Source organism: Psychroflexus salinarum (assembly GCF_042677225.1).
Taxonomy (GTDB): Bacteria; Bacteroidota; Bacteroidia; order Flavobacteriales; family Flavobacteriaceae; genus Psychroflexus; species Psychroflexus salinarum.
In genome coordinates, this window is record NZ_JBHTIV010000006.1 from 57,672 (window position 1) to 227,210 (window position 169,539).

Genomic DNA, 169,539 nt, shown 5'->3' on the forward strand with positions numbered 1-169,539 from the left:
GATTCTAAACCGTGATTTACTTAAAATTAAATTAAAAAACGAACCCATAGATCCTCAAAAACTTGAGAAATATTTAAAAAAAGCAAGTAGTTATTTTAATATTTCAGAATCTGAAGCAGAGTATTTCGTCTTTGAGGGTTCTACATCAAATTTGGCTTACCAGCCTGATAAAGAACATATTAATATATGGTATAAAAATGGAAAAATTAAAGATGTATCCTCAGCTTCTGATCAATTAAATTTAAAAGCTTTGTCAAAAGCTGTTGTGAAAAACTACATATGTTACCCAAAATCCAATAATTAACCGTTTTTTTCTATTTTTGCCACGATGAAATTTACAGCTCAACAAATAGCCGATATATTAGACGGAACAATCGAGGGAAATCCAGATGCAGAAGTCGACAAGCTTTCCAAAATTGAGGAAGGTGTAAAAGGGTCGTTAACCTTTCTGTCTAATCCAAAATACACCCCATACATATATGAAACTGAAGCCAGTATTTGTATAGTTAATAAAACCTTTGAAAAAAATCAACCAGTATCTACAACACTCATTAAAGTTGAAGATTCCTATGAAGCTTTCTCCAAACTTTTAGAAGTCTACAACCAAATCAAATTGGATAAAAAGGGTATAGAAACTCCAAGTTCAATTTCTGATTCTGCAAAGTTAGGTGATGAGATTTATGTGGGTGCATTTGCTTACATTGGAGAAAACGTTATCATTGGAAATAAAGTGAAAATTTATCCTAATGTCTATATAGGTGACAATGTAACTATTGGGGATAACGTCACAATATTTGCAGGTAGTAAAATTTATTCTGAAACTCAAATTGGCAGTCACTGCACATTTCATAGTGGTGTAATTATTGGAGCAGATGGGTTTGGATTCTCGCCTTCAGATAATGGAGAATATTCAAAAATTCCACAAATAGGAAATGTAATTATCGAAGATCACGTAGATATAGGTGCTGCTACAACTATAGATAGAGCAACTCTAGGTTCAACAATTATAAGGAAAGGAGTAAAGTTGGATAACCAAATCCAAATTGCTCACAATGTAGAAATTGGTGAAAACACAGCAATTGCCGCACAAACGGGAATAGCCGGATCAAGCAAAATCGGCAGTAATTGCCTTATAGGCGGACAAGTTGGTATCGCTGGACATATTAAAATTGGAGATCGAGTAAAAATTCAAGCTCAAACTGGAGTTGGAAGGAACGTAAAAGATGGCGAAGCTATACAAGGCTCTCCAGCTTTTGGATATAGCGATTTTAATAAATCTTATGTTCATTTTAGAAATTTCCCGAAAATCGTGAACCGTATAGACACTATTGAAAAACAACTTTCCAAGAATGAAAATAATTAATCAAACTACCATAAAAAAGGAGTTTTCTCTTCACGGAGTAGGACTTCACACTGGTCAAAACGTTACCCTTACATTCAAACCAGCCCCTATAAACCATGGATTTTCTTTCAAAAGAATAGATCTTGAAGGCGAGCCTATTATCCCTGCAGATGCAAGTTTAGTCACCAGTACCGATAGAGGAACTAGTCTTGAGAAAAACGGGGTTATTATACAAACATCTGAGCATGTTCTTGCAGCTTGTGTTGGTTTGGGTATAGATAATGTTCTTTTAGAACTTAATGCATCAGAACCTCCCATTATGGACGGTTCTTCAAAGTTTTTTGTTGAAGCCCTAGAAAAAGCTGGAATTGAAGAGCAGGATGCTCCTAGAGATGAATTTATTGTAGAAGACGTCATTTCCTTTAAAGATGATGAAACAGGTTCTGAAATTATTGTGATGCCTTCAAATGAGTATCAAGTCACAACAATGGTAGACTTTGGAACAAAAGTATTAGGAACCCAGAATGCTTATCTTAATACGATGAGTGATTTCAAAAAAGAAATTGCTGATTCTAGAACCTTCAGTTTCTTGCATGAACTAGAAGCTATGCTTGCAAATGGTCTTATAAAAGGTGGAGACTTAAACAATGCAATTGTTTACGTGGATAAAGAACTTTCACCAGATACTATGGAAAGTTTGAAAAAAGCATTTGGCAAAGATAAAATATCAATTAAGCCAAATGGAATTCTAGATAATCTTACACTTCACTACCCTAATGAAGCGGCTAGACATAAGTTACTGGATGTAATTGGAGATTTAGCTCTAGTAGGAACTCATATTAGGGGAAAAGTAATAGCTAATAAACCTGGACATACAATAAATACTCAGTTTGCTAAAAAGTTAGCTAAGATTATTAAAGTTGAAAAACGAAATAAGGTTCCTAAGTTTGATCTCAACAAGCCACCTCTTTATGATGTGACTGAAATTATGAACAGACTTCCACACAGACCACCGTTTTTACTTGTGGATAAAATATTTGAATTAACAGATAAGTCTGTTATAGGAACAAAAAACGTAACCATGAATGAGCCTTTTTTTGTAGGTCATTTTCCTGGTAAACCAGTAATGCCAGGTGTTCTTCAGATAGAAGCAATGGCTCAAACTGGAGGTATTTTAGCTTTAAGTACAGTAGAAGATCCTGAAAACTATCTGACTTACTTTATCAAAATCGATAATGTCAAGTTCAAACAGCAAGTGGTCCCTGGAGACACACTTATATTCAAATTGGAGCTTATTTCTCCTATACGTCGTGGAATTTGTCATATGCAGGGCTATGCTTACGCAAATGATAAATTGGCTTGTGAAGCAGAACTCATGGCTCAAATTGTAAAATCAAAATAACATGAATCAACCCCTAGCATACGTTCACCCTGGAGCAAAAATTGCAAAAAATGTGGTGATAGAACCCTTTACGACTATTCATAATAACGTAGAAATTGGCGAAGGCACTTGGATTGGTTCTAACGTTACTATCATGGAAGGTGCTCGCATAGGTAAAAATGTGAGTATTTTTCCAGGAGCAGTCATTTCTGCTGTTCCACAGGATAAAAAGTTTGAAGACGAAGATACTATCACTGAAATTGGAGATAACACAACTATTCGAGAATGTGTGACGATCAATAGAGGAACTAGCGATAAAATGAAAACCAAAGTTGGTAAAAACTGTTGGATCATGGCCTATTGTCATATTGCTCATGATTGTATTGTTGGAGACAATTGTGTATTTTCCAACAACAGTACTCTGGCAGGACATATTGTAGTTGGTGATTATGCCGTCCTTGCAGGTATGGCTGCTGTACAGCAGTTTTGTAGTATTGGACGTCATGCTTTTATCACTGGTGGTTCGTTGGTAAGAAAAGATGTTCCTCCATTTGTAAAAGCTGGTAGAGAACCATTATCTTATGTTGGAATTAACTCTGTTGGATTAAGACGTCGAGGATTTGACACTGATAAAATAAGAGAAATTCAAAACATTTATAGAATTCTCTATCAGAAAAACTACAACAATAGTCAGGCTGTTTCTATTATTGAAGCTGAAATGGAAGCAACTCCAGAACGAGATGAAATACTTCAGTTTATAAAAGATTCCCAAAGAGGAATAATGAAAGGATATTTTTCAAACTAAAAAATTATGGCTACAACAAGCGACATTAGAAATGGATTGTGCATAAGATACAATCATGATATATTTAAAGTAATTGAGTTTTTGCATGTGAAACCTGGTAAAGGACCAGCTTTCGTAAGAACAAAACTTAAAAGCGTAACTACAGGAAAAGTTATTGATAATACCTTTTCTGCAGGTCACAAAATTGAAGAAGTAAGGGTAGAAACTCATAAATATCAGTTTTTATATCAAGAAGGTGAATTTTATCACTTTATGCATGTGGAAGATTTTACACAAATTAGACTGCTTGAAGCGGCTTTGGATATGCCAAATTTGCTAAAGGAAGGGGAGGTTGTGACGATTTTGATAAATACAGAAGATAATCTACCACTTTCTGTAGATATGCCGCCACATGTTGTTTTAGAAGTAACTCAAACTGAACCTGGTCTTAAAGGAAATACAGCTACAAATGCTACAAAACCTGCAACATTAGAAACAGGTGCAGAAGTTAATGTTCCTCTATTCATAAATGAAGGTGATAAAGTAAAAGTTGAAACTGAAAAGGGAACTTACAAAGAGCGAATCAAAGAATAAGTTAAATGAAGTTTCCACAACCACAAAGTCTTCAACAGATTTCTAAGCTCATCAATGCTGAATTTGTCGGTGAACCAGATTTTGAAATTTTAGGAATTAATGAAATTCATGTCGTAGAGCATGGAGATATTGTATTTGTAGATCATCCTAAATATTACGATAAAGCTTTAGAGTCTAAGGCTAGTGTGGTGCTTATCAATAAAAAAGTAGATTGCCCTGAAGGCAAAGCACTTTTGATTTCAGAAGATCCTTTCACCGACTTTAATAAAATCACGGCTCATTTTTCTCCTTTTAAAGGCTCAAGCCAGGCGTTATCAAATTCTGCAAAGATTGGAGCAAATACGATTATTCAGCCTAATGTTTTTATTGGGAATCATGTGAAAATTGGAGATAATTGTATCATTCACAGTAATGTTTGTATTTATGATGGTGTTGAAATCGGAAATAACGTTCAAATACATGCCGGTGTAGTTCTTGGAGCAGACGCTTTTTATTACAAAAATAGACCAACGCATCACGATAAACTTCTTTCTGGCGGTAGTATTAAAATTGAAAATAATGTTGAGTTAGGAGCGCTTTGTACTATAGATAAGGGTGTTTCTGGAGTAACTACTATAGGTGAAGGGACCAAACTTGATAATCAAGTCCAAGTTGGTCACGATACGATAATCGGAAAAAAATGTCTTATCGCATCACAAACCGGTATTGCTGGATGTGTCGTAGTTGAAGATGAAGTTACTATTTGGGGGCAAGTTGGAATAGCAAGCGGATTGACCATTGGTAAAAAGGCAATTATTTTAGCTCAATCTGGAATTAGTAAAAATCTAAAACCTAATACTACTTACTTTGGAACTCCAGCAGATGATATTAAGAAAAAGTATAGAGAATTAGGTTATATAAGCAGAATCCCAGAAATCATTCAAAAATTGAAGAATTTATGAGTTCAGATAACAAAAAATTGGTTAAAAATTTTTTCACATCGAAGTATTATAGAAATACAGCCGATTTTGAAAAGTATATTCATCCTAAAATTAAGATAGATTGGAACAGTAGCAAGGGTTTTTTTCAATTTGACTATGATAAATTCAAATCAATGTCTACTGAAATGGGAAAATCTTTTGAAAATATGTCACCAGAATTCTCTCATTTGTTAGAAGAAAAAAATAAGGTTTGTGCAAGATTTACTTACAATGTTGAAACCATGGAATCTCAAGATCTTATTGGTTTAGCAGATTTTTTCAGCATTTGGGAGATTAAAAATAATCAACTTTACAGGGGTTATATTATGTCTCAACCCATCGACGATGGCTTAGATGACATTTTATCTTTTATAAATGACCATTATTAAGCAATTAAATACTTAATAATTTTTAAGGCTCGTCCTAAAAAATTACTTTTGTTCAACATAAATTAAACATACTTATGAGCGTTTTAGTAAATAAAGATTCAAAAATAATTGTTCAAGGCTTTACAGGGAGTGAAGGCTCTTTTCATGCAGAACAAATGATAGATTACGGTACCAACATAGTTGGTGGTGTTACTCCAGGTAAAGGCGGTACTAAACACTTAGGAAAGCCAGTTTTCAATACTGTATCTGATGCTGTTGAAAAAGCTGGAGCAGATACTACTATCATTTTTGTTCCCCCAGCATTTGCTGCAGATGCAATAATGGAAGCCGCTGACGCTGGTATTAAAGTCATTATCACTATTACTGAAGGTATTCCTGTTAAGGATATGATTAAAGCTTCAGATTACATTAAAGATAAGGATTGCAGACTAATTGGACCTAACTGTCCTGGTGTTATTACTCCAGGTGAAGCTAAAGTTGGCATCATGCCAGGTTTTGTTTTCAAAAAAGGTAAAGTAGGTATTGTTTCTAAATCTGGAACATTGACTTATGAAGCTGCAGATCAAGTTGTAAAAGAAGGGTTTGGAATAACAACAGCTATTGGAATTGGAGGAGATCCTATCATTGGAACAACTACCAAAGATGCTGTAGAAATGCTTGTTGGTGATCCAGACACAGAGTGTGTCGTTATGATTGGAGAAATCGGTGGACAACTAGAAGCAGAAGCTGCTAAGTGGTATAAAGATAGTGGTAGTAAAAAACCTGTGATTGGTTTCATCGCTGGTGAAACAGCTCCTGCTGGAAGAACAATGGGACATGCTGGTGCAATTGTAGGTGGAAGTGAAGATACTGCACAGGCAAAGAAAAAAATTCTAAAAGATTCTGGAATTCACGTCGTAGATTCACCTGCTGAAATTGGTAAAAAAGTAGCAGAAGTTTTATCTAAATAATACTATTGTACAAAAGCCTTTGTTTGTAAAACAAGGGCTTTTTATATTTTAACTTAAAGCTTTATGAAATTACTCGACTCAAAAAATGTTATTATTACTGGCGGTAGCCGTGGAATTGGAAAAGGCATTGCCGAAGTTTTTGCTAAACACGGAGCCAATGTAGCCTTTACTTATAATTCGTCTGCAAGCTCTGCTCAAGAATTAGAAGAACACTTAAAGACTTTTGGGGTTAAAGCAAAAGCCTACCAATCTGATGCTTCAGATTTTGATCAAGCTCAAAAACTGTCTGATGATATCATTAAAGACTTTGGTAGTATTGATGTGCTGATAAACAATGCAGGAATTACTAAAGATAATTTGTTGATGAGGATGAGTGAAGATGATTTTGATAAAGTTATCAAAATCAATTTGAACTCTGTTTTTAATTTAACTAAAGCTGTTTTAAGACCGATGTTAAAGCAAAGACATGGTAGCATTATCAATATAAGTTCTGTCGTTGGTATTAAGGGTAATGCTGGCCAAGCTAACTATTCTGCTTCCAAAGCTGGAATTATTGGATTTTCAAAATCTGTCGCTCTAGAGCTAGGTTCAAGGAATATCCGTTCCAACGTCGTTGCTCCTGGTTTTATTGAAACCGAAATGACAAAAAAGCTTGACGAAAAAACTGTAGAGGGATGGAGGCAAGCTATTCCTTTAAAACGTGGAGGACAACCCGAAGATATCGCAAATGCTTGTGTTTTTCTTGCTAGTGACATGAGTTCTTATATCACAGGACAAACCTTAAGCGTTGATGGAGGGATGTTAACCTAATAAATAATGATGACAAGTCAACTTTTGCTCTTGCTTTTTCTAAATTTTGCATGTGCATCAAGTTTGACATTGATTTTATATCGAAATATTCTTAAAGACAAAACTCAAAGAGTCCTCGCACTTTTTAGATTTTTGTCTTTTTTTTTGTTGGGACTTTTACTTATTAATCCCAAAATAGACACCACTACTTACAGCCTCGAAAAACCAAAATTAGTTTTAGCGTTTGATAACTCTGAATCTATAGAAAAATTAGGCTCTCTTTCAGAATTAAATCAATTCGTTAATCAGCTTAGAAATGATAACGAATTGAACGAGAGTTATGATGTTGACTTCATAAGCTTTGGGTCTGACTTAAATTCCCTTACAGATAGCTTGTCTTTCTCTGAAACCTCTACAGATCTTTCTAAAGTTATTGACTACATTAATACTTTAGATGAACCTAAAACTTCTTTTGTGTTGGTGACAGATGGAAACCAAAGTTTGGGTGAGGATTACAATTTCAAGTCTTTCAATTCTAATGTTTTAGCAAATGTTCTGGTCTTAGGTGATACAGCTAGTTACCGAGATACAAAAATTGACTTAGTCAACGTCAATAATTACGCATATTTCAAAAATAAATTTCCTGTTGAAGTTTTTGTAAGTCAAAATACCCCTGAATTAAGTGTTCAAACTTTAAAAATTAGTCAGGATGATAGAGTTATAGCTTCTAAAACCCTTGAAATTCCATCTGATGGCTCATTAAGAACTGAATTTCTTTTAAAGGCCGAACCTGTTGGGGTGAAGGTTTTGAAAGTAGAACTAGAGGTACTTTCAGAAGAGAAAAATAAAATCAATAATCAAAAAACAGTATCTGTAGACGTTATAGATTCAAGGTCGAAAATACTTTTGGTTTCAGATCTAATTCATCCAGATATAGGATTTTTCAATAGAGTTTTGGAATCTAATAAAGAATTAGAATTCGAGTATAAGACAACCGATGACGCAATAGAACTTTCAGAATATGATTTGTTTATTTTCTATCAGCCTCAAGCTTCATTTCAGAATTTAATCACAGAAGTTAAAGAAAAAGGAATAAATTATTTTATCATAGGTGGATCACATACCAATTATAACCTTTTGAATAGCTTAAATCTTGGTTTCCAAAAAGAACTGATTTCTTCTACTGAAGAATATTCATCAGTTTTGAATCCTGATTTCAGTTTATTTCTCGTCAGTAATATAAACTTTAAGAATTACCCACCCCTTAAGGACAAGTTTGGTGACATAAAGTTGAATAAGAATTATTCAACTTTACTAGAGAAAGAGTTAAACGGAATCAATGTAGAATCTCCTTTATGGATCTTTAAAACTGAAAATAGCGTCAAACAATCAGTTTTGTTTGGAGAGAATTTTTGGCGTTGGAGAGCTAAGCATTTTGTTGATAATTCTTCGTTTATCAAATTTGATCAGAACTTTCAGAAAATCGTTCAGTTTTTATCTCAAGCAAAATCAAAAAACACGCTCAGGGTTGAAGTTGAACCTGTTATAAATTCAGGAGACAATAAATTTTTAAAAGTAAGTTACTACAATGTCAATTATGAAAGTGATACGCGTTCTGATTTTGATATACGGTTTGAAAACAAGGATTCTGGTGACACTAAAACTTTAAGATTGATAAAAGGAGATAATCAGTATACATTAGACTTATCAAAGTTAGAGCCAGGAAATTATTCCTATAAAATTCAAAGTTCAGAAGTTGAACTTACAAAAGAAGGTCGGTTACAGGTTTTAGATTATTCAAGTGAAATGCAGTTTAAAAATGCTGATATACAAAGTCTTCAGAAACTTGTTTCAAAAGAAAATTTATACACTTTCTCTAAACGAGCTGAATTAATTTCTAAGTTGAAAGAAGAAAAGCCTAAATCAATACAAAAATCTATCAGAAATTCACAGAGTTTAATCAATTTTGAATGGCTTATCTTTTTATTAGTCTTAACTTTGAGTTTAGAATGGTTTTTTAGAAAATATAAAGGCCTAATTTAAATTTTATTACTATGGAAAGATTACCTAAAGCGATTGTACCCATCATTATAGTTGTCGTTATCGCTATTATTTTTATTGCTAACTCTACTGTGAATATTAATTCTGGTGAAGCTGGAGTTTTGTTTAAAAGATTTGGAGGAGGTGTTGTTACAGATGAAGCTCCCATGAAAGAAGGGTTTCATATTGTTGCTCCCTGGAATACTGTATTTGTTTATGAAGTAAGACAGCAAACAATAGATGAGTCTATGCAAGTTCTGTCATCTAATGGTTTGGATATCAAACTGGATGCAACAATTTGGTTTGAACCAACTTATGATCAGTTAGGTTTATTGCACAAAGAAAGAGGAGATAAGTATATATCGCGTTTGATTCAACCAGCGGTAAGATCTGCGACTAGAACAGTTGTTGGCCGTTACAAACCTGAAGAATTATACGCACAAAAAAGAGAGTCTATTCAAAACGAAATGTATGATGAAACTCAGCAACTGTTGAAAAATCAATATGTTCAGGTTAATAGAATTCTAGTGAGAGATGTATCTCTTCCTCCTACGATTAAACAAGCTATTGAGCGAAAATTAAAGCAAGAGCAGGAATCTTTGGAGTATGAATTTCGTTTAGAAAAAGCTACCAAAGAGAAGCAACGTGTAGAAATTGAAGCAGAAGGTAAAGCCAGAGCAAACGAAATTTTGAGTGCTTCTCTTACTGATAAAATTCTTCAAGAAAAAGGAATACAAGCTACTATTGAGTTATCTAAATCAGAAAACTCTAAAGTCATTGTAATTGGTTCTGGAAAAGATGGAATGCCAATCATCTTGGGCAACAATTAATTTTCTCTTAAAAACTGAAAAGCATTTTAAGAATTCAATATTTAGTTTAAATTTGCAAAGCAATGAAACTATACCATCTACATCATTATTTACCTAGCTCGCTCAATGCGGTTGGAGTGTAATATGTAGAGTTAACACATATACAAAACCCGTTTGAGCATTTAGCTTTAACGGGTTTTTTAATTTTAAAATTTGAACAAGTAAACATGGAAAAACTAAGAATTGCTATCCAAAAATCAGGAAGATTGCACGATGAATCTTTAAAGATTTTAAAAGATTGTGGAATCTCTATTAATAATGGCAGAGATCAATTGAAAGTAGATGCTTCCAATTTCCCTCTAGAAATATTTTATTTGAGAAATGGAGACATTCCTCAGTATTTGAGAGATGGAATTGCTGATTTAGCGATTGTTGGAGAAAATTTACTTCATGAAAAAGGGGAAGATTTATTAATTCAGAAGCGACTGGGATTTTCAAAATGTAAAGTTTCTCTTGCCATTCCTAAACAATCCGATTACAAAGGTGTAAAAGACCTCGAAGGCAAGCAGATTGCTACATCTTATCCAAACACGCTTCAGAAATTTCTAGATAAGCATAATGTTAATGCCAATATTCATATAATTAATGGCTCTGTAGAAATAGCACCAAATATAGGTCTAGCCGATGCTATATGTGATATCGTTTCTAGTGGAAGTACGCTTTTCAAAAACAATCTGAAGGAGTCTGATATTATTTTGAAAAGTGAGGCTGTTCTAACAAGTTCTCCTAATTTAAATGCTGAAAAACAAATTCTCCTTGATAAACTTTTATTTAGGATAAATGCCGTTTTAAGAGCTGAAAATTCTAAATACGTACTTCTGAATGCTCCCAACGATAAGCTTGATGAAATCATCAAAATTTTACCTGGTATGAAGAGTCCAACGGTAATGCCACTTGCAGAAACCAACTGGAGTTCTGTGCACACTGTTATTCAACAAGAAAAGTTTTGGGATATTATAGATGAGCTGAAATCAGCTGGAGCTGAAAGTATTCTTGTAAGTCCAATAGAAAAAATGATTTTATAATGAAAACGATTCAATTTCCGAAGAAAAAAGACTGGGCTGAATTATTGAAAAGACCCACTCGGACGTTTAAAGATATCGAAACTACTGTAGATGATATTTTCAAAAACATTCAGCAAAGTGGGGATGAAGCGGTATTGAAGTACACCAGTATGTTCGATGGCGTGGATTTGAAAAATTTTGAAGTAAGCAATGCTGATATTGAAAATGCTCAAAGCCAAGTTTCAGATGAATTAAAATCTGCTATAAAACTAGCTAAATCGAATATTCACAAGTTCCACGAGGCTCAGAAAACCGAGCCAGTTAAAATTGAAACCCAGCCAGGAGTGACTTGCTGGCAAGCCAAAAAACCTATCCAGAAAGTAGGTTTATATATTCCAGGCGGAACCGCCCCCTTATTTTCAACTATTCTGATGTTAGCAGTTCCTGCAAAAATTGCAGGTTGTAATGAAATTGTTTTGTGCACACCTCCAGACAAGCAGGGCAATATTAATCCTGTAACTTTATATACCGCTCAACTTTGTGGAATTGATAAAGTTTTCAAAGTTGGTGGTATACAAGCGATAGGCGCTATGACGTTCGGTACAGAAACTATTCCCAAAGTTTATAAAATCTTTGGACCTGGAAACCAGTATGTCACCGTTGCTAAGCAAGTCGCGACAACTTTTGATGTCGCTATTGATATGCCGGCTGGACCATCAGAACTCTTAGTAGTAGCCGATGAGAGTGCAAATCCAGAATTTGTAGCTTCAGACTTATTAAGTCAGGCTGAACACGGATTTGATTCTCAAGTAGTTTTAGTTTCAACCGATGAAGCAACGATTGACAAGGTGAAAATAGCTATCGATAATCAATTGAAAGACCTTCCAAGAAAAGAGATGGCAGCTAAAGCGATAGAAAATTCAAAATTTGTTTTGGTGAAAGACAAAGCATCAGCTTTAGAACTAATTGATTATTATGGTCCAGAACACTTTATCATATCTACAAAAGACGATGATTATTTTGTTGAAAGAATCAATAATGCCGGTTCTGTATTCATTGGGAAATATACACCAGAAAGTGCTGGGGATTACGCTTCTGGCACGAACCATACGCTGCCAACCAATGGTTATGCAAAGCAATACAGTGGTGTAAACTTAGATAGTTTCAATAAAGCGATTACTTACCAAAAAATAACAGAAGAAGGTATCAGAAGTATCGGTGAAGCAGTAGAGCTCATGGCTGAAGCAGAAGGTTTGCAGGCTCACAAAAATGCGATGACTTTGCGAAGAAATGAGGTTGAAAATAAATAATACTGGAAAATGAAGTTAGATAACCTGATAAGAAAAAATGTAAAAAATATGTCGGCTTATTCTTCTGCAAGGGATGAATTCAATGCTGGCGCTGAGGATTATTTATTTCTAGATGCGAATGAAAATCCATTCAATTCGGATTATAATCGCTATCCTGATCCTTATCAACATGAGTTGAAAGCTGCCATTTCTGAAATAAAACAAATTCCAAAAGAAAATATTTTACTTGGAAACGGTAGCGATGAAGTTTTAGATTTGATTTTTAGAGCATTTTGTGAGCCTAAAGAAGATGAAATCATCACTATGCCTCCAACCTATGGGATGTACGAGGTTTTAGCAAACCTAAACAACATCAAAACTGTTTCAGTTCCTTTGAAAACAGGCTTTCAGATTGATGTCGACTCTGTTTTCTCTTCAATCACTAAACAGACTAAATTAATCTTTATCTGTTCTCCAAATAATCCTTCTGGAAATCTTCTTCAGATCAACGATATCAAAAGCATTTTAGATGAATTTTCTGGATTGGTGGTAATTGATGAAGCTTATATCGATTTTGCCGCTAACAGCTCATTTATTTCAGAATTGAATGACTATCCTAATTTAATCATTACCCAGACCTTCTCTAAAGCTCTTGCTCACGCTGGAATACGCGTAGGAATGTGTTTTGCTAGTGAACGAATTATTTCAGTGCTGAACAAGATTAAGCCTCCTTACAACATTAATCAGTTAAGTCAAAAAATGGCTATAGATGTGATTAAAAATTATGAAATCTACTTATTTCAGGTAGAGATTATAAAATCTGAACGTGAAATTCTTTCAGAAGCTTTTAAAAACATAAGTTGGATTGAGCACATTTATCCTTCAGAATCTAATTTCTTACTCTGCAAGGTTGATAATGCTAATTACAGATATGATCAGCTTTTAGAACAAAAAATAGTAGTGAGAAACAGAACAAATCAGCACCTTTGCGAAAATTGTTTGAGGTTTACCGTAGGAACTCCAGAACAAAATCAAACTTTATTAGAAGCTTTAAAACAACTTAATTTATGAAAAAAATTTTATTTATAGATAGAGATGGAACGCTCATCAAAGAACCAGCAGATGAGCAAATTGATAGTTTTGAAAAGTTAGATTTCTATCCCGAAGTGTTTACATATATGAGTAAAATCGCTTCAGAATTGGATTACGAATTGGTGATGATTACTAATCAAGATGGTCTGGGTACGGACGTATACCCTGAACATACTTTCTGGCCTGTCCAAAATTTTATTATTCATACATTTGAAAATGAAGGTGTTCACTTTGAAGATGTGTATATTGATAAAACCTTTCCAGAAGAAAATGCGCCTACAAGAAAGCCAAAAACAGGTTTATTGACTAAATATTTTGAGTCTGATTACGATCTTGAAAACTCATTTGTTATCGGTGATCGAATGACCGATGTGGAATTAGCTAAAAACCTTGGTGCTAAAGGCATTTTTATCGATAATAAAACTAATTTAGGTGAAGGAGAAACCGAGAATTCTGATTCTGAATTGGAGTCTTTTGTTGCCTTGAGGACGAATTCGTGGAAAGAAATTTACAGTTTTCTAAAGTTAGAAACGAGATCAGCCAGTTTAAAACGTACTACTAAAGAAACCGATATTGAAGTCAGGATTAACCTTGATGGTACTGGGAAAAGTGATATTTCTACTGGAATTCACTTTTTCGATCATATGATAGATCAAATTGCTCGACACGGTCATGTCGATATTAAATTAACAGCTAAAGGAGACCTAAAAGTTGATGAACACCATACCATAGAAGACGTAGCTATTGTTTTGGGAGAAGTTTTTGCAAAAGCCATAGGAAACAAACTTGGCATTGAACGTTATGGATTCTGTTTACCGATGGACGATAGCTTAGCACAAGTTGCTATTGACTTTGGAGGAAGAAATTGGTTAGTCTGGAATACTGAATTTAAGAGAGAAAAAATTGGTGAAATGCCAACAGAAATGTTTATGCACTTTTTCAAATCCTTTACTGACGGTGCTAAATGTAATCTAAACATAAAAGCTGAAGGCGATAACGAGCATCACAAAATTGAGGCTATTTTCAAAGCTTTTGCCAAATCAATAAAAATGGCAGTGAAACGCGATGCAGAAAAAATGATTTTACCAAGTACAAAAGGACAACTTTAGATGAAACCGACATGATTAAAATACTCATTAGACATTCTGTAAAATGAATATTTTAGTCATAAAAGTTTACATGTGACCTTTAAAAAAATATAAAAAAACACATGAAAATAGCTATTATAGATTACGGTGCGGGTAATGTGAAAAGTATAGAATTTGCATTGCAGCGCTTAGGTTACGAGTCAAAATTAACAAGTGATGCTCAAACGATTAAATCTGCAGATCGAGTTATTTTTCCAGGTGTTGGTGAAGCAAGTAGTGCCATGAACATGTTGAAAAATACTGGACTGGACACTGTAATACCAAATTTGAAACAACCTGTTTTAGGAATATGTCTTGGTATGCAATTGATGTGTAAACATTGCGAAGAAGGCGATACTAAGGGACTTGACATATTTGATGTCGATGTGATTAAATTCAATACGGATTTAAAAGTCCCGCAAGTAGGATGGAATATTATTTTTGACTTGAAATCGGATTTATTTAAAGACATTGAAGAAAACTCTTATATGTATTTGGTACACAGTTATTATGTTCCAAATCACAAAAACAGTATTGCTTCAACAGATTATGGTTTAAAATATAGCGTAGCGCTTCATAAAGACAATTTCTATGGAGTTCAATTTCATCCAGAGAAGTCTGGAAAAATTGGTGAACAGATTTTGAAAAATTTTATTTTGAACAGTAGTAACTAATTAGCATTAAGTAAAGTGTAAGAGGTGTGAAGGCATTCCGTAAAATCAAGTTAAAACTTATAAAAGAGCCAAAATCCACTGAAAACTAACCACGAATAAAGACGATTAACGAACAACGATAACATGAGAATAATACCAGCCATAGATATCATTGAAGGTCAGTGTGTAAGACTTTCCAAGGGTGATTACGACACTAAAAAAGTTTATAATGAAAACCCACTAGAAGTGGCGAAAGCTTTTGAGGATAGCGGTATTGAATTTTTACATCTCGTAGATCTGGATGGTGCAAAATCAAAGCATATCGTTAACCACAAGATTCTTGAAAAAATAGCAACACAAACAAATTTGAAAATCGATTTTGGAGGCGGATTAAAATCTGATAAAGATTTAAAAATTGCTTTTGAAAGCGGTGCTCAACAAATTACAGGAGGAAGTATTGCAGTTTCCAACAAGGCCTTATTTTTGGATTGGGTATCTAAATTTGGTTCTCAGAAAATTATTCTTGGAGCCGATGCTAAAGATGGAAAAATTGCCACTGGAGGTTGGAAAGAATCTTCAGACCTTCAAATTGAGAAATTTATCAAGGATTTTGTAAATGAAGGTATTGAATATGTGATTTCGACAGATATTTCCAAAGATGGCATGTTAGAAGGACCTTCAGTAGATTTATATAGATCTATTCTTAAAAATAATCCTGATCTTAAACTTATTGCTTCAGGCGGTATATCAAAACTTCAAGATTTAGAAGAAGTTTTCGAAATTGGTTGTGAGGGCGTAATCATAGGTAAAGCTATTTACGAGAATAGGATTAGCTTGAAAGAATTAGAAAAATTTGTTTTAGAACACTAAAAGAAAAGACTTTGCTTACAAAAAGAATTATACCTTGTTTGGATATTAAAAACGGTCGCACTGTAAAGGGCGTCAATTTTGTAGAACTCCGAGATGCTGGAGATCCAGTAGAATTAGCCAAAATATATGCTGATAATTATGCAGATGAATTGGTGTTTTTGGACATTTCAGCGACAGAGGAACGAAGAAAGACTCTAGCTAAGCTAGTCGAAGAAATCGCTAAGCATATCAATATTCCCTTCACCGTTGGTGGTGGAATATCCTCAGTAGAAGATGTTGCATTGCTCCTAAAATCTGGTGCAGATAAAGTGTCAATCAATTCTGCAGCGGTAAAAAATCCCCAATTAATATCAGAAGTAGCTAAGCGCTTTGGGTCTCAATGTGTTGTTGTTGCAATTGACGCTAAGCAAATTGACGGTAACTGGAAAGTACATTTAGTAGGAGGGAAGCAACCTACAGATATTGATTTATTTGAATGGGCAAAGGAAGTTCAGGAATTGGGTGCAGGAGAAATTCTGTTTACCTCTATGGATAATGACGGCACCAAAGCTGGCTTCGCAAACGAAGCTTTAGCAAAATTATCTGAAGAACTCCATATTCCAATCATCGCTTCTGGTGGTGCAGGAAATGTTAAACACTTCGAAGATACATTTAAGTTTGGCAAAGCAGATGCAGCTTTGGCAGCAAGCGTTTTTCACTTTAAGGAAATTGATATTCCTGACTTGAAAAAGGAATTAAAAGCAAACGGAATTTCTATCAGAATATAACATTATAAATTTCTATAATTGTTCTAAGTTTAATGCCACTTCTAGTCCCACGAAACTTAGGACAAAAGTCATTAATCTTAGTCTATTAAAACATTTACTTATGACTATTGAATTCAACAAAAATAAAGATGGCTTAGTTCCAGCAATTGTACAGGATGCGGTAACTAAAACTGTATTGATGCTAGGGTACATGAATGAAGAAGCCTACAAAAAAACACTGGATACCAAAATGGTAACTTTTTACAGCCGTAGCAAAAATAGATTGTGGACTAAGGGAGAAGAAAGTGGTAATACTTTGGATTTAGTAGATATAAAAGTAGATTGTGATAATGATACGTTGCTTGTCAGCGTTCATCCCAACGGGCCTACTTGTCACAAAGGAACAGATACATGCTGGAAAGAAGATAATGAAACCACTTTTGGTTTTTTAACTCATTTAGAAAACACGATTACACAACGTAAGGAAGAAGGCAAACCAGACGAAAGTTATGTGGCGAGTCTTTTTGAAAAAGGTGTTAATAAAATTGCTCAAAAAGTAGGAGAAGAGGCTGTAGAAGTGGTTATTGAAGCCAAAGATAAAAATGATGAATTGTTTTTAAATGAAAGTGCAGATTTGCTTTTTCATTACCTCATTTTACTTCAGCAGAAAGGTTTCAAATTAAAAGATGTTGAAGATATTTTAAAGTTTAGAATCAAGAAATAGCTTTAACTCCGTATTATGCAGTATAAACGGTTCTACTATCTTATTCAACTTCAATATTTAGGTTTTAGATATCATGGCTGGCAAAAGCAGCCAGATGTGCTCACCGTTGAACACATGCTCAGCAGAACGCTGAATTATATCTTGGAGGGTAAGCGTTTCAAAGTGATTGCCGCTGGCAGAACCGATGCTATGGTATCTGTAAATCAAACTTATGCCGAGATATTCATCTATGAAGATGAACTAAATTTAGATACCTTTCTTGAGGAGTTTAATAAAAACCTTCCTCAAGACATAAAGTGTCTTTCTATTAAAGAAACCACTGCAGGTTTTAATATCATTCAGCATCCTAAAGTGAAAGAATACCTCTATTTCTTTTGTATAAAAGAGAAAATGCATCCTTTTTGTGCACCATTGATGGTCAACCTTCAGGAAGATTTGGATATTCATCTCATGAAAAAAGGAGCGAAGTTATTTGAGGGGGAACATGATTTTTATTCTTTTACTTTCAGACCTAATCCCGAAACTCAAACCGAAGGTAAAATCGATGTTTGTGAACTGACAGAAAACTCGATTTATACCGCTAATTTCTTTCCAGAGCTTAGCTATGTTCTGAAGGTAGTAGGAGAGGGTTTTAAACGACAGCAAATACGATTGATGATGGGAGCGTTAATAGATCTTGGTAGACACAAAATCGATCTCGAAGAACTTGAAAAAATTATTGATGGTAAAAACAAAATAAAGCTTGAACATATAGCTCAAGCTTCAGGTCTAATTTTAAATAAGGTCTCACTAAAATCTTAAAACCAATTTTTTCTTTTGAAAAAGTAAATTAGAGCTAAAGTCATTATTAACATGACTGCTAATACAATAAAGTAAGCTGGTTTGTAACCAAGTTCTGGCATAAATTCAAAATTCATTCCATAAACACCAGCGATAAAGGTGAGCGGTATAAAAATAGAAGACATAATGGTGAGCACTTTCATCACCTGATTCATTTTATTACTTAGGCTACTCATATACATGTCCATCAACCCCCAAACGATTTCTCGATAGATATCAACGTTTTCAGTGACTTGCAAAATATGGTCATATAAATCTGCTATATAAGCTTTAGTAGATTGATCATATAGCTCATGCTTTGATATTTGTAGCTTTCTAATAAGTTCTTTAGCAGGGAAAATTGCTTTTCTAAGACTCAATATCTCTCTTTTTAGTGATTGAATCTCATTAGTTGAAGCATTATGGGCATCTTTCAAAATTCTATCTTCAAGATTTTCAGTTTTTTCTTCAATTGTTTCAGTGACATTATAATAATTGTCAACTACTGCATCTATAAGAGCATAGAAAAGATAATCTGTACCTCTTATACGAATCCTTCCAACTTTGTTATGAATACGTTCACGTATAGAATTGAAAATAGTATCCTGTGACTGTTGAAAAGAAATAATATAAGATTGATTGAAAACAATTCCAAAATGATTTTTAATCAATAAGCCGGCTTCATTGTGAAAAATCATTTTAAGAGCAAAGAATACATAATCGTCAAATTCATCCAATTTTGGCCTTTGCTTCGTATTAGCAATATCCTCAAGTATCAATGGATGAATATTAAGTAATGTACCTAGGTTGGCTAGTTTCTCGACATTATGAACACCTACAAAATTGATCCAGTGTTTAAATTCTGTTTCATGTGTGACCAATTCAAGTACTTTTTCAACAGAACAGTTATTATGGTAAATAACTTTTTCTTCATTAAAACTAATGACGTTAATAACTGTATCTTCAGAAGTTTCTTCTCCTACATAAGTTATTTTTCCTGGTATTTGATTCTGAATAGGCTTACGCTTTAGTTTTAAAGCTTTTGGATAGTGTAAATGTCTTAACGTATTATGCACTTTGTTTTTCAAAATATTGCGGTTGAGTTTGTAAACGTTCTTTGGTCAAATTAATAATTCTTTTATTTATTTCTGAAGAATTTTCGTGATAGAATTTGTATTCATCAATAGTGAAATGCCCCATAAAGACTCCTCTTATCAGGTTTTTGAACTTAGAATCTTTTTTTACTGTATTCTCGATGTAATTGAGTTTTTCTTCAGTTCCTAGTTTATAAAACACATTTTTATATCTTATGATATAATTTCCAAATATTGAAAGGATAAGCTCATTTTGAAATTTTGCAATGGGTCTTAAGGTTGAATTTTGAAAAGATTCTAAACTCAAAGTAGAAGCTTCAACTTTTGCTTTTGTAACTTCAGGTCGGATTTTCAATAATTGTCCGTCTCTTTCACTCATAATGCAAGTTTTTACTAAAGTAATCATTCTTTAGTGAAGTCACTTACTTTTAAATTCAATAGTTTTGCATAAAAAAAGCTGTCCCTCTTATGTTGCAGATTATTTAAAGGGCTAATTGATACAGAACTTTAAATATCACACAAACATTAAGGACAGCTCTTTTTTAATGCTGAAGTTGTTTAGCTATGTTGTCATAAATTACTGGATACTTACATTAAATGTTACCTCGATATCGGTTTCTCCTCCAACTAAATCTGCATCGTATATTCCATCACTGGCACCTTCTGCAAACTTATTTCCTTCATGAATCAACAAAACGGTAAAATTGCCTTGGCTTTCAGATCCTGTTTCCAAAGTAAATTCTACTCCTATAGGGTTTCCATCAGCATCAATATTTTCACCTACCAAACTGTATTGAATCGTAAAGTCTAGTGAATTTGCTGGTAAATAAAAAACCTGATGTTCTTCACCTTCTTCAACAACTTCTTCGGTAATATCTTCCACGGGTTCTTCATTCTCATTAAGAAACTGCGTTCTACCTTTATAAGTAGTATTGGCTTGTAATTCGCTTGTAGAAACTACTGGATCAGAAACACCTCCATCTAAGTCGGTATAGCTAAAGGCTTCAAATTCTTGACCTCCGTCAGGAGTTAAAAACACCTTCAAAGTTGTGATTTCTTCTTCTTCATTAATGACTTGTGGTGCATCATCATCGTCTGAGCATGCACTAAAAACTAGTGTGGCCACAAGACTTAAACTTAATAATTTGATTATTTTCATAGTTTTAATTTTTAATTAATAATTGAGTTTTAACTGTAACATAGCATTCGTGCCAACTTCATCAGCATAAAATCGTAAAGCATTAAGATAGCTTCTGTAAGATGTGTTTAATAAGTTATTGACTAGAAGATTAATACTTAAGTTTTTATTACCTAACTTAAATTTCATTCCACTTTTTAAATTGAGTAGGTGGTAAGCATTTGGTGGTGAACTTATATCCAGTTCTTCTTCTTGAAACTCACCATTAGTCCGATTGATGACCCTAACATCAAAATTATTATCTGGAAATCGAGTTTGCTCCGTAATTAACTGACTGTTTAAAGAAAGAAAAAAACCATTCCATTCTGGCTTTTTGTAAGTAAGAGTATTAGAAATATTAAAGGGAGGCATATTGATGAGGGCTTCATCTCGTTCCAGGTCTTTTCCGTTAACATATGCCAAATTCGATACTAAATCGAAGTTTTGGTACGTATAACTTAAGGAAGCATCTATGCCAAAAAGCCTGGAATTACTTTGTCTGTACTGCCAGACAGGAAATGCCCCTCTGATGGTTGTATCCGTTCCTGAAGGTTCCAGAATTATAAAATCATCCACATAATTAAAGTAGGGTTGAATGTTGAATCCAAAATCATGGATTGCCCCTTGGAGTTCAGCTCCAATCTTAAATGATTGTTCAGAATCAATTCGCAATTCACCGAGTTCTATTCTAGCCAGACTATGGTGAAGGCCGTCACTAAATAGTTCTGAAGGGTTAGGAGCCCTGCTGGCTGAGCTCAGGTTGGTAGTTAACTGCCAGTTATTATTGAACGTATGTGTTGCACCGACAGTCCCGGAAATATTATGATAATCAAAATTTGGTGTGGTGAGGAGTTGCCCACTTTCAGTAAATCCGGTTTCAAACTGAGGGAAAATTTTATCATAGTTTAATTCTTCCCATCTGGATTCAAAATAAAATTTTTCTGCATCGATGGTGCTGAAATCATAACGAACTCCAGCATCAATTTTCCATCTATTATTTAAAGCGTATTCAGTTGTTGCAAAAACGCCTGCAGAATACATGTCATAATCTGGAATCAATCGTCTCACACCAGTATCTGGATCAGGAACATTGGTCTGGGCATTTACTTCTAAGCCAAAATTGGAATCGAAATCTTCTACAGCTGTCCACTCCAATTGGGCTAAAACAGTGTGTGTCTTTAAGTTCATGTCCATGGCAGGTACGTCCCTTAATTCTCCTCTTCTTACATCAAATTCCTGTCTGTCATTATTCTGAAACGAATACTGAAGGCTGACTTCGCCAATGTCATTTAGCTTTTTAAAGGCATTTAACTTAAAAATTTGATGCGTTACTTCCTGTTTGGGACTTGTAATGTCATAAGAGAAGTCATCAATAAAAAAGGGTTCTTGCCTATTGATTGATAACACCAGGTCGGTAATATTGCCAATGTGAGAGGCTCTTAGAATTCCGATTTCGGAATTTGTTAATTTATAACTGAAATCGATGCCATAATCTATTTTATTAAGCCCAACTCCCAAGCTAATATTATTTCCTTGTTGTCCGGTATTAGTGAGCTGATAATCTGGAGCTTTTAAATCTCCAAGTCTTTTTAAGCTTCCTTGAATTCTGTAATTGAATCCATTAGCATTAGCTTTTATCAAGCTGGAAGAAAGTGTTCCCCCACGTCCATTTGTTGCTCCAGTTAAGATAGTTTTACCTATAAGAGTATCTTTTATGGGAGCTTTCCGGGGTTCGATTACAATAGTTCCGCCTACTGCGTCGCCACCATATTTTAAGGCAGACGCACCTTTTATGACCGTAATATTTGCTGCGGAATTAATATCAACATTTGGAGCATGATCTTCTCCCCATTGCTGGTCATGAAGCCTTACATTATCATTTATAATTAAAACTCTTGAGCTATGAAGACCTTGGATAATAGGTTTTACAATAGAACTTCCAGTATTGAGTGAAGAAACACCACTAATGCTTTTTAATGCATCTCCCAAAGAAGCATTACTAAAACTTTCAAGCTCTTCAGTCTTTATCTGATTGGATATAGCTGAATTGAGATTTTTATCATAAAGCTTTCCTTTAAGTAAGACCTCATTAAGTTCTTCAAGATGATGCTCCAGGCGAAAGTTGATTTTAATATTCTGTGTTAGTGTAATGGATTTAGTTTGTGTTTCACAATAAGGATGTGAAACTTCAATTTTTAAATCTCCTTCACAGACATTTTTAATTTCAAAATTTCCGTTTTTATCGCTGTAAGCGAAATTATTTTGATTTGTAATAGAAACTACAGCACCTTGAAGAGGTGAATTATCATGTATATCGATAACTTGACCTGATATAGAGTAATTACAGTCCTGAGCAAAAGATGATGAACCAAAAAATAAAATGAATGACAAAAGAATTAACTTCTGATACATATAATATAAATTTAAACTAGTAAAAAAAAATAAAGGTTTTAGGAAACTTTAGACTAGTTTAAACGGAGGGGGTTTATTATAATATTTTCCAGATTTCTTAATGATAACAGGACATTCCAAATAAGTTGAAATTGAAACTTCAATATCGACTTTTAAATATTCAAACTCTGGCTCTTGAATTACTGGAAGACTGAAATTATAATCTTCTTGACTACTCGATACATATTCATCACACGTTTGGCAATGTTCTATTGATGAATTGTTACCTTCAAACAAATGACTCAATGCATGAGCATTCACGACAGTTGTCGTAAATATCATAAATAACATTAAGCTGAATATTTGTTTTAAATTCAAAGTCAATTAAATTTTTGCTAAAGTAATGTTTTTAATCAAAATATAAACATTATTAACTTTTATTGAAAAAGGAAACCGAGTCCAAGTCTGGAAAGCATTTTCTTTTCAAAATTCCAAAAGAATTTATTTTGACCAAATAGAGTACCAATTACTACAAGTAAAACTTGATAAATAGGGAAAATAAATAAAATTCTTAATGAATAATAAAAAAAGCCTCCAGCAAAATGTTTTGGGAATACATCACGAGATAATCCCAAAAAAGATAAAACTGGTTTTGCTAAATAGGCCGATAATGAGCCTGTAATAGCAAATACTATAAAAATTATAACCAATTGAAAGTTGGACTGAATATTCCAGCGTTCTTTTAATTTTTTCATGTTGCAAAAATACAAAAGCTTATCGCAACTTTTGCCTATATTTTTCTTGAAAATAAACGAAATAGTGATAAAGAAGGTAATTTACTTCGTATCCATAATCTTTGTTGTATTCATAATTGATTTGTTCCGGATACAATTTTGGATCAAATTGAAAAGAATTTAAGACTCTTTGATTGTATGATATCACAAAAAGTCTATTGCGTTGTTCTAAGTAATTTAAGTTGTAATAACCTCTTGGTCTTTGGGTTGCAAGCCACGAATGAAAGCCTGGTTCAAAGATGATAATTTCATATTCTAGGCTGTCATTAGCAATACGTATTGTGTCATTCTTGCTTCCGTTATGATTTAATTCATTGCCAGTTCTTTCTTTTTGAACAGAACAACTTATAATGCTAACGAGGAATAAAAAAGGTAAAAAATACTTCATTCATAAAGTTAATCCTTTTTAATCATATCAACAATAAATGAGTCTGGATATTTATCTTGTATTCTATCCCTGAAATTTTCCGCAGATCTTCTGTTATTAAACTGACCTAAAATGACTGTATAAACTTTTGTCCCTTGAAAACTTTTGACTTGAATTAAAACCTTACTATTGTAACTAATCTTCAATCGGTTGGAGAGTCTAAGCAAATTATCACTTTCTTGAAAACTTGCTATTTGTACACCATAAAAATCAGGATTAATTTTATCTACATTTAGTTCATAGAATTCTTTTATCTCTTCATTGTTCTTAGAAGAATTCTGTAAGTTTTCTGATCTATTTTTTTTAATTCCAGAAGTATTCTCTAAAGCGCGTTCCTCTTTTTCTGGATTGTTTGGAGCTACATACTCAGCCTTTTCATTAGAAACATTAGCATCATCATCAAGAACTTCTATACGTACATTTGTAACGCCATTATCTATTATATTCAGTGACTGTGCCACAGATCTAGATAAATCGATAATTCTTCCTCTTATAAAGGGACCTCTATCATTAATTTTTACAATAGCAGTTTTATTATTTTCAAGATTAACCACTTTTACTTTAGTACCAAATGGTAACTTACGATGAGCTGCAGTTGATAGATTGTGCTTGTAGATCTCTCCACTGGCTGTTGGGCGTCCCTCAAATTTATCTGCATAAAATGAAGCTTTACCAGATTGAGTTTGACCCATACAGGTTAAATGAATCAGTGTGATTAATAATCCTATTATGAATGTTTTCATGGTATTTAATTCAAAAATGAAATAATTTGATTCGCGAGCTCAACAGCTATTCTATCTTGAGTTTCCTGTGTAGCTCCAGCGATATGTGGACTTAATGATAATTTAGGATTCATAAGTAATTGAACTGGAGGCTGGGGTTCATCTTCAAAAACGTCCAATGCACCAAACATTAATTCATTGTTATCAAGAGACTTAACCAAGGATACCTCGTCTAAACATTTACCATGAGACGTATTGATTATACCAGCTGTAGCTTTCATTTTTTGAATTTCTTTAGAGCCGATAATATAATTTTCGGATTCAGGAATGTGAAGGCTTACCACATCTGAAGTTGATAAAACTTCGTCTAAAGAAGATGATTTCAAACTGAACTTTATAGATTGATTATCCGTAAAATTCAATTCTAATTCAGCAGACTTTGTCCTTTTATCATGAAATTTAACTTTCATTCCTAATGCTAAACCTTTTTTAGCTACTTCCTGTCCAACTTTTCCAAATCCTATAATTCCTAAAGTTTTGTCTTTTACTTCTATTCCTCCAGAAAATGAACGCTTAAGGGAATTAAAACTTTGATCTCCCTCCAGTGGCATTTCTCGATTGGAGTCTTTGAGGTGTCTCATACAGCTCAAAAGGTGTGCTATTGTGAATTCTGCAACGCTATTGCTCCAGGCATGCTCTGCATGGAAAACTTCAATGTTTTTTTGATTTGCCAAATCCAAATCAATATGACTTGTGTTTCTATCGCAATTCCCGATAAACTTAAGAGAAGTCAATTCAGAAATTATTGATTTTGATAGTGGAGTAGTGCTTTTGACTAAAATCCCTTCAATGGTATTGGAATTGATAAAGCTGGTTAATTGATTTGGAGCTACATTTTTAATGATAACTTCATGACCTGCATCTTCTAATAAATGGGAGCCAGCTTCAGAAAAGCCATCTGTTGCTAATATTTTCATTCAAAATTATTTAAATAGTTTTTTCAAAATGCTTCATAACGTCAACAAGTGTCTCAACACTTTCAATTGACAAAGCGTTATACATCGAAGCTCTGTAACCACCAATACTTCTATGACCATTCAATCCATTTATGTTTGCTGATTGCCAAAGCTCGTCAAATCTCGGAGCTAATTTTTCGTCCTTCAAAGTAAAAGTAGCGTTCATCATAGAACGATCTTCTTTTTCTGTAAACCCTTTAAACAAGGGGTTTCTATCAATTTCAGAATAAATTGATTCAGATTTTTTCTGATTCTTTTTTTCAATTGCTGAAACGCCACCATTTCTAGCCAACCATTCCATAGTAAGCATGGAAACATATACAGAAAAAACAGGCGGTGTGTTAAACATGCTTTCTCTCTTAATAAAGAGTTCGTAATTCATCATTGAAGGGATGTCTCTAGTAACTTTCCCTAAAATATCTTCTTTTACAACGACTAGGGTTGCTCCTGCAGGACCCATGTTTTTTTGTGCGCCTGCATATATAAGATCGAATTGTGAGTAATCTATTTCTCTGGAAAAAATATCGCTACTCATGTCGCATACCAATGGCATTTTAACAGTTTCGGGAAATGACTTCATCTGAGTGCCAAAAATGGTATTATTGCTCGTGCAGTGTAAATAATCCAAATCTGTAGGTACCTCATATTGTTTTGGAATATAATTGTAGTTTTTGTCTTTTGAACTTGCGACAACTTCTACATTCCCAAAGTTTTTGGCCTCTTTGATGGCATTTGCAGACCATGTTCCAGTATCTAGATAGCCTGCTTTTTTTTCAAGAAGATTATAAGCAGTCATTAAAAACTGCATACTCGCACCTCCCTGCATAAATAAAGCTTTATACCCTTTATTATTTAAATTTAGTTGTTCTAGCGCGAGAGCTCTTGCTTTTTCAATAATTTCAACAAAAGCAGCACTTCTATGAGATATTTCTAAGATAGATAATCCAGAACCATCTAAATCTATAACTGATTGTGAAGCTTTTTCAAAAACTTCTAAAGGAAGTATACAAGGTCCAGCACTAAAATTATGAGGTCTTTCCATTCTATTTATCTTTTTGTATCAAAAACTTTATGGTGTCTACACCGTCTGCGTAATCAGATAATTTTGGGTGTTGAGCTTGGCCAAAATTCGCGTCAGCAAACTTGTCTTTCCCAACGATACATTGAATATTTTCTTTTTCCTTCTCAAGCCGTTGTTTCAATTGAGCTTTATTAGAATAATTTTCATAAAACAAAACACCAATAGGTGAAGAAAATTGTTCATCTTCCTTTAAAATTAAAAAACCATTGTCAAGTAATTTTACAGAGCTCATCAGATAAACAGCTTTATTGTAATCGTAATTATTGGCATATTTATGATGATTTATAATGTCTTTATAATTAAACATTGCTTTAAAAAAGTCATCAAAATCATAATCTTGCGGGACAAATAATTTGGAAACATTTCTGCAACCCAACCCGAAGTATTTAAAAATATCATCACCTAATTTTTCTAATTCTTCTTTTGATTCTGTTCCATCCAAAACCACTATTGAATTTCTGTTTTTACGTATGATATGTGGTTTGTCTTTAAAGTAATACTCAAAGTAACGAGCAGTATTGTTACTGCCAGTAGCAATTACAGCATCAAACTCTGGTAATCTGTCTTTTGTGAATTCAATTTTAGATTTGAACTCAGGTTGCATAGCGATAAGCTCTTCAGCGAGAAAAGGAATCAACAAACTATCGTTGGAAGATAATTTACCAACAAAATGATGTCCTGTAATCAATACACTCAAAAAGTCGTGAAAACCAACTAAAGGAATATTCCCTGCCATCACCACCGCAACTCTTTTTTTACTAAACTCCTCAATTGTGTAGGCTTGAAGCCAATTTGATAAATTTTCTTTGGTTAGAGCTTTTGTCCACTCCTGTAATGCAGAATGAATTTGATCTTGAGTGAACCAAGCATTTTGTAACTCGGCATTACGTATGACATTAGTCAATTTTTGTGAAAAATTAGAGCTTGAGTCATTAGAATCTACGTAATTTTGTAAAGAAATTCCTAGTTTTGAAAATGCCTCTATTCTGGTTTGTAAAGTCATATGTTTGGCTAACCTTTGTAGTGTTGCTATTTTTGAACAAACTTACATAAATATTACTCAAATGGCTATTAAAATAACAGACGAATGTATCAATTGCGGTGCTTGCGAGCCCGAATGTCCTAACACTGCAATTTATGAAGGAGCAGATGATTGGAGATACGCTGACGGTACCGACCTCGAAGGTGATATAGTTCTTCCAAATGGTAAAGAAGTAAATTCTGAAGAAGCTCAAGAACCAATTAGTGACGAATTATATTATATTGTAGCAGATAAATGTACAGAGTGTCTCGGTTTTCATGAAGAACCTCAGTGTGCAGCAGTTTGTCCAGTCGATTGTTGTGTTCCAGACGAAGAACACGAAGAAACAGAAGAAGAATTACTAGGTAAGCAATCTTTTATGCACAAAGAATAATAAATTTTTTATCACAAAATTTAAACCTCTAGGCTTCAAAGCTATGGAGGTTTTTTATTTAGAGTAAAAATAAAAACCTCAAAAAGGATTTAAACTAATTCTTAGATTTTAAATTTGCTTCAGATTTTTATTTTAAAGAAATCGTAGTATATTTCGCTGTTGAGAAAAATTTATGACAGAAGAAACAAAGTACACAGAGGACAACATCAAATCACTCGACTGGAAGCAACACATACGTATGCGACCAGGTATGTATATTGGTAAACTCGGTGATGGTTCTGGAGCTGATGATGGGGTTTACATATTATTAAAAGAAGTACTAGACAATTCTGTAGATGAATTTGTCATGGGGTCTGGTAGAACTATAGAAGTGTCTATCCAGAACTCTAAAGTCATTGTTAGAGATTATGGTCGAGGTATTCCATTGGGAAAAGTTGTAGATGTTGTATCCAAGATGAACACTGGAGGGAAATACGATACCAACGCTTTTAAAAAATCTGTTGGTCTTAATGGTGTTGGTACCAAGGCTGTTAATGCATTATCAAGCTATTTTAGAGTAGAATCCACCAGAGATAATAAGTCAGTTTCTGCTGAATTTGAGCAAGGAAACTTAGTGAATAAAGAAGACCTTGATGAAACTTCAAGACGACGAGGAACCAAAGTTACTTTTATCCCAGATGAAGTCATTTTCAAAAAATATAATTTCAGAAATGAATATATTGAGAAAATGCTTAAAAACTATGTCTACCTCAATCCTGGTTTGACCATTCTTTTTAACGGGGAAAAATTTTATTCAGAAGAAGGATTAAAAGATTTATTAAGCGATAGAATAAGAGAGGAAGATCGTTTGTTTCCGATTATTCATTTGAAAGGGAATGATATCGAAGTTGCCATTACCTTTAGTAAGGCACAGTATTCTGAAGAATACCATTCGTTTGTGAATGGCCAAAATACAACACAAGGCGGAACTCATCAGACGGCTTTCAGGGAAGCAATTGTTAAAACAATAAGAGATTTTTACAAAAAGAATTTCGACCCTAGTGATATTAGAAAATCGATAGTTTCTGCCATCAGCATCAAGGTCATGGAGCCTGTTTTTGAAAGTCAAACCAAAACTAAGCTTGGTTCTACAGATATGGGAGGGGACTTGCCAACGGTACGAACTTATATCATGGATTTTATGAAGCAGAAGTTAGATAACTTTCTTCATAAAAATAACGAAACTGCAGAACAGTTACACAAAAAGATTCTTCGTGCCGAAAAGGAACGCAAAGATCTTTCTGGCATTCGTAAACTGGCAAAAGACAGAGCTAAGAAAGCAAGTGTTCATAATAAGAAACTTAGAGATTGTAGGATACATCTTGAAGATACCAAAAAGGAAGGTTATTTGGAAACCACACTTTTCATTACAGAAGGTGATTCTGCAAGCGGAAGTATTACTAAATCAAGGGATGTCAATACTCAAGCAGTATTCAGTCTTAAAGGAAAACCACTAAATTCTTATGGACTAAGCAAAAAAATAGTCTATGAAAATGAAGAATTCAATCTTTTGCAAGCAGCCTTGAATATTGAGGATTCCCTTGAAGATTTACGTTATAATAATATCGTAATTGCAACAGATGCTGATGTAGATGGAATGCATATTAGGTTATTGATTATTACTTTCTTCCTTCAGTTTTTCCCAGAATTGATTAAGGAAGGGCATTTATATATTTTACAAACACCACTTTTTAGAGTTAGAGATAAAAAGCAAACCTTTTACTGTTACTCTGAAACCGAAAGGAGGGAAGCTATTAAAACTCTAAGAGGGAAGCCAGAAATAACTCGCTTTAAAGGTTTAGGTGAGATTTCACCAGATGAGTTTAAAAATTTTATTGGTGATGATATTCGTTTGGACCCTGTAATGTTGGATAAATATAAAAGCATACCAGAGATTTTAGAGTTTTATATGGGTAAAAATACCCCAGATCGTCAAAACTTTATTATTGATAACTTGAAAGTAGAAATTGACCTCGTTGAGGAGGTTGAAGAAGAAATTCATGAGGTTAAGTAATCATAGATTAGTCAAAATAATTCCTGGTGTGTATTACTTTTCAGTAATACTTTTTTTACTTATTATATTTTTAAATCAACAATTAGGCAGACAGCTTTTCCCCTCAGACAAATATTATTTTGCTGCTCTTATATTGGTAGGTTTGTGGTTAATTTACATTTATTTTGCTGGAAAATACTTTGAATATGATAGCGAAGGAAGTCTTGTCTCATTTTTGAATAGAGGAGCAATTTTATCTGAATTCATCAATTACAGGACAAAAATCCATGAAGTAAAAAAAGAAAAAATAAGTAGCTACAAAATATATAACTTATTGTTTTACAGAAGATTAATTGTTTTGTGTTCAACTAAAAATTCGCATAAAAACTTCAATATTAATATCAGCATGTTGAGTCCGAAAAAAACAAGATATCTCAAATTATCTCTTGATAAAATAATAGCAAAAAACCAAACTAACCTATGAGTGACGATTTAGATTTAACTTCTGATTCTCAAGATGATTTTGATCCAACTGCTAAAGACGAATCTATAAAAGTCACAGGCATGTTCCAAGAATGGTTTTTGGATTATGCTTCATATGTAATTTTAGAAAGAGCTGTCCCTGCTATTGAAGACGGTTTCAAACCTGTTCACCGTCGAATCTTACATTCTATGAAAGATTTGGATGACGGTCGTTATACTAAAGTTGCAAATATTGTAGGTCATACGATGCAGTATCACCCTCATGGGGATGCAAGTATTGGAGATGCTATAGTTCAAATAGGTCAAAAAGATATTCTTATCGACACTCAGGGAAATTGGGGTAACATTCTTACTGGGGATAGTGCTGCGGCTTCCAGATACATTGAAGCTCGCTTATCAAAATTTGCACTGGATGTAGTTTTCAATCCTAAAACCACGGAATGGCAAATCTCCTATGATGGAAGAAAACAAGAGCCTGTAAACCTCCCTGTAAAATTCCCAATGATTCTTGCCCAAGGTGCAGAAGGGATCGCAGTAGGATTGAGTACAAAAATTTTACCTCATAATTTTATTGAACTGATAGAAGCATCTATTAAACATCTTGAGGGTAAACGCTTTAGTATATTTCCTGATTTTGCAACCGGTGGTGTTGTCGATGTTTCCAATTACAATGATGGATTAAGAGGTGGAAAACTTCGAGTAAGAGCAAATATTGAGATTAGAGATAAAAATCTGCTCGTCGTCAACGAAATTCCTTACTCTACGAATACTTCAACCCTCATTGATTCAATACTAAAAGCTAATGACAAGGGAAAAATTAAAATTAAAAAGATTGAAGATAATACTTCTTCTGAAGTTGAGATTCTAATTCATTTACCCAATAATATTTCGCCAGATAAAACAATAGATGCTCTTTATGCGTTTACAAATTGCGAAGTTTCTATTTCTCCTTTAAGCTGTGTCATTATAGATGATAAACCACATTTTTTAGGAGTTTCGGAACTTTTGAGAAGAAGTACAGAGAATACGGTTCATTTATTAAAAACTGAATTAGAAATAAAGCTTGGAGAGCTTGAAGAACAATGGCATTTTGCTTCCCTTGAGAAGATTTTTATTGAAAAAAGGATTTATAGAGATATAGAGGAAGAAGAAACCTGGGAAGGTGTCCTGGAGGCTATCAATCTTGGCTTACAGCCTCACATTAAGCATTTGAAACGCGAAATCACAAGAGATGATATCACAAGATTAACTGAAATAAAGATTAAAAGAATTTCAAAATTTGATCTTGATAAAGCCGAACAAAAAATTGAAGCTCTGGAAGGTGATATTGAAAATGTAAAGCATGATTTAAATCATTTAATTGATTACTCTATTAATTATTTTAAAAATCTCAAAGAAAAATACGGTGCTGGAAAAGAACGTAAAACAAAAATCCAGCTCTTTGAAGATATTGAAGCTACCAAGGTAGTTATCAGAAATACAAAACTCTATGTTAATAGGAGTGAAGGTTTTATTGGTACTTCCATGAAAAAAGAGGAGTATGTAACCGATTGTAGTGATATAGACGACATCATTTGCTTCACAGAAGACGGAACCATGATGGTTACTAAAGTTGAGGGTAAAACTTTTATAGGCAAAAACATTATTTATGTAGGGATCTTTAAGAAAAAAGATAAACGAACTATTTACAATCTTATTTACAGAGATGGTAAATCTGGATACAACTATATGAAACGCTTTGCTGTAACCTCAATCACTAGGGATAGAGCTTACAGCGTAGGAAAAGATAAGCCAGGCACTAAGGTTTTATACTTTTCTGCTAATCCAAACGGTGAAGCAGAGCTAGTGACTGTTTTCTTAAGACAGAAAAAAGGACTGAAACGCTTAAAATTCGACATTGATTTCTCCGACCTGGCTATAAAGGGAAGAAATGTAAAAGGGAATCTGGTTTCTAAAATGCCAATTAAAAATGTCGAGATGAAAGAAGAAGGTGTTTCTACACTTAAGCCTCGTAAGATTTGGTTTGATGAAACAGTTAGACGTCTCAATGTAGATGAACGTGGAGAACTTCTAGGCGCATTCAAAGGCGAAGACAGACTTCTTATAGTAAGACAAAATGGAATTGTCAAAACCATTATTCCAGAATTGTCTACTCATTTTGAAAATGACGTTATAATCATGGAAAAATGGAATCCAAAGAAACCCATATCTGCAGTTTACTGGGAAGGAGAAAAGGAACGATATTATGTCAAACGTTTTGTAATTGATCAACCTGAGAAAGAAGACTTAATCATAACAGACCATCCAAACTCACAGCTAGAAGTTATCTCAACAGATTATATTCCTAGAATTGAGATAGAATATAAAAAGGCCAGAGGTAAAGATAGAAAGGAGAATGAAACTGTAAATATTGAAGAATTTATATCTGTAAAAGGTATTAAAGCTCAAGGAAATCAACTAACTTCTGAAAACGTTAAGCAGATTGATTTAATAGATCCATTGCCTTATGAAGAAGAAACACCAGAAAAAGAAGAAAATCAAATAGACGATGATAAGCATGGTAATCAACAATCTTCACTGTTTGACTAGTCTATTTTAGTTACACGCCCTTTTTGCTTTTTATTTTTTCCCACTATACTGTACTCAAATGTATAAGAATTATTTGCAGTGGAAAGAATTTTCATATGAATACGCTGTTGTTCAGTTCTATTTTTGGGGTTTATAGATTTTAAGACATACTCACAATCGTTAATCCAACGAATTGAAGCTGTGTCTTTCTTATTTTTGTAGATCTCAACTTCAATAGAATCATTTCTAATAAAAGTGGTTTTTACTAAATCTCCATCCAAATAAGTTTCAAATTCAAAAGTTCCTGTTTTAAAATCCTTGCATTCGCGTTGAGGGTTATAACAAGACACAAAACTTAAACTCAGAAGTACTAGTAAATAACGCATTTAGTTTTTTGTGCGAAAATAATCCAAATGAATAGACTGCTTTAGTTTTTAGGATAATTTTCATAGGATTCAAAACTCCCATCAGAATAAAAAATAATTACTTTATTTATTCTCTTTGCAGTAGAGGACGATTTATTTATTTCTTTATCAATTGATGCTAGCTTTTCAGTTATCTTTTCTTTGCTCTCACTTTTGTATTCTGTTTTATTCCCCATCTCGTCATCATCTTTTCGACCAGTAGGAGGAAAACTTCCTTTTCCATTTAATAACCAATACAACTCAACTTCTTCAAAAGTAGAAACTACTTTCATAACAAAGTCTAAGCTAGGTTTATTTCTCCCAGAAAGAATGTGAGAGATAGAAGCTCTACCGACATCTATTTTATCCGCAAAGGAGGATGCAGATAGGTCATAATAATCAAAAATTTCTTTTAACCTATTCGAAAATTCATCACTGTTTACCATTGTAAATTACTTAAAAGTAAATATTTTTATCAGGTGACTAATGTATACAATAATAAACAGTTAAAGAATAAAATATCTTAATAACCTCAATATTATTTAAAGTAATAGTTTAAGTAATTAGTATTATATTCCTATTTTATAGTATTTTAAATATAAAATTAGTGCTTGAAGGAATATTTCCAACCCAGTACAGGTTAGATAGTAATAAGCTTAACGAATAAGTTTACAATTGTAAAGATAATGAACTTTACAATTGTTTACAAATGTGTATTTTGATTTTAATACATTTGTAAACATGAAATTACAAGCACCACAGTTTTCAATTTTACTTAAAGATTACTCTAAATTTAAAAGTTCTAAGTTATACGGCAGATACCTTAAAGAAGATGATGTATTGCAAAATCTGAGATCTCTGTCTTATAAGTTCAAAATTAAAAATGAAGGTTGTTCTGAAGAAGGCCGGATTATAACTTCTTTTCATTTAGGTAAAGGAAAAACAAAGATTTTGATTTGGTCACAGATGCATGGTAATGAAACCACCACTACAAAATCAGTTTTCGATTTATTAAATTATTTAAATCTTAATGATGAATTTACTAAAGAATTATTTGAGAAATGTAGACTAATTATTATTCCAGTTCTGAATCCAGATGGTGCTGTGAATTATACAAGGGTCAATTCTAATGGCGTTGACTTAAATAGAGATGCATTTCAAAAAACTCAAGCTGAAAGCAAAGTTTTGCAAACTATATATTCTAATTTTAAACCTGATGTTTGCTTCAATATGCATGATCAGCGAACGATATTTAGCGCCGGAAAGACCAATAAACCAGCTACACTATCTTTCCTTTCACCTTCTTTTAATGAAACTCGAGACATAAATCAAATTAGAAAGAAATCTATGAGTTTGATTTCATCCGCAAACCAGCTGCTTCAAAAATTTATACCAGGTCAAATAGGAAGATATGATGATGGATTTAATATCAATTGTATAGGAGATTTTTTTCAAAAAAATGGAACACCAACTGTTCTCTTTGAAGCTGGTCATTTTCCTTCTGATTATGAACGTGAAGAGACTCGAAAATATATTTTTATTTCTTTATTAAATATGATCATCGACGTTGTAAATGATGAAGAATTAAAATCAACTAACGAATATTTTGCAATTCCAGAAAATGACAAACTTTATTATGACCTTATCATTAAAAATATTTTGAAGGGCAATAGAACTTTAGATTTAGCAGTTCAATACCAGGAAACTTTAATTGATGATAAGATTGAATTTATTCCTTTTATAGAAAAAATTGATAATCTTGAATTATTTTACGGTCATCGTGTGATTGATGCGCAGAATCAATCATTAAAATTCAAAAAACACACTACTTTAAAAGAAGGTGAGATTTTGTCATCATTTAAACTCAACGATAACGATTTCGTTATGTAATCATTATTTAATTTAACAAACCTTTCTTTTTTAATGATTATTTTTAATTATTTTTGCCAAATATTTAAAATAATAAGATTTAATACATGAAAGGAAAACTGAAACTTGACGAGACAGATCACCAAATTCTCAATATGCTTATCGATAATACGAGAACACCATTTACAGATATTGCAAAAAAACTGGATATTTCTGCGGGTACTGTCCACGTACGGGTCAAAAAGATGGAAGAGAGTGGGATTATAATTGGATCATCTTTAACCTTGAATTATAAAAAATTAGGTTATACATTTATAGCCTACGTTGGGATATTTCTTGAAAAAACTTCTCAAACTCAATTTGTTCTCAACAGAATTGAAGAAATACCCAATATAACCGTAGCACACGTAACTACTGGCAAATTCAATCTATTCTGTAAAATAAGAGCAAAAAATACTGAACATGCTAAAAATATCATTTTTCTAATTGATGATATTGATGGTGTAAGTAGAACTGAGACTATGATTTCAATGGAAGAAAGTCTAAATGATAAAACAAGATTAATGAAATCAATTTTTGAAAATATGTAAGAAATTTCTTCTTGCAAAAAAAAATAAAAAGGCTAAAGTTAATTCTCTAGCCTTTTTTAGTTTATTCGTTCATAGTATGATATACATTTTGAACATCGTCATCTTCTTCAATTTTTTCTAAAAGCTTTTCAACATCCTCTTTCTGTTCATCAGGAAGAGTTTTAGTTACTTGTGGGATTCTATCAAATCCTGAAGATGCTATTTCAATATTTCTTTCTTCTAGAAATTTTTGAATATCTCCAAAATTTTGGAATGGAGCATAAATCATAATTCCATCTTCATCTTCAAAGACTTCTTCTGCTCCAAAATCTATCATCTCCAGCTCCAGTTCTTCAACATCAATCCCTTCAGAAGCAATTCTAAAATTACAAGTATGATCAAACATAAATTCAACAGAACCAGATGTACCAAGATTACCATCACATTTATTGAAATATGACCTGATATTAGCAACAGTTCGGTTTGTATTGTCAGTAGCTGTTTCCACTAATATGGCAATACCATGAGGAGCGTAACCTTCGTATAAAACCGTTTTGTAATCGCCAAGACTTTTATCGGAAGCTCTTTTAATAGCTCTTTCGACGTTGTCTTTTGGCATATTGGCAGCCTTAGCATTTTGTATAACTGCTCTAAGCTTTGCATTAGTTTCTGGATCTGGACCTCCTTCTTTAACTGCCATTACAATATCTTTACCTAGTCTGGTAAAAGTTTTGGCCATGGCAGACCAACGTTTCATTTTCCTGGCTTTTCTAAACTCAAATGCTCTTCCCATTCTTATTTTTTATTCTGCAAATGCTTCCATTTTGCGATTATATTCTCTTATTTCAGCCTTATTTACTGGATTATCAGACTTTTTAATCAAATTGATTAAATATAAGAGACTCTCAGATCCTGTTATGATTTCCGAATTTTCAGGTTCGATTTCTTCACCTGTTTCTTCATCAACAAGAGGCTCGTCCTGAGGAATAGGTATTGCAAACACTTCATTTTCCTCCACATGCTCAGACACCAATCTTAGTGTTTTAGCTACAACAGGTAGACTTTCTTCTACGGCATATGGTCTTAATTCTTTAACCATTTCCACCACATCGTCTGTAACAATTTGATTGGACTCTAGGGTTTTGACAATAGAATCTATAAGTTTAAGTGCTTTTTTATTTTCCAAGGGTTTTGATTTTTTAGATGTTATGCAAAAATAATTTTTAGTTTATATATATAGGTAGTTGTTTATACTATTTTCAAAAATAAGCATTAATTCTCATGCAGTAGGTTTTTTACGATGCTTAGATTTTGACTTATAATTTGCTAAATAATTTCAATAAACCCTTTAATCTGCGTATTTTTGCAAATCTTAAATTAGTAATTCACATTTCAACTCAAGGAAGTTTATGCCTGAAAACACTGCAGAAAAGAGCCTCTACGATTATCAAGAAAGGGACTTAATAAAGATTTTTGATAAAATTGAGAATTCTCCAGATAATTTTAATTTATTATACCAACTCCCTACGGGAGGTGGTAAAACAGTTGTATTTTCTGAAATCGTAAGGAGATATATTGAAAAAACAGGTAAAAAAGTAATTGTACTTACCCATAGAATTGAACTTTGCAAGCAAACTTCCGATATGCTCGAAGGTTTCGGAGTTCAAAATAAAATTATCAATTCTAAAGTTAAGGAACTTTCAGATGATAATGAATATATGTGTTTTGTCGCGATGGTTGAAACCTTAAATAACAGGCTCAACGAAGAAAAGCTAAACATGAAAAATGTTGGCTTAGCCATTATTGATGAAGCGCACTACAACTCATTTACAAAGCTTTTCAAATATTTAGAAAAGGCTTTCATACTAGGCGTAACGGCTACACCGCTAAGTTCAAATATTAAGCTTCCAATGCATAGAAATTATGAAGAACTCATCGTAGGGAATTCAATTTCTTCACTTATTGAAAAGGGCTTTTTAGCTGAGGCCAAAATGTTTAGTTATGATGTTGGCTTAGGAACGCTTCAAGTGGGAATTACAGGTGATTATACTGTTAAATCTTCTGAAGACTTGTATACCAATCTGGATATGCAAGAAAAGCTTATTCAGGCTTATGAAGAAAAATGTAAAGGGAAAAAAACTCTAATTTTTAATAACGGTATCAATACGTCATGGTATGTCTATCAGACATTTAAAGATGCTGGTTATGAAATTAAACACCTTGATAATACTCATAACAAAAAAGAACGTAGGGATATTCTTAAATGGTTTAGAGAGAAGCCAGATGCCATTCTTACTTCTGTAAGTATTCTTACTACAGGGTTTGATGAGCCTACAGTAGAAAATATTATCCTTAACAGAGCTACAAAGTCTTTGACTTTATATTTTCAAATGATTGGCAGAGGGTCTCGAAAACTTCCTAATAAAGACACCTTTAATGTTATTGATTTAGGAAATAACATTGCTCGATTTGGCCCCTGGGATGCCTCAGTAGATTGGCAACTTATCTTTGAAAACCCAGATTACTTCTTAGATAATATGGTCTCTGACGAAGAAATTGAACTTAACTTCAAGTATGAAATGCCTGAAGAAGTTAGAGAAATGTTTAAAGAATCAGAAGATGTTGACTTTGATATAAGGAGAAGATATAACGAAACTGTTAATAATGGAGAAAAATCTAAATTAGTTTTAGAAGAATCGATAGCTCAACATGCAAGAATGTGCGCTGAAAATTCTGAGGATGTATTTGACGCAAGAATTCTGGCTAGAGAATTAAAAGATGATATCAAAGACAGAATAAAGAGATATTCCAATTGTATTATCAACAATACCAAAAATTATAGAGACTGGTTATATGAAGATTACGTAAGAAAACTACGTGTCAAAATAAATGAACATTTTATGGAATAATCCATTTTATTAAGGGCTATCTTTTTAAAAGATAGCCCTTAATTTTTAAACCTTGTTTTATGCATTTTATTTAGGTTTAAAAACTAAAAAAAAATAAGAACAGCAAGATTAAAATGTGATCAAAACTAAACCTATTATAAAGCCCCGAATATAAGCGCTCCGTAAATAGCGAATCTAGCAAGTCTTAATAACCCGTAAAGTAAATAACTTCCAAAAGGAAATTTAATTATTCCTGCAGACATACTAGCAATCGCAAAAGGAAGTGGGAGCAATGCTCCAGCAATTATTAAGATTCCACCCCATTTTCTCATGTTTTTGATATGTTTAGCCATTTTCACTTCCAAATACACAAAAACGGAAGGTATACTAGCAATTCCTCTACCTACAAAATAAGAAATAATTCCGCCCATATAAGACAAAATAGCTAAGATGGATAGAAATCCCCAAGGCGAGACAGATTTACCACACCAGGCAATAAAAATTTCTGGAGGAATAAGTCCTAAAATAGATTCTGAAGCGAAAAAAATAGCAAAAACTGCAACTGGAGGAAAATTCTCGGTTACGTAAATAAGCATTGTATTCACATCGATAACAAAGAAATGTATACCAAGTAATACAGCAATAAAGATTAAGATTGGTGGTGCAGCCTTAATTAAACTTCTACCCAAAAAACTGTAAAATCCAGTGTAAGTATAATACTGGTGAAGTAATCTCAAGTGAGATTTTCGATTAGGATTTTTCTTTTTCTTACTCATAATAGCTTACAAAAATAAGGGTAAAGCTCCATTATACCACGTTTTTAATCAAACAAATCAATTAAGTATTTGTTAAATTGTTATGCCTTAGTAATAGTTTCAACGCCTTTTATGCGTTGAGCGTTTAATGCACATAGCACTAGAAATACAAATAAACTTAACATGATGGTTTCTATGCTTAAGCCTCCATCAATCATCCAGCCAACAATTAAGGGACCAAGCGCTGTACTTACAACCATAAACATTGTAAATAAACTTCGTATGGCACCTAATTTTTCAATGCCATAGACTTCTGCTAAAATGGAAGATTTTATGGTTCCAGACATCCCAACGGTAATTCCCATCATCAAGAGAAATGTGAGTGCCCCAAAAATACTGTCGATGAGAGCAAAGGCTAAAAGTCCAAAACTGATAGGGATAAGGTAAAATCTAAACATTTTTTTAGCTGTAAACTTATCTACCCAAAGTCCTCCAGCAAGTGAAAAAATCAAACGTGTAATTGCATAACCTGTAAAAAATGCAGCATAAAGTTGTGGAGACCAGCCTTTTTGTGCAACAAATACATACTGATAAAAAATCACTGCAGTTGCAGTAAAACTAATTGCAAAACTAGTTGGCATCAGAATTAAAAATCGTCTGTCGTTTATAATACTACCAAAATCTTTAACCAAGCTTAAAGATGATGGTCTTCCTACGCTAAGTTGCTTATTGAAATGATCTAAATCTGTAAAATAAAGCCTTATCAAGTAGAAAAACAATAAGATACCAGATACAATTAAAGTCCATCTCCAATCAAACCAAGTTATAAAAAAGGTTAGAATTAATGGTAAGACAATTTCTCCTGAAGAGAAACCAAGTGTAGAAAAACTTAAAGCTTTACCTCGGTTTTTATCATAAAATTTTGAAAGAATAGTCATACTTATATGACTCAACATGCCTTGTCCAGTAAGGCGCAAACCAACGAGACTTATAAAAACTAAAGCGATATGATAAGAAATTCCTAATAATATCGAGGAAATTGCTAAACAAGCAATTGTAAAAGCAGTTACTTTTTTTACAGAAATATGATCTACAGTATGACCAACGGTAAGCATTATGAAAGAAGCTGAAACAGTACAAATAGCATAAATGGCTCCAAATGTTCCTTCGGTTATAGCAAATTCAGAAGAGATTTCTGTAACATATAGAGAAATTAAATAGGTCTGGCCAAAACTAGACAAAAAGGTAAGCGTCCAACCAAAACTTAATTTTTTAAAATTTCCTTTTATGAAATTGATAAAATCTCTCATGTATCTTTCGGAGATTCAAAAGTTGAAGAAAGCGATTTAAGGTCTTTACCTGATGGATATTCAAAACACTCCAATTCAAAGTACGGAATAGCAGCTAATAGATGATCGAATATCCCAGCCATAACGCGTTCGTAATTTGCCCAAACTTTGTCCTTTGAAAAAGCGTAAAGCTCCAGAGGTATACCTTCAGCAGTAGGAGCGAGTTGTCTAGTCATCATCATCATGTCTTTATTTATATCTGGGTGTTGATCTAAATAATGATCTACATACACTCTGAAAGCTCCAAAATTTGTTTGATTTCTTCCATTAATTTGAACAGATTTATCAACTTCATGCTTTAAATTATACTCATTGACTTCCTGTTGCTTATTCTGAATATATTTTGAAATAAGTTTTATCTTTTTGAATTCTTCGATATCACTTTCAGAAAGAAATTTGATACTATTGGCTTTAATTAATATAGAACGTTTAATACGTCTTCCACCAGAAATACTCATTCCTCGCCAATTCTTGAAAGAATCTGAAATTAAATAGTAGGTTGGAATGGTTGTAATGGTGTTATCAAAATTTCTCACTTTTACGGAAGCCAAATTAATTTCATACACATCACCATCTGCGCCATATTTTTCCATAGTGATCCAGTCGCCAAGTCTTACTGTATCGTTTACTGTAACTTGAATACTCGCTACAAACCCTAAAATAGTGTCCTTAAAAATGAGAAGTAAAACTGCAGAAAAAGCACCAAGTGCAGTTAAGAATTTAATAAGTGGTTTTCCAGTAATAATTGAAAAAACTATGATAATACCAACTATCCAAATAACTATCATGAAAACTTGGATATAACTTTCTATAGGTTTGTCTTTAAAAGAATTAAAAGTTCTCAGGTAATCTTTAAAAGTCATAAAGATGGATTTGAGAATCCAGATAACAACAAAAATGATAACGACTTCGAATACTTTTTCCAGATAAATTTCAGATTCAGGAAAATCAATAAGGACTACAGGAATAAATTCATATAAAACAAATAGTACGATAAGATTAGAGATATAAACAAAAACTTTGTTTTTGACGAGAAAATCATCAAATTGAGTTTTTGTTTTTTTTGATAGATTATGTAGAAGGCTTTCAGCAATATATCTAAGTATTTTAAATGCTATATACCCCAATATGAAAAGAATGACAGAGTTTATCAGTACATTCAGATAGATGGCCGCTGTTTCACCAACATAATCATTAGATATCAACAGATTATAAAAGTATTTGGCGATTTCAGTTTTACCCATGGAATTTTTTTTTGCAAATTTACACATTATCTATCATCTTTAAGCTTTCAAAAAGCTCATCAAATAGGACTATGAAACAAAACTTACTGGCTATTTACATAATTGCAGGAATTTTAATTATTGTGGGAACAATCAGCTATTTTTTAAAATCAGATAATCAAGATTATTCTGACAAAATTAAAGTTATAAAGACTTTTGAACTTCCTTATGCTTTAAGAGAGATTTCAGGTATAAGTCATATAAATGATTCAAAAATAGCCTGTATTCAGGATGAAGAAGGAATCTTGTTTATTTATGATTTAGAAAAGAAAGATGTTGTAAAAGAAATTCTATTTGGTCCTAGAGGAGACTATGAGTCTATTAGAATTATTGACTCAATTGCCTACGTAATAGAAAGTAATGGCAAGTTGTTCAAAATTAACAATTTTGAATCTGATAGTCGTAAAATTGAAATTTACAAAACAGGTTTCAATAATAAAAATGATATAGAAAGCTTGGATTTCCTAAAGGAGGAAAATATTTTTTTGACAATTCCTAAAAGGCAAAATCTATCGGATAAAAGTGATGATTTTATAATTTATGAAATTAACTCCAAGACTTATAAAGTTGAAAAAGAACCTTATTTCAGAATGAAAGTTAATGATTCAATTTTCCAAGAAAGAGAACCTTTTTTTACGAATAAACATTTAAACCCGTCTGAGCTTACAATCCATCCAGACACAAAAGAAATATATATCTTAGATTCTAAAGTTCCCCGGCTATTAATTTTAAACCCTAATGGTTCATTTAAAAATATGTACAAGCTTAACCCAAAAAATTTTCAGCAGCCTGAAGGTTTATCTTTTGACTCAAAAGGGAGAATGTATATTTCTAATGAAGAAAGTGATTTTCTGAAACAAAACATACAATTAGTAGAGTGGGAGTAACCTCAATTTTCTTTTTTTCCAAACAGTCGATTAAGAAAACTTTTCTTTTTCTTTTTTTCATCTTCCTTTTTTTCAAATTCTTTTTCAATTTCATCTTTAGAAAAAAGGCGTTTGAAAAATCCATCTCGCTTTATTCCTTCACAATCTAAAGCTTTTTGTTGTTCTGATGTAAGCCTGGGAAATTTTGCTTTAGTTATAGGATCAAATTCGTAATCATCTGCCATCTCTTTATATAGTTGGCCAAATATTGGTAATGCAGTATTAGCGCCTTGACCTAGTCGTGTTGATTTAAAACTTATGTTTTGATTATTGAAGCCAACCCACGAAATATTTACCATTTTAGGTGTAACCGCTGCAAACCAACCATCTCTGTTACTTTGTGTAGTTCCTGTTTTACCAGCAATATTCTGATTCAATCCATAAGTCGACCTTAGCCTTTTTGCAGTTCCTTCATTAACAACATTTTCTAACATGGCTAACAGCAGTCTATTTTGTTCAGAGTTCAAACTAGATTTTTGATGAGATTCAGTTTTAATTTCAGCAAGGACTTCACCGTTTTTTGAAGTTATTTTTGATAGAAAATAAAGCTCTGGTACTTTTCCTCGATTAGAAATACTAGAATAAACTTTAGCAAGTTCTTTCATATTCAATTCTGCAACGCCAAGGGCCAATGAAGGTTGTTCTACTAATTCTGATGTTATCCCCATACTTTCTCCTAATCTAATAGTATTTAAAATACCGGCTTCCTCCAAGACTTTTACACTTACAGTATTAACAGAGTTTGTAAGCGCATATTTTAATGAATAATTGAGATAAGGGTCATCATCACTAGATGAATTTTTCGGATTCCAATTTTCAGCATTGGTATAGATTATTTCTTTCGCAGAAATATAATCACAGGGTCTCAAACCACTTTTGAGTCCGGCAGCATAGACAACAGGCTTAAAAGTTGAGCCAACTTGTCGCTTAGCATTTTTGATAATATCAAACTTCGAATGTCGGTAATCGACTCCTCCTACGTATGCCAAAATACTTCCTGTGTTAGGATCAACACTCAAACTTGCAGCATTTATTTGCTTCAAGCTATGGCTCAAACTATCCAGTATAGATAGCTGTAAAACAGTAGTTTTTCTATTTTTAATAATTTCAATTGGTCTAATCTTTCTCAAACTATCCTGAATTTGATTTGAGGATAACTTTTGAGATTTCCACTTCTGAAACTGTTCTGTCTTTTCTGCAAGTTTTTGAAGTAATTCTAGATTTTTCCAAGGTGGACTACTTGAATATTCAGCTTCAAAAAGTGGTTGTAAGTATTCTACCTGATCTCTAAGCGATTTTTCTAGTAATTCTTGTTGTTTAAGATCAAGTGTGGTATGTATTTGTAATCCGTCTTCTTCCAAGCTATAAAAAGTACCATCAGGTTTTTTTATTGTTTTCAGTACTTTTTCTACTTCTGATCTTACCAGATCGATAAAATATTGTCTTTGGAATGTATTATTATCCGAAATATCAAGTTGAATAGGTTCTGCCATGGCTTCATTAGCTTCAGCAGAAGTAAGGTAATCGTATTTTTGCATTTGTGAGATGACAACATCTCTTCTTAGTTGACTCCTTTCTGGAAATAATCTAGGGTTGTAAGAATGATTAGCTTTAAGAGTTCCCACTAAGGTTGCTGCTTCCTCAATATTCAACAGAGATGTTGTTTTACTGAAGAATAATTGAGAAGCACTTTCAATACCATATGTATTACCACTGAATGGAACAGTGTTGAGATATAATTCTAAAATTTCTTTTTTGGAGTAGATTTCTTCTATTCGTTTAGCTATAATACTCTCCTTAAGTTTATTAACTGGCATACTGAAAATACCATAGGATTTCCTTCCGAAAATATTCTTTGATAGCTGTTGGGTTATCGTACTACCTCCCCCAGAAGATTTATCACCAGACAAAATCGTTTTGAAAAATACTCGAAGTAAGCTGTAATTATCTACACCATCGTGTTCATAAAACCTGGCATCTTCAGTTGCTACTAATGCCTGAATGAGATGTTTAGGAATTTCAGAATATGAAATTGATTGACGATTGTATTTATAAAGTTTATCAATTAGTTCTCCATTGGTATCTAAAATTTCTGAAGCTTCAGATTGCTGAATATTTGCGAGATCTTTTTTACTTTGGACTTTACCCCAAAAACCAAAGTAAATACTTCCAAAAAATAAAATAAAGAGTAACACTATAAATGAAACTCCAATGATTATAGTTTTAATAAATTTATTTTTAGTCTTTTTCTTTTGTGATTTGGCCATGAACTCGAATTTAATTCAAAAGTAATTTTAAATGTAGTAATGCTTGCGTTAAAACTATTTAAAATAAAGATTGACTTGATTTATAGACTGTAACTTTAAATCGAACTAAAAATTTTACACAAAATGAAAAATAAAGTTGCATATATTACTGGTGGTAGTAAAGGAATTGGATTTGGAATAGCTGATGCTTTAATGAAACAAGGCGTAAACGTAGCTATTACGAGTCGTTCTCAATCTTCTGCAGACGAGGCCGTTGAATTACTAAGAAGTTCTAATCCTGAAGCAAAAGCCTTAGGAATAGAAGCTGACGTAAGGGAAATGTCATCTCAGCAAAATGCTGTTGATAAAATTTTGAAGGAATTTGGACAATTGGATTATGTAATTGCTAACGCTGGACTCGGTCATTATCACAGTATTGAAGACTTAACTGAGGAACAGTGGAAAGAGACAATTGACACTAATTTAACTGGTGTTTTCTTTACAATAAAAGCAAGTGTTGAAGCTCTTAAAAAAAGTAAAGGTTATTTTATCACTATATCCAGTCTAGCTGGAACCAACTTTTTCGCGAAAGGTTCTGCTTACAATGCAAGTAAATTTGGCGTAACTGGATTTACACAAGCCGTAATGCTGGATTTAAGAGAGTATGGCGTAAATGTTTCTACTATTATGCCAGGCTCTGTTGCGACTCATTTTAATGGTAATGAACCAGATGAAAGCGATGCCTGGAAAATTCAGCCAGAAGATTTAGGTGAAATTGTAGTTGATTTATTCAAAATGAACCCACGAACCCTACCAAGTAAAGTTGAAGTAAGACCATCTCAACCTTCTAAAAAATAAAGCTTCAACTCATAGATATTAAAAAAGCCATCTGCTTAAGCAGATGGCTTTTTTGAATGTCGGAAAATAAATATTATCCAAGGTATTTTTTAAGCATTTTATTTTTGGATTGATGCTTCAATCTTCTAATACCTTTCTCTCTTATTTGTCTTACTCTTTCTCTACTTAGATCAAAAGTATCTCCAATTTCCTGTAAAGTCATTGCTGGCTGATTCCCAATTCCGTAGTTAAGACGAATGACGTCAGCTTCACGTTGAGATAAAGTCTCTAAGGCTCTGTTGATTTCGATACTTAATGAGTCCCTCATTAATTGATCATCTGGAGTAGGAGATTCTGCCGAACTTAAAACGTCATAAAGATTTGAATCATTTTCACCTTCTTTGAATGGTGCATCCATAGAAAGATGGCGTCCAGAATTCTTAAGAGCAACTTTTACCTGAGACTCACTCATATCCAATTCTTTGGCAATCTCAATTGCGGAAGGTGGACGTTCATTGACTTGTTCAAGATGCGAAAAAGTCTTGTTTATTTTATTGATAACTCCAATCTTATTTAGAGGAAGTCTTACCACACGTGATTGTTCTGCAAGAGCTTGTAAAATAGATTGTCTAATCCACCATACTGCATAAGATATAAATTTGAAACCACGGGTTTCGTCAAATCGTTTGGCTGCTTTTACTAGACCTACATTTCCTTCATTGATTAAATCTGGAAGTTTTAGACCTTGATTTTGATATTGTTTTGCAACTGAGACGACAAACCTTAAATTGGCATTAGTTAATTTTTCCAAAGCCACTTGATCGCCTTCTCTGATACGCTGAGCTAACTCCACCTCTTCTTCAGCAGTAATTAAGTCTACCTTGCTTATATCTTGTAGATATTTATCAAGGGACTTAGATTCGCGATTAGTGACCTGTTTGGTAATTTTAAGCTGTCTCATATATAATTTTTATATAATAGTTAATAACTGAAATCCTGCTATAATACGACTTTTAACTGAGAAAGTCAAGTAATGTTGCCTTTAAACGCGTCAAATTCAGTAATTTATTATATCATTAAGAATAAAACAGAAATAAACCATAAATAAAAATGACAGTCCATTGAATAGTTCTTACCCAATTTCCTATGGACAACTTTTTTGCTGAAATTTTTATTTCCTTATTGCCTTCAATTTTTTGATGTAATGGAACAAAATAAGTAAAAGTGGTCATCCAGGTTGTTAACACAAGAAGTGAATAGACCAAATTGAAGAGATTGAATTCAAAAATACAGAGATATATTGCAATCCCCATTTGTAAAAACATTAATGGAGCTACAATAACAGTAATTTTCGGGGTGTAAAATTTATGCCATTTAAGAAGATCAGGATCAGCATAAAATGAAAATCCCGGATAAACTATAAGCTGCACCATCCATATCAAAATGACAAGTCCAAAATCAACAACTATTCTTGCGATGTGTATGTTATCTAAAAGACTATTCATTAATCTGTAAGTTTCCAATTATAGTCTTTATGAACTTTTTTTAGAATGAGAAAAAAAGGAACCCACCAGATAAAATCGTTTGTAATTAAGGTATAAAAGAATTCGAATGGAACTTTGCCTTCTATGTAATTCAAGACAAAACCAAGGGGACCAAAGATTTTTCCAAGAAAGCCTACTGCTACGATTGGCCAATGCCTTAAGGGGTCGCTTGAAGCCCACCAATAACCCAATCCAAAAACTCCTATCACCATTCCCATACCTTGCCATATCAAAGGCTGGGAGGGAAGTTCCATCCCAACAAGTTCAAAAAAATGATTTGGGAATATGACAACCCAAACTCCCCACAGGATATTATAAATTGCTGCTAGTTGAAGTGTTAATTTCATATGCACAAAAATACTGAAGCTAAGGTGAACAAGTTTAAATTTTATACAAATAAAATCATTAAAAAAAAGCATTTAGTATTTAACTAAATGCTTTATATATTTAAAAAACTTCTTTATTTATTTTTCCCAACTGTAATCTGAAAACATATCATCAACCTCAGTTTCAGCAATATGATTGATATAATTACTCATGGTTTTCATACCTACACCTGTTAGTACACCTGCAATATGTTCATCTCTATAACCGGCATCTTTAAGGGCTTTAGTAGCTTCATTAGTAGGGTAACCTCTTTCCTGGGCTACGGATGTTGCGAATTTTGATAGTGCATTTAGCTTTTGATCCGGTAATTCCTCTTGAGCTCTTATTGCTTCTAAGACATCTCGGCCAACATTACCTTCTTTTATGGCTAAAAAACTATGTGCAGCCACACAATATGAGCATCCATTATATATAGCTATCGATAACAAAATAATTTCTTGTTCTTGAGGTGTAAAACCAGAATCATTTCTGAAGGTTTCGTCTGCTTTAGTATAGGCAATTAGTAAAGATGGGTTGTTTGCCATCATTCTAAACATGTTAGGAACTGCACCCATTTTTTCTTTAGTAGCTTCTAAAATTTCTTTTGCTGGTTGTTTAGCTTCATTAATTTCTAAGGGTTTCATTTGTCTAATTTTAATTGATATAAACATTAATTTACAAAAAAAACCACTCAGTGAGTGGTTTTTAATATAAAAGTGTATTAAATTATAATAATTAGCTTTTGATTTCAACTAATTCCAATTCAAAACTTAAATCATGTCCAGCCAAAGGATGATTTGCATCTACTACAATGTGATCATCATTAACTTCAGCTACTCTTAATTGACGTTCTGTTCCATCAGGATTTTGAGAAACTAGACCCATACCTACTTCTGGTTTAATTTCTTCTGGAAGTTGGTCTTTTCCTACTTGTTGAAAAAGATCTTTTCTTACTTCTCCATAAGCTTCTTCTTTTGGTATTTCAATAGTTTTTTTCTCAGATTCTTTCATATTGAGAACACCAGTTTCAAATCCAGGAATAATAGTACCTTCACCAAGAGTAAATTCAATTGGTTCTCTTTCTAGAGAACTATCAAATACTTGCCCTGTTGAAGCTAATTTTCCAGTATAATGTACTTTTACTGTATCCTTTTCTTTTACTTGACTCATAATAATAATTTATTGATTTCTAATTAATTAGATTTCTATCTAAATTCTCTGCAAAGGTATAATTTAGAACTCCACACCCAATTATATAAGCAAAAATCTCAAGAATTTAAAGGAATTTTAACCTTAGCGAAGAGGATTTTTGAAGTAATTGAATTTAATTTCGCTTTGTAACAATTTAGATATTTATAATGGGAGAAAAATCAAAAAAACCAGATCAAGTGGTTTATAATGAAAAAACAAACAAATATGAAGCTGGTTTGCTGCCTTATGCGACAAATGCCAGTGCTCCCAAAATAACTCCTACAGATTTAACTGGTTGGAAAAATTCAAACGTGAGTAAAGTCAATCATCAAATCAAAACAGAATACGAAGAGCTTAAAAACCAGTATGAAAAGTTAATGGCTCAGTTTGAATATAACAACTTGATTTATGGTGCAGAATTTAGTTTTGAACCTATTGTTGGTGAAACCTATCACTTATATAAAAAGAAAAGTGGGAACATATTTTTATCCATCATTTCTCCTAATGAATGTAATTTTCAGTTTAAAGGAAGCTTTAAATTGAATGAAGATAAAATGTGGGTCCGATTAGATTCTGAAACAAACAATAAAACTTTAAAACAACATATATGAAAAATTATAAGTGGTTACTGCTTGTTTTTGCAATTGCTTTAACAGCGTGCAAGTCTGAAAAAAAGAATAATACAGAAAAAGATGAAATTGATGTCATCATAGAGGAAAATGAAGTAAAAGTTATTGGAGAAGAAATTTCCTACGAAACAGATTCAACAATAATGAAAGGTTACATTGCTCATAATGAAGCAATGGAAGGTAAAAGTCCAGGAATTATTGTAGTTCATGAATGGTGGGGACACGATGAGTTTGCTAGAGAAAAAGCAGATGAACTTGCAGAATTAGGATATGTTGCTTTGTCTGTAGATATGTACGGGCAAGGAAAACAAGCAAAACACCCAGATGAGGCCATGGAGTTTTCTAGCAATGTCATGAAAAATTTTGATACTGCTAAACAAAGATTTATGGCTGCAATAGAAACTTTAAAAGAAAATGAAAATGTAAATCCAAACAAAATCTCAGCCATTGGTTTTTGTTTTGGAGGAAGCGTAGCCTTAGCTATGGCTAACTCAGGCTCAGATTTAGATGCAGTTGCTGTTTTCCATAGTGGACTAGAATTACCTGTTATGCCTAACGAAGATTTGAAAGCAAAACTTCTAATTCAAAATGGTGCTGAAGACATGATGATAACCGATGAGCAAGAAAAAGAATTTAAAGCCCAATTAGAAGCTATTAACGCAGACTATGAGTATATCGCTTATGAAGGCGTTAAGCATTCTTTTACCAATAAAGATGCAGATAGTTTAGCTAAAAAATATGATCTACCCTTAGCTTACGATAAAGAAGCTGCCACCAAATCGTGGGAGAGAATGACAAATTTTTTTGAAGAAGTTTACAGTTACTAATCAAGTTTATTGCAAATAAAAAGCCTGCTTAGTTGATACTAAGCAGGCTTTTCTGATTTATGAAAGTATTTATTTAGCTTACTTGTTAATGATTTCCATATACCTATCAATCTTAGGAAGCAATAAAATAGTAGTTCTTCTATTTTTTGCTCTTCCTTCACTTGTCGAATTATCTGCTACAGGCATATAATGTGACCTCCCAGAAGCAATTAATCGATCACCACTCACTTCAAATTTGTTTTCCAAAGTTCTAACTACCGATGCAGCTCTACGAATACTTAAATCCCAGTTATCAACTATATAAGATTTTTCAGATAATTTTATATTATCTGAGTGACCTTCAACACGGATATCTATATTTGGTTCAGAATTGATGACCTCTGCAATCCTGGCCAACAGATTATAAGCTTTTTTGTCTACCCAATAACTTCCACTTTTAAAGAGAACTTTATCCGTTAATGTAATTCTCACTACAGGCTCAGCAACGCTCACTTCTATGGCTTCGTCAGCTACTCTGTCTTCATCTTTCATTTGAGTAAGCAGATTTGACTTGATATTATATCCAACAGCAAGGTTAATAGAATCTTCTAGTGTTTTAGCTTTAGACCTTTGGTCTGCTGGAATTTTTGCAAATACCTTTCTTACGTTGGCTTTAGTATTTTCAGAAACCACTTGACCGTTTTGAGTAAGTTCTATTTTGTTTTCAGAATTACCCTGTAATTGTGCGATTTTTTGTTTGTAAGACATCACCTCGTCTTCCAGTTCGGTATAATTTTCATTACACTCTTCTCGATCAGATTTTAGATTTGAAATTTCTTTTTGTAAAGCTGTTTTTTGGTTTTCAACTTGGTTATATTTCTTTTTAGAAACACAGGCTGTCATCAAAATAGCAAATAAAACTGAAATAGTAGCAATTTTAGTCATAAGTAGTTAGTTTTGAGATAAATGTAAATATTTTTTTAAGAATAATCACAATTTTTTACCATAAGCTAAATCACCAGCATCACCAAGTCCAGGAATAATATAACCTTTCTCATCTAATTTATCATCTATTGCTCCAATCCAAAGATGAGTATTTTCAGGTAAGTAATCGTCAATTAAATCAACTCCAGGTTGAGCTCCAATAACTGATATAATGTGGATAGATCTAGGAGTTCCAAGTTTTTCTAATGCTTTCAAAACATTGAGCATAGAAAGGCCAGTAGCAAGCATTGGATCTACCAACACAAGTGATTTACCTTCAAGGCTTGGTGAAGACAAATATTCAACAATGATTTCAAAATCCTCTTCTGCATCAAGATTCTCCGATTTTTTTCTGAAAGCAGATACAAATGCACTATCAACTTCATCAAAATAATTGAGGACTCCGTTATGTAGTGGAACTCCAGCTCTTAGTATGGAGCAAACTACAAGATTATTTTTTATTTCATTAAATACTGAATTATCTAGAGGTGTCTTGAATGTTTTAGATTCAAATTCTAAAGACTTACTCATTTCGTAACTCATTACTTCACCGATTCGCTCAATGTTTCTTCGAAATCTCATTCGGTCTTTTTGAATATTTTCATCTCGAATTTCATGTAAAAAATGATTAAGTATAGAATTGGTACGGCTCAGATTATGAACTTTCATAAAGTGTTTTTTTCAAAAGTAATTTATTTTGAACATTGTTACCAAAAGAAGTTAAGAGTTTAAAGTTTGTTAATTGAATTTAGATTTGTGATGTAATTAGTAATTTAATAAAATTCAAATTTAGATATAACCATGAAAAAAAATGTAACTCAAAAACTAATTGAATCTCACTTAATTGAAGGCGATATGAAACCTGGAGAGGAAATTGGAATAAAAATAGACCAAGCTCTGCTTCAAGATGCAACCGGAACTTTGGTACAACTAGAACTTGAAGCTATGGGATTGGATAGAGCAAAAACTGAAGTTGCCGTTCAATATGTTGATCATAACTTACTACAAACCGATTATAAAAATGCAGATGATCACCAATTTTTAAAATCAGCAGCACAGCGTTTTGGATTATGGTTTAGCAGACCGGGCAATGGAGTAAGTCACCCTTTGCATATGGAGCGATTTGGAAAACCAGGTAAAACCATGGTAGGTTCAGATTCTCATACTTGCGCAGCGGGATCACTAGGCATGCTTGCTATAGGTACTGGAGGTCTAGACGTAGCTGCAGCAATTGCAGGTCAACCTTATTTTGTAAAGATGCCAAAAGTCATGGGAGTGAAGCTCACAGGAAAGCTTCCAGACTGGGTAAGTGCGAAAGATGTAATTTTAGAAATGCTTAGACGGAATGACGTGAAAGGTGGAGTAGGAAAAATTATTGAATATTATGGTGATGGTCTAAAAGAATTAAGTGCTATGGATCGTCATGTTATTGCAAACATGGGAGCTGAACTTGGTGCAACCACTTCTGTATTCCCAAGTGATGAAGAAACTAAACGTTTTCTAAAATCTCAAAAAAGAGAAGATGATTGGACAGAATTACTTGCCGATGAAGGTTGTGAATATGATTATCATGAAGAAATAATTTTGGATGAATTAGTTCCACTTATAGCTTTACCAACAAGCCCCGGCAATGTAGTTCCCGTTTCTGAAGTAGCAGGAAAAGATATCAGTCAGGTAGTGATTGGGTCTTCTGCTAATCCAGGTTTACGGGATTTTTGGATGGCAAGTGCTATTGTAAAAGACAAGAGTGTAAGTCCTGAAGTAAGTTTTGACATTAATCCAACTTCTAGACAAATCATGCAAAACATGATTGAAAACAAAACTTTTGGTAACTTAATCAAATCAGGTGCAAGATTTCATCAGTCGGGTTGTATGGGGTGTATAGGTATGGGGCAAGCTCCTGCTAGTGGCACCATCAGTTTAAGAACAATGCCTCGTAATTTCCCTGATAGAAGTGGTACTAAAGATGATAAAGTGCATTTATGTAGCCCAGAAACTGCAGCAGCATCTGCACTGATGGGAAAAATTACAGACCCAAGAGATATTGAGAAAAAATTCAATATGAAATATCCGAAATTTGAATATCCAACTTACGAGATTATTAATACCGATATGCTGGTAGCTCCAATAGATGATAACCAAAGTGTAAAATTGGAAAAAGGACCAAATATTAAAACTCTTCCTGAAATTCAAGAGTTAAAAGAATCCTATCAAGTTCCAGTTTTACTCAAAATGGGGAACAATATTTCTACAGATGAAATATTGAAAGCTGGAGCTGAAGTTTTACCTTTCAGAAGTAATCTTCCTGAAATAAGCAAATATTCCTTTACTGTTATTGATGCTACTTTCTACGAAAGAGCTATGGAAGCTAAAGCTTCAAGAGGTGGACATGTCGTTGTAGCTGGTGAAAATTATGCACAAGGATCGAGTCGTGAGCATGCAGCTTTAGCCCCAAAATATCTTGGTCAAATAGCTGTAATTGCTAAAAGTTACGCCAGAATTGCTTGGCAAAATCTAGTTAATTTTGGTATTCTACCGCTGGAATTTATCAATGAATCTGACTATGATTTGATTGAACGAGGAGATGATATAGAATTGAAAGATGTTATCAGTTCAGTGAAGTCTAAACAACCCATTGATTTGGTCGTTCATAAATCTAAAGGGGCAAACAAAACCTTTAAAGCCAAACATACTTTGAGTGATCGCCAAATAGAAATCCTTATAAAAGGCGGAATCATAAATGATTTTAAAGAGAAGTTATAATCAAGTTGAAAGCATAAAGTTTTAAACAAAAAAAAGCGCTTTACAAAGCGCTTTTTTTGTTAAATTTTCATCCCTATGGAAGCTTAGCGTCCTTAGAATCCAATTCCTGTAACTTCATAATATCGTTTATACCTTTCACCTGAATCACTTTTTTTCCTCTCATGGCGATGGGATGGTTTAAGACTTCAGGATTATGCACCAATACTTTCAGAGCCTGATTTTCGTCCATTTCTGGATGTTCACTCAGCTTTTCTTTTACGAAGGGATGATCAGTGTTAATCAAATCTGAAGGGTCTTTATCTAATAACCTTGAGATTTCTCCCCATTGTGTTTCGGTGAGTTTGACTTCAGCCAAATTTATCAAGACCTTTTCAGCTTTTGTGGCCTCAGCAACAGCAATACTTTGCTTAGCTATTCTATTATCTGGATGATAATATAACTTCAATTCGTGATCACTTTTGGCTATTACTCCCATATCTTCTTTGCTCATCGTTAATATTTTTCTTCTAAAGTATAAATTTATTGAGGGTCTTAGAAACTTTTAGGAATATTTTGAGGTTTAAAAAGACTTAATTTTTCGACCTTACCAACAAAAATATTTTTAAATGCAAGATCAAAACATAGCTATCGTTGGAGCAGGATTAAGTGGACTGGTTGCTGCCATCAATTTGGAACAAGCTGGTTTTAAGCCACAGCTTTTTGAAGCAACAGATAGAGTTGGAGGTCGTGTAAAAACTGATTACAGAGATGGCTATACATTCGACCATGGATTTCAAGTCTTACTGACTCAATATCCAGCAGCTCAAAAATATTTGAATTATGATCTACTAGAACTTGAAAGCTTCTATTCTGGAGCTGTCATTTATAATAAAGGACATCAAGACAAAATTGGCGATCCTTTAAGACAATTTAGTTTGTTGTTACCAACATTGTCTTCAAGAATTGGTAGCGTAGCCGATAAACTCAAAGTTTTAAAACTCAACACCCAATTAAAAAAGAAATCATTTGACGATATTTTTTTAGCTAAAGAGAAAACTACACTTCAGTATCTCAAGGACTATGACTTTTCTGAAGACATTATTCAAAACTTTTTTAAACCTTTTTTTACAGGGATTTTCCTTGAAGACGACTTAAAAACTTCCTCAAGAAAATTCGAATTTGTCTACAAGATGTTAGGGAAGGGGAGTGCTGCAATACCAAAAAAGGGTATTCAAGCCATTTCAAATCAATTGATGGCTCAGCTAAAGCATACAAAAATACACTTCAACACACCCGTGAAGTCCATTCAGGATCAAGAGATTACTTTTGGGAATGATTCTAAAGAAAATTTTGATTATGTCATTATTGCAACAGAAGCTTCGCATTTAGTTCCAAATTTAAAAAATCAGCATACTTTATGGAAAAGTGTAGATAATTATTATATAAGCGTAGAGCAGCGAGCCTTTAAAGAACCAATGATTGCTTTAATTGCTGATGAAGAAGCTCTGGTTAATAATTTCTATTATGTGTCAAAACCCAATTCGAAGGAACATATACTGTCTGTAAGCATAGTAAAACAACACAAACTATCAAAAGAAGAACTTAAAGAAAGAATTGCTAAAGATTTAAAGGATTTTGTGGGGATTGATACAGTGGACTTCAAACAATTCTACCATATTGAAAAAGCTTTACCAATAATGCAAACAGTAAATTATATGCTGCCAAAATCGGAAACACAATTGAAAGACCAGATCTTTTTAGCGGGAGATCATCTGGCCAACGGATCACTAAATGCAGCTATGCTAAATGGTGAATCTGCAGCTCAAGCGGTAATTTCTAAAATAAAAGATGGAATTATTAATTTAGCTTAATTCTAATGCTTAACTTTATGTATGTTATATAAAACTCTACATATCAAATCATTAATAATTTTTGTTGGAATATTTACCATGATGTCTTGTGGTACATCACGTGAAGTTTCTGCTGAAGATAAATCGCGTTTAGATCAAATTATAAACAATCAATTTTTTAAAATAGAAGCTCAATTTGCAAGACCTTTAACTACAAATGCATTGAGTCAAATTGCTAATGCTGGTTTATTAGCGCCAGGGGATAATGCGTCACGAATTAATTTGCAGGGAAATTCTGCCTATTTGAAATTTGAAGGCGATACCGTCTCAGCCGATTTACCTTATTTTGGCGAAAGACAAATGGGTGGCGGTTACAGTCGAAATACAGGAATCGAATTTGAAGGCGTCCCCAAAGATCTGGAGATTGAAAAAGACGCTGATAAGAATTTTTATAACATCAAGTTTAATATCAGTGATGAGACTGAAAATTATCAAATCGTATTAAAACTGTATCCAAGTCTTGATGCTTTTATAAATATCAACAGCTCTCAGCGTTTTCCGATTCGCTATGATGGAACTTTAAAAGCTATAAAAGAGAAATAATCTAGTTAAATCGGATTTTAAAGATGACAAGTCTCCCCCCATAATGTCTTCAGATATTTATCAAGTCTCACCCATTTAAAAGTAGGTTATAATTCTCCACGGAGGTGTGTAAAGGGTGAATACTATAAGTTTTTTTAATGGATAATTTGTCGTAAGTTTATGATATCCAATTGACTAGAATGAAAAAACTTATCATTTTATCCGTTTTTATTTGTGTTTCCTGCGTCAGTATACCCAACGAAACCATAAGGCTTTCTGAAACTTTAGGGAATGATCTTCAGGTTCTCAAACAATCCCATGTCAGTACCATTTCGATTTATTATGCCGACTTAGAATCTAAAATTAATCGGTTTATCGATGAAGTTTACAGCCCGTTTATCATTCAGTATGTTCTGGAAAGTGAATTTCAAAGTTTTGAAAACGGTAATGTATCGATCATTACCTCTTTAAAAGAAGCTTCAAAAGCCGAGGCAACCCAGAAAGATACGGAGAAAGCTCTCCAGGATATGGTAGATTTCCAAATTTACGCTACGCAGCAAATTGCTCAAAAAAGAAATGAGTTACTACAACCTATTCAAACAGAAAAGCTGAGCATTCTCAAAAGCATCAATTCGTCTTACGATAATGCGATCGCAGCCAACGCCACCCTTACGGGTTATTTAAAATCGGTGAAAAATGTAGAAAAAGCCCAAACTGAATCTCTATCACTCATAGGCATTGATAGAGCAGAGGTAGATGAAAGCATGCTAAGGGCTTCAAATAGTTTAGATGAGTTGATAGCCAGAGGGAGAGCTATAGACCATACCTCTGAAAATGCCCGGCAACAAATGAATGAGTTAATTGAAAAGATTAAAACGATAACCAATCCATAAATCTCATCCTATGAATAAACGATTAAAAAGACTTTTTGAAGAAGCAGATAAAGCTTTTGACGGCAAGTATGCCAAAGAGGTGGAAGAGCTCAATGGACTCTCACGCTCAGAGATCGACCAGATTATTCCTGGAACAACAGACCTGAAAACCTACACTGTTTTGGTTAAACTGGTAGAAAAAGCTTCCAAAGAAAACATGGATAAAGCAGAGCTCATCGATCAGATCAAGGAAACTGGAGAAATTGGAATTAGCATCGCTAAAACTATCAGTGGATTTTACGAGGACCTTAAAGACGTTTAAAATGAGTAAAGTAAGAATCCTCTCGATAGACGGCGGTGGTATACGTGGGATATTGCCAGGCATGATCATGACCAGGCTGGAAGAAAAACTCCAAAACCACAGCAATGACGAAAATACCAGATTAGCCGATTACTTTGATTTTTTTGCAGGCACCAGTACCGGGGGTATTTTAACGCTTTCCTATGTAATTCCAGATAAGAAGGGAAGACCCTTACTGACAGCAAAACAGTCGGTAGATTTATATTTAGACCGGGGTAATGCTATTTTTGATGTGAATCTGTGGCAAAACGTGAATAGTCTGTTTGGTATAGCTGATGAAAAGTATGATGAGCATGAGCTCGAAAAGGCTTTGCAGGATACGTTTAAAGATTGCTGGTTAAGTGATTTGATCAAACCCTGTATCATCAGTGCTTTTAATGTGACCAATGGAAAACCTCATTTTTTTAAGCAACACAAATCGGCTAATAAAATCTTTAATTTTAAGGTAAAAGACGTTGCCAGAGCGACCTCTGCAGCACCCACATACTTTGAAGTGGCCAGAGTGAACAATCAATTAGGAACACCTTATCCGCTTATTGACGGAGGCGTATTTGCCAATAATCCAACTATGGTAGCGTATTCTGAAGCCCGCAATATGACGTTTGAAGGCAAAACAACACGTCCTACAGCTAAAGACATGATGATTGTTTCGGTGGGCACCGGAAGTCAAAGTAAATCTTACAAGTATGAGGATGCGAAAAACTGGGGACAATTGGAATGGATCAAACCAGTGATAGACATTATGATGTCGGGAAGTTCGATTAGCACGGATTACCATTTGAATCAAATCTTCGATACTTTAGACGAGAAGGACAAAACTTATTACTACAGATTAGAACCTAAAGTAATCACCGCTGAAAATGCGATGGATAATGCAACTCCAGACAACTTACAGCGTTTAAAAGACGATGCCTTGACTTATATCGCAGAACCAGCTGTTGACGCAATGTTGAATGAAATCGCGAAGAGGCTGGTAGAGAACGACAACTAAAGCTTATGTAAAGTCTTAGTTTGAGAGATAGAGTCTCGAGTGTTCAATTATTCTATTTTACATAATATAAATTATAGGACAAATGTATTTCCGAATCATTATAAACGAAAGTATTTCTTGTCAAAAGAATAGTTCAATCATTAATAACGCTAAGATTTCTTTTTTTTAATTGTATTTCTTCAAAATCATATCTATCTATATTAATTTTCTTTTTTTTAATAGTTTTTTTTAGTCTACGATTTACTAGCTTAATTCTTATTTTTTCTAATTTTTTTGAATCTAAATTTGGTATCAAAATTGAATTTGTATAAGATAAAATGTCTCTGATATCTTTATTTTCACGAAGCATTTTATCTAATTTTTTAAATTGTTTTTCTGTAATATCATTCTTATAAGGTATTGATAATTCCTTGAGTTCGTTTGGGGTTAACTCTAATACGCCACCTCCATAAAATCTACCTTCTAATTCAGATAAAACAAATGTCAAGGAATTATAAAATGAAAAAACCAGATTTTTAATATCAAATCCTGCTTTCATATTGACTCTGTAAAAAGAATCTGTAGCAAGAATATTTGATTCATTAACAAAGATTTTTGGATATTTATGACTCCTTTTTATAAATAGTCCTTCAGAAACCCATGTTGTTGGGACATGATACCAGTTCTCTCTTAGTGTCATTTTATATCTTTTATGCAATGCTCCTGTACCGTCTTCTTTCTCTAATTCACCTTTTAATAAATAATTGTTTAATTTTTTATTAAGTTTTGATTTAGGAAGGTTAGGAAATAATAAAAAATTTACTTTTTTATTATTAGATTTTAATCTCTTAAAATCTAAATCACAAAAATTAGCAACATTTGGAACTAGCCCCCCTTTGGGAAGTATTGGCTTTATTATACTGCTAAATCTTGATAACTGATTTTCTTCTAATTCTTTGTCATTTAATATGAAATAATCATTTGCAGCAGTAACAATACCAACTTGTGCTTTATCAGTATATGATTTTATCTGTTTATACATATTTTTAAGGCTATCAACAAAGTTAAGTTCTTGATCTGATAGAATGTAATTTGTCCATTTATCTAAATTCTTTCTGTTTATATTATTATGTTTTTCTGTGAATTTTGGTTCTTTCAAATCTGTTAATTCTTGAACCTGATAAAATGAGAAACCATGTTCATTTCTATTTTCAACTCCTTTTATACCAATAAGAGCCACAACATCTTGTTGAATGCCATCAAATATTAATTCATTAAAAGCAAAGACTTCTACTCTATCAAACTCTTCAATAATTAAAGCTCTCAACTCTTTAGCATAATTCACTTGTAATATTTCTGATGGTATTACAAAACAAAGTATACCATTTTGATTTAATTTCATTATTGCAGCTTCTAGAAATGCAATCCAAAGATTATTAACTTTATTCTTTGAATTTATTAAATTAATTGATTTTTTAAATTTATCATGTACTTCGTCACAGCTTTTCAATTGTTCATTATGTAGATTACTTCTTTTAACATAAGGAGGATTTCCAATAATTAATGAATATTCATTATTATTGTTTAAATAATATTTTAAATAATCTTGATGATTTATTGTTTTATCTATTTTATTAGAAAAGGGAATTAGGGTTTCGGCTTTATCTAACTCTCCTTTATTTATGTCAAATAAATCTAAAGAAACATGACTAAATTTATTTAAATCTAAATAATTAAATATAGATGATACAAATTCTCCATCACCACAACTAGGCTCTAAAATTGAAATTTCTTTTCCTTTTATATATTTTTGAACAACGTGCTTAGATAAAAAATCGGCAAGGATTTTTGGAGTATAATATGAACCAGTGTTTTTTTTATTAATCATTTTGATATAGTTCTTCTAATTTCTTCGGGCTCATATCTTGGGGTTACTCTCCCTTTAAATAATAGTTTTTGAGTAGATAATGATAAAAGAAGCATTTCTGAGATTATTTTATCAATCTCAGGTGATTTTTCTTCCAATTGTATTTTTTGAACCATAGATTCTATTTTTTCAATAACTTCTTCTGATTTTTCAGATATTAAGATATATTTTCTTTCGTTTATTAACTGAGGTCGATTTAGGTTTATTTTCTCAATCATGTACTTTGAAGCAACAAAATTGCCGCATATTTTCCCGTTTTCATGAATATTAAATAACTCATTATAATCCGTTTCATTTGGATCAGCATATGAAACTACTGAATGATCTTTTACTGGATCATTTGGCCAATCATTACTTTTAAAACGATTACAAATGGCACAAGCATAAAACAAATTTTCAAAATCTTTTAAAAGATTCTGAAATGATTTCAAAGATTTCGGTCTAAAATGTTCAACATGAAAATGATCATAACCTCCACATGGGTTTTCATCAATAGCACAGTATACACATTTCTTATTAGCTTCCTCTCTTAGTACTGGCTTATAATCACGATAATGATTTACATTATCTTCTCTTTTTGTTGATTTCTTTCTTATAACAGTATAATTCATATATGTACCTATTTTCCTAAAAGTGTTTCTAATTTTTTGGATAATTCTTCCAACTTTTTACTTTTAGATTCAAGTTCTTCTAACCATTTTTTTCTATCTGTTATGACAAATGATGACAATGGAAGTTCTAGTTTTGCTTGAAGAGCTTTAAGTTCATTAATTTGATTCTCATTTGCTTCATCCAAAGCAACTAATTCTGATAACTCTGCCAACTTTAAATATTCTTTTTCAAAATTTTCAAGATAATTTTGAGTATATCTTATAAACCTATTCACATATTGTTTAGTGCTTTCATCAGATTTAATAAAATCACTTCTGGAAATGATGTCATCAAAATCACCCTTCATTGATTCGAGTTCGTCTTCGTCATCTACATATGAAGAAATTACAACGATTGGAAGTTCTTTATTGGTTTTTCGTACCTCTTTTACTAAATCATGTCCATCATAGTTGGCATGAATACCTCCAACATTTCCTTCCTTTAATTTTTCATCGACAATTAAAATGACTACTTTGTTTTGAACTATCCATTTGTTATAGTCTTCTTTTTGTGGCAAAGGATCAAAATGGTCTATATCCCAATTAATCCCTTGAGCTTTTATATCTCTAGATATTCGTTTTGAAAGTCTTCTTCTTTCATTTAATCTATCGTCAATTATTGCTACTAGTGCCATATTATTATTTTTTTGGTAACCATATTCTAAACCTTGCCCCTTTTAAATCTTTGTCGTTCTCAACAGAACGAGTACCACCTAAGTCATCGATAATAGATTGTACAATTGTTAGACCAAGACCAGTTCCAGCTTCATTACCATTAGAATCTGTTTTGGTAGTATACAAAGCTTGCCAAATTATTTCACGACGATCTTCGTCAATACCATTACCAGAGTCTGAAACAATTATTTCAAATCCTGCTTTACCATCTAGCATACTGTCATGTAATTCAATTGAAATTTCTCTTTTTATATTATTATGAATACAAGCCGAATATGAATTGGTTAATAGGTTGATAAATATGGTCTCAACATCCATAGGAAAAGTTTTTGCAGATACATCATCAAGATTAGAAACAATTTTAATTGACCTTGCTGAAAAAGTATCAGCTATTTCAGCAATTGTCCTTTTCAATAAATTGTTTAAATTAACATTCTTTCTTTTTCTTTTATCTCTTTTTATTCGTGTTAAAGCAAAAGCTCCCCATTGAGATACATGAGATGAATATTTGTTTGCTTCATATAACTCCATCAATGCTTCTTTAATATCAGGTGGTGTTTCTTTCAAAGAGGCAATTGCTTCATCATTAGCCATTTTTAATTGTGATATAGACATTTGTGTTTCATGTCCAAACACTGCTGATGAAATTCCTATAGTAGCTAGACCACCTAAAGTTCTGTTTTTACCTAAGATTTCTTCAAGTCTATTTTCTGTTTCCTCTGTTTGTTTAATTACATTAGCAACTCGATCCGAAACATCAAGAACATATGAATGATTATTTTCCACTGCTAATTTTTTCATTTCAGCGAGCTCATACTTAAGTCGATTTAATTCCTCTTTATATTCGTCTAATATCTTTTTATTAGATCTTCTCGGTTTTCCATCTTTAGCTTCATTTAATTTTTTGAAAACATTGTGCCGATGTAGTTCTAATAATCTTATACCACAAAGAACTAATGCTCGTAGATCGTAATATGCTTCATTATGGACAAGTCCTTCTCTTGCAGCACTATCTTCTAATTTGCTGTTTTCATCTCTTGAAATGTAGACAGCTCCCAACATTTGGTTGTTTTTTACCATCCAACCTTCTCTAGCAATACCTGCTGGATTTTGTCCTTGTCTTTCACTTAAGTTTAACCAGTCTTCGCCATCCTTACCTGAAAAACCATAAGGTTTTACACTAATATTATCTCTATATACTTTTACACCTCCATTATAATCTAAGTATTCTGTTAATTTTGATAGCGTAAAACCAGTGTCTTTAGCAAATGCAGATTCCCTTGGATAAAACATTAAGTTAAAAATTACAGGACCGCAGGATGGATTCTCATCAGAAACACGGTATTTCTTTATATCATTTAGCAGTAATTTTGAATCCTTCTCCTTCTCTTTTGGTTTTTGTATTAGTTGATTCCAGTTTATAGTTTTTTCCTTTTCCTCGCTAAACTTAAACTTATCTTTTATAGTATATTTTATTTCATTTGAAACACCATCGTGATAAACTTCAATTTCAATTTCTGGTTTTAAATGCTCTTTATGTTTAATTTCTCCTTTATATTCGGTTTCAATATTGCTTTTGACTATTATTTTAAAATCCTTGATTACTTTAAATGGAGAAGTTAAAATCGAAAGTTCTTCGTACAATCTTTTGAAGTCAGAATCAGACCATTTATTTCTTAATTCTTTAATAATGATTTCAGTACCATGCTTTGACTCTTTCTTTTTAACTGTTGGGAGAGTAATATTAGGTTCTTTAATCTTTTTAAATGGAATCAATAATAGATCAACACCTTGTTTATTAAAATCGTTCCAATCAATGTGCAGCCCAATAAGATTAAAATCATTTTTTTTTGAAATTAAATCAATAGAAGCTCCTAATCTATCAGCAGATAATCTTCCTATTCCTTTCTCTCCGGTTTTTCTTCTTCTCTTTTTACTTACTTTATCAGTTCTTTTAGTTGAAAAGCCTATTCTTAACCACTTTTCAATTATTTCAGTCTGAGACATTCCTGTTCCATTGTCAGCAACTCTAATATAATTTTCATCATCATTCAAAATAATATCAATTTCAACCTTTTCAGCATCAGCATCATATGCATTCTTAACCAATTCTAAAACAGCTGTTGTATGGTCTTTTATACTATCCCTTCCTAAATGAGCTATGGTCCCAGCATCAGTACTAAAACGTAGATGGTCTTGGTCATGCTTAATAAAATCAGATGTCAATTCTAAAAACTGTTGAAAATCTATAGTTTCCGCTTGCAATAATGCTTGAAGTTCATTTTTAATATTATTTTCTGTTTTCATGAGTTTTTTTTTTGTATTCTAAACAATTAAATCTTCTAAACTTTATTTTTTTCTATTTTGTGCATAATATTTTACAGTTATTATAATTCTTGTTTAGTTTTCTGACAACCAAACTTGTTTGATAACTTACTCATCAAGTAATACCTTAAGAATTCATTAAACTCTGGGATTTAAGGACTAAAAATAGTATTATTATTTAATTATATATCAAAGTTTTAGATAAATTCAATTCTTTTAAAATTATGTATTAACCTTTAATAATTAGACTTCTAAAATGTAATCTTATAAAAGTTATTGAGTAGTAAATTCAAGGGAATTTTTTCATTAATCTTTTAATAGAACTTAGTATATCGCCTTCGAATAACAATATTACTTACTCCACTCCAAACACCATAAAGTGCTGCCACTGGAGATTATTGATATTTTTAATCCATTGGAATCCGATGGCTTTGAGTTTTATCCACAAAGTTTTCCACAATATAGCTAGCAGCCAATGTAACCTACGCTTACGAATAAAATTAATTTAAAGAGACTGTAATAAACCGCAGGTTCGCAGTGACCGCAGAGATTTCTCTTTGCGAACTTAGCGTCTTGGCGGTGAAAATTCATATAAACATTAAAATGATCTGTAGAGTTGGATTCACCCGGAGGAAACGAAGTCAGTGAGTTTAAGAATTTCTCTGTACACACCTACTCCACTCCAAACCCCATACAATGTTGCCATGGAATATTATCGATATTTTCAATCAAGCCGAAACCAGTTGCTTTCACTTCCTTGACGGCCTGAGCTTCCGATATTTTATGCAAGTACGAGTCTTAAAGATTTTATTTTAAACTCATATCAATCTTAGTCTTAGCGTTCTCCGCGCCACAGCGGTGAATAAGACTATTTTAAAATATCTACTAACAATTGCCTCTCCAATATAAAACCGCGGTGTCGCAAAGTGCGCAGAGATTTTTCTTTGCGAACTTAGCGTCTTGGCGGTGAAAATTCATATGAAACATTAAAATGATCTGTAGAGTTGGCAACACCACGGACCTGCCTGCGTTTCACTTGGGAAAGCAGGTAGGTTTGTGGTTAAAGTTTAAATAAGTGCACTCCTATTCCACTCCAAACACCATACAATGCTGCCACGGCAGATTATCGATATTTTCAATCAGTTGGAATCCGTTGGCTCTAAATTCTTTGACGGCCTGGGCCTCACTCATTTTATGCAGGCGTTTGATGGGCACAGTGGGGTCTTCAGCTCGGTATTCAATCAGATAGATTTTACCATCAGCTTTTAGAGCTGTTTTCATAGATGCCAGCATTTCCACGGGATATGCAAACTCGTGGTACACATCGACCATCAGGATTTTATCGACTGAGTTTTCAGGTAGATTGGCTTTCTGTTCTGAGCCTTTGATGAATTGGATGTGGTCTTGTTTTGCTTTTTCATTCTTTTCTTTCATCGCCTCCAGCATCTCCGGCTGGATATCGACGGCATAAACAACGCCTTCACTGACTTTCGGAGCTATTTTAAAGACATGGTAACCAGATCCGGCGCCAATATCGGCCACGGCATCGGTGGGTTGTAGATTCATGTTCTTAAGCAGTTGGCTGGTTTCTTCTTCCTGTTCCCGATCGGAGCGTTCCAGCCAGGCCATGCCCTGGTAACCCATGACGTGGGAGATTTCTCGGCCTTTATACCATTTTCCAATACCCGAAGGATCGCCATTTTTGAACTCGTATGGGGAGTTTTGGGAGTCGCTTTGAGCCTGAACTTCAGTGAGTGGAGATATCAACATCAACAGGCATAATCCAAACAGTGCTTTCATTAGCATCATCATCTTAATTTTTACAGACTTACTAAGTTAAGGACTTGGGGATGAAAAATTATTAAGGGGGATATAAATTCGAAAGTATTCACCGCAGTCCTGCCTGCGTTTCACTTTGGAAGGCAGGGGCACAAAGAACACAGAGGTACTAAGAATTATAAATATCCATTCAAAACTCCTTTTAGACTATTCTTTAAAAGTAAATCGTAAAATTGATTAATACTGAATTTAAAATAATTATCAATTCACCACAGAGGAAATGAGCACACAAAGAATTTTAATCAAATATTAATCCTTGGTTTAATTAGTGGCTTTGCGGCAACTTTCACAAATAACCGTTCAAAACTCTTTTTAGTCCGTTTTTGAGCAGTACTTCGTTGAAATTGATTAACAATCCGAGTTTCAAGTCTTTTAATTTTAAGTAGGTCAATAATTGTGCTGTGTGAATATCAGCAAGTACTTCAACACTTTTAATTTCAATGATAATTTTATTTTCTACCAAAAGGTCAATTCTATAACCTGCATTGAGTTTCACCTCTTTGTAAACAACTGGTAAGGCTACTTGTTGCTGTAGGTTAAGTCCGATTTGCTTTAGCTCATAAGCTAAACACGTTTCATAAGTGCTTTCAAGTAATCCTGGGCCAAGTTGCCTGTGAACTTCTATAGCAGCCCCAATAATTTTTGTAGCAAGATCATTTTCATACACGAATTAGAGTATTAAAAGAAAATCTAATTTACAAATTTTATCCATATGGATATAACCACAGAGAAACTGAGTTCACAGAGGTTTGAATATAAAGTTCATTATTCCCTCTGTGTTCTTCGTGACTTTGTGGTGGATAAAAACTTTATTTAACCAGATAAATATTGAATTCGAAAAGCTATTTTTAAAGGTTCAGATTCCTATGTGCCCTCCTTGACCCTGCGGTGAAACAACTTTTATCAAAAAATAAACTAGAAATCTATGCCTCTACATTTTCACGTTTGGCCATTCTAAAGGTATAATTTGGATAAATAGAACGTTTTGCAAAGCGATCAACCTTATTGCTTAAGAATATCAACACTAAAATTTACTGCAAAGTCACAGTGAACATAAAGTTTTTTCATTGCGAACTCAGCGTCTCTGCGTTGAAACAGCTTTTATCAAAAAAAACTAGAAATCTATGCCTCTACATTTTCACGTTTGGCCATTCTAAAGGTATAATTTGGATAAATAGAACGTTTGGCAAAACGGTTAAGCTTATTGCTGTTGATCATTTTGATAAAAACAGGTTTAGTGACTCCAAAATACTCATAAGTAACCCCATCCATAAAGGTAATTTCCAACAACATACCTTTGTGCTGAAAGTCAGCAATCCCAGTATTTATACTTTCTGCATACTGTTCAGCATTGGCAGAAATGGTTTCAGGGGCAATGCTCACCAAAAAATGATAGCCATCGATGATACGTCTGCTTTGGATTTCGGCTTCGGCCTGACGTTCGTCTCCAGCCTGAAACTTGTCGGGATGCCATTCCTTTACCAGATCTCGGTACGCCTTTTTCAAGGGCTTTAACTCTATCTGTCTTTCAACTCCAAAGAGTTTTTTGTATTCTGCTATTCGCTTCATTCGTGTGCTATTAAAGTTTGCAAAAGTAGGCTTAAAAAGCCTATGAAATACATCCACTGACTACAAAGTCTAAGATTTATTTTAATCATAAATACTCCCATTTCTCCGACTAATTAAGTGCTTGAGCGGTGTAATATAATTTTATGAAAATCAGTATTTAAAATTTACCACAGAACTGCCTGCATTTCACTTCGGAAGGCAGGGACATAAAGGTTACTGAGTTTCTCTTAGCGAACTCAGCGCCATTGCGGTGAGAACCCTTAAGAAATACCAAAAGAAATCGCTGTGTAAGAGTAAACGCAAAGTTTTTTAAAATTGATTTTTTTACTTCTAATAATGACCTCTACTATGTAAACTCATTATTTATGTGCCAATAAGTTATTCAAGTTTTAGCTATTACTCCCGATACCCTTCAGCTTGTAATTCGAATAACTCCGCATACAATTGTGGTTTGGCCAGTAACTCTTCGTGGGTGCCCATCTCCAGGATTTGTCCGTTTTGTAAGACTAGAATTCGATCTGCCATTCTCACAGTTGAAAAGCGGTGAGAAATAATGATGCTGGTACGGTCTTCGGTTAAGGCAATAAATCGCTGAAATACCTGAGATTCTGCTCGTGCATCCAGGGCAGACGTGGGCTCATCCAGAATGATAATCGGTGCGTCCGACATATAGGCTCGAGCCAATGCTATTTTCTGCCATTGTCCGCCAGATAGCTCTGCTCCTTTCCGGAAGCGTCGTCCCAAACCTTGGTTATAGCCTTCCGGCAGACTTTCGATCACATCATTAGCCAGACTTTGCACGGCGGCATTTTTTATTTTTTCGGTATTGTGTTCTTCATCGATATTCCCCACAGCTATGTTGATTTTAGCCGTTAAGTAATACTTCACAAAATCCTGAAAAATAGCGCCCAGCATTTTCTGATAGGCTTGTTTTCGATACTCCTGAACCGGAACACCGTCCATCAAAATTTGACCTTCAGTGGGATCGTATAGCCGGAGTAACAATTTGATCAAGGTTGTTTTTCCAGCACCATTCTCTCCTACCAGCGCTAATTTCTCACCTTTGATCAAGTCAAAAGAAATGTTGGATAATACATTTTTATCTGACTGTGGATACCTGAAACTTACATTTTCAAATCGGATGCTATGCTTAAACTCTGTCGGGCCTTCACGGTACTGCTCTGGATTCTCACCGCTGAAGTCCATATCGATAAACTCAAAGTAATCCTGCAAATACATGGCGCTTTCCGTAATATTAGAAAATCTTGAAAACACGGTCTGCAACTGACTTCGAAGTCGGCTGAACGACCCTGCTAAGAAGGTTAAGTCACCGATGGTGACAAAACCAGCTACAGCTTTCAAAACAATAAATACATATGCGCCATAATAGGCCAAATCTCCAAGAATGTGAAAGGTACCGCCCCACAAACTCTTCTTGATGGATAGTTTTTTGTTCGCTTTGTAATATTTATCGGAGATGCGTTTAAAGGTGTTGCTGATAAAATCTGCCAGACCAAACAGTTTGATTTCTTTAGCGGTGATATCACTGGCACCAATCATTCGCATATAATCCAACTCCCGACGTTCAGGCGTCCAGCTCTTTTGAAGGGAATACGTCGACTGACTGTATTTTAATTCGTTGATAAGCGACGGGATAATAGAAATGACTAATAATAAAATCAGAATAGGATAGAAATAAATCAGTCCGGAAATCAAAGAAATGATGGTAATGATATCCTGAATTTGTGCCAAAACATTGGACATCAGCGACACTCGACTGGTGGTTTGCTGCCTGGCCCGCTCGAGTTTATCGTAAAACTCGGAGTCTTCCAGACTGGCTAATTCAACCTTAGCTGTTTTCTGAATCAGTTCTATGGAAGACGTATTGGAATACAAATCCCCTAAAAGACCATCAGTCAGACCAATTAATCGATTGAACACATCACTGAATATCGCCAGAACTAGCTCAATACCAATCAACCAGTATAGACGAGTCAGGTCTTTGGCATCCAAGTCTACCTGAAAAATAACTTCATCGATAATCTCCTTCCCGACCCATAACAAGGCGATAGGAATCAAAGATTTCAGCAATCTTAAAAACACATTGGCCAAAAAAAGACCAGGATGTGTATGATAGACTTTACTTAGAAATCTGGGAACAAATTTGAGAGATGCAAAATTGCTCTTTTTCTCGCGAGCTTTAGCCATATATGGGTTATCAATTGTATTGAGTAATTTCACGCAAAGAACGCAAAGCTTATTACAAAGGTATAAAAGTCAGAAGCATTTCAACTTTACTTTATGCTTTGATGCGTATTTCAAAAATGAATTCTTATAAAATCACTGCATCTACAAATTCACTCACAAACTCACTGACTCAATAACTACATACTTTAAGTTCATCACATCTTCACCCATCAAAGCAGACTCTTTGCATTTAAAATTCAGTATGGTCATTTTCAGATGTCTTTTCTCTTTGTTCTATCCTCTTTGTTCTATCCTCTTTGTTCTTTTCTCTTTGTTCTTTCCTCTTTATTCTCCTGTTCACAGCTTGTTATATAGTCCAGAGTCGAATAGTCCTTTCTCCTGGTTCTTTGTTCTATCCTCTTTGTTCTATCCTCTTTGTTCTATCCTCTTTGTTCTTTCCTCTTTATTCTTTTCTCTTTTCTCTTTGTTCTATCCTCTTTGTTCTTTTTTCTTAGTTCCCAAGATTACTCGAGAACCCTAATGCGTACTTTTTTAGTTTTCAATCTGGAGTTGTTTAATTTATCTACCAATTCCTCAGCCAAACTTGAAGGAACGCCTACAAATGCACAGTCGGGTTTCAGTTCTATTGTCCCAAGCTGATCTTTATGGAGTCCGCCTTGCTTAAAAAACAAACCTGCAATATCTCCTTTTGAAATCTTATCTCTGCGGCCTCCTGAAACAAACAGGGTTTCCCAATGTCTGGGTTTCAGAACTGCTTTTTTAGAAATATCAGCACTGCTCACCTCACCAATAAATTCTGGTAAAGACTCGCGTTCTCCTTTTAAGATATAAGCCGTTCCTTTAGCATCCACTCTGGCTGTTCTCCCATTTCTGTGAATAAATTCTTCCTCATGACGTGGGAGTTCATAATGGATAATAAATTGCATTTCCGGAATATCAATCCCTCTGGAAGCCAGGTCGGTAGCCACTAAAAGCTGTGAGCTTCCATTTCTAAATTTAATCAAAGCCCGTTCCCGGTCTTTTTGCTCCATCATCCCTGAAAAACAAGTATGACTGATATCGTGCTGACTCAGGTAAGTACTCACCTTCTCTATGCTTTCTCTCAAATTACAAAATACAATGCCCTGACGATTGCCTAAATGCTGAACCAGATCTACCAAGGTTTTTAATTTGTTTTGGTTTGGAGAAATTACTGTTCTAAGACTTAATTTAGAATTGTGCTTTTTATCTAGATAGTTAACGATAGTCGGTTGAATCAAATTGACGAAATTCGGAATCTTAACCCCTTGGGTAGCGGAGGTCAATATCCGCTTAGAGAGGTTGGGCAACTGACCTATAATCGATTTCATGTCCTCTTCAAAGCCCACTTCCAAAGATTTGTCAAACTCATCTAGTACAAGCGTTTTTATACTTGTTTTAGAAAAAAGATCACGGTTAAAGTGATCTAAAATTCTTCCTGGTGTTCCAATAAGAATAGCGGGGTTGTGTTTGATTTCGATTTTATCCTTGGATACAGGTCTGCCCCCGTACACGGCATTGACTTTATACCCTGAGCCCATCGAACGAATCACCTGTTCAATTTGGATAGCAAGCTCTCTGGAAGGCACCAAAATTAAGGCTTGAACTTCTGAAGATTCTGGATCCAACATATTCAATAAAGGCAATGAAAAAGCTAAGGTTTTTCCAGTACCTGTTGGTGACAACAGTAAGGTATTCGCCGTGTTTTCGATCAAAGGAATAGCCTCCGCTTGCATGGGGTTCAACGTCTGTATATTGAGTTTTTGTAAAATCTCTTCCTGTGACTTTATAAAATTGGCCATAAGCTTATTGTTTTTTAGAAGGTTCAGTGGGTGTATGCTCAGTCTTAGCTTGCGCCAACTGATAAGCAAGTACTTTATCGATGAGTTCTTCTTTGGTTAAATGATGAAAGATCGTTTGGATCTTTGTTTTGAATTCGGAAGAGACCTCCCGATTGGGTTTGGTTTTAAATATCTTTTTAGCCCACAATAAGACATTGTTTTCTTCAAGACTTTGGGGGTCTGCTTTGGTCACTTCGTGAAAGGTTATTCCCAATTCACTTTCGAAGTTAGCCAACTCCACGACTTCATCCTGCTGTAAAACCGTAAATGAAAGTCCTTCTGCTCCTGCTCTGGCAGTCCGTCCGCTTCTATGGACATAGGCTTCGTATGTATCTGGCAAGTGGTAATTGACCACAAAGGATACGGCTTTTACATCAATGCCCCGAGCAGCAAGATCGGTAGCGACCAAAATATCAATATGTCCCTCTCTAAACTGTCCCAAAACACGATCCCTTATCCCCTGCGTAAGACTCCCGTGAATGGCTCCTGATGAAAATTTATTGATGGCTAGCTTTTTTGCCAGTTTATTGACCGCCGCTTTAGTCTTACAAAAAATAATACCTCTCTGCCCTAGTCTGGAATTTAAAAAATGCAATAACACCTCCAGCTTTTCTATGGGTTCCACAACGACATAGCGATGGTCAATGCCTTGATGTCCAACTGTGGACATACCTACATTGATTTGGATAACATCCGAGGACATGGAATTTTGTACAATTTGTTTGAGGCTTCCTGGAAGTGTAGCTGTAAATAGGAATGTTCTTCTCGCTTTAGGCAGAATTTTAAGGATCGAGTCCACTTCTGTCTTTAGAGCACTCAGCATTTCGTCAGCTTCATCTAAGACCAAATGTGTCATACGACTCAAATCTATAGCCTCTCGTTTTACGAGATCCAATAAGCGGCCAGGTGTAGCCACAATAAGAGAGGGAGTCTGCTTTAGTGCTTCAACTTGAGATTTTATAGGCGTTCCGCCAGTTAAAGCAAGCATGGGAAGCGGATCGGAATACTGAGCAAATGCAAGCAGCTGCTGATGAATTTGTTGAGCAAGTTCTCTGGTGGGAGCCAAAACAAGCACCTGCATTTCAGTGGTTCTTAACTTGAGTAACTGAAGCAATGGTAAACCATACGCCGCTGTTTTTCCTGTTCCCGTTTTGGATAAAACGACAAGGTCTTCGGATTGATTTAAAATATGAGGAATGGTTTTCTCTTGAACCTCTGTAGGTATAGTGATCTGTAACTCCGCTAAACTTTTTTGTAAGGACTCCTCTATGTTTAATTCTGAAAACTGCTTTGACATGTAAAAATTTTTGCAAAGGTAAGACTTTGCAAGCCTTAAAAAACGTTCAGATCAATAATGAATCATACTAGTTCACCGTTCTCTGTTGACAGTTTATCGGTCGACTTTAATCAGGGAAGTTCAACTTATCACTGAGCGTTAAGGCTTGAAGCGCTGTAAGTTGTATTGGTGTCATTGAGTTTTAGGAATCAGGACCCTTTTTCTAGCAATCCTGATTCCAAAAGTCCTGATTCCTGATTCAAAACAGTCAAGACTATTTAGGGAAGCTCACATTCCTATTACCCGACACCAACAGCCTATGACCTGTTTAAACGTTAAACCTAAAGTTCATGATATCCCCGTCTTTCACGATGTACTCCTTGCCTTCTACATTTAGTTTTCCGGCATCACGCACTTTGGCCTCACTTCCAAAATGAACGAAGTCATCGTACTTGATCACTTCCGCACGAATAAATCCGCGTTCAAAATCCGTATGAATCACGCCCGCGGCCTGTGGAGCTGTCGCCCCTACCTTCACGGTCCAGGCACGGACTTCTTTTTTTCCAGCTGTAAAATAGGTCTGTTGATTTAGCAACCTGTAAGCAGAACGGATCAATTTGCCGGCCCCAGCCTCTTCAAGACCAATATCTTCAAGGAACATGGTTCGTTCCTCATAGTCATCAAGCTCTGCAATATCCGCTTCAATGCCCACAGCCAGGACTAAAACTTCAGCATTTTCATCTTTTACCGCCTCTTTTACACGATCCACATGTGCATTGCCATTCACGGCAGAACCTTCGTCCACATTACAAACGTACATCACAGGTTTGTCGGTAATTAACTGCATTGGTCTTACAAAATCGGCTCTGTCTTCTTCAGCTATGTTAAGTGCTCTCACGGATGTTCCGCTTTCCAGACCTGTTTTCAAAGCTTCCAAAACTCCAAATTCGCGTTGTGCTTCCTTATTCCCGGTTTTGGCAGCACGCTTGGTTTTATCCATCTTTTTCTCAACCGATTCCAGGTCTTTTAACTGCAATTCGATGTCGATGGTTTCTTTATCGCGAATCGGATCGATATTTCCATCCACGTGCACCACATTATCATCATCAAAACAACGCAACACATGCAGAATCGCATCGGTTTCTCTTATGTTTCCAAGGAATTGATTACCTAATCCTTCACCTTTGCTTGCTCCTTTTACAAGTCCTGCAATATCTACAATCTCCACGGTGGCAGGCACCACGCGCTCAGGATTCACAAGCGATTCCAGCTTTTCAAGACGTGGATCCGGCACGTTGACCACCCCGATGTTGGGCTCTATCGTACAAAAGGGAAAGTTCGCACTCTGCGCTTTTGCATTGGAGAGTGAGTTAAATAAAGTCGATTTTCCTACGTTGGGTAAGCCTACAATTCCTGCTTTCATATCAAATGATCTTCAAATTTTTGAAGCTGCAAAGGTAAGGTTTTTTTGCACTCAGCATCAGGTTAAACTTTATCAAATTCAGCAAAAAGAATTTTCTTTTTTTCTTCGGAATTTAATACTGCAAATCTTAATGACTTTACCAGTGAGTTTAATGCTTTTCGTTCACTTAATCCTCCGTCTGAGCTGTAAAGTTTTGACTGAAGGTTTTAAAGTGGAATTAATCACACTTCTTCGTGTTCTCAGTGGTTAAAGCTATATCAGCCAAAACTAAATTTATAGGATTCTAGTTTAAAACAAACCCACAAACATTTCAGAATTTTTATCTTTTTTTTCTTCATCCCCATCTCCCACTTTAACTTCTATCACATGGTTCAAACTTGTCGTGTAAGCCTGTGAAAGATGTTTCCTCCGCATTTTCCAGACTCTGCCCATATCCTGACTCCCCAAGCGTACAGCGCCTGTGCCGTAGACTCCGTTTAACCGGTCGATCTTCTGCATCAGTTCTTTGTGCTTCGGATTTTCGGCGGTAAAAAATGCCAGTTGTCGTTGGTCTTCGGGCACCAACCCCATTACAATGACTCCCGCTTTTTTGTAGTAATAATCAGGATGATAAATCTTCTTCAGCCCTTCTACGGCAAATTTCACCAAATCTATACTGGAATTGGTAGGATAACCCGTTTGCACCACAATGCTATTCTGGTACTGCGGTAAGTCCTGACGAAATTTATTGGTTTTTAGGAATACGTATACCATCTGACAGCAACTCCCCTGCCGTCTTAATTTTTCAGCTGACTTAATCGCAAAACTACTCACCCGCTCCTGGACATAATCAAAGTCTTTATACTGCTTGTCAAAAGAACGTGTGGTAGCGATGGCTTTTTTATTGGCCGGCGTTTCCAGTTCCAGGGTTCGTCGGCCCTGCAATTCTTTCTTAAGGCGTAGACCTACCACACTCATCTGCTTTCTCACCCATTCGTCAGGCAGTTCTGAAAATGCGTAAGCGTTGTGAATGTTGTGTTTTTTGAGGCGTAAAGCATGTTGGCGACCAATGCCCCAGACGTCTTCAATTTTTAACCATTTTAAAGCTTTTATTCGGGCGCTATCATCTTCCATGACAAACACGCCCTTGGTGCGTTCGGAGAACTTTTTAGCAATTCTATTGGCTATTTTACTTAAGGCTTTTGTAGGTGCTACCCCAACGCTTATGGGTATGCCTGTAGATTTTTCGACCATGGATTTCATCTTTTTGCAGTAAGCCTGCATGTCGTAATTTTCAAACCCCGTAAATTCTAAAAATGACTCGTCGATACTATAGATTTCGATATCTGGTGTAAAACTTGCCAAAATATTCATGACTCGAGAGCTCATATCTCCGTACAGGGCATAATTGGAAGAAAACACCTGAACCTTATGCTGCTTGAATATCTTTTCAAACTTGTGCGTAGGTGCTCCCATAGGAATTCCCAAAGCTTTAGCCTCGTTACTTCGAGCAATCACACAGCCGTCATTATTGGATAGAATTACCACAGGCTTGTCGCGAAGACTGGGATTAAACACCCGCTCACAGGACGCATAGAAATTATTGCAATCTACCAGAGCAAACATCAGTTGACTTTTTTAATGACAGTAGTCACCACTCCCCAAATCACGAAGTCGTTGCTTTCATCAACCTTTATCGGGGGATACTCTTTATTTTCTGGCATAAGCCAGATGTTATCCTTTTCTTTTTTAATACGTTTGACAGTAAATTCTCCGTCGATAAAGCACACCGCAATCTTTTTATGTTCGGGTTCCAGACTTCTGTCAATAATGAGTAAATCTCCGTCTCTAAGCCCCGCTCCTATCATGCTACTTCCGCGCACGCGAGCATAAAAGGTAGAATTGGGATTTTTGATAAATTCCTTGTTTAGATCGATTTTGATGTCTAAAAAATCGTCTGCAGGACTTGGAAATCCTGCACTAATTCCCTGATTCACAAATGGTAAATCCAGGCTTCTGGATAAATCTGGAGGGTAAATTTCCAAGGCGCGCTGCGCCTGATGAACCAAATGCAACATAGTCTTTTTCTACAAATTTAGGATATATTCCTACATATTGGAATATATCCTAGTTAATTAACATTCGTAGAATTGATGTTTACCTGAAAGCAAATTCAGAAGAAAATAAAGTCTTAAATAAAGATACTTAATCCTAAGATTCTTCTAAAATAGATCGACTTCGATCACGCATATCTTCCAAATCGTGACATTCTTCAAAAGAGTCTTCGGCGACTTTCAACACCATTTCGGCATGTTCTTTTACGGCCTCTTTGTGAATCTTATGGGATGTGTAATCGTGAATTTTGATCAAAGCTTCCATAAGTCTTATCACGACGGCAGGGCTGCCTTTAGAAAATTGCCGAATCTGTAAAAATGCTGCATCCAGCATACCTTGAAAGGTTAAAGGTTTAAATGCATAACGAAGCTTGTCATCATCAAATTTATACTTGGATGGAAATTTTACGCGAGTAAGATAACATAAGGTAGATGTGAGATTATCTATGCAGGAAATAGCTGTAAAAGGATCATTTATACCTGGAGATAAAGCCCTGCAAGCAATCTCTACCATTTGATGAATAGAATGCTCTGCGTCTTGTTGAGTAGTCCTGGAACTTCCCAAAACGTAATTATTTTCAAAATTTATAGAAGAGTCTTCAGTAAATTCAGTTTTGGAATGAATGCTAATAATAGGCTCACCTTTTACGATGTAGCCGCCTACTCTATGATGTGAAACTATTAAATACTCATTGGTCTTGGCTGCTTCGAAAAGAGATATATTATGAAGATATTGCAAATAACCACTTTTAGGAGATTTTAGAGTTTTAGAATGTGAAAAGTCCTTTAAATAATAATCTAAAGGTTTAGTATTTTTTTCAATAGACGGATCCTCATCTTCTAGTTCTTCAGAAAAAATTCTTTCTATATTTTTCATCAATGACACAGAAATATCAGAGACAACATGGTCTGCCTGTATGCTAATCGAAATAGAATGTATAAAAATGATCAAAAGAATAATATTACCAATAGCTGCCAAAATGGCTAATAAGATCGATAAGGAAGGAATGAAAACCTGAGCCTCATTGTCTTTCACAACATTTAAAACAATAAGGCAATAGGCATAAGTAGATACGTAAGTTCCTAAAACTACCTGATTGAGGCGTTCGTGCATGAAGTTTTTAAGCAAACGTGGACCAAATTGAGAAGAGGCAAGCGTTAATGCAACAAGTGTAATGGAAAATACAGTTCCTGCTACACCAATCATAGCGCCAGAAATAGTAGATAAAACACTTCTTGCAGAATCTGCACTTTCGGTAAGAATATAACTAAAGAATTCAATCGAACGGACATCTACACTCCTATCTATAAAAATTAACAAAGTAGCTAATCCAATAGAAAAAATAATGATAAGTATTGGTATAAACCAAAAACTTCCTGTGAGTTCCTGCCATAAAAACTTGATTTTACTCATAAATGCTTTTTAGAATTTAAATGTAAACTTTTTACTGCTTTTATGCATAGCTCTTTATAGATTGCATGAAAAATTTATAATGTCTCTTTACGACACTATTACTTATGTAAAAGATAAGCGCCGAAATGTTTCTAAAGCAAAATTGATAGATGATTTTTTAAATCAAAATGAAGTTATTGTGGATATTGGGACAGGAAGCGGTGGATTGGCTAATTACTTAACACAAAATAATTTTGAAGTTAAAACTGTTGATGTTGTAGATAAAACAATTCATAATGACATCATTCCTATCATTTATGATGGTGTTCATCTCCCTTTTAACGACGAAAATTTTGATGCTTCTATGCTCATCACAGTATTACATCATTGTCCAAATCCTGAACAGGTGTTTGCTGAAGCTGTTCGCGTTTCCAAAAAGAAGATTATAGTTCTGGAAGATGTGTATTCTACTTGGTTGATGAAGCATCTTACCTGGTTTATGGATTCGCTTGTCAATATGGAATTTAAAGGTCATCCTCACTCCAACAAATCTGAAGCGCAGTGGGAGGATTTATTTCAAAAACACAATTTGAAAGTCAAAAAAAAGACCAAAACAAAAGTATTGGTCTTTTTTACACAAGTAATGTATCATTTGGAAAAATAAAATTAATCGTATCGATTAATTTTTGCGCCGATAGCTCTTAATCTGCCATCAATATCTTCATAACCACGATCGATCTGTTCTATATTATGTATAGTAGAAGTTCCTTTTGCTGAAAGTGCAGCAATTAATAATGAAATACCAGCCCTTATATCTGGGCTAGACATTGTTGTGGCTTTCAATTGAGATTGAAAATCATGACCGATAACTGTAGCTCTATGAGGGTCGCAAAGAATAATTTTTGCTCCCATGTCTATCAATTTATCTACAAAGAAAAGTCTGCTTTCAAACATTTTTTGATGAATCAAGACACTTCCTCGGGCTTGAGTGGCTACCACTAGCAAAATACTCAATAAGTCTGGGGTAAAGCCAGGCCAAGGTGCATCGCTAATATTCATGACGGAGCCATCTATAAAACTTGCGACTTCATAGCCATCCGTATGTGCAGGAATATAAATATCGTCTCCCTTTTTCTCTAATTGAATTCCTAACTTTTTAAAGGTTACAGGAATAACTCCAAGATTTTCCCAGCTTACGTTTTTAATGGTGATTTCACTTTTGGTCATAGCAGCTAAGCCAATCCATGAGCCTATTTCAATCATATCTGGCAAGACTCTGTGAGTACAACCAGTTAATTCTTTCACGCCTTCAATTTTTAATAAATTAGAACTGATACCATCAATTTTCGCCCCCATAGAAACCAGCATTTTACATAATTGCTGAATGTAAGGTTCACAAGCAGCATTGTAAATTGTGGTAGTTCCCTCAGCAAGAACTGCAGCCATCAAAATATTGGCAGTTCCTGTTACAGAAGCTTCCTCAAGAAGCATGTCTTTACCTTTCAATCCATTAGGAGCTTCCACACCATAAAATCGTTCTTCCTTATTATATCGGAATTTAGCACCGAGATCTATAAATCCACTAAAGTGAGTATCTAGACGTCTTCTACCAATTTTATCTCCACCAGGTCTTGGAATATAACCTTTACCAAAACGGCCTAAAAGTGGACCAACTATCATTATCGAACCTCTTAAACTACTACCTTCATCTTTAAATTTTTGACTTTCAAGATAATCTAGATTTAATTCATCTGATCTGAAAGAATAGCTCCCTTTACCTAGTTTTTGAATTTTTACTCCAAGATTTCCTAAGATTTCAATCAGTTTATTGACATCCCGTATGTCTGGAATATTATGAATTTTGATTTCATCTGGAGTTAATAAAACAGCACAAAGAATTTGTAAAGCTTCATTTTTTGCTCCTTGTGGATGGATTTCACCTTTAAGTTGGTGACCTCCTTCAATTTGGAAAGTTGCCATTTAGTATTTTCGTTTGCGGTTGCGATTGTTGTTTTTCTTAAAATTTTTTGTCTGTGGTTTTGAGCGTTTATTTGCTTGACGAACTAATGCATTGGCATCACTCAATTCTTCTGTATCAGGTTTTAAATCCAACTTTCCGTTACTGAGATCTCTCAAGTGATCAAAAATAATTTTATCTGAAACTGAATCTTTATTCCAGTTCAAATAACATTTTTTCATGTGGTTCGCGATGTTAAACATCAGACCATCCTTTAATTCTCCATCTTCAATTTTGATGGCTTCATCAATCATACGTTTGATGTTATTGCCATAAAACCTGTATTTTGGAAAGTTTTGTGGATAAGGTAAAGGCTCTGGCCTAGCGTAGAGTTCTTCACGAGATGGTTTTGGAAATGGAGAGTCCACATCCAATTCAAAATTACTAATGATGAAAAGTTGATCCCACAATTTATGCTGGAAATCAGGCACATCTCTTAAGTGAGGATTCATATTCCCCATTACATCTACAATACCTTTAGCTGTATTATTACGTTTTTCTTTATCCTCGATGGTTTTGGCGTACTCTACCATTTTCTGGATGTTCCTTCCGTATTCTGGAATCTTTAATTCGTTTCTTTCAGAATTATACTCGAGATAAGTTATCAATTGTCTTTGTTTTTATAAGGATTGCAAAATAAGCATTTAATTTTACTCTGGTTACAGAGAAATCACATTCTGAATTTCTTCACCTACTTGTTTATACTTTTCTATAACAATATCTGGTGATTTAAGGGTGACATTTATAGAAACGCTGGTATATTTGCCCTTTGAAGATTTTTTAGTTGAAATAACAGCTCCAAGATTATCAAATATAGCTATCAGCTGATCTAAATTTTTTTGATCTGATGAGGGCACGATAAATTTATATAAATACGGCGCAGGCCAATCACTCGTTTTTTTGAGTCTTTTGCGCAGTTTGGTGTAAAATTCATCTGAAGATTTATCGGACATAATTCTTTACAATTTTATGCAAATATACTGTTATTACATATTTTTATAAATCCTAGCATCGTTTATCTATGACCAAATTAAATCCAGTCAAAAATCTACTTATAGGAGGTCCAAGTACAGGCAAGTCCACAGTGCTTGAAGCTCTATCTGATAGAGGCTATTGGTGTTTCCCTGAAGTTTCTAGAGAAGTTACTTTGGAAGCCAGACAGCTTGGTATCGAACATCTCTTTTTGGATGAGCCTTTAAGGTTTAGTGAAATGCTGTTAAAAGGCAGGATAAAACAATTTGAGGATGCTAAATCAATTAATACTCATCAAGTTTTTATAGACAGAGGTATTCCAGATGTTACAGCCTACATGGATCATTTTGGAGAAAAATATCCCGATGAATTTACAAAAGCCAACGGAAATTACAGATATGATAACGTATTTCTGTTTCCCATTTGGAACGACATTTACACACAAGATAATGAGCGGTTCGAAGATCTGGAACTTGCTAGAAACCTTCAAGATGTCCTAATTAAAACGTATCGAGATCTTGATTATAACCTTATAGAAGTTCCAAAATCAAGAATTCATGAGCGAATCGAATTTATTTTGAACACAATTCAAAAGAAATGATATCTACTCCCCTGGACATACTGAAAACCTATTGGGGATATGAAAGTTTTAAACCTTCACAGGAACTCGCTATTGAATCTGCCCTTGAGGGAAATGATACTTGCGTTTTTTTACCAACTGGGGGTGGCAAGTCCATTTGCTTTCAGGTTCCAGCACTTGTTGAAACTGGTATTTGCATTGTCATATCTCCATTGGTGGCACTTATGCAAGATCAAGTTGAAAATCTCAAATCTAAAGGAATAAAAGCTCAACTACTCAAAAGCGGAATGCCTTACAGGGAGGTAGATCAAAAACTAGATAACTGTATTTATGGTAACTATAAATTCTTATACCTTTCCCCAGAACGCCTTCAACAAGATCTCGTCCAGGAACGCATAAGGAAGATGAATGTAAACTTTATTGCGGTGGATGAAGCGCACTGTATCTCCCAATGGGGGCATGACTTTAGACCTGCTTATAGTCAAATTCAACTTTTAAGAGATTTACATCCTAAAGTTCCCGTTATAGCACTTACAGCAACTGCAACAATTCAGGTCAAAAAAGATATTGCAAAAGAACTTGAGCTTGATCAACCGATTATAGTTGAAGAAAGTTTTCAAAGGTCTAACATTTCTTTTTTGACAGAGTTTTCCAACGATAAAGTGAATGATTTGTTTGATTTATTACAAAACTCAAAGCCAAGCAGTATTGTTTATGTTCGTAACCGCTCGGCTTGTATGGAATTGTCTGATTTCCTCAATAAAAAAGGACTCAAATCAACTTTTTTTCATGGTGGAATTACTCAAGCTGAAAAACAGAATCGGCTTACGTCTTGGTTATCTGAAAAGCATCATATTATGATCGCTACCAATGCTTTTGGGATGGGAATAGACAAAGCCAATGTAAGGCAAGTTGTTCACTACCATTTACCAGAAAGCATGGAGAGCTATTACCAGGAAGCTGGTAGAGCTGGAAGAGATGGAATACCATCTAAAGCAATCATATTATATAATGAAAGCGATAAGCAACGATTAAATAATCAATTTGTCAAAACAATTCCTACTTTTGAAGCTGTTCAAATTGTTTATAAAGCTATAATGAGTTACTTCAGAATAGCTTATGGAGAGGGCGAAAACAAAAGCTTTGATTTCAATTTTCATGACTTTTGCTCTCGATACAAACTACATACTATATTGACTTACAATACATTGAATCTTCTTGATAGATTGAGTATCATAAGTTTAGACAAGTCCTTTCAGAAGAAAACTAAGTTGAAATTTCAAGTGTCTAGTGAGCAACTCATTAGATTTATCGATAATCACACACAGTATGCTTTGCTTGTGAGGACACTGCTAAGGACTTATGGAGGTGTTTTTGAGCAAGAATTGTCTATCAATATTCATCTTTTAAAAAAGAAAACTGGTTTTAACGACAAAAAGATTTATTCACAGCTAGAAGCTTTAGAAAAGCAAGGTTTGCTTACTGCAGAGTTTATTAAACAAGATCTCAGCATTACATTAATTCCGCCTCGCGAGGACAAATACACGTTGAATCCGCTTAGAAAATACATTGTCCAATATCAAGAAAACAAACTCCAAAAAGCAAAAACTGTTCTAAAGTATATCGAAGAAAGTACAATGTGTTTGCAGAGTTTTATTTTGGAGTATTTTGGAGAGGAAAACTTTAGTGTTTGCGGGATGTGTAGTAATTGCCTTAACGATAAAATAAAAGCAATAAACGAACCAGCTTCTAAATATTATAAAAAGGTGGAAGGTCAAATTTTAAAATTATTAGCTCAGTCTGATTCAAATTCAAAAGAAATAATTCAAAAAAGCGATTTCCCAAAAGAAGCTGTACTCAAAACATTACAAATCCTTTTAGAAAAAAATAAAATACAACTAACACTAAGAAATACTTATACTTTAATTTTATGAACAAATTACGAATACTTTTTATGGGAACTCCAGATTTTGCGGTTGGCATTTTAGACCATTTGGTAAAATCTGGTGCAAATATTGTGGGTGCTGTTACTGCTCCAGATAAACCAGCAGGGAGAGGAAAACGATTGCACTCTTCAGCCGTAAAGCAATATGCTGAAAAACAAGGCATTGAAGTTTTACAACCTGCAAATCTAAAATCTGATGATTTCCAAGCAGACTTAAACCGGTTAAACCCAAACCTGATGGTTGTAGTCGCTTTCAGAATGTTACCAAAAATAGTTTGGAGTTTTCCTGAATTTGGTACGTTCAACTTACACGCATCATTATTGCCACAATATCGTGGAGCAGCCCCAATAAATTGGGCTATCATAAACGGTGAGAAAGAAACTGGTGTAACGACATTCTTTATAGATGAAGAAATAGATACTGGAAAAATTATTGACTCCAGAAGCATCCCTATTGAAGCTAATGATGACGTTGAGAGCCTTCATGATAAACTTATGGAACTTGGAGCAGAATTAGTACTCGATACTATAAAATCTATCGAAAATAGCGAGTCTAAAGCTATTTCTCAAAAGCATGAAGAATCTCTCAAACCTGCTCCAAAACTTAATAAAGAAAACACCAAGATAAATTGGAATCAATCGGCTAAAGATATCGTGAATTTTGTAAGAGGCTTAACCCCTTTCCCGACAGCCTGGACTGAATTGGATATGGATGGAGAAATTTTAAAAATTAAGATTTACAAAGTTGTAGCAAAACTTGAAGAACATTCTATGGCAATTGGAAGTACACATTATAACAAGGAGCATAAAAATATAGGTGTTGCAGTAAAGGATGGATTCGTTTATATAAAAGAGTTGCAATTTCCAGGTAAAAAAAGAATGGAAGCACAGGCTTTAGTTAATGGAATGGGATGGAAAAAAGAATACAGATTTGTCTAAACATATAGATTCATTTCTCAAAATAATGATTTGTGAGCTCAAAAGCTTGATTTTTGCCCATTCTACAAGGATTTTATAGGGAATTTCTTGCACAGTAATATTTTCCATATAAATTTGTAATGTGTTAATAAAATGTTTAATCAACAAAATTTAAATTTTACATTATGAACAAAACGAATTTAATCGATGCCATGGCAGAAGATGCTGGTGTAACTAAAGCAGAAGCAAAAAAAGCTCTTGAGTCATTTCTAGAAAATGTTGAAGGTGCTCTTAAAAAAGGAGACCGTGTTTCTCTAGTTGGATTTGGATCTTGGTCTGTATCTAAAAGAGCTGCACGTGAAGGTAGAAACCCACAAACTGGTAAGACTATCAAAATCGCTGCTAAAAATGTAGTAAAGTTTAAAGCTGGATCTGATTTGCAAAAAGCAGTAAACTAAGTTTAAACACTTACATTTTTTTAGAATTTAAAGACCTTTTCCAAAAAAAGGTCTTTTTTTTAACTTTTTTTTCATAGCTTTAGTTAAATTGTTGAAAACTAATTGTTTATTATGAAAAAACTTCAACTTAACAGAGGAGATGTATTAATATCAAAACCAAACATAATTGGGGATGTAACATTTAACCGTTCAGTCATACTTTTAGCACATATTGATGATGGAGGTGTTGTTGGATTTATAATTAATAAACCTCTAGATTTTAATTTAGAGGAGTTAATTCCTGAAATTGAAGAAAATTTCAAAATATTTAATGGTGGTCCCGTTGAACAAGAAAATTTATACTTCATTCATGATGTCCCGCATCTTATCACAGGAAGTGTAGAAATTAAAAATGGAATCTATTGGGGTGGATCTTTCGATATGATTATTAACCTTATTAACACCAAGCAAATAACTTCTGAAAACATAAAGTTTTTCTTAGGTTATTCAGGTTGGGACACATTCCAACTGAAATCGGAAATAGTATTAGACACTTGGATCATAGACTCCACTACAAAAGCTAATGACATTCTGAACTCATTGAGAGACGGAAAATACTGGCAGGAAAAAATGAAAAAGCTTGGAGGTGAATACCTTCTTTGGTCAAATGCTCCTGACAACCCAAACTGCAACTAGGCTTCTATTAATCTAGCTTTTGCGTTTAGCTTCCCGATTAAATTTTTAGCTAAAACACATGTATAAATTTTCTTCCTGTATTTAGTAATTGGTTGTACACCTTGAATAGCATTAGTGTAAAATATTTCATCAGCTTTTTGTAATTCAAAAGGTGAAATGGACTCTTCTTTTAAGGTATACTCATCAGATTTTTCAAGAATTTCAATAACTTGTTTTCGAATGATTCCGTTGAGACAACCGTCAGACAATGGAGGTGTTTTTATTTCATCACCTTTTCTTAAAAAGATATTGCCATTGGTAACTTCCAAAACAGATTTTTTTTCATTGATAAGAAAACAATTATTAAAATCATTCTCCTTCGCATAAATCCCTGCCAATACATTTACAAGTTTATTATTCGACTTAATAGTAGAAAGCATACCTGATTGAACGTAGTGATCTTTAAATAACTCTACTTCATAATCTTCATCATTTAAGGTGAAGAATAAATTTTCTAAAGGTTTAGTTGAAATTACATAGCCTATAGAATTATCTTCAGGAGTATAATATCCACCTTCATTCCTGTGAATATTTATTTTTACTCGAACTGATGCTTTTTCTAAATGATTAGCTTTTATAAGCTCAACTATTTTTTTTTCTAGATATTCTGGTGAAAATTCCATGGGAATTTTCATTCTCAAAATCCTCATAGAAGACATCAATCTAAAATAATGAGCTTCCCAAAACATGATTTTGGAGTTGATAACTCTTATGGTTTCAAAAAGACCATCTCCATAATTATAACCTCTATTATTAAGATTGAATTTTGAATTTTCAGATGATTGAATCTCACCGTTTACAAAAACATTCATAACTAAAACTGTTTAAGATGATCCAAGAATTTGCTTTAAATCAGAGACCATATTCTCCCAAAGCATCTTTCCTTCATCTACTTCATCTTCCTCTGCAAAATCGGTAATCATAAGCGATACGTCTTTTGTAATTTCATCTACCTGAATTTTCATTTCAAAGTAATAATTAAGACCTTCTTCATCATCTGCTGTCCATCTCAATTTCATGCGTTCATCCGTTTTTTTGGATAACAACTTTGCCTGCTCTTCACTCCCTTCCCAAATGAATGTAAATAATTCGCCTCTTGAGTTAACATTATCGGCAAACCACTCACTTAATCCAGAGGGTGTAGAGATATATTGAAAAAGTAAGGATGGTGAGACCTGTATTGGAAATTCTAATTCGTATTTAACTTTATCACTCATTTTATTCTAATTTGGATTGAAAAGCAATATATGGATAATTGATTGAAGTATAAAAACTTTAATTGAAATAATTATCCAAACAAATTTGTGAAAGCAAAAGATAATATTATCTTTGCAAACCGTAAAACGGCGTGGTAGCTCAGTTGGTTAGAGCGTCGGATTCATAACCCGGAGGTCACGAGTTCAACTCTCGTCCACGCTACACCAAAAACCCCTGTGAATCAGGGGTTTTTTCTTTTAATAATCACTCTTTAATTTTTTCTCAAAAACTTTAAATAACACCGATGATTTCAAATGCCTCAAAAATACGGCTCAAAATAAATATACTGCAGCATAGCATTTAAAAAATCAAATCTGACGTTAGTTATTTAATTGGTATTAGTCAATTTTAACTAAGGTTGATTTACCAGATTTATTTTTTTTGATGTATAAGGATTCGGAAACGTGTTTAAAGGATATTTTAGGAGGATTTTTTAAATAGGATTCATCTAGAATAATGTTTTGAGGTTCTTTTGATAAGTAAGCCTCTAAATCGCCTTGTTTATTAATCAAAACTTCAAAATACTTGTAATACACCACTTCCTTACCTAATGCTTTATTTTCACCAGCTACTTCTTTAACCAGTTGCAAAACAATAGCTTTGCCATCATTAAAATTTTTTGCATTTAAAAACTGAGGCTCTATAACTTCTTTTCCAGACGTATCGATATAACCAAAATATGATATCCCATCTTTTTCTATTTCTATTAAACATCTTCCATCGCTAAATAAGGGATAAAACCCATCATCTGTTAAGCTACCCACAACATCAGATCTATAATCGATAACGATAGTCCCCTCTCTGTCAATAAATGCCCATTTATCGCCTTTTTGCACAGAAGCTAAATCTTCGTGAAATGGAGATATATAGTCTAAATTATCTAGTGTTTGGGATAAACTTAAAAAGGGGAGAATAAAAATAATACAGCTTATCCATTTAAATTTTGCCATGATATTAGTTTTTTAAGATTTATATCTTAAATATACAAACTTTTTAAGACTTGTAAAATGACATCTATCAGGATTTGCGCAAAATGTAATTAATTGAGAAGAGACTGTACTTTTAAACTTTAAAATCTAAACCAGTAATTAATTCTATTTATTCTTCAAATTATTTTTCTTTTTCCTAGCTTTTTCGGAATTTTCTTTGGCAATTTGTCTGTTTCGTTTAGCTTTTGCTTGAAGTTCTCTGTTAAAATGAACGCCATCTCCGTGCATATCTGCTAGATGAACTTGTCCATCACTTTTACTTGCATCCTCCCATGGCTTAATTTTTTCTTTTCCTGCTGTTGATTTCATGTTTTTTATTTAAATGTAAAGATTTCAATAGGTTTACACTATATAAGAAAGCGTTAAATGCTTAAGACGCTAAACATTCGTAAGTTTTTTAACCAACTCTTCTTTGGAATATGATTCTTGCTCACCAGTTTTCATATTCTTTAAATTATAGACTTTAGAGTCTATCTCACTACCTCCTGCAAGGACAACATATGGTATATTCCTTCTATCTGCATATGTCATCTGTTTTTTCATCTTAGCGGCATCTGGATACAATTCAGCTGAAACTGAAGAATTTCTTAATTGCTTTACAGCTTTAAGAGCATATAATGCTTCTTCTTTACCAAAATTAATAAATAAAACTTTGGTCGTTTCTTTTATTTCTTGAGGAAATAACCCCAATTCTTCCAGTACAAGATAGATTCTGTCTAAGCCAAAAGAAATACCAACGCCACTCATGTTTTTCAATCCAAAAATGCCAGTTAAATCATCATATCGTCCACCACCACCTATAGATCCCATTTTCACATTTTCCGGAGCTGAGATTTCAAAAATAGCTCCAGTATAATAATTGAGCCCGCGAGCCAGTGTCACATCAAGATCCAGATTTGCTGTTTTTAACGGAAGCTCTTGCAGTGCTTTTTGAATAAATTCTAATTCTTCTATTCCTTTTTGACCAATTTCTGAATTGGATAATAAAGATTTTAGAAGATTAATTTTAGTTCCAAAATTGCCTTCAAAATTAAAAATAGGTTTTATGTTTTCAATGGCTGACTCTGAAATACCTTTCTCCAGCATCTCTTTTTTCACACCTTCCTCTCCTATTTTATCAAGTTTATCAAGAGCTACTGTGAAATCAACAAGTTTATCGCTTTCTCCAATCACTTCAGCAAGACCAGAAAGTATTTTTCTGTTATTTATTTTTATAGTGACCCCTTCTAGTATCAAACTAGAAAAAACAGAGTCGTACAATTGTATAAACTCTACTTCTTGCCATAGGCTATCGCTACCAATAACATCAGCATCACACTGAGTGAATTCTCTAAACCTTCCTTTTTGTGGTCTATCTGCTCTATAAACATTCTGAATTTGATAGCGTTTAAAAGGAAAATCAATCTCATTTTGATGTTGTACAACGTATCTAGCAAATGGAACAGTAAGGTCGTATTTAAGAGCTTTTTCTGAAATTGAGCTAGATAATTTTAAACTATCTTTATTATCGTAAACCTTAGAATCTACTTTTTTTAAAAAATCTCCTGAATTTAAAATCTTAAAAATTAAGCGGTCGCCTTCATCCCCATATTTTCCCATCAACGTATCAGAATTTTCAAAAGTAGGAGTTTCTATAGGCTGAAAACCAAATGTTTTGAAGAGTTCTTGAATCGTTGAGCTTATGTATTGTCTCTTGCTGACTTCCAGTGGTGAAAAATCTCGAGTTCCTTTTGGTATTGAAGCTTTACTTGCCATGTTATTTTTTAAAATTAAAAACGCTAAAATAATTTTACTTTTCTACCATACCATTAAAATATTGGTAAAGTTTACCCTTAGTGATATGAGCGCCTTGTTTAATGAGCGCGAAAATGTCTTTATTCCTGTCTTCGCTTAAAGCTTTTGTCGACGTGTAGATTTGAATATCATCATTCAGAAGGTTATCTCTCAACCATTGAAAACCTTCTTTCGTATTAATATCTACCGCTTCGTTTTCAATTTTTATTCCAATCAAATTGATATGTTGGTCTGTAAATTCAAATAAGAACAATTGTTGTGGAGAAAAATGCTCCAAATAGTTGACCTTATTGAGAACACCTTCCCACACCAAGTCGCTGAAAACATCGAGTTCATCCTCTGCTACTTTAGGTTTATTTGTTTTGATGTCTTCCCATTCCTCTTTAGTAATGGATTGACTTGCCAAAAAATTGATAAATTCTTTGTGCATTTCTTTGAGCTGTTCCTGTGTAAGTCTTTCGTATTTCATAATTGCAAAAATAAAAAAAGATCGGTAGAAGCTCTACCGATCTTAGAATTGTAACGTATAATAAATTTAGAAAATATATCTCAAACCAACTTGCATTCTCCAACGTGAAATCAAACTCGTATTTACGGCAAATGAATCTACTCTATTTTCACTGAAAGTGTAAACAGGTTCATTTGTCACTGGATCAACATTTACACCAATAGGCTGTTGATTAAATGGTTCTTGAACGATACCCCAGTCAGAATTTATTAGATTTCCAAAATTAAGAATATCTAAACTCAACTGAATTGTATTGGTTTTATCTCCTGATACTTTAAAGTTATAATCTTGTAAAACTCTTATATCTACTGTACTTCTCCAAGGTGCCAAAGCTCCATATCTTTCAAAATAACTTCCTCTGTTATCTTTCATATAGTCATTATTTTCAATAAATGTATTGAAAGCTTCTGCTTGTCCTGGACCAGAAAATTGCATTCTAGATAATTCTTCTGTTGTTGGAATGTATAAAAGGTCGTTGATATTGGATCCATCATTATTGATATCACCTCCATAAGTATAATTATAACGTCCACCTTTAGCATATTCTACAAAACTGGAAACTGTTGTTTCCCACTGGTTTTGAGAACCATATTTAAAGTTTTTGGAAATTACAGCAATGAAACGGTGAGTATCACCATATTTAGAAAATCCTAAAACGTCATTGTTAGCATTTCCAACTGTCGGATTAAAAGTAAATGCATCTCCTGTAATCTCAGCCTCAATTGAGTTGACGTCTTTTGCATTTAAGTAACTGTAGGAAGTGCTAATGTATAATCCATTGCTGAAGTTTTTCTTAAGAGTACCTACCGCATTAAAAATTCTTCCTTTATTTGAATTTGTAAATACATATGCATTGTTATCACCTTTATCAGATTCAGCATAAACAGCTCTATTATCTATACCATCCAATGTTTCAGTTGGTTCTTTTAACCCCCAGTTTTGTACGTGTGCTGCATTTATATCCTCAGTATAAGAAATATCAGTAGAAGCAATAATTCCATTATCAAATTTGTAATCAAGTCCAATATTTGTTCTCCATACCTGTGGAAATTTGAAATCTGGATCAACAATTTGAAAGAAACCTTGATCTGCACCACTCACTTGATTACCAATCCACACAAAAGGTAGTCTTCCTGTAAATACTCCAGTTCCACCTCTTATTTGAAAAGTTTTGTCATTTCTCACATCCCAATTAAATCCAAGTCTTGGAGAAATTAAGAACTCATCTGTTGGTAACTGAGTTGAATTCAATGTTGTTTCTGAATTTGTTTCAGGATCGTAGTAAACAGTAGTTGGATCTACCGTAGCACCGTTGTCAATATCAATAAACTCTTGAATTTTTTCATCAGTATTGAAATACAAAGGCTTATCTAGTCTCAAGCCATAAGTAAATTTGAAATTATTAGTTATGCTCCATTCGTCTTGAGCATAAAACGATAATTGACCTACATTAGTTTCCGAAAGTCTCCAACCACCATCGTTTCCAACACCGTTTGAATTTCTAGATTCAAAAATATTTTGTGCATAAGTCAAATTCTGAGCAATTGCACTTTGACTTCCAGCATTTGCATCTGCTAGAAAAGCATTGACAGATGGATAAGCATTAAAAGTACCGTAATAGCCATTTGGATTTCCAAAATTATCATATCCACCAAGATTAAATGAATTATCAAATTCAAAACGTTCAAAAGAAGTCCCGAGAGTCACAGAGTGGTCACCTACAAAAATGTTGAAGTTGTTGGTCACCTGAAACACCTTTTGCTGTAGTTCGTTATTGATTGAAAACGGTTCGTGTCCTGCAATTATATAATTAGAGCCGCTTCCATCCTGTATGGTAATGGGAGGTGCAGGGCTAGAAAAAGGATTTCTGAAATCATCAAAATAAGTATATCCTGCCTGAAATTTATTAGAATACTTATTTCCGAAAGTAGAGTTCAATTCAAATTGAACTGAATTCAAATTATTATTAATTTCATATCCAGAATTTTCAAACTGAATCACAGATGGACTTGGCCCTCTAAAACCAAGTGCTGTTCTGTTTGCTGCATTATCCTTTGAAGCTCTTAAGAAGTTGTAAATAAGCGCTGCTTTGTGGTTTTGATTGATGTTCCAGTCCAATTTCAAAATTCCTTTAGTAGATTCTGAATTATAATTAAAATCTTCAAATCTTCCCGTATCATATCCTAAATCTGCAAGAGCATTAGAAACAGCTACCATATCTGAAGCTAAAACTCTAGATTCGTTTATAGCCCCAGTTCCTCTATTTGGAGCAAACGGTGAACCTAAGTCTGTTCTATCGTCTTTTTCAAAATTGGCAAAAAAGAATAATTTATTTTCAATAATTGGCCCACCAACACTTACACCATATTGAATTTGTTCTAGATCATTTTTTGGAACATCTTGACCTTCAATTTTTCCTCCAGTAAGATTTTCATTTCTGAAGAAAGAATAAGCTGTCGCTTTAAATGTATTATCACCACTTTTTGTAACTGCATTTACTGAAGCTCCAGTGAAACCTGATAGAGTCACATCATAAGGAGCTGTAGTCACTTTTATCTGCTCAATCGCATCCAGAGAAATAGGTTGTGCTCCAGTTTGACCACCAGGAGTTGGCGAATCCAATCCAAATGGATTATTGAAAACAGCACCATCCAAACTAAAGTTATTAAACTGATCGTTTCTACCTCCAAAAGAGTTTCCACTTGCAGTAGGCTCTAATCTTGTAAAATCCTGAGCAGATCTAGAAATCGTAGGTAGTCGTTTTAAATCTTTACTTGTGACTTGAGTAACTGCTCCTGTTCTTTCACTTGAGAATGTAGGGTTATCAGAAACAGTAATCAAAACTTCATCTAAGGCATTTGAAGTTGTAAGGAGAGTTACTTCAATATTATAAGTTTCACCAAGGTCAAGATTTATATTTTCAAGAATTTTGGTTTCAAAACCAACGTAAGAAATCTCAACTTGGTAAGGTCCACCTATTCTCATATTGTTAATTCTAAACCTTCCGTCGATATTAGTCATTGCGCCATAAACAGAACCTGTAGGCGTGTGAGTTGCAACTACATTGGCTCCAGGTAATGTGATTCCTTCACCATCTTTTACAAGGCCAGACATTGTGGATGTTGTCACTTGGGCCATAGTTGTTGATAGCCCAATAAAAAATAGTAAAATTAAAATGTAATTTTTTTTCATATTGTGATTTGTTTAATGGTTAGAAACAAAGAAAGCTAACCTTGTTGGGATAGCTTTCTTTAAAAAGTGTATTGATATACATGTGTTAGTTATCAGCAATAACTTCAAAATTGAAGTCCAGGATTACATCTCTGTGGAATCTTAATTTTGCTTCATATTGACCCAAACGTTTAATATTACCACCTAAGATAGTAATGTATTTTTTGTCAATATCAACATCATGTTTTGCTAATTCATCTTTAAGGTCTGCTACTGTAATACTTCCAAAAAGTTTATCACCAGCACCTGTTTTAGATGTTATTTTAATATCAAGATCTTTTGCTCTTTCGGCTAAAGTTTTAGCTTCATCAACAATTTTCTTTTCTTTGTAAGCACGTTGCTTAAGGTTTTCTGCCAAAACTTTTTTCGCTGAAGGAGTTGCTAAAACAGCAAGACCTTGAGGTATTAAAAAGTTACGACCATATCCATTTTTTACAGATACTAAGTCATCGGCAAAACCAAGATTATCAACGTCTTTTTTTAATATAATTTCCATTTTTTTGCCTTTTTATTTTAATAAATCACCTACGTATGGCATCAAAGCTAAGTGGCGTGAACGCTTGATAGCTTGTGATACTTTTCTTTGGTATTTTAAAGATGTCCCTGTTAAACGTCTTGGTAAAATTTTACCTTGCTCGTTAACAAATTCCATCAAGAAGTCAGCATTTTTGTAATCTACATACTTAATGCCAGCTCTTTTAAAACGACAAAAACGGGTTTTACTTTTGGTTTCAATGTCTAACGGGGTTAGATATCTGATCTCACCGTCGTTCTTTCCTTTTGATTGTTCTTCAATTGTTGCCATAATTACGCGCCAGTTTTAATTCGTTTAACTCGTTCTTTAGCCCAATCAATAGCATGCTTGTCTAATTTCACGGTCAAATAACGCATCATTCTCTCGTCTCTTCTAAACATTACTTCTAAAGGCTCGATGGTTGTTCCATCTACTTTGTACTCAAATAAGTGGTAAAATCCACTTTTCTTGTGCTGGATTGGGTAAGCCAATTTTTTTAGGCCCCAATCTTCTTTGTTTACCATCTCTGCACCTTTCGAAACAAGAAAATCTTCGTATTTCTTTACTGTTTCCTTTATCTGATCTTCAGATAAAACGGGATTCAAGATGAAAACAGTTTCATAATGATTCATAAATATTTGTTTTATTTTAATGCCTGCAAAAGTACAACTTATTCTTAATATTGCAAACCCCTAGTATTGATATCTTTTTAGTAATATTTAATTTATCATATTCAAACTTTTATCTTTACTGAAATTTTAATTAAAACCCTATGAATAGATATATAGACCATACTTTATTGCATGCTGATGCGACTTTAAAACAGATACATAAAATATGTGAAGAAGCTATTGCATACAATTTTGCAACAGTTTGCATCAATTCAAGTTATGTAAGAGATGCTAATGAAATATTAAAAGATTCTGAATCTAAAGTTTGTACTGTAATTGGTTTTCCTCTAGGGGCGTGTACGACAAAAGCTAAAGTCGAAGAAGCAAAGCAGGCCATAACCGATGGTGCTTCAGAAATAGATATGGTAATTCATCAAGGCAAGTTAAAATCAAAAGAATTCGATTACGTAAGAGCTGATATACAAGCTGTCAAAAATGCTATCGGAAATCATATTTTGAAGGTTATACTGGAAATTTGTAACCTTACCAACGATGAAATCGCTACAGCTTGTCAGCTTTCAGAACAGGCTGGGGCTGATTATGTAAAGACATCTACAGGCTTTGGAAGTCACGGCGCAACTTTGGAAGCAGTGAAAATCATGAAGGATAATGTGTCTGAGAAGGTCAAAATTAAAGCTTCTGGCGGCATAAGAGATGCAGAAACTGCTAAGCGATATATTGATCTTGGTGTTTCCAGAATAGGTGCTTCTGCTGGAATTGCTATTGTAGAAGGAACTTCATCAAATTCAACTTACTAAATATAAAATAATATGAGTATACACATAGATGCTAAAAAAGGTGATATCGCCGAAACTATACTTTTACCTGGAGATCCGCTAAGAGCCAAATGGATAGCTGAAACCTTTCTTGAAGATGCGATTTGTTACAATGAAGTTCGAGGGATGCTTGGATATACTGGTACATATAATGGACAGAAAATATCTGTTCAAGGAACTGGGATGGGAATACCCTCTATAAGTATTTATGCTCACGAATTAATTACAGAGTTTGGAGTAAAAAATCTAGTGAGAGTTGGAAGTGCTGGCGCTATCAAAAAAGAAGTGGAGATGAGAGATGTTATCATTGCTATGGCGGCTTCCTCAAATTCCTCTTTGAATAGAAACAGATTTAGAGGAGGTGACTTCGCTCCTACTGCAAGTTTTAAATTGTTTGACAAAGCTGTTCAAACAGCTAGAGACTTAGGAATTTCTTTTAAAGCTGGAAATGTACTTTCTTCAGACCTATTTTACACAGACGATCTTAAAGACCATGAAATGTGGGCTGCTTACAATGTCTTGTGTGTAGAAATGGAAGCCGCTGGATTATATTCTATCGCATCCAAAAATGGTGTAAACGCCTTAGCAATTTTAACAATTTCTGACTCCTTGATCACTGGTGAGAAAACTTCAGCTGAAGAGCGTGAAACAACGTTTAATCAAATGATCAAAATTGCTCTTGAGCTTGCAGACTAAAGATTCCGATCTTCAGATTTTAAAACAATTCAAAGGCTTTATGAATACGAAGTTGATGATAGATCAACTTCCGAATTCAAACATTTCAACTTTCGAATTTGATTCACTTCAAGAGGTGAATCAAATCGAAAGTTTTCCTTTTGAGGATGCCAGAACATTTAATTTTGTAGGAAAAAGAGCTGAAATCTTTTTCAGATATTATTTACAATTATCTCAACGCTACAAAGAAATAGCTTACAGCTTACAAGTCATAAGTGATAAAACAACAATTGGGGAGTTTGATTTTATTTTTCGAGATCTTAGTCAAGATGAGATTATTCATGCTGAGTTGATTAACAAGATTTATCTCTACGATGATAGCTTACATGAAAATCCAGATTTCTGCTGGATTGGACCAAATAGACGCGATCGGTTTATTGATAAGATTGAAAAATTAAGGTCTCAACAATTTCCTTTGCTTTATCATCCTAAAGCTGAAAACTTATTGAATGAATATGAAATAGATCCCTGGAAAATTAAACAGAAATTATGTTTCAAGGCTATTCTATTTCTTCCAGAAAAATGTCACACTAGATTTTTTGCTACCAATCTAGAATCCGTAGCTGGTTATTTTTATACTCTTGAAGAGTTTCTTGATAAAAAGTGGAAACACAATTTTTTCTATATTCCAAAGAAAATAAGTTGGTTTACAGATGAAAGCAAACATACCAACTGGCATTCATATTTTACGATTCTAAAACAACTTCAAGAATTTTTGGAGAAAAAACAATCCGTTATGCTTTTCAGAAAAGATAAAGATGGTGCTACTCACAAGTGTTTTGTAGTTTGGTGGTAATCTTTTAAGACAAAGTTCTTACTTCTTCCACTTCCATATTTTCGATAGTCTCCTTACCTATTCTATAACGAATCAATCTCAAGGTTGGCAAACCTACTTTCGCAGTCATTTTACGCACTTGCCTGTATTTCCCTTCTGTAAGAGTAATAGAGAGCCAAGAGGTTGAACCATGTTCATCTTCGTTTCTGATATCTTTGCCTCGCTTAGGTAAATCGTTTGGCGGAGTCATTTTAAATACTTTGCAAGGTTTAGTCTGATAAGGCTTACCATAAATACTGATTTCTATACCGTCAGAAAGTTGGACTACTTGCTCATTTGTAGCAACACCATCTACTTGAGCCCAATATTCCTTTTCGATTCCTGTTGAGGTGATTTTGTGACTGAATTTTCCATCGGTAGTTAAAAACAATAGACCTTCAGAATCTTGATCCAGACGCCCTACTGACATAATTCCTTCAGGGAAATCACCAAGTTCACCAAGGAGTCTTTTGTTTCTTCTCCGTTTTTGGTTATTTACAAACTGACTTAACATACCGTAAGGCTTAAAAATTTTGAAATTTGCCATCTAAACAGGACTTAGGTTTTATATTTATACAAAAATACAATTAAGAATATGCTGGAAGAAATTAAAAAGAATTATAGCCATCTTTTTGAAGAAGAACTGCTTCAAGAAATCGATGATATTGGAGTTATTAGAGAAGTAAGCGCTGGAGATGAAATAATTAGGACAGGACAATATTTATCAGCTATGCCATTACTTATAGATGGAGTCATCAAAGTGATGCGAGAAGATGAAGACGGCTTTGAGCTCATGCTCTACTTTTTAGAAAAAGGTGAAACTTGTGCAATGACACTCTCCTGTTGCACGGGATCTGCAGTGAGTGAAATACGAGCTGTCGCAGAAACAGATTCTACTTTATTGATGATTCCTGTAGAAAAAATGGAAGAATGGTTAGGGAAATACAAATCATGGAGAAATTTTATTTTTTATAGTTATCATCAGCGTCTTATGGAAGTTTTAGCTACAATTGATAGTATCGCCTTCAAAAAAATGGATGAACGTTTACTTGAATATCTTAGAAATAAATCAAAATATTATAATGATTCAGAAATTAAAGTCACCCATCAAGACATAGCTTTCGACCTTCATACCAGTCGTGTTGTCGTTTCCAGACTTTTAAAACAACTTGAAAAAACCAACCGCATAACATTGAACAGGAATTCAATAAAATTAATTGACATCAATTAAAACGTAACTTTTGTTACTGTAGAAATTGATTAAATTATCTTATTTTGTATAAGATTAAATTAAATGATTTTAAATAATACCCTATAGTGATCAATCAAAATATGATGCAAACAAAAATAATTGTACAAAACTTAAAATGTGGGGGCTGTGCCAACACAATTTCAAAAAATTTAATAACACTTGAAGATATTTCTGATATAAATGTTAATCCAGAAGAATCTTCGGTAGCATTTAGGTACACTCATGAATCTTCACTTCAATCAGTTGAAGAGAAATTAAAACATTTAGGATATCCAGTTATAGGTGATGCTAACACATATCTGAATAAAGCAAAATCATTTATAAGTTGTGCAACAGGTAAAATGAATCAATAATTTTTAAAAAAAATTACTATGACAATTAAACAATATAACGATAAACCATTATCTCATCTTTCTTATGCAATTGTAAGCAATGGAAAAATGGCAGTAGTAGATCCAGCAAGAAATCCACAACCTTATTACGAATTTGCTGAGGAAAATGATGCCAAAATAGTAGCTGTATTTGAAACTCACCCACATGCAGATTTTGTAAGCAGTCATCTACAAATACATGAAGAAACTGGAGCTACAATTTACGTAAGCAAACTCGTTGGAGCAGATTATCCTCATAGTGCATTTGATGAAGGAGATGAACTTAAGATGGAAGATGTTACATTTAAATGTATCCATACTCCAGGTCATTCTCCAGATGGAATAACTATTCATGCTATAGACGATGCTACTACCAAAGAAGCGATCTTCACAGGAGATACTTTATTTATCGGTGATGTAGGAAGACCAGATTTAAGAGAGAAAGCTGGGAATATGACAGCTAAACGAAAGGAGCTTGCTCAAGCTATGTATAAGACTATGACTACAAAATATAATCATTTATCTGATAATGTTTGGGTTTATCCTGCTCACGGAGCTGGTAGCTTATGCGGTAAAAACATGAGTGATGATACAACAAGTACACTAGGTAACGAACGTGTTGGAAACTGGGCTTTCCAAAAACAAACTGAAGAAGAGTTTGTAAAAGAAATTCTTGATGGTCAACCATTTATTCCTTCATATTTTGGGCACGATGTAGATATAAACAAAACTGGAGCTAAAAATTATAAAGCTTCTATATCCAACATTCCTGTTCAATTGAATGTAGAAACGTTTGATGCCGATGCTACTATCGTAGACACAAGACCTCAAGCAGATTTTAAAGCCAATCATATTTCTGGAAGCATAAACATAATGGCAAGAACTGAAAATGATAAGATCGAAACTTGGGTTGGTGCCATCATTCAGCCTAATGAAGAATTTTATTTAGTTTTAGACTCTATTTCAGAATACGAAGAAGTTGTTTCAAGAATTGCCAAGATAGGCTATGAATCACAAATCAAAGCAGTCCTTACTCTTGGTCAAGCTGAGTTTGAATCTTCAGAAGATTTTGATTATACAGATTTCAAAGAACATCCAGATCAATATACAATCATTGATATAAGAAATATCAACGAGTTTGAAGAAGAGAAAAAATTTGAATCTGCTAAGAATCATCCTCTAAATGAGCTAAGAGATTCTGCAAAAGATATTCCTACCGATAAGCCAATCGTAGTTCATTGTGCAGGTGGTTATAGAAGTGCAGCAGGAAGTAGTATGATAGAAAAAGTTTTACCATCAGATGCCAAAATTTATGATTTAAGCGAAAGAATTAATGATTTCAATTAATAAATAAACTTTACTAAGTTTTTTCAAAAGACCGATGTTAATACATCGGTCTTTTATTTTTACCTTAATTTTGGCATCATGAAAAAAACCTTCTTTGCAATACTTAGTCTCGCATTACTTTCATGTATGCAACCTCTAGAAAAAAAATCTACAACTCAAAACTATGTTTTGAAAGGAACTATAAATGGCGAATTTGACGATTATATTAAGATCAAATATGATAACCAACTTGATAGTGTAGAAGTCATTAATAATATATTTTTATTTGAAGGAGAAGTTAATTCCCCTAGCGCATTTAGGTTTCAATTTGATTCTATTAATTCTTCTGAAGTGTTTTATCTTGAAAATGACACTTTAATTTTTGACATCATTATAGATGAACCTCAACTTGAAGGTGATGTGTTTAAAGATTATAATATCAAACAATTAAACGGAGGTGAAACACCTAAGTTAAAGACTTATTTATCAGATTTTATAGCTTCAACTTCAAAGTCTAAAAAAAATCGAGACCTCATTTTAAATAAAATGGATAGCTTGATAAAAGTGTATCCCAATCATGATTATCTAGGAAAAGTACTTTCTGAAATGAGTATGAAACAAGACTTACTTTATAATGACATAAGAAGTTTAGTTTCTAAACTAGATGTAGACAAGTTAAGTTCTCAAGATGTTGATATTCTCGAAAAATATCAGAACAAACGAAGAAAATATCAAATAGGAAGTCAGATACCATCATTTGATTTAATTTCAATTACTGGTGACACCGTAGATTTGAAATCTGATTTTTCTAAATATAATCTTATACAATTTTGGAATAGTTGGTGTGAAAAATGTAAAGATCAACAGGAAGAATTACTGCAAGTTTATCAAAATTATAATTTTAAGGGATTTGAAATTATAAGTGTTTCCTTAGATACAAATAGAGAAGATTGGTTAACTGCTGTTTCCCAGAAATCTGTACCCTGGACTTCCTTAAGAGTAAAAAATGGATTTACGGGAGAACTGCCCACTGAAATGGGTATTACGGATTTACCACAATATTATCTTGTAGACAAAAATGGAAGAATTATTGAAATCAATCTTAGTATTAATGAACTCAATACTATTTTATCTGCTTTAATGAACTAATTTCACATTATCAACGTTATTTAAAAAATAGTCCTTATGAAATCTGCTATTAGATTATTTACAATATTTATTATAAGTGTATATAGCCTTAATTCTCAGTCGCAAAGTTTAGATTTTGGTATTAAAGCTGGAATTAACTACGCTTCTATTTCAGAAATAAATGCCGATGGTAGATTAGGTTTTACTGGAGGAGCATTTGTAGGTGCACGTTTTAATACATTTGCTCTTCAAACAGAGTTTTTATTTTCTCAGCAAGGAGGAAGATTTGAAGGAAGTGATATCGAAACAGATTATGCATTAGTTCCTTTAATTTTAAAACTTCACTTTCTTAGAATATTCAATTTACAAGTTGGACCACAATTCAGTTATTTAATTGATGGTTCAGATATTCTTGAGTCAGAAAAACTTGATGTCTCTGGTGCTGCAGGTCTTGGGTTAAGCTTAGGCTCTGGATTGAGAGTAGACGCGAGATACAATTTTGGCTTTTCAGATGCTTTTAAAGGAGCCTCTGGAAATAACAGATTTATTTCTCTCGCTATGGGTTATTCTTTTTTGTAAGCTTAACTAAAATTTCTGAATCATCTTCGAGTTCTATTCTAGACATTTCATACTCTGGATGAGTAAATATAAGTTCATCTCCCCTATTTTTAGTATTTATTCTAAAATCTCCTTTGTCATCTGTACGTGAATTTAAATCTGTACCCATCACCTGAACAAGAACGCCATTTATGGCATCTCCATTCGAGTTCGTAACTTTACCATCTATAAGATTACTATCTTTTCCGCAAGAAAGAAATACAATTGAAAGCAATATAAAAACAACTTTTTTCATAGTTTTATTTTAATAAATTATTCTATCTTTTTATGAAACAAATATACATTTTACTTTTCATTTTCTGCTTTTCATTTACCATGCAGTCTCAATTATTATCGGGAGACCAAGACAAATTTACTAGAGCAGATACGCTTCGTGGAAGTTTACGACCAGAACGCACAAGCTTTGATGTATTGTCTTATAATTTAGATATTAGATTGGATCCTGACAAGCAATACTTGAGTGGTTTTAATAAAATTAAATTTAAAATTATTGAAAATACATCAAGAATTCAGCTGGATTTATTTCAAAATATGAAAGTAGATTCAATCGTTTATAATAACAAAATATTGAGCTATGAAAGAGATGAAAATGCTGTTTTCATAAACTTCAATAAGCAACTAAGAAACGGTAACATTGAAAGTATTCAATTTTATTATTCGGGTTATCCACTTGTGGCTAAGAATGCTCCCTGGGATGGAGGATTTGTATTTTCTAAGGATAAAAACGGTAAGCATTTTATTGGTGTAGCGGTGCAAGGAACTGGAGCTAGTCTATGGTATCCCAATAAAGATCACCAAAGTGACGAACCAAATTCAGCAGATATAAAAGTGAGTGTTCCCAATGGACTCATGAATGTTTCTAATGGTAGACTCATAAAAGAAACCCCACTTAATAATGGTTACACAAAATGGCACTGGAGAGTTGAACAACCAATTAATAATTATAATATCACCCTTAATATTGCGGATTATGTTCATTTTGAAGATAATTATAAAGATCTTAATCTTAATTATTATGTTCTAAAACAGAACCTTAAAGCGGCCAAAAGACAGTTTGAACAGGTGAAACCTATGATGGATTGTTTTTATGATAAGTTTGGAGAATATCCATTTAAAAAGGACGGTTACAAACTTGTTGAAACACCCTATTTGGGAATGGAGCATCAAAGTGCTGTAGCTTATGGAAATGGATATCAAAATGGGTATTTAGGAAATGATATGTCTGGTACTGGTGTAGGTTTAAAGTGGGATTTTATCATTATTCATGAATCTGCTCACGAGTGGTTCGGAAATTCTGTTTCTGCAGCAGATATTGCCGATATGTGGATTCACGAAAGTTTTACTGCTTATGCAGAATCTGTTTATGTTGAATGTGAATTTGGTAAAAAAGATGCCATTACTTATTTGTTTGGTTTGAGAAAAATTATCTCAAATGATAGACCGATTATAGGGGAATATGGCGTAAATCATGAAGGCTCTGGAGACATGTATTATAAGGGAGCTAATATGCTTAATACACTGAGGAGTATTATCAATAATGACGAAAAGTGGTGGAATCTTATGAAGGAATTTCATGAAACCTTCAAATACCAGACTATTCATACTGATGATGTTATAGAATTTTATAATAAAAGAACTGAAGAAAACCTTGAGCCTATATTTAATCAGTATCTCAATTATACCTCAATCCCTGAATTACAATTGAAATTTGATAATAATAATAAATTATATATGAGGTGGGAAACGGATGTAAATGATTTTAAAATGCCCATAGAATTTCAGAATTCATCTGAAAAATCTGTTATTAGAGAGAATGTTACTAATCATTGGAAACTAATTGAAATCGAATTGGAAGATGTTGACGAATTAGCCATAAACAAATATGGTTACTATATCAACATCAAAAAAATAAGAAATTAATTGAATTAACTTATCAATTTTGACAAGGTTTTTTTACGGTGAATTTTTCCAGAATCGGTCTCTTCAAATTTTTCTACAAAATAAATGTGCTTTGGCTTTTCATATTTGCCCAAAGATTTTAGTTTTACGATAGTATGCTTCAAATCACTCAAAAACTTTTCGTTTTCTGGAGCTTCAATAAACAAAACGACCTGTTCACCGAGTGAATCATGGGGTAATCCAGCGATGTAAAACCTATGAGTAATAAGCTTTTGAAGCTTTTTTTCAACAGTTTCTGGAAAAATCTTAACCCCGCCTGTATTTATAATATTATCCAATCTACCTTTCCAAAAGAATTTTTTGTAAGTAAGTACTTCAACAATATCATTTGTAACGAGTTCTTTTTCTAAAATTTTAGGAGCTTTAATGACTAAGCAATTATTTTCATTTTGTGAAACGCTAACATTAGGTAATGCTTTGAAAGGTCGTTTCTCTTTATTGTCTTTTGTTGGATTCAACTTTCTAGCAGCAATGTGAGAAATGGTTTCTGTCATACCATACACCTCATAAACTTTAGTAGGAATCCCCTGGATTGATCCGATAAGATTTTCAGAAACAGCTCCACCTCCAACAATTAACTTTTTTATCAAATGAAGCCTTCCCAGAGAATTATCCATTTGAAAGGGAGTCATTGCACAAAAGTCGTACGTTTTAAAAACTTCATCAAGTGGATTTGATTTTGGTTCAATTATATCGAGATCCCATCCTAAAATCATCGCTCTCACAAGCATCATTCTTCCTCCTATGTAATCCGCTGGCAAGCAAAGCAAAGCTGTAGTATCTTCTTGAACTTTGAAGAATTTACCAGTTGCCAAAGCGCTGTTGATCATTTTCTGTTTGTCTAGAAAATAAGTTTTAGGTTCACCTGTTGAGCCAGAAGTTTGGACTTTTATACTATCATAGTCATCATTGAGCCAATCAAGAAGAAAGCCACCTATTTTCTCTTCAAAAGGTTCTCCCTCCTTTATATAACTATAAGCTACTGAGTATAATTCAGTTTTATTAAAGTGATTCCCGTTAATTTTAAAAAGAGGATGTATACCTAAAGAGTGAGTTGTCATAAGTTTTTATTTATATAATCATAATACTAAATATTATAAATATAAGAATCATTTTGCAATTGTTAAATAATTATTAAGACTCTGTTTCTGGCAGATTCACCTTTCCAAAAAGTTTTGACTTCCAATTTTTCCAATTATATATTCTAGCCATTATCAATAAATATATGGGATAAATGATAAGAACAGGAATAAGCACATCAAAACCAACTGAAGGTTCTTCAGTATAAATTAATATAGATTCAGTTTGGAAAGCAGTCCAGTCTGCTGTCACCAATAAGGCAGTAATTAAATTATTACCAGCATGAAAACCTATGGATAACTCTAGGCCTTCATCCATTAACGCCATAATCCCTAATAGAAATCCTGTACCAATATAACTTACCATGATAACATAGCCTAGTTTACCAACTTCAGGATTACCCAGATGTAGAAGACCAAAGCCTATAGATGTTACAATAAGAGGTAGCCATCTATTTTTGAAAATTACACCTAGACCTTGCATGAAGTAACCCCTAAAATAAAGCTCTTCAAAAGTGGTTTGAAGAGGTACCATGATAATACCAATAGCCGCTAAAATTAAAAATTGATCCCATTTTAGATTCCATAAATATGCTTCTGCATTTAATTCGTAATCAATGATTGTCATCGCTGCTATGAAAAAACCTACGATACTAAATCCTACTAACACACGTCTCCAATCAAACTTTGCACGAGTCGTCAATAAGTCTTTAAATTTTTGATTATGAAAGAATTTTACAATTAGCCAAACTCCAAAGAACCCAACAGCAAAAGACAATAACATTAAAAAAAATGTAAGATTGGAATCTAAAGTTCCCATCAAAGTCTCATAATTTCCTAGACTAGATAAATCTCCACCATCTATGGCTAACTTATAACTGACTGCGCCTATAAAAGGAATAGTCCCGAGTTGCCAAATGATAAATATCAAAAAAGCTCCTACAACATACCTCCACCATTCATGATGACTTTTGGCTGCTAATGCGATGTAATCTCTCATAAATTAAATTTGTTTTCCCAACTGAGTTTAGGATTATACATGATCCTCTCACCTTCAATAGTTAAAGGACTTTCGATATTATTGGTATAAAGCCCGCCAGTTCCCAATCCCTGAGGCATATTGTTGTTTTGAGTAAAGGTAAACTGAGCTATTGCATTAAGCCCTATATTACTTTCTAAGGCACTTGTTATCCACCACTTTATGTTTTGTTGATTTGCAAGTTCAATCCATTCTTTAGAACCTTTAAAACCGCCAATTAGACTAGGCTTCAAAATAATATACTGCGGCTGTATGGTTAGTAGAGATTCTTCTTTATTTGTTACATCTTTTAGTCCAATTAATTCTTCATCCAAAGCAATTGGCAAAGGCGTTTGCTGACAAAGCCTAGCCATGTCTTGCCATTGTCCCTGAGCGATAGGCTGTTCTATGCTGTGCAAATCAAATTTACTCAAACGCTCAAGCTTATCTAAAGCATCATGAGGAGAAAAAGCTCCATTGGCATCTACTCGTAATTCGATGTCAGAAGCTGAAAACTCACTTCTGATGTATTTCAGCAATTCTAATTCTGATTCAAAATCAATAGCTCCAATTTTGAGTTTAATACAGCTGAAACCCTGTTCAATTTTATTTTGAATTTGACTTTTCATAAACTCCTTTTCTCCCATCCAAATCAAGCCATTAATTTTCATTCCTTGTTTTCCTTCTGTGAACTCTGAAGGAAATAAGAGATATGGATCAGCAGAAGAAAAAGATTGAATAGCCATTTCCAAACCAAATTGAATGGAAGGAAAATCTTTTAGTTTTTGATACAGGGTTTCAAGGCCTAAATGAATATTATTACAAGTCCATTTCAAAGTGTCTTCATAGTCTACTCGATCATCTATACTTAAACCTTTCAAAAGACCACATTCTCCTATCCCGAATTTGTCTTTTGTTTCAAGTTTTATAAACCATGAATCCTTAGTTTTTAAAACTCCTCTGGAAGTACCACTAGGACGTTTAAACTCTAAGGTATGTTTAAAATAAGTTGCTTTCATTTTGAAATTTTGATTAAAATTAAAAAAGCCGTCTTACTAATAACGGCTTTTGAATAATAATTAAGAATACTTGTTATTTAACAATTAGTTTTTTGGTAACTACTTTGGAGTCATTTATAATTCTAACTAGATAGACACCAGAGCTTAAATTTAAAGAAATTGGATTTTCACTTTTAATTTTAGTATTCAAAACTTTTTTTCCTGTTATTGAATAAAACTCGACATCTGCACTAGATGTAATTCCTTTAAATCGTATATAATTTGATGCTGGATTAGGATAAATCGAAATATCTTGAAACTTATTTCTATTTATTGAAAGAGATTGATTCCAAGTTTCTCCTTGTTTATCCCCCCAAATATAATCGACGAGTTCCGGATAATCAATAAAAGGATTTCTATTATTCTGCCAAGTATAGACAATATTATTTCGGTTCATTTCATAATCATCTGCAGGGTCTTCTGTATGCCATTGTAAGAGTGTTTGTAAATCTCCTAACTGGCCTATAATATCAGGAAACCCATCAACAACAGAAAGATCATTATATCTAATCGCAAGATAAAAGACAGCTCTAGCCACATCACCTTTAAAACTTCCTTGATTACCTTCTGGACCTGTGTATTCTCCAAAATGTTGATTACCTCTTGAACTATTTTCATTGGCATCAGCCGCCCTTAATCCGTGAGCATCAGAATTAGCGTGTCTCAAGGAGTCTGCGTTAGTTTCCCACCATTCATTGATACCAGTTGCCACTTCATCTTCTTCAATACTGTAAAAACCACCTCTAGATCTTGGGTAGACGTGTTCTCTATTCCAGTACCCGGTTCCTGATGATCCAAGTTGATAAAGATATTTTGGCCTTGACTCTTCTCTGTAGGCTAACCAAACCTCGTTACTGTTGCTTGGGCTTTGATCTGCAGACTTTAGAATATCAATAATATCTGAATAGGTATGGATTTTAACGACTCCTTCTTCAGCAATAATATCTTGGATGGCTTGTTTTAAAACCTCACCAGATTTTCCATTCAAATTTTCGAAATAATTGGAAGGTCCTGTAGGGTTTACAACATCAAATGTAGGATTTGTTGGAGTTCCCCAATCCGCTACAATGAAATCATTGTCAACAACGATGACCTCAATAAAATTACTGTTTAAGATGTAAGGATCACCAGGTATATCTACTGCAATATTGATAAATTCATCTCCTTCATCTATGTTATCGTCAATAAGATCAATGGTCACAGAGCCTGTACTAGTTCCTTCTGACAGAGTAATTGAAGTAGATCCATTAAAATCATCTTCTGTAAAGTTTCCATTTACCAAACTAAAATTGATAGTTATAGTTTCAGTTAGAGGTTCCGAAGTTGAAAAATCAATGACAAAGCTATCGCCTTCATCAATTAATGATGTACTTGGAGTCACATCTATAAAAACAGGAGTAATCCCAGAACCATCATTCAATTCTCTAGGTGTTGGAGGTCCTACAGACCAACTTCCATCAGAATTTCTTTGAATAGATTCGTTGTCCTTATTATTATTCAAATCTTCATCTATTTGCTCAGTTTGTGCTAAAAGATTTAATAAATTTTGATCTGTTGCATCATTAGTTCCATAAACCAAAGCATCAACCAGATTATCTATGGTGGCTAATGTTTCTTCAGGAAAATCTAATTCAGAACCTCTGTAAACAGCGACTGCATCAGCACCATTTTGAATAGTATTTGAAGGTAAATTATAATTTGGGCTAGGTACTAGTTCTGGTCCACCTAGCACAAATAAACCATTGAAATCTGTAGTAAAACCATCCAAACTCAATGCAAAATAACTAGAATCGCCTCCTGAACTTGAGCCATTGAATAAAACTAACACGTAGCCATCTAAAGATGTGTTTGGAGACAATGTTCTGAGTTCAATGAACTCCTGAGTATCTAATCCAGGAGTATCAGAATCCAATTCATTTATAATGACTTCTTGAGAAAAAATAATTTGACTTACAAAAAGTAATGTCAATAAAGTAATTTTGTTCATTTCTATTGAATTTCAGCAAAAATAAAACATCTAAACTTCTAAGGCTGAAATATTAAGATTACTAAAAGATTAATAATAAAAAAGCTCCCATTTTTGGGAGCTTTTTTATTATCGAACTAATTTTTTATATTTAATTCGTTTAGGCATTGTATCTCCGCCAAGGCGTTTCTTCTTGTTTTCTTCGTAATCACTAAAGCTTCCTTCAAAGAAATAAACTTCAGAATTTCCTTCGAAAGCCAATATGTGGGTACAAATTCTATCTAAGAACCATCTGTCGTGAGAAATAACAACTGCACATCCAGCAAAGTTCTCTAAACCTTCTTCTAGTGCTCTAAGTGTGTTTACATCCAAATCGTTGGTTGGCTCATCGAGTAAAAGAACATTTCCTTCTTCTTTTAAAGTCATGGCAAGATGAAGTCTGTTACGTTCTCCACCAGAAAGTTTATCTACCTTTTTATTTTGTTCACTTCCGTTAAAGTTAAAGCGACTCAAATAGGCTCTAGAATTAACTTTTTTTCCTCCCATCATAACCAAATCCTGCCCATCACTGAAGTTCTCCCAAATGGATTTATTCGCATCTATATTTGAATGCGCTTGATCTACATAAGCGATTTTAGCAGTTTCTCCAACAATAAATTCACCTTTGTCTGGTTCAATTTCACCCATAATCATTTTGAAAATGGTGGTTTTACCAGCTCCGTTAGGACCGATCACCCCAACAATTCCTGCTTGCGGTAAATTGAAATTTAAGTTTTCATACAAAAGCTTATCATCAAACGCTTTGCTAACGCCTTTTGCATCGATGACGTTTGTTCCTAAACGTGGACCGTTAGGAATATATATTTCAAGCTTTTCGTCAAGTTTATCTTGATCTTGGCTCATCAATTTGTCGTAGTTATTAAGCCTGGCTTTTTGTTTGGATTGACGTCCTTTTGGAGCCATCTTCACCCATTCTAGTTCTCGCTCCAGGGTCTTCTGACGTTTACTGGCTTGTTTTTGTTCCTGAGCCATACGTTTAGATTTTTGGTCTAACCAAGAAGAATAATTTCCTTTCCAAGGAATACCTTCACCTCTATCTAGTTCCAAAATCCAACCTGCGACATTATCAAGGAAATATCTATCGTGAGTTACGGCGATTACAGTTCCTTTATACTGTTGTAAATGATGCTCTAGCCAATGTACAGATTCCGCATCTAAATGGTTGGTAGGCTCATCGAGTAAAAGCACATCTGGCTCTTGAAGCAATAATCGACAAAGGGCTACTCTACGCTTTTCACCACCAGAAAGACTCTCAATTTTCTGGTCAGAAGGTGGAGTTCTCAAGGCATCCATCGCCACTTCCAGTTTATTGTCAAGCTCCCAGGCATTGGTAGCATCAATTTTATCCTGAAGTATGGCCTGCCTGTCCATGAGTTTTTGCATTTTGTCTGCATCTTCATAAACTTCTGGTAACCCAAAATCATCATTGATTTTGTTGTATTCATCTAGGATAGCCACAACATCAGAAACGCCCTCCTTCACAATGTCAAGGACAGTTTTTTCTGGATCTAATTCTGGTTCTTGTTCTAAATAACCCACAGAATAATCTTGTGAAAAGACTACATCTCCTTGGTAATTTTTTTCCTTCCCAGCTATAATTTTCATCAAAGTAGATTTTCCTGAACCATTAAGTCCGAGGATTCCAATCTTTGCTCCGTAGAAAAAACTGAGGTATATATTTTTAAGGACAGGCTTATCTTCGCCTGGATACGTTTTGGATACTCCCGACATGGAGAATATCACTTTTTTATCATCTGCCATTTTGTAATTTTTATTCTATTAAAAGTTTGCAAATATCTGAAATTAAAGTCAGATTGGATTTTATTATCATTGAAGCTCTAACAAACGTAAGAAGATTAATATCTACTGTGTATGGTATTCCATATCCTTCAGATAGTGTTTTACTAATTGTTTTCTTTGCTTAATCAGAGATCTAAGTAATTTAAACTCTTCCTTTAAGGGCGTTAAACACCCAGGCAATAGCAAAAAAACCAATACCTACAGAAGCAAAACCCCAGCCAGCTATCTCATTGTATCTAAAAGCGCCAAGAGCTATAAGACCCAAACCAACGATCACCATGATGAAAGTTGCCCACGCTAAAACTGTATTTTTATTCATTAGTCATCCTTTTTGTGAATTGCAAAATTACGAAAACGATTTTTAATGTTACTTACCTCTTGAAGTCTTAATATTTGACAAGAATCTTAACAGGTTTTAAAGTCTTATAAATTGGCAATTAAACATTGATTTAATTTTAATTTGAATGCTTCAGTTTCATCGAGGTTTTTAAATAATTTCTGATTGATTTCAAGTTCAATACCCAAATATTTTCTAGGGAATTTTGTTCTTAAACTTGTCGTGAACCCATCAGCTTTTCCCAGATACGGATAATTCATTCTTATTCTGAATTGACCAAATTGTAAACTCAATTCTTTTCGAAAATTTTCAGCCCAGTCTTTTTCAGCATTTCGCCTGGGATCATACAAAATACCTAAGTCAGTTTCTCGGACATATCCATTTAATATCGGTGTAAAACTATGTATAGATAAGTGTAATACCTGCTCTCCTCTGTCGATACTTTCTTTTATTTTCTGCTGAATTTGATTCCGATAGGGTTCATAATAATTAGTTATGATGCGGTTTTTTTCTGCTTTATCCAATTTTTTTGAGATAGTTGAAAATAAGTTTGAATGATGCAAAGACCTGTTGATTTCTATTAAAAGTCTGCTCCATGGATAATGCAAAGAATAATGAGCGAGATTTTGTAAGGATTTATAGACTTCAAAAGCTCCGATATCAAAACCTTCGTGAGTGTTTAAAAGGTCTTGTTCATTTTTAAATAATGAATGATATGATGAGGGCAATAAATTAGTTGCATGCTCACAAGTCAGGATTAATTTCACGGTAAAAACAATTCATTTTTTGTTAACTGATCTCCGAGCCTTTGATAGATTTTTATAATATTCACTTTAGAAAAATCACCGTTAATAGCTTTTAAAATTCTAGTGGATAAGCTTCCATGTTCGAGAATTAGCTCAATTGCTTTAGCATGTCTTATGTTCATTCTTGTAGATACATTTTTAAATAAATGAATGAAAATATCTTTTATAGCCATTGATTCAGATTCAATCCCTAATAATTTGAGATAGGCTTTATTATGAATAAAAGCTTCTTCAGCATGTTCAATGCTTTGATTCAAAATTTCAAAAAGAGTATCTTCATGCCATGTTTTTTGTTCATCCAATGTTGAATAATTTTCATTGATTAAATCTTTCAAAACTTCAACAACAAAACTGGCAATGGCAACATCTGCCAAAGCACATTCTTGCAAATCCAAGACACGAATTTCTATCGCATTTCTATCAAACCTGGCAATTGCTCCTCTGGAATTCAGAAAATGATGCTCTAAAATTTTGTCTTTATCAAAAGGCGCAATTGCTGCATTAATAGGATCAAAAATTTTGGTTTTGTAAGTCTCATAACTAAATACCTGCTCAGGAATCACCTTCCCTGTCATTTCTGGAATTTGCTGTTGATTGGTCAAGTACAACTTCATTCTTGAATCTTTGATTCCTAAATATTTACTATCCAAAATTGGTGAACTTGCACTTAAGGCTGGTAAAATCGGAAGCAGAATCCGTATCGCTGCATGCAGTTTTTCAAATTCGGAGTTATCGTAAAACGGCAAGTTGATGTGCATACTCTGAACATTGGACCACCCATGCCCTCTACAATCAAATATTCTATTATAAAGTGTATACACTTCGCTGTAAGAGTGTTGCCAAAGCTTCATTTCCAGTTCCGGATTCATAAAGGGATGCGAAGCCGTTGGCCATAAACAAAGGGTTTTGGTCTTAAGCAAATCATTAATCTCAATGATATTTTCATGAAATTTATGGTCTAAAGCATCCAAATCTTTTGTAGGACCGTTGGTTTTTAATTCAATGACATGAGCCGCTAATTCGTTGCTCCATTCAATAGGGCCGTTGTCAACATCAGAAACAATATTTCCTGTTTTGAGTTTCATCAATTCATCCACAGCAGGTTGAATTTCACCCGTTGTGGTATTCACAAGCATATATTCTAATTCAATACCAAACACTTCAAAGAGATGATATTTCATGACTCTAGTTTTGAATTAAGACGATTTTTCAAAGCTTGAAGAATGGTTGTGTAAACGGCATCCCCATACAATCCGTCTTCTACCCCAAAATCAATATTAGGGTTATCGTTGATTTCTATGACAAGGGCTTTTCCGTTGACTTCTTTTACGTCGATACCATAAAGTCCTTTTCCCATTATTTTTGCTGACTTTAACGCAGCTTTCATCACTTGTTCTGGAACATCTTCTACAGCAAAACAATCAGCATTGCCATCTTGGTCATCCTTCTTGTTAGCCGACCAGTTGTAGATTTGCCAGTGTCCTTTAGCCATGAAATATCTGCAAGCATAAAATGGTTTGGAATCTATGATTCCTATTCTCCAATCGTATTCAGAATAGGTGTATTCTTGGGCAATCACCAGGTCTGACGTTTTAAACATTTCATTGATTAGGGTTTCATATTCTTCTTGGGTCTTCGCCTTCTTTACACCAAAAGAAAATGTGGAATCTGGTGATTTCAACACACATGGTAAGCCTGTTACTTTCAGAACTTCGTGTTCATTATCCTTATGCACGATCATGGTTTTTGGTGTAGGGATTCCGTTTTTATTCAGAGCTTCAGCCATAAACACTTTATTGCAGCATTTCAAAATTGAATCTGGATAATCAATAATAGCTAAACCGTCCTGCAAAGCTTTTCTAGCAAAAGTGTAAGCTTCATTAGTCACTTCGGTGCTTTGCCTGATGAACAAGGCATCAAAAGACGAAAGTCTGTATAAATCTTCAGGTGAGATGAGCTCAACATAAAAGTTCATTTTCTCTGCTAAATCCATAAATTTTTTCAAAGCTTTTGGATTACTTGGTGGTGCAGGATCATTCTTCTGAACTAAAATCGCTAAATCATATTCAGATTTATCAACTTTGGGCGTATCGTAACGTTTTTTAGCAAAATACTGAGATGCAAAATGATGCATGCTTTCTAAGTGCTCATCAGGAATTTCAGAAAGCGAAATGGCTCTTATGGATTTGATGTTCCATTTGGTGGTGTGTTTAAAAACTACTCTAAGAAATGGAATTTGAAAATATCTAAATATCAAACTACTTAATTCTCGATACTTTTGAGCTACATTTTGTCCAAAATAAATACTTAAGGTGAATTCTTGTGACTTAATCGATTTTAAACTCTTCTGAATTTCTTCTTCAAAATCCTCAGAAACGATTTTTACCAATTTTTTTTCTCCAAGATCAACCAGGTTACTAATTGTAGGAATTGAAGTATGTCCGCGAGCTTCAGCCAATAGGGAAACGTAGTATCCTTTGGATTGATAACTGTACTTATCACTTAAGTTGAATACCCTAGCATTTTTTAACTCTGCATATTCGGGTTTTGTCAAGTAATCTTGTGAGGTTATAATGGACGTATGATCCACTATAATTGGCCATTTTTCGGGTTGGCTCACCACTATGAGTTTGTTCATTAAAGAATTGAATAACCTATCAAATGTAGTTTAAAAATTGATTTCAAATTAGACCTTAGAAAAAATTATTTTTATAATACGAATTAGTAATAAATGGCTCAGTTCCTTTTGCCAATCTTTAGCAAAACATAGATATCTCCAAAATATGGCTGTGCTTCGGGGTAGTTTGAAATAAAAAAACTCCCTATCTTTCGATAGAGAGTTAGATTTGAATTTTAGTTTACTTAATAAGAAGTTGTTCTTAAGTAAGGTTTGATTTCCTTATAATCAGGGAACTTTTCTTTTGCTTCTTCATCACTTACAGATGGAGAAATAATAGCATCATCGCCTTGTTTCCAATCTGCTGGAGTTGCCAGTTTATGATTGGCAGTCAATTGTAAACTATCTATAACTCTCAACAACTCATCAAAATTTCTTCCTGTTGAAGGTGGATAAGTCAAGGTCAATTTGATTTTTTTATCAGGTCCAATCACAAATACAGAACGCACTGTAGCTTTTTCGGATGTATTAGGGTGAATCATATCATATAATTCTGCAACTTTTTTATCCTCATCTGCTATTATTGGAAAATTGACTGTTGTATTCTGAGTTTCGTTTATGTCTTTTATCCACTCGTGGTGATCTTTTACTGGGTCAACACTTAAGGCAATAACTTTTACATGTCTTTTGTCAAATTCATCTTTTAACTGAGCGGTTCTACCTAATTCTGTAGTACACACCGGTGTAAAGTCTGCAGGATGAGAATAAATAATCCCCCAGCTTTCTCCCAACCAATCGTGAAATGAAATTTTACCTTCTGTGGTTTCTGCAGTAAAATCTGGAGCTGTATCTCCTAATCTTAAATGTGCCATAATCGAAATATTAATTTTATTAGTATTCAGTTTATTTTAAATTGATTCTATAACCAGTTTATAAAAATAAGGAATGAAACACTAGTCAAAAGGCTTTATTTCAACTTTAGCGTTTTATTTAGACTTGATATATAGGGTTCGAAATCTAATAAATTATATAAATTATTCTGCAGGTATAACTTCGTTTACAAAATCAACTTTCACCAGTCCATCTTCATCAATTTCATTTAGCATAACTTGATGTTTAGTATTTACTAATTCAGGATTCCAAAAGCTTTTTACTTTCACGTAGTTTTCTGTAAAACCATGAATATATCCAGATTTATTTTCGCCTTCGAACAAGACTTCATGTGTGGATTCTAACTGACTTTCATAGAAAGCTCGTCTTTTTTTAGCAGACAGCCCTCTCAGCATCTTACTCCGTTTCTTTCTTACTTTTAAAGGCACTACATCTTCCATCTCTGCAGCTGGTGTGTTATCTCTTTCTGAAAAGGTAAACACATGCAAATAAGAAATATCCAGTTCGTTTAAAAAATTGAAGGTTTCCAAAAACAATTCATCCGTTTCACCTGGAAAACCAACTATAACATCTACGCCAATGCAGGCGTCTGGCATTTTACTTTTTATACTTTCAACACGATCTACGTAGAGTTCTCTCATATAACGTCTACGCATTTTTTTCAAAAGCTGATTGCTCCCACTTTGTAAGGGAATATGAAAGTGTGGGACAAAACAATTGCTATTGGCTACAAAATCTATGGTTTCGTCTTTTAGTAAATTCGGTTCGATAGAAGAAATTCTAACTCTGTCAATGCCTTCCACATAGTCAAGTGATTTTACAAGGTCAAGAAATGTATGTTCATGCTTTTTATTACCAAATTCACCTTTACCGTAATCACCAATATTCACACCCGTTAACACTATTTCTTTGATCCCTTGCTCAGAAATTTCTTTTGCATTTTTAAGGACATTTTCTAGCTTATCTGATCTTGAAATGCCTCGTGCCAACGGAATTGTGCAATAGGTACATTTGTAATCACAACCGTCTTGAACTTTTAGAAAAGCTCGCGTCCTGTCTCCTATAGAATAAGAACCTACATAGAAATCGGCTTCATCTATTTCACAAGAATGCACTTCACCAAAATCGTTTTTGGTCAAATCTGTAATGTAATCTGTGACTTTGAATTTTTCGGTTGCTCCTAACACCAAATCAACACCGTTCACATTTGCCAGTTCTTCTGGTTTCAGTTGTGCATAACAACCAATTCCTATAATGAATGCATCCGGATTTGATTTTTGAGCTTGCTTGACGATGGTTTTAAAACGTTTATCAGCATTTTCTGTGACGCTACAGGTATTGATTACCACAACATCTGGATCGCTTTCAAATTCGACACGCTCGTAACCTTCATCTTGAAAATTCCTAGCTATAGTAGAAGTTTCAGAAAAATTCAACTTACAGCCTAAGGTATAAAATGCAACTTTGGGTGTGGACATAATTTAGTTTTGGAAGATTTTTCTTAACGAAAACAAATTCAGAAGAAACCTCTATATTCGCAATTGTTTGCAAAGATACCAACTAAAATTTATTCCCGAAAATTGAACTCCTACTCTATTCCATCTTTATTTTTTCTACTGATTTTAATAGCGTTAGCTTCATGCTCGGATTCTAAAACCAAAGATCGCGATCACTTGGTCTTCAGATATAATGAACATGCTAATATTACCTCTCTAGATCCAGCATTTGCGAAGGACCAACGTAACATCTGGCCAGCTCATCAGCTCTACAATACTTTGGTGAAACTTGATGAAAATTTAGCTGTCGAAGGTGATCTTGCTGAAACCTGGTCCATTTCTGAAGATGGCTTGATTTATACATTCGAATTGAGAGACAATATTTTATTCCACAAACACAGCATTTTTGGTAAAGATTCTACTCGACAAGTTGTTGCTTTGGATGTTGAGTACAGTCTAAAACGCTTAACCGATCCCAAGGTAGCATCACCAGGAAGCTGGGTGATGTCTGATGTGAAAAGAATTGAAGCTATCAATGATTCTATTGTTGAAATTGAATTGAAACAAAAATTTCCAGCATTTTTAGGATTACTGACATCAAAATTCTGTTCCGTTCTTCCTGTTGAAATAGATCAATTGGATTTTCAAACTTCGCCAATAGGGACAGGTCCATTTAAGTTTAAGCGCTGGGAGATTGGAGAAAAACTAGTTTTAAGAAAAAATAATCTTTATTTCAAAACTGATACTGAAGGCGATTCATTGCCTTATCTTGAAGCTGTAGCTATTACTTTTTTACCAGATAAACAAAGTGAGTTTTTAGCTTTTGTACAAGGAAAATTAGATTTTCTAAGTGGTTTAGATCCCTCCTACAAGGATGAACTCATCACTGAGAGTGGTGAACTCAATTCAAAGTTTAAAAGTGATATTGCTATGGAAAAAAGTCCGTACCTCAATACAGAATACCTTGGTTTTTATTTAGATTCTGACTCTAAAGAAATGAAATCCAAAGCCTTTCGCAGAGCAATCAATTATGCTTTTGATCGAGATAAAATGATAAAATACTTAAGGAATAACATTGGTATTCCTGCTCATAAAGGTTTTATCCCTGAAGGACTTTCGGGACGAGCAAGAATTCAAGGTTTTACCTATCAGCCAGAAAAAGCCAGACAACTAATTCAAAAGTTTAAAGAAGAAACAGGTATTAGATTCCCAAAACTTATTATCAGTACAAATCCGTCTTATATAGACTTGGTTGAGTTTATTCAGAAGGAAGTTCAAAGAATTGGTGTTCAAGTAGAAATTGACGTCATGCCACCTTCTACGATTCGACAAAAACGTTCAGCGGGTCAGTTAAATAATTTTAGAGCGAGTTGGATTGCCGACTATCCCGATGCGATCAATTATCTGTCTTTGTTTTACAGCGAGAATTTCTCTCCCAACGGGCCCAATTATACGCATTTCAAAAATGAACCTTTTGATGAACTCTATGAGGAAGCCTTAAGCATTACTGAAGATTCCTTGAGGTATGAGCTCTATTCACAAATGGATTCTCTACTTATTGAGGAAGCGCCAGTGATACCGCTTTACTATGATGAAGTTGTAAGATTTAGGTCAAAGGATGTTGAAGGTTTAGGAATCAATCCTTTTAATCTTTTAGACCTTTCTAAAGTTAAAAAAACAAAGTAGTGTTCATCTTAATTTATTTTTTCTAACTATTCCTTTTCTATATTTGAAAAAATCTCTTTCATGGAAATTTCAAGTTTAATCCTAATAGGTATCACCGCTTCAGTTTTGGGATTTATTATCGCTAAGCTTATAGACGGTTCTACCATTTCCAAATGGAAAACTACCTCTTCTCATTTCGAAAATCTTTACGCTGAATCCCTTCAGCGAGAGGGAAAAACCAAAGACGACTACATGAAAGCTAACGAGAAGCTTCAAGCTGAATTGAAATCTGAGGTAAATGAACGTTATCAAATTCAGAATAAATTGACCCAGAAAGAAACCGAACTCGTAGGGTTACAAAGACAATGGGCTGAGCAAAAGACCGAAATGCAAGCCTTACAGAAGAAATTTGGAGAAGAGTTCGAAAACTTAGCTCAGCGAATTTTGGAGCAGAAATCTGAAAAATTTACTCTGGAAAACAAGAAAAACATCTCTCACATTTTAGAACCATTAAAAGAAAGGCTCAATTCTTTTGAAACCAAAATCGAAAAAACAAATACTGATTTTTTGAAGGGACATTCCCAATTGGGAGAACAGTTGAAACATTTGAATGAACAGAATTTGAGAATTTCTGAAGAAGCTAATAATTTGACCAAAGCTTTGAAAGGTGATAATAAAACTCAGGGCAATTGGGGTGAGATGATTCTGGAAAAGGTATTACAAAAATCTGGCTTAGTAAAAGGCAGGGAATATGATATACAGAAACATTACAAAGATGAAAATGGTGTGAGTAAGCTACCAGATGTCGTAGTATATTTACCTAACGAAAAGCTCATGGTTATCGATTCTAAAGTGAGCTTGAAGTCTTATGAGAATTATATAAATACAGAAAATGAAAAGGAAAAACAGGCTTATCTGAAGGCACATGTCAAGTCTTTGGAAACTCACCTCAAAGATTTAAAAGAAAAACGCTACGAATTGTTAGGTGGTGGTTCTTCACCTGATTTCATACTGATGTTTATTCCTGTTGAACCCGCCTTGTTTTTGGCCCAGAGCGAAAACTCTAATTTTTTCTATTCTGCTTTTCAGGATAATATTTTAATGGTAAGTCCTACAACTTTATTATCTACCCTAAGAACTGTTGATATGGTTTGGAGTAATGAAAAGCAGCAGCAGAATGCGCTAGAAATAGCTAAACATGCTGGAGATTTATATGATAAATTCGTGAATTTAATTGAAGGATTGGATGCTGTAGGAAACAGAATAGACTCTACAAAATCTACATACGACCAAGCTATGAAAAAGTTGACAGGCCAACAAAACCTTATAAAAGATGTAGAAGCCCTAAAAGATTTCGGGGTCACTTCCAAAAAAACAATTGATTCAAAATGGGTTATAAATAAATAAAATCAAACCAATGACCAAAAAATTTAAACATAGTTCAGAGTCTGCTGTTATTCTCAGTCAATTAATGCTTCCCTCCCATTCCAACTTCGGAGGCAAGATTCACGGAGGTTTTATTTTATCACTTCTTGACCAGGTCGCTTTTGCCTGCGCTTCCAAACATTCCGAAAATTACTGCGTTACTGCAAGTGTAGATCGTGTTGACTTTTTGAATCCAGTTGAGGTTGGAGAACTTTTGACTTTAAAATCTACTGTTAACTATGTAGGGAGAACCTCAATGGTAGTAGGTGTACGAGTAGAAGCCGAGCACATACAGGATGGGAGTATAAAACATTGTAATTCTTCTTATTTTACGATGGTTGCTAAAGATGAAAGTGGCAAATCTATAGAAGTACCAGGCTTAGAGCTAAGCTCTGAAGATGATTATAGACGCTTTATAAAAAACATAAAGCGAATGGAGAATAGAACAAAACACGATGAAATTTTCTCAAATTTTGAATTTGATAAGCAAGAGTTTCAGCATATCTTGAAAGATTATAATGTAATCATGAAATGATTTATAATCAATAAAATATATTGCTTAAAGACAAGATATAAACTTAGATACTGAAGGATTTATAATGAATGCTAATACTATTTCAGATTTAATTAGCATTAATGTCTCCTAAAAGATCCTGCTGAAGGTGGATATGAAATGGTAGAATCTTTTTGCCATTTACTCATGAGCTCTAAATGCTTAATATCTATTTTAGGTGCTAAATTTTCTAAACCACCAGATTGAAATTCTCTTTGCAAAATATCTTCAATATAAAAGTCTTCTTTAATTTCTGATGGATTATATTCTTCTTTAAGTGAGATATTAAAAAAGTTTGCAGTTGTATTATACCAGAAAGCTCTCCAACCAGATCTTAGATCTTTCACCAAATCAAAAGTTGTCTCACCAGTTTGACGATGAATTAATTTAACTAAAATTTGTCCTTCAGTCTTAGTCAATTTTTTTAATTCTTCAGTGAATTCGTCTTCAACATATCGTTGAATTACCTTTGTATATCTTCGTTTATCGTTTTTAGACTCAATGCTTTCGAGCCTTTGATTCAAAACCTGAAATCTCTCGGAGGCTAATTTGGCGTAGGGCCAAACTTTTTTCGTTTTACGTTTTAGAATAAGGTAGCTCCTAAAATCATCTCTGTTTTTAAACTTGAGTTTTGGATAGATGATAACTTCATCGAGTTCGACTTCACTTACGTATGAAGTGTCTTTACTTATAATAATATATTTTTTCTGTTCCTGAATAGGAACAGTTGATATTTCTTTGTAATTATAGTCTTGAGCGTTTACAGATAAAACCATAAACAAGCAAAAACAAGCACTAATTTTCACGATAATTTTATTTAATGTAATATGAGCTAAAATCATTCCAAAATTAAGAATTCGTTTCTAACTATATCTCAATACTTTATTAAATTAGCGCAACAAAACATATAGATATGAACGATAATTCGCTTAAATTTTTAGAAAAATATTTAAATAATGCTGCTCCAACAGGATATGAATGGGAAGGCCAAAAATTATGGATGGACTATTTAAAACCTTATGTGGATGAATTTATTACTGACACCTATGGGAGTGCTGTTGGAGTGATTAATCCTGATGCAGATTTTAAAGTAGTAATAGAAGGTCATGCTGATGAGATATCTTGGTATGTTAATTATATCACCGATGATGGATTAATTTACGTCATTAGAAACGGTGGTAGTGACCATCAAATAGCGACTTCCAAACGTGTAAACATTCATACTAAAAATGGAATTGTAAAAGGTGTTTTTGGCTGGCCAGCGATTCACACACGAGATAAAGCTAAAGAAGAGACTCCAAAAATTGAAAATATATGCATCGACGTTGGTTGTTCAAATAAAGAAGAAGTTGAAAAACTAGGAGTTCATGTAGGCTGCGTCATTACCTATCCAGATGAGTTTTTCATATTGAATAAAAACAAATTTGTTTGTAGAGGATTAGATAACAGAATGGGCGGCTTTATGATTGCTGAAGTAGCTAGAATGCTGAAAGAAAACAAGGTGGATTTACCTTTCGGACTCTATATCACAAATTCTGTTCAGGAAGAAATAGGATTACGTGGAGCAGAAATGATAAGCAATACCATCAAACCAAATGTAGCGATTGTAACTGATGTCTGTCATGATACCACAACTCCAATGATTGATAAAAAGAAAGAAGGTATGACTGAAATTGGAGCAGGTCCTGTCATTAGCTATGCACCAGCAGTACAAAATAAATTGCGTGAGTTGCTTATAGATACTGCAGAAAAACATAAAATCCCTTTTCAGCGCTTAGCGGCAAGTAGAATGACTGGAACGGATACTGATGCTTTTGCTTATAGCAATGGCGGTGTTGCATCCGCATTAATTTCTTTGCCATTAAGATATATGCACACCACAGTAGAAATGGTACATGAAGAAGATGTTGAAAATGTTATAAAACTGATTTACAATTCTTTATTAGAAATTAAAGATGGTGAGAACTTTAGTTATTTTAAATAAACCTTAGTTTTCTAAACAAAAAAAGCGGCTTTTAAAGCTGCTTTTTTTGTTTAAATTTCGATCAAATCAATTGATTAACTATCAAAATCCTCTTTCTTATATTTATCATCCCAATTTTTAACTTCCGGATCTCCCAGTTTATTTTGTGATTTTGCCACTAGCATAGATACTGCTGCATCACCAGTAACGTTTACACTAGTTCTTAACATATCTAGGGGTCTGTCGACAGCGAATATAAGTGCTAATCCAGCTTCTGGAATACCAGCTTGTCCAAGTACGATGACTAGCATAACCATTCCAGCTCCTGGAACTGCTGCAGAACCTATTGATGCTAAAGTTGCTGTGGCAATAATTCCCAATTGTGCTGCAAAACTTAAATCCATGCCAAAAGCTTGAGCTATAAAAACTGCAGCAACTGCTTGGTAAAGACTTGTTCCATCCATATTTATTGTTGCTCCAATGGGCAAAACAAAACTTGATACCTGACGATCAACACCCAAGTGTTCTTCTACCCGTTCCATAGTTACTGGTAAAGTTGCTGCACTAGAACTTGTCGAAAAAGCTAATAACTGTGCAGGTGAAATTCCATTGAGAAAAAATCGAGGAGATTTTTTAGTGAATATTCCAACAATCAATGCGTAAATACCAATCATTAGTAACAATCCGCCAACTACACAAAGTGCATAATAAGCTAAAGCGATAAATAAATCTGTACTAGGGGCTTCAACTACTAATGCAGCTAATAATGCAAAAACGCCGTAAGGAGCAGCAAGCATAATAAGATCTATCATCTTTAATATGACTTCATTGAGAGAATCAAAAAACTCCTTTATAGGTTTTGACTTCTTTTCGGGGATTAAAATCATTCCGATACCAAAAAATATAGCAAAGAAAATTACTTGAAGCATATTTGCATTACTGGATGCTGCCCCAAAAATATTATCTGGCACCAAGTCTTCGAGTGCTTGCAAAGGACCTGATTCCTTCTGTTTTTGAGCATTTTGACGAGTTATTTCAGCATCACCACCGTAACTTTCGACAAGTTCTTCTCTCGTATCACTTTCTATACTTTTCCCGGGCTCAAAAACATTAACAATTATGAGTCCAATAGAAACAGCAATTACAGTTGTCGTCAGGTAGGTTAAAATGGTTCTTAAGCCCATTTGAGAAAGACTTGAAATATCCTTCAAATCTGAAACTCCTTTTATTAGTGAAGCTAATATCAAAGGAACTGCAATCAGCTTTAAAGCATTTATAAAAATTGTTCCAAAGGGTTTAATCCAATCTGTGATAAAACCACTTCCCCATTCAAAGGTTGATAATATAAAAGCAAATAAAATTCCTAGGCCCATTCCAATAAGAATCTGCCAGTGTAGTTCTAATTTTTTCATTCTTGTTAATTAAGGGGTTTATTGAGTAAATAAGCATCTGCTAAAACTAAAGCAGCCATAGCTTCAACGACAGGAATTGCTCTGGGAACAACACATGGATCGTGTCTTCCTTTGCCTTGCATTTCAACTTCTTCAGAATTTTTATTTATAGTTTGTTGTTTTTGCATCAATGTTGCTACAGGCTTAAAAGCTACTCTGAAATTTATATCCATACCGTTTGAAATTCCACCTTGAATGCCACCACTATGGTTTGTTTTGGTAGTTCCATCTGTATTGAACAGATCGTTATGCTCGCTACCTTTCATTGAAATACCGTCAAAACCAGATCCATAATCAAATCCTTTTACTGCATTAATTGTCATCATAGCTTTACCAAGATTTGCATGGAGTTTTTCAAAAATAGGATCTCCAAGATTTTTTGGAGCATTTGAAATAACACACTTCACTATACCACCAATGGTATCTCCTTCTTTTCTGATTTTTTTGATATAATCTTCCATTTGAGATGCAACCTTTGGGTTGGGACATCTAACAGGATTTTTTTCGATAACATCAAAATCTATGGAATCTTCGTCAGTTAATTCAAGAGATCCAACAGAATGAGTATATGCTGTAAACCTTACATCTTTTAATATTTGTTTTGCTATTGCCCCTGCCACAACCCAGGATGCAGTTTCTCTAGCACTAGACCTTCCTCCGCCTCTATAATCTCTCTGTCCATATTTTTGATCGTAAGTATAATCAGCATGATTTGGTCTAAAGACATCTTTTATATGACCGTAATCCTTAGACTTGTTATCTGTATTATGTATTTCAAAACCTATGGGTAATCCTGTAGTTAAACCTTCAAAAATGCCAGATTTGAAATGTACAATATCAGATTCTTTCCTTTGTGTAACGATAGAAGATTGTCCTGGCTTTCTTCTATCCAATTCAATTTGAATTTTCTCTAAATCTAGATGTATTCCAGATGGGACTCCATCAAGAATACCTCCGATAGAAACTCCATGAGATTCACCGTAAGTAGTGAGTTTTAAAAAATTTCCGAAGCTATTTGATGCCATGAGATGTTTTGAACAAATGTAATTGTTTTAAGCAATAATCAAAAAGTTATCAAATTAGATTACTCAATAAAAATAGCAATTAAAAGAAATAAAGTAAAAATTATAGTTAAGTAATCTGTTGAATTCATAACCTATGGCTTAAACTTTCATAATCTTAGATTTACAGCAAAAAGTCAATAACTGAGTTACTTTGATAAAAACCATGCATTTTGAAAAGAAAAATTGACTTAGTTGTTCTATCAGATATCCACTTAGGAACTTTTGGTTGTCATTCACAAGAGCTTTTAAACTATCTTGACTCCATTGAACCAAAAAAAATAATACTTAATGGAGATATCATTGATATATGGCAATTCAGAAAAAACTATTTTCCTAAAACACATTTGACGGTGATTAAAAAACTGATTGAATTTTCTATGTCTGGAACTGAAATAGTGTATATAACAGGAAATCATGATGAGATGTTGAGAAAACTCAGCGATTTTGAAATAGGGAACATTAAATTACTGGACAAATTAATTCTAGATTTAGATGGCAAAAAAGCTTGGTTTTTCCATGGTGATGTTTTTGATATTTCAGTTCAAAATGCAAAATGGATAGCAAAACTTGGTGGATGGGGCTACAATATACTAATTTTAAGCAATAGGTTTCTTAATTTTTTACTATTGAAAATTGGTCGTGAAAAATATTCGCTATCAAAAAAGATTAAAAACTCGGTGAAAAAGGCGGTAAAATTCATTGACGATTTTGAGAAAACAGCTACCGATTTAGCAATTGAAAACGGCTATCATTATGTCATATGCGGCCACATCCATAAACCTCAAGTCTCACGAAAGGTCAATAAAAATGGCACTTGTCTATATTTAAACTCTGGAGACTGGGTTGAAAACCTCACAGCTTTAGAATATCATAATAAACGTTGGAAATTGTTTTATTACAGTAAGTTTAAATCTAAAACAAGTAATAATGATCACAATAAACCTGTCAATTTGATAAGCGCACTTACAATTTTTTCAAACAAGAATATGAAAAGCGGATAAAAGCCGTTATTTGCATAATATCTTTTGTTATGAAAAAAATTCTTTTACTAGCTGTTTTTATTTTAGCGACCCTATCTTGTTCTGAAGAAGATGACTCTTCTTTGGTTTCAGATGTCAATTATTTTCCTTTAGAAATTGAAAACTCGTGGACATACAGTAACCAGTCATATTCAAATACTGAAAATTCCCAAGGAACCGAAACCTTGACAATTAATAATCAAGATGGGAATAGGTTTAGTTTTACTCAAATCGTGAACTCTCAACCCGGACTATTTACGAGTGTACTTGCCTCAGGTGAAGTTTACAAACAAAATGGTAATCAAAAAATAATCTACGATGGGAATCTAAGCTTAGCACTTGATAATAATCTTCAAAACTTTGAATTTCCACTTGATGACATTATTCTTTACGACGCCAATTTATCTCAGGGAGACGTCATGTTTTCTAATGCTGGAGAACTCCAACAAAATATTAATGGATTCCCTGTGGATTTTGAATATGAAATAAACTCAACCCATAAAGGATTTTTAATTTCTGAAGTTATAAACGATGTGACTTACGAAGATATTTTTGTTTCTGAAATCAATATCTCACTTTCTGCAAGTGTCTTTTTAGTAATTTCAAATTTTTCAATACTTCAAAAACAAGACATTATTAAAATAACCAATTATTACGCTAAAGACATTGGATTGATATACAGCAAAGCCGATACTGAAATCATTTTTGAAGATATTCCTGAACAATTAAATACTGAAATCTCTGATGTAAATACGACATCAACTCAGAATCTTATGAGTTATAGTTTAAGTACAAATTTATAAAACATACTTATTGAGAATCGAAACAGGATGCAATGCTTCTTTTTCGGTTCCATCTTTAATTTGATGCCTGCAACTTGTTCCATTAGCACAAATTATTGCATTTGATTTTCTCACAGCTGGGAACAATACAAGCTCACCAATGGCTTGACTTACCTCGTAATGTTCCTCCTCATAGCCAAAACTACCAGCCATACCACAACACCCAGAAGGGATCAAGGTGACCTTGAAGTTTCTTGGCAGATTCATCAAATTAAATGTATGAATCTGGCTGGAAAGAGCTTTTTGATAGCAATGGTTATGAATTTTAATTTCTTTAGTTTCTTCTGAAAATTGATCTGATGTCAGATTTCCTGCTTGAATTTCAGAATCCAGAAATTCTTCTATTAGAAAAACATGCTTTGACAGATTTTCCGCAGATTTCTTATCTGAAGCCAGCTTTATGTATTCATCTCTAAAGCTTAAAACGGAAGAAGGTTCAATTCCTAACAGTGGAATTTCTTTAGAAATAACAGTTTTAAAAACCTCGATATTTTTGTCTACAAATCTCTGAGCTTCATCGAGTAATCCTTTTGAAAAATAAGCCCTTCCACTCTCTTCGTTATTGAGTGTTTTGACTTCATAGCCAAGCTTTGTAAGCAGTTCGATTGCATCAACACCTATGTTTACATCTAAATAATTGGTAAATTCATCTATAAATAAGTAAACGGTCTTCTTTCTTTCTATTCTATACTTTAAAGAAATTCTACCACTTTTAATTTTTTGTTTTAATGAATGTGAGCTTAACTTTGGGAGGCTACGCTCTTCAGCAATACCTATTGTTTTCTTGACTAAACTGGAAGTTAGGGTGTTCGAATTCAACCAATTATAAACTGGTGCTAGTGGAGATATGAGCTTATTAATTGAGTTATTCTTTGCGAAAATCTTAGTTTTTAACTGTATACCATTTGCTTTTTGATACTGATAAAGAAATTCTGTTTTAAAAGCTCCTACATCTACATTACTAGGACACTCATTTTTACAAGCTTTACAACTTACACATAAATCGAAAACCTCTTTTAGGTTTTCATTATCAAACGCATTTTTTTCAAGGTGATTTTGAGTTAAAACTTCTCTTAGCAAATTTGCTCTTGCCCTTGTCGTATCTTTTTCATTTTTAGTAGCCTGATAACTTGGACACATACCTCCTTCAAATTCATGAGATTTTCTACAGTCACCGCTACCATTACATTGTTCTGCAGCTCTTAAAATTCCAAGATTTTCAGAAAAATCCATTTTCGTAGAAATCTCCGGCTCTCGCCTATCAATCTCGTATCTTAGATCTGTATCAATTGCTTTAGGATTAACAATTTTACCAGGATTGAAAAGATTATATGGATCAAATAGGAATTTGATGTCTTGAAAAATGGAATAACATTCTTCACCAACAACAGTTTCAGTAAAAGGAGCTCTTACTCTCCCATCACCATGTTCTCCACTTAAAGCTCCTCCATAATTTTTAACAAGTTTTGCAACGTCTTTAGAGATATTTTTAAAATCATCTACACCTTTAGATGTTTTAAGATTTAAAATTGGTCTTAAGTGAATCTCGCCTGCCCCTGCATGTGCGTAATAAACTGCTTTCTGATTGTAAGATTTCATAATCTTGGTGAAATCAGAAATATAGTGGGGTAAATCTTGAATGGTGACAGAAGTGTCTTCAATACAAGCGACAGCTTTTTCATCTCCTTTAAGATTACCAAGAAGCCCCAAACCTGCTTTTCTCAATTCTACAGCTAAATCGATTTCTCCATCTTTTAATATAGGCGTTGCATAAGCCTCGGTAGAAAATTCCAAATCATGCAGAAGACTTTTTAATTGCTCGGTAAGGTCTTCAAGAGAGTTTGATCTCAGTTCAAGCATTAATATAGCCTCGGGATCTTTCTCAATAAAAAATCTATGACCTTTATATTTTATACTGTTTTTAGTACAATCTAGGATGGTTTTATCCATCATTTCACAAGTATATAAATTGTGCTTCATCGAAGTTTTCACAGATTCGAGACAATCTGAAATACTAAAAAAATGTGCTGCCACAAGCGCAGAGTGACTCGGTGGTGAATTGTCAAGTTCTAGTTCTAATTCTGTAGTTATATATAAAGTACCTTCACTACCACATAGAAGCTTATTTAAATTGAAATATTTATTGGATTCTTTTTTAAAAAAAGATGTGTTATAAAGCTCGTCTATGGCATAGCCAGTATTTCGCCTGTGAATTGATGATTTCGGGAACCCTTTCTCTAGAAGCAATTCAATATCTTTTCTTTGAAAAAGATTATTGAAATACTTATAAATATCACCTTCAAGGGAATTTAATTTTAATTTTTCCTGAAATTCTTTTTTTGTAATTGGTTTCACCTCAATAAAACTACCATCAGGGAGAAAACCTTTAGAAGAGATAATTTTATCTCTGGTAACTCCGTATTTAATAGAGGTTGTCCCCGAAGAGTTGTTTCCAAACATACCACCGATGTTACAGCGGTTACTCGTCGAAGTGTTTGGTCCAAAAAATAGATTATCTGATTTTATATCTTTATTCAAAAGATCTCTCACAACCCCAGGTTCCAAACGAATGGTTTTATGTGAAACTTCAAGATTAAATTGATTGATAAAATGCTTACTTAAATCTAAAACTATTCCATCTGTAACACATTGTCCAGCTAGAGATGTGCCTGCAGCACGTGGAGTAATAGATAATTTATGCACCATTGAAAATTCAAGAATCTTTTTTAAATCTGAATTATTTTTAGGGTAAATTACTGCTAAAGGGATTTCCCTGTAAACTGATGCATCTGTAGCGTAAATAGAAGTATGAAGGCTATCTATCTGAACATGTCCTTCAATGGAATCAGCTAAGGTATTGAATTTTGATTTCCGCATTATACTTTTAAGAATAATCAAAAATACTATAGATAATTCTATTTTAATCCTTAACAAACGATAAGATTGAATTGAAAGTTAAATGATAAATATCAGAGCTAACAATTAAAGTTTTAAAAAAAATTATATCAGTAACTAGAATTTACTAAATTTATAAATTAAGTATTACTAAAGGCAAAGCAAAGTAGCAGGGTCTTAGTAATCATAAATAAATAGACAACTTTAAAATTTTAAATTATGGACATTAATTTCAACTACGTACATGTAACCGCAAGTGAGAGACTAGAAGAATTGGTTAGTAAAAAATTAAATAAACTTGAAAACAGATATGATTGGATAGTAAGAGGTGAAGTATTTTTTAAAACTGAAAACACATCTAGTCCTGAAACTGGAATGATATGTGAAATCAAATTAAGCGCACCTGGACAAAATGTTTTTGCTTCCTCAAATGAAAAAAGTTTTGAAATGGCAATTACTAATACGGTAGATGACATCACAAGGCAGCTTCAAAAAAAGAAGGAAAAAATGACATCTAGATAGCTAAAGAAAAATTGACAAAATAAAAAAAGCCGAAACTTAAGTTTCGGCTTTTTTTTGGTGTATAAAATCAGAGTAAAAAATTATTCTCTCATCGAATTAATTTTTTCTTGAAGCTCTTTAGCTTGCTCATCTTTACCCAGTTGATAATAAATGTTAAGTCTTGTTTGCATTGCATCCATATTATCAGGGTCTAATTCATTTGCTTTTTCTAAGTATGGCAAAGCTTCTATATAGTATTGTTTTTTCTTCTCATTAAGTTCTTGATACTTTTTATTATCTGCTCTAGAATTTCCAAGTTTATTCATTTCTTCAACGATAGTTCGTTCCTCACTTAAAGTTAAAGCAGCTAAATTAATATAAGCATTAACCATTTCTGGATCAAGTTCAATCGCTTTCTTATAATAGTCTTTTGCAGAGTCTTTATCTCCAAGTTGCTCAGAAGCAACACCAAGGTTATAATATAAAGAAGGATTTTCGGGATCTTTTAATACAACCTCTTTCATCACCTCGTTATACTTATCTATTTTTCCAATTCTATAGTAAAGATCTGCTTCCGCTTGCATTACACTTATATCGTCTGGATTTTCTTCTTTAGCTCTTTTAATTGCAACAAGTGCTTCTTCTGGCTTATCTTGTTGTATATAAATCAAAGAAACATTTTTTGCAATTTCACCAGTTAATCTAGGAGTTCTTTGTACAGAAGGTTCTACAAATTCATCTGTTTTTACTGCGATATCACGCATGTTTTTTGATTCAAAAATTTCAACTTCGCCTGTTTCTTTATTTTTAGCCACATACTGTGTAGTCGAACCGTCAAATCCAAGATCTAAAAGCTCTCCATAGTAATCTAAAGCTTTATCGTAAATTTTACCATTAACAGCAGCTGAAGCAGCATAGTATAACATAACTGTATCATTATTATTCATTTGATAAGTTTTGTACAGTAAATCCTGGGCTGTATTAAAATCACCTTCGTTTTGACCATCTATAGCAGTTTGTACCATATTTTGTCTTAATTGAGCCTGGTAATTTAAAGCCTCTTCATTATCGCTTTCTAATTCTAAAACTTCATCAATAGATTCCAATGAAGTGTTGATATTTTTCATCATCTCATCACCAGATTGGCTTGACGCCATATTACCATGTGTTTTGGCTTTTGCTAGATGATAGCGGATTAACCACTTGTCCTTCTCATCTTCAAGCTGTGGTTTAGCTTTATTTAATTCTGTTAAAGCTAATTCAAAATTCTTATCTTCAATAGCATCTTCAGCATCTCGAATTTCACCTCTTTGAGAAAATCCTAAGCTTGTTATACCTAATAAAGCTATTGCTAAAATTGACTTTTTCATGTTCTGTTTTATTTATTTAAAGTTAATTATTAATATTATTCAGTTGTTGTTTCGTCAGTAGATTCAGACAAGTCAGTGTTAACTTCATCATCGTCTTCGTTAACGATTTTGGCTACGGCAGCAATTTCATCATCTCCTTTTAGAGAAATCAATCTTACACCCTGAGTTGACCTTCCCATAGTTCTTATATCAGATACTGACATTCTAATGGCGACTCCAGATTTTTTGATAATCATTAAATCATCATCGTCTTGCACCGTTTTAAGAGCAACCAACTCACCAGTTTTTTCTGAAATAGATATGGTTTTCACACCTTTTCCACCTCTATTGGTAATTCTGTAAACTGGTTCACCATCTTGGTCGTCGATAAAGGTTCTTTTACCGTAACCTTTTTCTGAAACGACTAAAACTGTTTCATCTTGAGGATTTTTTACACAAATCATGCCAATGACTTCATCTTTGTCTGAAGCCAGGGTTACACCCTTGACACCAGCGGCTCCACGCCCCATTGGTCGAATATGTTTTTCTTCAAATCTCAAAGCTTTACCACTTCTCAATCCTAGCATGACTTGATTTTCTCCGTCAGTTAAAACTGCAGAAAGCAATTCATCGCCATCTTTAATAGATATAGCGTTGATTCCGTTAACTCTTGGTCTGGAATATTGTTCTAATACTGTTTTTTTAACTTGACCTTTTTTGGTCACCATCAATACATAATGATTGTTGATATAATCTTCATCAGAGAGGTTTTCAACTAAAATGAAGGCATTTATTCTATCATCTGGATCTAGATTCATCAAGTTTTGGATCGCTCTACCTTTGCTGGTTTTACTTCCTTCTGGAATTTCAAAAACGCGCATCCAGAAACATTTTCCTTTTTGAGTAAAGAACAAAATGTATTGATGATTTGTACCCGAGAATATATATTCTAAGAAATCTTCATCTCTAGTCGTCGATGCTTTTTGACCAACTCCTCCTCTATTCTGAGTTTTATATTCTTTAAGAGGTGTTCTTTTAATGTAGCCAGCGTGAGAAATTGTCAGAACAACACTTTCATTTGGAATCATATCTTCCATACTGAAATCTCCACCAACCATATTGATTTCGGAACGGCGTTCATCTCCATATTTTTCCCTAATTTCTGCAAGCTCTTCTTTGATAATTTCCATTCGGCGAGGCTCATTGGAAAGAATATCTTTTAAATCCTCGATGGTTTTCATCAATTCATCATACTCAGTTCTTAATTTATCTTGCTCAAGACCAGTAAGCTGTCTAAGACGCATTTCAACAATTGCTTTCGCTTGTATTTCTGAGAGTTGAAAACGTTCAATTAATTTATTTCTAGCTTCTTCAGCGTTTTGAGAACCTCTTATAAGAGCAATTACTTCGTCAATATTATCTGAAGCAATAATTAGACCTTCAAGAATATGAGCTCTTTCTTCAGCTTTTCTAAGCAAATATTTAGTTCTTCTGATAACAACCTCATGTCTATGCTCTACGAAATTGTAGATGATATCTTTCAGGTTAAGCATTTGTGGCCTACCTTTTACTAATGCAATATTGTTTACACTAAAAGTAGATTGCAGAGCAGTATGTTTATATAAGGTATTTAAAACAACATTGGGTAATGCATCTTTTTTCAAAATATAAACGATACGCATACCATTTCTATCAGATTCATCTCTAATAAGAGAAATACCTTCAATTTTTTTATCATTGACCAAATCAGCAGTTTTCTTAATCATATCTGCTTTATTGACTTGATAAGGAATTTCTGTAACTATAATACATTCTTTCCCTTTAACTTCTTCTATTTCAGCTTTAGCACGCATGACAACTCGTCCTCTACCTGTCATAAAGGCATCCTTCACGCCTTCATATCCATAAATAATTCCACCGGTAGGGAAATCAGGAGCTTTTATGTAGGTCATGAGTTCTTCAATCTCTATATCTCTATTATCGATGTAAGCATTAACACCGTCCACAACTTCAGTTAAGTTGTGAGGAGGCATATTGGTTGCCATACCTACAGCAATACCACTAGCTCCATTCACCAACAAATTTGGAACACGGGTAGGAAGAACAGTAGGTTCTTCTAACGTATCATCAAAGTTTAAAGCAAAATCAACCGTTTCTTTGTCAATATCAGCCAGCATTTCTTCGCTGATTTTTCTCATTCTTGCTTCTGTATACCTCATAGCCGCAGGGCTATCTCCATCTACAGAACCAAAGTTACCTTGACCATCGACGAGTTGATAACGCATACTCCATTCCTGAGCCATTCTTACCATCGCATCATAAACAGAAGTATCACCGTGAGGGTGATATTTACCTAAAACTTCACCGACAATTCTGGCTGATTTTTTATGTGATTTATTGGAAAAAATTCCGAGTTCCTGCAATCCAAAAAGAACTCTTCTATGTACAGGTTTCAAGCCATCTCTTACATCGGGAAGTGCTCTAGAAACAATAACAGACATCGAATAATCGATGTAGGCTGTTTTCATTTCATCTTCAATATTAATTGGTATTAGCTGTTCACCGTTCGCCATTTAATTCAATTTAAATTAATATTTAAAATATTTTTATCCAACAACATAAGTTGCTAATTAGCAAATATACAAAACCTATCAAATCCTTAAAGATCCTTAAACTCTTATTATAACATTTTTTTGCAGACCATATTTAATAAGATTTTCACGATTGAGATGGTGTATATCAGTATTAAGGTATTATTTTTGAGTAATGTCTAATAAATATTTAAAGACTATGGATGATAATTTCTCACCAAAAGTAAAAGAAGTAATTGCATATAGTAAAGAGGAAGCTTTACGCCTTGGTCACGACTTTATAGGAACAGAGCATTTGATGCTTGGTTTACTTCGTGATGGTAGCGGAAAAGCAATCAATATTCTGGATGCAATGAATGTTGACTTAGAGCTGTTGAGAAGAAAAGTTGAAATCTTAAATCCTTCAGATCATACTAATGCAGATATATCTCAAGAAAAAAAGAATCTTCATTTAACAAGACAAGCTGAACGAGCACTTAAAACTACCTTTTTAGAAGCAAAACTTTTTCAAAGTTCTTCTATAAATACAGCACACCTATTACTGTGTATACTTAGAAATGAAAATGATCCTACTACCAAGCTTTTAAATAAGCTTAAAGTAGATTATGACAATGTCAAAGAAGAGTTCAAAGCCATGATCACACAAGATGGTGATTATTTGGATACACCTTCGGATGCATTTTCTGATGATGCTACAAGTTCTGGCGATTCTGGAAGAGAATCTTTGGGAGGGGCTGGAAACTCTAAAGGAAAAGCTGCTAAAAAATCTAAAACACCAGTTTTGGATAATTTTGGTCGTGATCTCACCGAAATGGCTCAGGAAGGAAAACTAGATCCTGTAGTTGGTCGTGAAAAAGAAATTGAAAGGGTTTCTCAAATTCTCAGTAGAAGAAAGAAAAACAATCCTCTCCTCATAGGTGAACCTGGTGTTGGTAAAAGTGCGATTGCTGAAGGTTTAGCCTTAAGAATTGTGCAACGTAAAGTTTCCAGGATACTATATGACAAACGACTTGTAACTCTGGATCTTGCCAGTCTTGTCGCTGGTACCAAATATAGAGGTCAGTTTGAAGAGCGAATGAAAGCTGTGATGAATGAACTTGAAAAAAATGACGACATCATTCTTTTTATAGATGAAATTCATACGATCGTTGGTGCTGGAGGAGCAACTGGAAGTTTAGATGCCAGTAATATGTTTAAACCTGCTTTGGCAAGAGGAGAAATACAATGTATTGGTGCTACTACTCTAGATGAGTACAGACAACATATTGAAAAAGATGGTGCTTTAGAGCGAAGATTCCAAAAAATTATTGTTGAACCAACTACAATCGACGAAACAGTAGAAATACTTCACAATATAAAGGACAAGTATGAAGATCATCATAATGTTATTTATACTAAAGAAGCTATAAAATCTTGTGTCACTTTAACCAACAGGTATATGACCGATAGGTTTCTTCCAGACAAAGCAATAGATGCTTTGGATGAAGCTGGTAGTAGAGTTCACATCACAAACATCAATGTCCCGAAACGAATTTTAGAACTTGAAAAAGAACTTGAAGATATTCGTGAAGAAAAAAATTCTGTCGTTAAAAAACAGAAATATGAAGAAGCTGCAAAATTGAGAGATGATGAAAAACGAATCGAAAATGACTTGCAGCAAGCTCAGGAAGAATGGGAAAAAGATTCTAAAGAAAATAAAGAAACAGTAACAGAAGACCATATTGCTGATGTGGTTTCTATGATGACTGGCATTCCCGTGAAAAGAATTGCCAAAACCGAAGGTAATAAGTTAGCTGAATTACCTGAAACTATTAAAAATAAAGTGATTGGCCAAAGTGAAGCTGTAACAAAAATAGTGAAAGCTATTCAGCGTAATCGAGCTGGACTTAAAGATCCGAACAGACCAATTGGTTCATTTATATTCTTAGGTCAAACAGGGGTTGGTAAAACTCAGCTAGCCAAAGTATTAGCCAGAGAATTATTTGACAATGATGAGGCTTTGATTCGTCTTGACATGAGCGAATATATGGAGAAATTTGCTGTTTCAAGGTTGATCGGTGCACCTCCAGGATATGTTGGATATGAAGAAGGTGGGCAATTGACTGAAAAAGTAAGACGTAAGCCATATGCTGTCATTTTACTTGATGAAGTTGAAAAAGCGCATCCAGATGTATTCAATATGTTGCTTCAAGTTTTAGATGATGGGCATTTAACTGATAGTTTAGGACGCAAGGTCGATTTCAGAAATACCATCATAATTATGACCTCCAATGTAGGTGCTAGAAAACTTAAAGACTTTGGGACTGGAGTTGGTTTTGGAACTCAATCTCAAAAACAGCAAGAAGATGATAACACCAAGAAGGTAATTGAAGGCGCTTTGAAAAAAGCTTTTGCTCCTGAATTTCTAAACCGTGTGGATGATGTTATTATTTTTAATGCTTTAGAAAAAGACGATATAAAAAAAATAATCAACATTGAATTGGAAAGATTGTTTTCAAGAATTAAAGATGTCGGGTATAATTTCTCATTAAGTGATTCAGCCAAGGATTTTATTGCTGAAAAAGGTTTTGACAGACAATATGGTGCTAGACCACTTAATAGAGCCATTCAAAAGTATATTGAAGATGCTTTAGCTGAAAAAATAATTAATTCTTCTATTGTTGAAGGAGACACCATGTACATGGATTTTGACAAAGAGAAAAATGAATTGGTTATTGAAGTTCAAAAAACTGCCGATAAAGAATCATAAGCAGATAATAACTTTGAAAAACTCCTATTTAGGAGTTTTTTTTTGCTAGTATTAGATTTTATCTAAAAGAGAAAACTATGAAGATTACAAAACTCACTTGGATTTATGTTATTGCCGCACTCATTACTATATATGGTATTGTAACCCGCCAATTTATTTTTTTGTTACTAAGTTTTCCTTTAGGCATATTCTACTATACAAAAAATAATAATAAGAAAAACTAATAGTTAAATATTGATTAAACCAAATCGATTTTTTGACTTATACTGTGTTTAACTTTACATTTATATTAAATTGATGCCATGAAAAAAAAAGATACATTATCCGAAACAATGAATGCATTAAGAGATAAAGGTTATGTTGATGACTTAAATTTACTTGATGATCAAATAGAAAATAGAACTAAAGGTAAAAAATATCCAATAGATGATTTTGAAGTAGATAACTATTATAGATTTGAAGGGATATCAAATCCAGCAGATAGCTCTATATTATATGCCATCACAACATCAGATGGTCATAAAGGAATGCTGGTAGATGGCTACGGAAAATCCGGAGGTCAAGTTTCAGAAAAAATGCTTAACAAATTACAATTAAAATAATATGAGTTACCTAAACCTCGATAAATCTAAAACTAAAGACACAGTAAAAGAATTAAATGTGCTCTTAGCAGATTATCATATGTACTATCAAAAATTAAGAAACTATCATTGGAATATTATAGGTCACAACTTCTTTGATTTGCACGAACAATTTGAAGTAATGTATGACGATGCTAAGCTTAAAGTTGATGAAATAGCTGAACGCATTTTAACCTTAAGATTTCAACCGGAAAGCAATCTTTCTACTTATTTAAAATTATCCAATGTTAAAGAATCTACTACTGAAAGAACCGACGTAGAAATGGTAGAAGATCTTTTGCACGATCACGGAGTAATCATTAATCAAATGAGAAATGTAGTAGAAGTTGCAGATAAAAATGGTGACGAAGGTACTATAGACTTGATTGGAGCTTACATTAGAGAATTAGAAAAAACAAGTTGGATGCTAGATGCTTGGAATATGAAACTAGCGGACAAAAGAAACGCATAAACCGAAGTTTAACTAAATCAAAAATTTATAATTTATGAGTTATTTAAATTTAGATAAATCTAAAACAAAAAACACTGTAAAAGAACTCAATATTCTTCTTGCAGATTATCATTTATATTATCAAAAACTAAGAAATTTTCATTGGAATATAATTGGGCAAAACTTTTTTGACTTACATGTCCAGTTTGAAGATATGTATAATGATGCAAAGTTAAAAATTGATGAAATAGCAGAACGCATTCTTACACTACGTTTTCAACCAGAAAGTAATTTTACAGACTACTTAAAGATTTCAAATCTTAAAGAAGCCTCCTCAGATATTGAAGACCATTCTATGGTAAGCGCTCTTCTAGATGATCATGGTAAAATTATTTTACAAATGAGAAAAGTAGTTGAAGTTGCAGATAAAAATGGAGACGAAGGTACGATTGACCTTGTAGGTGCTTATATAAGAGAGCTTGAAAAAACAAGCTGGATGCTAGATGCCTGGATTATGAAAACAGAAGAAAAACAACATTCATAATTTTATAGATGCAAGAAAATGAAATTGTTGAGACGACAGAGAAAGCGTGGTCAGACTTAACAACAAAAATTTATAATTGGGCAGATTCCATTGTAATGAATCTACCCAATTTCTTAATTGCCATAATAGTCATCATTCTATTTGTGATTTTTGCAAAATATGCAAGTAGATTAGTTGATAAAATTTTTAGAAAAAGTACTGCACAAGATTCTATCAGAACAGTTTCAGTAAAGGTTTTCAGAGTTGTTATTATTTCTTTTGGTATATTTTTAGCTTTAGGTATATTAAATTTAAATTCTGTCCTTACTACTATTCTTGGTGCTGCCGGTGTACTAGGTTTGGCTGTGGGATTTGCATTACAAGGAACACTTCACAATACTTTTTCAGGGATCATTATTAGTTTTATTCCAAAGCTTCAGATTGGCGATTGGATAGAAACTAATGACTTTGCAGGTTTTGTAGTTGATATTAATCTGAGAAGCGTCATTATACAAACTGTAGATTATAACTTAGTTGTCATTCCAAACTCTAAAATTGTTGATGCACCTTTCAAAAATTTTAGCAGAACACCAAGAGGTAGAATTATTTTAGAATGTGGTGTTGGTTATGAAAGTGATTTGCCAAAGGTCCAAGAAATTACTGAAAACGCCATTAAAGAAATTTTTGACCAGCAGGCTGGAGAAAGTATTCAATTCTATTATACTGAATTTGGAGATAGCTCTATAAATTACCAATTAAGATTTTGGGCAGATGTTGCCAACCAAGGCGATGTTTATAAATCTCAACATAACGCTATTTTAGCAATTAAAGCTGCTTATAACAAGCATAATATTAATATCCCATTTCCAATACGCACTTTGGATTTTGGTAAGAATAAGTTCAGGTCTGAAAAAATTGATATCAGAAATGTTCAAGATTAATTAAAAAACCCCGATGTATTAACCTCGGGGTATATTTTGATTTCAACTTAAAATTTATTCGAATTAAAAATTTGCAGAGTAAACTACTAAAGTGTTTAAATCATTTGCTTGTATAGTTTTTCATACTGGCAAACTACCTTTTCGACGTCAAATTTTTCAGCTATTTCTCGAGCCCCTTTCTTGAAGCTTTCTAAAATCTTATCTTCAGATAAAATCTTTATTCCATTGAAAGCCATATCTTCCACATCTCCAACATTGCTTAAATAGCCCGAAACACCATGCTTATTTACTTCAGGAAGTCCTCCTGCATTTGAGGAAATAATTGGGACTCTATGAGCCATAGCTTCAAGTGCTGCAAGTCCAAAACTTTCCTTTTCTGAAGGTAGAAGAAATAAATCTGAATAGCATAAAATACGTTCAATTTCATTGCTTTTACCAAGAAATATAACTTTATCTTTAATATTAAGATCTTTAGCTAAATTGGCAGCCTTTTCTCTATCAGGTCCATCACCAACTATGATTAACCTTGACTTTATTTTAGATTGAATCCTATAAAAAATTTCAATCACGTCGTTCAAACGCTTTACTTCTCTAAGATTACTGACATGTGTTATAACTTTCTCGTCTTCATAAGCAACCATATGTCGTTTACAGTCTTCAAAAGTTTCTTGGAGATTAGAAATATCTATAAAGTTTGGTACAACTTCAATTTTTTTCTTGATATCAAAAATATCTAATGTATCTTTCTTTAAGCTTTCAGAAACAGATGTTACAACATCACTTTTATTAATACTAAAATTTACGGCTGGTTTGTAAAAAGAATGACTACCTACTAAAGTTATATCTGTACCATGTAGAGTAGTCATCATAGGTAATTTTATTCCTTCTTCCAGCAGCATCTGTTGAGCCATAAACCCAGCATAGGCATGCGGAATAGCATAGTGTACATGTAGAATGTCAATATTGTGCTTTTGTACTACTCTTACCAATTTGCTTGAAAGCGCCAGTTCATATGGCTGATAATGAAATAATGGATATTCTGGAACTAAAACCTCGTGATAATGAATAGAATTACTCAAGTATTCTAGTCTTACAGGTTGCTTATATGTTACAAAATGAATTTCATGACCACGTTTTGACAACGCAATTCCAAGTTCTGTAGCTACTACTCCACTCCCACCAAATGTAGGATAACACACTATGGCTATTTTCATACTTTAAATTATAGTTACCAAAAGTAGAAGTTTGAAAATTATCATAGTCTTAAACTAATCTCAAATTAATTTTTGGATTTTAAATTTTCATAAATAAAACCTTGAATTTTGGTTCTAATGTCTTCAGTTATCAATTTAGTATTGGACGCATCAGGATGAATTCTGTTTGAAAGAAAAACATAAATAATATCTTCTTCTGGGTCTGCCCAAGCATAGGTCCCGGTAAAGCCAGAATGACCGAAACTTGACATAGAAATACAACCACATGTAGGACCAACATCTTCAAGCTGAGGCTTGTCAAAACCAACTCCACGCCTTACATTTTGTTCACAGTAATAACAGGTATTAAATTTTGTCATTGTTTCTGGGTTAAAATAATTCTTACCGCCAAAATTTCCCTCATTCAAATATAATTGCATAAAAGATGCAACATCACGGGCATTACCAAATAATCCAGCATGTCCACCAACACCACCTAACATTGCAGCCCCTTGATCGTGAACAGTCCCGTGAATAAGTTCATTTCTCCATTCAGAATCAAACTCAGTCGGAACGATTTTATTTTTATCAAAATACTGTAGTGGGAAATATTTTAGATGATTAAGTCCCATAGGTTTATAAAAGTATGTTTCTGCTAAAGTATTTAAAGGTGCGTTGGCTTCTTTTTCAATAAATCGTTTTAAAAAATAATATGGTAAATCTGAATATTTATACTCTAATGTATCTCTCAATTCGCTTTCAGCAATTTCAGCATAGATTGAGTCACGATAATCAGTTCTTAAATACATATTATTTGCTATCTTAATACTGAAGTTTTCAGAATTTTCAGTAGCATAATACTTATTTTTATCGTCAAGAGTACTTTTATAAAAAGGAATCCATGGCTCTAGTCTTGCGTAGTGCGATAACATATCGAGAACACTAATATTTGCTTTATTGGTAGTTGCAAGTTCTGGAAGAAGTTCGTGAAGCTTTGAGTCTAGACTTAGTTTACCCGACTCTTCTAGCGTCATTAAAATAGGTAAAGTTGTCAAAATTTTGGTAAGAGAAGCCAAATCATATACATGATTATCTTCCACTTCTATATTTTTATCATAAGTATGATATCCGAAATTTTTATCATAGATTATTTTTCCTTTTCTGGCAATCAGTATTTGCATGCCAGGAGTCATTTCTTTTGCTAAAGCATAATTTGCAAGTGAATCAACTTTAGCCTCAAACTCAGAATCAAAACCTAAATTTTGAGAATAGTCTATGCCAAGTCTTCCATTTGATTTCAATCTATAACCAGTTCCAACTGGAAAAGCTGAAGAAATACTGACAGGCAATTTACCATTTGTAGATAATGCACCAAAAATTTGCTGAGCTGCGACAGATTGAGCTATTTCACTATTCTGATATACTTGTAGAATCGCATCTACATTAATAAAACTTTTAAGGTCAAGAAGACTGTAAGGTCTTGAAAAATTGACTAGTGTAACTTTATTATTTTTTGAAATATAATTGATTAAGCTTAATTCATGAGGAGTAAATTTATAGTCTGTCCAAGGATTTGCATCAGATTTATGAAAACCAATAATTATGTGATCAAAATCTAATTGCATATTATTTTTTATAATAGAAACCTCATTTTCAATCTTTTTAACGTTAGCATACGTGTTCAGAGTTTTATAAAACTTTTCACCACTATCATCTCCGATCTCTAAGTATCCTATGTTCTGATATTCAATATCATTTATAGGAAGTATTCCCATATCATTTTTTATCAACGTACTAGCATTTTCAATTGCAAGCTGATATATGGCATCATTTTCTTTTGAATTTAAGTCTTCTGTCAAATTGGAAGTCTCAATAGGTTCGAAGTCATTTAAACCAACTTTATACTTAGCATATAAAATTTTTTTGACTGATTTTTCCAATCTATTTTCTGAAATCTCTCCTCTTAATACTGCATTCTTTATAATTTGAATGGCTTTAGGAACATTTTCTGAAATCAATAATATATCACTTCCGGCTTTAAAGGCTCTAAGGTCAACTTCACCTGGAGAATTATTATCACTTGCACCTTTCATATTTAAAGCATCTGTAATTACTAGACCTTTAAATTTGAGTTCTTCTTTAAGTAATTCAGAAACAATTTTAGGAGATAATGAGGATGGAAAATTCGGACGATTATCAAGACTTGGCACGTTAAGATGTGCAACCATTACACTACTTACTCCTTCGTTAATCAACGCTTTGAATGGCTCCAGTTCAACACTTCTTATTCTATCTGCAGAAAAATTAATCGTGGGTAGTGTTTTGTGTGAATCTTGCCGTGTATCTCCATGTCCAGGGAAATGTTTTGCACTTGTCAAGATTCCAGCATCATGCATCCCTTTCATAAGAGCTACAGAATGAGAAATTACAATTTCTTTACTTTCACCAAAAGATCGGTTACCAATTATTGGGTTTTCAGGATTTGTGTTAATGTCTGCTACCGGAGCAAAATTGATATGAACGCCAAGTCTTTTATTATGTTTTCCTATCTGATAACCAACTTTCCGAACGATACTTGTGTCTTGAATTGCACCTAAAGTCATATTCCAAGGAAAAGCATAAGTAGAATCCAAACGCATCGCAAGTCCCCACTCTGCATCCATACCTATAAGAAGTGGAACTTTGTTTCCGGTTTGGATATCGTTGGTAAATTGAGCCTGTCTATGTGGCGTACCTTTAGAGAAAATGACACCACCTACGTGGTTTGATTTAATAAAACTTTTTATAGACTCAAGTTCACTATCAGATTTGTTTGTAAAAACGTCAATCATAAACAATTGTCCGATTTTTTCTTCCAGGCTCAAATTTGTATAAACAGATTCTACCCATTTTCTCTGTAAATTGATATCTTCAGAGAATAGGCTGCTTTGTGAGAAAACACAATTGAATGAAAAAAAAGTCATCATAAAGACGACTTTCAAGTAGTTTTTAAAAATCATATGAAAATTATAGTAAACGGTTGTGCCAGCTTTCGGTCATCGGCACTTCCCAAAATTCTTTATATTCAGCTTTTGTATTCACAAGATTGTTGAAAACAATTGTTTGAGGAGAAACAGCTTTTTGCTTCACCATCTTTTTAAAATCTAAAAGAGTTTTGTGAGCAACAAATTCGCCGTTCTTGTAACTAACATTCATTTTATCCAATAAATCTACATTATATTCTTTTTCTAAACTTTGAATAAAATGAACTGATGCATCTATAGAACACCCGCTTGCATTTGCTTGCGATTCATCCAGGCCCAGAATAATAAATCTATTATATCTTATTTCAAAACCTGCTTTTAGAGCTTGTCCATGAACTGTCCAACTCGTCAAAAAAGTTTCAATTTTAGGTTTTATATCTTCAAGTTCACTTTGACTAAATCCTCTATTGGCTTGAAAAACCCATACACGTGATGAGTCTGGTAACTCATTAAATCCTACTACCATAAATTTTATAAATCTTCTGCATTAGCAATCATTTCTACTACGTCCAAAACTTCAATCTCATCTTGTTTATCCTTATTTTTAACACCATCAGTCATCATAGTATTGCAAAATGGGCAACCAGCAGCAATAACTTCAGGCTTCACCTCTACTGCTTGTTCTGTTCTATGAATGTTTACTTCTTTGTCTCCTTTTTCAGCATCTTTAAACATCTGTGCACCTCCAGCTCCGCAACACAGACCTTTAGATTTACAAGATTTCATTTCGACTAATTCTACTTCTAGTTTGCGTAATAAATCTCTTGGAGCTTCATATTCTCCATTGGCTCTACCCAAGTAGCAAGGATCGTGATAAGTAATTTTTTTTCCTTTGAATTTACCACCTTCAACTTTCAATCTACCTTCATTCAAAAGTTGCTTTAAAAATTGAGTATGATGAATTACTTCATAATTCCCACCCAAAGAGGGGTATTCATTTTTAATTGTATTGAAACAATGAGGACAAGCGGTTACTATTTTTTTTACTTCATAACCATTTAAAACCTCAATATTGGTCATAGCTTGCATCTGAAATAAAAACTCATTACCAGCTCTTTTAGCAGGGTCTCCAGTACAGCCTTCTTCTGTTCCTAAAACTGCAAAATCGACATTAGTGTTGTTTAAAATCTTTACAAAAGCTTTGGTGATTTTTTTGGCCCGGTCATCAAAACTACCTGCACAACCTACCCAAAATAGAACTTCAGGTTGCTTTCCTTCTGCTAAATATGATGCCATTGTAGGCACTTTTAAATTATCACTCATTATTTATATCTTTAATCTTTAAATACTTGAATTGTCTCTTTTTTATCTACTAAATCTGTAAACTGACCTTTATACCGCGTAGCCTTTACTATATGATTATCAATCCAGTGGTAATTTCCACCTCTAGGTTTACCCATTAATAAACTATGGTAATTGAATCCATGCTTTTTAAGCCAATCTTCGGTAACTTTTCTGTGTTCTTCAACTCTTGATGTGAAAAAACAAATTTGATGACCTTCTTCATACCACTTATTTACAGTTTCCAAAGCATCAGGAAAAGGTTTACAGGTGGCCATTCTCTTCGGTTCTTCATTTGGAACATCATCTGTAATAGTTCCATCTATATCAATAAGATAATTCTTCACACCATCTGGAAGACTTGGACTTATTTTTTGTCCTTTAGAATCTTTTTGCTTCTTTGACATAATTAAATAATTAAACTTCTTCTTTTGCCCAGTTTAATCTATCCTGTTGATTATAAGGCCATGGTGCTGAATTATTTTCAATATTGGACATCGCATTGTTTAATTCTGTTGGAGCAGCACTTTCTTCCATGACTAGATATTGTCTCATATCCATTATTATAGATAATGGATCAATGCCTACAGGACAGGCATCAACACAAGCATTACAAGTTGTACACGCCCAAAGCTCTTCACGAGTAATATAATTATCGAGAAGCTGATTATCTGCAGTGATTTCCTCTTTTTTCTCTATTTTTTTACCAACTTCTTCCAATCTATCCCTAGTATCCATCATTATCTTTCTGGGAGATAATTTTTTCCCAGTTTGACTAGCTGGGCATTCAGAAGTACAACGTCCACATTCTGTACATGTATAAGCACTTAATAATTGAAACCAATTAAGGTCTTGAACATCACTCGCTCCAAATTTTTCTGGAACGTCATCTTCACCCTCTTCAGGCTCAGCGTATGGATCTGCTTCTGGATCCATCATCATTTTTACTTCACTAGTAACTGCATCAAGATTCTTGAATTTACCTAAACTGTCCAAATTTGAAAAGTAAACATTTGGAAAAGCTAGTAAAATGTGAAGGTGTTTGGAATAATATAAGTAATTCAGAAATATTAAAATTCCAATAATATGAAGCCACCAAGCTGTTCTTTCGATTATAATCAAAGTATCAATGCTCATTGAATCAAAAATAGGAACCAAATATTGACTAATAGGGAATGAACCTGAAATACCAGCTTCAGCTGCGTAGTGCGGTGCTCCTAATAGTTGTAGTTGATAATCTGCTGCATTCATGGTTAAGAAAAGAACCATTAAGACAACTTCAAAATAGAGAATGTAATTGGCATCATTTTTAGGCCATCCTTTTAGTTCTTTTGATAGAAACCTTTTAATGTTCATCATATTTCTTCTTATCCAAAATACTATAACACTAACTAAAACTAAAAAGGCTAGAATTTCGAAACTACCAATTAAGAAATCATATACAGGTCCAAGAAATGAAAATATTCTATGAGTTCCTGCTACACCATCAATTATAATTTCAAGGACTTCGATATTTATTATTACGAATCCTACATATACTATTATGTGAAGAATACCAGCTATAGGTCTTGTTACCATTTTAGATTGACCTAAAGCCACCCTCATCATTTTTTTGAATCGCTGGTCTTTTTTATCAGTTCGATCTAAATCTTTACCTAAGTTGATATTTCTTTTAAGTGAAGAAACATTTTTTATGAAAAATAAAATTGCTCCAACTAAGACTATTATAAATAAAATTTGTGGTAAATATTCTAACATATTTATTATTCTTCAGGGTTTTCGTATTTTTTATTATTCTTTCCAAATAAAGAAAAATGAACATAACGTTTTGGATTCAGTTTAATGTCTCGCATAAGTTCCTCCATTTCTTTGGTTGCATTTTCTAAATTTAGATAAAACTGATCGTCGTTAAGTAGCTTACTTATACTTCCTTCACCATTGTTCAATTTATCTGAAAATTTATTAAGATTTGAAATGGTTTCATCAGCATTCTGGACAATTTTATTTAATTCAATTCGAGATAAGGTGTCAGAGAATTTAGACAAATTATCTGCTGTTTGACTAAATTTATTTATAGAATTATTTATTTGCTCTTTATTTACCTTTAAAACACTTTCAATATCAGACGAAGATGAATTCAATGAACCAAGAGTGCCGCTTAAATTTTCTATAGATTTTTTCAAATTATTCCTGGTATCCATGTCCAGAACATAGTTTATTGATTTCAGCAGACTATCCACTTCAACTACTGCATTAGAAATCTTATCTTTTAGAGGTGTTAATTTTTCATTTACAAGCTCTATCAAACCTTCATCTACAGCAGATTGTAACGTATCACCAGACTTGGCGATATCACTAAAATCATCATCTAGTTCAATTTTCATAGACTTGCCACCGATTAAACCACCACCATAAATTTTAGCGACACTTTCCTTAGGAAAACTAAATTCATCATTCAAATTCATCGTAACTAGTAGTTGACCAGATTTCATAAAATCAATTTCTGTAACTGTTCCTACCTGAAACCCATTGATAGTTACAGAAGCAGATTTACTCAGACCTTCCACATCGTCATAAACTGCATAAAAAGTTCTTGATGTATTAAATAAATTATTTCCTTTCAGGAAATTATAACCAAAAATAAATAAGGCTACTGCTACTATGGCTAGAAAGCCAACTTTTACTTCTTTTTTCAAAGGATATTATTTTATTTCAAATGTAGTAAACTTTAGTGTAAACTAGTTATTAACTCTAGTATTGAGCGCTTTTTTTATTGAAATTTTATCACCTGCGGAATTAAAAGCAACGACAAATGCAGAAGTATACCCCTCTGCTTTAGCCCTATCCCTTAGGGTCTGAGCACTCATGTAATTATTGGTCTCTCCAAATAAATATTTATACAAATCATTTTCTTGATATCTAGTTATTGGAGACAAGCGTTTAAAATTTTCCGGGCTTGGATCTATTTTTCTTGAGCTCGCAGCAAGTTGAATTTTAAAAGTAACAGTGGAAAAATCTTCCATTACATCACTAGAACTCACTCTATATTCGCTTAGTTCAGATTCTAAAGCCTTTACATTTATGATATTTTTGTAATCATTTATTCCATCTACAATTGCATCTGCAAGCTTTGTTTGTCCTTTTAAAGAATTTAAAAAAGCACCTTCGGCTTTATTGGTTAAAAAACCTGTTTCTATCAAAACACTTGGCATATAAGTTTCTCTTAAAACAAGAAAACCAGCCTGCTTTACTCCTCTGTCTTTTAAAGACATGGTGCTTGAAAATTGTTTTTGAACAAAATTGGCAAGCAAAGCACTCTGATCTAAAAATTCTTCTTGCATAATTGAAAACCCAATATAAGATTCTGGAGATTCGGGATCAAAACCATCGTACTTGATTTGATAATCCTCCTCAAATTTAATAACAGAATTCTCTTTCATTGCAATTTCTAAATTGTCTTTATTTCTATGTAAACCTAGAACAAAAGTTTCCGTACCCGATGGAGAGCTATTAGCAACTCCATTACAATGAATAGATACAAACAAATCTGCGTTAGATTTGTTAGCGATTTCTGCTCTTTTATCTAAAGGAATAAAAACATCTGTTTTCCTTGTATAAATGACCTCTAAGTCTTCGTATTTTTTTAGCTGCTCTCCTACTTTAAGAACAATCTTTAAAGCTATGTCCTTTTCATAATAATTATTTCCAGTATTTCCAGCATCTTTACCACCATGCCCAGCATCTAAAACCACTACAAATTTATTTGTACTAGACTGAGAATAAATGAGGTTAGAGCTTGACAGTAATACTATTAAAAGAAATAATAATCGAAGACGAGTGTTAGGTCTAAACATGGATTTTACAATTCTTGATGTTATTCGAAACTTTTTTAGGAAGCATAAAAATAAAATGTAATTTTGGGACTTCTTAATAATGGCCTCTTTTACAAAAATAGTACTAAAAGCTTTGCGTACAAACTTACTTTACATACTTTTTTTTATTGCACTTCTTTTGAATTTCGGCCTTTATGGACAAGAAAAAGAATCACAAAAAACTGACCTTGGTTATTTAATCAATAATAAGGCCGATTCTATTACTCAAAAGATTAAATATGTAATTGGAGATACTCTTTCTCAAAACCAAACAGTTAAAAAACGTGAAACATTGACTGATGTGGTGGACGCTTTTGCAAAAGACTACAAGCGATTATCCAGGAAAGAAAATAAAATGTATCTCTACAATGAAGCAGTTATTGAGTATGGTGATATGATCATAAATGCAGGAAGGATCGTCATGGATAATTCTACAAAAGAGGTTTTTGCTGCAGGTATTATTGATTCTACAGGAACTTACACCCAAATGCCAACGTTCAAGCAAGGTCAAAATCTAGTGGAACCTGATAGTTTAATCTTCAACTTCGATTCTCAAAAGGCATTAGTTTTCAATTCAAGAACTGAACAAGGCGGTTTTAAGGTAAAAGGTGAAATTTCGAAAAGACAGAACGATTCCATTTACTATTTAGCAAATGCAAAATTCACAACAGCAGAAGATATAGAAGATCCAGATTACTATTTTTTTGCTAGAAAGATAAAATTTGTTCCTGATAGTAAAATTGTGACCGGCTTTGTGAATATGTATATAGCTGATGTCCCTACACCACTAGGTTTACCTTTTGGATATTTTCCGTTGACAGATAAACAATCATCTGGCTTCATCATTCCATCTTATGGTGAAAATAGGAATAGAGGATTTTTCTTACAGAACGGAGGATACTACTTTGCTTTAAGTGATTATGCCGATTTGGCAGTACAAGGAGATTACTATACTAATGGTAGTTACGGACTACGTCTAGAAAATAATTATAAAGTAAGATATCGTTTTAATGGTAACGTAGCATTCAGGTACGAGAAGTTATTACTCGAAGAGCGAGGTTTCCCAGACTTTAGCGAGACCACGGTTTATAACCTTAGATGGAGCCACAATCAAGATCAGAAGGCAAATCCATCATCAAGATTTTCGGCATCTGTAAATTTAGGCTCCAGCGACTACTACCAACAATCTGTAAATCAAAACAATACAGGGAATTTCTTAAATAATACTCTGAATTCTTCTATCTCCTATTCGAAAACATTTGAAGGAGAACCTTCAATGAATTTAAATATATCTGCGACACATAACCAGAATACGAATACTGAAGTCATTAACCTCACATTACCAACCTTGCAGTTTAGTGTAGGTCGAGTTTTTCCTTTTGCTCCAAAAGCAGGAGCTAAAAAAGGAGCTATACACAATATTAATCTACAATATAACTTAAGAGCTGAAAATCGAATTACCACAACAGACTCCTTATTTTTTCGCCCTGAAATGTTTGAAAATGCAGATGTTGGGGCAAGACATACAATTCCTATATCAACTAACTTTAAAGTATTTGATCACTTCAGTGTAAGTACAAGTGCAAATTTTAATGAAGTTTGGACACTTAAAACCTTCGATCAGCGATTTGATGAACAATTACGTCAAGTTGAAAGAGATACTATTAGTGGATTTGATTCCTACAGAACTTACGATTTTTCTACTTCAGTAGGAACTACAGTTTATGGTATGTTTGATTTTGGTGATAACAAAAAAATTAAAGCCATAAGGCATGTTGTAAGACCTTCGGTTTCCTACAATATAAGTCCTGCCTTTGACCAATATTACGATGAATACACAAGGACTGGAATCGCTGGACTTGAAGATGAGGTTGTAGAATATTCAAGATTTGAAGGAACACTCAATGGAGCTCCAGGTAATAGGTTCTCCAGCAATATGTCATTTAGTATTACAAATGATATTGAAGCTAAAGTCAGGAAAAAAGATTCGACGCTTACTGGTGATGATCGCTTCGAGAAAAGAAGTTTGTTAAGTAACTTTAGCTTAAGTACCAATTATAATTTTGCTGTTGATTCCCTTAATCTTAGTCCTATTTCAGTAAGAGGGACATTACCGGTAGTTCAAGATAAGTTATCGATTAACTTTTTGGGTTCATTGGACATGTATGCCTTAAATAGTAATAATCGAAGAATAAATACTCTCAATATCAATAATGGTGGAAGCTTATTTAGACTTACAAGAGGTAACTTGAGTTTCAGTTATTCATTTTCTAATAAAGACTTTCAAAAAGATGAAGAAGAAGATGATGAGGGAAGAGATGATGAGGAATATGATTCTGAAAGTTATAGAAATGGTGGACGCCCCGATAATCTTTTTGGTTCAAGTGAGATGATGAATCGACGGAATCCAAATAAAGAATCAAAAAGTGATGAGAATGAGTTTTATAATTATTCAATACCCTGGAACTTAAATTTATCTTATACGATGACTTATTCTAACCTTGCTAGAGAAAATGAGATTAGTTCGCATTCGCTAATGTTTTCTGGGGACGTGGAATTATCTCCCACGTGGAATGTAGGTGTATCTTCTGGGTATGATATAAAAAATAAAGGGTTTTCATTTACACAACTCAGGTTTGCCAAAGATTTAAAAAGCTGGCAAATGAGTTTCAACTGGACACCATTTGGAACAAGAAAATCTTGGTTTTTCTTTATTGGTATAAAGTCAAATATTTTACAAGATGTGAAATATGATAAGAACAGAGAACGTGATAGAACTTTAAGATAATTCATTATGAAAAAAATTATTAAGACTAAACATGCTGCTTCTCCAATTGGCCCCTATAATCAAGCTGTAATGGTAAACGGTTTTCTTTATACTTCCGGTCAAATCGCTATAAATCCAAATACTGGAGAAACTGAATTTGACTCAATAGAGCACGAAACAAATCGTATTATGAAGAGTTTAGAAGCCATCTTAAGTAAAGCAAAATTAGATTTTTCACATGTTATTAAAGCAAGTATCTTTATTTCTGATATGGACAACTTTACCAAAATCAACGAAATTTATGGTTCTTACTTTGATGATGAAACTGCACCAGCCAGGGAAACCGTTCAAGTTGCAAGATTGCCTAAAGATGCGAATGTTGAAATTAGCCTTATTGCTTTTCAAGGATAAATTATATGCTTTTAAGCCTCATTGACTGGGTAATCATTATAGCCTTTTTTGCAATAAGCCTTGGAATTGGTATTTATGCTTCAAGATCCAGTGGTAAAAATGCAAAGAATTTCTTTCTATCTGGCAGGAATATGTCTTGGTGGTTGCTGGGCATATCAATGGTTGCAACGACATTTGCAGCAGATACTCCTGGACTTGTAGCAGGAATAGTAAGAAATGATGGAGTTTATGGAAATTGGGTCTGGTGGAGTTTTCTTCTTACGGGAATGCTTACTGTATTTTTCTATTCCAAACTCTGGAGAAAGAGTGAAATCAGTACAGATTTAGAATTCTATGAACTTCGTTATAGCGGTAAAAGTGCAGCATTTTTAAGAGGGTTTCGAGCTATTTATTTAGGAGTATTCTTCAACATTGTTATTATGGCTACTGTTTGTTTGGCAGCTATAAAAATTGGTCATGTGATGTTTAATTTTTCTGCTGTGGAATCTTTAGTGATTTCATGCTCAGTTACAGTTTTATATTCAATGCTTGGAGGTCTTAAAGGTGTTATTCTTACAGACTTTATTCAATTTGCTATCGCAATCACTGGAAGCATTTGGGCGACTATTTATATTGTAGAAATGCCCGAAATAGGTGGCTTACAAGAATTACTATCAGTTCCTGAAGTAAACGCAAAAAGTTCCATTTTTCCAGACTTTTCAGAACCTAACGTATTTATTCCTATCCTAGTCGTGCCTTTGGCTGTACAATGGTGGAGTGTTTGGTACCCAGGTGCCGAGCCAGGTGGCGGTGGATATATTGTTCAGCGCATGCTAGCTGCCAAAAACACAAAACATGCAACTCTTGCCACTCTACTTTTTACAGTTGTACATTACGCTGTAAGACCATGGCCTTGGATAATAATCGGTCTAGCTTCTATAGTTTTATTCCCTGATCTGCAGAGTTTAGCTCTTGCTTTTCCAGACCTAAATCAAGAGTTTATTAAAAATGATTTAGCTTACGCTGCTATGCTTTCATATCTCCCTGCAGGACTTTTGGGTCTAGTTGTGACATCTTTGATTGCTGCATTTATGAGTACAATTTCTACGCATCTCAATTGGGGAAGTAGTTATGTTGTGAACGATTTTTATGTTAGGTTTTTAAAGCCTGAAGCTTCTGAAGGTAATAAAGTATTAATAGGTAGACTTTCCACTTTGTTAATGATGATTTTTTCTGCTCTTTTAGCTCTTGTACTAGAAGAAGCAAAAGAAGCCTTCGACTTATTATTACAAATTGGAGCTGGTACAGGTCTTCTTTTTATACTGAGATGGTTTTGGTATAAAATAAACCCATATAGTGAAATAGCCGCCATGCTTTCGTCATTTATAATTGCAGTTATATTTTTTGTTGGAAAAACAAATAATATTTGGCAAATAGAATCTCACATAGAGCTTGTTATAGGGGTATTGATAACAACTTTTATATGGGTTGGAGTTACTTTACTAACTAAACCATCATCAAAAGAAACAATCGAATCTTTTGAATCAAAAGTCTTTGATAATAACCAAAAATTTGATGGGTTTAAGTATAAAATAATTGGTTTTGTAGCTGGTGTTGCTGGAGTTTATTCTGCATTATTCGCTACAGGATATCTCATTTATAATAACATTACTCTTTTTGTAGTATCTACAGCAATATGCGTAATGTCAATATTACTTCTAATATTTTACTGGAAAAAAATTATTAATTAGAACCTCTATTTGAAGGGAAATTGATATAAGAAGGTAGCTTGATATAATTATCATCTTTCTTTTCCGTTTTTTTCTTTTCTTCTTTAGTGATTTCTTGGTTTAAAATTTTATTTATCAACTCCTTGAAGGAGTCAAAATCTACTGTATAGGATAGACCAACTCCTTGAGTGTATCCCAATTCTTCTCCAATAAACTGAATATCACTTTCTCTATTAAATACATTTGCTCTTAAGCTTCCTGTTTCATTCAAGAGAAAATTAATCTCTACGTCACCAAAGACAACAGATTCTGTAACTCCACCTACTGGAACTCCAAATCTACCATTGATCAAAACTCTATCGCTTATCTTTGTTTTGATGGAAAGCCCCACTCTATCCGCGAGATTATTTTGAGTAAGACTTCTGTCATTTTGTTGATAATTTAGTCCAAGTTTAAATCTGTTATCCTCCTTGGAAATAATATCATCCACAATGCCAGACGCTCTTTCTATTAAATTACCAGTTATGGCATTTTGTCCAAGACCTGCTTGACTATAAAAAGTACCTTGAGTTACCAGAGATAAAGCCTGAAGTTCTGTATTCTCTCTACCTTGAACTCGATACTCTAGCTCGCTTTTTACTACTGATGATAAATTAGGATAATTTAAACTGAATTCTATATCAGGCTGAATTATTTGACCAGTTAAATTTATGAGAACTTCTACAGGAATTTCACGGTTGACTGATGGGTTTTCAAGTAAAATCGCAGGATTAGCTTCAGTCACATATTTTGCTTGTACATCGATGTTTGCTCTCACAGGATCTCCATTCCAAGTTAAATTTGAGCCTGGAACTACCTCAAATCGCTTCTGAACTAAACCAGAGTATTTGAAATTGTATTCACCTTCGTAAGCAACAAAGTCTCCATACATATTGAATTTTCCATTTGTATTGATTTCTATCAAAAGTGTCCCCGCTCCTCTTCCTTTCAAGCTACTGCCACTTTCAGGATCAACAACAATTTCTACTTCAGCATCCTGAGTTATATCCAGGTCAAAATTGAGACTAAGTCCTTTTACCTCCTTCAATTCTATCTTCCTACCAGCTTCCTTGGAAAGTTTATCTTCTAAACTTAGGAAATAAATAAAAGAATTATCTCCTAAAGATTCAGAATCATCTAATGGAATTTTAAAAACTGTATTTTTCTGAGTAATGGCATCCACATTTATTTCTATTTCATCTGTAGGTCCAGCTATTGAAGCTGTTCCATCGATAAATGCAGTTCCATAATAAAGATCACCTTCATTAAATTTAGTATCTAGAGCAACTAAGTTATTTGAACTAATATTTAAATCTAAATACCACTCACTAAAATTTTGATTGCTAATATTACCATTTAGTAAACCTTTCGTTTTGTATTTAACATCAGTGAGACCAATATTGTCAAAATAAAAGTTTTTATCTTTAAACTGAATTTTCGAATTTTCATCAAAATCAAAATCAATATTCAAGTATGGAACATTGATTCCCGCTTTATTTAAAAATATCTCTCCGTTGAAAAACGGATTATTAAGCTTGCCAGATACGTCTACATTACCAGAAGCAAACCCTCGAATATTAGAAAGAACATCTTCACCAAAAACACTTAATGAGCTTAAATCAAATTCATTAATATTAACATCAACATCAAAATATTGTTCATTTTTGATTGAAAATATAGATCCTTCTGCTTTAAATAATAAATCATTACTCAATTTCAATTCTGAAAGCAAATCAAAGGAACTTAAATCCTTATTTCCATTTGCTACCAATGAAAACTGACCATATTCCACCTCATTAAATCTAAAATCTTCAATTGTTATATCTAGGTTTGGAGCATATAAATTATTTTTTTGGAAAACATCCAGTCTTCCATCCAATAATCCAGCAAACTTGATGCTATCTTGTTTTGGTACAATATCTGCAAGTTCCACCTTATCAAAGGTTAGCTCCAAATCTTTAAAAGTTGAGTCTCTTAAAATTCCATCCAAAAGAATGGATTGCTTTCCACTTGTAATTTTTAAGGAGTCTACTTTGAAATTTTGAAAACCACGTTCTATCTCTACTTTATTCTTCTTATCAGAATCTCTATTAATAAACCATAAATTGTCGTTATAAACAATACTTGAACGTTTAAATCCAAATGTAGATTTATCATCACTATTCAATGTTTGATAAATGCTTAAGTTGAAATTATCTTTTAGCAATTTTCCACCTTTAAATTCAGTCCTAACGAACAGCGTATCTTTAAGGTTTACATTTATCATATTGAAATCTGAAATATCATAAAATGAAGTGATAATACTTTCAATCTCAACATATGAGTTATACAAAGGATTGTCTGTGTCTATTTGGATATTAATATTGTCAAGTGAGTTTTCATAAATATTAAGATGAGGAGATCTAAAATTTAATGTAAAATCATTTGCATTTGCATCTATACTACCTCTTATGAAGGTTTTTGGAGCAACTTCAATTTCGGGAAAAAATACTTCTACAATTTTATTGTAAATATTGAGATTAAAATCTACGAATTGATTTTTAAACCTAGAATCTTTTTTACTTCTGAAATATAAATTTTCAATAGCATCAGAAAAAAGTTGTGGTAAAGAAGTTAATTTGAACTCACCATCCAGTTTTCCACTTACTACATCTGGACTATCAATACTTATAGTTTGTTTATTTTTATCGAAATATGATTGAATGATTAAATCCTCGAAATTATAAGTTTCATAAGCATTTTCATATTTAAAAGAATTGAAGCTGAGTTTACCACTTAGTTCATCCAATGAATTTCCTTCAAGATCAACTCTCAATTTGCCTTCAAAATCTGCTATTGTATCACGTGTTACAATATTCAACTTGGATAAGTTAGCATAATCAATATCAGCATTAAAATTATAGGTGTTCTCTTTTCTTGAAGCGTCCAAAAGTCCTTCAAAAGAAAAGAGAAAATTTGGATCCAGACTTTCTAATTTCCCGTCAAAATAAGGAGCTTTTAGATTACCATTGAGTCTTATATTCTTGTATTCGTAATCATTTACTTCAATAGAATTTATAGTTCCTTCTGCTAAGGTATTAAGTGAAGATTTAGTAAATCCTGAACCATTCACATTTAAACTGAAGGTGGTATTTCCCAGAGTTTTAATCCCTAGAAAGGATGCTAAATTGAATTCGACTACATCCAAAAACCCAGTATATTTAACAGTTTCTGGACTTTGATAATCTTTAAAATTTAAATTTAAAGAAGCCTTGCCTAGTTTGGAATTTAAATCCATAACTGTAAATAATTCGTCGTTTGATAATTCTATTTTCCCTTTAAGATTTGTAGAGCCAAATTGCTTAAAATAAATCGGTAAATTTTTTTCTAAATCTCTTGGAAAAAGAGCAATAAGATCTTCGTAAGTAGTCGACATGTCCAATGAAGAACCCTTCATCTTGAAAGGAGAATTACCAAAGGAATTTTCAAGCTTAATATCAGCATTTATTTCTGTAGTCTGGATTCCTTTTATATTTAGTGAATTCAAGTCAAGATCATTGAGTTGACCCGAAGCTATACCTGTTATATTTAACTCCTGAGAGTAACCAAAACCATCATAGAAACGACGTAAATCTGTACTTGAAATTAATGAATTATTAAATTTTGCATCAACGTTTACCTTATCAAAAAAATCTTTTAGATCTTCTCTTTCATAATTAAACTCTAGTTCTCCTTCAATATGAGAGTATGGAGTCTCAAGCATAAAATTTTCAAGATTCATACGACTTGGACTATAAGAAAATCTTGTCTTAAAATCTTCCACCAGAATCCCTTGTTTGAGAATTCCCGACATTCTCCTGAGGTTAAGATTTAGGTCTGGTCCAAGTAATTTAAAATTTGATATATTGAAATCTAAATCACTAATTGAAAAAGTAGGTTCTTGACTTATATTTTCGTTTATGACAACAAAATCACTTTCAAAAGCAAGTACTCTATTTATTTTGAGCTGAAATGGTTGACCTGAAGTTGTAGTAGTGTCATTTAGCTTATCAATAAATTTAGTAAACTCGTCAGTTTCTTCATTTCGATATTGTTTCAGTTTAAACCTTAGTTGATCAATTTCAGTATTAGAAAAATGAAGATTTTTGCCAGAAATATTCGCAAGGTTTATTAAAGATGTCGATAGAGATTTAGTATAGATGATAGTGTCTTCATAATCGTCTCTTAAAAGCAGCTCATCTAAGACGATATTTCCCTTATAGTTAATACTCAGCCTACTAACATTTAGGTCAGTTTCATAAGCTTCATTAAAGATATTTGTAAGTTTATTTCCGTAATAAGTCTGGACTTGGGGAATCAAAAAAACAAGTACGATGAGTAATAATATCAATATTACGGCTGTAACTATTTTCTTAATAAAATTCCAAAGGGATTTAAGCACTCTAACTATTGTATTTTTTTTCAAAGATATATCAAATACTAATCCTAAATGCTTTCTGTGAAGCCACAAATTTATTTAGATTTGCTTATAGTATTAAGATGTATATTTAATTGATGACAAATAAGAAGAACGTTTACATATTAGGAATTGAATCTTCTTGTGATGATACTTCGGCAGCTGTATTTTGTAACGATAAAGTGCTAAGTAATATTGTGGCAACGCAGCAGGTTCATAAAGAATATGGTGGAGTTGTACCAGAACTTGCTTCCAGAGCACATCAACAACATATTGTGCCAGTGATTGACCAAGCTCTGAAAAAAGCTAAGATCAATAAAAATGACTTATCTGCTATAGCCTACACAAGAGGACCTGGACTTATGGGATCTTTGCTCGTAGGTAGTTCATTTGCAAAATCTCTGAGCCTTGCTTTAAGTATCCCATTAATTGAAGTAAATCATATGCAAGCTCATTTACTTGCTCATTTTATAAATGATGAGGAAACTGAAACACCAAAATTTCCATTTCTAGGAGTAACCATAAGTGGGGGCCATACACAAATAGTGAAAGTGAAAGATTATTTTCAAATGGAAGTAATTGGAGAAACTTTAGATGATGCTATAGGTGAAGCTTTTGATAAATGTGGTAAAATGCTAAACCTTCCTTACCCTGCTGGCCCTGAAATTGATAAACTTTCGAAATTTGGTGATCCGTTTAAATTTGAATTTGCAAAACCTAAAGTGAAAGGTTTAGATTTTAGTTTCAGTGGTTTAAAAACTTCAGTTCTTTATTTTCTTCAAAAACAGGCTAAAGAAAATCCAAATTTCATTTCTGAGAATATCGAAGATCTTTGTGCCTCATTTCAAAGAAAAGTTGTTGATATTCTAATGTCAAAGTTAACAAAAGCTGTCAAAGAAACAGGTATTAATCAAGTTGCCATTGGTGGTGGCGTTTCTGCTAATTCTGGAATAAGAAAAGCACTTTTAGAAAAAAGAGAAACTTCTAGCTGGAATGTTTTTATTCCAAAATTTGAATATTGCACAGATAATGCTGCAATGATTGGAATAGTAGGTTATTTAAAGTATTCAAAAAATCAGTTTACAGATCTAGCAACAGCTTCAAAAGCTAGATATTCAATTTAATCAATAATTATGAAAATAATTCTACTTTTAATCTTCGTAAATTTTCAACTTTTCTCTCAAAATAATTTATTTAGACATAATCAGGATCTTTACAAAGATTTCGGTTATTCAGATGAAGAAATTTCAGATTTTAAATCACAAGGAACTTTATCTATTTTCAATAAAGAAAAACATCATTCAAATTTAGCAAATAAACTTTTTGAATTAAATGAAGGTAAGAGCTTAATTTTAAAAGGACGAAAGAAGAAAGAACTTAAAATTCTAAAAAAGAAAGCTGTTGAACACTATAGAATAAATTATATTTTTTTTGATGGAAAAGAAATGAGCTATGAAAATTTAGATGGTTTAAGAAATCGCATTTTAAAAATGAATAAAAGGTACAAATTTGAACAATTAGCTCAGCGTTACTCAATGGATATGAATAGAAACAGAGGTGGAGATTCTGGATGGTTCAAAAGTAATAGTGTTCCTCAAGATTTTAAGAATGCAGCCTTATCAAGTATAAGAGCTGCAAATGAAACTTTTAAAGTGGATTTGGTAGATCAAGAATGGTATTATCTTATTTTAAAAAGTTATTCACCACAACTTATTGAAGAAATTTTAGTTTTAGAAACCCTAAAATAATGCAACTTTTTTACGAGCCAAATTTTGATTCCTCTTCTCAATTAATAACTATAAATGCTGAAGAAAGTAGACATATTTCTAAAGTGCTTAGGAAGAATATCGGCGATAAAATATTAATAACAAATGGTTCAGGATTACTTGCTGAAGGAATTATTAAAAGTAATCATCCTAAAAAATGCGAAGTTGAAGTTTTGAAATTTGAAGAATCAGTTTTACCAAAAAACAATCTTCATATTGCAATTGCTCCAACTAAAGCCAATGATAGATTTGAATGGTTTCTAGAAAAATCTACAGAAATAGGAATACAGGAAATCACACCGATTTTATGTGAACATAGCGAGCGAAGAATAATAAAACAAGAACGATACGAGAAAGTTCTTCAGGCTGCAATGAAGCAATCCTTAAATACTTTTTTACCAAAATTGAATAAATTGACATCATTTTCTGAATTTATTTATTCAGATTTAAATAATACTAAGTTTATTGCGCATTGTGAAGATGGGCCAAAAGAAAAACTTTCTAAAGTTGTAGCTGAGAATAATTTAATTATGATTGGTCCGGAAGGTGATTTTTCTCAATCTGAAATTGGTTTAGCTTTATCTAAAGATTTCAACCCCATATCCCTTTCTGAATCTAGATTAAGAACTGAAACTGCTGGTATTGTAGCATGTCACACTGTAAATTTGATTCATTCCTTATGAGATTAATTATTCTTTTTTTCTTTATTATTAATTTCAACTGTTCAATTGCTCAAGAAATAGCTCTATTAAAATATGAAGGAGGTGGAGATTGGTACAGCAATCCTACTTCTCTGCCAAACCTTGTGAAATTTACTAATCAAGCAACAAAAAGCGAAATCAGCAAAACAGTAAAGGAAGTAAAACCTGATGATCCTCAAATTTTCAACTATCAATTTATACATCTTACAGGCCATGGGAATATCCATTTTTCAGATGAAGCAGCATCAAATCTGAGAAACTACTTACTAAGTGGTGGGTTTCTTCATGCTGATGATAATTATGGATTAGAACCTTATTTTAGGGAAGCAATTAAAAAAGTATTTCCTAATCGAAGACTTACTAAATTATCTAGTAGCCATCCTATTTTTGGAAATGAATATAAATTTAAGAATGGTCTACCGAAAATTCATGAACACGATGGAAAACCAGCCAAAGCTTTTGGTATCGAAGACGATAAAGGAAGATTGATGGTTTTATTCACTTATGAAAGTGATTTGGGTAATGGATGGGAAGATCCTTCGGTACATGGGGATCCAGAAGAAATAAGACTTGAAGCTCTTAAAATGGGAACCAATATTATAAAGTACGCCTTTACAAAATGAAAGATGAACAACTAAATCATCATCAGGTCGGTTTTGAAAACTTATCAAAACTGGAAATATTCATTTTATTGGATCAAATAGATAGTCCTGCAAATCTTGGTAGTATTTTTAGAAATGCCGATGCTTTTAATGTGAAAACCATTTGGATAAGAGAAGAAAATAAAAAAGACTTAAATAGTAATCGATTTAAAAGAACATCTAGGTCTACTTTGAAAAATTTGAATGTTATATTTTATGAAAACTATCAAAAAGTCTTTGAAGATTTTAAAGGACCAAAAGTTGGTTTAGAAATTACTGCCAACAGTTGTGATGTCACAAAATTAGGTGATATTAAAACAGATCAAATCCTTTTGGTCTTGGGAAATGAAAAATCAGGGATAGATAAAAATGTCCTTCAACAACTTGATAAAGTCTATCATATTAAAATGTTTGGAAAGAATTCAAGTATGAATGTCTCACAAACCTTAGGTATTGCTCTATATGAACTTAGAAGAAAGATATAAAAAATTAGCCGACACCAAGGTAATTCAATTTATTGAAGAAAACATTCATACACCTGTGACAAGTTTAGTATTAAGAGGGAGTCCATTTGAATCTTTAGATATAAATTTTTTAGTAAATCAAATAGTAGGAAAGAAAAAAGCAAAAAAAAAATTACCTACCTGGTATAAAAATCCTAAAATAATTTATCCTCCTAAAGTCAATTTAGAACAAACATCTTCAGAAATCACAGCTCTTCACAAAGCAAAAATAACAGAGGGAAATACTCTTATTGATCTGACTGGTGGTTTTGGAATTGATGATTATTACTTTTCAAAGAAAATTGATAAAATTACATACATTGAAATTAATAGCGAGTTATTTAAAATAGCTAAGTTTAACTTTAAAAGATTATCAGCTAATAATATTCTATGTATCAATCGAGATTCTCTTGAATATTTAAAAGATACTAATAACAAATACAATTGGATTTACATAGATCCGTCTCGGAGAAATGAAAATCAAAAAGTATTTCTTCTAAAGGACTCATTGCCTAATGTTTTAAAAAATAAACTATTATTTGGAAATAAGTCTCAAAATTTAATGATTAAAACTTCTCCAATGTATGATATTGAAATGGGATACAAGGAATTATCTGGAATAAAGGAATTGCATATTATATCGATTAAAAATGATGTGAAAGAGTTACTTTGGATAATTGATTGGAGGGAAGTAAATAGTAGGGTTATTAAAATGTATAACTACGATTCAGGTAAAAAATATTCTTACTCAACATTAGATAAAGGGCTGAATCATAATGATATTAGCTTAAATAATTGTCAAAAATATCTTTATGAATTTAATTCAAGTGTAATGAAATCTGGATTGTATGACAGTATGGCTTCAAAATATAAATTAAGTAAAATAGAAAAAAATACAAATTTTTATACTTCAAATTCTAAAATTAATAGCTTCCCAGGTAAAACCTACATAGTAAAAAATAATGAATCAATTAATTTTAAGAAGCTTAAGCGAAATTACAAGGGTAAGTATATAAATATCATATGTAAGAATATTAAAATTACGACTTCAAAGATTCAGAACAAATTGAATTGTAAAATTGGAGGAGATAAAGATTATTTAATTTTTTCTAAGACTATTGATGGTAATAGAGTTATAGAAGCTTCCAAACTTTAAGTCTATAGCTAAAATACTAAATTGGTTTTGTAAAAAGTTGTGGTAAGGGTTTTAAAACTAAAATTCTTGTAAATAAAAAACCCTTAATTACGTTAGGTAATTAAGGGTTTTAATATAAGGAAGGCGGCGACCTACTCTTCCACGGTATGTAGTACCATCGGCGCTAACGGGCTTAACTGCTCTGTTCGGAATGGGAAGAGGTGAGCCCCGTTGCTATAACCACCTTAAGTCTTAATCTCACAATAGATGTGAGATCTAATATCTTGACATACTTAAAAATATATAAGAAGTAAATTGTAATTACATAACTCTCTTTAGTAAAGTAATGATTTATTTAATAATAATTGTCTCATAGATAAGCTCTTCGGATAATTAGTATCACTTGGCTATGACATTACTGCCTTTACACCTGTGACCTATCAACCCCATCGTCTTTGGGGATCCTTTAAAGAAATCTCATCTTGTGGTGGGTTTCGCGCTTATATGCTTTCAGCGCTTATCCCTTCCAAACGTAGCTACTCTGCTATGCTCCTGGCGGAACAACAGATACACCAGAGGTTTGTCCAACTCGGTCCTCTCGTACTAGAGTCAGATCCACTCAAATTTCTAACGCCCACTGTAGATAGAGACCGAACTGTCTCACGACGTTCTGAACCCAGCTCGCGTGCCACTTTAATGGGCGAACAGCCCAACCCTTGGGACCTTCTCCAGCCCCAGGATGTGACGAGCCGACATCGAGGTGCCAAACCCCCCCGTCGATGTGAGCTCTTGGGGGAGATCAGCCTGTTATCCCCGGAGTACCTTTTATCCTTTGAGCGATGGCCCTTCCATGCGGAACCACCGGATCACTATGCTCTACTTTCGTACCTGATCGACTTGTAGGTCTCTCAGTCAAGCTCCCTTATGCCATTGCACTCTACGCACGGTTACCAAGCGTACTGAGGGAACCTTTAGAAGCCTCCGTTACTCTTTTGGAGGCGACCACCCCAGTCAAACTACCCACCAAGTAATGTCCCCCACTTATGCGGGGTTAGGCTTCAAACAAGTAAAGGGTGGTATTTCAACAATGACTCCACTGCCCCTAGCGAGGCCGCTTCAATGTCTCCCACCTATCCTACACATCACTTATCCAAAGTCAATACTAAGCTATAGTAAAGGTTCACGGGGTCTTTTCGTCCCACAGCGGGTAATCGGCATCTTCACCGATACTACAATTTCACCGAGGTCATGGCTGAGACAGTGTCCAGATCGTTGCACCATTCGTGCAGGTCGGAACTTACCCGACAAGGAATTTCGCTACCTTAGGACCGTTATAGTTACGGCCGCCGTTTACTGGGGCTTCAATTCAATGCTTCGCCGAAGCTAACATCTCCTCTTAACCTTCCAGCACCGGGCAGGTGTCAGGCCCTATACTGCATCTCTCGATTTAGCAGAGCCCTGTGTTTTTGATAAACAGTCGCCTGGACCTCTTCACTGCGGCCCTACCGAAGTAGGGCGACCCTTCTCCCGAAGTTACGGGCCCATTTTGCCTAGTTCCTTAGCCATGAATCTCTCGAGCACCTTAGATTTCTCATCCCAACTACCTGTGTCGGTTTACGGTACGGGTTGCTTTAATTGATTTTCTTGGAAGAACGGCCTCTAGATTATCACCGCCACCGTAGCTTTGGTGTACTATCCCATCCTTACAGATGGTTCAACGTACTATTCCGTCAGTACGCACTAGATTTCCTTCTCCGTCTCTTTTAATTTAAAGCAAGTAGCAGAATATTAACTGCTTGTCCATCGACTACCCCTTTCGGGTTCGCCTTAGGCCCCGACTAACCCTCAGCTGATTAGCATAGCTGAGGAATCCTTGGTCTTTCGGTGTGCGGGTTTCTCGCCCGCATTATCGTTACTTATGCCTACATTTTCTTTTCTAACCGCTCCAGCATACCTTACAGTACACCTTCTGCGCTGATTAGAATGCTCCCCTACCTCTTATAGATTAATCTATAAAAGCATAGCTTCGGTAATATGCTTATGCCCGATTATTATCCATGCCTGACCGCTCGACTAGTGAGCTGTTACGCACTCTTTAAATGAATGGCTGCTTCCAAGCCAACATCCTAGCTGTCTAAGCAGTCTGACCGCGTTTGTTCAACTTAGCATATATTTTGGGACCTTAGCTGATGCTCTGGGTTCTTTCCCTCTCGGACATGGACCTTAGCACCCATGCCCTCACTGATTAAAAACATTTTATAGCATTCGGAGTTTGTCAGGAATTGGTAGGCGGTGAAGCCCCCGCATCCAATCAGTAGCTCTACCTCTATAAAACTATTTAATCGCTGCACCTAAATGCATTTCGGGGAGTACGAGCTATTTCCGAGTTTGATTGGCCTTTCACCCCTACCCTCAGGTCATCCCAAGACTTTTCAACGTCAACGGGTTCGGTCCTCCACTATGTGTTACCACAGCTTCAACCTGCCCAAGGGTAGATCACACGGTTTCGCGTCTACCACAGCTAACTTTGGCGCCCTATTCAGACTCGCTTTCGCTACGGATCCATAACTGAATTATTTATCCTTGCTAACGGTGGTAACTCGTAGGCTCATTATGCAAAAGGCACGCCGTCACCCCGATAGATATCGGGGCTCCGACCGCTTGTAAGCGTATGGTTTCAGGGTCTATTTCACTCCTTTATTCAAGGTTCTTTTCACCTTTCCCTCACGGTACTGGTTCACTATCGGTCTCTCAGTAGTATTTAGCCTTACCGGATGGTCCCGGCTGATTCATGCAAGGTTTCTCGTGCCCCGCACTACTCAGGATACTACTACAAATTATTAATCTTACCCCTACAGGCCTGTCACCTTCTATGGGTATCCTTTCCAAAATATTTAGGTTCAATCAATAATCTGATATCGTAGTCCTACTACCCCAGCACTGCCGTAACAGTACTGGTTTGGGCTGTTTCACGTTCGCTCGCCGCTACTAGCAAAATCACTATTGTTTTCTCTTCCTCCGGCTAATTAGATGTTTCAGTTCACCGGGTTCGCCTCCGACTATGTCGGATACTATACCTTCAGTATAGTGGGTTGCCCCATTCGGAAATCTGCGGATCAATTCATATGTGCTAATCCCCGCAGCTTATCGCAGCTTGTCACGTCCTTCGTCGCCTCTGAGAGCCTAGGCATCCCCCATACGCCCTTAATAAGCTTATCTATTCGATAATTATTTATTTATTTTAATCATACTCTATAAAAAAGTATGCTCTTACTCTCGTATTCTTATATATTCTCAATATGTCAATGAACGTTTAAATCTTTCACTTACACCATGTATAAGCAAAATTTCTTTGTCATAATATTTAAAACCAATTAAACATTACCGTTCTTATTATAAACCTTGTACCTAAATATTAAATTGATTAACTTTAATTTAAATCAACTCACTGCTCTCTTACGCCTTAAAGACTAAAAAAAGTAGTCTCAGGCAGACTCGAACTGCCGACCTCTACATTATCAGTGTAGCGCTCTAACCAGCTGAGCTATGAGACTGTAGGCTTTATAATAATAATTAAATTGACAATTAGAAACATTAAAGCTTATCCTTCTTGATTCTTGATCAAAGCTTAATTAATTCCCTTTCTCTAAACGTCTACTGCATCTTATCAGATGCAATNATAACTTTAAAAGTTATTAATTGTGGAGAATATCGGAGTCGAACCGATGACCTCCTGCGTGCAAGGCAGGCGCTCTAGCCAGCTGAGCTAATCCCCCAAATATTAAATTGACAATTAGAAACATTAAAGCTTATCCTTCTTGATTCTTGATCAAAGCTTAATTAATTCCCTTTCTCTAAACGTCTACTGCATCTTATCAGATGCAATACTCTAAAAAAGGAGGTATTCCAGCCGCACCTTCCGGTACGGCTACCTTGTTACGACTTAGCCCCAGTTACTAGTTTTACCCTAGGCGGCTCCTTGCGGCGACCGACTTCAGGTACCCCCAGCTTCCATGGCTTGACGGGCGGTGTGTACAAGGCCCGGGAACGTATTCACCGCATCATGGCTGATATGCGATTACTAGCGATTCCAGCTTCACGCAGTCGAGTTGCAGACTGCGATCCGAACTGTGATAGGGTTTGTAGATTCGCTCCTGGTCACCCAGTGGCTGCTCTCTGTCCCTACCATTGTAGCACGTGTGTAGCCCAGGACGTAAGGGCCGTGATGATTTGACGTCATCCCCACCTTCCTCACAGTTTACACTGGCAGTATGGCTAGAGTCCCCATCATTACATGCTGGTAACTAACCAAAGGGGTTGCGCTCGTTATAGGACTTAACCTGACACCTCACGGCACGAGCTGACGACAACCATGCAGCACCTTGCAATTTGCCCGAAGGAAAAGGTGTTTCCACCCCTGTCAAACTGCATTTAAGCCCTGGTAAGGTTCCTCGCGTATCATCGAATTAAACCACATGCTCCACCGCTTGTGCGGGCCCCCGTCAATTCCTTTGAGTTTCATTCTTGCGAACGTACTCCCCAGGTGGGTTACTTATCACTTTCGCTTAGCCACTCAGACCTCAATTAGTCCGAACAGCTAGTAACCATCGTTTACGGCGTAGACTACCAGGGTATCTAATCCTGTTCGCTACCTACGCTTTCGTCCATCAGCGTCAGTGAATTGTTAGTGATCTGCCTTCGCAATCGGTATTCTGAGTAATATCTATGCATTTCACCGCTACACTACTCATTCTAACCACTTCACAAGCACTCAAGAACAACAGTATCAATGGCAATTCTACAGTTGAGCTGCAGACTTTCACCACTGACTTATTGTCCCGCCTACGGACCCTTTAAACCCAATGATTCCGGATAACGCTTGGATCCTCCGTATTACCGCGGCTGCTGGCACGGAGTTAGCCGATCCTTATTCTTACAGTACCGTCAACAGTGTACACGTACACCTTTTTCTTCCTGTATAAAAGCAGTTTACAACCCATAGGGCAGTCTTCCTGCACGCGGCATGGCTGGATCAGGATTGCTCCCATTGTCCAATATTCCTCACTGCTGCCTCCCGTAGGAGTCTGGTCCGTGTCTCAGTACCAGTGTGGGGGATCTCCCTCTCAGGACCCCTATCTATCGTTGCCATGGTAAGCCGTTACCTTACCATCAAGCTAATAGAACGCATACTCATCTTATAGCCATAAATGTTTAATTATCAACCAATGCTAGTCGATAATACCATGGAGCATTAATCCAAATTTCTCTGGGCTATTCTCCTCTATAAGGTAGATTGTATACGCGTTACGCACCCGTGCGCCGGTCGTCAGCGGTGCAAGCACCCTGTTACCCCTCGACTTGCATGTGTTAGGCCTGCCGCTAGCGTTCATCCTGAGCCAGGATCAAACTCTTCATCGTTAAATCTTATATGTCTTTAACGTCTAAATGAATTCAATTCTAAAATTGTATTCTCAGGAATTAACTCTAATCTGTTACAATTAGTCTAATCTTTAAATGTTTCTAATTCTATAAGTAATCTCTTACTTATAATTGTCAATTCAATATGTCAATGAACTTTTAATTCTTTGTCGATTAAAACTTAATCAAAAGCTTTAAACTCTTATCTCTTTCCCTAGCCTGCCTCGCTAAGCGGATGCAAAACTAATACTTATTTTTAATATAACAAGTGAAATTTGAAAAAAAATTTAATCTATTTTAATGAACTTATATAACCGATTTTTGAAGACTGCAAATCTAAAACTTAATTTAGCTTCTCACAAGAAAAATAAAATAAATGTTACCCCTATCTTACCCTTTTGTTAACTTCCTCAATACCTCAATTAGCGGGGCGCAAAACTACAACTCTTTTCCTATTCAAACCAAACCTTTTGTCAGGTTTTTTATA

154 protein-coding genes, 3 tRNA genes and 3 rRNA genes (1 of these 160 cut by a window edge) are annotated in these 169,539 nt (G+C 33.8%); 73 read left to right on the forward strand and 87 right to left on the reverse strand.

The window, feature by feature from the left end:
* The 20 genes from ACFQ0R_RS06070 to ACFQ0R_RS06165 form a co-directional block, all read left to right on the forward strand.
* On the forward strand, positions 1-304 hold the 3' end of the coding sequence (locus ACFQ0R_RS06070) for an HD domain-containing protein (protein ID WP_379657497.1). It extends 926 nt beyond the left edge of the window; only the last 304 of its 1,230 coding nucleotides appear in the window; the start codon falls outside the window, past its left edge; its stop codon occupies positions 302-304.
* Between the two features lie 24 nt (positions 305-328).
* Positions 329-1,363 (forward strand): UDP-3-O-(3-hydroxymyristoyl)glucosamine N-acyltransferase, encoded by a 1,035-nt coding sequence (lpxD, locus tag ACFQ0R_RS06075; RefSeq protein WP_379657498.1) that lies wholly within the window; start codon positions 329-331, stop codon positions 1,361-1,363.
* Entirely contained in the window at positions 1,350-2,744 is a 1,395-nt protein-coding gene (locus tag ACFQ0R_RS06080) for a bifunctional UDP-3-O-[3-hydroxymyristoyl] N-acetylglucosamine deacetylase/3-hydroxyacyl-ACP dehydratase (protein WP_379657499.1), read from the forward strand. Before lpxD ends, ACFQ0R_RS06080 begins: the two co-directional genes overlap by 14 nt.
* A 1-nt stretch (position 2,745) precedes the next feature.
* Positions 2,746-3,528, forward strand: coding sequence for an acyl-ACP--UDP-N-acetylglucosamine O-acyltransferase (gene lpxA, locus ACFQ0R_RS06085; protein WP_379657500.1), 783 nt, complete (start codon positions 2,746-2,748; stop codon positions 3,526-3,528).
* A gap of 6 nt (positions 3,529-3,534) precedes the next feature.
* Positions 3,535-4,101: an elongation factor P gene (efp, locus tag ACFQ0R_RS06090; protein WP_379657501.1), complete on the forward strand. Its 567-nt coding sequence runs from the start codon at positions 3,535-3,537 to the stop codon at positions 4,099-4,101.
* 5 nt (positions 4,102-4,106) lie between these two features.
* Positions 4,107-5,042 carry a UDP-3-O-(3-hydroxymyristoyl)glucosamine N-acyltransferase gene (locus ACFQ0R_RS06095; protein ID WP_379657502.1) on the forward strand — a complete coding sequence of 312 codons (936 nt, stop codon included), beginning with the start codon at positions 4,107-4,109 and terminating at the stop codon, positions 5,040-5,042.
* Positions 5,039-5,449 (forward strand): hypothetical protein, encoded by a 411-nt coding sequence (locus ACFQ0R_RS06100; RefSeq protein WP_379657503.1) that lies wholly within the window; start codon positions 5,039-5,041, stop codon positions 5,447-5,449. The genes ACFQ0R_RS06095 and ACFQ0R_RS06100 overlap by 4 nt, the downstream gene beginning before the upstream one ends.
* 74 nt (positions 5,450-5,523) lie before the next feature.
* Complete coding sequence (gene sucD, locus ACFQ0R_RS06105; RefSeq protein ID WP_379657504.1) at positions 5,524-6,399, forward strand: succinate--CoA ligase subunit alpha; 876 nt, start codon at positions 5,524-5,526, stop codon at positions 6,397-6,399.
* 63 nt (positions 6,400-6,462) lie between these two features.
* Complete coding sequence (gene fabG / locus ACFQ0R_RS06110; protein ID WP_379657505.1) at positions 6,463-7,209, forward strand: 3-oxoacyl-[acyl-carrier-protein] reductase; 747 nt, start codon at positions 6,463-6,465, stop codon at positions 7,207-7,209.
* A 132-nt stretch (positions 7,210-7,341) separates the two neighbouring features.
* Positions 7,342-9,231: a hypothetical protein gene (locus tag ACFQ0R_RS06115; RefSeq protein WP_379657506.1), complete on the forward strand. Its 1,890-nt coding sequence runs from the start codon at positions 7,342-7,344 to the stop codon at positions 9,229-9,231.
* A gap of 11 nt (positions 9,232-9,242) precedes the next feature.
* Entirely contained in the window at positions 9,243-10,058 is an 816-nt protein-coding gene (locus ACFQ0R_RS06120) for a prohibitin family protein (protein ID WP_379657507.1), read from the forward strand.
* Between the two features lie 206 nt (positions 10,059-10,264).
* A complete protein-coding gene (gene hisG / locus ACFQ0R_RS06125; RefSeq protein ID WP_379657508.1) occupies positions 10,265-11,122 on the forward strand; it encodes an ATP phosphoribosyltransferase in 858 nt (285 codons plus the stop codon).
* Positions 11,122-12,411, forward strand: a complete 1,290-nt coding sequence (hisD, locus tag ACFQ0R_RS06130; protein ID WP_379657509.1) for a histidinol dehydrogenase — start codon at positions 11,122-11,124, stop codon at positions 12,409-12,411. The genes hisG and hisD overlap by 1 nt, the downstream gene beginning before the upstream one ends.
* 9 nt (positions 12,412-12,420) lie before the next feature.
* Positions 12,421-13,461 carry a histidinol-phosphate transaminase gene (hisC, locus tag ACFQ0R_RS06135; RefSeq protein ID WP_379657510.1) on the forward strand — a complete coding sequence of 347 codons (1,041 nt, stop codon included), beginning with the start codon at positions 12,421-12,423 and terminating at the stop codon, positions 13,459-13,461.
* Positions 13,458-14,591 carry a bifunctional histidinol-phosphatase/imidazoleglycerol-phosphate dehydratase HisB gene (hisB, locus tag ACFQ0R_RS06140; protein ID WP_379657511.1) on the forward strand — a complete coding sequence of 378 codons (1,134 nt, stop codon included), beginning with the start codon at positions 13,458-13,460 and terminating at the stop codon, positions 14,589-14,591. Before hisC ends, hisB begins: the two co-directional genes overlap by 4 nt.
* Positions 14,592-14,692: 101 nt before the next feature.
* Entirely contained in the window at positions 14,693-15,283 is a 591-nt protein-coding gene (gene hisH, locus ACFQ0R_RS06145) for an imidazole glycerol phosphate synthase subunit HisH (RefSeq protein WP_379657512.1), read from the forward strand.
* A 123-nt stretch (positions 15,284-15,406) separates the two neighbouring features.
* On the forward strand, positions 15,407-16,132 hold the full coding sequence (hisA, locus tag ACFQ0R_RS06150) for a 1-(5-phosphoribosyl)-5-[(5-phosphoribosylamino)methylideneamino]imidazole-4-carboxamide isomerase (RefSeq protein WP_379657513.1): 726 nt from the start codon (positions 15,407-15,409) through the stop codon (positions 16,130-16,132).
* Positions 16,133-16,143: 11 nt separating this feature from the next.
* On the forward strand, positions 16,144-16,899 hold the full coding sequence (gene hisF / locus ACFQ0R_RS06155) for an imidazole glycerol phosphate synthase subunit HisF (RefSeq protein WP_379657514.1): 756 nt from the start codon (positions 16,144-16,146) through the stop codon (positions 16,897-16,899).
* Between the two features lie 100 nt (positions 16,900-16,999).
* Positions 17,000-17,602 carry a bifunctional phosphoribosyl-AMP cyclohydrolase/phosphoribosyl-ATP diphosphatase HisIE gene (gene hisIE / locus ACFQ0R_RS06160; protein WP_379657515.1) on the forward strand — a complete coding sequence of 201 codons (603 nt, stop codon included), beginning with the start codon at positions 17,000-17,002 and terminating at the stop codon, positions 17,600-17,602.
* A gap of 15 nt (positions 17,603-17,617) precedes the next feature.
* Complete coding sequence (locus ACFQ0R_RS06165; RefSeq protein WP_379657516.1) at positions 17,618-18,403, forward strand: tRNA pseudouridine synthase A; 786 nt, start codon at positions 17,618-17,620, stop codon at positions 18,401-18,403.
* Here the strand turns inward: ACFQ0R_RS06165 and corA are convergent.
* From corA to ACFQ0R_RS06220, 11 genes are all read right to left on the reverse strand, one after another.
* Complete coding sequence (gene corA, locus ACFQ0R_RS06170; RefSeq protein ID WP_379657517.1) at positions 18,400-19,509, reverse strand: magnesium/cobalt transporter CorA; 1,110 nt, start codon at positions 19,507-19,509, stop codon at positions 18,400-18,402. The two genes, ACFQ0R_RS06165 and corA, sit on opposite strands and share 4 nt — an antisense overlap.
* A complete protein-coding gene (locus tag ACFQ0R_RS06175; protein WP_379657518.1) occupies positions 19,490-19,894 on the reverse strand; it encodes a glyoxalase in 405 nt (134 codons plus the stop codon). Before ACFQ0R_RS06175 ends, corA begins: the two co-directional genes overlap by 20 nt.
* Positions 19,895-20,092: 198 nt before the next feature.
* Entirely contained in the window at positions 20,093-20,674 is a 582-nt protein-coding gene (locus tag ACFQ0R_RS06180) for a type 1 periplasmic binding fold superfamily protein (protein WP_379657519.1), read from the reverse strand.
* Positions 20,675-20,689: 15 nt separating this feature from the next.
* A complete protein-coding gene (locus ACFQ0R_RS06185) occupies positions 20,690-23,104 on the reverse strand; it encodes a TonB-dependent receptor (protein ID WP_379657520.1) in 2,415 nt (804 codons plus the stop codon).
* A 48-nt stretch (positions 23,105-23,152) separates the two neighbouring features.
* Positions 23,153-23,425 (reverse strand): hypothetical protein, encoded by a 273-nt coding sequence (locus tag ACFQ0R_RS06190; protein ID WP_379657521.1) that lies wholly within the window; start codon positions 23,423-23,425, stop codon positions 23,153-23,155.
* 95 nt (positions 23,426-23,520) lie between these two features.
* On the reverse strand, positions 23,521-23,838 hold the full coding sequence (locus tag ACFQ0R_RS06195; RefSeq protein WP_379657522.1) for a DUF6787 family protein: 318 nt from the start codon (positions 23,836-23,838) through the stop codon (positions 23,521-23,523).
* 19 nt (positions 23,839-23,857) lie between these two features.
* The gene (locus ACFQ0R_RS06200; protein ID WP_379657523.1) at positions 23,858-24,265 is read right to left on the reverse strand and encodes a DUF6146 family protein; all 408 of its coding nucleotides are present in this window, start codon (positions 24,263-24,265) and stop codon (positions 23,858-23,860) included.
* Between the two features lie 8 nt (positions 24,266-24,273).
* Positions 24,274-25,047, reverse strand: a complete 774-nt coding sequence (locus tag ACFQ0R_RS06205; protein ID WP_379657524.1) for a septal ring lytic transglycosylase RlpA family protein — start codon at positions 25,045-25,047, stop codon at positions 24,274-24,276.
* Positions 25,048-25,052: 5 nt separating this feature from the next.
* Positions 25,053-26,003: an NAD(P)-dependent oxidoreductase gene (locus ACFQ0R_RS06210; protein ID WP_379657525.1), complete on the reverse strand. Its 951-nt coding sequence runs from the start codon at positions 26,001-26,003 to the stop codon at positions 25,053-25,055.
* A gap of 10 nt (positions 26,004-26,013) precedes the next feature.
* Positions 26,014-27,084 (reverse strand): 3-phosphoserine/phosphohydroxythreonine transaminase, encoded by a 1,071-nt coding sequence (serC, locus tag ACFQ0R_RS06215; protein WP_379657526.1) that lies wholly within the window; start codon positions 27,082-27,084, stop codon positions 26,014-26,016.
* 1 nt (position 27,085) lies between these two features.
* Positions 27,086-28,126, reverse strand: a complete 1,041-nt coding sequence (locus ACFQ0R_RS06220) for an acyl-CoA reductase (protein WP_379657527.1) — start codon at positions 28,124-28,126, stop codon at positions 27,086-27,088.
* A 61-nt stretch (positions 28,127-28,187) separates the two neighbouring features.
* On the opposite strand from ACFQ0R_RS06220, the gene ACFQ0R_RS06225 reads away from it, so the two are divergent.
* The 3 genes from ACFQ0R_RS06225 to ACFQ0R_RS06235 all read left to right on the forward strand — a co-directional run bounded on the left by ACFQ0R_RS06225 (position 28,188) and on the right by ACFQ0R_RS06235 (position 33,642).
* On the forward strand, positions 28,188-28,538 hold the full coding sequence (locus ACFQ0R_RS06225; protein WP_379657528.1) for a 4Fe-4S dicluster domain-containing protein: 351 nt from the start codon (positions 28,188-28,190) through the stop codon (positions 28,536-28,538).
* A 172-nt stretch (positions 28,539-28,710) separates the two neighbouring features.
* Entirely contained in the window at positions 28,711-30,591 is a 1,881-nt protein-coding gene (locus ACFQ0R_RS06230; RefSeq protein ID WP_379657529.1) for a DNA topoisomerase IV subunit B, read from the forward strand.
* A gap of 459 nt (positions 30,592-31,050) precedes the next feature.
* Positions 31,051-33,642, forward strand: coding sequence for a DNA gyrase/topoisomerase IV subunit A (locus ACFQ0R_RS06235; RefSeq protein WP_379657530.1), 2,592 nt, complete (start codon positions 31,051-31,053; stop codon positions 33,640-33,642).
* On the opposite strand, the gene ACFQ0R_RS06240 is transcribed toward ACFQ0R_RS06235, so the two are convergent.
* Positions 33,639-34,007: a DNA topoisomerase IV gene (locus ACFQ0R_RS06240; RefSeq protein WP_379657531.1), complete on the reverse strand. Its 369-nt coding sequence runs from the start codon at positions 34,005-34,007 to the stop codon at positions 33,639-33,641. The genes ACFQ0R_RS06235 and ACFQ0R_RS06240 overlap by 4 nt on opposite strands.
* A gap of 41 nt (positions 34,008-34,048) precedes the next feature.
* Positions 34,049-34,471: a helix-turn-helix transcriptional regulator gene (locus ACFQ0R_RS06245; protein WP_379657532.1), complete on the reverse strand. Its 423-nt coding sequence runs from the start codon at positions 34,469-34,471 to the stop codon at positions 34,049-34,051.
* A gap of 295 nt (positions 34,472-34,766) precedes the next feature.
* Here ACFQ0R_RS06245 and ACFQ0R_RS06250 point away from each other — a divergent pair, with 295 nt between their 5' ends.
* Together ACFQ0R_RS06250 and ACFQ0R_RS06255 are read left to right on the forward strand one after the other, a co-directional pair.
* Entirely contained in the window at positions 34,767-35,915 is a 1,149-nt protein-coding gene (locus ACFQ0R_RS06250; RefSeq protein ID WP_379657533.1) for a M14 family zinc carboxypeptidase, read from the forward strand.
* 86 nt (positions 35,916-36,001) lie between these two features.
* Positions 36,002-36,484 (forward strand): Lrp/AsnC family transcriptional regulator, encoded by a 483-nt coding sequence (locus ACFQ0R_RS06255; RefSeq protein WP_093368261.1) that lies wholly within the window; start codon positions 36,002-36,004, stop codon positions 36,482-36,484.
* Between the two features lie 61 nt (positions 36,485-36,545).
* On the opposite strand, the gene ACFQ0R_RS06260 is transcribed toward ACFQ0R_RS06255, so the two are convergent.
* Both ACFQ0R_RS06260 and ACFQ0R_RS06265 read right to left on the reverse strand, forming a co-directional pair.
* A complete protein-coding gene (locus ACFQ0R_RS06260; RefSeq protein ID WP_379657534.1) occupies positions 36,546-37,256 on the reverse strand; it encodes a YebC/PmpR family DNA-binding transcriptional regulator in 711 nt (236 codons plus the stop codon).
* A gap of 9 nt (positions 37,257-37,265) precedes the next feature.
* Positions 37,266-37,649 (reverse strand): hypothetical protein, encoded by a 384-nt coding sequence (locus tag ACFQ0R_RS06265; RefSeq protein WP_379657535.1) that lies wholly within the window; start codon positions 37,647-37,649, stop codon positions 37,266-37,268.
* 223 nt (positions 37,650-37,872) lie between these two features.
* On the opposite strand from ACFQ0R_RS06265, the gene ACFQ0R_RS06270 reads away from it, so the two are divergent.
* Entirely contained in the window at positions 37,873-39,372 is a 1,500-nt protein-coding gene (locus tag ACFQ0R_RS06270) for a DEAD/DEAH box helicase (protein WP_379657536.1), read from the forward strand.
* 134 nt (positions 39,373-39,506) lie between these two features.
* Here the strand turns inward: ACFQ0R_RS06270 and ACFQ0R_RS06275 are convergent, their stop codons facing one another.
* From ACFQ0R_RS06275 to ACFQ0R_RS06285, 3 genes are all read right to left on the reverse strand, one after another.
* Complete coding sequence (locus tag ACFQ0R_RS06275) at positions 39,507-40,127, reverse strand: YqaA family protein (protein ID WP_379657537.1); 621 nt, start codon at positions 40,125-40,127, stop codon at positions 39,507-39,509.
* Positions 40,128-40,207: 80 nt separating this feature from the next.
* Complete coding sequence (locus ACFQ0R_RS06280) at positions 40,208-41,416, reverse strand: MFS transporter (protein WP_379657538.1); 1,209 nt, start codon at positions 41,414-41,416, stop codon at positions 40,208-40,210.
* Complete coding sequence (locus ACFQ0R_RS06285) at positions 41,413-42,699, reverse strand: mechanosensitive ion channel family protein (protein WP_379657539.1); 1,287 nt, start codon at positions 42,697-42,699, stop codon at positions 41,413-41,415. The genes ACFQ0R_RS06280 and ACFQ0R_RS06285 overlap by 4 nt, the downstream gene beginning before the upstream one ends.
* Before the next feature lie 71 nt (positions 42,700-42,770).
* Here ACFQ0R_RS06285 and ACFQ0R_RS06290 point away from each other — a divergent pair, with 71 nt between their 5' ends.
* A complete protein-coding gene (locus ACFQ0R_RS06290) occupies positions 42,771-43,625 on the forward strand; it encodes an SdiA-regulated domain-containing protein (RefSeq protein WP_379657540.1) in 855 nt (284 codons plus the stop codon).
* A gap of 2 nt (positions 43,626-43,627) precedes the next feature.
* Here the strand turns inward: ACFQ0R_RS06290 and ACFQ0R_RS06295 are convergent, their stop codons facing one another.
* Positions 43,628-45,931 (reverse strand): transglycosylase domain-containing protein, encoded by a 2,304-nt coding sequence (locus tag ACFQ0R_RS06295; RefSeq protein WP_379657541.1) that lies wholly within the window; start codon positions 45,929-45,931, stop codon positions 43,628-43,630.
* A gap of 123 nt (positions 45,932-46,054) precedes the next feature.
* Here ACFQ0R_RS06295 and ACFQ0R_RS06300 point away from each other — a divergent pair, with 123 nt between their 5' ends.
* Positions 46,055-46,768 carry an SDR family oxidoreductase gene (locus ACFQ0R_RS06300; protein ID WP_379657542.1) on the forward strand — a complete coding sequence of 238 codons (714 nt, stop codon included), beginning with the start codon at positions 46,055-46,057 and terminating at the stop codon, positions 46,766-46,768.
* 73 nt (positions 46,769-46,841) lie between these two features.
* Here the strand turns inward: ACFQ0R_RS06300 and ACFQ0R_RS06305 are convergent, their stop codons facing one another.
* The 5 genes from ACFQ0R_RS06305 to ACFQ0R_RS06325 all read right to left on the reverse strand — a co-directional run bounded on the left by ACFQ0R_RS06305 (position 46,842) and on the right by ACFQ0R_RS06325 (position 49,827).
* The gene (locus ACFQ0R_RS06305) at positions 46,842-47,708 is read right to left on the reverse strand and encodes a sigma-70 family RNA polymerase sigma factor (RefSeq protein WP_224462361.1); all 867 of its coding nucleotides are present in this window, start codon (positions 47,706-47,708) and stop codon (positions 46,842-46,844) included.
* Positions 47,709-47,823: 115 nt separating this feature from the next.
* Entirely contained in the window at positions 47,824-48,252 is a 429-nt protein-coding gene (locus tag ACFQ0R_RS06310; protein ID WP_379657543.1) for a hypothetical protein, read from the reverse strand.
* Positions 48,252-48,638 carry an alkyl hydroperoxide reductase gene (locus ACFQ0R_RS06315; protein ID WP_379657544.1) on the reverse strand — a complete coding sequence of 129 codons (387 nt, stop codon included), beginning with the start codon at positions 48,636-48,638 and terminating at the stop codon, positions 48,252-48,254. Before ACFQ0R_RS06315 ends, ACFQ0R_RS06310 begins: the two co-directional genes overlap by 1 nt.
* A gap of 117 nt (positions 48,639-48,755) precedes the next feature.
* Positions 48,756-49,301: a carboxymuconolactone decarboxylase family protein gene (locus tag ACFQ0R_RS06320; RefSeq protein ID WP_379657545.1), complete on the reverse strand. Its 546-nt coding sequence runs from the start codon at positions 49,299-49,301 to the stop codon at positions 48,756-48,758.
* A gap of 91 nt (positions 49,302-49,392) precedes the next feature.
* Positions 49,393-49,827, reverse strand: coding sequence for an FKBP-type peptidyl-prolyl cis-trans isomerase (locus tag ACFQ0R_RS06325; RefSeq protein ID WP_379657546.1), 435 nt, complete (start codon positions 49,825-49,827; stop codon positions 49,393-49,395).
* A 188-nt stretch (positions 49,828-50,015) separates the two neighbouring features.
* Between ACFQ0R_RS06325 and ACFQ0R_RS06330 the strand changes: the two genes are divergently transcribed.
* Together ACFQ0R_RS06330 and ACFQ0R_RS06335 are read left to right on the forward strand one after the other, a co-directional pair.
* Positions 50,016-50,459, forward strand: a complete 444-nt coding sequence (locus tag ACFQ0R_RS06330) for a DUF2452 domain-containing protein (RefSeq protein WP_379657547.1) — start codon at positions 50,016-50,018, stop codon at positions 50,457-50,459.
* Positions 50,456-51,304, forward strand: a complete 849-nt coding sequence (locus ACFQ0R_RS06335) for a dienelactone hydrolase family protein (RefSeq protein ID WP_379657548.1) — start codon at positions 50,456-50,458, stop codon at positions 51,302-51,304. Before ACFQ0R_RS06330 ends, ACFQ0R_RS06335 begins: the two co-directional genes overlap by 4 nt.
* 78 nt (positions 51,305-51,382) lie before the next feature.
* Here the strand turns inward: ACFQ0R_RS06335 and ACFQ0R_RS06340 are convergent, their stop codons facing one another.
* Positions 51,383-52,228 carry an OmpA/MotB family protein gene (locus ACFQ0R_RS06340; RefSeq protein WP_379657549.1) on the reverse strand — a complete coding sequence of 282 codons (846 nt, stop codon included), beginning with the start codon at positions 52,226-52,228 and terminating at the stop codon, positions 51,383-51,385.
* A 45-nt stretch (positions 52,229-52,273) separates the two neighbouring features.
* Positions 52,274-52,936 carry a uracil phosphoribosyltransferase gene (gene upp, locus ACFQ0R_RS06345; protein WP_379657550.1) on the reverse strand — a complete coding sequence of 221 codons (663 nt, stop codon included), beginning with the start codon at positions 52,934-52,936 and terminating at the stop codon, positions 52,274-52,276.
* A gap of 132 nt (positions 52,937-53,068) precedes the next feature.
* On the opposite strand from upp, the gene ACFQ0R_RS06350 reads away from it, so the two are divergent.
* On the forward strand, positions 53,069-55,030 hold the full coding sequence (locus tag ACFQ0R_RS06350; RefSeq protein ID WP_379657551.1) for an aconitate hydratase: 1,962 nt from the start codon (positions 53,069-53,071) through the stop codon (positions 55,028-55,030).
* A 73-nt stretch (positions 55,031-55,103) separates the two neighbouring features.
* On the opposite strand, the gene ACFQ0R_RS06355 is transcribed toward ACFQ0R_RS06350, so the two are convergent.
* Positions 55,104-55,520 carry an arsenate reductase family protein gene (locus ACFQ0R_RS06355; protein WP_379657552.1) on the reverse strand — a complete coding sequence of 139 codons (417 nt, stop codon included), beginning with the start codon at positions 55,518-55,520 and terminating at the stop codon, positions 55,104-55,106.
* 115 nt (positions 55,521-55,635) lie between these two features.
* Here ACFQ0R_RS06355 and ACFQ0R_RS06360 point away from each other — a divergent pair, with 115 nt between their 5' ends.
* The 5 genes from ACFQ0R_RS06360 to ACFQ0R_RS06380 all read left to right on the forward strand — a co-directional run bounded on the left by ACFQ0R_RS06360 (position 55,636) and on the right by ACFQ0R_RS06380 (position 59,665).
* Positions 55,636-56,880: an NAD(P)/FAD-dependent oxidoreductase gene (locus tag ACFQ0R_RS06360; RefSeq protein WP_379657553.1), complete on the forward strand. Its 1,245-nt coding sequence runs from the start codon at positions 55,636-55,638 to the stop codon at positions 56,878-56,880.
* Between the two features lie 21 nt (positions 56,881-56,901).
* A complete protein-coding gene (locus ACFQ0R_RS06365; RefSeq protein WP_379657554.1) occupies positions 56,902-57,462 on the forward strand; it encodes a DUF4251 domain-containing protein in 561 nt (186 codons plus the stop codon).
* A 179-nt stretch (positions 57,463-57,641) separates the two neighbouring features.
* On the forward strand, positions 57,642-58,334 hold the full coding sequence (locus ACFQ0R_RS06370) for a hypothetical protein (protein WP_379657555.1): 693 nt from the start codon (positions 57,642-57,644) through the stop codon (positions 58,332-58,334).
* Positions 58,335-58,344: 10 nt separating this feature from the next.
* Positions 58,345-58,635 (forward strand): hypothetical protein, encoded by a 291-nt coding sequence (locus ACFQ0R_RS06375; protein ID WP_379657556.1) that lies wholly within the window; start codon positions 58,345-58,347, stop codon positions 58,633-58,635.
* Between the two features lies 1 nt (position 58,636).
* The gene (locus ACFQ0R_RS06380) at positions 58,637-59,665 is read left to right on the forward strand and encodes a CBASS cGAMP-activated phospholipase (RefSeq protein WP_379657557.1); all 1,029 of its coding nucleotides are present in this window, start codon (positions 58,637-58,639) and stop codon (positions 59,663-59,665) included.
* A 133-nt stretch (positions 59,666-59,798) separates the two neighbouring features.
* Here ACFQ0R_RS06380 and ACFQ0R_RS06385 read toward each other — a convergent pair whose 3' ends face one another.
* From ACFQ0R_RS06385 to ACFQ0R_RS06450, 14 genes are all read right to left on the reverse strand, one after another.
* Positions 59,799-61,532, reverse strand: coding sequence for an Eco57I restriction-modification methylase domain-containing protein (locus ACFQ0R_RS06385; RefSeq protein WP_379657558.1), 1,734 nt, complete (start codon positions 61,530-61,532; stop codon positions 59,799-59,801).
* Entirely contained in the window at positions 61,529-62,182 is a 654-nt protein-coding gene (locus ACFQ0R_RS06390; protein ID WP_379657559.1) for an HNH endonuclease, read from the reverse strand. Before ACFQ0R_RS06390 ends, ACFQ0R_RS06385 begins: the two co-directional genes overlap by 4 nt.
* Positions 62,183-62,190: 8 nt before the next feature.
* On the reverse strand, positions 62,191-62,856 hold the full coding sequence (locus ACFQ0R_RS06395) for a hypothetical protein (protein WP_379657560.1): 666 nt from the start codon (positions 62,854-62,856) through the stop codon (positions 62,191-62,193).
* Positions 62,857-62,860: 4 nt separating this feature from the next.
* Positions 62,861-65,203: a sensor histidine kinase gene (locus ACFQ0R_RS06400; RefSeq protein ID WP_379657561.1), complete on the reverse strand. Its 2,343-nt coding sequence runs from the start codon at positions 65,201-65,203 to the stop codon at positions 62,861-62,863.
* A 1,101-nt stretch (positions 65,204-66,304) separates the two neighbouring features.
* Positions 66,305-67,021 carry a class I SAM-dependent methyltransferase gene (locus ACFQ0R_RS06405; RefSeq protein WP_379657562.1) on the reverse strand — a complete coding sequence of 239 codons (717 nt, stop codon included), beginning with the start codon at positions 67,019-67,021 and terminating at the stop codon, positions 66,305-66,307.
* Positions 67,022-67,346: 325 nt separating this feature from the next.
* Entirely contained in the window at positions 67,347-67,727 is a 381-nt protein-coding gene (locus ACFQ0R_RS06410; RefSeq protein WP_379657563.1) for a GxxExxY protein, read from the reverse strand.
* Positions 67,728-68,182: 455 nt separating this feature from the next.
* A complete protein-coding gene (locus tag ACFQ0R_RS06415; RefSeq protein ID WP_379657564.1) occupies positions 68,183-68,629 on the reverse strand; it encodes a KTSC domain-containing protein in 447 nt (148 codons plus the stop codon).
* 396 nt (positions 68,630-69,025) lie between these two features.
* A complete protein-coding gene (locus tag ACFQ0R_RS06420; protein ID WP_379657565.1) occupies positions 69,026-70,837 on the reverse strand; it encodes an ABC transporter ATP-binding protein in 1,812 nt (603 codons plus the stop codon).
* A 503-nt stretch (positions 70,838-71,340) separates the two neighbouring features.
* Positions 71,341-72,657 (reverse strand): DEAD/DEAH box helicase, encoded by a 1,317-nt coding sequence (locus tag ACFQ0R_RS06425; protein WP_379657566.1) that lies wholly within the window; start codon positions 72,655-72,657, stop codon positions 71,341-71,343.
* 4 nt (positions 72,658-72,661) lie between these two features.
* Entirely contained in the window at positions 72,662-73,993 is a 1,332-nt protein-coding gene (locus ACFQ0R_RS06430) for a DEAD/DEAH box helicase (protein WP_379657567.1), read from the reverse strand.
* Between the two features lie 307 nt (positions 73,994-74,300).
* On the reverse strand, positions 74,301-75,395 hold the full coding sequence (gene ychF / locus ACFQ0R_RS06435; RefSeq protein ID WP_379657568.1) for a redox-regulated ATPase YchF: 1,095 nt from the start codon (positions 75,393-75,395) through the stop codon (positions 74,301-74,303).
* A gap of 288 nt (positions 75,396-75,683) precedes the next feature.
* Positions 75,684-77,000, reverse strand: coding sequence for a Y-family DNA polymerase (locus ACFQ0R_RS06440; RefSeq protein WP_379657569.1), 1,317 nt, complete (start codon positions 76,998-77,000; stop codon positions 75,684-75,686).
* Positions 77,000-77,452 carry a LexA family protein gene (locus ACFQ0R_RS06445; protein ID WP_379657570.1) on the reverse strand — a complete coding sequence of 151 codons (453 nt, stop codon included), beginning with the start codon at positions 77,450-77,452 and terminating at the stop codon, positions 77,000-77,002. Before ACFQ0R_RS06445 ends, ACFQ0R_RS06440 begins: the two co-directional genes overlap by 1 nt.
* A 133-nt stretch (positions 77,453-77,585) precedes the next feature.
* Positions 77,586-78,902, reverse strand: coding sequence for a DUF2254 domain-containing protein (locus ACFQ0R_RS06450; protein ID WP_379657571.1), 1,317 nt, complete (start codon positions 78,900-78,902; stop codon positions 77,586-77,588).
* 79 nt (positions 78,903-78,981) lie between these two features.
* Between ACFQ0R_RS06450 and ACFQ0R_RS06455 the strand changes: the two genes are divergently transcribed.
* Positions 78,982-79,545, forward strand: a complete 564-nt coding sequence (locus ACFQ0R_RS06455) for a class I SAM-dependent methyltransferase (protein WP_379657572.1) — start codon at positions 78,982-78,984, stop codon at positions 79,543-79,545.
* 2 nt (positions 79,546-79,547) lie between these two features.
* Here the strand turns inward: ACFQ0R_RS06455 and murA are convergent, their stop codons facing one another.
* From murA to ACFQ0R_RS06470, 3 genes are read right to left on the reverse strand one after another with little or no spacing between them, the layout of a single operon-like run.
* Positions 79,548-80,861, reverse strand: coding sequence for a UDP-N-acetylglucosamine 1-carboxyvinyltransferase (gene murA, locus ACFQ0R_RS06460; RefSeq protein ID WP_379657573.1), 1,314 nt, complete (start codon positions 80,859-80,861; stop codon positions 79,548-79,550).
* Positions 80,862-81,506 carry a DUF4290 domain-containing protein gene (locus ACFQ0R_RS06465; protein ID WP_379657574.1) on the reverse strand — a complete coding sequence of 215 codons (645 nt, stop codon included), beginning with the start codon at positions 81,504-81,506 and terminating at the stop codon, positions 80,862-80,864.
* Between the two features lie 51 nt (positions 81,507-81,557).
* Positions 81,558-81,851, reverse strand: a complete 294-nt coding sequence (locus tag ACFQ0R_RS06470; RefSeq protein ID WP_379657575.1) for a DUF493 family protein — start codon at positions 81,849-81,851, stop codon at positions 81,558-81,560.
* Between the two features lie 68 nt (positions 81,852-81,919).
* Between ACFQ0R_RS06470 and ACFQ0R_RS06475 the strand changes: the two genes are divergently transcribed.
* The 5 genes from ACFQ0R_RS06475 (at position 81,920) to ACFQ0R_RS06495 (ending at position 86,446) form a co-directional block, all read left to right on the forward strand.
* Positions 81,920-82,471, forward strand: coding sequence for an AAA family ATPase (locus ACFQ0R_RS06475; RefSeq protein ID WP_379657576.1), 552 nt, complete (start codon positions 81,920-81,922; stop codon positions 82,469-82,471).
* A complete protein-coding gene (locus ACFQ0R_RS06480; RefSeq protein ID WP_379657577.1) occupies positions 82,468-84,384 on the forward strand; it encodes a RecQ family ATP-dependent DNA helicase in 1,917 nt (638 codons plus the stop codon). Before ACFQ0R_RS06475 ends, ACFQ0R_RS06480 begins: the two co-directional genes overlap by 4 nt.
* Positions 84,381-85,334 (forward strand): methionyl-tRNA formyltransferase, encoded by a 954-nt coding sequence (gene fmt / locus ACFQ0R_RS06485; protein WP_379657578.1) that lies wholly within the window; start codon positions 84,381-84,383, stop codon positions 85,332-85,334. The genes ACFQ0R_RS06480 and fmt overlap by 4 nt, the downstream gene beginning before the upstream one ends.
* 164 nt (positions 85,335-85,498) lie before the next feature.
* On the forward strand, positions 85,499-85,771 hold the full coding sequence (locus ACFQ0R_RS06490; RefSeq protein ID WP_003438613.1) for an HU family DNA-binding protein: 273 nt from the start codon (positions 85,499-85,501) through the stop codon (positions 85,769-85,771).
* Between the two features lie 111 nt (positions 85,772-85,882).
* Positions 85,883-86,446, forward strand: a complete 564-nt coding sequence (locus ACFQ0R_RS06495) for a YqgE/AlgH family protein (protein WP_379657579.1) — start codon at positions 85,883-85,885, stop codon at positions 86,444-86,446.
* On the opposite strand, the gene ACFQ0R_RS06500 is transcribed toward ACFQ0R_RS06495, so the two are convergent.
* Together ACFQ0R_RS06500 and ACFQ0R_RS06505 are read right to left on the reverse strand one after the other, a co-directional pair.
* Complete coding sequence (locus tag ACFQ0R_RS06500; protein ID WP_379657580.1) at positions 86,443-87,297, reverse strand: aminotransferase class IV; 855 nt, start codon at positions 87,295-87,297, stop codon at positions 86,443-86,445. The two genes, ACFQ0R_RS06495 and ACFQ0R_RS06500, sit on opposite strands and share 4 nt — an antisense overlap.
* A gap of 12 nt (positions 87,298-87,309) precedes the next feature.
* Positions 87,310-87,702: an START-like domain-containing protein gene (locus ACFQ0R_RS06505; RefSeq protein ID WP_379657581.1), complete on the reverse strand. Its 393-nt coding sequence runs from the start codon at positions 87,700-87,702 to the stop codon at positions 87,310-87,312.
* A gap of 128 nt (positions 87,703-87,830) precedes the next feature.
* Between ACFQ0R_RS06505 and ACFQ0R_RS06510 the strand changes: the two genes are divergently transcribed.
* Positions 87,831-87,904 (forward strand) — tRNA-Met (locus ACFQ0R_RS06510).
* Between the two features lie 176 nt (positions 87,905-88,080).
* Here ACFQ0R_RS06510 and ACFQ0R_RS06515 read toward each other — a convergent pair.
* The 8 genes from ACFQ0R_RS06515 to rpsF form a co-directional block, all read right to left on the reverse strand.
* Complete coding sequence (locus ACFQ0R_RS06515) at positions 88,081-88,692, reverse strand: WG repeat-containing protein (protein WP_379657582.1); 612 nt, start codon at positions 88,690-88,692, stop codon at positions 88,081-88,083.
* A 144-nt stretch (positions 88,693-88,836) separates the two neighbouring features.
* The gene (locus ACFQ0R_RS06520; RefSeq protein ID WP_379657583.1) at positions 88,837-89,040 is read right to left on the reverse strand and encodes a hypothetical protein; all 204 of its coding nucleotides are present in this window, start codon (positions 89,038-89,040) and stop codon (positions 88,837-88,839) included.
* A 69-nt stretch (positions 89,041-89,109) separates the two neighbouring features.
* Complete coding sequence (gene hisS / locus ACFQ0R_RS06525) at positions 89,110-90,486, reverse strand: histidine--tRNA ligase (RefSeq protein ID WP_379657584.1); 1,377 nt, start codon at positions 90,484-90,486, stop codon at positions 89,110-89,112.
* A 34-nt stretch (positions 90,487-90,520) separates the two neighbouring features.
* Positions 90,521-90,994, reverse strand: coding sequence for a DUF6495 family protein (locus ACFQ0R_RS06530; protein ID WP_379657585.1), 474 nt, complete (start codon positions 90,992-90,994; stop codon positions 90,521-90,523).
* Positions 90,995-91,060: 66 nt separating this feature from the next.
* Positions 91,061-94,225, reverse strand: a complete 3,165-nt coding sequence (locus ACFQ0R_RS06535; protein WP_379657586.1) for a TonB-dependent receptor — start codon at positions 94,223-94,225, stop codon at positions 91,061-91,063.
* An 85-nt stretch (positions 94,226-94,310) separates the two neighbouring features.
* On the reverse strand, positions 94,311-94,760 hold the full coding sequence (gene rplI / locus ACFQ0R_RS06540) for a 50S ribosomal protein L9 (RefSeq protein WP_379657587.1): 450 nt from the start codon (positions 94,758-94,760) through the stop codon (positions 94,311-94,313).
* Positions 94,761-94,772: 12 nt separating this feature from the next.
* Positions 94,773-95,069, reverse strand: a complete 297-nt coding sequence (gene rpsR / locus ACFQ0R_RS06545) for a 30S ribosomal protein S18 (protein ID WP_003438584.1) — start codon at positions 95,067-95,069, stop codon at positions 94,773-94,775.
* A gap of 2 nt (positions 95,070-95,071) precedes the next feature.
* Positions 95,072-95,410: a 30S ribosomal protein S6 gene (rpsF, locus tag ACFQ0R_RS06550; protein WP_224486161.1), complete on the reverse strand. Its 339-nt coding sequence runs from the start codon at positions 95,408-95,410 to the stop codon at positions 95,072-95,074.
* Between the two features lie 140 nt (positions 95,411-95,550).
* Between rpsF and deoC the strand changes: the two genes are divergently transcribed.
* Genes deoC through ACFQ0R_RS06565 form a run of 3 tightly spaced genes read left to right on the forward strand, consistent with a single transcriptional unit; the run spans position 95,551 to position 97,756 of the window.
* The gene (gene deoC, locus ACFQ0R_RS06555) at positions 95,551-96,207 is read left to right on the forward strand and encodes a deoxyribose-phosphate aldolase (RefSeq protein ID WP_379657588.1); all 657 of its coding nucleotides are present in this window, start codon (positions 95,551-95,553) and stop codon (positions 96,205-96,207) included.
* A gap of 12 nt (positions 96,208-96,219) precedes the next feature.
* Entirely contained in the window at positions 96,220-96,921 is a 702-nt protein-coding gene (gene deoD, locus ACFQ0R_RS06560) for a purine-nucleoside phosphorylase (RefSeq protein ID WP_379657589.1), read from the forward strand.
* Positions 96,911-97,756: a DUF1853 family protein gene (locus ACFQ0R_RS06565; protein ID WP_379657590.1), complete on the forward strand. Its 846-nt coding sequence runs from the start codon at positions 96,911-96,913 to the stop codon at positions 97,754-97,756. The genes deoD and ACFQ0R_RS06565 overlap by 11 nt, the downstream gene beginning before the upstream one ends.
* 4 nt (positions 97,757-97,760) lie before the next feature.
* Here the strand turns inward: ACFQ0R_RS06565 and ACFQ0R_RS06570 are convergent, their stop codons facing one another.
* A complete protein-coding gene (locus ACFQ0R_RS06570; protein WP_379657591.1) occupies positions 97,761-98,321 on the reverse strand; it encodes a pseudouridine synthase in 561 nt (186 codons plus the stop codon).
* Between the two features lie 48 nt (positions 98,322-98,369).
* Here ACFQ0R_RS06570 and ACFQ0R_RS06575 point away from each other — a divergent pair, with 48 nt between their 5' ends.
* The 5 genes from ACFQ0R_RS06575 (at position 98,370) to ACFQ0R_RS06595 (ending at position 102,430) form a co-directional block, all read left to right on the forward strand.
* Positions 98,370-99,005 carry a Crp/Fnr family transcriptional regulator gene (locus ACFQ0R_RS06575; RefSeq protein WP_379657592.1) on the forward strand — a complete coding sequence of 212 codons (636 nt, stop codon included), beginning with the start codon at positions 98,370-98,372 and terminating at the stop codon, positions 99,003-99,005.
* Between the two features lie 101 nt (positions 99,006-99,106).
* Positions 99,107-99,379 (forward strand): heavy-metal-associated domain-containing protein, encoded by a 273-nt coding sequence (locus tag ACFQ0R_RS06580; RefSeq protein WP_379657593.1) that lies wholly within the window; start codon positions 99,107-99,109, stop codon positions 99,377-99,379.
* A gap of 18 nt (positions 99,380-99,397) precedes the next feature.
* Positions 99,398-100,744, forward strand: a complete 1,347-nt coding sequence (locus ACFQ0R_RS06585; RefSeq protein ID WP_379657594.1) for an MBL fold metallo-hydrolase — start codon at positions 99,398-99,400, stop codon at positions 100,742-100,744.
* Between the two features lie 78 nt (positions 100,745-100,822).
* The gene (locus tag ACFQ0R_RS06590) at positions 100,823-101,872 is read left to right on the forward strand and encodes a thioredoxin-like domain-containing protein (RefSeq protein WP_379657595.1); all 1,050 of its coding nucleotides are present in this window, start codon (positions 100,823-100,825) and stop codon (positions 101,870-101,872) included.
* 36 nt (positions 101,873-101,908) lie between these two features.
* A complete protein-coding gene (locus ACFQ0R_RS06595; RefSeq protein WP_379657596.1) occupies positions 101,909-102,430 on the forward strand; it encodes an outer membrane beta-barrel protein in 522 nt (173 codons plus the stop codon).
* Here the strand turns inward: ACFQ0R_RS06595 and ACFQ0R_RS06600 are convergent.
* A complete protein-coding gene (locus tag ACFQ0R_RS06600) occupies positions 102,408-102,704 on the reverse strand; it encodes a carboxypeptidase-like regulatory domain-containing protein (protein WP_379657597.1) in 297 nt (98 codons plus the stop codon). The genes ACFQ0R_RS06595 and ACFQ0R_RS06600 overlap by 23 nt on opposite strands.
* Before the next feature lie 32 nt (positions 102,705-102,736).
* On the opposite strand from ACFQ0R_RS06600, the gene ACFQ0R_RS06605 reads away from it, so the two are divergent.
* The gene (locus ACFQ0R_RS06605; RefSeq protein WP_379657598.1) at positions 102,737-104,389 is read left to right on the forward strand and encodes a M1 family metallopeptidase; all 1,653 of its coding nucleotides are present in this window, start codon (positions 102,737-102,739) and stop codon (positions 104,387-104,389) included.
* A gap of 5 nt (positions 104,390-104,394) precedes the next feature.
* Here the strand turns inward: ACFQ0R_RS06605 and ACFQ0R_RS06610 are convergent, their stop codons facing one another.
* The 11 genes from ACFQ0R_RS06610 to mtaB form a co-directional block, all read right to left on the reverse strand.
* On the reverse strand, positions 104,395-105,489 hold the full coding sequence (locus ACFQ0R_RS06610) for an AMP-binding protein (protein ID WP_379657599.1): 1,095 nt from the start codon (positions 105,487-105,489) through the stop codon (positions 104,395-104,397).
* 73 nt (positions 105,490-105,562) lie between these two features.
* Positions 105,563-106,507, reverse strand: coding sequence for a CPBP family intramembrane glutamic endopeptidase (locus ACFQ0R_RS06615; RefSeq protein ID WP_379657600.1), 945 nt, complete (start codon positions 106,505-106,507; stop codon positions 105,563-105,565).
* Positions 106,504-107,544, reverse strand: a complete 1,041-nt coding sequence (locus tag ACFQ0R_RS06620; RefSeq protein WP_379657601.1) for an o-succinylbenzoate synthase — start codon at positions 107,542-107,544, stop codon at positions 106,504-106,506. The genes ACFQ0R_RS06615 and ACFQ0R_RS06620 overlap by 4 nt, the downstream gene beginning before the upstream one ends.
* A gap of 73 nt (positions 107,545-107,617) precedes the next feature.
* Positions 107,618-109,570, reverse strand: coding sequence for an endonuclease (locus ACFQ0R_RS06625; protein WP_379657602.1), 1,953 nt, complete (start codon positions 109,568-109,570; stop codon positions 107,618-107,620).
* Between the two features lie 108 nt (positions 109,571-109,678).
* Positions 109,679-111,370 (reverse strand): energy-dependent translational throttle protein EttA, encoded by a 1,692-nt coding sequence (ettA, locus tag ACFQ0R_RS06630; RefSeq protein WP_379657603.1) that lies wholly within the window; start codon positions 111,368-111,370, stop codon positions 109,679-109,681.
* A gap of 181 nt (positions 111,371-111,551) precedes the next feature.
* Complete coding sequence (locus tag ACFQ0R_RS06635; RefSeq protein ID WP_224454367.1) at positions 111,552-111,728, reverse strand: CAL67264 family membrane protein; 177 nt, start codon at positions 111,726-111,728, stop codon at positions 111,552-111,554.
* A gap of 104 nt (positions 111,729-111,832) precedes the next feature.
* Positions 111,833-112,513: an N-formylglutamate amidohydrolase gene (locus ACFQ0R_RS06640; RefSeq protein ID WP_379657604.1), complete on the reverse strand. Its 681-nt coding sequence runs from the start codon at positions 112,511-112,513 to the stop codon at positions 111,833-111,835.
* Complete coding sequence (locus ACFQ0R_RS06645) at positions 112,510-113,733, reverse strand: glutamate-cysteine ligase family protein (RefSeq protein ID WP_379657605.1); 1,224 nt, start codon at positions 113,731-113,733, stop codon at positions 112,510-112,512. The genes ACFQ0R_RS06640 and ACFQ0R_RS06645 overlap by 4 nt, the downstream gene beginning before the upstream one ends.
* Positions 113,730-115,190, reverse strand: coding sequence for a RimK family protein (locus ACFQ0R_RS06650; protein ID WP_379657606.1), 1,461 nt, complete (start codon positions 115,188-115,190; stop codon positions 113,730-113,732). The genes ACFQ0R_RS06645 and ACFQ0R_RS06650 overlap by 4 nt, the downstream gene beginning before the upstream one ends.
* 224 nt (positions 115,191-115,414) lie before the next feature.
* On the reverse strand, positions 115,415-116,041 hold the full coding sequence (locus ACFQ0R_RS06655) for a peroxiredoxin (RefSeq protein WP_379657607.1): 627 nt from the start codon (positions 116,039-116,041) through the stop codon (positions 115,415-115,417).
* A gap of 162 nt (positions 116,042-116,203) precedes the next feature.
* Complete coding sequence (gene mtaB, locus ACFQ0R_RS06660) at positions 116,204-117,538, reverse strand: tRNA (N(6)-L-threonylcarbamoyladenosine(37)-C(2))-methylthiotransferase MtaB (RefSeq protein WP_379657608.1); 1,335 nt, start codon at positions 117,536-117,538, stop codon at positions 116,204-116,206.
* Between the two features lie 102 nt (positions 117,539-117,640).
* On the opposite strand from mtaB, the gene ACFQ0R_RS06665 reads away from it, so the two are divergent.
* Genes ACFQ0R_RS06665 through ACFQ0R_RS06675 form a run of 3 tightly spaced genes read left to right on the forward strand, consistent with a single transcriptional unit; the run spans position 117,641 to position 121,181 of the window.
* The gene (locus tag ACFQ0R_RS06665; RefSeq protein WP_379657609.1) at positions 117,641-119,242 is read left to right on the forward strand and encodes an ABC transporter substrate-binding protein; all 1,602 of its coding nucleotides are present in this window, start codon (positions 117,641-117,643) and stop codon (positions 119,240-119,242) included.
* A gap of 60 nt (positions 119,243-119,302) precedes the next feature.
* Entirely contained in the window at positions 119,303-120,628 is a 1,326-nt protein-coding gene (locus ACFQ0R_RS06670) for a DNA recombination protein RmuC (protein ID WP_379657610.1), read from the forward strand.
* A 10-nt stretch (positions 120,629-120,638) separates the two neighbouring features.
* Positions 120,639-121,181 carry an acyl-CoA thioesterase gene (locus tag ACFQ0R_RS06675; protein WP_379657611.1) on the forward strand — a complete coding sequence of 181 codons (543 nt, stop codon included), beginning with the start codon at positions 120,639-120,641 and terminating at the stop codon, positions 121,179-121,181.
* A 98-nt stretch (positions 121,182-121,279) separates the two neighbouring features.
* Here ACFQ0R_RS06675 and ACFQ0R_RS06680 read toward each other — a convergent pair whose 3' ends face one another.
* Positions 121,280-122,005 carry a DUF4294 domain-containing protein gene (locus ACFQ0R_RS06680; RefSeq protein ID WP_379657612.1) on the reverse strand — a complete coding sequence of 242 codons (726 nt, stop codon included), beginning with the start codon at positions 122,003-122,005 and terminating at the stop codon, positions 121,280-121,282.
* Between the two features lie 107 nt (positions 122,006-122,112).
* Between ACFQ0R_RS06680 and ACFQ0R_RS06685 the strand changes: the two genes are divergently transcribed.
* Positions 122,113-123,183, forward strand: a complete 1,071-nt coding sequence (locus ACFQ0R_RS06685; RefSeq protein WP_379657613.1) for a M42 family metallopeptidase — start codon at positions 122,113-122,115, stop codon at positions 123,181-123,183.
* A gap of 74 nt (positions 123,184-123,257) precedes the next feature.
* Here the strand turns inward: ACFQ0R_RS06685 and ACFQ0R_RS06690 are convergent, their stop codons facing one another.
* Entirely contained in the window at positions 123,258-124,574 is a 1,317-nt protein-coding gene (locus ACFQ0R_RS06690; protein ID WP_379657614.1) for a dicarboxylate/amino acid:cation symporter, read from the reverse strand.
* 5 nt (positions 124,575-124,579) lie between these two features.
* Entirely contained in the window at positions 124,580-125,638 is a 1,059-nt protein-coding gene (gene aroC / locus ACFQ0R_RS06695; protein WP_379657615.1) for a chorismate synthase, read from the reverse strand.
* A 206-nt stretch (positions 125,639-125,844) separates the two neighbouring features.
* On the opposite strand from aroC, the gene ACFQ0R_RS06700 reads away from it, so the two are divergent.
* Positions 125,845-126,678: a UDP-2,3-diacylglucosamine diphosphatase gene (locus ACFQ0R_RS06700; protein WP_379657644.1), complete on the forward strand. Its 834-nt coding sequence runs from the start codon at positions 125,845-125,847 to the stop codon at positions 126,676-126,678.
* Positions 126,679-126,707: 29 nt separating this feature from the next.
* Entirely contained in the window at positions 126,708-127,499 is a 792-nt protein-coding gene (locus tag ACFQ0R_RS06705) for a hypothetical protein (protein ID WP_379657616.1), read from the forward strand.
* On the opposite strand, the gene ACFQ0R_RS06710 is transcribed toward ACFQ0R_RS06705, so the two are convergent.
* Entirely contained in the window at positions 127,494-130,415 is a 2,922-nt protein-coding gene (locus ACFQ0R_RS06710) for an FAD-binding and (Fe-S)-binding domain-containing protein (protein ID WP_379657617.1), read from the reverse strand. The two genes, ACFQ0R_RS06705 and ACFQ0R_RS06710, sit on opposite strands and share 6 nt — an antisense overlap.
* A 237-nt stretch (positions 130,416-130,652) precedes the next feature.
* Here ACFQ0R_RS06710 and hpf point away from each other — a divergent pair, with 237 nt between their 5' ends.
* Positions 130,653-130,955, forward strand: coding sequence for a ribosome hibernation-promoting factor, HPF/YfiA family (hpf, locus tag ACFQ0R_RS06715; protein ID WP_379657618.1), 303 nt, complete (start codon positions 130,653-130,655; stop codon positions 130,953-130,955).
* Positions 130,956-131,035: 80 nt separating this feature from the next.
* On the opposite strand, the gene ACFQ0R_RS06720 is transcribed toward hpf, so the two are convergent.
* Both ACFQ0R_RS06720 and gyrA read right to left on the reverse strand, forming a co-directional pair.
* A complete protein-coding gene (locus ACFQ0R_RS06720; protein ID WP_379657619.1) occupies positions 131,036-132,304 on the reverse strand; it encodes a tetratricopeptide repeat protein in 1,269 nt (422 codons plus the stop codon).
* 35 nt (positions 132,305-132,339) lie between these two features.
* The gene (gene gyrA / locus ACFQ0R_RS06725) at positions 132,340-134,856 is read right to left on the reverse strand and encodes a DNA gyrase subunit A (RefSeq protein ID WP_379657620.1); all 2,517 of its coding nucleotides are present in this window, start codon (positions 134,854-134,856) and stop codon (positions 132,340-132,342) included.
* Between the two features lie 217 nt (positions 134,857-135,073).
* Between gyrA and ACFQ0R_RS06730 the strand changes: the two genes are divergently transcribed.
* The 5 genes from ACFQ0R_RS06730 to ACFQ0R_RS06750 all read left to right on the forward strand — a co-directional run bounded on the left by ACFQ0R_RS06730 (position 135,074) and on the right by ACFQ0R_RS06750 (position 140,158).
* Positions 135,074-137,623 (forward strand): ATP-dependent Clp protease ATP-binding subunit, encoded by a 2,550-nt coding sequence (locus ACFQ0R_RS06730; protein ID WP_379657621.1) that lies wholly within the window; start codon positions 135,074-135,076, stop codon positions 137,621-137,623.
* A gap of 302 nt (positions 137,624-137,925) precedes the next feature.
* Entirely contained in the window at positions 137,926-138,225 is a 300-nt protein-coding gene (locus tag ACFQ0R_RS06735; protein WP_379657622.1) for a phosphoribosylpyrophosphate synthetase, read from the forward strand.
* A 1-nt stretch (position 138,226) separates the two neighbouring features.
* A complete protein-coding gene (locus ACFQ0R_RS06740) occupies positions 138,227-138,715 on the forward strand; it encodes a Dps family protein (protein WP_379657623.1) in 489 nt (162 codons plus the stop codon).
* A 34-nt stretch (positions 138,716-138,749) separates the two neighbouring features.
* Positions 138,750-139,238 carry a Dps family protein gene (locus tag ACFQ0R_RS06745; RefSeq protein ID WP_379657624.1) on the forward strand — a complete coding sequence of 163 codons (489 nt, stop codon included), beginning with the start codon at positions 138,750-138,752 and terminating at the stop codon, positions 139,236-139,238.
* Positions 139,239-139,246: 8 nt separating this feature from the next.
* The gene (locus ACFQ0R_RS06750) at positions 139,247-140,158 is read left to right on the forward strand and encodes a mechanosensitive ion channel family protein (RefSeq protein ID WP_379657625.1); all 912 of its coding nucleotides are present in this window, start codon (positions 139,247-139,249) and stop codon (positions 140,156-140,158) included.
* 95 nt (positions 140,159-140,253) lie between these two features.
* Here the strand turns inward: ACFQ0R_RS06750 and bshA are convergent, their stop codons facing one another.
* The 8 genes from bshA to ACFQ0R_RS06790 all read right to left on the reverse strand — a co-directional run bounded on the left by bshA (position 140,254) and on the right by ACFQ0R_RS06790 (position 149,509).
* Positions 140,254-141,372, reverse strand: a complete 1,119-nt coding sequence (bshA, locus tag ACFQ0R_RS06755; RefSeq protein WP_379657626.1) for an N-acetyl-alpha-D-glucosaminyl L-malate synthase BshA — start codon at positions 141,370-141,372, stop codon at positions 140,254-140,256.
* A gap of 65 nt (positions 141,373-141,437) precedes the next feature.
* Positions 141,438-144,314 carry a glycoside hydrolase family 3 N-terminal domain-containing protein gene (locus ACFQ0R_RS06760; protein ID WP_379657645.1) on the reverse strand — a complete coding sequence of 959 codons (2,877 nt, stop codon included), beginning with the start codon at positions 144,312-144,314 and terminating at the stop codon, positions 141,438-141,440.
* A gap of 43 nt (positions 144,315-144,357) precedes the next feature.
* Entirely contained in the window at positions 144,358-144,840 is a 483-nt protein-coding gene (locus tag ACFQ0R_RS06765; RefSeq protein ID WP_379657627.1) for an ABC transporter ATPase, read from the reverse strand.
* Between the two features lie 5 nt (positions 144,841-144,845).
* Positions 144,846-145,637 carry a (Fe-S)-binding protein gene (locus tag ACFQ0R_RS06770; protein WP_379657628.1) on the reverse strand — a complete coding sequence of 264 codons (792 nt, stop codon included), beginning with the start codon at positions 145,635-145,637 and terminating at the stop codon, positions 144,846-144,848.
* An 11-nt stretch (positions 145,638-145,648) separates the two neighbouring features.
* Positions 145,649-146,062: an LNS2 domain-containing protein gene (locus tag ACFQ0R_RS06775; protein ID WP_379657629.1), complete on the reverse strand. Its 414-nt coding sequence runs from the start codon at positions 146,060-146,062 to the stop codon at positions 145,649-145,651.
* A gap of 10 nt (positions 146,063-146,072) precedes the next feature.
* Positions 146,073-147,413: a 4Fe-4S dicluster domain-containing protein gene (locus tag ACFQ0R_RS06780; RefSeq protein ID WP_379657630.1), complete on the reverse strand. Its 1,341-nt coding sequence runs from the start codon at positions 147,411-147,413 to the stop codon at positions 146,073-146,075.
* A 5-nt stretch (positions 147,414-147,418) separates the two neighbouring features.
* Positions 147,419-148,351 (reverse strand): MlaD family protein, encoded by a 933-nt coding sequence (locus ACFQ0R_RS06785; RefSeq protein WP_379657631.1) that lies wholly within the window; start codon positions 148,349-148,351, stop codon positions 147,419-147,421.
* Positions 148,352-148,393: 42 nt separating this feature from the next.
* Positions 148,394-149,509, reverse strand: a complete 1,116-nt coding sequence (locus ACFQ0R_RS06790) for an N-acetylmuramoyl-L-alanine amidase family protein (protein ID WP_379657632.1) — start codon at positions 149,507-149,509, stop codon at positions 148,394-148,396.
* A 79-nt stretch (positions 149,510-149,588) separates the two neighbouring features.
* Here ACFQ0R_RS06790 and ACFQ0R_RS06795 point away from each other — a divergent pair, with 79 nt between their 5' ends.
* Genes ACFQ0R_RS06795 through ACFQ0R_RS06805 form a run of 3 tightly spaced genes read left to right on the forward strand, consistent with a single transcriptional unit; the run spans position 149,589 to position 154,435 of the window.
* A complete protein-coding gene (locus ACFQ0R_RS06795) occupies positions 149,589-152,315 on the forward strand; it encodes a putative LPS assembly protein LptD (RefSeq protein WP_379657633.1) in 2,727 nt (908 codons plus the stop codon).
* Between the two features lie 6 nt (positions 152,316-152,321).
* Positions 152,322-152,705, forward strand: coding sequence for a Rid family detoxifying hydrolase (locus ACFQ0R_RS06800; protein ID WP_379657634.1), 384 nt, complete (start codon positions 152,322-152,324; stop codon positions 152,703-152,705).
* Positions 152,706-152,710: 5 nt separating this feature from the next.
* Positions 152,711-154,435 carry a sodium:solute symporter family protein gene (locus tag ACFQ0R_RS06805; RefSeq protein ID WP_379657635.1) on the forward strand — a complete coding sequence of 575 codons (1,725 nt, stop codon included), beginning with the start codon at positions 152,711-152,713 and terminating at the stop codon, positions 154,433-154,435.
* Here the strand turns inward: ACFQ0R_RS06805 and ACFQ0R_RS06810 are convergent.
* Positions 154,428-158,873 carry a translocation/assembly module TamB domain-containing protein gene (locus ACFQ0R_RS06810; protein ID WP_379657636.1) on the reverse strand — a complete coding sequence of 1,482 codons (4,446 nt, stop codon included), beginning with the start codon at positions 158,871-158,873 and terminating at the stop codon, positions 154,428-154,430. The genes ACFQ0R_RS06805 and ACFQ0R_RS06810 overlap by 8 nt on opposite strands.
* A 113-nt stretch (positions 158,874-158,986) precedes the next feature.
* On the opposite strand from ACFQ0R_RS06810, the gene tsaD reads away from it, so the two are divergent.
* The 6 genes from tsaD to ACFQ0R_RS06840 are packed head-to-tail and all read left to right on the forward strand — an operon-like array spanning position 158,987 to position 163,655.
* Complete coding sequence (tsaD, locus tag ACFQ0R_RS06815; RefSeq protein ID WP_379657637.1) at positions 158,987-160,012, forward strand: tRNA (adenosine(37)-N6)-threonylcarbamoyltransferase complex transferase subunit TsaD; 1,026 nt, start codon at positions 158,987-158,989, stop codon at positions 160,010-160,012.
* A gap of 9 nt (positions 160,013-160,021) precedes the next feature.
* Complete coding sequence (locus ACFQ0R_RS06820; protein ID WP_379657638.1) at positions 160,022-160,636, forward strand: peptidylprolyl isomerase; 615 nt, start codon at positions 160,022-160,024, stop codon at positions 160,634-160,636.
* A complete protein-coding gene (locus ACFQ0R_RS06825) occupies positions 160,636-161,337 on the forward strand; it encodes a 16S rRNA (uracil(1498)-N(3))-methyltransferase (RefSeq protein WP_379657639.1) in 702 nt (233 codons plus the stop codon). The genes ACFQ0R_RS06820 and ACFQ0R_RS06825 overlap by 1 nt, the downstream gene beginning before the upstream one ends.
* Positions 161,334-161,978: a DUF4159 domain-containing protein gene (locus ACFQ0R_RS06830; RefSeq protein WP_379657640.1), complete on the forward strand. Its 645-nt coding sequence runs from the start codon at positions 161,334-161,336 to the stop codon at positions 161,976-161,978. Before ACFQ0R_RS06825 ends, ACFQ0R_RS06830 begins: the two co-directional genes overlap by 4 nt.
* A complete protein-coding gene (locus ACFQ0R_RS06835) occupies positions 161,975-162,481 on the forward strand; it encodes a TrmH family RNA methyltransferase (protein ID WP_379657641.1) in 507 nt (168 codons plus the stop codon). Before ACFQ0R_RS06830 ends, ACFQ0R_RS06835 begins: the two co-directional genes overlap by 4 nt.
* Positions 162,459-163,655 (forward strand): SAM-dependent methyltransferase, encoded by a 1,197-nt coding sequence (locus ACFQ0R_RS06840; protein WP_379657642.1) that lies wholly within the window; start codon positions 162,459-162,461, stop codon positions 163,653-163,655. Before ACFQ0R_RS06835 ends, ACFQ0R_RS06840 begins: the two co-directional genes overlap by 23 nt.
* 118 nt (positions 163,656-163,773) lie before the next feature.
* Here the strand turns inward: ACFQ0R_RS06840 and rrf are convergent.
* From rrf to ACFQ0R_RS06865, 5 genes are all read right to left on the reverse strand, one after another.
* A 5S ribosomal RNA gene (rrf, locus tag ACFQ0R_RS06845) occupies positions 163,774-163,882 on the reverse strand.
* A 125-nt stretch (positions 163,883-164,007) separates the two neighbouring features.
* Positions 164,008-166,852 (reverse strand): 23S ribosomal RNA (locus ACFQ0R_RS06850).
* A gap of 262 nt (positions 166,853-167,114) precedes the next feature.
* Positions 167,115-167,188: transfer RNA gene (locus ACFQ0R_RS06855), tRNA-Ile, on the reverse strand.
* Between the two features lie 148 nt (positions 167,189-167,336).
* Positions 167,337-167,410: transfer RNA gene (locus ACFQ0R_RS06860), tRNA-Ala, on the reverse strand.
* Positions 167,411-167,528: 118 nt separating this feature from the next.
* Positions 167,529-169,052 (reverse strand): 16S ribosomal RNA (locus ACFQ0R_RS06865).
* Together the 16S, 23S and 5S rRNA genes with 2 tRNA genes alongside form the textbook arrangement of a ribosomal RNA operon.
* Positions 169,053-169,539 lie beyond the last annotated feature (487 nt).

What these genes read in the sequence shown, in the direction of transcription:
- lpxD (WP_379657498.1), top strand. Translation starts at nt 329, where the DNA reads ATGAAATTTACAGCTCAACAAATAGCCGATATATTAGACGGAACAATC.
- ACFQ0R_RS06080 (WP_379657499.1), top strand. Translation starts at nt 1,350, where the DNA reads ATGAAAATAATTAATCAAACTACCATAAAAAAGGAGTTTTCTCTTCAC.
- lpxA (WP_379657500.1), top strand. Translation starts at nt 2,746, where the DNA reads ATGAATCAACCCCTAGCATACGTTCACCCTGGAGCAAAAATTGCAAAA.
- efp (WP_379657501.1), top strand. Translation starts at nt 3,535, where the DNA reads ATGGCTACAACAAGCGACATTAGAAATGGATTGTGCATAAGATACAAT.
- ACFQ0R_RS06095 (WP_379657502.1), top strand. Translation starts at nt 4,107, where the DNA reads ATGAAGTTTCCACAACCACAAAGTCTTCAACAGATTTCTAAGCTCATC.
- ACFQ0R_RS06100 (WP_379657503.1), top strand. Translation starts at nt 5,039, where the DNA reads ATGAGTTCAGATAACAAAAAATTGGTTAAAAATTTTTTCACATCGAAG.
- sucD (WP_379657504.1), top strand. Translation starts at nt 5,524, where the DNA reads ATGAGCGTTTTAGTAAATAAAGATTCAAAAATAATTGTTCAAGGCTTT.
- fabG (WP_379657505.1), top strand. Translation starts at nt 6,463, where the DNA reads ATGAAATTACTCGACTCAAAAAATGTTATTATTACTGGCGGTAGCCGT.
- ACFQ0R_RS06120 (WP_379657507.1), top strand. Translation starts at nt 9,243, where the DNA reads ATGGAAAGATTACCTAAAGCGATTGTACCCATCATTATAGTTGTCGTT.
- hisG (WP_379657508.1), top strand. Translation starts at nt 10,265, where the DNA reads ATGGAAAAACTAAGAATTGCTATCCAAAAATCAGGAAGATTGCACGAT.
- hisD (WP_379657509.1), top strand. Translation starts at nt 11,122, where the DNA reads ATGAAAACGATTCAATTTCCGAAGAAAAAAGACTGGGCTGAATTATTG.
- hisC (WP_379657510.1), top strand. Translation starts at nt 12,421, where the DNA reads ATGAAGTTAGATAACCTGATAAGAAAAAATGTAAAAAATATGTCGGCT.
- hisB (WP_379657511.1), top strand. Translation starts at nt 13,458, where the DNA reads ATGAAAAAAATTTTATTTATAGATAGAGATGGAACGCTCATCAAAGAA.
- hisH (WP_379657512.1), top strand. Translation starts at nt 14,693, where the DNA reads ATGAAAATAGCTATTATAGATTACGGTGCGGGTAATGTGAAAAGTATA.
- hisA (WP_379657513.1), top strand. Translation starts at nt 15,407, where the DNA reads ATGAGAATAATACCAGCCATAGATATCATTGAAGGTCAGTGTGTAAGA.
- hisIE (WP_379657515.1), top strand. Translation starts at nt 17,000, where the DNA reads ATGACTATTGAATTCAACAAAAATAAAGATGGCTTAGTTCCAGCAATT.
- ACFQ0R_RS06165 (WP_379657516.1), top strand. Translation starts at nt 17,618, where the DNA reads ATGCAGTATAAACGGTTCTACTATCTTATTCAACTTCAATATTTAGGT.
- ACFQ0R_RS06175 (WP_379657518.1), bottom strand. Translation starts at nt 19,894, where the DNA reads ATGAGTGAAAGAGACGGACAATTATTGAAAATCCGACCTGAAGTTACA.
- ACFQ0R_RS06180 (WP_379657519.1), bottom strand. Translation starts at nt 20,674, where the DNA reads ATGAAAATAATCAAATTATTAAGTTTAAGTCTTGTGGCCACACTAGTT.
- ACFQ0R_RS06185 (WP_379657520.1), bottom strand. Translation starts at nt 23,104, where the DNA reads ATGTATCAGAAGTTAATTCTTTTGTCATTCATTTTATTTTTTGGTTCA.
- ACFQ0R_RS06190 (WP_379657521.1), bottom strand. Translation starts at nt 23,425, where the DNA reads ATGATATTTACGACAACTGTCGTGAATGCTCATGCATTGAGTCATTTG.
- ACFQ0R_RS06195 (WP_379657522.1), bottom strand. Translation starts at nt 23,838, where the DNA reads ATGAAAAAATTAAAAGAACGCTGGAATATTCAGTCCAACTTTCAATTG.
- ACFQ0R_RS06200 (WP_379657523.1), bottom strand. Translation starts at nt 24,265, where the DNA reads ATGAAGTATTTTTTACCTTTTTTATTCCTCGTTAGCATTATAAGTTGT.
- ACFQ0R_RS06205 (WP_379657524.1), bottom strand. Translation starts at nt 25,047, where the DNA reads ATGAAAACATTCATAATAGGATTATTAATCACACTGATTCATTTAACC.
- ACFQ0R_RS06210 (WP_379657525.1), bottom strand. Translation starts at nt 26,003, where the DNA reads ATGAAAATATTAGCAACAGATGGCTTTTCTGAAGCTGGCTCCCATTTA.
- serC (WP_379657526.1), bottom strand. Translation starts at nt 27,084, where the DNA reads ATGGAAAGACCTCATAATTTTAGTGCTGGACCTTGTATACTTCCTTTA.
- ACFQ0R_RS06220 (WP_379657527.1), bottom strand. Translation starts at nt 28,126, where the DNA reads ATGACTTTACAAACCAGAATAGAGGCATTTTCAAAACTAGGAATTTCT.
- ACFQ0R_RS06225 (WP_379657528.1), top strand. Translation starts at nt 28,188, where the DNA reads ATGGCTATTAAAATAACAGACGAATGTATCAATTGCGGTGCTTGCGAG.
- ACFQ0R_RS06230 (WP_379657529.1), top strand. Translation starts at nt 28,711, where the DNA reads ATGACAGAAGAAACAAAGTACACAGAGGACAACATCAAATCACTCGAC.
- ACFQ0R_RS06235 (WP_379657530.1), top strand. Translation starts at nt 31,051, where the DNA reads ATGAGTGACGATTTAGATTTAACTTCTGATTCTCAAGATGATTTTGAT.
- ACFQ0R_RS06240 (WP_379657531.1), bottom strand. Translation starts at nt 34,007, where the DNA reads ATGCGTTATTTACTAGTACTTCTGAGTTTAAGTTTTGTGTCTTGTTAT.
- ACFQ0R_RS06245 (WP_379657532.1), bottom strand. Translation starts at nt 34,471, where the DNA reads ATGGTAAACAGTGATGAATTTTCGAATAGGTTAAAAGAAATTTTTGAT.
- ACFQ0R_RS06250 (WP_379657533.1), top strand. Translation starts at nt 34,767, where the DNA reads ATGAAATTACAAGCACCACAGTTTTCAATTTTACTTAAAGATTACTCT.
- ACFQ0R_RS06255 (WP_093368261.1), top strand. Translation starts at nt 36,002, where the DNA reads ATGAAAGGAAAACTGAAACTTGACGAGACAGATCACCAAATTCTCAAT.
- ACFQ0R_RS06260 (WP_379657534.1), bottom strand. Translation starts at nt 37,256, where the DNA reads ATGGGAAGAGCATTTGAGTTTAGAAAAGCCAGGAAAATGAAACGTTGG.
- ACFQ0R_RS06270 (WP_379657536.1), top strand. Translation starts at nt 37,873, where the DNA reads ATGCCTGAAAACACTGCAGAAAAGAGCCTCTACGATTATCAAGAAAGG.
- ACFQ0R_RS06275 (WP_379657537.1), bottom strand. Translation starts at nt 40,127, where the DNA reads ATGAGTAAGAAAAAGAAAAATCCTAATCGAAAATCTCACTTGAGATTA.
- ACFQ0R_RS06280 (WP_379657538.1), bottom strand. Translation starts at nt 41,416, where the DNA reads ATGAGAGATTTTATCAATTTCATAAAAGGAAATTTTAAAAAATTAAGT.
- ACFQ0R_RS06285 (WP_379657539.1), bottom strand. Translation starts at nt 42,699, where the DNA reads ATGGGTAAAACTGAAATCGCCAAATACTTTTATAATCTGTTGATATCT.
- ACFQ0R_RS06290 (WP_379657540.1), top strand. Translation starts at nt 42,771, where the DNA reads ATGAAACAAAACTTACTGGCTATTTACATAATTGCAGGAATTTTAATT.
- ACFQ0R_RS06295 (WP_379657541.1), bottom strand. Translation starts at nt 45,931, where the DNA reads ATGGCCAAATCACAAAAGAAAAAGACTAAAAATAAATTTATTAAAACT.
- ACFQ0R_RS06300 (WP_379657542.1), top strand. Translation starts at nt 46,055, where the DNA reads ATGAAAAATAAAGTTGCATATATTACTGGTGGTAGTAAAGGAATTGGA.
- ACFQ0R_RS06305 (WP_224462361.1), bottom strand. Translation starts at nt 47,708, where the DNA reads ATGAGACAGCTTAAAATTACCAAACAGGTCACTAATCGCGAATCTAAG.
- ACFQ0R_RS06310 (WP_379657543.1), bottom strand. Translation starts at nt 48,252, where the DNA reads ATGAATAGTCTTTTAGATAACATACACATCGCAAGAATAGTTGTTGAT.
- ACFQ0R_RS06315 (WP_379657544.1), bottom strand. Translation starts at nt 48,638, where the DNA reads ATGAAATTAACACTTCAACTAGCAGCAATTTATAATATCCTGTGGGGA.
- ACFQ0R_RS06320 (WP_379657545.1), bottom strand. Translation starts at nt 49,301, where the DNA reads ATGAAACCCTTAGAAATTAATGAAGCTAAACAACCAGCAAAAGAAATT.
- ACFQ0R_RS06325 (WP_379657546.1), bottom strand. Translation starts at nt 49,827, where the DNA reads ATGAGTCAAGTAAAAGAAAAGGATACAGTAAAAGTACATTATACTGGA.
- ACFQ0R_RS06330 (WP_379657547.1), top strand. Translation starts at nt 50,016, where the DNA reads ATGGGAGAAAAATCAAAAAAACCAGATCAAGTGGTTTATAATGAAAAA.
- ACFQ0R_RS06335 (WP_379657548.1), top strand. Translation starts at nt 50,456, where the DNA reads ATGAAAAATTATAAGTGGTTACTGCTTGTTTTTGCAATTGCTTTAACA.
- ACFQ0R_RS06340 (WP_379657549.1), bottom strand. Translation starts at nt 52,228, where the DNA reads ATGACTAAAATTGCTACTATTTCAGTTTTATTTGCTATTTTGATGACA.
- upp (WP_379657550.1), bottom strand. Translation starts at nt 52,936, where the DNA reads ATGAAAGTTCATAATCTGAGCCGTACCAATTCTATACTTAATCATTTT.
- ACFQ0R_RS06350 (WP_379657551.1), top strand. Translation starts at nt 53,069, where the DNA reads ATGAAAAAAAATGTAACTCAAAAACTAATTGAATCTCACTTAATTGAA.
- ACFQ0R_RS06355 (WP_379657552.1), bottom strand. Translation starts at nt 55,520, where the DNA reads ATGAGCAAAGAAGATATGGGAGTAATAGCCAAAAGTGATCACGAATTG.
- ACFQ0R_RS06360 (WP_379657553.1), top strand. Translation starts at nt 55,636, where the DNA reads ATGCAAGATCAAAACATAGCTATCGTTGGAGCAGGATTAAGTGGACTG.
- ACFQ0R_RS06365 (WP_379657554.1), top strand. Translation starts at nt 56,902, where the DNA reads ATGTTATATAAAACTCTACATATCAAATCATTAATAATTTTTGTTGGA.
- ACFQ0R_RS06370 (WP_379657555.1), top strand. Translation starts at nt 57,642, where the DNA reads ATGAAAAAACTTATCATTTTATCCGTTTTTATTTGTGTTTCCTGCGTC.
- ACFQ0R_RS06375 (WP_379657556.1), top strand. Translation starts at nt 58,345, where the DNA reads ATGAATAAACGATTAAAAAGACTTTTTGAAGAAGCAGATAAAGCTTTT.
- ACFQ0R_RS06380 (WP_379657557.1), top strand. Translation starts at nt 58,637, where the DNA reads ATGAGTAAAGTAAGAATCCTCTCGATAGACGGCGGTGGTATACGTGGG.
- ACFQ0R_RS06385 (WP_379657558.1), bottom strand. Translation starts at nt 61,532, where the DNA reads ATGATTAATAAAAAAAACACTGGTTCATATTATACTCCAAAAATCCTT.
- ACFQ0R_RS06390 (WP_379657559.1), bottom strand. Translation starts at nt 62,182, where the DNA reads ATGAATTATACTGTTATAAGAAAGAAATCAACAAAAAGAGAAGATAAT.
- ACFQ0R_RS06395 (WP_379657560.1), bottom strand. Translation starts at nt 62,856, where the DNA reads ATGGCACTAGTAGCAATAATTGACGATAGATTAAATGAAAGAAGAAGA.
- ACFQ0R_RS06400 (WP_379657561.1), bottom strand. Translation starts at nt 65,203, where the DNA reads ATGAAAACAGAAAATAATATTAAAAATGAACTTCAAGCATTATTGCAA.
- ACFQ0R_RS06405 (WP_379657562.1), bottom strand. Translation starts at nt 67,021, where the DNA reads ATGAAAGCACTGTTTGGATTATGCCTGTTGATGTTGATATCTCCACTC.
- ACFQ0R_RS06415 (WP_379657564.1), bottom strand. Translation starts at nt 68,629, where the DNA reads ATGAAGCGAATAGCAGAATACAAAAAACTCTTTGGAGTTGAAAGACAG.
- ACFQ0R_RS06420 (WP_379657565.1), bottom strand. Translation starts at nt 70,837, where the DNA reads ATGGCTAAAGCTCGCGAGAAAAAGAGCAATTTTGCATCTCTCAAATTT.
- ACFQ0R_RS06425 (WP_379657566.1), bottom strand. Translation starts at nt 72,657, where the DNA reads ATGGCCAATTTTATAAAGTCACAGGAAGAGATTTTACAAAAACTCAAT.
- ACFQ0R_RS06430 (WP_379657567.1), bottom strand. Translation starts at nt 73,993, where the DNA reads ATGTCAAAGCAGTTTTCAGAATTAAACATAGAGGAGTCCTTACAAAAA.
- ychF (WP_379657568.1), bottom strand. Translation starts at nt 75,395, where the DNA reads ATGAAAGCAGGAATTGTAGGCTTACCCAACGTAGGAAAATCGACTTTA.
- ACFQ0R_RS06440 (WP_379657569.1), bottom strand. Translation starts at nt 77,000, where the DNA reads ATGTTTGCTCTGGTAGATTGCAATAATTTCTATGCGTCCTGTGAGCGG.
- ACFQ0R_RS06445 (WP_379657570.1), bottom strand. Translation starts at nt 77,452, where the DNA reads ATGTTGCATTTGGTTCATCAGGCGCAGCGCGCCTTGGAAATTTACCCT.
- ACFQ0R_RS06450 (WP_379657571.1), bottom strand. Translation starts at nt 78,902, where the DNA reads ATGAGTAAAATCAAGTTTTTATGGCAGGAACTCACAGGAAGTTTTTGG.
- ACFQ0R_RS06455 (WP_379657572.1), top strand. Translation starts at nt 78,982, where the DNA reads ATGTCTCTTTACGACACTATTACTTATGTAAAAGATAAGCGCCGAAAT.
- murA (WP_379657573.1), bottom strand. Translation starts at nt 80,861, where the DNA reads ATGGCAACTTTCCAAATTGAAGGAGGTCACCAACTTAAAGGTGAAATC.
- ACFQ0R_RS06470 (WP_379657575.1), bottom strand. Translation starts at nt 81,851, where the DNA reads ATGTCCGATAAATCTTCAGATGAATTTTACACCAAACTGCGCAAAAGA.
- ACFQ0R_RS06475 (WP_379657576.1), top strand. Translation starts at nt 81,920, where the DNA reads ATGACCAAATTAAATCCAGTCAAAAATCTACTTATAGGAGGTCCAAGT.
- ACFQ0R_RS06480 (WP_379657577.1), top strand. Translation starts at nt 82,468, where the DNA reads ATGATATCTACTCCCCTGGACATACTGAAAACCTATTGGGGATATGAA.
- fmt (WP_379657578.1), top strand. Translation starts at nt 84,381, where the DNA reads ATGAACAAATTACGAATACTTTTTATGGGAACTCCAGATTTTGCGGTT.
- ACFQ0R_RS06490 (WP_003438613.1), top strand. Translation starts at nt 85,499, where the DNA reads ATGAACAAAACGAATTTAATCGATGCCATGGCAGAAGATGCTGGTGTA.
- ACFQ0R_RS06495 (WP_379657579.1), top strand. Translation starts at nt 85,883, where the DNA reads ATGAAAAAACTTCAACTTAACAGAGGAGATGTATTAATATCAAAACCA.
- ACFQ0R_RS06500 (WP_379657580.1), bottom strand. Translation starts at nt 87,297, where the DNA reads ATGAATGTTTTTGTAAACGGTGAGATTCAATCATCTGAAAATTCAAAA.
- ACFQ0R_RS06505 (WP_379657581.1), bottom strand. Translation starts at nt 87,702, where the DNA reads ATGAGTGATAAAGTTAAATACGAATTAGAATTTCCAATACAGGTCTCA.
- ACFQ0R_RS06515 (WP_379657582.1), bottom strand. Translation starts at nt 88,692, where the DNA reads ATGGCAAAATTTAAATGGATAAGCTGTATTATTTTTATTCTCCCCTTT.
- ACFQ0R_RS06520 (WP_379657583.1), bottom strand. Translation starts at nt 89,040, where the DNA reads ATGAAATCAACAGCAGGAAAAGAAAAAATTAAGCCATGGGAGGATGCA.
- hisS (WP_379657584.1), bottom strand. Translation starts at nt 90,486, where the DNA reads ATGGCAAGTAAAGCTTCAATACCAAAAGGAACTCGAGATTTTTCACCA.
- ACFQ0R_RS06530 (WP_379657585.1), bottom strand. Translation starts at nt 90,994, where the DNA reads ATGAAATACGAAAGACTTACACAGGAACAGCTCAAAGAAATGCACAAA.
- ACFQ0R_RS06535 (WP_379657586.1), bottom strand. Translation starts at nt 94,225, where the DNA reads ATGAAAAAAAATTACATTTTAATTTTACTATTTTTTATTGGGCTATCA.
- rplI (WP_379657587.1), bottom strand. Translation starts at nt 94,760, where the DNA reads ATGGAAATTATATTAAAAAAAGACGTTGATAATCTTGGTTTTGCCGAT.
- rpsR (WP_003438584.1), bottom strand. Translation starts at nt 95,069, where the DNA reads ATGGCAACAATTGAAGAACAATCAAAAGGAAAGAACGACGGTGAGATC.
- rpsF (WP_224486161.1), bottom strand. Translation starts at nt 95,410, where the DNA reads ATGAATCATTATGAAACTGTTTTCATCTTGAATCCCGTTTTATCTGAA.
- deoC (WP_379657588.1), top strand. Translation starts at nt 95,551, where the DNA reads ATGAATAGATATATAGACCATACTTTATTGCATGCTGATGCGACTTTA.
- deoD (WP_379657589.1), top strand. Translation starts at nt 96,220, where the DNA reads ATGAGTATACACATAGATGCTAAAAAAGGTGATATCGCCGAAACTATA.
- ACFQ0R_RS06570 (WP_379657591.1), bottom strand. Translation starts at nt 98,321, where the DNA reads ATGGCAAATTTCAAAATTTTTAAGCCTTACGGTATGTTAAGTCAGTTT.
- ACFQ0R_RS06575 (WP_379657592.1), top strand. Translation starts at nt 98,370, where the DNA reads ATGCTGGAAGAAATTAAAAAGAATTATAGCCATCTTTTTGAAGAAGAA.
- ACFQ0R_RS06580 (WP_379657593.1), top strand. Translation starts at nt 99,107, where the DNA reads ATGATGCAAACAAAAATAATTGTACAAAACTTAAAATGTGGGGGCTGT.
- ACFQ0R_RS06585 (WP_379657594.1), top strand. Translation starts at nt 99,398, where the DNA reads ATGACAATTAAACAATATAACGATAAACCATTATCTCATCTTTCTTAT.
- ACFQ0R_RS06590 (WP_379657595.1), top strand. Translation starts at nt 100,823, where the DNA reads ATGAAAAAAACCTTCTTTGCAATACTTAGTCTCGCATTACTTTCATGT.
- ACFQ0R_RS06595 (WP_379657596.1), top strand. Translation starts at nt 101,909, where the DNA reads ATGAAATCTGCTATTAGATTATTTACAATATTTATTATAAGTGTATAT.
- ACFQ0R_RS06600 (WP_379657597.1), bottom strand. Translation starts at nt 102,704, where the DNA reads ATGAAAAAAGTTGTTTTTATATTGCTTTCAATTGTATTTCTTTCTTGC.
- ACFQ0R_RS06605 (WP_379657598.1), top strand. Translation starts at nt 102,737, where the DNA reads ATGAAACAAATATACATTTTACTTTTCATTTTCTGCTTTTCATTTACC.
- ACFQ0R_RS06610 (WP_379657599.1), bottom strand. Translation starts at nt 105,489, where the DNA reads ATGACAACTCACTCTTTAGGTATACATCCTCTTTTTAAAATTAACGGG.
- ACFQ0R_RS06615 (WP_379657600.1), bottom strand. Translation starts at nt 106,507, where the DNA reads ATGAGAGATTACATCGCATTAGCAGCCAAAAGTCATCATGAATGGTGG.
- ACFQ0R_RS06620 (WP_379657601.1), bottom strand. Translation starts at nt 107,544, where the DNA reads ATGAAAGCAACTTATTTTAAACATACCTTAGAGTTTAAACGTCCTAGT.
- ACFQ0R_RS06625 (WP_379657602.1), bottom strand. Translation starts at nt 109,570, where the DNA reads ATGAACAAAATTACTTTATTGACATTACTTTTTGTAAGTCAAATTATT.
- ettA (WP_379657603.1), bottom strand. Translation starts at nt 111,370, where the DNA reads ATGGCAGATGATAAAAAAGTGATATTCTCCATGTCGGGAGTATCCAAA.
- ACFQ0R_RS06635 (WP_224454367.1), bottom strand. Translation starts at nt 111,728, where the DNA reads ATGAATAAAAATACAGTTTTAGCGTGGGCAACTTTCATCATGGTGATC.
- ACFQ0R_RS06645 (WP_379657605.1), bottom strand. Translation starts at nt 113,733, where the DNA reads ATGAAATATCATCTCTTTGAAGTGTTTGGTATTGAATTAGAATATATG.
- ACFQ0R_RS06650 (WP_379657606.1), bottom strand. Translation starts at nt 115,190, where the DNA reads ATGAACAAACTCATAGTGGTGAGCCAACCCGAAAAATGGCCAATTATA.
- ACFQ0R_RS06655 (WP_379657607.1), bottom strand. Translation starts at nt 116,041, where the DNA reads ATGGCACATTTAAGATTAGGAGATACAGCTCCAGATTTTACTGCAGAA.
- mtaB (WP_379657608.1), bottom strand. Translation starts at nt 117,538, where the DNA reads ATGTCCACACCCAAAGTTGCATTTTATACCTTAGGCTGTAAGTTGAAT.
- ACFQ0R_RS06670 (WP_379657610.1), top strand. Translation starts at nt 119,303, where the DNA reads ATGGAAATTTCAAGTTTAATCCTAATAGGTATCACCGCTTCAGTTTTG.
- ACFQ0R_RS06675 (WP_379657611.1), top strand. Translation starts at nt 120,639, where the DNA reads ATGACCAAAAAATTTAAACATAGTTCAGAGTCTGCTGTTATTCTCAGT.
- ACFQ0R_RS06685 (WP_379657613.1), top strand. Translation starts at nt 122,113, where the DNA reads ATGAACGATAATTCGCTTAAATTTTTAGAAAAATATTTAAATAATGCT.
- ACFQ0R_RS06690 (WP_379657614.1), bottom strand. Translation starts at nt 124,574, where the DNA reads ATGAAAAAATTAGAACTACACTGGCAGATTCTTATTGGAATGGGCCTA.
- aroC (WP_379657615.1), bottom strand. Translation starts at nt 125,638, where the DNA reads ATGGCATCAAATAGCTTCGGAAATTTTTTAAAACTCACTACTTACGGT.
- ACFQ0R_RS06705 (WP_379657616.1), top strand. Translation starts at nt 126,708, where the DNA reads ATGAAAAAAATTCTTTTACTAGCTGTTTTTATTTTAGCGACCCTATCT.
- ACFQ0R_RS06710 (WP_379657617.1), bottom strand. Translation starts at nt 130,415, where the DNA reads ATGCGGAAATCAAAATTCAATACCTTAGCTGATTCCATTGAAGGACAT.
- hpf (WP_379657618.1), top strand. Translation starts at nt 130,653, where the DNA reads ATGGACATTAATTTCAACTACGTACATGTAACCGCAAGTGAGAGACTA.
- ACFQ0R_RS06720 (WP_379657619.1), bottom strand. Translation starts at nt 132,304, where the DNA reads ATGAAAAAGTCAATTTTAGCAATAGCTTTATTAGGTATAACAAGCTTA.
- gyrA (WP_379657620.1), bottom strand. Translation starts at nt 134,856, where the DNA reads ATGGCGAACGGTGAACAGCTAATACCAATTAATATTGAAGATGAAATG.
- ACFQ0R_RS06730 (WP_379657621.1), top strand. Translation starts at nt 135,074, where the DNA reads ATGGATGATAATTTCTCACCAAAAGTAAAAGAAGTAATTGCATATAGT.
- ACFQ0R_RS06735 (WP_379657622.1), top strand. Translation starts at nt 137,926, where the DNA reads ATGAAAAAAAAAGATACATTATCCGAAACAATGAATGCATTAAGAGAT.
- ACFQ0R_RS06740 (WP_379657623.1), top strand. Translation starts at nt 138,227, where the DNA reads ATGAGTTACCTAAACCTCGATAAATCTAAAACTAAAGACACAGTAAAA.
- ACFQ0R_RS06745 (WP_379657624.1), top strand. Translation starts at nt 138,750, where the DNA reads ATGAGTTATTTAAATTTAGATAAATCTAAAACAAAAAACACTGTAAAA.
- ACFQ0R_RS06750 (WP_379657625.1), top strand. Translation starts at nt 139,247, where the DNA reads ATGCAAGAAAATGAAATTGTTGAGACGACAGAGAAAGCGTGGTCAGAC.
- bshA (WP_379657626.1), bottom strand. Translation starts at nt 141,372, where the DNA reads ATGAAAATAGCCATAGTGTGTTATCCTACATTTGGTGGGAGTGGAGTA.
- ACFQ0R_RS06760 (WP_379657645.1), bottom strand. Translation starts at nt 144,314, where the DNA reads ATGACTTTTTTTTCATTCAATTGTGTTTTCTCACAAAGCAGCCTATTC.
- ACFQ0R_RS06765 (WP_379657627.1), bottom strand. Translation starts at nt 144,840, where the DNA reads ATGGTAGTAGGATTTAATGAGTTACCAGACTCATCACGTGTATGGGTT.
- ACFQ0R_RS06770 (WP_379657628.1), bottom strand. Translation starts at nt 145,637, where the DNA reads ATGAGTGATAATTTAAAAGTGCCTACAATGGCATCATATTTAGCAGAA.
- ACFQ0R_RS06775 (WP_379657629.1), bottom strand. Translation starts at nt 146,062, where the DNA reads ATGTCAAAGAAGCAAAAAGATTCTAAAGGACAAAAAATAAGTCCAAGT.
- ACFQ0R_RS06780 (WP_379657630.1), bottom strand. Translation starts at nt 147,413, where the DNA reads ATGTTAGAATATTTACCACAAATTTTATTTATAATAGTCTTAGTTGGA.
- ACFQ0R_RS06790 (WP_379657632.1), bottom strand. Translation starts at nt 149,509, where the DNA reads ATGTTTAGACCTAACACTCGTCTTCGATTATTATTTCTTTTAATAGTA.
- ACFQ0R_RS06795 (WP_379657633.1), top strand. Translation starts at nt 149,589, where the DNA reads ATGGCCTCTTTTACAAAAATAGTACTAAAAGCTTTGCGTACAAACTTA.
- ACFQ0R_RS06800 (WP_379657634.1), top strand. Translation starts at nt 152,322, where the DNA reads ATGAAAAAAATTATTAAGACTAAACATGCTGCTTCTCCAATTGGCCCC.
- ACFQ0R_RS06805 (WP_379657635.1), top strand. Translation starts at nt 152,711, where the DNA reads ATGCTTTTAAGCCTCATTGACTGGGTAATCATTATAGCCTTTTTTGCA.
- tsaD (WP_379657637.1), top strand. Translation starts at nt 158,987, where the DNA reads ATGACAAATAAGAAGAACGTTTACATATTAGGAATTGAATCTTCTTGT.
- ACFQ0R_RS06820 (WP_379657638.1), top strand. Translation starts at nt 160,022, where the DNA reads ATGAAAATAATTCTACTTTTAATCTTCGTAAATTTTCAACTTTTCTCT.
- ACFQ0R_RS06825 (WP_379657639.1), top strand. Translation starts at nt 160,636, where the DNA reads ATGCAACTTTTTTACGAGCCAAATTTTGATTCCTCTTCTCAATTAATA.
- ACFQ0R_RS06830 (WP_379657640.1), top strand. Translation starts at nt 161,334, where the DNA reads ATGAGATTAATTATTCTTTTTTTCTTTATTATTAATTTCAACTGTTCA.
- ACFQ0R_RS06835 (WP_379657641.1), top strand. Translation starts at nt 161,975, where the DNA reads ATGAAAGATGAACAACTAAATCATCATCAGGTCGGTTTTGAAAACTTA.
- ACFQ0R_RS06840 (WP_379657642.1), top strand. Translation starts at nt 162,459, where the DNA reads ATGAACTTAGAAGAAAGATATAAAAAATTAGCCGACACCAAGGTAATT.